Raw genomic sequence first — 212,044 nt, 5'->3', positions numbered from 1 at the left:
ACTACTTCTGCTCGGTAGTACGCGGTGATAAAGGCAGTACAATTCGGACGCGGGGTGGAGCAGCTCGGTAGCTCGTCGGGCTCATAACCCGAAGGTCGTCAGTTCAAATCTGGCCCCCGCAACCAACTATTTGTGCTCATGGCGAGGCTGATGCCAAGCGGTGAACGTAAAGACAGCGAACTACTTCTGCTCGGTAGTACGCGGTGATAAAGGCAGTACAATTCGGACGCGGGGTGGAGCAGCTCGGTAGCTCGTCGGGCTCATAACCCGAAGGTCGTCAGTTCAAATCTGGCCCCCGCAACCAACCTTCCGTTATTTCCCTCTTTCTGTATTACCCCCTCCTTATAGTTCCCTGTGTGTCCAGCCGTTCGTCACATCAGTGCATCATGACGCTTGATATTGATTTTCAAGTGTAAATCTGGTCGTCTTCGCGTTTTGTTGGGTATCATCAGTGATATCTCTTCATGGATGAGGGCCTTGCCCAATGATGCAAAATTTCACTTATCTCCCCCCTCAAATCGATATTCATGATGCCACCCTGAGTCAGGCCATGACCAACGGGCTCTCGGCCAACTTGTTGCTGATCGCGGAAGAGTTGCGTGATCCTGTCCTTGCCATGCCCGAATTCGCCCCCGTGGCGACCCAGATAGCGCTGGGCCAGAAGGCTCCCTACAGCCTGGTGCAGCATAACAGCCTGCAACTGGTGGTCTTCATGGGCAGCCATCCTGTACGTGATCACGCCCTCTACAAGCAGGCCAGATCCTGGGTAGTCCCCTTGGCGGGCCTCAAGATCGAGCGGATGGGGGTGCACCTTGAAGGGTTTGACGAAGGGGACAGGGCGCTGCTGGCCGAGCTGGCACTGGCTTGTCTGCTGGCGGCAAACGTACCCATGCCCAGTCACAAGCACTGTGTCGAGGACGAGTGGCGCTATCAGCAGATTGCGGTGTCACCGCGCTGTGTGCTGGATCTGGCGCGGATCTACGCCGAAGCCGAAGGTAACGGCATGGCTCGGCATCTGGCGGTGTCGCCAGCCTCCGATCTCACCGCGCGCAGCTATCGGGAGTGGGTACGCCAGTTGGCTCAGGTCGAAGGGTGGCAGTGGTTCGAGTACGATCAGGCCCAGCTGGCCGAGCGTGGCGCTGGCGCCTTCATCGCAGTGGCGAGAGGTTCTGAAGACAACCAGGCCGCCATGGTCAAGCTCAGCTACTGCCCGCCCAATCCGGTGCGCCGGGTGGCACTGGTGGGCAAGGGGATCTGCCACGACTCGGGTGGCTACAACCTCAAGGTCGCCGGCAGCATGTATGGCATGCACCTGGACATGGGCGGCAGTGCCGTGGCGCTGGGTGCTCTCTATGCGATCAGCCGGGCCAGTCTGCCCTATGAGGTGCACTGCTGGCTTGCCATCGCAGAGAACCACATAGGCCCGCTGGCTTACCGGCCGGGGGAGGTGGTAACCGCGCTCAACGGCACCACCATAGAGGTGGTGGATACCGATGCCGAAGGGCGCATGGTGCTGGCGGATACCCTCTGCATGGCGGTACAGGACAATCCGGATCTGCTGATCGATTACGCCACTCTGACCGGTGCCTGCAAACGGGCGCTGGGCAGCCGCTACAGCGGTGCCTTTACCAACCGGCCCCAGTGGCTCTGTGACTTGATAAGTCTTGGCCAGCGCAGCGGCGAGCGGATCTGGCCCTTCCCGCTTGATGAAGACTACGACGACAACCTCGATAGCGAGTGGGCCGATCTGCTACAGTGTGCGCCGGGCACGTCGCCGGATCACATCGATGCCGCCCGTTTTCTCAACCGCTTTGTGCCCCAGCAGACCCCCTGGTTGCACCTCGATTTGAGCGGTTTTCGCAGCAAGGGGGGCAATGGCGTGGTCAGCAGCGAAGTGACCGGATTCGGGATCAGGTTGACGCTGGACTTGCTGGGCAGCCCGTTGGGCCGCCGCCATGAACTCGATGAACAAGAAAATTAAGGAATAACGTGAAAGTACCAAGTTATGACTGGGTGTTGTTCGATCTGGACGAAACACTGCTCGATTTCCCGGTCGCCCAGGCCCTGGAGCAGACCCTGCAGATCTACGGTGTGGCGCCCACTCCCCCCAAGATGGCGGAGTATCACGCGCTCAACCACCGGCTGTGGCAACAGTACAATTCGGGCGAAATTGATGCAGCGCACCTGCAGCAGACCCGTTTCTCCCTGTTCGCCGAGCAGGTGGACGTGGCGCCCATGGCGATGAACGACACCTTCTTGCAGCAGATCATTGCCCTGAGCGTGCCCCTTGAAGGGGTCGTCGAGACACTGGAAGCCCTCAAGGGCCAGGTTAGGATGGGGATCATTACCAACGGCTTCAGCCTGCCGCAGCGTGGCCGCCTCAGCAAACTGGGTTGGAGCGAGTGGTTCGAGCCGCTGGTCATTTCTGACGAAGTGCAGGTGACCAAGCCGGCCGCCGCCATTTTCCAGCATACCCTTGCCTTGATGGGGCAGCCGAGCCCCGCGCGGGTGTTGATGGTGGGGGACAACCCCAAGACCGACATCGCCGGTGCGGCGGCCCAGGGGCTGGCCACCTGCTGGTACAATCCGGCCCGTCACGACACCGAGTGCGAGGCGACCCACGAGATCCACCACTTCGCCCATCTCTCCACCATAGTGCTGGGGCAGTAAGCACCAGGGCAGCAAGCGGATCGCCAGACACACAAAAGGCAGCCATCAAGGCTGCCTTTTGTGATATTGAGGGGGTCAGGTACCGAGGCGGCTGAGCAGCCAGGATTCGAGCAGGGCTACCCCGTGTTCCAGCACGGCTTCGTCGAAGTCGAACTCCGGATGGTGGTGAGGCGCGGCCAGATTGGCCCCCAGGATCAGGTAGGCGGCTTCGCCACCGTTACGCTGCACCCGCTCGATGAGAAAGCCCGCATCCTCGCTGGCGCCAAAGCGGCGGGTGTGGATGGTCTCAAGTTTGAGCGCCTGAGCAAGCGGCACTATCTCTTCGAGCAGGGCCGGGCTGTTCTCGATGCCGATGGCTTCCCCCTGCTTGCGAATGAGGTAGGTGGCTCCCTGCATCATGGCGGCCCCTTCCACTATCTGCTGCACCTGGCCGAACATGTAGTCGTTGAGCGCCGGGGTGGCACCACGGGTCTCTCCCTGCAGGCGGGCATGGCCCGGGATCACGTTGCGACCGCTGCCACCGCTGAGCTGGCCCACGTTGATGCGGGTCATGCCATCGCGATGTCGGGCAATGCCGAGCATGGCTGTGGTCGCCGTACAGGCTGCCGCCAGCGCGTTGCTGCCCGCGTTGGGCTCAAGACCCGCGTGGGCGGCGCGCCCCATAAACTCCACATCGAATTTGGTTGAGCAGAGAAACTCGGTGGGATTGACCACCAGTTCGCCACTGGCCGCATGAATGCCGATGTGCAGCGCCAGCAGGGCATCCACATCGTCGAGCTGACCACCGGCTGCCAGTGCCTTGCCACCACGGCACCCCTCTTCGGCGGGCTGGAAGAACAGCTTGATGCGGCCGCTGAGTCGCTCTGCCAGGGCTGCTATCCGCTCGGCCAGCACCAAACCGATGGCGGTGTGGCCGTCGTGGGCACAGGCGTGCATCCAACCGGCGTTGCGAGACTGCCACCCCTCCTGGCTGGGGGGATGCAGCTCATCCTGGCTTTCGTCCACTTCCACCGCATCGATATCGAAGCGAAAGGCCAGGGTCGGGCCGGGACGACCGCTGTCCCATACTCCCATCACACCCGTTATCTCTTCAATGCGCGCCAGCCAGTCGGGATGCGCCCCCTGACGCAGGGCGCGCTCCTTCTGGGCTTGTACGTCGACCTCCCGTCCCATGATGAGGTTGCTGGCCAGCAGCTTGTCCCCCAGCATGACTTCAAATCCGAGTTTTGATAGGTGGTGAGCAATGAGGGAGCTGGTTCGAAATTCACACCAGGCCGCTTCGGGCAGACGATGAAGATCACGACGCCAATGGCGAAGAGCATCTTGTGTCATGGTAATTCCTGCGTGACGAGTTCAGCGGATATTGTGACGGGCAGGGGAGCAAGAGTAAATCCCGCCGACAAAATGCAACAAGGGGAGCTATGAGGCTCCCCTTGTTGGTGATGGCGGTGACGTCCAGCTTGTTTAGTGTGCATCAACCCGTTCTAAATTCCGTTTCAGGCATCATCTCGAGTGAGGCAGTCAAAAAAGACAGAAAGCGGTGGAATAGTCAGCGCCAAAGCGATGGTTGTCATTCAGTAATACAGGATTCTGGATAATTAACCGGCTCAGAGCTGTGACAAGGACGGCAGAGAGACGGCAACCAGAGTGAAAAACACGGTAAAAACGGCAGTAACAACAAACTCTTTCATATTTTTTCTCCCTTGGCTGACTCTTGATGGGACCAAGATACCATAACTGTGCAGTAACACAACGGCAAAATGTAATTATGTGGCTTATTGTCGTGGTGGTTGGCGCTAAGCCTTATTTTTGTATTCTTGCGGGTGTTTTATCACCACTCTGTTCATTTCTATGGTGGTGGACTTGCTGATTTTCTATTTTTATATATAAATTCAAATAGTTATGTTCTTGTGTTGTGATGTTTGTGGTGGGTTTTATATGGAGCTTTTATTGGGTTGTACCAGTTTTATGAGCAAAAACGGCCTCCTGCTGCGCCTGAAAATGTCGCCACAAGCAGGGTTGGTGGTCTCAGCGGGAGATAGGGTGTTGATATCCAGTTTTTGGTTCAGTGAAAGTGCACAGGCCATGGGTGGCGTCACTTGCAGGAGATTGTCACTCTTCTTGTTTTTCAGTCAGAGGGATAAAAAGGATGAAAAAGGTGGGCTTTCACTGGGATAAAGAGCCGCCGGGGCCAGCGGGAAGGGATTTCACATTTTCCCGATGCCATGCACCTGTGGATGCGGGTTGAGTGACATTGCGGGTCGGTATTTTTGGCATTTGCAGGGGCCTATTGGCCGTTGATCAGTAACTCGCTGCACAGTCACTGCGCTGTCATCGGCTTCTTCTTCCGAGCGGTTTGTGGCGTTTTCACGACAGCTTGAGAGTGTGATGGGGGTGAATAGGAGGAAAGAGCCTGAAAAATATGGGCGAAGGGCGGGGCGAGTGGTGACACTGGTTGGCGTTGCAGGGGGACACTGAGGCACTTCCCAATCACCCAGTATGGGCACCGACAGCGGAAGGCTTGCTAACCCCTGGCTTCGCACAGCAAGTCAGCGGATCCTGGTGACGGTCTTGAGTGGCCGAGTGAGCCAATCAGTCTTGTGTGAGTGGTGCGAGCGAACGAGAAGAGTGAGATGAAGAGTAAAGCGGAGTGCCAGTAAAGCCGGGCATGCAATGCCGCTGTTTACTGCTGACGCTGCGGTAAACAAGGCGGATTAAAAAACCCTCCAGCGGAGGGTTTTGTCACAACAACCTGATGCAAGCCATGCGGCTTAGAACAGGGTGGTGGAGAGATCGTACAGCTCCTGATTGAACGGGCGCTTCAGGTTCTCGATGCAGTCGATGATGTCGTGGTGCACCATCTCGTTGCCCTGGATACCGACGCAGCGACCACCCTGGCCTGCCAGCAGCTGTTCGACGGCGAAGGCACCCATGCGGCTCGACATGATGCGATCGCGCGCAGTCGGCGAGCCACCACGCTGGATGTGACCCAGTATGGTGGCGCGGGTTTCGCGGCCAGTCATGGCTTCGATGTCCTTGGCCAACGCATTCACGTCGGTGACGTGTTCACAGATGGTGATGATGGCGTGACGTTTACCTTTTGCTTCGCCTTCCTTGATCTGCAGCAGCAGCTTCTCTTTGTCAAAGGCCACTTCCGGTACGATTACGTACTCGGCACCACCGGCAACGGCGGCAGACATGGCCAGATCGCCGCAGTGACGACCCATGATCTCGACCACTGAGATACGGTGGTGGGAGCTGCAGGTATCGCGCAGACGGTCAATGGCATCAACCACCACGTTCAGGGCGGTATCAAAGCCGATGGTGAAGTCGGTACCGGCGATGTCGTTGTCGATGGTGCCCGGCAGGCCGATGCAGGGGAAACCCTCTTCGGTCAGCTTCTTGGCACCCATGTAGGAGCCGTCACCGCCAATCACCACCAGGGCATCGATGCCGTGTTTTTTCAGGTTTTCGATCGCTTCGGCACGCACGGCCGGATCTTTGAAGGCGGGGAAACGGGCAGAACCCAGGAAGGTACCGCCACGGTTCACCACGTCGGAGACGCTGTGGCGCTCCAGCTTGACGATCCTGTCCTGATGCAGACCGAGGTAGCCATCATAGATGCCATAAACTTCCAGGCCATGATGCAGACCGGCGCGCACCACGGCGCGAATGGCTGCGTTCATACCCGGTGCGTCACCACCACTGGTCAAAACACCAATACGTTTGAGTTGTTTGGTCATGAGTGCCTCTGGATCTGAGTTGTCAAATACGAATGTTTGGAAATAGACAAGCCACTTTTACTATATCGGCTTTCGTATGGGATGCGGGGGCCGCCATAGGAAAAGCGATACAAGAGAGGGGACACACCCCTCTCTTTGTCAGTAATGCGAAATTACTTGGCAGCGCCAGCGATGATCTGGGAGAAGTCGTCCACTTTCAGGGACGCACCACCCACCAGGCCACCGTCGATGTCCGGCTGACCGAACAGGTCGGCAGCGGTTGCACCAGTGACGGAACCGCCGTACAGGATCTGTACTTTGGCAGCCACGGCGCCATCAAAACCGGCCAGGTACTGACGGATGTGAGCGTGAACGGATTGAGCGATTTCCGGGGTAGCAGTCTTGCCGGTACCGATAGCCCATACCGGCTCATAGGCAACCACGGCGTTGCTGAAGGAGGCGATGCCGCAACGGTCGATGACGGCTTTCAGCTGGGTCTCAACCACTGTCTTGGTCACGCCGGCTTCGAACTGCTCCAGGGTCTCACCGATGCACAATACGGGGATCAGGCCCGCTTTCTGGATGGCTTCATACTTGGCGGCTACCACGTCGTCGTTCTCTGCGTGCAGGGTACGGCGCTCGCTGTGACCGACGAGGGAGTAGGTGCAACCGAAGGCTTTGAGCATGGAGGGGGCGTTCTCGCCGGTGAAGGCGCCGGACTCGTGAACGTCGGCATTCTGGGCACCGTAGGCAATCTTGCTGCCTGCGGTCAGCTGCTCAACCAGACCCAAAAAGATAACCGGCGGGCAGACGGCGACTTGCACGGAAGGATGAGCGGCAGCAGCCGGGGTCAGTCCTTTGATCAGAGCTTCTACAGAAGCTTTGGTGCCGTTCAGTTTCCAGTTACCCATTACCAGGTGCTGTCTCATCTTGTAACTCTCCTAGGCATTTGATTGCGCGACATTATATGAATTGAACCGAGCCCAAGATAGCTGACCCGGCGGCAAATGACGTAATTTTTTTTCGCTTTCCTGATCCAAATCAGGAATGAAAGGCTCGATTGCTCAATCGTTAACCTGCCCTCGCAAACGGGCCCACCATACCCCAATCCATTCGTGAATGGCAGCCTCGGAATACATCAGATAACGCCCCTTTGGCAGGTAGCTGTAGAGGGGCTGGGCCACCTGACTCTGCTTGGCTGTGTAGTCGGTGGGGGCCGGCACAGCATCGAGTCCCTGCCCTTGATACAGCGCCATGGCCCGCGGCAGGTGGGTGGCCGAACTGACCAGCGCCACCCGCTTGCCCTTGAGATAACGGCTGATGCTGACGGCCTCGTCATGGGTGTCTTTGTTGTTTTCAAACAACGTCATTCGGGATCTCTCTATCCCCAGGCTGGCCGCCATGCGGGCATTGACCTCGGCGTTGGAGAGGGGATCCCCCGATACATAGCCGGAGAAGACCAGTGTGGCCTGGGGGTAAGCCTGGGCGAGGCGTACGCCTTCCAGGGTTCTTGCGAGGGCGATATTGTTCTGCCAGGCGCGCTCAGGGATCGCCGGATCGCTCACATGGCCGTTGCCCAGCACCACGATAGCCTCTATATCCGGGTGTTGGCTTATCTCGAACGGCGGGAAGGTCTGCTCCAGCCCTCTGGCCAGCTCATAGCTCACCGGCCGCGTCCCCATCAGAGCAACAATGACCAGGGAGCAGGTCGCCAGCAGCTTGCCGGTTTTCTGAAAGCGGGTGAACCAGAGCAGCAAAAGCGCCAGCAGCAATAAGGAGAGGGAAAAGGGCAGTGGCATCAGCAATTGACCCAGCCATTTCTTGATAACAAACAAGTTGGCGGCAAACAGGTTGAGCTCAAACACTGGGATGTCGTCCTTGAGTTTTCAGCAAATTCGGGATGTGACAGAATACCCCTCTTTTTTCGTCAGGCCCAATGCTGCGGCCAAAAGTTGAGTGAGTCTTGAAGCAAGATCAGAGTTTTGACGGGCGTGCCGACAAGTTTGCTCGCAACATTTATGACTCCACCAAGGGGCGTATTCGCACCACTGTGGTCTGGAGCGACATCGAAGCCTGCCTGGCTCGCCTTGGCAACCGGCCGCTGCGCATCCTGGATGCGGGGGGCGGATTTGGCTATTTTGCCCAGAAGCTGGCAGCCATGGGTCATCAGGTGGAGCTGTGCGATCTCTCCGCCGAAATGCTTGAACTTGCACGGGTCCAGATCGCTGAAATGGGGCTGGAAGACAGAATTCGTCTCATCCATTGCCCCATTCAGGATCTCAAGGCCCACGTGACCGGCACCTTTGATCTGGTGCTCTGTCACGCCGTGCTGGAGTGGCTCGCCGAGCCACGCCAGACCCTGCTCGGTCTGTTCCCTTTCGTCAATGCAGGGGGCATACTGTCGCTGCTTTTTTACAACCGTCATGGTCTGTTGTTTCAGAGTCTGGTGGTGGGCAATTTCGACTATGTGCGCCTTGGCCTGCGCAAGAAGCGCCAGACCGCCCTGACCCCCACCAATCCGCAGTTGCCTGAACAGGTCTACGACTGGATTGGGCGAGGGGGCCTCAAGATCATTGGCAAGACGGGGGTGCGGGTCATCCACGACTACATGCGCCACAAGCAGGATCAGGTCGAGAAGTTCGATGATCTGCTGGCCATGGAGCAGCAATATTGCCGCCAGGAGCCGTTTATCTCCCTGGGTCGCTATATCCATGTGATGGCGCAAAAGCCAGTCAGCTGATGGGTCGGAGAGTGGGTCGACTGGGGGATAATCCCTTCGGTGCTCTTTGCCGTCCCTGGGTCAATGCATCCATGTAATGGCGCAGAAACCGTCAAGCTGACAAGCAGTCTGTCTGGCAGCCTTGTAATAACAACGAGATGGTCAGTTTCATATGATGAGACCGTCCCACGGATAACAACGAGATGACAACGTCATGATGAGTACATCCCGTACCCTGCCCGAGCGTTCTGTGCCGGAGATAGTAGGGTGGGTCAGGCAGGAGGGGTTGGCGCTGAGCCTGCCTACCGACCGGCTGGCCTTTCTGATTGCAATCAAGACACTGTCCGAAGATGAATCGGACTTGTCGGAAGCGGCGCTGCACGATGCCTTTGGCTATGTCAGCAACGCTTTTGGCCAGATGGACGAGACCCTCACCGGTCGTGCCAACAACGCCATCAACGATCTCATTCGCCAGCAACTGCTGTCGCGCTTCAACACCGACATGGTGGCGGGGGAGAGTCTCTATCGCCTGTCGCGGCTGGGGATGGGGATCGTCGACTTCTTTATGGATCAGCGTCAGGTTGATTCCATCAAGCTCTCCATCCTGCTCGAACATCTGGCGGCCGAGCTCGACACCGCCCGCAAGGCGGCGCTCGAGACCAACACCCGTGAGCAGTGGGATGCCGAGGTACTGCCACGGCTCACCTTCTCGCTGGAAGAGACGCTCGGTCGTATCGACTTGACCCAGCGCGCCATGGATGAGCAGCAAAATCAGGTCAAGAGCGAGATAGCGGCCCTGCTGACCCAGAACTGGGTCGATGCCATTCACAGCTGTGAAAAGCTGCTGCACGAGACAGGCCAGACCCTGCGCGAGCTGCAAGATACCCTGGACGCTGCCGGTCACCGCCTGCAGGCGGGGCTGCTCAATATTCAGGAAGCAGCCCAGGGGCGCGACGATCTGTTTCACGTCGAGGAGCTGACCCATGCCCTGCAGGGACGGCTCGATGTGATCACCAGCTGGGGCCAGCAGTGCATCGAGCTCTGGTCCCGCTACGATCGCCACGTCCACAAATTTATCCGCAACGCCATCGACATGGACAAGAACCGCGCCTTCAGCCAGCGTCTGCGCGACTCCATTCGCAATTTCGAGCAGCACAACTGGCAGCTGCGCATCGCCGAGGAGCCCCGTCTGCTGGAGCTGCGGGATGAAACCATTGCCATCCACGACGAGGAGGTGACCGGCGAGGTTCCCCTCGAGATGGAGTACATGGAGATGGTGGACATCAATCAGGCGCTGGCGGAGCGCATAGAGCGCTACCTCGCCCGCTATCCCGAGCAGGGCCATCAGCTGGATGTGGCCGATGTGTTGCGGGAATACCTGCTGGATTACCCGGCTCACGCCCATTTCGATGTGGCGCGTCTTCTGATCGACCAGGCCGTGCGCCTGGGCCATGCCAGCGGTGAGCGCGAGCTGCACCGCCAACCCGCATGGAAACCCATTAACCAAGCTGGATCCAAGGTTCAGGCCTATGTCATTGATCAATACTGAGTTTCCCTTGCCGCTGCGGCTCGCAGAGGCGATTGCCAACCCCTTGTTTCCGCGCATCGACACCGCCTTGCGCTCCGGCCGTCACATCAGTGCCGACGATTTCGAACAGCACTCGGCGCTGGTGGAGTACCACAACGAGCTGGAGATCTTCTACGGCCGCTATCAGGTGGAGCTCATCAAGGCGCCGGAAGGCTTCTTCTACCTGCGCCCGCGCCCCAGCGCCGACATCGGCACGACCGTGCTCTCCGAGCTCGATATGCTGGTGGGCAAGGTGCTCTGCTACCTGTTCTTGAGCCCGGACCGCCTCGCCTCGGAAGGGGTGTTCGCCATGGGCGAGCTGCAAGAAGAGGTGTTGAGCCTGGCCGACGAGAAGCAGCTGCTGCGCATGGTCAACAGCCGCTCCGGCGGTACCGATCTCGACAAGAAGAAGCTCTTGGAGAAGATCCGCACCTCCATGCGCCGATTGCGTCGCCTTGGCATGATCACAGCCCTTGGCAACAGCGACAAATTTCGGGTCAACGAATCCGTGTTCCGCTTTGCCGCCGACGTGCGCTCCGATGAAGATCCCCGCGCCGTCCAGCTGCGGATGATCCAGGAGGGGGAGGCTATCTTCCACGATGACGAGATGCCGAGCAGCGATTCGCTGTTTGAAGACATTGAAGCGGATCTTGATGAAGAGCAGCTTGAACTGGAGGTTGAAGATGACCTGCAGCGTTAAATACAAGGCCCTGATGGAGCCCTTTGCTTTGATGGAGAGTGTGTTGTGAGAGGCAAATTCAAATCCCTGACCATGGTCAACTGGAACGGCTTCTTCGCCCGCACCTTCGATCTCGACCAGCTGGTCACCACCCTCTCTGGCGGCAACGGGGCGGGCAAGTCCACTACAATGGCGGCCTTTATCGCGGCACTGATCCCTGATCAATCCCTGCTCCATTTCCGCAACACCACGGAAGCGGGCTCATCCAGTGCTTCCCGTGACAAGGGGCTCTACGGCAAGCTGCAGCGCGGCCACTGTTATTCGGTACTCGAGGTGATGAACAGCCGCGAACAGCGGATCTGGGTCGGCGTCCATCTGGAGCAGGTAGCCAACCGTGACAACAAGGTCAACATCACCCCGTTCGCGCTGGTAGATGTGCCCGAGCAACTGCAACCCACCGATCTGCTGCTGGAAAAGCTCGACGACGGTAAGGGCCGCGTCCGCGCCTTTACAGATCTGAAAGGGGCGGCCGCCGAGCTGGGGGCCATGAAGGTCGCCAAGTTCAATACGGTGACCGACTATCACAACTTCATGTTCGAGTTCGGTATCACGCCGAAGAAGTTGCGTGATCAGAAGGATCGCGGCAAGTTCTACCGCCTGATCGAAGCCTCCCTCTACGGCGGCATCTCTTCGTCCATCAGCCGTTCCTTGCGTGAATACCTGCTGCCGGAGAACTCCGGTGTGCGCAAGGCATTCCAGGACATGGAGGCGGCCATCTACGAGAACCGCCGCACCCTGGAAGCCATTAAAGAGACGCAAGGCCAGCGGGATCTGTTCAAGAACCTGATCACTGAGACCACCCACTATGTGGCGGCGGACTATGTGCGCAACGCCGCCGAGAAGAACCGCCTCTCCGAGCTGGCTCTGAAAGCCCGTCAGGAGCTGGCGGAGAAACGCCGCATTCTGGCCGAAGAGCGCCAGCGCGCCATCTATCTGGCCGACGAGGTGGATCAGCTCACCAACCGCGAGAAGCTGCTGACCGATGAGCTGGAATCTGCCGCCGAACACCTGGCCAAGGTGATGGCCGCCGTTGCTCTGCAAAAGAAGATAGAGATGTATCGCGCCGATCTGGCGGAGCTTGTCGACAAGCTCGAGCAGCAGCAGGCGATCGTGGAGGAGATCCACGGTCAGCTGCTGGAAGTGGAAGAGCGCAAGGAGCTGGCGCAGGCAGAGGTAGACAGCCTCAAGACCCAGCTGGCCGACTACCAGCAGGCACTGGACATTCAGCAGACCCGCGCCATCCAGTACCGTCAGGCGGTGCAGGCGCTGGAAAATGCCCGCGCGCAGTGTGAACTGCCGGGGCTGACCGCTGAACAGGCGAGCGACACCCTGCACCAGTTCCGCACCGCCGAGCAGAGCCTCACCAGCCGGATGCTGGGGGCCGAGCAGCAGCTGGCACTGGCCAAGGCGGCGGTGGCCGAGCATCAGGCCGCGCTGACGCTGCTGTTGAATATTGCCCCCGAAACCGCCCGCGAGGCCGCCTGGCCTACGGCGCAGGCGCTGCTCAAGCGTCACATCGAAGACAAGGCTCGCATTGCCCAGGGGCAGGGGCTGCGCGCCGCGCTGGCTCGCCTCGAGAAAGAGAGCGAAAGCCAGCAGGCGCTGTTCCGTTTGCGTGACGAGTTGCAGCAGGCCTCTGGCCAGCTGATCGCCAGCCAAGACGAGCTGGAGATCTTCCTCGAAGCTCAGCGTACCCGTCAGGAGGAGCTCTCCGAGCAGCAGGCGGAAGTCAACCAGCGCCGTGCCAGCTTGGAGCATCAAGGTGCCCAGCTGGGCCGCGATATTGCGGAGCTCACCAAGCTGGCCCCGCGCTGGCTCAAATCCTTCGAGAAGCTCGAGCAGCTGCGGGAGCAGAGTGGCTTGGCCTTGGCCACTGCCGAAGAACTTTCTTCCGGCATGCAAACCGTGCTCGACAAGGAGCGCGAGTTCGAGCAGGAGAGCAATCGCATCGCGGCGCAGAAACAGGCGCTAGAGCTGCAAATTCGCAACCTGCAGCTGGGGGCTGGCGAGGCCGATCCGCGCCTTGCCCGCATCGCCGAGCAGGTGGGGGGCGTGCTGCTCTCCGATGTCTATGACGATATCTCCATCGACGATGCCCCTTACTACTCCGCACTGTACGGCCCGGCCCGCAGCGCCCTGGTAGTGCTCGACCTTGAGGGCGCCATCGAGCGGCTGAAAAAGCTGGAAGATTGCCCGGAAGATATCTATCTCATTCAGGGCAACCCCGACTCCTTTGACGAGGATCTGGTGGAAGCGGATGAGCTGGGGGACGCCGTGCTGGTGCGCACCAGCAAGCGTCAGGTGCGCTTCTCCCGCTATCCCGAGCTGCCGCTGTTCGGCCGCGCCGCCCGGGAAAAACGCATCGAGCAGCTCGATCTCGAGCGCGAAGGCCTCATCGAGGGCTACGCCAAAGCTGCCTTCGAGCAGCAGAAGTATCACCGCCTCTACGGACACTTCCGTGACTTTATCGGCCAGCATCTGGATATCGCCTTCCGCCCCGACCCTGAAGCCGAAGTACAGGCCAAGCAGGCCGAGCTGCGCACCTTGCAGGGCGCCATAGCCGAGTGCGACAAGCAGCTGAGTGAGGCCAAAGCGGCCGCCGCCCAGCTGACCCGACATATCCAGCTGGTGCAGGGGATGCTGCCCTTTGCCCACCTGTTTGCGGAGGCCGACCTGGCCGCCCGTCTCGAGGCGGCTCACGCCGATGTGGAAGCGCTGAAACAGGCCGAAGCCTTTATCGCCAAACACGGCAAGGCGCTCGAGAAGCTCGAAATCCAGGTGCAGGTGCTGCGTCAGGATCCGCAGGATCTCGCTGCCCTGCAGGCTGCATATGATGAGGTGAGCGAGCTGTTGGCCGAGCAGAAGCGCCGTTGCTACGCCCTCGATCAGCTGGTAGCCCGCCTGCCGCACTTTGCCTATCAGGATGCGCAAGACCTGCTGGGCAAGGCCTCCGAGATGAGCGAGCGACTCAAAGAGAAGCTCAAGGCTGCCGAGCTGGCGGCCCGTACCGCCGGTGAACAGCACAAGCAGATTGCCCAGCGTCACACAGAAGCGTTGCAGCTGCGCACCGCGCTCGATTCCAGCGCCTCGGCCAAGCGCCAGACCCTGACCGAGTTCGAGCAGGAGCTGGCGGCCATGGGGCTGACCCTGTCGGAGGACATGGAAGAGAAGTCCCGCGCCCACAAGAAAGAGATCGAAGAGCTGCTTATCCGCACCCGTTCCCGTCGCACCAGTGCCGAGGCCCAGTTGCAGGTGACCAAGCGCGAGATTGAATCCCTTGGCGGTCGACTCAAGCTGGAGGGCAAAGATTACTTCACTGCTCGTAAATCACTGGTTAGCCACAAGGCGAGCTGGTCGCGGGTGGTGCGTCTGGCGCGGGAGACCGACGTCGAGAAGCGTCTGAACAAGCGCGAACTGGCTTACTTGGACAGCGACGAGCTGAGATCCATGTCTGACAAGGCCCTCGGCGCCCTGCGGGTAGCGGTGGCCCACGACGAGGCCCTGCGCGATGCGCTGCGTCTGTCGGAAGGCAACCGCAGCACCGAGCAGAAGGTCGCCTTCTACGTGCAGGTCTACCGTTACCTCAAAGATCGCATCCGTAACGACATCATCCGCTCCGATGATCCGGTTGAGGCCATCGAAGAGATGGAGATCGAGCTGGCGCGCCTCGCCGATGAGCTCAAACAGCGTGAGAACCACCTGTCGCTCTCCTCCCACGAGGTGGCGGCCAAGATCACCAACATCATCCGCCGCGAGCAGAACCGCATCCGGGTGCTCAACCAGGGCTTGCAGAACATCGCTTTCGGTCTGGTGCGCGGGGTGCGCCTCAACGTCAATATCCGCGAGGCCCACACTCGGTTGCTGACCGCGCTCGCCGATCAGACCGCTATGCACAACGATCTGTTCGCCGACAAGGAGCTCAGTTTCTCCGAGGCGATGGCCAAGCTGTTCCAGCGTCTCAACCCGCAAACCGAGCAGGGGGATCGCAGCTATCAGGTGATGGGCGATGTCTTGCTCGACTATCGCAACTATCTGGAGCTGGAGATAGAGGTACAGCGCGGCGCCGATGGCTGGCTGCGGGCCGAGAGCGGCGCCCTCTCCACCGGCGAGGCGATCGGTACCGGTCAGGCTATCCTCTTGATGGTGCTGATCAGCTGGGAGGAGGAATCCCGCCGTCTGCGCGGCAAGGATATTGCCCCTTGCCGCCTCTTGTTCCTCGATGAAGCGGCCCGTCTGGATGGCAAATCCATCGCCACCCTGTTCGAGCTGTGCGAGCGGCAGGATATGCAGTTGCTTATCGCGGCGCCCGAGAACATCAGTCCCGAGAAGGGCACCACCTACAAGCTCATCCGCAAGGTGCAGGGCAAGCACGAACACGTGCATGTAGTGGGGCTGCGCGGTTTTGGCTTTAGTGACGACAAGCTGATTGCCTGACCTGCGTCTGGTGCACATCCTGACAAGGGCTGACGGGTAAATACATGAACGGGAGGCTTGGCCTCCCGTTTTAGTTGCAAAATAGGACAAAGTAGCCGCGTTGCCCTCGGGGGTGGAACCGCGAGACAGTTTATGAACCTTTTACTGGCCATCCCGATCTGGCCGTTTTACGTGACGACAACAAGACCGGCCATACCGGCAAGGGGATCAAGGATAAAGCGCATGGCGGATATGAAGGGAAAGATGCAATACATACAAAAAGGGCTGTTGTTATCTCTTTGCCTGTTGCTGGCAGCCTGTAGCAGCCGATATGACGACAACCACGGCGGCAGCTGGCGCGGTTATACCGAAACCGGGCTCGCCTCTTATTACGCTGACCGCTACCACAATAAAAAGACAGCCAGCGGCGAGCCTTATCGCACTCACCTCAACACCGCTGCCCATATGACGTTACCCTTTGGCTCCCTGGTCAGGGTCACCAATATCGCCAACGGCAAGAGCGTCGTGGTCAAGGTCAATGACCGCGGTGCTTTTAAACGCGGGCGGATCATCGATCTCTCCAGGTCTGCCTTCAGCACCATTGGCAACACAAGATCCGGGCTTATCAAGGTCAAGGTCGAGGTGTTGTAGTGGGCAAGAGGCGCTGTGTTGGAAATGCATTGGTTGCAAGGCAGGTAGCGGCTTGGCTCATCAGTTGCAAAGCAGTTTCGCGGCCGATGCCGCCTGTCTTGAAATCCACCGATATCATCGAACGCCCAGATGACGACCTGGCCCCGATCTGCTTTGTATAAAGACGGTTCGCGCTATCAGACGCGGAATACATATCCGGTGGGAGAGTCATCATGCTGCCGAGCCCACCCTATTGGACATCATTCACTATGAGTCGCTTGGAATTCAAACCCTTCGGTGACGTGCGCGCAGATGATTTTCTGCCTCTGGTCAACGATGAGACAGTGAGAAAACATCTGATTGATCATCCCCCCTTCGATGCGGCCAGTGTGCGCGCCTGGATGGATGACAAGATACGGATAGACATGTTACCCGGTTGCCGCGTGCGGGCCCTTGTCATCGATGGTGCTCTGGTTGGCTGGTGCGGAATACAACCCGACGGCGAGGGAGTCGAGATTGCCATTGTCATCGCCAAAGCGGGTTGGGGGGCGGGGCTTGCCATCTTCAAGGAGATGATGGGGTGGGCGCGAAGCATGGGCCATCGGGAAGTGCTCTTTCATCTGCTGGACACCCGCCCCGTATACCGGGTCCTTGCCAGACGATCCACCAGAGTGAAAAAGACGACCCTCTCGGGGCGTGGCTTCACCACTTATTACCTCAGCGTAGAAAATGGTTTGCGAACTAATGGCGGACAACTGGCGCTTTGCCAGTGCCTGGAGTGCCGCCCGTTTATTTTGTCGTCCTGAAGAATTTTTTCCCCAGTGGCGCTGGCGCCAAACCCCTGCCTGCGTGCTGAACCAAGGGATGCCTGCCAGCAAGGGGCCATGCTTCTACCGGATCCTCCGTTGTTCATCCGACGGAACACTCTGTCCATCCTGGCCATCTATATCCATCAACCGGCCATGCATACACTGCTGCCATGTTGATGGATGAGCTTTCATGAACGTAAATGCAGAGATGTTGGCTCATCCTGATGTCTTGATGGTATGACAGTGGAGAGATATGGATGAAGATAACGCCAGACAAAAAAATAGTGTCGATTGCGGTGCTAAAAGCACGACCTGATATGAAGGAGCGCCTGCGCCATGAACTGCTCAAGCTGGTCGAGCCCACGCGCCACGAGCCGGGCAACCTGGATTATGTGCTGTTCGAATTGCGTGACGAACCGGACACCTTCTATATGCGTGAAGCTTTTGTCAGTCAGGCCGCCCTTGATGACCACTGCGCGACCGACTATTTTCAAGCCTTTGCCAAGCAGGCCGATGCATTGTTGGCAGAGCCCCTGCGGCTGATTTTTATGGAAGAGGTGAGCCACTCATAAACGTATTGGGCCAGCTGCTGGCCCAATTCCCCCTCATATGCCAAGTGCCCAGCCAGACATTTTCCCGCTATCCCTTGGTTTCAATGACCCATCTGCCTGCATTTTCACTACATCCGTTAGGGATGTTGCATTGCACAGGTTCCTCCTATTTCTGGCCAATAGCCTTTTCATCTGCTTGCTGGTCGGTAAGATATCCAAATGGGAATCAATTCTGGTTTGAGCCTTGTTATCGAGGCGAAAACAGCCATGGCTGGACATGTGCTCAATGACGCAGCCGGCCATCGATGTGGCTTGAGCAGGGAGTGAGATGGATATCGAGCTGGCAGACGTGCCAACGAGTGAGTTTGAAGGGGTTTTCACTGCCATCAAACAGGGTATCTATCCCTATGTTGAGTCGGTATTTGGCTGGGATGATGAGTTTCAGCGTGAGCGGCTAAGTCGCGTGTACCAGCCGCAATGGTTCTCATGGATCCTGCAGGGTGGTGAGCGTGTTGGTCTACTCTGCTGCAAGCCATACGACAATGCGCTGCACGTCCATCTGCTGATTATCTTTCCCCAGTATCAGGGTCGGCAGTTGGGTTCGGCCGTCATGGATCTGTTGCATCGCGAGGCAGAGCGTGAGGGGAAAAGCCGGGTGACCTTGTCCAGTTTTACAGGAAATCAGGGGGCAGTACGATTTTATGAGCGCCTCGGTTACAAAGTGGTGGAGAGTGACCAAGAGTTTGTCTCCTTGTCCCGGCCCTTGTTTCGTGAATATTGATGAGCAAATAATGGTTAATGGAGAGTGATGATGGCCATTCTGGATATTTTGACGGTACCCGACCCCAGGTTGAGAATAAAAGCCGAACGGGTTGAGGATATAACTGCCGTACAGGGGCTGATCGATGACATGCTGGCGACCCTGTATGCGACGGAAAATGGGATTGGCTTGGCAGCAACTCAAGTCGGGCGTAAAGAGGCGATCGTTATTATCGACTTGTCCGAAAGCAGGGATCAGCCGCTGATATTGATCAATCCGGAAGTGATAAGTGGTACTGACAAGGTATTCGGGCAGGAGGGATGTCTGTCCATCCCGGATTATTATGCTGATGTTGAGCGATATTCCTCGGTGGTTGTATCCGCATTGGATCGACATGGAAATCAACTCACTATGGAGAGCAGTGAGTTTTTGGCAATTGTGATGCAACATGAAATTGATCATCTTGATGGCAATCTGTTCATTGATTATCTTTCACCACTCAAGCAGCAGATGGCACTGAAGAAAGTGAAAAAATCTATCAAGTCTGCAAGCTAGTCCTCTCTGATGAGGATTTATTGATGGTTTATTTGTTGGGAGAGGGTGATGAATGAAACTGACACACTGTAATGCCATGAACACCCTCTCCATACACACAGTGCCATTTAACCGAACTGGCCGGCGCAATGGGGTGTTGGCCACTCTGTTGCTGGGGCTTTTATGGACAACATTCCCCGCATCAGCTGACGAAGAGCCGTTGCCTGCCGAGTATCGCCCCTTTGTACAGCGTTTTATCGATGCGGCCGAAGCCAAGGATCATCAGGTGCTTGTCAACCAGATGAAATATCCCTTCAAGCGGGAGTACCCCATGCCCGCTATCAAGAACCCGTCGGAGATGCTGACCCGTTTCGACGAGATGTTTGATGACGCCATTCTAAAGCGTATCGCCATATCCCAAGTCGGGCAGGATTGGCAGACCATGGGCTGGCGCGGCATCATGTTCGGCAGTGGCGAAGTCTGGATGGATTTCGATGGCAAGGTGATCGGTATCAATCATCAGACGGTGCAGGCCGCCAAGCTGAAAGCAGAACTGATCGCCAGCCAGAAGAGCGATCTTTATCCCGGTCTGCGGGATTATCAGAGTCCCAAGCTGATGTGGCAGACCGAAAAATTCACCATTCGCATCGACGATATGGGCGATGGTCACTATCGCTACGCCTCCTGGGCCAAGGGCAAGGCGCTCGGTGACAAGCCGGATCTGGTACTGAAAAATGGCACAGTCAGGGTTGAAGGGACAGGGGGTAACCACACCTACCAATTCAAGAGCGGCCCATACCGCAACGAGTGCGTAGTGACTGTGTTGGGTGAGCGGGGCGTGCCAACCGGTGTGCTGGTGGTCTATAAAAACGACGTCGAGATAATGAGCCAGCCGGTGATCAAGGTGTTGTGACGCCAATCCACATTCCCCGAGTGCTTAGATAGCGGCCACGAGCAGCTCTTTTGCTTTCTTGGATTGGCAGGTGGGCTGCTAGCCTTGCGGCACCCTCACACCTTTATCGAGATAGAGGCTGCTGAAGTGGGCGCTGTGGGTGACAAACATCACCTGATGGCGGCTGCCATCGGAGAGGATAATAAAGTCCCCCGCCTGGGCCGGGCTCTGCAGGCGGATCTCCTGCTCGGGGGCTGTCAACTTGTCGACCTCCTCCTTGAAGGTGAGGGTGTAAGAATACATAGGGTTCTCCACGGCAAAACCTATACAGACACGCATCTCAAGGCTAGTTGCCAGCACCCGGATCCGCGGCGCCCAAGCGACACCTGTCCGCCATTTAATTTAACGGGTAAGCTTGGCGGTGAATGGGGTCGTTGCTCAGGTTTGCAAGAGGCTCTGCCTTGGGGCTGTGTAAATGGTCAAGCATGGGTGCTGACCTTTCGGCATGAAACAGCCAGTATGACGTCGTCACTATGTAAACAAGCAGCATGAGAACAAGGAGTGATCATGAAGGAGCTAGCCTCCCCGTTGGAGCCCGAGTTGGTGCGTATCGCCGCCTTTTCTGATGGGCTGCAAGGGGGCAACCCTGCCGGTGTCTGGATTGGCGCCAGCTTGCCCGGCGCCCACGAGATGCAGCATATTGCCGCCGAAGTGGGATTTTCGGAAACCGCGTTCGCCGCGCCCATGTCAACGCCCTTGCTCCAAGACGCACAGGCAGTTGAGCCAACCGCCGAGCTGCGGGAATGGCGGGTACGGTATTTTTCTCCCGAGGCCGAGGTGCCATTCTGTGGCCATGCCACCATAGCCCTCGGCGTGGCACTGGTGCGGCGCTTTGGGGAAGGGGAGTATGGATTGCACCTCAATCAGGCGGTGATCAAGGTATCGGGCTGGCTGGATGGGGAAGGGCATTGGCAGGCCGCCCTGCAATCGCCGCCGACTCACAGCAAACCGGCCCCGGCCGAACTGGTGGACGCCGCACTGGATCTCTTCGGTTACACGCCCGCGGATCTGGATCCCCGTATTCCACCCGCGCTCATTCATGGCGGCGCCGATCATCTGGTACTGGCCCTGAACAGCCGTGCCGCCCTTGCGGCCATGGAGTATGAGCTGGAGCAGGGGCGCACCTTGATGCGAAGGGAAGGACTGGTGACCATACTGTTGGCCCATGCCGCCCGTGAGCAGCTGTTTCACACCCGTAATCCCTTTGCTTATGGCGGCGTCTATGAAGATCCAGCCACCGGCGCGGCGACGGCTGCCTTTGCCGGTTATCTGCGCGATATCCATTGGCCCCATGGCGGCATCATAGATCTCTTTCAGGGAGAGGATATGGGCATGGCGTCACACCTGCACGCCGAGATCCCGGCCGAACCCGGCAGCTCAATCAGGGTCTTCGGTCGTGCCCGCTTGATGTGACCGACACGCAATGAAAAATCCGCCAGCTGGCGGATTTTTCATTATGGGGGCCGGATGTCAGCTTATTGAGCAAGGGGAACTGCTTGTGCATTTTCCTCTGACTGACAGCCATCCCCTGCTTGTTGGGGAAGAGGCGTGAGCCAGTGCTGCAGCTGACGAGTTACCTGGGGGCTGCCGAGCAGGGCCATATGGCTGGTGCGATAGGCAATCCAGCAGTGGGATGACGGAAATGCCAGCTGGTGGCGGGCTTCCTTGTGCTGCCCAAGGGCACTGCGCAGGGGGACAAGGCCATCGCCAATCAATCTATCTGCCAACAGATTGCGCTTGGCTGCCGTCGTGGCGGCTATTGCAAAGCAGGCGACGCCTGCTGGCAGGGGCAAAGGCGGGCGCGGATCCCTTGACGCTGTATCGCGGGTATGGTCTTGGTCGTCGAGCAGGGTGCCGTGGCGCAGATCCTTGATACCCGCACTGCGCAGCCGTGCCAGTCTGACAAACGGCTCGGTGTAGGCGGTGGCAGGCAGCAGTTGTTCCAACCAGTGACCCGCGTGTTCAAGGGGGGCCCCATGATGGGGGGTCCCCAGAAACACCAGGTTTTTCAGGACGCCAGGCCAGCTCGCCGCGCTCTGACTGGCATAGTGACAGGCGCTGCGGATCACCAGACCGCCCATGCTGTAGGCCAGCACGCTTATCTCGCTGATGTAGCCGGGCCAGTGAGTCACCAGCTGCGCCAGCTGGCTCGCCAGTTCCCGCCCGTTTTGCGAAATCGGCAGCCCTGAGTTGTAGCGCAGATAGACGGGCACATAACCCAGGGTGCTGGCCAGTATCTCCCCATGGTTGAGCGTCTGCTCTTTGTCCTTCCCCTTGGTTTGGGTTTGCCACTGCAGATCATTCATGCACAGGCCATGCACCATCAGCAGCACCCGGCTTTGACCAGCAAGTTCAGGGGGCATGGCGTGCCAGTTCAGGGGCGCCCCCTGATAGCGCAGTGTCATGGGGGTAGCGAGGGCATTGTGGCTGGCGACCAGCTTGTCTCCCATCACGCCGTTGAGGGTGGCGAGCAGGGCGGCGCGTTTGGAAGTTTCGGGGATGGCTTCCTGAACGAGCGGCACCGGCACGCGGGCGAGCACGGCATTGATGCCACTGCCGAGCTGGTCGGCCACCCTGTGGATCCCCCGGTAGACAAAACCTGTGATGCCCCGGGTTTTCCCCTCACCCTTGCCCTTTATGCCCATGCCACCCAATACCGCCTGGTGGACAGCCTCCGTGATCTGTATGGCGGCGGGCAGGGCTTGTGTGAGCAATCTGGCCAGCTCGCGGATGTCCGACACATGCCAGGATGAAACCGGCGGCTTTTCTGTCGACTCGTTCATGGGGTGCCCTCGGGAATAGGTTGTCAACAAGGGACGCATCCCCACAGAGGCACGTGTCTGGCCAACACAGACCCATCCAGCTTGCCGTGTTTGCCTCGGGTTTGCCAGTTACTCTGTGGTCGGCTCTGGTCGTGCTGCCCCAAACAGGTGTGCGATACAGCGCCACTACCGTTGCTTATGACCATTGCTCATGCGCGAGACCGATCACGGTAATGGACGGTGAAATCACCTCTAATTATTCATATGATGCCGTAACAAGGAGCCGTGATGTCACTGTTTGATGAGAGCCGGGTACAGGATCTTTGTGCCCGCTTGTTGGACAAGCAAAACGAGAGGGGGTGTTCGTTCGATAGCAAGCATGGCCGGGAGTTGCTGGCCCTGTTGCAGGCGGTCGGCGGCGTCAAGCCGCTCGGGCGCAGCGCTCGCTATCTCCTGACTGACCCGGGGATTGACTATCTCACCAGGCAACTGGCGCAAGTGGCATCACAACGGCTGGACAAGCGTGACAGCGTGCAGGCACTCGGGTTGACGCTGCCGTCTCCCCTCAATCAGGCCAGTTTTCATGCCCTCTGGCACGGGGATAGCAAACACCCGCGCAGTGACACTGTTCCCGACCAGGTTCCCATCGAGATTACGCTGACGCAGGATGAGGTGATCCGCATGCGCACCTTGACCCCGCTGTCACTCATCGATCTGCGCGGCCAACCGCAGGACATTACGCCGCTGATGTCCCTTCTGGGGGAGCTGGCCTTGCCGGAGCGCTGTTTGTCCAGGCTGCAGGGCATAGCGTGGCAAGGGCGGCAGATAGTGACAGTGGAGAACAAGGGGGCTTTCGTGGATTACCCGCTGCAAGCCGGGGAGTTACTCATCTATGTGCCTGGCCGTAACACGTCTTTGGCAAGGCAACTGCTCCCGTTGCTGCCTTCGACCATTCCCTGGGCTCACTTTGGCGATCTGGATCAGCGGGGCCTGGATATTGCCGCCGAACTGGCCAATGCGGTCAACCGTCCCCTGGCACTCTGGTTGCCTTGCAATCTGATGGAGTACGTCCACCACTATGCTCGCCCTCTGACGCGTCGGCTGGAAGGCCAAAAGGGCAGCAGGGGAAAGACACCCTGGCGAGGCAGTCTTGCGATGGCTCAGCCGGACCAGCTGCTGGCCGCGGTATTTATGCATCTGATTGAAAGCCACTTGTGGCTGGAGCAAGAGGTATTGGTGACGTCCCCCTGCTGGCAGGCATGGCCAGCGGGTGCGGCACAGCAATGACGCGGAAATAAAAAAACCGCCAGATAACAATCAGGCGGTTTTTTTATCATGCCGACCCTTATTTCAGGGCTTTTTTCAGCTTCTTGATCTTGCCTTCGTGCTTGGCAATTTTCTCGAGGCGAGCGGCGATTTTCTTCTTGATATCTTTCTTGCTGGCTTTGGCCATCTGTGTTGCTCCTTTTGCAGTGGTGACACCCGAGGTGTCTGTGAGTCTGTCCATTGACGTCCCAGAGTGCCACAAGGTTGCCGTCTGGGCCAAGCTCTTGTTACATAAAAGTGTGAGTGTCAGCGGTAAAATAGGTCAATACTGCACGGTTTCTGTCGGTGTATTGCTATCGAGAAAGGCCCATTTTCGAGATGATTTCTGGCACGTTCCTCCACTCTCAGGAGTACAAACTGGCAGTGAATCCAGTGATCCAAGGTGATCTTGATGGCCGAATTTTTTGATCCGAACGCCTGCTGCCGGAGCCCGTTTTCCCACTTTCCCTGCTCTGGTATGGGGGCGCACGCTGACAATGGATGGAATTGTGACCATATTCTCCTTGGGCAAGGGCCAAATAATTGATCCAGCGCAAACTTGCCCCCTATTTATTACTTTGGTGGCATAGGACTCAGGCAACTGTTGGGTTCAAATAGCATTATCAGGAACGGGGAGATAACTCCGTCACGAAAGGGACACCCATTTCACTGGATGAAGGACACACAATGAGTCTGCTTGAACAAACCATCTGGACTGTATTGGGATACGGGGCCATGCCCTTTATCTTCCTGAGCGGGTTTGTAGCAGTGGCAGTGACCTGCTGCTTGCTGCTCAATGCCTTCGGGGTCAAGTCCGCCGAGAAGTGATCCGCTTCTTTCGTTCATACCGCCAAATGCCAGTCTTCGGACTGGCATTTGTTTTTCAAGGGTTTCCCCCTTGCCAGACGGCTCAACCCGCCATCTGGCAAGGTTGTACGAATGCCATGGGCCGGTTGCTGTTTTTTAACGCTTTTTCGGCAGTGAACCGCGGAATATCGGCCAAATGCATGGCCAAGGTGGTCGAACCTGGCGCGGATTTTGATTACACTGGCGCGCAGTTTTTCCACTCTGGATTGATCCGGTCCGGATTGACCACTTCAAGGTATCCAAGATTTTCTATGGCTCTCAAGGCAACCGTATTCAAGGCTCAACTCAGCCTGTCCGACATGGACCGCCACCAGTATCAGGACGTCTCCCTGACACTGGCCCGTCATCCTTCCGAGACCGATGAGCGCATGATGATCCGGCTGGCGGCCTTCGCCTGGCATGCCGCCGAGCGTCTGGAGTTCACCAAGGGTCTCTCTGCCGATGACGAACCCGAGCTGTGGCGTAAGAACTATTCCGATGAGATTGAGCTCTGGATTGAGCTGGGTCAGCCGGACGAGCGTCGCCTGAAAAAAGCATGCAACCGCTCCCGTCACGTCGTGCTCTATCTCTACGGTGGCCGTGGCACCAGCGTCTGGTGGAAGCAGAATCAGGGCAAGCTCAGCCAGCACGACAACCTTACAGTGATCGAGCTCTCCGACACCCAGACACTGCCGCTCACCGCCATGGTGGCACGCACCATGCACCTCACCTGCACCATCTCCGACGGTCAGCTCTGGGTCAGCAACGGCGAGCTGGAAGTGACGCTGGACCCCATGCTGCTGATGGGGCCACCCACCCGCGAATTGTAAACGGACTCGCCCATGTTCAGTGCGCTGCTCAATATCGTCATACCGGTGTTTGCCGTGGTGGGGCTCGGTGCCCTCTATGGTCGGTTGCGACCGGGCGGGGCCCTGGGTTACGTCAATCGGGCCAATATAGAGTTGTTCACACCGGCGCTGGTGTTTTCGGCGCTGGTCAAATATCCGCTGGCCTTGATGGCCCATCTGCCACTGATCGCGGCAGGGGTACTGGTGATCCTGTTGCCCGGACTCTTGCTCTCCCTGCTCAGGTTAAAGGAGATCAGCAGGCCGGCACTGATCCTGCCCGCCATGTTTCGAAACACAGGCAACCTCGGTATCCCTTTGATGGTGCTGGCCTTTGGCGAGCAGCAGCTCGGCGCCATCATCATATTGTTCGTGCTCTCCAACCTGCTCCACTTCTCGGTGGGCATGTTTATCCTCTCGGCCAACACCTCCCGCTGGCTCTGGCTGCGCAGCCCTGTGCTGTGGGCGGCCTTCGCCGGTTTGCTGGTGGCCAACTTGCAGATACCGTTGCCGGAATACCTGGTGACCAGCGCGACTCTGCTAGGGCAGATCTCGGTGCCGCTGATGCTGTTTGCCTTAGGTGTTCGGCTGATGGAGGGGGAGCTGGGCCACCTTGGCCTGGCGCTCAAATGCAACCTGCTTTACCTGCTGGCTGGTGGCTTGTCATTCGGGCTGGTGGTCTGGTTGTTGCCGCTGCAGGCGGAGTGGTTACCCTTGCTGATGCTGTCGGTGGCGCTGCCCCCGGCGGTATTGAATTACATGCTCTGTGAGCAATACCAGTGCCAGCCGGAAAAAGTGGCCAGCATAGTGCTTGGCGGCAATGCACTCTCTGTATTGGTGATCCCCCTGGCAGTCTGGCTGGCGCTGCATCTGAACAGTTGAACACCTGTCGTTAACATGGCCCGCAGTATCTACCACCTCTGTCATTCGGGCAGAGGCGAGCTGCCATGTTTGCCGGATCGCAACTGAGAGTAGAGTCCGAATCCTGCCAGCACCCCCGTCAATGCCAGCAGGAACCAGATGGCGGTGGCGGGACGGGTCCCCGCATCCCCCAGCATAAAACCGATCAGCAGGTTGCCAAAGAGCGCCATGCAGCCACCCGCACTGGCATAGAAGCCGTAGTAGCTGGCGAGCTGATCAGAGGGCGCATAGCGGGGCAACTGGGCGGCAAAGAGCGGGAAGCAGAGAATGGAGCCCAAGGAAAGCAGGGCCACCTGCGCCAAGACGCCCGCCGTCGGCCAGGGGGAGAGCAGGGGCAGGGCCAGATAGCTCAGGCCCATCAGCCCTATGCCTAGCCCCATGGCGAGCGGCACTCCCAGGTGGCGTTCCACCAGGCGGGATGCCGGCAGCTGGAGCATGACGCCGATCACCGCCGAGAGGGTGAAGACGCCGCCGAGCAGCTGGGTGGCGTCCGGCAGGCTCTGGATATGGGCGGGCAGGGCGAGATAGAGCTGATGGAACAGGATCTGGTAGCTGCCCGCCAGCAGGGTGAACCTCATAAAGGGGCGCTGGCGCAGGATGGTGCCCCATTGGCGAAAAATGGCGCCGCGCGGGGTCTGGTTGGCCACCGGGCGTTTGGGCAGCACCCGATACTGCAGCATCCCCAACAGAGCAAACAGGCTCGCCGCCAAGAGCCCGGTCAGGGCATAGCTCTGCTGGGTCAGTGTCAGTCCGACCAGGGGGCCGAGCAGCATGCCCGCCTGGCTGGCGAGATTGTGCAGGGCGAAGGCGCGCTGGCGCTGGCTCGGGGTGCTGCATTCGCTGGCCAGATAGGCCTGGGCGCAGGGGGTGAAGAGGGCCCCGGCAAAGCCGGTGAGGGCGGCCGCCAGCAGCAGTATGGGCAGGGACTCGGCCCAGCCCAGCAGCAGGAAGCCGACCGATCGCACCAGGCAACCCCAGACGATGGCGGTGTGATAGCCGATACGATCCCCGAGGGTCCCCCCCAGCAGAAACAGACCCTGCTGGCTGAATACCCGCATCCCCATGACCAGACCACAGGCCCAGCCAGCGAGGCCAAGCCCGCTGCCCATGTGCTGGGCCAGGAAGGGCATCATCATGTAGAAGCCGAGATTGAACGCCAGGCCATTGATGATGAGCAGGCGGGCGGCCGGGCTCATGCCCTGCCAGCCCCGCCAGTAGGAGGCGCTGCTCATCTTGTGTACACCCGGGCGCCGGTTGCGGGCAGTTGCAAGCGTGCCGCAGGCGGTGTTATGGGAAGTCTCGTCATGACTTGCGCAGGGTACGAAGGAAGGGGATGCCGCTCTGATCGTGGCTTATCTGCACCGGCACCTGATAGAGCCGCTCAATCAAGGCCGCATCAAGCACCCGGGCCGGTGGGCCGAAGGCTTGCAAGTCGCCATCTGCCAGCACGATCAGTTGATCGGCAAACTGGGCCGCCAGGTTGAGATCGTGCAGCACCACCAGGGTGATCCACTGCTGCTCCCGGGTCTGCTGGCACAGGTGCTCCATCAGTTGCATCTGGTGGTGAAGGTCGAGGGCGCTGACCGGCTCGTCCAGCATCATGATGCGGGGATCCCGCAGCAGCACCTGGGCAAACAGCACCATCTGCCGCTGGCCGCCGCTCAAAGAGTAGAGGGGGCGATCCGCCAGATGGGCGATGCCAAGAGCCTGCAAGGCGCGGCCGGCGGCCAGTATGTCCTCGTCCGACAGTCGCATGGAGAGGCAGTCGAGGCGCCCCAGCATCACCACTTCGATGACGCTCAGGTCCAGCTCCAGCTGGATGTTCTGGGGCATATAGCCAAATTGCTGGCGCCATTTGGCCTGTGTCATCTGGCGGGCGCTCTGGCCCCCCAGGCGGATGTCGCCGCCGGCTGGGGTCAGTTCCCCAAAGAGAGCGCGCATCAGGGAAGTCTTGCCGGTCCCGTTCGGGCCGATGATCACATGAACCTGCCCCGGGTACAGGGTGAGGTCGAGCTCCCGCAGCAGGGTTTGCTGCCCAAGGGAGAGGGAGAGTCGGGATATTTCAAGCACGTTTACGCCCCTTGCCGAGGATCAACCAGATGAAGAAGGGCACGCCAATCAGGGCGGTGACGATGCCGATGGGAAAGAGGGAGCCGGGTACGATGGACTTGGAGAGCACCGAGGCCGCCGACAGCATGCAGGCGCCGCACAGGGCCGATAGCGGGATCAGGAAGCGCTGATCTTCCCCCACCAGCATGCGGGCTATGTGGGGGGCCACCAGGCCGACGAAGCCGATGACGCCGACAAAGCTGGTGGCGGTGGCGGTGAGCAGGGCGACGAGGATCAGGGTCTTTATGCGCAGCCTGTCCACGTTGACCCCCAGGCTCCGTGCCCTGGCCTCCCCGAGGCGCAGGCTGGTGAGGGCCCAGGCATCCCGATAGATGAGCAGGGTGCAGATCAGGGTGACGGCGGCCGTGATGATCAGGGCATCCCAGGTGGTGCGCATCAGGCTGCCAAACAGCCAGAACATGATCTGCTGGTTGAGCTCGGGGGAGGAGAGAAACTGCAGCAGGGAGAGCAGGGACTGGAACAGGAACAGCAGGGCTATGCCCGCCAGGATCAGGGTCTGGCTGCTGATGTTGCGCATCATGGCGAGGCCAAACAAGAGGCTGGCGGCAAACATGCACAGAATGAAGGCCCCGGCCGGAATGGCAATCAGGGGAGGGAGCCCGAGACCGCCGGTATAGAGCGCCAGTGCGGCGCCAAGCCCGGCCGCTGCCGCGAGCCCTAGGGTGTAGGGGCTGGCCAGGGGGTTGTCCAGCAGGGTCTGCATCTGGACGCCGCCAAGCCCGAGCGAGGCGCCGACCACCAGGGCCATCAGGGCGATGGGCAGGCGCATATCAAAGACGATGGTGCGGGTCATTGAGTCCGCCTGGGCGGGAGAGAGCAGGGCATCGACCACCTCGCCAAGGGGCAGCAAGGAAGGACCGGTGGCGATGTCGAGCACCAGGGTGATGCACAGCACCAGGGCGAGCAGCGCCAGCCAGTGCCAGCGACGGCGCTCTCGTTGCCGCTGACGGGTGAGGGTCTGCTGCAGGGCAGCCAAATCATTCATGATAACAATCCTGAAGCGGGCGCTCTCAGGGAGCGCCCGCAAGGGTTAAAGAGGGATGACGAAGAGGGACTTCCCTGACTCGGGTTGGGAAAGTCCGGCCCGTCAGGTTCAACCTGCCATTACTTGATACCCAGCATAAAAGTGCCCTGCGGGCGAATGGGCAGATAGGCGTGGTAGAAGCCCTGATAGGTGGCCAGGGGGTCGAGATCTTCGAACAAGTCGGGGTAGAACGCCTTGGCCATGAACTCGATGAGGGCGGCGTCCATGATGCTGCGGGTGGCGCCGTGATAGACGGCATAGAGACGGCCCTGTTGTACGGCAGGCAGATCGCGCCAGCCCGGGCGGGCGGCAAACCCCTGCAGGCGGGCACGCACCGTCTGGGCCGAAATATCCTGACCGACCTGCATGGCCTGCTCGCTGCTCACGCTCTCATAGCCAGCCATCAGAATGACCTCGGGTTTGCTCGTCAGCAGTTGTTCCGGGTGGATGGGGCCCCAGCGTTCGACGAAGGGGGCGGCGACGTTGTCACCCCCGGCCAGCAGGGCCATGGCGCCCCACATGTCCTTGCCATAGGTGTAGCTGTACTCGGCCGGTCCCTTGTCACCCAGCTCGATGTAGACACGGGGCGGCTGGCGTTTCGTCTGAGCGATGCGCGACCGGATGGTCTCAATCTTGGCCTTGTATTCATCGGCCATCTTGCGGGCGCGGGCCTCCTGACCGGTCACCTTGCCAAGCAGCAGGGTGCTCGCCATGTGGCGTGAAAGGGTCTGGGCGTTGTAGTCCACCACCACCACTGGGATGCCCGCCTGCTCGAGGCGCGGCAGATCCGGGGCCAGGGCCTCGTATTGCCACTGGGCCAGGATCACCACATCAGGCCTGACGGCCAGGGTCTTCTCGATGGAAAAGCTCTGATCCTGCACGTTGCCAAGGTCGGGCACCTGGGCCAGTTGCGGCAGGCTGGTGACATAGAGGGACCAGATGGCGGGGCGGGACTTGACGAACCAGCCACGGGACATGCCCACCAGGCGATCGGCACCACCTTCTCCGGCCACGGCCAGGTAATCCTCGGGATAGAAACCGAGCACGATGCGGCTGGCGGGCAAGTTAAGGGAGACCTTGCGGCCCATCACATCTTCCACTTCAACGGGGGCGGTTGCTTGTACCATCCAGCTCATCAGGGTGAGCTGACCAAGCAGAAGCAGCTTTGCCATGGGGTGACGAAACATCTTTTATAACCTCGGAGGGGGTGAGTACCACAAAAAGAAGTGAGAACTATTGCTATTCATAATTCAAAAAGCAATGAGCTTTTGCATGGTCGGTCCTCTTTTTATGAGGGCTGTGTCCGCCAGGATAAAATACTGTTTCAATAGGCTCTCTTCTTCTCTGGTTAGATCATATTGTCAGCCATTTTCAGCTGGTTCGAACCAGCCCTTTTCCCGTTTTGGCGAGTGTTGATAAGGACGCAGCATGGTGGATCTTCCGTTCTGCAATCAAAGGAGGAGGGCATAGGTGTGGGTCGAGGAGGGGGGGGATAAATCTGTTTATCATTAATAGAGCGATATTTTGCCTCGGCAAGCAGCCTATATATCAGATGCGGTCATGAGCCTCTGCATAGCCGTGTTTTTGTCATGGTTGTTGCTATTTCCTGCCAGATTTCCCTGTTCGCTCCCGGGTGATCCCCGGTGCGCTGGTATGAAAGCCGTGATGGCACCCTGTCTTCAAGCTGCTGTTTTTGCTTCTTATGTCAGCTTGTGTCGCCATGTTCTGCGCCGCAACGAGATATTGACGGCAGCAAATGCCACACCTTGCGCGATGGCAGTCAGATGATCCGATTATCCTTTTTCTCCCATTATTTCCCGTCACCAGTTCGCAACAATTTTCTGTAATTGTTAGCCAGCTCGCGGCGGTGGTGCGGCCAAACGGGCAGAGTAGGCGCGATATTTGGCCAAGGGCCAATATCCGTTGTTTTTATACGTGCAATAAGGTGCTGCGGCCCGCATAACGCGAGGCGCCAATAACATATCTGCTAATAAGAAAAGGAACATTGGCTATGTCAGGAAGACACTCTCTGGTGGCGCTCGCGGTCGGGCTGGCGCTGTCAGGACAGGTACAGGCACAACTGCTGATCAGCGAATATCTGGAAGGATCCAGTAACAACAAGGCGGTGGAGCTGAGCAATCTGGGTGCGACGCCCGTCGACCTCTCTGAATACCGGCTGGCGCTCTATGCCAACGGCAAACCTCTCACCGATGCCTCCACCAACAGCCTGGCGCTGCAAGGCACCCTGGCCCCGGGCGCCAGCCTGGTGCTGGCCAATCCTTCCGCCAACGCCGAGATCCTGGCCAAGGCCAATCAGACCAGCGGCAACCTGGTGTTCAACGGTGACGATGCCCTGGTGCTCTATCGCGGCAGCGAGATAGTGGACAGCTTCGGCCAGGTGGGGGTGGATCCGGGCACGGCCTGGGTGTCCGGCAGCGTCTCGACCCTGGACATGACCCTGCGCCGCAAGGCCACCGTCACCACGGGCCGGACTGATGCGGCGGGCCCCTTCAATCCGGCGCTTGAATACGTGGCTGCCCCTAAGGATGATGCCAGCGGCCTGGGTTGCAGTGGCGATGGCCCCTGCGATGGTACTCTGCCCCCGGCCTTCGTCTGCCCGGTCGATCAGCTGATACCCGTGCCCGCCATTCAGGGCACCGGCAGCAGCAGCCCGCTGGTGCCGGTCGGCAAGTTTGAATCCGAGCAGGCCTATGCCACCCGTGGTGTGGTCACTCAGGTGGTCAGCGGCCTCTACAAGGGCTTCTTCATCCAGGACCCGCAAGGGGACGGGGATCCGGCCAGCTCTGACGGCCTCTTCGTCTACAGCACCCAGGCCAACAGCGCCATAGTACCGGGGGCCGAGGTGTGCGTCTCGGGCAAGGTGAAGGAGTACTTCAACCAGACCCAGATCAATGCCGATGAACTGGTGGTGACCCAGCCCATGGTGGCCTTGCTGCCGGCGGTGGATCTGGTGCCGGTGGCGGGTGAGACCCTGAACCAGCTGCTGGAGCGCCATGAGGGGATGCAGGTGCGGCTGGTACCCGAGTCCAGCCTGGTGGTGACCCGCAACTTCAGTTTCGATTACGACGGCAAGCGCAACAACCTGGTGCTCTCTTATGGCGCTCCCCTCATCAAGTCGACCCAGAAGTTTGCCGCCCAAAGCGAGGAGGCGAGCCAGTGGGCCCTGCGCAACCAGCAAAACCAGCTGGTGGTGGAGACGGACGCCAAGGCGCCGGATGGGGTGCTGCCCTGGTATCCCGCCTTCAATGCCGAAGATGGCTACCTGCGCATCGGCGACAAACTCAACGGGCTGGAGGGGGCGTTGGGTTACTCCTACAACCTGTTCCGGCTGGTGGCGAGCAACCGCATCGACAGCAGTGACATAGACCACAGCGGCTGGGACAGGGTAGAGACCCCTGAACTCGCCGAGGCGGGGGATCTGCGGGTCGCCAGCTTCAACGTGCTCAACTTTTTCACCACAGTGGTGGGCGGGGATGCCAACCCCACAGGGACCAATCGTGGCGCTCTGACAGTGGGTGAGTTCGAAAAGCAGCGCACCAAGATCGTCAGCGCCATCACTCGCCTCAATGCCGATGTGGTGGGGCTGATGGAGATAGAGAACAACGGCTACGGCGACAACTCCGCCATCGCCAATCTGGTCGAGGCCCTCAACGCCGCACAGCCGGATGAAGCGGATCACTACCGCTGGATTGCCTCGCCCGATGGCCAGCCCATCGGCACAGATGCCATTACCGTGGGTCTCATCTACCGGCCCGCCAGCGTGACGCCGCAAGGTGCCGCCAGCCTCATAGTGCTGCCGGTGCAGCAGGCCGAGGCGGTGGACGCCAGCGGCAAGCCGGTTGCCATCAATCAGGGCATGCGCGAATCCCTGTTGCAGCAATTCAGCTTGCCCAAGGGGGATGCGCCCCTGACGCTGGTGGTCAACCACCTCAAGTCTAAAGGTTCCGCCTGCTTTGAGGATTACCCCGACTACGCCAGCGCCGATCCGCTGGATGGTCAGGGCCACTGCAACGCGCTGCGGGTCTCCGCCGCCAAGGTGTTGGGGGAGAGCCTCAAGGACATGAGTGGGGATCTGCTGATCATCGGCGACCTGAACGCCTATGGCATGGAGGACCCCATCCGGGTGCTGACCAGCTATGATCCGGCCGCGCAGCCGCGCCAGATCATGAGCGCCTCCTTCACCACGCTGGCGGGCCAGCCTTTCGAGGAGAGCGGCAGCGCCCTTGGCAAGGGGTATGGTTTTGTGAACCTCAATACCCGCTTCCATGGCACCGACACCTACTCCTACAGCTATGAAGGTGAGCTTGGCAATCTGGATCACGCCCTGGCCAACTCCAGCCTGGCAGCCAAGGTGATCGGTATCGAGGATTGGCATATCAACTCTGCCGAGAGCAACTTCTTTGAGTACGGCAGCAAGTACACGGGTCAGCTGGCCAAATCGGACGGCCCCTTCAGCGCCTCGGATCACGATCCCGTGCTGGTGGCTATCCAGTATCCGCTGCCGCCTGCCGGAGTGATCAGTCTGGACAGCGCGGCCGCCAGCGTGGAGGAGGGAAGCGCCCTGAGCCTCACCGTCAGTCGCCGCGATGGCAGCCATGGCGAGGCCAGCGTGAACTACCGCATCGCCTTTGGCAGCGCCGATGCCAATGATGTGGCGCCACTGACCGGCACCCTGAACTGGGCGGCCGGCCAGAGCGACAGCCAGACCATCACTATTCCGGTGAAGAGCGACACCCTGCGCGAGGGGGATGAGACCTTCACCCTGGAGCTGTTCGATGCGAGCGGCGCTGCGCTGGGTGAGCAGCGCCAGACCCTGGTGACCATCAAGGACAAGCTGGCGCCGTCCACCATTGCGCTGGCTCGCGCCAGCATGACGGTGAACGAGGGGCAGTGGCTTGCCGAGATCCCAGTGGTGCGCAGCGGCGATCTGAGCAAGCCGGCCCGTGCCCAGTTGGGCCTTGAGGGGATCACGGCGCGCTGGGGGCTGGATTTCCTGCCCTGGTTCAGTCAGTCGGTGAGCTGGGCCGCCGGTGAGGGGGGCAGCAAGTCCATCAAGGTGCTGATCCTGGATGACTGGTTTGTCGAGCCCACAGAGCAGTTCAAGGTGAGTCTGCGGCAGGTGCAGGGGGGCAAACCGGGCGCAGTGCAGGAGACCTTGGTCGATATCAAGGACAACGACAAGTCCTGGTGGCCGTTTGGTCGCCGTTGATAGTCATCATGGACATGCGTGATACAAGGGGCCTGCGGGCCCCTTTTTACTGAGCATGATGGGGTTGGACAGGGTGGTTAGCCAGGCCAGATGAGGCGGCTGGCGCGCAACAAAAAGGCCCATCGCTATGATGGGCCTTCGTTTGGCGCAGGAGCCTGACGGGTAAGGATCAGCCTTGAGTGCTGTCGATCACCAGCTTGCCATCCTTGAGCGGTATGGTGGCGCCGGGGGCCTTATCCATGCGAATGACGCCTTCCTGACCGGCGAGGCGGTAGGTGACATCATAACCCAGGGTACGGGTGCTGCTCTCCTGCACCGTCTTGCAGCGCTGCTGCGTGGTGATGTAGGTATCACCCGCCTGCATATTGCCCTGCACCTGATTGCCTGCGTAACCACCGGCCACGGCCCCCGCGGCTGTGGCTACCTTCTTGCCACTGCCACCGCCAAACTGGTTGCCAAGCACGCCTCCGAGCGCGGCGCCAACCACTGTACCCAGGATCTTGTTCTCATCCTGCACGGGTTTGCGGTGGGTCACAGTGACGTTGTGGCACTCCTGACGGGGTGTCTTGATGGTCTCGGTCACCGGCTTGCTGGCCAGTACCTCGGCAAATTGGGGCTTGGATGAAAACAGGGATCCGCTGGCTGCGGCCGACAATGCCAGCGCAGAGGCCACACCGATCCCGACACCTGCCAACATGGATTTGTTCATTTTGCGTTCTCCTGAAATGCATCACCTGATGCGGCTGTTGCTTGCCGCGATTTTGGCACAACCCGGGGGATGAACAAGGCGTGCACCGCTCAGGCACGACAGCCTCTGACTGCACCGAAAAGTCCCTCGTCAAAAAGGTGTCGGGCTTTGGCGACAAAGGCCGTGGAGGTCTGGCTGGGACGTGGGCATGTCGCTCTGGATCGGGTGGCGACGTTGCATTTTGCGATTCATATGGGCTCTTTTTATCCATTTTGCGTCAAACCACTGCCGCGCCTGTCCCCTGACGCGGGCTTGAGCGGCTTATCCGTGTGCACCGACTTGCGCGGCAACTGCTTGATAAATCGCTGTGATAAAGCGCTCCTATTGCCGATAAGAGGTCACGGCAAGCATTATGCTTGGTCTTTTGGCAAGAGAGCGAAAGGACGGTGATGAAGTGACACTGTCGTCATCACGTAGCGAATGAAAGAGACAATCGGCAAGGGGGACTTATGTCGATGTTGCCAAGATGGATACAGCCGGCCGTACAGGCCCGGATTATCACCCAACAGCAGGCTCAATTGCTGCTGGCATCCCTTTATCAACCCCTCTCCGAAGTAGCGCAGGAGCTGCCCGCCGACATAGTCGACATCAGCCTCAAGCTCTACTGTTTCCGCCAACAGGGCAGGGTGCGCCATTGATGCACGAGTAAGAGGGCGTTTCCCCAAGCCGCTGGAGCCTGGCCGCATAGAGAGTGCCCGCCACTGTCGGCCGGGCGCTCTCTGGTGAGGTTCGCCTCAGATCAACATCACTTGCACCACCAGCATCAGGGCGCCAAAGCCCAGCACGAAGCCCACCATGGGCAGCACGAACTTGACCCACTGGTTGAACTGGATACCGAGCATCTGCAGTGTGACCAGCACCAGCCCGGTGGGGGCCAGGAACAGCATGGCGTATTGCCCCCAGTTGTAGGCCGACACCACTATGTAGCGGGGGATCATCACTGTATCCGCCAGCGGCGCCATGATGGGCATGGAGAGCACGGCCAGCCCCGAGGAAGAGGGCACCACCAGCCCCAGCAGGGTGAACACCAGCATCTGGGCCACTGCAAACACGGCGCCGTGCATGCCGGAGACCAGATCGGAGGCGTAAGCCAGTATGGTGTCCGAGATCATCCCCTGATCCAGCACCAGATTGACTCCGCGCGCCAGCCCGATAATCAGCGACACCGCCACCAGTTCGGAGGCGCCCTGGGTGAAGGCCTCGACCGCCTCTTTCTCCTTCAACCCCGAAATGAACATGATGATGATGGCGACGGCGAGGAAGGAGGCCGCCATCTGCGGGAACCACCAGCCGGCCATGGAGACGCCCCACACCATGAGCGGAAAGGCGAGGATGAACAGGGTCAGAATGATCTTGCGGTGCAGGGTGAAGGGGACGCCTTCATCCAGTGCGCCCTCTTTGAGAAAACGGGCGCGGAAGCTGTCTCTGTCCTCATAGGTGTAGGAGAAGGCCGGGTTGGCCTTGATCTTCTTGCAGTACCAGTAGAGATAACCGATCACCACCAGGGTGCCCACCAGACAGCCGACGGCGCGAAAGATCAGCCCCTCGGTGAAGGGAATGCCGGCGGCGTTGGAGGCGATCACCACAGAGAAGGGGTTGATGGTGGAGAAAGTGGTGCCCATGGAGGCGGCGAGGAAGATGGCTCCCACGCAGACAATGGCGTCATAGCCGAGCGCCAGAAAGATGGGCACCAGTATGGGGTAGAAGGCGACTGCCTCTTCCTCCAGCCCGCAGGTGGTGCCCCCCAGCGCCATGACGACGCAAACCAGCGCCACGAACATGAATTCGTTGCCGCGGGTCTTGCGCGACAGCGCCACCAGGCCTGCGCTGAAGGCCCCCGTCTTGTTGATGACGCCGATGAGCCCGCCGAGCACCAGGATGAAGACGATGATGTCAGCCCCCTCTATGGTGCCTTTGACCATGCTGACCGCCACGTCGGCGGGTCCCTTGGGGGCCTGCGCCAGCCGCTCATAGGTGCCGGGAATGGCGATGGGCTTGCGGATGGTGCCGCTGGTGAACTGCTCCACCCCGATATTGATATTGAGTTTTTCAAGCTCGGTCTGGGTGGCGGGCACCCGGCTTATTTCTCCCTGCGGGCTATTGACCATCAGAGTGTTGTTGGCCGGGTTATAGGAGAGCTTGGAATAGGCCCCTGCCGGAATGATCCAGGTCAGGGCAATGGCCAGCAACATAATAAGAAACAAAATGGTAAAGGCAGTGGGAAATTGTCTGCGTGGCTGGGTATTCGGCTCGGCACACATAAAATGCTCCTTGATAAAGCAGGTTCGGGCTCGGCGGAATATCGGGGCGACAGGGTTCCTTCGTCATTGGGCAGAAGTGCGCAGATCTACTGGTAATGGCGCGCTCGTTGGCGAGAAGTCTGGCCTGATATTGGGCATGCGGTAGATTGTTTCACTATGTAACCATAACCTGCTGGTGTCGGGATGAATACGAAGCTCGGCTCGCTTTATGGGCTGGCTCACAGAATATATTGGCTGATGGAATTGTCGTTAATTACAATGCCATGCCCATACGGGGTTATTACATTCAATAATTATCTCGATTCATTTGGTGGATATAATTGGCAACAATGCCATGGGCTGCAAATAAATATGTAAATAATGCATGCCAGCCCATGCCGGCTTGATAATGGATACATATTATTCAAGGCTGGCAATGCCCGGCATCATGACCGGCCTGACAGGGTGAAAACTCAGGCAGCGCCATCGCCTAAGACGTTTTGCTAATACCTGCCGCCATGGCCCTGCTGCTAGGCTGTCAGCCCCATAAGAGATCTGTGCAGTGCATGATGCCGACGAGATCTCCCGCCCAATTCGATCCAGCCGCTTTGTGCCACCTGCGAGGAAGGAACCCGATGACAGAGCAGAACATCTACGAGGCCGGCCTTGATAAAAGCCCCGCCAATTTCGAGGCGCTGACCCCCATCCGCTTCCTGGCCCGGGCGGCGCGGGTCTATCCCGACTATCCGGCGCTGATCCATGGGGCCTTGCGTCAAAACTGGGCCCAGACCGAGCGGCGCTGCCGCCAGCTCGCCTCGGCCCTGCGTCGGCATGGCATAGGCGAGGGAGATACCGTCTCCATCGTCGCCCCCAATACCCCGGCGATGTTCGAAGCCCACTTCGGGGTGCCCATGAGCGGCGCCGTGCTCAACACCCTCAACACCCGGCTCGATGCCGAGTCCATGGCCTTCATCTTCCAGCATGCCCAGAGCAGAGTGGTGCTGGTGGACAGGGAGTTCGGCGCCGTGGTGCGCAAGGCGCTGGCCCTTGTCAAGACGCAGCCGCTGCTCATCGCCATCGACGATCCCCTCTATCGGGAGGGGGAGCTGATCAGCGCGCTCGACTATGAACGGTTTCTTGCCCAGGGAAACGGGGATGAGCTCGGTTGGCTGCCGGATGACGAGTGGCAGGCTATCTCGCTCAACTACACCTCCGGCACCACCGGCAACCCCAAGGGGGTTGTCTATCACCACCGCGGTGCCCACCTCAATGCAATCAACAATGTGCTCTCCTGGGAGCTGCCCAAGCACCCCGTCTATCTCTGGACCCTGCCAATGTTTCACTGCAACGGCTGGTGCTTCCCCTGGACCCTGGCGGCCACCGCCGGGGTGAGTGTCTGCCTGCGCCATGTGCAGGCGGGGGCCATCTTTGATGCCCTGCGCGAGCACAAGGCGAGCCACTTCTGCGCCGCGCCCATTGTCCTCAACATGCTCAACAACGCCGACCCTGGGCTTAAATACGGGCTCAATCACCCCATCAAGGTGATGACGGCGGGGGCGGCGCCGCCCGCGACCGTGATCGCCGGCATGGAGGCCATGGGGATCGCCGTGACCCACGTCTATGGCCTCACCGAAACCTATGGTCCCTGCGTGCTGTGCGAGCCGCAGCGAAGCTGGCAGGGGCAGGATGCCACTGCGCTGTCCTGCCTCAAGGCGCGCCAGGGGGTGGCATCCCCGCTGCAGGGGGAGATGCGGGTCATCAACCCGGTTAGCGGCGAGCCTGTGCCCCAAGATGGCAAGACCCTGGGTGAGATAGTGCTGCGCGGCAATGTGGTGATGAAGGGTTATCTCAAGAACCCGGATGCCAGCGCCGAGGCGATGGCGGAGGGCTGGTTTCGCAGCGGCGATCTGGCGGTGTGGCACCCGGACGGTTATGTGGAGATCAAGGACAGATCCAAAGACATCATTATTTCGGGCGGGGAGAACATCTCCAGCCTGGAGGTGGAGGACGTGCTCTATCGCCATCCCGATGTAGACGAGGTAGCGGTGATCGCCATGCCGGACGAGAAGTGGGGGGAGGTGCCTTGTGCCTTCGTGAAACTCAAGGAGGGCAGGGAGCTGAGCCAGGCCGAGCTGATTGCGTTTTGCCGTGAGCAGATGGCCCACTTCAAGGCTCCCAAGCGGATCATCTTCACCCCTCTGCCCAAGACCTCCACCGGCAAGGTACAAAAATACATGCTGCGCCAGCAGCTGGGGTAATGGGGATACAGCGCCATTTAAGAAATGCAGCGGGCCCTGATGGGCCCGTTTTGCGTGCCGACACGGCGATGGCCGGCAATGCTTGCGGCCTTAGCTTGTCATCGTATTGAGGGCCCATGAGAGGCGCTCGAACTACAAAGGCGTGTCAAGGTGTCTCCTCCCGGATTACCATGCCAGCCAAGTTCGGCAAGCAAGAGGTTGCCCGTGAGAAAATCGGATCGACTGTTTCAATTGACCAATCTGTTGCGGGCTCATCAGCCCCTGACCGCTCGCGAGCTGGCTGAGCGTCTCTGCGTATCGGAGCGCACCATCTATCGCTACATGGACGACCTCTCCCTGGCGGGTATCCCCGTCTATGGGGAGGCGGGACTGGGCTATCGGCTAAGCGAGGGCTTTGAGCTGGCTCCCCTGCAGTTGAGCGACGCCGAACTGGAAGCGCTGATCACAGGAGTGAACCTGGTGGCTGTGCTGACCGGCAAGGGGATGGCGGATCCGGCCCGGGCACTGCTCGCCAAGATAGAAGCCGCCTTGCCAGAAAGGGGGCCTGGCCGCGGGCAAACTCCCGTGGTGCGAGTGCCCGACTACCGGACTGCGCGTCCTGAGTACGTCCGTTGGGACAAGCTGCACGACGCCATCACTGCGGGTCACTGGCTGGAGATCGACTACGATGATGCCTTGGCCCGACAGACCCGGCGCCGCATCTATCCTCTGGGGCTCTTTTACTGGGGTGGATGCTGGACATTGGGGGCCTGGTGCGCACTGCGCTTGGCATACCGGGACTTTAGAGTGGATCGAATCGGCAGCCTAGAACCGTGCTCCAAAGAGGGTTCCGTGCCTACAGGTGTGACGCTGGCGAACTACCTGGCCGTACGCCAGGCGGAAAATCCCCTGCTTGATGGCACCTCTGGAGGTTAAAAAATAGCGCCGGCTACTGACACAAGGTTGTCAGTGGCTCCCTTCTATGCTGGCTTCTCCAAACACACGGATATCAATGGAGAGTGCGAGATGATAATCAATGGCAGCATGCAAGGGGTTGGGGGGCTGGAGTTTGCCACCTTCAGGCTCAAGGAGGGAGTGACTGAGCAGGATCTGCTCGTTTTGTCACAGCGGGTGGAGGCCGAGTTTCTTGCCAAGCAGTCCGAGCTCATCGTTCACTGCCTGCTGCGCGGTGCTGATGGCTTTTATGCCGATCTAGTGATGGCTCCCAGCCAGTTGTTGGCCGAGGCGTATTGCCAGCAGTGGCTGCACGATGAGGTCGCAGGGGAGTATCTGACCCTGCTGGAGATGGACTCGGTGAATATGAGTTTCTGGACTCGTATAGGTTAAATAAGAAAACTACCCATGCAGGCTTCTGGTACAGGAGCTCATGACTGAATGTCATAAGGAGAAACGGGCCCATCAGGGCCCGTTTTTCAAATCGGTTTTACGATCACTTGTTATGGCGCTCATGGAGCCGCTGTACCACATCCTTCAATCCCAGCCCCTCGTTTTGCAGCAGGACTGTGAGGTGGTAGAGCAGGTCGGCGGATTCGTTGATGAGCTCTTCCCGATCCTTGGCCATGGCGGCCAGTGCCACTTCAACACCTTCTTCACCCACCTTCTGGGCGATGCGCTTGGTGCCCTTGCCGTACAGGCTGGCGGTGTAGCTGGTGGCCGGGTCTGCGCCCTTGCGCGATGCCAGGATCTGCTCAAGCTCTGCCAGGAAGCCGAGCGGCGGCACAGGGTGGCCGTCGAAGCAGGAGGGCGTGCCCAGATGGCAGGTGGGGCCGACCGGATTGGCGGCGATCAGCAGAGCGTCCTGATCGCAGTCGGTGCTGATGGCGACCAGCTTGAGCACATGGCCCGAGCTTTCGCCCTTGGTCCAGAGGCGCTGCTTGCTGCGGCTGAAGAAGGTGACCTGACCTGTGGTTTGGGTTTTTTCCAGCGCTTCGCGTGTCATAAAGCCCTGCATCAACACCTCGCCGCTGGCGGCATGCTGGACGATGGCGGGGATCATGCCATCACACTTTGCCCAGTTCAGGCGCTCGGCGAGCGGTAGCTCATTGTTTACAGCTTGATTACTCACGGATGGCGACTCCTTCATTTTTCAGCCAGCGTTTCAATTCGGGAATGGGGATAAGGCCCTTGTGGAATACGGAGGCGGCCAGAGCCCCGTCCACGTCTGCGAGGGTAAAGGCATCGCGAAAGTGTTCCATGGCACCGGCGCCGCCGGAGGCGATGAGCGGCACCTTGCAGACGGCCCGCACCAGCTTGAGCTGATCGAGGTCGTAGCCCTGACGCATGCCATCCTGGTTCATCACGTTCAGCACGATTTCACCGGCGCCGCGTTTTTGCGCCTCCTGCACCCAGTCCAGGGTATGCCAGGCCGTGGTGCGGGTGCGGCTCTCGTCACCGGTGAACTGCTTGACCTGATAGTGGCCAGTGTCGGCATCGAAGTAGGAGTCGATCCCCACCACCACGCACTGCACGCCAAAGCGCTCCGCCAGACGGGTGATGAGGCTTGGATCCGCCAGAGCCGGTGAGTTGATGGAAACCTTGTCGGCGCCAAATTCCAGGATCTGGCGGGCATCCTCAACGCTTTTGATGCCACCGGCGACGCAGAAGGGGATGTCGATGACTTCCGCCACCCGGCTCACCCAGCTCTTGTCTACCACACGGGCATCACTGGAGGCTGTGATGTCATAGAACACCAGCTCGTCGGCCCCTTCTTCTGCGTAGCGGCGGGCGAGCTCGACGATACCGCCCATCACTTCATGATTTCGAAATTGCACTCCCTTGACCACGACGCCATCTTTGACGTCCAGACAGGGGATAATACGCTTTGACAACATGCTCGTTGCTCCATGTAACCACGGTTAAAAACATCGTTATTGCCGGATGACGCGGGCGTCAGACGGCCAATGAGTGAAGATCGTCGGCATGCTTCAACAGGTGGTGCCCAGCCGGGCGAAAACGTGGCCGCAAGGGAACGTGTTCGACAGGGGAACCAACACTATATGCATGACTTTATTCAGTGATTCAACCCTTTATCTTGATTCGTCGCCCCCTGATGCCGGCTTGATGCATCGGGAGCTACCGGTGAGTGCCCCTCTTCTGCTTGCAGGCTGCGGATGGTGATGAGGGCGCCGTCAAAATCGAACATTTTCAGCTGCCGCGCCAGCGTGTCCCCTTTGGGCCCAAGACTGATGAGCAGGGGGCCGGCATATTGTTCGAACAGGGGGATGGCAGCGGTGTCGCTTTGCAGCAGCAGGCCCTCAATCTGGCGCAGCAACTGCTGCTGCCAATGGCTGGTGAGGGGGGCTGGCATGGTTGCAGGGGCCGGATCTTCCTCCCCCAGTTGTTCGAGCAGGGTGGCAAGCACCTCGGTAATGGCGGACATCTGGTCGGTCAGCTCACTGCCATCCCCAGAGAGCGTTTGCTCCAGTTGCAGGCTCTGCTCTGCCAGAGTCACCAATCCCAGTGTGCTGGCGACACCGCGCAGTGTGTGGGCCAGTCGGGTGGCACTGGTCTGATCGCCTGCTTGCAGATGACTGGTCAGCAGTGCCATGTCCTGGCAGTGCTCGCTGGCGAAATGGCGCAACAGGGCGACGTATTTGGTCTGGTTGCCCTGCAGCGTGGCCAACCCCTGTTGCAGATCCAGTCCCGGTAAGCTTTGCAACCGGACGAGGGGGGCGATCAGGGTGTCACTGGCCCGGCGCTGGTATTTGGGCTGTACGGGTGTGCTGGTGGGCAACCACTGTTGCAGCGCTTCGAACAGCTTGGCCGGGGTGACGGGTTTGGCGATGAAGTCGTTCATGCCCGCAGCCTTGCACGCCTTTCTGTCCTCTTCAAAGGCGCTGGCCGTCAGCGCCAGGATAGGCGTCTGCTCCCAACCCGGCAGGGTGCGGATGGCGCGAGTGGCAGTGTAGCCATCCATCAGCGGCATCTGTATGTCCATCAGGATGAGATCGAAGGGATGCTGACTGACTCTCTCCAGCGCTTCCTGGCCATTGACGGCAGTTTCGATGATGAGGCCGCTGTTGTTGAGCAGTTCCAGTACCACCTCGCGATTGATGGCATTGTCCTCCACCAGCAGCACCCTGGCATGGTTGGAGAAAAAGAGCGCCTGCTGCACTGCCTGTTCGAGCTGTCCTGCTTGCTGCGGTTCGCCCTGGCCCAGTGAAAGCAGGGCGGTGAACCAGAAGCAGCTGCCTTTGCCCTGGGTGCTTTCCACGCCGACCTCTCCCCCCATCAGGGTGGCAAGTCGACTGGTGATTGCGAGGCCCAGCCCGGTGCCGCCGTATTTCCGGGTGGTAGAGGCGTCAGCCTGTTCAAAGGCCTGGAACAGTTTCTCGCGCTGATCCGGGCTGATGCCGATGCCCGTGTCTTCCACCTCGAAGCGCAGCAGATACCCGTTGGAAAGCGGCCGTTCGACCCGTACCCGCAAGGTGACGGAGCCCTGCTCGGTGAACTTGATGGCGTTGGCCGCATAGTTGAGCAGTGCCTGACGCAGTCGGGTGATATCGCCGTGGACCCAGGCGGGGGAATCCCCGATATCGACAATGATGGTGAGCCCCTTGGCGCGGGCCTGTTCGCTCATCAGGGCACTGACGTTGTCCAGCATGGCGGTGAGGGAGAAGTCGCCCTGCTCCAGTACCATCTTGCCTGCATCGATTTTGGAAAGGTCCAGAATGTCGTTGATGATGGTGAGCAGATGTTGGGCGGCATTGTCGATCTTTTCCAACCTATCATGCTGGGTGTGATCCGGTGTATCGCGTTTGAGCAGATAGGTCAGCCCCAGAATGGCATTCATGGGGGTGCGGATCTCGTGGCTCATGTTGGCGAGGAAGGCACTCTTGGCCCGGTTGGCGCTCTCTGCTCTTTGGTGGGCCTGGGCCAGTTGCAGGGTGCGCTCGTTGACCATCTCCTCCAGGTGGTAGCGGTATTGATCCAGCTCCTCGCCGAGCTGCTTTTTCTCCGTGATATCGGCTTGTACCGTCACATAGTGGGTGACCTCGCCGTTCTCCTGACGGATGGGGGAGACGGTGGCCAGCACCTGGTAGTGTGAACCATCCTTGCGCCGGTTGATGAACTCCCCATGCCAGCGCTGTCCCTGATGAATCGCATCCCACAGCGTGATGTAGGTGGCCTTGGGGGTGAGGCCTGAACGCAACAGTGTGGGGGTCTGGCCAATCACCTCGTGTTGCTGATACCCGCAGGCGGCGAGGAAGGCGACGTTGACGTATTCGATACGCCCCTGGATATCGGTGATGAAGACGCCGTCCGGGCTCTGTTCCAGTGCCAGTGACAGCTGGCGCAACTGCTGCTCTGCCTGCTTGCGCTCCGTGATGTCCAGATTGATGCCGAGCAGGCGCACCGGGCGCTGCTGTGCATCCCGATAGACGCTGCCCTTGCTCACCAGCCAGCGTACCTCGCCAGTGGGCAGCAAGATGCGAAACTCGATATCGAGCGGTGTGTCTGTGTGTGGTAGCTCGGACAGCAGCTGGTCGATGCGTGCCCTGTCGTCCGGGTGCAGGCAGCCTTGCCAGATGTGAAATTCGCAGAGTTGCTCAACGCTGCGGCCATAGAGGCGGGCACATTCGGGGGAGAAGAAGAGGCGGCCACTGAGTATGTCCCACTCCCAGATACCGACGTGGGCCCCTTCCTGGGCCATCAACAGGCGTTGCTCGCTGTCGCGCAAGGCCGTGCTGGTGGTTTCGGCGCGAATACGGGCGCTGATGGCATCGTCCATCAGATTCAGTGCCGCCAGCCGGGCGCGGCGCTGGGTATCGAGCGCCACCTGCTGATTGTGCAGCAGTTGCTGTTCGGCCAGCTTGCGCTCGGTGATGTCCTGCACAGTGCCATAGAGCTCGACGATGGCCCCACTGCTGTCGCGCAAGGCGGCGCCACGGGCGATGACCCAGACAGGGTCACCCTGTTCGTGGAGCACCTCCGCATCGCACTCGTAGGGCTGGCCGTTTTGCAGGCAGCGCTCGACGGACTGGGCGATGGCGCGCCACCCCTCCTGGGTAAAGTACTTTTTCACTTCGGGATAGACGGCAGGGGGCAAGCCCGGGTCACGGCCATAGATGCGGTAGATCTCCGGCGACCAGAAATGGCTGTTGTTGGCAATGTGCCAGCGCCAGTTGCCGATCTTGGCCAGATGCTGGGATTCATGCAGTATCACCTCGTTGCGCCGCAGGGCTGCTTCTGTCTCCTTGCGTTGCTGATTGTCCTCGATGATCGAGATGAAGTAGTCGGGTTCTCCCTTGAGATCGCGGACCAGCGCCACTGTGAGGGTGATCCAGAGTATGTCGCCCCCCTTGCGCAGGTAGCGCTTTTCCAGGGTGTAGTGAGGCCGCTCGCCCGCCAGCATCTGGCCAACATAGGCTTGATCGATAAAGAGATCGTCCGGGTGGGTGATCTGCTGAAAAGTCATGCCCATCAACTCGTCAGCCTGATAACCGACCATGTCGCACAGTCGCTGGTTGACCCTTAACCACTTGCCGTCAGGGGCGACCAGAGCGATGCCGACAGCGGCCTGCTCGAAGGTGGCCTGGAAGCGGGTTTCGCTCTGTTGCAGACGGGACTGGATATTCATCAGCTCCTGCCAGCGTTGGCTTTCCATGGCACGGGATCTGTGCATGGCGGCGCTGAGCAAACTGATCAGGATGCCATTGGCATTCAAAATCCCCCATTGCACCAGATCCTGACCGGCGGCAATGGTGAGAGAGTGGAGGGGTGGCAACATAAAAAATGCCGTTGCCAATGCACTCACCAGGGTGCTGAGCAGGCCGGGCAGTAAGCCACCGAGCAGGGCGCAGACGATGATGGGCAACATGAAGAGCACCAGCAGCGGTCGCTCACCAAAGGCGATGGGCAGTTGTACCCGGATCTGCAACATGAGGATGGGTAGCAGAACGGCCAGCAGGCACGCCCCCCACTGCTGCCAGGGCTGGCGGACATGCAACAGCTGAGACCAGCTCATCATAGGAGTTCCTCCGGCGGTGTGGGGGCCTGGGGATAAGGCGGCTGTTGTCCCAGCTGGACTGACAGCGTATTGATCTGGTGCTTGAGGGCCAGCATGGTCAGCTCCCTGTCCACCATCACCTTGTTGAACCGTTCCAGCTCGTTGTTTTGCTGACGCAGCTCAGTGGCCTGCTGGGTCAGTGCCTGTTCGACCTGTTCCCGTTCGGTGACGTCCAGCAACAGACCCAGTACTGCAGGCTTGCCGCGATAATCGACGCGTCGCCCGTACAGCTCTACCTCTATGTTCTGATGGTCGTGGTGCAAGGCGGTGAAGCGGGTGTGTATCTCGGTGTCCTCTTCTTCGCTGCGCTGCAACTGTTCCGCGACCCTGGCGCTGTCTTTCGGGCTGGCCAGCCCATGCAGGGTGCCCACCTTCAGCAAGGTGGCGGTTGAGCTGTGGCCGAACAGACGGGCGAAGCCCGGGTTGATGTAACAGAGCTGGCCCTGCTGGATGATGTAGATGCCGGCGAGGGATTGCTCGACCAGGGCGCGAAACAGCCCTTCCCGTTCCCGCAATCCGGCTTCAGCCCGCTTGAAGTCCGTGATATCGCGGGAGATCCCGAAGATGCCGATCACCTGGCCGTCGTTGTCCTGCAAGGGTCCCTTGGTGGCGAGAAACACCCGTTCACCACAGGGCAGGGTCAGATGTTCTTCCTGGGTCTGCACCTTGTTATTGGCAATGACTTGCTGGCCCAGCTCCATCAGCATGCGTGCCTGATCAGGGGGGAAAATGGCCTGATCATCCTGGCCCAGCATCTCGGCGGCTGACTTGCCGACGAACTGGCTGGCGGCGCGGTTGAAGAGGATGTACTTGCCCTCCATGTCCTTGGCGAAGATGGCATCTTCCGAGCTGTCGGCAATGGCGGAGAGCAGTTGCAGCGCCTGCAGGCGGCCCGCCTGGGATAGCCGGATCTGCTCGGCCATATAGAGCTGGGTATGCTGGCGCAGCAATATGATGCCCGTATTGGCAATGAACAGCACCAGCAGGCCGATGAGCCCGATCCAGACGCTCTCCCTGAACGCTGCCTGGTTGAGCTCCGCCTTGTCTATCTTGGCCAGCAGATACCAGTCGGTGCCCATGACGGTGTGTACTGTGCCAAAGACCTCGATACCGCGGTAATCCTTGCCAAAGAACACCTGCTGGTGACCTTCACGGGCGCCGCCATTGAGAAACTGGGCTGCCAGCAAGGTGCCGTTGCTGATGGGGATCTGCAGGGTGAGGGCCGAGGCGGGGCGGTAGCGCACGTCATTGAGAAACTGCACCTGATAGCCCTGCTTGCGAAACAGCAGGGCTTCACCACTGCTGTCCGGGATCGGCCACTGCTTGAGAATATTGTTGAGCCAATTGCTTGAGGTGATCTGCAGCACAATGAAGGGGGAAGGGGCTCCTTTGATGGGCAGCGGTGCGATGAAGTCGAGCCTGGGTTGTCCCTGCTCATCGAGGTAGGGGCCCACTCGCATGACATGGCCTGCCTCTACCTTGGTAAAGGCATGACGCAGCCTTGAATTCAAGCTGCCTGCGCCAGATGTCTGCCATAGCGTTTTTCCTGCCGGGCTGAACAGGGTCGCTGCACTGAAGCCCCTGATGGAGATGAATTCGGCCAGCTGGGCCATCAGTTGTTCACGACCATTACTCTGGGGGGCGTCATCTCTCTGGCGATATAACCCGGTGTAGAGGGTGTTTTCGGCCAGCAGATGAGTATCCCGTTCACGGGCCTTGAGCCATTCGGTGATGCGTTTGCTCTTGAGATCGGCAATCGCCTCGATCCGGGCCACCTCCTTGTCCTGGGTGTGGCTGATATTCTGGGCGATGGCCATGCCGGTCAGCGCCAGGGTGAGACCGTTGATCAGGATAAAGGGCAGCAGTTGACGACGGGAGGGCGCTGCGGTGACCACCGGCATGTCGATACGGCGGCGCAGCATGGTATAGAGCATGAGCGCCGTGATGAGGATAAACAGCCAGCCCTTGATGGTGCTGGCCAGGGCGAACTGGTTGGGTGTGCTGAACAGCCACTCCACCGCCTTGTCGGAGAGCAGGATCCACAGGCTCGCCACGGCGGCATAGGTGAGGACGATATTGAGAACATAGGCTCGGGTGAGTGGCGGCTGATCAGCCATGCGGAGCCTCGTTTTCATCCGTGTAGCGCTCTGCGATGGCAACGAACTGGTCGAAATGGTTGCCAAACGCCGTCACCACGTCCGGATCGAAATGCTGGCCTGTGCCACTGAGGATCAGGGCTCTCGCCTCGTTATAGGGCATGGCGGCCTTGTAGACCCGTACATTGATGAGGGCATCAAACACATCGGCCAATGCCATCAAGCGGGCCGAGAGAGGAATTTCATCGCCACGCAGGCCGTCAGGATAGCCACTGCCATCCCACTTTTCGTGGTGCCAGTGGGCGATCTCCTTGGCCAGGGTGAGAAACGCCAGCGGTTGCTCAATATCCCGTTCGGCCTCCTCGATGGCATCGCTACCGAGTTTGGCGTGGGTACGCATGACCTCCCACTCCTCTACTGTCAGCTTGGCGGGCTTGAGCAGCACATGGTCGGGAATACCCACCTTGCCGATGTCGTGCAAGGGGGCGGAGCGGCTCAGCAGATCGATGTAGCGGGGGGTCAGGGTATCGATAAAGCGGGGGTGGCTGGCGAGGGCATTGGCCAGCAGTCGAACATAGCCCTGGGTGCGCAAGATGTGATTGCCGGTTTCGGGATCCCGAATCTCCGCCAGGTGAGCGAGCGCGCGGATGGAGACCTGCTGGATCAGATCGTTTTCTGTCATCCGCCGCGCCACTTCGGCCTCCAGCGCCGTATTCTGGCTCTGCAGGCCGTCGCGGGCCTGCTTGGCCTCCAGCTGGGTGCGTACCCGTGCCTGAACAATGGCCGGCTTGATGGGCTTGGTAATGTAGTCGGCCGCTCCCAGCGACAGTCCATACTCTTCACTCTGGCTGTCGGCGAGGGCGGTGAGCAGCACCACAGGGATACGGCTGGTCTCTGGGTTTGTACGCAGCTGTTTGAGCACTTCATAACCATCCATGCCCGGCATCATCACATCCAGCAGAATGAGATCCGGCAGTGTCTTGCCAGTGGCAATCCGCAGGCACTTCTCTCCGCTCTGGGCAGCCAGCACCCGGTAGGTGGGCGAGAGCAGGCCGGTCAGCACCATCAAATTCTCGGGCGAGTCATCGACGATCAGTATGGTGGCGGCGTGAGATGTGAACATAAGTCCTCCATGACTTGTTTCAATCAGTCGAGTATAGAGTCAATTGTTACCAAGTAATAAGGACTTACCTCGACCTACCCCTTGATGGAGAGACGTTTGTCCAACCTCTGTGCTGTCATGCCTGCTGGCCAGGCCGTCAGCCTTGCGTGCCATTGGCCCAGCAGGCGATGGCATCGCCCACCGAGAACTTGCCCTCCAGCAGGGCGCGACCGAGGATGATCCCCTTGACCCCTGTGCCCTTGAGCGCCTCTATATCCGCGATGCCACCGATACCGCCGGAGGCCTGGAAGCCCACGCTCGGGTAGCGGGCACAAAGATCCCGATAGAGCTCGACGTTGGTGCCGGAAAGGGTGCCGTCGCGGCTGATGTCGGTGCAGAGCACATGCTTGAGACCGGCAGGGAGGAAACGCTCGATCAGCGCCTCTATGGTCACGCCGCTGTTCTCTTGCCAGCCTGCCACTGCGATATGGCGATTGCCTTGTGCATCGATATTGACGTCCAGCGCCAGCACTATCTGCTCGGGGCCATATTTTTCCATCCAGCTTGCTACCAGATCCGGGGACTTGACGGCGGTGGAGCCTATCACCACCCGGCTGGCACCGGCGGCCAATAGGTCTGCCACATCCTGCTCGGTGCGCACGCCACCACCGACCTGTACAGACGCTTCAGTAGCCGACAGCAGCTGGGTCAGCAGGGGCAACTGGCGGGCTTGTGTTTCTTTGGCGCCATCCAGATCCACCAGATGCAGCTGCACCGCGCCCTGGGAGACATATTCGTCGAAGCGGGCCTGGGGGCTGCTGCTGTATTCGGTCTTCTGGTCATAGTCCCCCTGATAGAGACGTACGACCTGACCATTTATCAAATCGATGGCGGGAATAATCATCCTTGTTACAGCTCCAGAAAGTTTTTCAGTAAACGGGCACCGGCTGCGCCTGAGCGCTCCGGGTGGAATTGGGCGCCAAAGAAGTTGTCCCGGCTCACGATGGCGGTAAAGGGCTGGCCATAATCGCAGGTGGCGAGTGTCGCCTCTGTCACCTCCAACGCGTAGGAGTGGACGAAGTAGAAGTAGCTGCCGCTTGGAATGCCGTTCAGCAGCGGGTGCGTTTCGTCGTGCTCAATCTGGTTCCAGCCCATATGGGGCAGGCGTAAATTGCCCACCTCCATCAGCCGGATCCTGCCAGGCACTATGCCAAGGCAGTCGATAAGCGTATCTGGCGAACCTTGCGTGCCCATGCTCTCTTCAGAGGCCTCCGCCAGCATCTGCATGCCGAGGCAAAAGCCCAGCAACGGCTGTGTGGCGGCGCGAATAAGGGGCACCAGCCCCCGTTCGTTGAGGTTCTTCATGGCGGCCACCGCCGTGCCGACGCCGGGCAGGATCAGCTTGTCAGCCTGCTCGATATCGGCCGCCTTGCTGGAAACCAGCGGTTGCACGCCGAGGCGCTCGAACGCCATTCTGACCGAGGCCAGATTCGCGCAGCCGGTGTCGATGATGACCAGTTTCTGATTGTTCATCGTGCCTTACCTATGTCGATTGGCGAGATTTTCACCATCACTGCTGTGCCGATAATGACCCGCTTCTGCTTGCTCATATCCATCACAATACCCCTTTGCTGGAGGGGAGCTCGCTCCCTTCCACCCGGATGGCCTGACGCAGGGCGCGGCCAAAGCCCTTGAACAGTGCTTCCACCTGGTGGTGGGTGTTGCCGCTGCCCACCTTCATCTGCAGGGTGATGGCCATGGCATCCGACAAGGAGCGGAAGAAGTGGGGCACCATTTCGGTTGCCATTTCGCCCACGCTGTCGCGGCCAAAGCCGCTCGGGCAGTCAAACACGAAGTAGGGGCGACCGCTGAGATCCAGTGCCGTACTCACTTCTTGCTCGGTGAGGGGACGTGCGTCGATCACCGCCTGCACCTCGTCCATCGCCAGCACGAAGCCGAAACGGCCTATGCCGCGCTTGTTGCCAAGGGCCTGGCGCATGGCCTGACCCAGCGCAAGTCCCACATCTTCCACCGTGTGGTGATCGTCGATGTGCAGATCACCGCTGACGTTCAGCTTGAGCCTGAAACCGGCGTGGGTCGCTATCTGATCCAGCATGTGATCAAAAAAGCCGATGCCGGTTGCGATCTGGTTGCCGCCACTCTTGTTTGTGGCAGAAGGGTCCAAATCAACGGCTACCTGGATGCGGGTCTCCTTGGTGTAGCGTTCAACTTCGGCCACGCGCCCCTTGGATAGCAGCTGATCACGAATGGTGAGCCAGTTGTGATCCTGCGGGTGGTAGCGAATGCCACCAATGCCCATGTTCTCGGCAAGCTGCAGATCGGTCTGGCGATCGCCAATCACGAAGGAGTTGGCAAAGTCGATGCGACCCGAGGCGAGATACTCCTTCACCAGCCCGAGGTGGGGTTTGCGGCAGCTGCAACCGTCGGTGGGAAAATGGGGGCAGATCAGCACCTGCTCCCAGTTCACTCCTTGGGATTCAAAGAGATGCATCATCAGGTCGTGAGGGGGCTGGAAGTTCTCCAGCGGCAGGCTGGCGGTGCCCAGTCCATCCTGGTTGGTCACCATCACCAGCACGTAACCGGCAGCCTGCAGCTCGCGCAGTACTGGTATCACCATGGGCTCGAAGCGCAGCTTGGCGAGGCTGTCCACCTGCTTGTCGGTCACCGGCTCCTCGATCAGGGTGCCGTCGCGGTCGATAAACAAAAACGGGGTCTTCATAAATTACATCCTTATAAACTGACGGGCTGATCACGCAGGACTGCAAGCACGGCATCCATTTCGTTCTGATAGCCGATGGTAATGCGAATGCTGTTCTCAAGGCCCGGTTTGGTGGAGAAATCCCGCAATATGATGCCGGCAGCTTTCATGGCGGCAAACACGGCGGCGCTGTCAACGAAGCGCACCAGAATGAAGTTGCCCTTGTCCTCGAATACTTCTCTCACACAAGGCAGCGCTGCCAGCGCTGTCTTGATAAGCGCCTTCTGCTTGTTGAGCTCGGCGACCCGCTCCTGCATCAACTCCAGCCCCATGGGGGAGAGCGCCTGCGCCGCTATCTGGGCGATGGGATCCGGGATGGGATAGGGGGCAATCACCTTGGCCAGCATGGCGATGACCTCAGTGCTTGCCAGCGTAAAGCCGCAGCGGATCCCGGCCAGGGCAAAGGCCTTGGAGAGGGTACGAGTCACCACCAGATTGGGGAAGCGGGCCAGCAAGTCCACCACGGACGCCTTGGGGCAAAATTCGATGTAGGCCTCGTCCACCACGATAATGGCGCGATTGCGTGCTTTCTCCAGCAGGGTGATGAGGCCGTCTCGGCCCACCAGATCCCCTGTGGGGTTGTTGGGGGAGCAGAGGAACACCAGCTTCACATCAGACAGACGGTCAGCGATGGCGGGCCAGTCCGGCTGACGACAGGCGGTAAGCGGCTGCTCGACGATACCGACGCCACAGGTCTCGGCACTGATGGCGTACATACCGTAGGTAGGCGGGCAGATGAGGATCTGATCTTCCCCCGCTTCGCAGAAGGTGCGGATCAGCAGTTCGATTGCCTCGTCGGCGCCACGGCTGACCAGCACCTGGTCGGGGTTGACCCCCGCATAGGCGGCATAGCCGTTGACTACCTCGGCCGGTTGGCACTCGGGATAGCGGTTGAGACGACTTCCCTCGATGGTGAAGGGATAGGCCTGCGGCGCCTCGTTGGCGTTGAGCCAGACATGCCCCTTGCCGCCGATGCGGCGAGCGGATTGATAGGGGGTGAGAGCCCGCACCACGCGGCGAGCCAGATTGGCGATGCTCATGACAAATCCTTCTGCTGTGCGTTTTGCTGTGACTCAATGGCTAAGGCGTTCAACCTGAGGGTGACGGCGTTATTGATGGGGGCATCGAGCCCCCTTGGTGCGGTGTTATTCATGTCCGCTCCTTTTGCAGTGCATTCAATCTCAGCGTCACGGCATTTTTGTGTCCATCGAGCCCCTCGGCCTGTGCGATGCGCTGGACTATGGGGCCGAGCCCCTGGATGCCCTCGACGCTAAGTTCCTGCACAGTGTAGCGGCGCTGGTAATCGGCCAGCCCCAGGCTCGAGCAGGTACGGGCATAGCCGTAGGTGGGCAGGGTGTGGTTGGTGCCGCTGGCATAATCCCCCACCGACTCCGGCGTCCATTGGCCCAGAAAGATGGAACCGGCGTTCTCGAGCTGGTCCAGCAGCTCGCGGGGCGCTTGGGTCTGCACGATCAGGTGCTCCGGGGCGTAGGCATTGGAGATGGCGCAGGCCTCATCCAGCGTGTCGCAAAGGATCACCAGGCTTGAACCCAGCGCCTTGGCGGCGATCTCGCGGCGGCTGAGTTGGGCCAACTGGCGCTTGATCTCGCCCGCAATAGCATCGGCCAGCAGCGGCGAGGTGGTGACCAGCACTACCTGGCTGTCGGGGCCGTGCTCGGCCTGAGAAAGTAAATCTGCCGCCACGAAGGCGGGATTGGCGCTCTCGTCGGCAATCACAAGCACCTCGGAGGGGCCGGCGGGCATATCGATGGCGGCGCCGCACCAGTCGCGGGAAACCTGCCCCTTGGCCTCGGTCACGTAGGCGTTGCCCGGGCCGAAGATCTTGTCCACCTTGGGGATCGTCTGCGTGCCATAAGCCATGGCGGCGATGGCCTGAGCACCGCCGATGGCGAATACCTTCTCGACCCCGCAGGCGCGGGCGGCAAACAGTATCTCGTCGCTGGCGGGGGACGGGGTGCAGAGCACCACTTCACGACAACCGGCCAGGCCTGCCGGAATGGCCAGCATCATGACGGTGGAGGGGAGCGGCGCGCTGCCCCCAGGCACATAGAGACCGACCCGGCTGATGGGGTGGGTGCGCAGCTCGCACACCACGCCGGATTGGATCTCTACCCGCACCACGGGCTGTGCTTGCGCTGCATGGAAGGTGCGAATATTGGCAATGGCAGCCTTGATGGCGTCTTTGATGTCGTCATCCAGACGCCCGCAAGCGGCCTCGATTTCGGTCTCGCTGACACGCAGCTGTTCACGGGGGGCGCGCTCGAAGCGCAGGCTCAGCTCGCGCAGGGCCTCGTCGCCACGGCTGCGGACGGCTGCGATGATCTCCTTTACCACTGCGCCGATATCGGCCTCGTCATTGAGGGCAGGGCGGGTCAGCACGTCGGCCTGCTGGGCAGGGGAGAGGGTTTTCCAGATCAGGGTCTGCATGATGTCCCTTCCTTATTCCATCATTTTTTCGATGGGCAGCACCAGAATGGAGCTGGCGCCGAGGGCCTTGAGCTGCTCCATGGTCTCCCAGAACAGGGTCTCGCTGGAAACCACGTGCAGGGCCACCTGATTGGTGTCACCGGCCAGCTGCATGATGGTGGGGCGCTCGGCGCCCGGCAGCAGATCCGTGATGGCATCGAGCTTGTCTTTCGGGGCGTGCAGCATGATGTACTTGCTCTCGCGGGCCTGCTGCATCCCCTGGATGCGGGGCAGCAACTTGTCGATGAGCTTCTGTTTGGCCTCATTCAAGGGGTTGGGGGCCTGCACCAACACCGCCTTGGAGCGGTAGATCACTTCCACCTCTTTGAGACCATTGGCTTCCAGGGTGGCACCGGTGGAGACCAGATCGCAGATGGCATCGGCCAGACCCGCGCGCGGTGCCACTTCCACCGAGCCGCCCAGCATGACGCTCTTGAAATTGAGCCCCTTCTCATCGAAGAAGCGTTTGAGCAGACCCGGGTAAGAGGTGGCGATGCGTTTGCCTGCCAGACTTTCGGGCCCTGTGTAGGCGACATCGTCCGGTACTGCCAGCGAGAGGCGGCAACCCCCGAAATCCAGCTGCTTGAGGGTTTTCACTTGTGCAGGCAGTCCCTGGGAGGCGCGAATGAGCTGCGCTTCTTCCAGCACGTTTTCACCTATGATGCCAAGGTCGACCACCCCTTCCATCACCAGACCGGGGATGTCGTCATCACGCACCCGCAGTATGTCGATGGGCATGTTTTCCACATGGGCGATGAGACGCTGCTCCCGCAGGTTTATCTTGAGGCCGCAGCTCTTGAACAGGGCTTGGGAGTCCTGGCTCAGACGACCGGACTTTTGCATGGCGATACGCAGGCGTTGTGTTTCCATTTGCTCGATTTCCTTCTAGTCAAAAACGAAAAAACCCTCGGAAGTATGTGCTTCCGAGGGTTTATGAATCTTGCGGTCCTTTTGGAAGTCACCAGTTAAGTGTCTTCCAGCAGTCAACCTCCTGAAAGACTAGTCGGGATGATGATGGTGGTGATGAGTCTTCAGCAGGGTGAACTTCATGTAATCAATCCTTTACAAAGAAGATGTCGTAGTTGACGCTCGATTTAAACTACCTTCCTTGACAGAAAAAGCAACCCGAAATTGTGATTTCATCGATTAAAGTGAAGAAAACGGTTTTCTGGTCGATAACTAGACAAGATGCCCCAGAGGAGTCGAGATCATGCCAAGCCAGGACCTGTTATTCCCCATTTTGCCCAGAGCGCCTGCTGCCCCGAATCCTGACGACATCAAGCGGGAAGTGACCCAGATCAGCAAGAAACACCAGTTGCGCAAGACCAGCACGGACAACGGCGAATCCCAGCAGCGCCAGCAAGCCTATCCCAATGCCAAGCGTGATCAGCCAAAGGCAGAAGAGGATGATCACAAGCCGGACCCCGACCATCAGATCGATCTCTTCGTCTGAACGCATTATCAGTCCCGCTTTCGCCACGCTTTTGGCATAATGCCCGCTTTTGCAGCGGGACGCCCCTTTGACCATCCAGACCCTGTTCAAGCCAGATGGCCCTCTGGCCAGCCACATCGACGGCTTTGTTGCCCGCGCCCCGCAGCTGGCCATGGCCGAGGCTGTTTCCAGCGCCATCAAGAGTGGTGGCCGCCTGCTGGTGGAGGCGGGCACGGGCACCGGCAAGACCTACGCCTATCTGGTGCCAGCGCTGGAATCCGGCAAGCGGGTGGTGATCAGCACCGGATCCAAGAACCTGCAAGAGCAACTCTTCTACCGGGATCTCCCGACCATCACAGGCGCGCTCAGTTACACACCACCAGTAGCCCTGCTCAAGGGGCGAAGCAACTATCTGTGCATAGAGCGGATGAATCGGCTGCTTAGTGAATCCCATCTGCAAAAGCCCGACATCCTCAACGATCTGGTCAAGGTCAAATCCTGGTCTACCGCCAGCGACAATGGTGATGTGGGGGATATTCCTGGATTGCAGGAGAACGCCGAGATCCTCGCCCATGTCACCAGCACCAACGACAACTGCCTCGGTCGCGACTGCCCCTATTACGACGACTGCCATCTGGTAGTGGCTCGCCGCCGCGCCATGGATGCCCAGGTAGTGGTGATCAATCATCACCTCTTCTTCGCCGATATGGCGGTGAAAGACACGGGATTTGGCGAGTTGGTGCCCGAAGCACAGGTGTATGTGTTCGACGAGGCGCACCAGCTGCCGGAGATCGCCACCAACTACTTCGGCAAGTCGGTGGGCAGTCGCACCATCCAGGATCTGGCGCAGGATATGCAGCTGGCCTATCGGGCCGAGGCGCACGACATGGGGCAGCTTGGCAAGGCGGCGGACCGGCTCTCCATCGCCAGTCAGGACTTGCGTCTCGCCTTCGGGGTGGATGGCGGGCGCGGCAATACCCGCGACATGTTGCGCCATCCGCTCTGGGCCCAGGCACTGGCCCGCCTCAATGATGCCCTCGGGCTCTGTTACGAGGTGCTTAAACTGGCGCTGGGGCGTGGAGAGCAGCTGGATCATGCCTTCGAGCGGATCTGCGAACTGCGCACCCGTTTGGGGGAGGTGCTGGCCATCAACCAGACCGGTTTCTCCTACTGGTATGACTGCTCGTGGCTTCACTTTTCCCTCAATATCACCCCGCTGTCGGTGGCCGAGCGGTTTGGCGCCGAGGTGCTGCGGCCCGAGGTGGCCTGGATCTTTACCTCTGCCACCCTGACGGTGGATATGCGCTTCGATCACTTCAAAGCCGAGCTGGGACTGGCCGGCAGCGCCGAGCTTATTCTCGACAGCCCGTTTGACTACGCCGAGCAGGCGCGGCTGTGTGTGCCCCGTTTTCTGCCCGAGCCCAATGCCTTCGGGCGGGGCGAACAGCTGGCCCAGTTGATGATCCCCCTTATCAACAAGACGCCGGGGGGCTGTTTTTTCCTTTGCACCAGCCATCAGGTGATGCGTCAGGTGGCCGAGGTGCTGCGCCGTGAAATTGGCCGCACCGTCTTGCTGCAGGGGGAGGATAACAAGCAGCGACTGCTCAAGGAGTTTGTGGAGAATGGCCGCGCCGTGCTGGTGGCCACCAGCAGTTTCTGGGAAGGGATAGACGTGCGGGGGGCTGCGTTGTCGTGTGTTATCATCGACAAGCTGCCATTTGCCAGCCCCGACGACCCGTTGCTCAAGGCGCGGGTCGATGACTGCAAGCTCAAAGGGGGCGATCCCTTCGCCGATATACAGTTGCCCAAGGCGGTGATTGCCTTGAAACAGGGGGTCGGGCGGCTCATTCGTGATCGCAGTGATCACGGTGTACTGGTCATCTGTGATCCACGCATGGTCAACAAACCCTACGGCGCCACCTTTATCAAGAGTTTGCCAGCCATTCCCCGTACGCGGGCGTTGGGGACGCTGGGTAACTTCTTCGATCGCTGTGAGTGAGCCTGCCGGTGCGCCTTCAGCCTGCCCTGAACGGATTGCGCTGAAAAAAATACACTGATTTGAACAGCCAGTGAGTTCGTCCTGGACTTGCCGGTTATGTAATTGACTGATGTTATAGAGATTGGAAAGCATGAACGAGTTGAAGATCCTGGCCGTTGATACCGCCACCGAAGCCTGCTCTGTCGCCTTGCTGGTGGGTGACACGCTGTTCTCCCGCTGGGAAGAGGCGCCTCGGGATCACACCCGTAAAATTTTGCCCATGGTTCAGGCTGTGTTGGACGATGCCGGGATAACCCTGGGCGAGCTTGATGCCATCGCCTTCGGCCGTGGCCCGGGTTCCTTTACCGGCGTGCGGATCGGGATCAGCGTGGCTCAGGGGCTGGCGTTCGGCGTTGGCGTGCCGCTCATCGGCATCTCAACATTGGCTGCCATGGCGCAGGGTGCTCGCCGGCTGGAGGGCGCCGAGCGGGTGTTGACCGCCATCGATGCGCGCATGGGGGAGGTTTACTTCGGTCAGTACGAGCTGAAGGATGGCCGCATGCAGCTGGTAGGTGACGAAGTGGTGAGCGATCCGGTCGCTCTGGTGGCTGACCGTACGCTGGCACATGGCAAGCTGACTGGCAGCTGGAGCCACGTTGGCACCGGTTTTGAAACTTATGGCGAAGCCCTTGCTGATCTTGCTGCAGAGCTGGCGGTGAGCCAGGTGCGTTTCCCGGCTGCGGTTGACATGCTGCCGTTGGCACGCGCCGCCTGGCTGGCGGGGGAGGCGGTGCCGGTGGAGCAGGCCACGCCTGTCTATTTGCGAGACAAGGTGACCTGGAAAAAACTGCCGGGCCGCGAATAACGGCGAAAAGCCGTGGCATTGATGGTGCTCTTACTGCATACCACCAGGGTTGGTAACGCGCCCGGTATCTGTATCCCAAAAAGGAGAGTGACATGATCAAGCGTGCGATGGTGATAGGGTTGGCAGGCTTGCTGCTCGGTGCATGCAGCTCGGTACCCAAGGAGCTGGCGTATGAGCCGGCAAACCAGCTGGTGGCTTATCAGCCCGGCTTGGTTGGTCAGGAAGGCAAGCCTGCCCGCTGGAGCGGGGTCATTTCTGCGGTACATAACAAGGCGGATCAGAGCGTCGTCGAGGTGGTCTATCTGCCGCTCAAGTCCAACGGCGTGCCGGAGCAGACCGAGCAGAGCCCGGGCCGATTTCTGGCCATCATGGAGGGATTTGTCGATCCGACCCTGTACGCCAAGGGACGCAGCCTGACGGTGCTGGGTACCATAGACAAACCGGTAGACAGCCAGATTGGCGAGCACAAGTATCGCTTCTCCGTGCTCAATGCCAACTCCAGCAAGCTGTGGCCGCCGGTGAAGGAGGTGGAGATCCGCTACATGGACCCTTACTTCTACGACCCCTTTTATGATCCCTTCTGGCCGAGACGGCCGCTGCGCCGCTAAGGTTGCTCATGACTGTCACCATGCAGGAGAACATGGTCACCCTGGCCGATGGTCGGCGGGTGGCCTTGCTTGAGAACGAACAACCGGCCCCTGGTCAGCAGGGCAAGCCGCTGCTGATCGCGCTGCACGGCTGGCTCGACAACGGCGCCAGTTTTCTGCCTCTGGCACCCTATCTGGCAGATGTTCATCTGGTCTGTGTCGATCTGCCGGGTCATGGTCATTCAGATCACAAGGCTACCCCTTATGTTTTTGTTGACTGGCTTGATGATCTCTACCAGATCGTTCAGGCGGCAGGCTGGTCCCGTTTTATCCTGCTCGGTCACTCCCTCGGTGCCCTGATCGCTTCTGCTTATGCCGGTGTCTTTCCCGAGCAGGTCGAGCGACTCATCATGCTGGAGGGGCTGGGACCACTGACCCAGCCCGATGACACTGTGCCGGAGCAACTGCGTAAAGCGATCTTGAATCGCAGCCGCACTCGCGAGCGAGCCCCCAATGGTTTCGCCTCCATCGACGAAGCGGTAATGGCCCGTTGCAAGGTGGCGGATATAGCCCCATCGGCTGCCCGCCTTATCTGCGAACGGCAGCTGGTTGAACGTGCAGGGCGCTGGTATTGGCGCAGCGATCCCCGCCTGTGGGATCTCTCACCGATGCGCATGAGCGAAGGCCAGGCCCAGGCGCTGATCCGTGCCATCCGTTGTCCTGTGCTCTTTATCCGGGGCGAGCAGGGCTTTGCCAGTCTGCTGGCGCAGTGGCAGCTGCGTCATGGTGCATTCGAGCGGATAGAAAGGGTCGTTTTGGCGGGAAACCACCATTTTCATATGGAAAATTCGGCAGATACCGCCGTTTGTATCGAAAAATTTTGTCAAATTCGTTAGAATCACCGGCTTTGAATCATTCCAGGTTTGTCTTCCTCCTCACATTTTCTGTTGTTAATTTGCTGTTAATTGATGTTGCCCTATGTAAGTATGTGCGGCATTAGAGCATGAGCTTAAAACAACCAATTGAAATGGATGTGAACAGGGACGGAGGCAACACAGTGAGCGCACAGGTGCTAGTTATGCAGGAGAAGTTCGTGGAAAAAGTCTGGCTGAAGCGTTATCCGGAAGGGGTCCCCGCCGAGATCAATCCAGACCAATACAGCTCCCTGGTCGAAATGTTTGAAGAGTCGGTGACCGAGTTTGCCGATCAACCTGCCTTCGTCAACATGGGGCAGACCATCACCTACCGCCGGCTGGAAGAGCAGTCCCGCGCCTTTGCCGCCTACCTGCAAAACGAGCTCAAGCTCAGCCAAGGTGATCGGGTAGCGGTCATGATGCCGAACCTGCTGCAATATCCCATTGCCGTGTTCGGCATACTGCGCGCCGGCATGATAGTGGTGAACGTCAACCCCCTCTATACCCCCCGTGAGCTGGAACATCAGCTCAAGGACTCAGGCGCCAAGGCCATCGTCATCGTCTCCAACTTTGCCCATACATTGGAAAAAGTGGTCTACGACACCCCGATCAAGCACGTCATCCTGACCCGCATGGGTGACAACCTGGGGCTGGCCAAGGGCACGCTCGTCAACTTCGTGGTGAAATACGTCAAGAAGCTGGTGCCAAAATACAACCTGCCCCATGCCAGCACCATGCGCCAGGCCCTCGCCAAGGGTCGCTATCTGCAATACATCAAGCCCGAGATCACCAATGACGATCTCGCCTTCCTGCAGTATACCGGCGGCACCACGGGTCTCTCCAAGGGCGCCATGCTGACCCACCGCAACATGATTGCCAACGTCGAGCAGTGTCTTGGCGTCTACGGCCCCATGCTGGAGCGTGGCAAGGAGTTCGTGGTCACGGCGCTGCCGCTCTACCACGTCTTTGCTCTGACGGTGAACTGTCTGCTGTTCATGCGCATGGGCGGGTACAACCTGCTTATCAGCAACCCGCGCGACATACCGGGCTTTGTCAAAGAGATCAGAAAATACCCTTTCACCTGCATCACAGGGGTCAACACTCTGTTCAATGCCCTGGTCAACAACGGCGAGTTCCAGTCGATGGATTTCAGCAAGCTCAAGTTGACCATAGGGGGTGGCATGGCGGTGCAACGGGCGGTCGCCGAACAGTGGAAGGGGCTGACCGACACCCCGCTGCTGGAAGGCTATGGGCTGACCGAGTGCTCCCCTCTGGTGAGCGTCTGCCCCTACGACCTGCTCGATTACAACGGCTCCATCGGTCTGCCGGTCTGCTCTACCGATATCCGGCTGGTGGATGACGCCGGTCAGGTGATCACCGAGCTCGGCAAGCCGGGCGAGATGCAGGTGCGCGGCCCGCAAGTGATGGTAGGTTACTGGCAGCGACCGGAAGCCACCGCCGAGGTGATGCAGGATGGCTGGCTCTGTACCGGTGATATCGCCGTGTGCGACGAGCAGGGTTTTTTCAAGATTGTTGATCGCAAGAAGGACATGATCCTGGTATCGGGTTTCAACGTCTATCCGAACGAGATCGAGGACGTGGTGGCGCTTCATCCCAAGGTGCTGGAAGTGGCCGCCGTCGGCGTGCCGCACAAGGTATCCGGCGAGCTGGTGAAGATCTTCGTGGTCAAGAAAGATGCAAAGTTGCAGGAGGACGAGATAATTGCCCACTGCCGCACACATCTGACTGCCTATAAGGTGCCGAAACTGGTAGAATTTCGCGACGAACTTCCCAAGACCAATGTGGGCAAGATCCTGCGGCGCGTGCTGCGCGACGAGGAAATTGCCAAGCAATAACGGGCGATCCGCCGCTGTCATGCAAAACCGTGGGTCAATCCACGGTTTTTTCTTTTGGCCCTGATCAACGCGCAGGCAACGATGCACTATCAACTTATCACTCAGCAAGCCGAACTGGAGCAGTATCTCGCCTCCCTGGCCGACGTTCCCCTGGCCATCGATACTGAATTCGTTCGCACCCGCACCTATTACCCCCAGCTGGGTCTGTTCCAGATCTATGATGGTGAGCATCTGGCGTTGCTGGATCCGCTCACCCTGGATCTCGCCCCCCTTTGGCAACGGCTCGGTCGGGCAGGGCAGATCGCCATACTGCACGCCTCCGGCGAAGACCTTGAACTGATCCAGCATGAAGCCGGTCACCTGCCCAATCAGATGCACGACACCCAGCTGGCAACGGCCTTCCTGGGCTATGGTGTCTCTGTGGGTTTTGGTGCGCTGGCCAAGGAGTTTCTCGGGGTGGATCTGGTCAAGGATCAGGCGCGTACCGACTGGCTCGCTCGCCCGCTCACCGAACGTCAACTCGAATACGCAGCCGCCGATGTGCTCTACCTGATGCCCCTCTACGAGAAGGTGATGGCCAAACTGCACGAAAGCGGCAAATTTGCCTGGTTCGAGCAGGAGTGCCAGAACCACTCGGCTCGCAAGACCCAGGGCAGCGATCCCTATCAAGCCTATCTCGATATTATCAACGCCTGGCAACTGGGCCGCCGCGAACTGGCCATACTGCGCGAGCTGGCTGCCTGGCGTCAGCAGGAAGCGGTGCGTCGTGATCTGGCTCTCAATTTCGTGGTCAAGGAGCTGCACCTGTTCAAGGTGGCTGAGCGTCGTCCGGCCTCCCTGCGCGACCTCAACGAATTGGGTCTGGCTCCCATCGAAATCAAGATCCATGGCAAGCGGATGCTGGACATAGTGGCCCAGGCCCAGCGCAGCGAGCCGGATAGCTGGCCCGAGCCGATCCGCCGACTGGTGGATTATCCCCAGTACAAGGCTGAACTCAAGCGCATCAAGGGGATGGTGGAAGAGAAGGCCAAGGCCTGCAATATTCCGCCTGAACTGGTGGCGAGCAAGAAGATCATTCACCAGTACTTCACCTGGAGCTGGCGCATGAGCGATGAAGAGCGCGCCCGCAGCGACAAGCCCATGTTGCTGCAAGGGTGGCGTCATGAGCTGGTGGGTCATTTGCTGGCCCAATAACAGACACCAAAAGAGAGATGGGCCGCTAGGCCCATTTTTTATATCTGCCTTAGCGTAGCGGGTAGTGATAACGGGCGAGGATCCGGGCGTATTGCGGGCTTTGCATCAGCGCCCGTATGGCCTCATCAAGGCGCTGCAACTGCGGCTCTGTGGTAGTGCGGCGATTTAGCATCAAATGCACGGGGTTTTGCTGGATATCGAGCAAGGTGGTCAGTTTATCGAGGGATATGCCCGCGAGGGCCAGTTCCTGCATGCCCATGGGATCCATGACCACCCCCTGAATGCGCCCCGCCAGTAGCAGCTTGATCAATTGCTCCATCCGCAACCTGACGATCAGACGGTCCGTCACCTGGGGGGCCTGCATGAAGGTGCGAAAATCCGCCCCATAATCAAAGTCGCGCAGGACGCCTATGGTGAATTGGGTGAGGGGCAGCAGCTCGGATAGCTGGTCGACCCCTTGCCAGCGTGCTTTGTCCTGGCGTCGGATGATCAGCACTGTGCTTTCATGGCGATAGGGGATGGAGAAGCGGGCAAACTGTTCCCGTTGAACTGTCTTGTTGGCCGTCATCGTCATCTGGAGGGAGCCGAACTCGAGCTCGCGCAGAGTACGGGCCCAGGGCATTTCGATGTAGCGGGCCTCGAAGTCGGCCCGGTTGAAGATGGCCTCCAGCAGTTCTATGTCCAGCCCCTGCAACTGTTGTTGTTCATCGCGAAAGCTGAACGGGAGCCAGCTTGACCAGCCCACGCTCAGTGACTCCTGTGCCCAGGCGGTGAAACACAAACACCATAACAACAAGACTCTGTACACGGGAACATCCCTGTTCAGCACGGTTGTTGTTGATTATTGGATAGAAGCGACAGCCTGACCAGCCGGAAAGAGAGGATGCACGAATGTGCATCCCTTAGAGTTCGTGAGCGTGGAACCCCTTGTCATAACGGGTTTCGCAGCGCGGACAGCGTTGCAGGGTCGGATCCTGCTCGAGTTGCTCGATGGAGAGCGGCTCCTCGCAATCGGAGCAAAGACCATAAAGGCCCAGATCCATTTGACAGAGAGCAGCATCGATCCGCTTGAGGCTTGCCACACTCTGCTCCACCTTGGGCAAATCGAGACGACTGGTCAGATCAACCAGCTGATCTCGCTCGCAGTGATCCACTTTTTCCGCCCACTCGTCACGCCGGCAGGCTTTGAGCTGATCGATCAGCTCTCCTCTTACTTGCGCCCAGTCAGCCAGCAGGCGTTCACGCCACACGGCCAACCGGGCTTGCGTCATTTCACACACACTAGCCCCCAACAGACGAATTACAAATCCAGGGCAGTATAGGGAAGCGACAGGATTATCAAGATGATATGCGTCAAGTAAAGGACGGTTAGATCACAGTTTTCGTGGCTTGCAACAGGGCCTCGCGAATGGGATCCGTCTCCTTGAACAGGCGGATATCACGAAACAACAGGTCGGCTTGCGGGTATTCCCGCTTGAGGTAGCTGAACCACTGCTTGATGCGGCTGGGATAGTAATCTGCCTTCTCGCTCGCCAGATCCTGCTCCGTATAGCTCACCATCAGCTGCAACACTGCTGCCCAGCTCATGTGAGCGCAGCCGGTCTTCATCACGTTGGCCAGATTGGGGAGGGAGATGGCGCCCCGGCCCACCATAAGGGCGTCGCAACCGGAGACACTGGCGCAGGTCAGGGCATCCTGGTGATCCCAGATCTCGCCATTGGCGGTGACGGGGATGGGCAGGGCGCGGCGGATGGCGTCCACATACTCCCAATGAGCCGGCGCCTTGTAGCCTTCGCGCTTGGTGCGGGCATGGACCGCCAGCTCGTTGGCGCCAGCCTGATAGACAGCCTGAGCATTCTCCAGGTAGAGATCCTTGTCATCGTAACCGAGACGGATCTTGGCACTGACCGGCAGATGGGCGGGCACCGCCTCACGCACCGCCTTGACGATGCGGTAGACGGCCTCGGGCTCCTTGAGCAAGACGGCGCCCCCCTTGCTCTTGTTCACTGTGGGGGCAGGGCAGCCAAAGTTGAGATCGACCCCCGGTGAACCGAGCTCGATGGCACGCACAGCATTTTCTGCCAGCCATTCAGGGTGCTGCCCCAGCAGTTGTACTCGCACAGGTGTGCCGGCGCGGGTCTTGCCGCCCTGCTTGAGTTCGGGCGCGATCCGATAAAACACCTTGGCAGGCAGCAGCTGATCGACCACACGGATAAATTCGCTCACGCAGAGGTCGTAGTCGTTGACGGAGGTGAGGACCTCCCGCATCAGGTGATCCAGCACCCCCTGCATGGGGGCCAAAATAACGCGCATAGCTGCTTCCGAAGACAAGGGGAGAAAAAAGAGCGCAGATTGTAGTGGCAATGGCCGGCGTTGTCAGCCGTCAGCCCACACGTCGGGATGAATCAGCCACCTAACGCAAGGGGATGAACATCATAACGCGCATAACTGGTTCCGAAGGCAAGGGATTGCAGAGACGATAGCCGTTGGCAGCTTCATTGAGTCTGATGAGCCGCAGATTGCTGCGGAGATAGCCGACGTTGTCGGTTTTTGGGCCAATTCTGTTAGGCTAAGCAGAGGTGCATTGTAAAGGAGCGGCCATGAAACGTTGGTGTCTGATGGGGTTGGGCTGGCTGGCCTTCGTGACCGGCATTGTCGGGATAGTGCTGCCACTGCTGCCAACCACTCCCTTCATGTTGCTGGCGGCGGCGCTGTTTGCCCGTTCTTCTCCCCGCTTTCACCGCTGGCTGCTGGCTCACCCCTGGTTCGGGCCGCCCATCGTCGACTGGCAGCTGCACCGCGGCATTCGCCGCCATGCCCGCCGCCGTGCTGTCGTCTTTATCCTGCTCTCTTTCTCTGTGTCCCTGGCGGTGGTGCCTCTGCTGTGGGTCAGATTGCTGCTCATTGCCATAATGGTGATCCTGCTCACCTGGTTAATACGTTTGCCAGTACTGGAGCCAGTTGCAATGGAGAAGTGAAGTCCCTAAGCTATTGCGGCAATAATGCTATGGAGTCGGCCTGTCATGTTGCGTGATGGGCCTTTTTATTTCCCGCTGGCGGGAAGATGAGATAAACGGCCATCTGGGTCGAAAAACAAACGGTCAAACCATGAATCCGGAAACCCTGAAATTTATCGAAGCGAGCATCAAGACCATTCCCGACTATCCGAAGCCGGGCATTCTGTTTCGTGACATCACCAGCCTGATAGAGAATGCGGAGGCCTTCAAGGCCACCATCGATCTGCTGGCCGAGCATTATCGTGATCAAGGGATCACCAAGATCGTCGGTACGGAAGCCCGCGGCTTCATCTTCGGTGCGCCGGTCGCCTATGCCATGGGCTTGGGGTTTGTGCCTGTGCGCAAGTCTGGCAAACTGCCCCGCGCCGTGATTGAAGAGTCCTATGCCCTCGAGTACGGCACCGACACCCTGCAACTGCACACCGATGCCATAGTGCCGGGTGACAAGGTGCTGGTGGTTGACGATCTGCTGGCGACCGGCGGTACCGTCGATGCGACCGTCAAGCTTATCCGCCGTGCCGGTGGTGAGGTGGCCGATGCGGCCTTCATCATCTCACTGCCGTCCCTGGGTGGTGATGCCCGCCTGACTGCAGCCGGCATCAAGGTCGTCTCACTGGTCGAACTGGCCGGCGAATAATCCCCCAGTATGCAAAGCAGGCCTCGTCAGCCTGTTGCGCGTCTTGAAACCGGTGCCCGTCCGGGCATCGGTTTGAAATTCAAGCGATCCCTCCCGACCTCGCCGATAGCCGATACAGCCCAACATCCATTTGTGTTAGCATTCTGCCTCAATGCCTTGTTATCCCTGCATCGAGATTTATGAGCTATCAGGTTCTGGCGCGTAAATGGCGCCCCCATACGTTTGAACAAGTGGTAGGCCAGCATCATGTGCTGACCGCCTTGACCAACGCCCTGGATCAGGGGAGGTTGCATCATGCCTATCTGCTCAGCGGTACCCGAGGGGTCGGCAAGACCACCATAGCCCGCATTCTGGCCAAGAGTCTCAATTGCGAGCAGGGGATCAGCAGTCACCCGTGCGGCGTATGCGACACCTGCCGCGAGATCGATCAGGGCAACTTTGTCGATCTGCTGGAGATTGACGCCGCCTCCCGCACCAAGGTGGAAGATACCCGCGAGCTGCTCGATAACGTGCAGTACCGCCCGGCCCGTGGCCGCTTCAAGGTGTATCTCATCGATGAGGTACACATGTTGTCGCGTCACAGCTTCAATGCCCTGCTCAAAACCTTGGAAGAGCCGCCCCCCTATGTGAAGTTTCTGCTGGCCACCACGGATCCGCAGAAGCTGCCCATTACCATTCTCTCCCGTTGCTTGCAGTTTCATCTCAAGAGTCTGGATCAGACCCAGATTGCCAAGCAGCTGGAGTGGGTGCTGGATCAGGAAGCTCAACCGTTCGAACCGCGTGCCCTGCTGGCCCTGGCCAAGGCGGCCGATGGCAGCATGCGCGATGCCCTGAGTCTGACCGATCAGGCGCTGGCCCATGGCAATGGCAGCGTGCGCCTTGAAAGCGTGCTGGCCATGTTGGGCACCCTGGACCATCGCCATTTGCACCAGTTGCTGGAGGCGATCCTGCGCCAGGATGCTGCGGCCACCATGGCCAAGATCACTGAAATTGCTACCCTGGGCCCCGATTTTGATCAGCTCCATGCCGAGCTGGAAGGTCTGCTGCACCGCATTGCCATGGCACAGCTGTTGCCTGCCACAGTGCAGGAGCAGGGGGCCGATGCCGAGTCTCTGCTGCAACTTGCCCAAGCCATGAGCCCGGAAGAGGTGCAGCTTTGTTACCAAATCGTGCTGGGGGGACGAAAAGATCTGCCCTGGGCACCGGACGGTCGCACCTCGCTGGAGATGACGTGCTTGCGCATGCTGGCTTTCTCCCCGCGTCGTGAGGCCGTGCATCCTGCCAATCTCACGGTTCTGCCACCCTCAATGGCGGGAGGGATGGGAGCTGCACCGGCCCAGCTGGGAAAGTCCCGCGGGGCTGACTCCGCCCCGACGCTGGCCACTGCGATTGTGGCTCCCCTTGCTGCCCCCGGCTCCGTGTCGGCAGAACATACCGCCACCCAGATGGTGCCCCTTGTTGCACATGCCGTGCTCGAGACGGATGAGCAGGAGATGGCCAGCGATGAGCTGAGCGCGCCGCTCTTTGTCGAACAGGACGAGTTGCTGCGCGAAGCGCAGCAGATGGGCTACGAGGCGCAGCCTGTCATGGATGCGCCGAGCGCCCCGATCAGCACCGTTGTGGCTGCCGATAAGGCGATGCAGCACCTTCCTTCAGACATGGCAGTGGCAGCTGAGCAACCCACCGAGGTGCCGGCTGAGACAGCCGCCGAATCGGTTGTTGAGCCTGAAGCCGCGCCGTCTGCCGCGTCCAGCATGCAGAGCCTGCTGGGCAAGCGCAATCTACTGCGCAGCCGATTGCGCAGCGAGCCTGCGACAGCCCAGGCCCCGCGTGTTGCACCCATCAAACCGGTGGCTGTGCCCGAGGGGCGCCCTGTTGCGCAACCAGCCCTCACTTCACCATCAGCTCCCTGGCAAGGGGCGGCTGTGGTGCCTGTCCATCATTCAGCCCCTGTGACGGCATATGACGAATTGCCGCCGCTGGATGCGTATGATGAGGGGGGCAGCGACTATGAAGAGTATCTGAATCAAGGCTTTGGCGAGTCTGCTGCCAGTACGTCAATGGCGAATGTGGCACAGACGGCGGCTTCGGGAGCCAGTGCAATGCCTGCCTATGGTCAGGCTGCCCCGGCTCAGGCGCCCACCAGGGCTCGCCCCAACCCCGATGATCTGCCGCCCTGGGATCTGGACGGTACGCCGGCCGCGAGGGCGCAGGTAGCGCCTGCCGTGTCCAGCGCCGCCCCCGTGATGCCCCAAGCAGTTGCTACCAGCGAGCCAGCGCCCATGGTTGCCTCCGTGATGGAGACCATAGACTGGGATGAGCTGGAGAGCGACAACCAACCCGAGGAGGGGGAAGAGGTCGCCAGACTGATCCCGTCTTCCTTGCTGGTCAATTGCGGCGATCCCTGGGCCGAGTTGATTGCCCGTACCGGTGTCGGTGGCCGGCTGCGTCAGCTTGCGATCAACTCTGTTATGACCCGGCAGGGAGACAAGGTGTTGTTGACCCTGAAACCCGAACAGCGTCATCTGGTCAGCGACAGGGCCCGTGTCGATCTGGCCGAGATCATAGGCCCCGAGCTTGGCCAAGCCGTGCAGGTGGAGGTGACACTGGGGACTGTGCCGGATCAGGAAACCCCCCTTGAGATCGAGCATCGCCTCTATCTGGGGGTGCGCGAGCAGGTGAGCCGGGATCTGGAGCAGGATCCCAATGTGCAATTTCTCAGACAAAGGTTTGGCGCCGTGCTCCACCAGGAGAGCATAGAGCCGCTGAGCAGTTGAATACGATTCGTTAAAACCCATGCCGGGCCCAGTGCCCGGTTGAAAAGGGGTTTGCCTGTCCCCATTTAGGACAGAACAAGCCCACAGCCCGGCGCTGGATGCCGGATTTCAAGACGAGAGACGACATATGTTTGGTAAAGGTGGAATGGGGAACCTGATGAAACAGGCCCAACAGATGCAAGAGCGCATGCAAAAGATGCAAGAGCAGCTTGCCGAGATGGAAGTAGTCGGCGAAGCCGGTGCTGGTATGGTCAAGGTCACCATGGCTGGCAGTCACAGCGTGCGTCGCATCGAGATCGATCAGAGCCTGATGGAAGATGACAAAGAGATGATCGAAGATCTGGTTGCTGCCGCCGTCAACGATGCCGTACGTCGTGTGGAAGAGCAGAGCAAGAGCAAGATGGGCGAGCTGACCGGTGGCATGCAACTGCCCCCAGGCATGAAGCTGCCCTTCTAAGGATGCTGATGTAAATCCAATGCGTCGATAGGGGGGCGGGCTGAGGGCCAGATCGGTCTGATGCTCCTTGCGATGTGGCGCAGAGTGAGTGTTTCATTCGTTCCTCATCTGGCATCGCAAGCCCTATCAAGCGTGACCAAGACGCAGCTGATACAGGGATCTGTGTCAGCTGCGTTTTTTATGGCGCTTTTTCCGATTAAGCGCCCCGGTGCCGGGCTGGTGTAATGGCAGCCCCGAAACCAATAAGGCGCCCTCGGGCGCCTTATTGGTTTGTGCACGCGCTTGCGCGTCATCACTGGGGTGTTGCCACCTTGCTTAACTCAGCCAGCCTGCTGCCATGGCAAGCTTGCCGCACAGTGCGGCAAGCACTATGCCAAGCAGGGTGCGTAGCAGCCAGATCACCACCAGCTGGCCCACACTCACCGGGATCCGGGTGGCCAGGATGCAGGGTATGGAAGCGGAGAAGAAGAGAACCGAGCTGACCGATACCACTGCGGTGACATAGCGCACCAGCAGGTCGGCATCTTTGAGCAAAATGGCGGGCAAGAACATCTCTGCCAGCCCGGTAGAAAGTGCCCTGGCAGTTTCCAGCGGTTCGCCCAGTTCCAGCAGCCAGGTGAGAGGCCACAGCAGCCAGCCCAGCAGGTCGAACAGCGGTGTGTGTTGCGCCAGCAACAGACCGAGCAGACCGACCGACAATATGGTGGGCACCACGGCAGCCGCCATCAGCAGGCCATCCTTGAGGTTGTCCTGCAACTGGCGCAGTACGGGTTGCGCCATGCTGGATTGGGTCAACCCAGATGCCAGTGCGGCTTGCCAGCGGTTCTTGCCGGCGGGCAATGGTTCGTCGGTTTCCCCGTGATGGGCCATGTTGGAGATGGGGGGCACGCGCGCCAGGATGGCGGTGATGACAAAGGTGATCACCAGGGTGGACCAGAAATAGAAGTTCCAGTGTTCCATCAGGTTGAGGGTCTTGGCCACTATGATCATGAACGCGGCCGATACGGTGGAGAACCCGGTCGCAATGATGACGGCTTCGCGCACAGTGTATTTACCCGCGAGAAAGACCCGGTTGGTGATGAGCAGTCCCACCGAATAGCTGCCGACGAAAGAGGCGACCGCATCAATGGCAGAGTGCCCCGGCGTGCGCCACAGCGGCCGCATCACGGGCTGCATCAGTACGCCTATCAGCTCCAGCAGACCGAAGCCGAGCAAGAAAGTAAGGGCCATGGCACCAATGGGCACGATAAGACCGACCGACATGGCCAGCTTGTCAAACAGGAAGGGCAGACGATCCGGCGTCATCAGCCAGGCCGGCCCCAGATTGGCAACATACATGAATGCCAGTACCAGGCCGATCAGCTTGAACAGGCTCAGAAGCCGGTCGATGGGACGGGCGCGCCAGCGACCATCCAGCAAGGGTGTGATGGCACCATAGCCAATCAGCAACAGGATCAACCCCACCGCCAGTGGGCGCTGCGCTATCAGAAAACCGGCCAGGTGGTCCACCATGATGGTGCTGCGGCCTGCCAGTTCAAAGGGGATGAAGAAGATGGCGATACCAAACAGGCTGGCTAGCAGCAGCTTGATCCCCGCCGCTGATCGGGTGGGCGCTATCAATGCATTTTCCGGTTCCATACACTCTCCTTGTGGTTGATACCTGTCCGACATCCATCGAACAAATTGTATATACAATACATTTCCACCTTCACAAATAAAACACAAAATTAACCATTGAGAAACAAGCTCAACTTGAGTCTTTTATGAGGGGACCCAGACGACAAAAGGCTTGCCCGGCTCTTTGGGATGAGGGTTTTTGGTTCAGGCGCCAGAACGATGGAATAGATAACCTGTGGCTTGTCTGCGTAGACCCGGTATCGCAGCGCCGCGGGCTTGCAGGGTGTCGCGCTTTTATCCGGGCTGGACCCGCTGTCATGGCAAAATGGATAAAATGTGAGGCCTGTCGGGTAATCAGGATGTCACAGAGACAGGAATCTTTAGACCGACAAAAAATCCATAGCGACAAAAAGCATAAAAAACATTAACTTGGATTTTAAATTTTCGCTTTCGCTCACCCTTATGTCGTTTCATCATTACTATTTACGGAACAGTTATAAAACCTTTGTTCATTTGACTACTTTTCGCGTTTCTCATTGCAGAGTAAGATGCCTCCTCAATAAAAATAAGAATTAGGAGTTCGGGTGTGAAGGCATTAGTAAAGGAAAGGGTATCGCCCTATATAAGCCAGTTATATGAGTGCGGTATTAATGATTCTGACATTAAGTTGGTGGTGGATCAGTTCCGCACCGATGTGTCGGGGAGTTCCTCGCTATTTTTGTTACGGGATGATGACAAAAGCGACGGGATAAAACTCTTTTCAAGCGGCCTGACCGAGGCTCAGCAGCAGTTCTATGTGCAACACCATCGCCAGGATGTGTGGTTCAATCATTATCTGGACAAGGGCTGCCAGGGCATAGTCAATGCCACCACCCTGTCCAATTCGGCAGGATTGCTGGCCAGCTTCGGCGCCCAGTTTGCGGCGGGTGGCGTCTGCCGGGTGAAGGGGCGAGGCCTTAGCAGCCTGTGTACCTATCGTGGTGCCAGCCAGGATGATTTCAGTGCTCAGGATATCTCCTCACTGGGAGAGGTTTATTCCGGCCTGGCTGCCTGGAGCCACCATTATTGGAATCTGCTGGCCCTGGAGACCCAGAACTACCAGCTGCAGCAGCTGGTTAAAAATCATAATAAGCCCAGTGCCATCGTCGATGACAAAGGCCATATCCATTATTCCAATGTGGCCTTCAACCGTATCTCAGATGAAAATGTGGAGCTGCGGGCCATCAATGGTATCTTCTCGCTGCAAAATAAGGAGCAGCAACGCCAGTTCAAAGAGATATTGAATGGCTTTGCTTACCTGTTGCCGGGAGCGAGCGCTTATATGTCCATTCCCCGTCAGGCCAATTTAAGGCCCTTGCTGATCCAGTGCACTCTGATGAGCGGCCTCAGCCGGTTTGAGCGTTATGTGGAAGTGGTGCTACGGGATCCCGAACACTCATTCAATCCCGATATCGAGGCACTGGCGAGCCTTTACCCCCTCACCATCGGCGAGAAAGAGTTGTTGGTGCTGATGAGCAAGGGTTATAGCAGCAACGACATCGCCGAGCTGCGCGGTGTCAAGGTGGAAACAGTCCGCTCGACCCTCAAGGGGGTCTTCAAGAAGACCGACTGCCACAGCCAGAACGAATTGCTGTTGCTGCTGCAATCCATCTCCTGATATTGGGCGAGCTATGCTTGGTGTGGGTCGGACATAGTGTCTGACTTGCGCCTCCCGCCCGGGAGGCTGGTTGGGGGAAGCACAATGGAATCACTAAAAGCAAAGGATTACATGCAGCACAGGCCCATCACGTTCAGCGCTGACATGATGGTGCAATCTGCGGTGGAAAAGTTTCTCAATAGCCGCCAGCTCGGTGGCCCGGTAGTGGATGCACTGGGTCATCTCATTGGTTGGGTGTCCGAGCAGGACTGTATCGCCGTCATGCTCAAAGAGGCCTATCACTGCGAGCAGGTGGCTCAGGTCAAGAATGTGATGCGCAATGAGGTGCTGGCCGTCGGGCCTGATACCAGCATTCTGGAATTGGCCGAGATGATGATGGGGCAAAAGCCCAAGATCTATCCGGTGGTGGAGGAGGGTCGCCTGCTCGGGGTGATCAGCCGTCACGATGTGATGCAGGCGATCCATGCCCAGCTGGGTACCTGCTTCGTGCACAAGGCCCGGGTCTGATCAGGTTGAGTGGAAGGCGTCATCAGGAGCAGGCCGGGTGCCTGCTCTTTTTATTCAGGCATTCTCTTCATACCGGATCTATTCCGGCTTTCATCGCTACCCCAATCGCTTTAAGGCTTGCACCGCTCCCGCCCGCTCTTTAGGATCTGCCGAAGCTTGTCGATATGGCCCCATGCCGGGCTCTCTATTAAGGAATTTGTACCTTGTCTCTCTCTATCGAGGCGCTGCGCCGCCGTCTATCAGCCTGCATGAACCTTGATGCCCGTCGTCTTTCCAGTCGTCTGAACGGGATCAAGAAGCTGCCCGAGGGCAAGCAGATCACAGTGCTGGAGACCATTGCCGCCGATCTGGACGCAGCGCAGGCGCGTTATCAGTCCCGTCTGGCCGGTGTCCCCAAGGTCACGTACCCGGACAACTTGCCTGTCAGCCAGAAGCAGGCAGAGATCGCCAAGGCGATCAGTGAGCATCAGGTGGTGATCATTGCCGGTGAAACCGGCTCGGGCAAAACGACCCAGATCCCCAAGATCTGCCTGGCGCTGGGGCGCGGGGTGAAGGGCTTCATCGGCCACACCCAGCCGCGCCGTCTGGCTGCCCGTACTGTGGCTGCCCGTATCGCAGAGGAAATGGAGTCAGAACTCGGCCAGTACGTGGGTTACAAGGTGCGCTTTACCGATCAGGTGAGCGAGCAGACCCACATCAAGCTGATGACAGACGGTATTTTGCTGGCGGAGATCCAGAATGACCGTATGTTGACCCAGTACGACACCATCATCATCGATGAGGCCCATGAGCGCAGCCTCAACATCGACTTCATTCTGGGTTATCTCAAGCAGCTGCTGCCAAGGCGCCCCGACCTCAAGGTGATCATCACCTCGGCCACCATAGATCCCCAGCGCTTCTCCCGCCATTTCAACAAGGCGCCGGTGATCGAGGTCTCCGGCCGCACTTATCCCGTAGATGTGCGCTATCGGCCGCTGCTGGAAGGGAGTGACGATCGCGACCAGTTGCAGGGTATCTTCGATGCGGTGCAGGAGCTGGCCGAGGAAGGACTGGGGGACATTCTCATCTTCATGAACGGCGAGCGGGAGATCCGCGATACCGCCGATGCCTTGAACAAACTGGGCCTGCGAGATACCGAAGTGCTGCCGCTTTATGCGCGCCTCTCCAACACAGAGCAGAACCGGGTGTTCCAGCAACACGCAGGGCGGCGCATCGTGCTTGCCACCAACGTGGCGGAAACCTCCCTCACAGTGCCGGGCATCCGTTATGTGATAGACCCGGGTACCGCCCGCATCAGTCGCTACTCCTGGCGTACCAAGGTGCAGCGCCTGCCCATAGAGCCGGTCTCCCAGGCCAGTGCCAACCAGCGCAAAGGGCGTTGTGGCCGGGTGGCGGACGGTATCTGTATACGCCTCTACTCCGAGGAGGATTTCAACAATCGTCCCGCTTTTACCGATCCCGAGATCCTGCGTACCAACCTGGCTTCCGTCATTTTGCAGATGCTGGCGCTGGGGCTTGGCAACATGGAGGCCTTCCCCTTCGTCGAGCCGCCCGAGTCGCGCCACATCAAGGATGGCCTGAGCCTGCTCAAGGAGCTGGAGGCAGTAAGAGAGCTGCCTGGCACCCGGGATCAGGAACCCAAACTGCAGTTGACCGACATAGGTCGTCAGCTGTCGCGTATTCCCCTTGATCCACGTTTGGCGAAGATGGTGATCACGGCGGCGCAAACCGGTTGCCTGAGCGAGGTCATGGTGATCACCGCCGGCCTCAGCATCCAGGATCCCCGTGAGCGGCCCATGGAGAAGAAGCAGGCCGCCGATGAGCAACACAAGCGTTTTGAAGACAAGGACTCTGACTTCCTTGCCTTCGTCAATCTGTGGAATTACCTCAAAGAGCAGCAGGATGCACTGGGCAGCAACCCGTTCCGCCGCATGTGCCAGAAGGAGTTCCTCTCCTACCTGCGGGTGCGTGAATGGCAGGATATTCACTTCCAGTTGCGCCAGACGGTGAAAGAGCTGGGCTTTAAAGCCAATCATGAACCGGCGGATTTCAAGACGGTACATTGCGCCTTGCTGACCGGTCTCCTGAGCCATATCGGCAACAAGGATCTGGAGAAGCCCGAGTTTCTCGGCGCCCGCAACGGCCGCTTCCACATTTTCCCGGCCTCGGGTCTGTTCAAGAAGCCGCCCAAGTGGGTGATGGCCGCCGAACTGGTGGAAACCTCCCGCCTCTATGCTCGGGTCAATGCCAAGATTGAACCCGAGTGGGTGGAGCCGCTGGCGGCTCACCTCATCAAGCTGCACCACAGCGATCCCCACTGGTCGAAGAAGAATGGCGCCGTCATGGCCAAGGAGAAAGTGACCCTGTTTGGTCTGACGCTGGTCAATGAGCGCACCATCAACTTCAGCCGCCTCGATCCTGTGCTGTGTCGAGAGCTCTTTATCCGTCGTGCCCTGGTGGAGGGGGATTTCGAGACCCGTCACCGCTTCTTTGGCGACAACCGCAAGCTTCTGGCCGAGGTGGAGGAGCTGGAGCACAAGTCCCGCCGTCGCGACATTCTGGTGGAGGATGAGGACTTGTTCCGCTTCTACGACGCCCGTTTGCCGGAAGAGGTGATATCAAGTCGCCACTTCGACAACTGGTGGAAAGAGGCACAAAAGCAGGACCCAGAGCTCCTCAACTTCGAGCGGGAGATGCTGATGAAGGGGGATGCGGCCCACATCAGTGATCTCGACTATCCCAACTTCTGGCAGCAGGGGCGACTCAAACTTAAATTGAGCTACCAGTTTGAACCGGGGGAGGCGGCCGATGGCGTCACCCTGCATATTCCGCTGCCATTGCTCAATCAGGTGGAGGTAAAGGGATTCGAGTGGCTGATCCCCGGTCTGCGCCATGAGTTGCTGGTGGCGCTGATAAAATCCATGCCAAAGCCGATGCGCAAGAATTTCGTACCGGCCCCCAACTACGCCGATGCGCTGCTTGCCAGCCTCAACCCCGAGCAGGGACCGCTCCTCGATGAGATAGAGCGTCAACTGCGGCGCATGACGGGGGTGACTGTACCCCGCGAGGCGTGGGACTGGGCTGCGGTGCCCGATCACCTGAAACTCACCTTCCGGGTGGTGGACGACAGGCACAAGCCTATTGCGGAAGGCAAGGATCTGGAGGCGTTGAAAGAATCCTTGCGTGGGCGTGTGCAGGAGACGCTGTCCCAGGTGGCGGACGACGACATAGAGCAGTCAGGCCTGACGCTGTGGAGCTTTGGTGAATTGCCGCAGGAATACAGCCAGAAGCGCGGCGGCTTCGAGGTGAAGGCCTATCCGGCCTTGGTGGATGAGAAGGATTCTGTCTCCATCCAGCTGGTGGAGAGCGCTGTGGCCCAGCAGCAGCTGATGTGGGCGGGCCAGCGCCGGCTGGTGCTGCTCAACGTGCCATCACCCATCAAGTACCTGCAGGAGAAGCTGCCCAACAAGGCCAAGTTGGGGCTCTATTTCAATCCGTTTGGCAAGGTGGCAGAGCTTATCGATGACTGCATTGCCTGCGGTTGCGACAAGCTCATTGCACAGCATGGCGGCCTGGCTTGGGATGAGGCCGGTTTTGAGGGGCTCAAAGAGTTTGTGCGCGCCGAGCTCAACGATGCCGTGGTGGAAGTGGCCAAGCAGGTAGAGGCGGTGCTGACCCTCTCCCATGAGATCAAGAAGCGGCTCAAGGGCAAGATGCAGCTCGATACCGCCTTTGCCATGTCGGATATTCAGCTCCAGCTCGACAAACTGATCCATAAAGGCTTTGTGACCGAGACTGGCTGGCAGCGGCTGCCGGACTTGCTGCGCTACCTGCGAGCCATCGAGCGCCGGATGGAAAAGCTGGCCATCGACCCCAACCGGGATCGGGTTTACTTGCTCAAGGTGCAGAGCGTTGAAGCCGAGTACAAGGCTCTCTTGGCCAAGATCCCCAAATCCCAGTTGATCCCGACCGAAGTGGCCAATATCCGCTGGATGATCGAGGAGTTGCGGGTCTCCTTCTTCGCCCAGAATCTGGGGACCCCCTATCCGGTGTCAGATAAACGGGTGCTCAACGCCATCGCCCAGTGCTAATCTGCTGTAGGAGACAGGCAGGTCTTCGTGTCGGTGGCCCTTGCCGCCGACCAGGAAAAGGCTAACGGAGGAGCAAGGATGCTTGGATTCTGGTTAAGCGTGGCAATGGTCAACATCAGTGGCTATCAACCCATAGCCGAGCAAACCTGGGTACAACTGAACCCGGAGTATTACCCGCTACACCGTACTCCGCCGGCCATGTTCGTGGCCTGGCGGGGCAATCAATTTCCCCCCCTTGAGCTCAAGAAAAAGAAGGGCCGCTGGCAGGTGCTGTTTCCGGCCCGGCTGGTGCCCCCTTTTGACCTGTTCGAGGGGGAGGCTCAACTCTCCAAGGCGTATCTGGCACGGCTCAGGCGTATCGATGAGGCCGCCTACGGGCTTGCACCCCTGCTGCCTGCCTTGGATCAGAGGCAGAGCCAACAGGCTGCGCTCCCTGGTCAGGTACCCTTTATGGCGGAATTTTCTTCGCCTGTGATGCCCGGTCAGCCAAGAGCCATCCGTGATGGAGCCGAGCCGCTGCTGGTGAGTCTCAATCTGCGCGCAACCTGGCTGGCGCCGGAGGCCATGCTGGCGAGTGTCGCCCTAGACGAGGCGAAGAGAGAATCGCAACCCGTTGTCACACCGACATCCGTCAACACAACCTTGACGCTGGCGGCTCCCGCTGCCGGTGGCAAGCAGGTCTGTCATCGGGTGGCATCGGGAGAAACCCTGTGGCGCATTGCTGCGACCCTGGCTCAGAACGGCACTGTCACGGGCATAGCGGGGGACACTTACAGCTATCTGCTAGCCATTGTCGATGACAATCGCCCGCTGATGGGCAACGGCATCCGGGTCAAGGCGGGGGATACCCTCTACTGCCCTGCGCCGAAGACGCTGGCGCGCTTCGATGCCCTGAGTCCGGCACAGCGGCAACAGCGTTTTGCCCGGCTGGAGCAGGGGCGTTAAGGTATCTTGTCACTTTTCAGGGCCCATGCTAGTATGCGCCCTCGTTTTGCGAGGTGCTGACCGGTCGCAGTCAGCACCATAAATTCATCTATATGAGATAACCACTATGTCTTTCGTATTCCAAGCTGAAGTCCGTTCTGACCTGGGGAAAGGTGCGAGCCGCCGCCTGCGTCACGCTGACCAAGTTCCTGCCATCATCTACGGTGCCGGCAAAGAAGCTCAGTCCATCACTGTTGACCACAAAAAATTCATCATCGCCCAAGAGAAGCCGGAATTCTACGAATCCGTGCTGACCCTGGTCATCAACGGTGAAGAAGTCAACGTTAAAGTGAAGGCTATCCAGCGTCACCCGGTTAAGCCGAAGCTGGTTCACTTGGATTTCGTTCGCGTTTAATAGCGAGCCAATCTGGTTGAAGAAAAAGCCACTCTCAGGAGTGGCTTTTTGCTGTCTGGCGTTTGATGACGCGTGCAGCCAGTCATGAAAGAGGGCGACCCCGGGGTCGCCCTCTTGGCGTCAGTGGCAAGCCTGCTTGCTGTTACCAGACGGGTTGGGTCAGATAAGGATTGCTTGCCTTTTCTCGGCCAAAGGTGGAGCTGGGGCCATGGCCCGGGATAAAGACAATCTCGTCACCCAGCGGCAGCAGGGTTTCAGTGATCGACTTTATCAAGGTGGCGTGATCACCGCGTGGGAAGTCGGTGCGGCCTATGCTGCCGGCGAACAGCACGTCACCAACCCAGGCGAGTTTTTCGGCCTGGCTGAGCAGGATGACGTGGCCCGGAGTGTGGCCCGGACAGAAATAGACCTCCAGCTCGCAGTTGCCCACTTTCACCTTGTCACCCTGCTCAAGCCAGCTGTCCGGCGTGAAAGCAGGGGTATGGGCGAAGCCAAACATCTGGCTCTGCCGGGGCAGCATGTCGAGCCAGAAGGCATCTTCTTTGTGGGGGCCTGTGATGGCTACGCCAGTTGTTTCGCGCAGCTCTGCGGCGGCGCCCACGTGATCCAGATGGCCATGGGTCAGCAGGATGTGGGTCAGGGTAAGCCCGTGCTGGGTGATGGCTGCGAGCAGCTTGTCGGCCTCGCCACCCGGGTCAATCAGCGCCGCCTGGTGGGTCTCGTCACACCAGATGAGGGAGCAGTTCTGGGCGAATTGAGTGACCGGGATCACCTCGAATTTCAACATAGGGGGTCCTCTTGTTTGACGGGGGTGAGTCAGCCTTGCTGCCGGGCTGCGTGTTGCTCGGCAAAGAAGTCCAGACAGGCCTGCTTCTCACCCCGGAACACGATGCGCTCACGCTTGTTGCCCAGTTGATAGAGATACATGGGGTCGTAGTAGCGGGTCAGCAGCAGGGTGATCCAGGCCAGATGGAGATCGGTGGTGCCGCTGTTGGCTTGCTCGGCGAGAGCGATTTGCATCAGCTGGTCCAGCTCGCGGTGTGCTTGATCGCCAAGGCGGCGCTTGAGGCGGGCCAGCGCATCGGTGAGATAGGCCGCAAACAGTGGCCAGCCTTCTTCGGCGCCAAACATGGCCTGATAACGCAGCCAGAGATCGTGCACATAGTCCTGGCGGATCTGTTCGGCACGCTCGCTCTGCGGCACATCCACCACCACCAGCGGTGCCTCGCACATGGCATCAAACAGGGGGTTGGGCAGGCAGCAGCGACCGATGAGCCGGCTCTCGTCCTCCACCACGAAGGCATGTTCACCCTGGTGGCGGCGCTTGAGCAGTTCGATGGCCAGCTTGTTTTCAAAATTGATGTTGCTGGGCTGGCCCCCTGGAAGCTGACCAAATGACGAGCCCCTGTGATGGGCATGCCCTTCCAGATCCACCGCCTGAGTCACGTGCTCCAGCATATGGGTCTTGCCGGAGCCGGTCATGCCGGTCAGCACTGTCCAGTGACACTCGGCCGCTGCCTTGTCCAGGGTATCGATGAGGAAACGGCGCATCTCCTTGTAGCCACCGGCTACCCGGGGACGGGTGACCCCGGCCTCATGCAACCAGAGTTGCACGGTTTGTGAGCGCAGGCCGCCACGAAAGCAGTAGAGCAGGGTATCGGGCTGTTTTCGCAACTGTGCCAGCCAGCCGTCGAGCCGTTCGGCACGCACGGCGCCCCCCACCAGTTGGTGACCCAGTTCAATCGCCGCCGCCTGGCCTCGCTGCTTGAAGCAGGTGCCCACCTGGGCACGCTCATCGTCAGTCATCAGGGGCAGACTGGTCGAGCAGGGGAAGGCCCCTTCCTTGAACTCGATGGGGGCACGCAAGTCGATAAGCGGGACATCATCCAGAAAAATCCGGGCCAGATCCGAGGTGAGTGGCAGTTGGTTCATCGCAGGACCTCCAAAGATGTCCGAGCCAGATCCGTATCAATAGCAAGCAGCCGCTGACTCATTGGATAACCTCGATAAACTGGTTTCCTGTATAGGCTTTCAGCTGGCCTATGGGGGAGAGGGTCAGCCCCGCTTGTGTCGCGATGGCAAGGAGCTCGGCTTCACTTTCTTTACCGACGGCAACCAGCAAGCCGCCGCTGGTCTGCGGATCGCACATGATGTTGCGGGTGCGTTCATCCATGGCATCGAGCTTGGCGCCATAGGAATCGAAGTTGCGCAGGGTACCGCCCGGTACGCAGCCCTCGGACAGGTAGTAATCTACCTCGTCGAGCAGTGGCAGCGCCTTGAAATCGAGGGTGGCACACACCCCTGATCCTTCGCACATCTCAAGCAGGTGGCCCGCCAGACCAAACCCGGTCACATCCGTCATGGCGTGCACTCCGGGCAGTTCGGCAAAGCGCTGGCCAATCTTGTTGAGGGTGCACATGGCGTTGGGGGCCAGCTGCTCATGCTCTGGCTTCAATTTTCCTTTCTTCTGGGCCGTGGTGAGGATGCCGATACCGATGGGCTTGGTCAGGTAGAGGATGTCACCCGCCTGGGCCGTGTCGTTCTGCTTGATGGCATTGAGCGGCACTATACCGGTCACGGCAAGACCGAAGATGGGCTCGGGGGCATCGATACTGTGGCCGCCAGCCAAGGATATGCCCGCTTCATGGCACACCTGGCGGCCGCCATCTATCACCTGCTGCGCAATCTCGGGAGCGAGCGTGTTGATGGGCCAGCCAAGGATGGCAATGGCAACGATGGGCTTGCCGCCCATGGCGTAGATGTCGCTGATGGCGTTGGTGGCCGCGATGCGGCCAAAGGTAAAGGGATCATCGACGATGGGCATGAAGAAGTCGGTGGTGGAAACAATGCCCTGACCGTTGCCGATATCGACCACTGCCGCATCATCCTTGCTGCTGTTGCCAACCACCAGGGTCGGGTCGTCAAAGCCCGGGATCTGGCTCTTGAGAATGGTGTCGAGCACCTTGGGAGAAATTTTGCAGCCGCAGCCAGCCCCGTGGCTGTATTGGGTCAGACGAATGGAAGACATGATTACCCCTTGTTTGGCTGTTTCTCAAGATGAAACAGCGTATATCAGGCAAAAGGAGATGACCCTGAGCGGGCCATTGGACAGGGCATTATGCCACAAGGACTCTGCGGGTTCGAATCACAATAGCCTGTCGTCTCTGCTGCCTTGACAAAGTGTCCTTCGCTCCTCTTATCTCAAAGGGTTTCCCCACACAGGCAAGAGGTATGAGATGAAATCATGGATGATAGGATTACTGCTGGCGCTGTCGACCTTTGGGGCGCATGCCGCCAGTGTGACGGCTGCGCAAGATCCCTGGCCGCCCTTTGTCATTGATGCAAACAAAGGCATCTCGGTAGAGCTGGTCAAACGTGCACTTGCCACCCAGGGTTATGAGCTCGACATGCGGATCATGCCTTGGGCCAGGGCGTTGTCGGAAGTTGAGGAAGGGAATATCGACATTCTGGTAGGGGCATGGTTCACCGAGGCACGCACCAAGTCACTGCGTTTCAGTGACGAGTATCTGAAGAATCAGGTCAAATTTATCCAGTTGGCTGGCGGCAGTTTCGAGTTGAATGGCTTGGCCAGTCTCAAAGGCAAGAGCATTGGCATAGTGCGGGGTTATGGCTACGGTGACGACTTCATGCAGGCTGAGCTAAACCGCCAGGAGGCCGGTGACTTGCCGACGAATCTGAAGAAGCTGCTTGATGGGCGTATCGATTTGACGTTGGAAGACGAGGTTGTTGCCCGGGCCATCATGGCTCAGCAGGGAATGGATGCCCGCAAGTTTGCCTTCACGGCCAATGCGCTCTCCACCAACCCGCTCCATATCGCCAGCGGCGTGAAAAACCCGCGCGGCCAGGAGTTGATCGAGGCTTTCAACAAGGGATTGGCAATCATCAGTGCAGATGGGACCATGGATCAGATCCTGACCAGTTACGGCGTTAAATAAACCGACTGCGGTGAGCCATATCATGACTAAACCCGGTATCAAGGGGCCACCTTCTTAAGGTGGCCCCTTTTTCAGGTTATTGGGGGGAGGCAAAGATTTGACGGGCAGGGTACTGGTAACCATGGTTCCATGCACAACAGCATCGTTTTTAGCTAGCATCCGAGCCGCCTGAGCAAACCTGGAGACGCTGACCGATAGGTTATCCAGGCTTGGTCACTGCTTGTTTAACTGACTCGCTCCATCGCCGCCGGTTGCCGCGACTTGCCAAGGCGGCGCAGACGCCGTTGCAGTGGCCGCTCCAGCAGGTTGTAGCTTAAAGAAGAGAGGCCGATCAGCACTGCCAGCATCAACAGAGTTGCCACCACCCCCAGCAGCGGGCTGGTCTGGGCATACCACCACTCGGTTAGCCCCGGCGCCAGATAGTGGATGAACTCGCAGCCGGTGAGCAGCACCAGCGCGTGCAGCAGGTAGATGGAGTAGGAGAGATCCCCCAGCCCGTTGGTGAGGCGGTTGTCCAGCAGGCGCAGCAGCGGGCTCTGGCGCTCTCCCTGACAGGCAGCAATCCAGATCAGCAACACGTAGGCGCCGATCAGCAACAGGGTCAGCTGCGGCGTCATGATGAATTGCATCAGCACGAAGGGCAGGAGAAAGGCGATCAGCAACGGCAGATCCCGTTGCATCATGGGCAAACGTCGCGCGGCCTTGACCCTGGGCAGCAGCCAGAGTCCGAGCACGAATTCACTCACCCCGCGTCCCACCGCCAGCGCCCCGCTGGTGACATCCAGGGTGCCCCGGCTGTGCACTATAAAGGCAAGCACCGTCAGCGCCAGCAGCGGCGCGAGATGGCCCCAGAAGCTGCGGGTCACGGCGAGCGGGATCAGCAGCGGGAACAGCAGGTAGCTTATCCACTCCACGCTGAGAGACCAGGCGGCGAAGTTCCAGGTCAGCCCGTGATCGGTTACCACCTGCAGCAGCAGGAAGGCGCTTGGCAGCGCATCAGCCGGGGTGAAGGGGGAGCCGAAGGGCGGCATCCCCTCCCACTCCCACATCTTGAACAGGGGGCCGGCATAGAAGCCAATCCCGTGCCGGGCCTTGTAAAGCTCCCAGCCCACCAGCAGCACCAGGGTGACAAGGTAGAGGGGGTAGACCCGGGTCAGCCGCAGCCAGAGGAAGCGGCCATAGCCGATGGTGCGGGGCCTGTGGCTGAAAGCCTCCCCATAGACATGGGCCAGCACCACTCCGCTCAAAATAAAGAAGAGATCGACCCAGAGGTAGCCGTTCTCGATGAGTTGGGTGTGGCCTGCGATCGACTCCATCCACTGGGGAAAGAGCAGCAATCGGGCATGGAACAGCACCACCATCAGGGCAGCGATGCCCCGCAGCGGCGTCAACAGCGGCAATGATTGATTCATGATGGTATCCCTTGCGATGTTCAGCTTGGCCTGACATCGATTTTGTTGTTGTGCAGGGGCATCAAACCTGATGACTCCGCAGCCTTGACTCATGCTGGTCACTGGCGGGACCACACTACCCAAAAGAGAGTCATACGGGTGTGATTAAAGTCATAAAGTGTGCACGGATTGTGTACAACAACAGTTCAAGCAGTGAAATAAAGACAGGGAAAGATAACAGGCGGAAGAAGAATGAGGGGGGCAAGGGAGCCGCGTCTGGCTCGGGCATTATACGCAGCGATGCCTAAAAATCAGGCCCGCAATGCGGGCCTGTTTGATCAAAGGGAACGGGTATTGACGATCAGCGGGCGCGAACCACCAGCCCTTTGAGATAGAAGCCTTCCGGATAGGCGGTGCCAATGGGGTGATCAGAGGCTTGTGACAACAGCTCCAGGATCTGGGCATCGCGACCGGCGTCGAGCGCCGCATCGGCAACGATCTTCTGGAACAGGCTCTGCTCCATCAGGCCGGAGCAGGAGTAGGTCAAGAGCACGCCACCCGGCGCCAGCAGCTGGAACGCCAGCATGTTGATGTCCTTGTAGCCGCGGCAGGCACCCAGCAGTTGGGCCTTGCTCTCGGCAAACTTGGGCGGATCCAGCACGATAACATCGAACTTCTCACCCTTCTCGCGGTATTCACGCAGCAGCTTGAACACATCGTGACGGATGAACTGGGTGTTGGAGATATCCAGTCCGTTCAGCTCGGCGTTCTGGCGGGCCATATCCAGCGCAGTCTGGGAGAGATCCACGTTGACCACTTCGTTGGCGCCACCCTTGAGGGCATAGATGCCAAAGCCACCGGTGTAGCTGAAGCAGTTGAGCACCCGCTTGCCCTCGGTGTACTTGGAGACTGCCTGGCGGTTGTCGCGCTGATCCAGATAGAAACCGGTCTTGTGACCGTTGCGGATGTCCACCAGGATCTTGACGCCGTTCTCTTCGATCACCACCGGCTCGTTCGGCGTCTCACCATAAATGACGCCGGTGCGCTCTTTCAGCCCTTCCTTCTTGCGTACCGCCACGTCGGAGCGCTCATAGATGCTGCACTCGGGGTAGAGGGTACGCAGCGCTTGCGTTATCAGCTCGCGCTGGAACTCGGCACCGGCGGAGAGGATCTGGCACACCAGAAAATCGGCATAACGGTCTATGGTCAGACCCGGCAGACCATCGGATTCGGCGGCGCACAGGCGATAGCCGGTGAGGCCCTGACGTTTGATCAGCGGATCCCGGGACTCCTGGGCATATTTGAGGCGACGCAGGAAGAAGTCGAGATCGACTGTCTCCTCTTTATCGAAGGTCCAGACCCGGGCACGGATCTGGGAGCTGCCTGACCAGGCACCACGGGCGAGCCACCGGCCATCGTTGGCGTAGATCTCGACGGTATCGCCGTCAACGGGGTTGCCTTCAACCCGCTCAATCCCCTTGGAGAAGATCCAGGGGTGACGGCGCAGCAGGGATTTTTCGCGGCCTTTGACGAGATAGATGAAAACGCTCATGGGTGTTTGCCGATGGTAAAAAGAAAAGGGGCCACATTCTATGTGGCCCGCTGGTAAAACTCAAACAACCTTGGCAAGAGAGCCTGGCTTGTCTGATCTGGCATCCGCTTCAGATCAGATCTTGAGCCCCTTCAATGCCTGGGCCAGCTCGGTTGCCGTGCCTTTGAGACCGGCAGTGCCGGCCACAGAAGCGCTGGCGGATTCCTCCACCTGACCCGCTTCGTGGCGCACCTGGTCCAGGTTGCGGGTGATCTCCTCGGCGACCGAGCTCTGCTCCTCGCTGGAGGTGGCTATCTGGGTGCTCATCTCCAGCACGGCATCGCTGTGGTTGCTGAGTTTGTCGATGTCGAGCCCCACTTCACTGATCAGCGCCTGGCTGCTGGCGGCGCGCCCGACTGTCTTCTCCATGATGTCGTTGAGGGCGCCGGTGCCGGCCTGCAGCTCTTCGATCATCTGCTGGATCTCCACAGTGGCCTGCTGGGTGCGGCTGGCGAGGGTGCGCACCTCGTCCGCCACCACCGCAAAGCCACGACCCTGCTCACCCGCACGGGCGGCTTCGATGGCGGCATTGAGGGCCAGCAGATTGGTCTGCTGGGAGATGGCATTGATGACGTTGACCACCTCGTTGATGCGATTGGCGTTGTGGGTCAGTCGCTCCACCGCGCCTGAGGCGTTGCCTATCTCGTCGGCCAGGGTGCGGATGGCGGCTATGGTACGCGATACCCGGGCGGCGCCGTTGGCCGCCTCTTCGCTCGATTGGCGAGTCTGCTGCAGAGTGTCGTTGGCGTTGCGGGCCACTTCCCGGATGGCGGCCGACATCTGCTCCATGGCGGCAGCCAAGGAGTCCATGTGCTGGCGCTGGGAGCGGGCCATGGTTTCTCCTTCGCTGGCGTGGTCACGAAACTCGTCGGCGGCCATGGTAAGTGCCTCGGCAGACTCTTCCACCAGCTGCACTATCTTGTGCTGGCGGTCGGTGAATCTGTCTATGCTGCCCGCCAGGATGGAGAACTCGTCCCGCACCGGGAAGAAGTTGAGACGGAAGGTGAGATCCCCGTCAGCCACTGTCTGCAACGCCTTGTTGGTGGAGTAGAGGGCGCCGGAGACAAAGGTCATCAGGTAGTGGGTGATGAGGGCCAGCAAGGCCGCCAGCACGGCGATGATGGTGAGGGTGGTGCCCTGTCCGTCCCACATGGAGTAGCGGCCGGCATCCAGGCTGCCGGTCACGAAGCCGGCCTGGCCTGCGCTGGCACTGAAGCGGTAGTTGTCTCCCTGTTGGGTCAGGCCGACACTGCCGGTCGGACTCAGGGTGAGATCCGCAGGCAGAGTGAGGGTCGGTTGCTGGCTCACCAGCTGGGCGCTGGTCTGGACCCTTTGTTGGAGTTGATCCAGCCTGATCTGCATCTGCTGATCATGACCATCGGCCAGCAGATACCAGGTGAGAAAGGCGATAAACAGCAGAGGGCACCAGAAGGTAATGAGAAATTTTTCACTGATCGTGAGATGAATGAGATAGCGGTCAACCCACCGGAATTTTACTTCTTTCATAATGATATTGCGTCCTGCAAGGGGGAAGAGAGTGTCGCGCTCATTATCGCCTTGGAGAGAAATTTCTTAAGGGAAAGGTGTGAGAAATGGGAGAGCAATCGTTTGTCGTGCACGTCTGGGGTCAGGTGCAAGGGGTGGGATTTCGCTACTTTACCCGTGAGCGGGCGTTGCAACTGGGACTGAGGGGCTACGCCTACAACCTGGCTGATGGCTCGGTGGAGATCCTGATCTGTGGTCCCGAGCAGGGGGTGCAGATGATGCTGGGCTGGCTGGAGCACGGGCCGTGCACCGCCGAGGTGACTAGGATGGAGTATGAAGAGGCACCGCCACCACAGAAAGGGGGATTTCACACCAATTGAGCGGAGGGAAACCGCCATGCCACGCATAAAAACGGGAGCCATCGGGGCTCCCGTTTGCCTATGTTGGCGTCAGCTGGCCTGGGCGGCGTCGGCGATGGCCTGGGTCTTGGCCAGCACGGCTTGCAGGGCAGGGCGTTTGGCCAGGCGATCCCGATAGGCGGTCAGCTTGGGGGGAATGGTCTGCTCGAAGCGGGTTGCCCACATCAGGGTATGGGCCAGCAGCAGATCCGCTATGGTGATCTGCTCCCCCAGCAGGTAGCCCTGTTCGGGCACCCAGGACTCGGCGATGGCCGCCGCCTTGTCAAACTCCCACTTGGCGGTGGGGAAGATGGCTGGCAGGCGCTGGGGTTCCGGCAGGGCAAACTTGTGCTTGCCGATGGTCCACAAGGGTTGCTCCAGCTCACAGGTAATGAAGCTGACCCACTGGGCATGCAACGCCGATACCTGCGTCCCTCTGGCTGGCAGCCAATCCGAGCCATAAACTTCGGCCAGGTACTGCATGATGGCGGCGGATTCGGTCAGTACGAAATCCCCATCTTTGAGCACCGGCATCTTGCCGCTCGGGTTCAGCGCCAGAAACCACTCGCTGCGATTCTCGCCCTTGGCGAAGTCGAGAAACTGAAATTGCCACGCCACGCCCAACTCTTCCAGTAACCAGGATATGCGCAGTGCCCGGCTGACCGGGGTTCCGTATAAGGTGATCATGTTTGCTCCTTGTCTGATGAGTGACGGGCCCATGTGCGCCCCTTGGTGAAAAGGCAGTCTAGGCAAATTGTGCCGCGGCAACAACCGCCTATGTGTGGGGGATAGGGGGCGAGTCTGCCCATGCTGTGGGAAAATGGCATAAAAAAGAGAGGCCAGATGGCCTCTCTTCTCATGGGGTGCAGCAAGCGTGCTTACTTGACCCGCATGCCTGGCTGGGCGCCTTCCTGCGGCTCCAGGATCCAGAGATCCTTGCCGCCCGGGCCTGCGGCCAGCACCATGCCTTCGGACATGCCAAAGCGCATCTTGCGCGGCGCCAGGTTGGCCACCATCACGGTCAGCTTGCCTTCCAGATCTTCCGGGTTGTAGGCGGACTTGATGCCGGCAAACACCTGACGGGTTTCACCGCCCAGATCCAGTTGCAGCTTGAGCAGCTTGTCCGCTTCCGGCACCGCTTCCGCCTTTTTGATCAGCGCCACGCGCAGGTCAAGCTTGGCGAAATCCTCATAGGAGATGGTTGGGCTTATGGGGTCATCTACCAGCGGGCCTGTCACTTTCGGTGCCTGCTCCTTGGCCAGATCTTCCTTGGAGGCCTCGATCATGGCTTCAATCTTGGCGGGCTCGATGCGGGAGAAGAGTGCCTTGAACGGTGCCAGCTGATGGTGGGTCAATGGCAGGGCGACGCCATCCCAGGTGAGGGTCTCACCCAGGAAGGTTTCGGCGCGCTCGGCCAGCAGCGGCATGACCGGTTTGAGGTAGGCCATCAGCACGCGGAACAGGTTGATGCCCACGGAGCAGACCGCCTGCAGCTCGGCGTCTGCGCCTTCCTGCTTGGCCAGCACCCAGGGCGCCTTCTCGTCCACATAGCGGTTGGCCTTGTCGGCCAGCGCCATGATCTCGCGGATGGCGCGGCTGAATTCGCGCGCTTCATAGGCCTCGCTGATGGAGGCGCAGGCGTTGGCGAACTCGGCATAGAGCTCGGGCTCGGCGCAGGTAGCGGCCAGCTTGCCGTCGAAACGCTTGGCGATAAAGCCGGCATTGCGAGATGCCAGATTGACCAGCTTGTTGACCACGTCGGCGTTGACGCGGGCCACGAAGTCATCCAGGTTCAAGTCCAGATCGTCGATGCGGCTGTTGAGCTTGGCGGCGTAGTAGTAACGCAGGCACTCCGGATCCAGGTGGTTCAGGTAGGTGGAGGCCTTGATGAAGGTGCCCTTGGACTTGGACATCTTGGCGCCGTTGACGGTCACATAGCCGTGTACGTTGACCTTGGTCGGCTTGCGAAAACCCGCCCCTTCCAGCATGGATGGCCAGAACAGGCAGTGGAAGTAGGCGATGTCCTTGCCGATGAAGTGATAGAGCTCGGCCTCGGAATCCGCCTTCCAGTAACTGTCAAAATCGATGTCGCCGCGCTTGTTGCACAGGTTCTTGAACGACGCCATATAGCCGATGGGAGCATCCAGCCAGACGTAGAAGTACTTGCCAGGGGCACCCGGGATCTCGAAACCGAAATAGGGGGCGTCGCGGGTGATGTCCCACTGCTGCAGGCCGCTCTCGAACCACTCCTGCATCTTGTTGGCCATCTCTTCCTGAATGGCGCCGGAGCCGCGTACCCAGCCAGCCAGCCAGGTTTCGAACTGGGGCAGGTCGAAGAAGAAGTGCTCGGAGTCCTTCATCACCGGGGTCGCACCGGAGACGGCGGATTTCGGATCGATGAGCTCGGTCGGGCTGTAGGTGGCACCGCAGCTGTCGCAGTTGTCGCCGTATTGCTCCGGAGACTTGCACTTGGGGCAGGTGCCCTTGACGAAGCGGTCCGGCAGGAACATGGATTTTTCCGGATCGAACAGCTGAGTGATGGTGCGGCCCTTGATAAAGCCACCGTCTTTCAGACGGCCGTAGATCAGCTCCGCCAGTTCGCGGTTCTCATCACTGTGGGTGGAGTGATAGTTGTCGAAGCTGATATTGAAACCGGCGAAGTCGGTCTGGTGCTCTTTGGAGACAGCCGCGATCATCTCTTCCGGGGTGATCCCCATCTGTTGCGCCTTGAGCATGATGGGGGTGCCATGGGCATCATCGGCACAGATGAAGTGCACCTGATGGCCACGCATTCGCTGATAACGAACCCAGATATCGGCCTGGATGTGTTCCAGCATGTGGCCAAGATGGATGGAGCCATTGGCGTAGGGGAGGGCGCAGGTTACCAGCATTGTACGAGGATCAGTTGCCATATAGTCGTTCTTGATGTGCTTGTTGGGATGATACAGTGCCGTGCATGTTACCCGAATTGGGGGTCGCCTGCCTAGGGTGGCGGCGCTGTCCGCCCTGGTGCTCGCGCTGCTTGGCAAGCAGGCACGCCACTGATTTGTGTGCGGTAACAGTTCACCTCAAGATAATGACAAGATAATGAGGAGTTACTGGTGATTGATTCAGTAAAACAGATCCTGGCCGAATTTAAGCCGACAGGGTGGGACAAGGATCTGGTTGCGGCCGGGTTTGCGCGCAGCATAGAGCAGCAAGGGCAAGGCCTGGTCATCAAACTGGTGTTGCCCTTTGCCGGATGTTCCCTGTTTGAGCAGATCAAGCAGGAGTTCGATGCTCGCCTGCGTACCGCTACCGGTGCGACCCGCATCGACTGGACCTGTGACATCGAGGTGGCCAGCATGCCGCGGGCGCAAGGGCTGGCCGCGGTGCAGGGCATTCGCAACATCCTGGTGGTCGCCTCCGGCAAGGGCGGGGTCGGCAAGTCCACTACCGCCGTCAACCTGGCGCTGGCGCTGCAAAAAGAGGGGGCGCGGGTCGCCATTCTGGATGCGGACATCTATGGCCCCTCCATTCCGATCATGATGGGTACCCTCAAGGAGCGTCCCAGCAGCCTTGACGGCAAGTTGATGGAGCCGGTGATCGCCTGTGGCCTCAAGAGCAACAGCATTGGTTATCTGGTGGCCGAGCAGGATGCCACCATCTGGCGCGGCCCCATGGCGAGCAAGGCGCTGGCCCAGATCCTCCATGAGACCCGTTGGGGCGAGGTGGACTATCTGGTGGTGGACATGCCGCCAGGCACGGGGGACATACAACTCACCATGGCCCAGCAGGTACCCACGTCAGCCGCCGTGATCGTCACTACGCCGCAAGATGTAGCGCTGGTCGATGCCCGCAAGGGGGTCGCCATGTTCAACAAGGTCAATGTGCCCGTGCTTGGCATCATAGAAAACATGAGTTATCACGTCTGCAGTGCCTGCGGTCATCACGAGTCCTTGTTCGGGACAGGTGGCGGCCAGAAGATGGCAGAGCAGTATCATGTGGCGCTGCTGGGTCAGCTGCCGCTGCACATTGATATCCGCCAACACATGGATGATGGCTGCCCAACCGTGTTCGGTGCACCGGAAGGAAGTCTGGCCCAGGCCTATCTGAAGCTGGCTCGTCGGGTGGGGGCTGAACTCTATTTCAGCGGTAAACCGATTGCGACCCCTCTCTATGCCATGGCGCTGGATGAATAATCGGCTGTCGGCTGTTTGAGGTGGATTTGAGGGTGGGCATGGCTCACCCTTTTTTATATAATGGATCGGTTTAAACAATCCCCACTGCTCTTCTCTTTAGGTATTTTCAATGTCTGATACTCAACATTCGTGTGTGATCATCGGTATTGCTGGCGCATCCGCGTCTGGCAAGAGTCTTATCGCTCAAACCATTTATGAAGAGCTGGTGGCCGAACTGGGCGCAGGTCAGATTGGTGTGATCACCGAAGATTGCTACTACCGTGATCAGACCCACCTGACCATGGAAGAGCGGGTCAAAACCAACTATGACCACCCCAATGCCCTGGATCACGATCTGCTGGTGCAGCATCTGAGCCAGCTGGTGAAAGGGGATGCGGTCAATATCCCCCAGTACTCTTACACAGAGCACACCCGCATGAACGAGGTGACACCGTTCGCCCCGCGTCGGGTGATCATTCTGGAAGGGATCCTGCTGCTGACCGACAGTCGCTTGCGGGATCTGATGGATGCCTCCATCTTCATGGATACCCCACTGGATATCTGCCTGCTGCGCCGTTTGGTGCGTGACGTACAGGAGCGGGGTCGTACCATGGATTCCGTACTCAAGCAGTATCAGAAAACCGTGCGTCCCATGTTTTTGCAGTTTATCGAGCCTTCCAAGCAGTACGCGGACGTGATCGTGCCCCGCGGTGGCAAGAACCGCATCGCCATCGACATGCTCAAGGCGCGCATTCGCCACATGTTGATTGGTTAAGATGAAACAAGCCGGGTGATGCCCGGCTTTTTTAAATGAACATTTTGTCAGGAGAGTCGCCCAATGCGTCTTTGTGATACCGATATTGAACGTCATCTGGATGAGGGCAAGATCGTCATTGAGCCAAGGCCCGGTGTTGAGCGGATCAGCGGCGTCAGCGTCGATGTGCTGCTGGGCAACGAGTTTCGGGTATTTCGCGATCATACCGCTCCCTATATTGACTTGAGCGGCCCGAACAGCGAGATGGCCGATGCCATCGATCGGGTGATGAGCGACGAGATCCACATTCCGGATGGCGAAGCCTTTTATCTGCACCCGGGCCAGCTGGCGCTGGCGGTGACCTATGAATCTGTCACCTTGCCTGCGGATATTGTCGGCTGGCTGGATGGCCGCTCCTCCCTGGCCCGTCTCGGTCTGATGGTGCACGTCACGGCGCACAGGATCGATCCGGGCTGGTCTGGCCGCATCGTGCTGGAGTTCTACAACGGTGGCAAACTGCCGCTGGCGCTACGCCCCAAGATGAAGATCGGTGCCTTGAACTTCGAGATGCTCTCCGGCCCAGCCGCCCGCCCTTACAACAAGCGGGAAAACGCCAAGTACAAGAGCCAGCAGGGCGCCGTTGCCAGCCGCATTAACCAGGATTGATATCCTCTTGATGTGATCCACTTGCTGAGTGTTGAAAGAGGGGCGCCCATGGCGCCCCTTACTGTTGGGCTTGCCATTGTGCCCAGTGACAGCGTGCAAGAGACCCAAGTGGTTGGGGCAGGGGAGCGGGCTGATTGCTTGCCCTTATGTCTCCATTATCAGGTGTCGGTCGGCCGAAAATTGACGTTGGAACCGATAGAAGATCTGCCTTGCGCTGCCTGAATGTGATGAATTGTCCCCATTTGGGGACTGTTTTTGTCAGCTCAAGTTTGTTTAATTAATCAATGACAAGCCTCGTCGTGACTGGCTCTAAGCTATTTCCCTACTGAATGCCCTTTTTTTTTCTTACTGAAATATTTCAACAACGGGTATGGCACCGCCAGCCTTCTGGCATAATCCGCCGCAACTCATAAACAGGTTCGTTTTTTATGTTTGAAATGTTTAGTGGTTTGGGTTTGTGGTGGTCAATCGGTTTGGTATTGGCCGTTTTTTTTGTGCTTGCCTATGAATTCATCAATGGCTTTCACGATACCGCCAACGCGGTAGCAACGGTTATCTACACCAAAGCGATGCCGGCTCACCTAGCGGTAGTCGCATCCGGGATCTTCAACTTTTTTGGCGTCATGTTCGGCGGTCTGGGCGTGGCCTATGCCATTGTCCATTTGCTGCCGATTGATTTGCTGTTGGGCATGGATTCCACCCAGGGTTTGATCATGGTGTTCTCCCTGCTGTTTTCCGCCATTGTCTGGAATCTGGGGACCTGGTTCCTGGGCATTCCGGCCTCCAGTTCTCACACACTGATCGGTTCCATTCTGGGGGTAGGCGGTGCCTATGCTTGGCTCAACCATCAGCCGCTGACTCAGGGCATCAACGTCGCCAAAGCCATCGACATCATGCTTTCCCTGATCATCTCGCCGACCGTGGGCTTCATCGTGGCAGCCCTGTTGCTGTTTGCCATGAAACGAGTCTGGCTGGGCAGCAAGATCCACAAGACTCCGGAAGAGCGGTTGCTGGTGGATGGCAAGAAGCACCCGCCGTTCTGGGCGCGCCTCACCCTGGTGGCTTCTGCCATGGGGGTAAGCTTCGTGCACGGCTCCAACGATGGTCAGAAGGGCATTGGTCTGGTGATGCTGGTGTTGATCTGCATGGCCCCCGCCTATTTTGCACTGGACATGAACAGCCGTTCCTACGAGCTGGATCGCACCCAGGATGCCAACCAGCGCATCATGGAGATCTATCAGCGCAACCACGAGCTGGTGTCTCAGGTCGTGGACTTCAAGGTGCCTGCCCAGGCCCAGGAAGAGCTGATGACCCATTGCTCTGCGGACGCTACGCTGCAAAACATGGCAACCCTGGATGCCCGTCTGGGCGCTGTGCGTACCTATGAAGAGATGGTCCTGACCAATCGTCGGGAAGTGCGTCGCCTGCTGCTGTGTATTGACGACACAGCCCGCAAGGTGTCCAAGCTGCCGCTGCCGGCCAAAGAGCTGACTGACCTTGCCAAATGGCGCAAGGATCTGACAGCGACCGCTGAATATGCACCGACCTGGGTCATCGTCTCCATCGCCTTGGCGCTGGGTTGCGGCACCATGGTAGGCTGGCGTCGTATCGTCTATACGGTGGGTGAGAAGATAGGCGCCACCGGCATGACATACAGCCAGGGCATTGCCGCCCAGATCACTGCGGCGGCTTCCATCGGTGTTGCCAGTTTGACCGGTATGCCTGTGTCCACCACCCATATCCTCTCTTCTGCGGTAGCGGGGACCATGGTAGCGAACAAATCCGGCCTGCAGAGCCAGACCATCAAGACTATATTGATGGCCTGGGTGCTGACCCTGCCGCTGACCATGTTGCTCTCGGGTGGTCTGTTCCTTATCAGCCACCATCTGTTCGGTGGCTGATAACAGCGAAATCTTGTTGATTGACGAAGGGCCTGCGGGCCCTTTTTTCATTGCAGTGGATCAGAGTCCGTCTGCTTCGTCTCGAACCAATACAAAGCGTTGACCAAACAGGATGGGCTTCCTGGTTACATTATATATGCCATCAAACTAGAGATGTTGCTCATCCAATAACGCCGCCTATCCAACATGCATATCCCTATCCCCGCAACACATGCCAACAGTAACCCTGTGCATTGCAGACGTCACTCAAGGGGCTGCTACTCTTACAGCCCATTATCAAGGGTCAGCATACGTTACATACCCAGGGCGCAAGAGGGGGGCGCCTGTGCTCATCATCTGGGACATGCCAAGATGTTATCCATTACCGCAGATACCCATCCTGGATGAATATGGGAGACAGATGTAACTGAGGATCCATCCTGGCTAAGCAGAGTCTCTGCTTGCTCGCCCCAAGACAGACACGAGTAGACAAGGGGGAGCAAGGGCATGTGCAGGGCTCTTACTCAACAGTACATTTGTCAGAGAGAGGGGTGATGATAGGCAAGCATCAATCAGAAGCGCAGCGCAAGGCCGGGCATCATTGTCTAATGACGCGAACTGGCGGGTTTGTTAGCGTTGCCAAAGGGATGACGACACCAGCTGACTGGTGCGAGGCAGGGTTATATACCGGCAGAGCAGGGGATGTTGCGGTGCGAACCCCTCACCCCGAATTGAGGATAAAAAAAGAGCCACACACTGTGTGGCTCTTTTTCTATCAGGCTAGTTAGCCAGCAATCAAGGACGGCCAGCCGGGCTGGTTGCCACATTGACGGCAGCAGTACTGCCCGCATGACGGCCAGAGCTTGCCACTTCGCTGCGAACCAGCGGTGCTTGCTCTACCGGCTCACGCTCCGGCTGGGCTGGCGCCACAGCAGGCGTTGCCATCGGGGCGGAAGCCTTGCGAGCGCTGGCCAGCAGACCGGCACCCTTGTTGACCTGCTTGGTCACAGGGGCTGCAACAGCTGCCTTGGCAACAGGCTGTTCAGCCGCAGGCTCAGCGACCGGTTCAACCACAGCAACGTCAGCAGTCACGACCGGCGCGGTTTCGATGACAGCAGGAGCTGCCTCAATGGGCGCAGTTTCGACAACCGGGGCTGCTTCGGCAACAACAGGGGCCTCAACAGCAGGCGTTGTTGCAACGACTTCAGCAGTCTTGACATCGACAGGTGCTGCTTCAATGACGGGGGTCACTTCGGCAACGACTGGCGCAGTCACTGCCTCTGCCACAACCGGCTCGGCAGCAACAGGGGCTACGTCAGCTTCAGCAACGGCGGCAACCGTGTCGGTCACTGCAGGTGCTGCGACTACGGCTACGGCGGCTTCTGCTTGCTCACGTGCTTCTTCGGCAACGGCTTCTGCCACTACGTGCTCGGTCAGAGCGGAAGAGGCTTGTACGGCAGCGGCAATGGCAGCGGCGCTCGGGATTGTGACGACAGGCACAGCCGGCTCTTCCACCTTCACCTGAGCAGCATCCGCCTGGGCGGCTGTGGTCATGGTTGCGGTGTCGGCCTGCTGATCGTCATCATCACGCTGGCTACGGGCATCTTCGTTGATGCGCTTGCGGCGTTGGCCCTCGATACGCTGAGTGCGCGGGGTGCGACGGGAGCGACGCTGGCCGTCGGCCTGCTCGTCACTCTGCTCAACGGCATCCGCCACGACAGCAACGGGAGCCTCGGTCGGCACAACGGCGACATCGCTGGCCGGTACGTCGGCACGGATCTGCTTGCGCAGTTGACGACGTTCGCGGCGCTCGGCGACTTTCTGCTCTTTTTCCTGCTGCGGCTCGGCGCTGACAAGGGCGGTTTCAACGGCTTCTACCGCTTCAATGACCACCTCGGCACGGGGCTCGCGCGGTGCACGGGGCTCACGAGCCGGACGCGGGGCGCGCGGTTCACGTTCCTGACGCGGTTCGCGGGGCTCACGTTCCATACGCTGCTCGCTGCGCACTTCAGTGCGAGTTTCACGTTCCTGACGTGGCTCCCGCTCTTGACGAGGTTCGCGCTCTTTGCGCGGACGACGGTTGCGGCTTTCGCCACCCTCGCGACTGGCGGCGCCTTCGCGCTTCTCACCCGCTTCAGCTGTGTTGCGGCTGTTGCGGTTGTCGTCACGACGGGGACGCTGACCACGGCCACGGGTGTCATCACGCTGATGACGATGAGCCTCGTCCTTGCGTGCTTCCCGTTGCATTGCCGGTTTCTCGGCAGGGGCCTTGACATCGGCAGGGGCTGCGTCGGAACCGAACAGACCTGAAATGGCCTTGAACAGTTTGCCAAACAGACCCGCTTCCGCTTTGGCGGCAACGGGGGCTGGCGCCGCGACGGGGGCGGCAACTGCAGCCGGCGCAGCCGGTTGAGGTGCCTGGACGAAGCCTTGCAGCAGCGGTTGCTCACGCTCGATCACCTGAGTCTGCTTCGGCTGGTAGACCGGCTTGGCAATCTCGGTTTTCAGCTCGTAGCTGGCCGCTTCCGGGATTTCGTTCTGACGGATGCGGGTCACTTCGTAGTGCGGGGTTTCGAGATGCTGGTTAGGAATGATGTACAGACGTACTTCATTACGCTGTTCCAGACTGGCGATGGAGGCGCGCTTCTCGTTGAGCAGATAGGCGGCAACATCAACCGGCACCTGAGCATGAACCTGCTCTGTGTTGTCCTTCATGGCCTCTTCTTCGATGAGACGCAGGATGGACAAGGCCAGTGATTCGTTGTCACGGATGACCCCCTGGCCCTGGCAACGGGGGCAGATATGACTGCTGGACTCGTTGAGGGAGGGGCGCAGACGCTGACGGGACATTTCCAGCAGACCGAAACGGGAGATACGGCCCAGCTGGATGCGGGCGCGGTCCTGATGTACCGCTTCACGCAGACGGTTTTCCACTTCGCGCTGATGGCGAACCGGCGTCATGTCGATGAAGTCGATGACGATCAGGCCACCCAGGTCGCGCAGACGCAATTGACGGGCAATTTCATCGGCCGCTTCCAGGTTGGTTTGCAGCGCCGTCTCTTCGATATCGCCGCCCTTGGTGGCGCGGGAGGAGTTGATATCGATGGAGGTCAGTGCTTCGGTCGGGTCTATGACTATGCTGCCGCCGGAGGGCAGGCGCACTTCGCGCTGGAAGGCCGACTCGATTTGGCTCTCAATCTGGAAGTGGTTGAACAGGGCAACTTCACCCTTGTACAGCTTCACGCGGTTGAGGAAATCGGGACGAACCAGCTCGATGTGAGCCCTGGCGCGTTCGAAAATCACCGGATCATCGATCAGGATCTCGCCGACATCGCGACGCAGGTAGTCACGAATGGCACGTACTATCACGTTGCTTTCCTGGTGGATAAGCACGGGAGCAGTTCGGTCCTGTGACGCCTTGTGGATGGAATCCCAGTGGTTGAGCAGAACGTTGAGATCCCATTCCAGCTCTTCCGGGGATTTGCCAACACCGGCGGTACGCACGATCAGGCCCATGCCGTCCGGCACTGTCAGTCCGCTCAGAGCTTCTTTCAGTTCTGTCCGTTCATCGCCCTCAATGCGGCGGGAGATACCGCCTGCACGGGGGTTGTTCGGCATCAGCACCAGGTAGCTACCGGCCAGGCTGATAAAGGTGGTGAGGGCTGCACCCTTGGTGCCACGCTCTTCTTTATCGATCTGGACGATCACTTCCTGGCCTTCGCGGACCACTTCTTTGATGTTGGGACGACCCTGATAGGAATAACCGGAGGGGAAGTAATTGCGGGCGATTTCCTTTAACGGCAGGAAACCGTGGCGTTCAGCGCCGTAGTCGACAAAAGCAGCTTCGAGACTGGGTTCTACACGGGTGATCTTACCTTTGTAGATGTTCGCTTTTTTCTGCTCATGGCCCGGACTTTCAATATCCAAATCGTAGAGCTGTTGTCCGTCAACCAGCGCTACGCGCAACTCCTCTTCCTGAGTCGCGTTGATTAGCATTCTTTTCATTGAGTTCTCGTTATTTTGTCATTTTGATTTCCTCCACAGGATCCTGCCGGCGCCGGCCTCGGGTCTTCAGCATACTTGGGCAACCTCCCGGTTGGGGTATGCATGAGGCGCAAACTAAGGGCGCTCTGGTTCGGCCTTCTCGAGAAGGCATGAATTAAGGATGCCGATGTGGAGACAAATAATCGGTTCTGCTTGTGTTCTCCATGCGTTGTACCTCGCACCCGGGAACCGTCATGTTCTTGTATACACGGTGTTTTGGGATTGGGTGGCATAAATATTGGCCACTTAGTACAAGGCTTGAACACAATGACAAAACCTTGTTTATTATCCCATTTAAACCACTTTTATAGCAAGGCGCCATTTTTCAACAAAGCATGCAGCCAAGGGGCGCCGGCGGTGTTAAAATCCGCGCCATGACACAGATACAACAACAAGTGCAGCTGCTCACCATCGAAGCTGAGCATGAAGGGCAGCGCATCGACAATTTTCTCAAGACTCAGCTAAAGGGCGTCCCCAAGAGCCTGATTTATCGCATCCTTCGAAAAGGGGAAGTGCGCGTCAATAAAAAGCGCATCAAACCGGAATACAAACTCTGCCCGGGTGACGAGGTGCGGGTTCCCCCCGTGCGGGTTGCCGAGAAGAATGAACTGCCCTCTGCCAACCTTGGCAGCATCCAGCGTCTGGAGAGCCAGATCCTGTTTGAAGACGACGCCATGATAGTGCTCAACAAACCGTCCGGCATGGCCGTGCACGGCGGCAGTGGTCTGAGCTTTGGCGTCATAGAGGGACTGCGAGCCCTGCGCCCGGACGCCCGCTTCCTGGAGCTGGTGCATCGGCTTGATCGTGACACCTCTGGCGTGCTGCTGGTTGCCAAGAAGCGCAGTGCGCTGCGCAGCCTCCATGAGCAGCTGCGGGTCAAAACCATGCGCAAGCAGTATCTGGCATTGGTGCGCGGCCAGTGGCAGCCCCACGTCAAGGTGGTCAATGCGCCGCTGCGCAAAAATGATCTGCAATCCGGTGAACGGGTAGTGCGGGTCAGCAGTGATGGCAAGCCATCCGAAACCCGCTTCCGCATCGCCCGTCAATTTACCGAGGCGACCCTGGTCGAGTGCAGTCCGATCACGGGGCGTACCCACCAGATCCGGGTCCATACCCAGCATGCAGGTCATCCCATTGCCTGTGATGACAAGTATGGGGAAGCAGCCTTTGACGAGAAAATGCGCAGCCAAGGGCTGAAACGGCTATTTTTGCACGCCTGGAAGCTGACATTCACTCATCCGGTTGATGGCCGCGAGGTGCTGATCGAGGCACCGCTCGCGCCTGAGCTCGACAATTTCCTCAACAAGTTGGCACGCTGATGAAGGCTATCCGACTCGCCATTTTCGACTGGGACGGTACCCTGATGGACTCGGTGGGGCGGATTGTTGCCTGCGTCGCGGGGGCGGCGCGCGATTGCGGCGAGCCGGTGCCCACTGCGGTGCAGACACATCAGATAATAGGGCTCAGCCTGGAGGTCGGCATTCCGCTGCTGTTTGACCTGGCGCCGGGCGGCGAGCGGGTCAACGCCCTGATCGCCCGCTATCGTCACCATTATGTGCATGATGGCACGCCCAGCCCACTTTTTGTCGGGGCGAGTGCGCTGCTGCACCACTGGCACGGGCAGGGGATTGCGCTGGCGGTGGCCACCGGCAAGTCTCGCCGCGGCCTGGATCGGGTGCTGGATGATACTGGCCTGCGACCGCTGTTTGCTGCCACCCGTGGCGCGGACGAGGCCAACTCCAAACCCGATCCTCTGATGTTGACGCAAATTCTGGATGAGCTGGGCTTTGCTCCCCATCAGGCAGTGATGATCGGTGACTCCATCCACGACATGGCGATGGCAGAAGCGCTCGCCATGCCGCGGATCGGCGTAAGCTGGGGTGTGCACGACAAGAAGCGCTTGCAGACACATGATCCGCTTGCGGTCGTCGATACCATGGACGAGTTGAAGCTGCTGCTGGGTTAGTCTTGCCATATGCCAGTTGAATAAATGACGAAACGGGAGCCTGGGCTCCCGTTGTTCGCTTAGCTCGTCGTGGATAGGCCATTCCCGTCAGGGCAGGGCGAGGCCGTGGCGTTCCAGCAGCTCGATCAGACCGATCAGGGGCAGGCCGATCAGGGCGTTGGGATCGCGCCCCTCCAGCCCCTTGAACAGCACTATCCCCATACCTTCACATTTGAAACTGCCCGCGCAATCAAGGGGCATCTCCGCTGCCACGTAGCGGCGAATGGCGGTCTCATCCAGAGTGCGGAAGTGCACAGTGAAGGGCTCCACCAGCTGTTCTGCCTTGCCGCTGGCGGCATCCAGTACGCACAGGCCGGTATAAAAGGTGATGCTGCGGCCCCGTGCGGCCATCAGTTGTGCCACAGCCTTCTCCACAGTGCCCGGCTTGCCCAGGATCTGACCGTCGCAGACACACACCTGATCGGACCCTATGATCAATCCCTGATCACGCTGGTTGGCAATGGCATTAGCCTTGGCATAGGCCAGCCGCGCCACCAGCGTCTCGGCAGATTCGCCGAGCAGGGGAGATTCATCCACCTCGGGCGCTGCACATGCAAAGGGAAGGCCGAGTTTTTCCAACAGGGTTTTGCGATAGCGGGACGTGGAGGCGAGGATAAGCTGTGTTGGCATTGTGTTGTGATGTCCTGATTCGATGCAGTCAGATGCCGATGGTATCGTCACGCCGTGAGCCGGGCAAATCTCCGATGAGGTTTCCATGCTGGACCAGCAATGATGTGGATGGCACTTGGGTTGTCATTCTGGGTGAGCAGTATATCCGGACAGGATCCTGTGTAGGATCCTGCTGTTTATGGCATAATCAGCCACCGATGAGAACAAGTCCCGGCATCTCAGGGACTTGTATGGTTAAAATCATCGGCGGTAAGGACTTTTTCCTTTGACTATCAGTTGTTGGACCTATAATATTCGCGCCCTATGCAAAAGGTGAAGTTGCCCGTTAAGGTTGATCCAGTCCGTAATGCCTTGAAGCTGCTCGACTATGTCGGGATAGTGGAAAAGTCGCAGATGCCCAGGCTGGAGGAATCAACCGCAGGCTTGCAGAGTGATGTTGATGTATCACTGCACTTTGGCAAAGATGTCCAGAAGTTGACCGTTATGAAAGGCACTGCCCATGCCAAGGTTGACCTGGTTTGCCAGCGGTGTGGAGAGACATTCGAGCACCTTTGTGAAGCTGATTTTATCTACACTCCGCTGTTTGAAAAAACAAACGAGGAAGAACTGCCGGAAGCTTATGAGCCCATTGAGTTGGACGAAAACGGCGAGATAGATCTTCATCAAGTTCTGGAGGATGAACTCATCCTCTCGTTGCCTCAGGTGGCAATGCATCCAATGGATGCGTGCCCTCGCGGTAACATGGACATGACTTGGGGTGATATCGAACCTGCTGATGAGCGGCCGAATCCCTTTGCAGTTCTTGAAGAGCTTAAACGTAAGTGAATCTAGGAGTTAGCCTACAATGGCCGTACAACAGAACCGTAAAACCCGTGCCAAGCGTGGCATGCGTCGTTCACACGATGCGCTGACCAGTGCAGCTCTGACTGTTGATCAGACCAGTGGTGAAATTCATCGTCGTCACCATGTGACTGCCGATGGTTTCTACCGCGGTAAAAAGGTAATCGCTTAAGGATTGCCTTTGTCTACGCAAACTGTCGCGCTAGACATAATGGGGGGAGATATTGGCCCCTCGGAAACAGTGCCTGCCGTTGTGCAGGCACTGTCTCTTTTGCCCCAGCTAAAACTCATTCTGGTTGGTGATCAACACCAGACCACTGCCTTATTGCAGCAACATGGCTTGCTGACTCATCCTCGCGTTCGTTTCGTACATGCATCCCAAGTGGTTGGCATGGGCGACAAGCCGATCGTGGCGCTGAGAACTCTGAAAGACTCCTCCATGCGGGTTGTGCTCAATCTGGTGAAAGCCGGTGAGGCTGATGCCTGCGTCAGTGCCGGTAATACCGGTGCCCTGATGGCCATGGCCAAGTGTGTGCTCAAATCCTTGCCCGGTGTCGACAGACCTGCGCTCATCAAGGCGTTGCCGACCTTGAGTGGCAAGCGTACCGTGATGCTGGATCTCGGCGCCAATGTCAGCTGCGATGCCGACACCCTGTTGCAGTTCGCTGTGATGGGGTCGGTGGTAGCCGAAAAGGTTGAAGGCATTGCGTCGCCCCGGGTTGCCTTGCTCAACGTGGGGGAGGAGGAGATAAAGGGCAATGACCTGGTGCGTCACAGCGCAGAGTTGCTCCGTCAGTGCAGCGCACTCAATTTCGTTGGCTTTGTCGAGGGGGATCGCATCTTCAGCGGCGAGTGTGATGTTATTGTCTGCGATGGTTTTGTTGGCAATGTCGCCCTCAAAACGGCGGAAGGGGTAGTGCGGATGATGGCCCAGCTGGCCGGATATCCCCGCAAAAAACGCAGTTTTCTTGGCCGACTCGCCGGATTTATGTTCAAACGACGTTTTTCTTACCTGAACCCCGACCAGTATAACGGTGCAAGTCTGTTAGGATTGCGCGGCATTGTGGTAAAAAGCCATGGGCGAGCCGAACGGCACGCTCTGTGTAATGCGATCCTGCTGGCCGCACAAGAGGCCAAGCATCAACTTCCATTGCAAATAGCAGATCGCCTTGAATCTGTCTTTTCCGACAGGGATCTATAAGAACTCTATGCATAGCAAAATTCTGGGTACTGGCAGTTATCTGCCGAGTTCAGTGCGTACCAACGCCGATCTCGAGCAAATGGTTGAAACCAGTGATGAGTGGATCGTGGAACGTACCGGGATTCGTGAACGCCGTATTGCCGGTGCCGACGAAACTGTCGCCACCCTGTCTCACCAGGCCGCCCTGCGCGCCCTGGAGGCTGCGGGTCTGACCGCTGCCGATCTCGACATGATAGTGCTGGCCACCACCAGCGCCGAAAACGCCTTCCCGGCTGCCGCCTGCGAGCTGCAGGGATTGCTCGGTGTGCCAGGCATTCCTGCATTTGACGTGGCCGCCGCCTGCGCCGGTTTCACCTATGCGCTCTCCATTGCCGACCAGTTCGTCAAGTCCGGGGCCGCCCGCCATGTGCTGGTTGTTGGTGCAGATGTGCTGTCCCGCATGTGTGACCCGCAAGATCGTGGCACCATCATACTGTTTGGTGACGGGGCAGGGGCTGTGATTGTTGGCGCAAGCGAGACGCCTGGGATCCTGTCAACGCACCTCCATGCAGATGGCCGTTATGGCGATCTGCTCAAGCTGCCGCACCCTCGTCGCGGCATGCCGGGCGCCGAGCTCGAAGCCTACATGTATATGAAGGGCAACGATGTGTTCAAGGTCGCGGTGACGCGGCTGAGCGAGATCGTGACCGAGACGCTGGCAGCCGCTGGCATAGCGCCGAGCGAACTCGACTGGCTGGTACCGCACCAGGCCAACTTCCGCATCATCAGCGCGACCGCCAAGAAGCTCGGCATGAGCCTCGATAAAGTGGTGCTGACCCTCGACAAACACGGCAACACCTCTGCTGCCTCCGTGCCCATTGCCTTCGATGAAGGGGTGCGTGACGGCCGGATCAAACCGGGCCAGCTGGTACTGCTGGAGGCCTTCGGCGGTGGTTTCGCCTGGGGTTCGGCGCTGATCCGCCTCTGATCTTCAGCGGGATGGCGCCAAGGCATCATCCCGTGACCGATTTCGTTTTGTCTTACCTTAAAGGAATCAATGATGACCCAATTTGCCATTGCCTTCCCGGGACAAGGCTCCCAAGCCGTTGGCATGCTGGCCGAGCTGGCCGAGCAACACGCAGTGATCAAGGAAACCTTCGCCGAGGCGAGCCAGGTGCTGGGTTATGACCTGTTTGCCTTGGTCATGGATGGTCCGGTTGAAGATCTGAACAAAACCTGGCGTACCCAGCCAGCGTTGCTGACGGCATCCGTCGCCCTGTGGCGTCTGTGGCAACAGCAGGGTGGGGCCACCCCCGCCATGATGGCCGGCCACAGTCTGGGTGAGTACTCTGCACTGGTGTGCAGTGGCGCGCTGGATTTCGCCGATGCGGTCAAACTGGTTGAACTGCGTGGTTTGGCCATGCAGGAAGCCGTACCGGAAGGGACCGGTGCCATGGCGGCCATCATAGGTCTGGATAACGAAGCCATCGCCGCCAACTGCGAAAAAGCGGCGCAAGGTCAGGTGGTCTCTCCGGTCAACTTCAACTCCCCGGGCCAGGTGGTGATCGCCGGTCACAAGGAAGCTGTTGAGCGCGCCAACGTACTGATGAAAGAGTCTGGCGCCAAGCGTGCATTGCCGCTGCCGGTCTCGGTGCCATCCCACTGTGCACTGATGAAACCTGCCGCAGAAAAACTGGCGGCTGCGCTGGACGGGATCGAGATCAAGGTTCCAACCATCGCAGTCATCAATAATGTCGACGTATCCTGCGAACAGGATCCGGCCGCCATCAAGCAAGCGCTGGTGCGTCAGCTGTTCAGTCCGGTCCGTTGGACCGAGACGGTGGAGCGGATGGCCAATGAAGGTGTCACCCTCGGGATCGAGATGGGGCCGGGCAAGGTATTGACCGGGCTGGCCAAGCGCATCGACAAGCGCGTGGAAGGTATCCATGCCAACGATGTAGCCTCTTTCGAGCTGGCGCTGGCCCAGTCCAAGTAAACAGGAGCAGATAATGAGTTTTACCAATAAGGTTGTGTTGGTGACCGGTGCCAGTCGTGGTATCGGCCGTGCGATTGCCGAGACATTTGCGGCCCGTGGCGCAAAAGTCGTCGGCACAGCGACCAGCGACAGCGGCGCAGAGGCTATCAGCGCCTATCTGGGTGAGCAGGGTTGTGGCATGGCACTGAACGTGACGAGTCCTGAATCCATCGAGACTGTTTTCGCGGCCATCAAGGCACGTTTCGGCGACATCGATATCCTGATCAACAATGCCGGCATTACCCGCGACAACCTGTTGATGCGTATGAAAGATGACGAGTGGAATGAAATCATCGACACCAACCTGACTTCCCTCTATCGTCTGAGCAAGCCAGTATTGCGCGCCATGATGAAGAAGCGTCATGGCCGGATTATCAGCATCGGCTCCGTAGTCGGAACCATGGGCAATGCAGGCCAGGTCAACTATGCAGCCGCCAAGGCGGGTCTGGTTGGCTTTACCAAATCGTTGGCTCGGGAAGTGGCATCCCGTGGCATTACAGTGAATGCGGTTGCGCCCGGTTTTATCGAGACCGACATGACCCGGGCACTGAATGACGAACAACGTGCCGGCATCATGAATCAGGTGCCAGCAGCCCGTTTGGGTGATCCAAAAGAAATTGCCGCAGCTGTGGTATTCTTGGCGTCTGATGATGCCGCCTATATCACTGGCGAAACCCTGCATGTTAACGGCGGGATGTACATGGTGTAATCAATTTGTCGTGAGATCTGTTCAAATTTGCGATAGTACGCCGAAGTTTGGCGAATTTCGTGGTTTGACCAGAGGCAAGCTACTTGCAAACTGACGTTAATTGAATAAACTACCCCAACCAGACGCAATAGCGTATTTTTAAAGGAAAATTCAGGTCATGAGCAACATCGAAGAACGCGTAAAGAAAATCATCATCGAACAACTGGGTGTTAAAGAGGAAGACGTCAAGAACGCTGCCTCCTTCGTCGACGACCTGGGCGCTGACTCTTTGGATACCGTTGAACTGGTAATGGCGCTGGAAGAAGAATTCGATACCGAAATTCCTGATGAAGAAGCCGAAAAGATCACTACTGTTCAAGCGGCTATCGATTACATCACCGCTAATCAGGAATAAGTTCCTGTTCTGAAAGAAGCGGCCCAAGGGCCGCTTCTTTTATGTTTACTCCCTTTCAAAATACCTCTCGGAGACTACCTCAGTGTCAAAACGCAGAGTCGTGGTGACCGGCTTGGGGATGCTTTCCCCGGTGGGCAACACTGCCGAATCCAGCTGGCAAGCCCTGCTCAACGGGCAGAGCGGCATTTCTCCTATCGAACATTTTGATGCCAGTGAGTTTGCGACCCGTTTCGCAGGCCAGGTCAAAGAGTTTGATCCCGAACAGTACGGTATCAACCGCAAAGAAGCCCGCAAGATGGATCTCTTCATCCAGTACGGTGTGGCGGCGGGGATCCAGGCGCTCGATGATGCGGGTCTGGTTGTCAATGAAGACAATGCAGAGCGGGTCGGCGTGGCCATAGGTTCCGGTATCGGCGGTCTGGGTCTTATCGAACAGAACCATACCAGCCTGATCAACGGTGGCCCGCGCAAACTGAGCCCTTTCTTTGTGCCGTCCACCATCATCAATATGGTGTCCGGTCATCTCTCCATCATGAAGGGACTGCAAGGCCCCAACATAGCGGTGACTACTGCTTGTACCACAGGCACCCATGCCATCGGCATGGCTGGCCGCATGATCGCCTACGGTGATGCGGACGTGATGGTAGCCGGCGGTACCGAAAAGGCTTCTACCCCCATGGGAATGGGCGGTTTTGCTGCGGCCAAGGCACTCTCTACCCGCAACGACGAGCCCCAGAAGGCGAGTCGCCCGTGGGACAAGGATCGCGACGGTTTTGTGCTGGGTGATGGCGCCGGTGTGCTGGTACTGGAAGAGTATGAACACGCCAAGGCCCGTGGCGCAAAGATCTATGCCGAGCTGGTTGGCTTTGGCATGAGTGGCGATGCTTATCATATGACGGCACCTCCCTCTGACGGCAGCGGTGGCGCGCGCGCCATGAAAAATGCCATCAAGGATGCCGGTATCGTTCCCGAGCAGATCGGCTACATCAACGCCCACGGTACCTCTACCCCCTTGGGTGATGTGGCCGAGCTGCGCGGCATGAAGCAGGTGTTCGGCGAGCATGCCAGCGCCCTGATGATCAGCTCCACCAAGTCCATGACCGGCCATTTGCTGGGGGCGGCGGGTGCTATCGAAGCCATCATCACAGTGCTGGCGCTGCGTGATCAGGTGGCACCACCCACCATCAATCTGGACAATCCGGATGACGAGTGCGATCTGGATCTGGTGCCCCACGTAGCCAAACCTGGTCACTTTGAGTATGCCTTGTCCAACTCGTTCGGTTTTGGCGGCACCAATGGCTCACTGATCTTCAAACGCGTATAATTCGCCCCAGGGCGGATGACTCGGGCCCGATACTGCCGGTATCGGGCCTTTTTTATCGGAGGGATCCTTTTGCTTATCAATGGAATGCAGACAGATGCTGTGTCCGCCAGGGATCGTGGGCTGGCCTATGGGGATGGTCATTTCACCACCATGCTGGTCAGAAACGGTCAGGTTGTCTGGTGGCCTGCCCATCTGGCACGGCTGCAGCAGGCCAGCGCCAGACTCGGATTTACCGGGATGGACTGGTCAACCTTGACCCGGGAGGTGGCGCAATTGGCTGCTGGCCAGACGCAGGCTGTCGCCAAGGTGATGCTGACCCGGGGAACGGGCGGGCGCGGTTATGACGGCAGTGCCTGCGAGGCGCCAACCCGTATCGTCTCCCTTGCCGATTACCCGAGCCATTATCAGGGGTGGCAGCAAAACGGCATTCCACTGCTGGTTTGCCAGCAACGGCTCGGCGATGCCCCTATGCTGGCGGGACTCAAGACCCTGAACCGGCTGGAACAGGTCTTGCTGAAAAGCGAACTTGCGACGCGTTCGGGAGTCGAAGGTATAGTCTTGAACAGTCGGGGATTTCTGGTAGAAGGTGTCAGTGCCAATCTGTTTTGGCGCCGTGGCAAGACGGTGTTTACACCGGATCTTTCCCACTGCGGTATTGATGGCATCATGCGGCGCCATGTGATGGCGATGCTAAAACAGATGAGTATTGAACTGCGTGTCGTGGAGGCTCCGCTGGAGTCACTGTGGCAGGCCGAAGAGGTATGGCTGACCAATACCCTGATGGGCATAGTGCCGGTGACCGGCATTGGGGATACTCAGTATCCGAGCCCGGTATTGATCCGCCGTTTACAGGAGCGTTTGGTCATTGAAGTTTAATCGGCTTTACACCCTGCTCGCGGGCGCGGCGCTGACAGTTGCCGTGGCCGGGGGCTATGTATATCACAAGTGGCAGCAGGTGGAGACGCTCACCAACAAGGGGCCGACCCGCCTCTTTACCGTCGAGAAAGGGGCCCATGCTGCGCGCCTGATCGCCGAGCTGGGGGAGGGGGAAACCAGTCCCTGGGCCGTGCGGCTTTGGCTGCGTGGTCACCCCGAGCTGGTTGCCATCAAATCCGGTACCTACGAGATCAAGGAAGGGGCGCCACTTAAAGAGACCCTTTCTCTGTTTGCATCGGGCAAGGAGTTTCACTTCAGCCTCACCTTCGTCGAGGGCTCCCGCTTTGAGGACTGGCTGAAGCAGCTCTCCGGCGCGCCCTATCTGGAGCGGCTGACCGTGGAGCAATCTGAAGCCGACCTGGCTCACGAGCTTGGTATCGACAATGGCAAACTGGAGGGCTGGTTCCTGCCGGAGACTTACGCCTATACCACCCATGCCAGCGACATCTCCATACTGCGTCGCGCTTATCAGGACATGAAAGCCTTCCTGCAACAGAGCTGGGACAAGCGCCAGGCCAATCTGCCCTACAAGACCCCTTATGAAGCGCTGATCATGGCTTCGATTATCGAAAAAGAGACGGGCCAGCCGGACGAGCGGGCGCAGATCGCCTCCGTGTTCGTCAACCGCTTGCGTCTAGGCATGAAGCTGCAGACAGATCCTACCGTCATCTACGGGGTCAAGGATCGTTACGATGGCAATATCCGCCGCAGCGATTTGACGGACGTGAATCCGTACAACACCTATGTGATCGATGGCCTGCCGCCTACGCCCATCGCCATGCCCGGCAAGGCTTCCATCGAAGCGGCCCTCAACCCCAAGTCGACCGACTATCTCTATTTCGTCGCCAAAGGGGGCGGTGCCCACTATTTCTCCAAGACCCTCGATGAACACAATCGGGCGGTTCGCGAATACATATTGAAGAAACCCTAATGTCTAAATTTATCGTGATTGAAGGACTGGAAGGGGCAGGGAAGAGCTCCGCGGTACGTTATGTTACCGATTATCTGCAACGCCACGGCATCGACCAGATCGAATGCACCCGTGAGCCTGGGGGAACCCCGCTGGCCGAGCGGATGCGCGCCATCGTCAAGGAGGTGCACGACGAGCGCCTTACCATCGAAGCCGAGCTGTTGCTGATGTATGCCTCCCGGGTGCAGCTGGTCGAGACCCGGATCAAGCCGGCTCTGGCTGAGGGGCGCTGGGTGGTGGGGGATCGCCACGATCTCTCCTCCCAGGCCTATCAGGGCGGCGGGCGTGGCATCGATGCGGGGCTCATCGGCGCCATCAAGCAGGCGGTGCTCGGTGACTTCAAACCGGATCTCACCCTCTATCTCGATATCGATCCTGCCCTTGGTTTGCAGCGGGCCCGTCATCGTGGCGAGCTGGACAGGATCGAACTGGAGCAGCTCAGCTTCTTCGAGCGCACTCGCAGCCGTTATCTCGAACTGGCCGCCAAGGATGATTCCATCCGGGTGATCGATGCCGGACAAACTCCGGATCAGGTCAAAGCCGCCATCGAGGTCGCACTGGGTCACTACCTGTCGAACGAGCACGTATGTATCCCTGGCTGATCCCGGATTGGCATGCCCTGAGTCAGACGGCCCAGGCTGGTCGGCTGGGCCATGCCTGGTTGCTGCTCGGCGATCCCTGCCTTGGCAAGGAACAGCTTGCAGAACGATTGGCGCGCTTGCACCTCTGCCAGCAGCCGGATCGCGGAGAGCCCTGTGGCCAGTGCCACTCGTGCCAGCTGTTTGACAAGGGACATCACCCGGATCTTGGTACCGTTACAATCGACAGCAAGACCATAGGGGTCGAAGCCATTCGCGAGATCTGCGCTCGCTTGCAGAACTCGGCCCAGCTTGGTCGGGGCAAGGTGGTGATCATCCCGGATGCGGAGCGCATGACGGAGTCCGCTGCCAACGCCTTGCTGAAGACATTGGAAGAGCCGGCCGGCGATAGTCTCTTGCTGCTGATTGCCTCCCAGGTTTCCCGTCTGTTGCCCACTATCCTGAGCCGCTGTCACAAGCACGTCTGCCAGTTGCCGACGGAAGGGGAGACGGTGCGCTGGCTGGCCGAACAGGGTCACCAGGCCACATTGGCTCAGGTGCGGATCTGCCAGGGGGCTCCACTGCGGGTGCTGCGTTACATCGAAGAGCAGCAGGATGGCAAACGCCGGGAGTTGCTGGAGAGTTTCATCTCCCTGTCACTGACCCCGACTCGGGCCACCCATGTCTGCAGCCAGCTGGCGGATGAAACTCAGGTCAGGCTGCACTGGTTGCAGCTGTTTTTGTGCGATGCACTCAAGACTCAGGCCGGCTGTAGTCATCATCAGTTGGCGATGCCGGATCTGGCGGCCCTCAGCCAGCAGCTGGCCGAGGGCAACTCCAGCGAAAAGTTGCTGGAGGCGGAGCAGCAGCTCGTGGCGCTCAAGGCCGCCTGCCAACCTGGCCAGCTCTCCAATTCCACCATTCATCTGATGAACTGGCTCAGCCGCTGGTTATAAATCTGACAAGACGCAAAGGTTCTTTATGTTACTCGTTGATTCCCATTGCCACCTCGATCGCCTCAGCTATGGCAGCAAGCAGACCGACATGGCCGACGTGCTGGCCAAGGCTGCGCAGCAGGACGTGGGATACTTTCTTTGTGTGAGCGTGACTCAGGCACAGTTCCCGACCATGCTGGCGGCGATCGCCCCTTATCCCCAGGTGTTTGCTTCCTGTGGTGTGCATCCGCTCAATCAGGAACCCGGTGTCGATGCCGAGCTGTTGCTGGCGCAGGCCAGCGATGAAAGAGTGGTGGCCATCGGGGAAACCGGTCTCGACTATTTCTATTCGCCGGAGAACAAGGAGGTGCAGCAAGCCTCCTTCCGCGAACACATCCGGGTCGCTCGTGCCTTGAACAAGCCGCTGATCATTCACACCCGTGATGCCCAGCAAGATACCCTGCAGATCATGCGTGAAGAGGGGGCGGACCAGGTGGGCGGTGTGTTGCACTGTTTCACCGAATCCCTGGAGATGGCCCAGGCCGCGATGGAGATGGGTTTTTATATTTCCATTTCCGGCATAGCGACCTTCAAGAATGCATCCGCGCTGCAAGCCGTGGTCAAGGCGTTGCCGCTTGAACGCTTGTTGGTTGAAACAGACTCTCCTTATCTCGCCCCTGTGCCTCATAGGGGGAGGGAGAATGAACCTGCCTTTGTGCGAGATGTTGCCCAGGTTATTGCCGACCTTCGTCAGATGCCGCTGAGCGAGTTGGCAGAGGTGACCAGCCGAAACTTCTTTGAACTGTTCAAGTTGGCAAAAAAATAAACGACTAGGCCCCGGATAAAGGGGCCTCTTTATTTAAAATCATCCGCACAAACTTCCCCTCGTTATCACTGTTCATGCCACTTGTTATCTCTCACGGTTCATTGAATGTCAGCGCGATGACGTCGTTGAAAACTTGCCAATTGCAGATGATGTTGCTGCAGGTGGACATCGAGGTTCAGGGGGTTTAATTAGCGGTTCTATAAGTATCGATAATATTCATTATCGATACTTGATGTATATGAAGGATCCTGTAAGATCCTCCCAAACTCCGCATTGAATCATAGACTTACGTGGCTTACCCAACCGTTTCACCCCCTGTTTATCAGTCATTGCAGACTGTGTTCGATCCTCAGCTCAATAGTCGGGCGAGACGCTTCTTGCGCAGTGCCAAAGCGGATTCCACTCTCAATGCCTATCAGGCCGATACCCGTATTTTCGTATTCTGGTGCCAGCTCCACGGGCTTGACCCGCTGCAAACCACTCATCACGACATCATGAATTTTCTGGCGGATCAGGCCGATGGCATATTGGCGGACTGGGTGTGGCTGGATAAAGAGGAAGGGAAAGGGGAGCTGCGCAACGGTGAACCACGTAAGCCTGCGACCCTGGTCAGGCGACTGGCCGGGATCCGCTACGCCTTCAAGCAGAAAGGCATTCATCCCATGCCGACCGAGCATGCCGAAATCAAGGAGATGATGCGTGGCATAGTGCGTCTTGGTGATAACCGCAAGCGCAAGACGGGGGCGCTGACCCTGCAACCGCTGGCCAGGGTACTCGATGAAATCGACACCTCCAACCTGGCCGGTTTACGGGATCATACCCTGCTGCTGCTGATGTTCAGTGGTGCCTTGCGCCGCTCGGAGGCGGCCAGAATCGAGGTCAGCGATCTCGCTTTTGTGGGGCAGGGGATCAGGCTTCGACTCAAGCCGAGCAAACATCAGCTCCATGAAACCGAGATAGCGCTCATACCCGGCAAGCAGTATTGCCCCGTCTCGGCGCTGCACACCTGGCTTAAAAAAAGCCGGATCGGCGAAGGTGCGCTGTTTCGTCGCATGAACCGCTGGGGTCAGCTTATGTCGGACCCCCTCGGCCCCCAGGGGATAAACCTGATGATCAAGCGGCGCACCGGCCAGGCCATCGATGATCTCCATGTCAGTGGCCACAGCCTGCGGCGGGGATTCATCACCTCGGCCGTCACCGCCGGCAAGCCCATGAACAAGATCATAGAGGTGACTCGCCACAAGGACATGCGTACCCTGCAGGAGTATTTCGACGACGCCCACAAGTTCTCCGATCACGCTCTGGATGGCTTGTTGTGACACTCCGCGTCACTGCATTTTTTATGTTAAATTGTATCTTGTTGATCTGATGATATATTTATCGCGCTTTGCCAAAGTGCCTGATGGGAGGTGAGAGCTTTCTTGTTCAGGCAACAATGCGCCACAGGTTAGAGATAACAAACGTTAAAGCAGAACATTGCAAGGTCATATGAGCCAGGAAATAAACGTGAATGAGCCCCAAGCGGCTGCCCCACACAACAATGCCGAACGACAGCGCCAGCATGTGAAACGCAAGCAGGAAACCCATAGCCGGTTGCAGTGCTGGATAAGCAATCGCCACGCCGAGCGGTTACAGGAATTGGGGATGCACCTTGAAGACAGTCAGGCTTCGCTCATCGAGCAGGCGATCGATCTGCTCTATCAGCATGAGCTGTCATCCCAGCCCCAGGTTGAGAAAGAGATGGCGGATGTGCTTGAGTGAAAGGCAGAAAACAGAACGTCCGGACATAAAAAAAGCCAGGTACGAATTCCTTGTACCTGGCATAGGGGAATTGGCTCCTTGCAGAGCCGTGCGCTAACTGGTGTTCGGATAGCCTTAAGCTTAGACAAGGCTCAAGGCTTTTCAAGATCCGAATAAAAGTTCAACCGAAGTGTGGGTTTTCCAGACTCGATCAGGCGCGGAGTTTATGCACCGAACAGATTGTTGTCGCGCACCAGCTCACGGGGCAGGGCATTCTTGACCCGGCTACCGACCCACTTCCCCATGCCCAGGGTGTGCCCCTGATAACGAACGATCACCTCGCCAGTGCCAGCCTCCTGCTCGGGCCAGACGTCCCGCCCCATCATGAATTCTCGCGCATTGGCACTGTCGAGTTCGACAACCCCTTGTGTCGCCTTGTCACCATAGGCCAGCGCCCACTCATGGGTAAGACGGTAGCCCTTCTTGAAGGTCTCCGCCAGCTTGATGCCGATGCGATCGAAACGCAGCTTGCCCTGCACCTGCCCAAACAGGTGAGGGAAGAGCCAGATCTCGTCATTGCGACCAAACAGCTGACCTTGGGGTACCACACCAAAATTGGCTTCAATCTCGCGCAACATGGGCTCAGCCTCTTTGGCTGGCAGTGGCGAGAAGGGAAACTTGCCGAGTTTGCCCGGCTTGAACATGGTGTTGGGCACTGAGTGATGCTTGCGTATTCTGGCGACGAAAAAGCCTTCACTGTCGAAGATCTGGGGCCAAACGTGCAGATATCCTTCGGGCGTACAGGCCTGCTCCGCATTGGGGAACAGGTCGGCCAGCGAGTCAAGGGTCAGGGCATCGCCGAACTTGTCCAGCAGAGACTGACAGACCGCCTGATTCTCTTGCTCGCTCAAGGTGCAAGTGGAGTAGACCAGCACACCGCCGGGTTTGAGGGCGTGAAACGCGCTCTCCAACAACCCTTGCTGCACAGCAGCAATCTCGTCGATGCTCTCGATACTCCAGTTGCGCAAGGCATCTTCATCTTTGCGCACCGTCCCTTCTCCGGAGCAGGGGGCATCGAGCAAGATGGCATCGAAGGTCTCCGGCAACCACTGGCCAAACACCTTGGCATCGAAGTGAGTCATGCCCACATTGGTGACGCCGCAGCGCTGGATGTTGGCACTCAGCACCTTGAGCCGACTGCTGGAATATTCATTGGCAACCAGCATGCCCTGATTGTTCATCAGCGCTGCTATCTGGGTGGTCTTGGAACCAGGGGCGGCCGCCGCATCCAGCAGCATGCCATCTCGCTTGATCTGATCGCTGGCAAATAGCGCCGTCACCGGCAACATAGAGCTCGCTTCCTGAATATAGAAGAGGCCGCTCAGGTGCTCTGCCGTATTGCCAAGGGGCACGGACTCATCGGCCCGGGTCAACCAGAAACCGGTCTCGCACCAGGGAACGGCATCGAGTTGCCAGCCAAGTGGCTGCATCTGCATCACAAAATCGGAGACAGATATCTTCAGCGTGTTCACCCGGATGCTGCGCCGCAGCGGCCGCCGACAACTGGCTACGAATTCATCCATGGAGAGATGAGCCGGCATGATGGCCGCAATGTGGTGCAAGAAGTGATCGGGAAGATAGGTATTGTCGTGCACGGCGCCGTCTCGTTGACCCAAAATAAGGGGCGATATCCTATCACAAGGCTAGGAATTTTCTTAACAGTGCCGACCGGCAACATAAAAAAGCCCGGCGTCATGGCCGGGCTGGTGTGATAGGAAAGAGACGATCAGGGCAGAATGCGAGGGCTCCACTCCAGCCACTCTTTCTCTGCCTTGCCATGCAAGGGGTAACGATGGCCCGCCTTGACGGTCGGCCCCATCTCCCGCTCTGGGGTATTGAAGGCAATACCGCCCGCCAGCAAGCTCTGCACGGTTTCCACTTCGATGGTGCCCCCGGTCAAACCTATGTCGGCCTTGACGCCGGAGACGTTCCAGAAGCGGGTGTTGACCCGAACCAGGTGGGCATATTCCTGATCCACGCTCACATCGATCAACACTTCGCTGCCATCGCGTGCCAACGCCACGCCTGTGACGCTGCCCACCACCAGTTTGCGAAACAGCAAGGGGCTACCAACACTCAAGCCGCTGACCGACGGGCTCTTGAGGGTCAAGGCCAGCCCAACCGGGCCCGTCTGACTCAAGGGAAAACGGTCCTTGCCGGCCCCCTGGCCTGGCTGAGCCTCCACGAAGGCTCCCTTGATCAGGGTATCGAGGTGAGCTATGCCGCCCAATCCCAGCTTGGCTTGTACCAGGGTAAAGCGGGCACCGGATTGCATAAAGCGCTCCGCATACTGACCATCCAGCTCGGCCTTGAAGATCACCTGACCCAGCGATGGCTCCAGCTCGATTTGCTCAATCTTGCCGATGTCGACACCACGATAGCGGATCGGGCTGCCGACCCCCAGACCCGGATTGTTGTCGGCCACCAGGGATAGGGCGCGCACTTTCGCCCGTGCCTGCTCTTTGCTATCAAACAGTTGATGGCTGCTACGGCCGGTTCCCAGCCGGTCAAACTCGATGGCACCGCGCAGCAGGGTAGCAAGATTGCCCACCTTGACGTGTACGCCATCGACGCGCACCCGGGTATCCAGGGCGGGTTTTTTCCAGAACTGCGGCTGCCGGGAGAGCAGGGGGGCATAAACGCCGTCAATCTCCAGCTCGATCTCCACCCCTTCTTTGGCTGCGCGCAGTTGCTTGACCTTGCCCGCCTCAAGTCCCAGATAGAGCACGGGTGAGCCGATGCCGATACCATCTGCCTGCTCTGCCTTGAGCAACCAGCGCTGAGGCTTGGCATCACGAGTACCGAGCAATGCCAGCTCCTGGCTCGGGTAGAGGCGGTTGATGCGCTCACCGGTGACGGCCTGCACCAGCTTGATACCGCCGCCAATCCAGGCGCTGGCCGGGCTGGTTTCCACCTTGATACCGCTAAGATCGGCATCGATCTGCAGTGGTGACGCCCGATAGAAACGGGCCCGTTTCAGCAAGTGCTGATATTGCGTATTGACCACCAGAGCGACGCTGGCATTGCCGTTTGCATCCAGGCTCAGCTGGTTTATCTGACCAATCTGCAACCCCTTGTACCAGAGCGGAGCCCCTTCATTGAGGCCCGCCAGATCATCGGCCAACAGTGTGAGTCGGGTGCCGCTGACCTGATCCTGGCCGCTCAAGGTGATGGCTTTGACCCTTTCCCCCGCCACATAGTCGAGGCGAATGGCAGGCCCTGCCAGCAGGCGATCAGCGTGCTTGAGACCACTGGCGCCGAGGGAAACTGTCTCCCAGACCAGCCGGCTTTCGCCGGTGATCCGAAATGCTTGTTCCGGGTTGATCAAAGCCGTCACAATCCGGCCCTTGTCGGTCAGGCGAATGGGGTCAATACGGCCAATCTCGATCCCCTCATAGAGGATGGGCATTCCCTCCTTGATGGGCAGATCCCCCGCGGCTATGTCGATCCGTTCACCACGGGCGGCCTCGGCCAGTCCCTTGTAGAGGGTGAAGGTCTGCCCCTTTTGTGGCTCTGGCGATGCTTTGGGAGAGTCAAATGCTATGCCGCCGCTGAGGATGGAGGTGAGGCTGCCCGCCTCCACACTGACGCCGGCCAGACTGAAGGACCCCTTGATGCCGCTGATGTTCCAGAAACGGGTGTCAGCCTTGACGAGATGCTCGAAGCTCGGCTCGATCACCAGATCCAGGATCACGTTCTGGTTGTCCTGGCCCAAGCGGGTATTGATGACGCTGCCCACCTCGATACCACGGAAATAAAGCCTGGCGCCAATCCCGACCGACCCCAGCGAGTCAGCAGTCAGGTGCAACATGCGCCCTTGAGCCTGATAACCCGGGGGAGGGCCGTCCAGTGCATCAAACTCCTCTTCCAGCGGATTGTTGTCCCGGCCGGGCTGCAGGTTGATGTAGTTGCCGGAGACCAGGGTATCGAGGCCGGAAATTTCGGTCAGCGATGCCTTGGGGCTCACCAGCCAGAAGTCAGAGCCTTTGCGGATCAGCGAACGGGCTCGGCTGTCTATCTTGGCCAGTACCGCTATCTTGTGGCCATCTTCAGCCAGCTCCAGATCCTGCACCACCCCTATGGCCACCCCCTGATAGCGCAGCTGGGTCTTGCCTGGCAGAATGCCATTGCCCTGGGCAAAATTGATGCGAATAAGTTGTCCACTGCTCGCAAACTGCTGGTAGATGAACCCGACCGCCAGCAAGAGGGCAATGAAGGGCAACAACCAGACTGGCGATAACCAGCGACGCTTCTCAATGACGGGTTCAGCCCCGATCATACCGACTCCTTAATTGGCTGATGTGAACAGCACTTCAGATACAAACAAGTCATCAACAAGTCACCTTGTCCAAAACAGAAAGGGAGATTATCCAAGGGGTATCAGCGGGCCGCTTTGTCCCACAGCAGCCGGGTATCCAGCATCCTGGCCGACATCATGGTCAGCACCACTACGCAGGCAAACGCCGTGGCGCCGGGGCCCGCCCGCACATTGAGCAGCACGCCGCGATCAACCAACGCCACCATCAGCGAGATGACAAACAAATCCAGCATGGACCAGCGGCCGATAAAATCGATGATGCGATACATGATGAGCTGACGCTTGCGCCGCACCGGCTTGGTGCGCTGCAACTGCCAGCAGATCCAGCCCAGCCCCAAAATCTTGCCCACCGGCACTATGATGCTGGCGGTCAGCACTATGGTGGCGATCCCCGACATCTTGCTGCGATAGAGCATCATGATACCGCTGAAGATGGTATCGGACTGCAATAATCCCTTGTTATAGAAGTGGGTGATGGGCAGCAGATTGGCGGGCAGCAACATGAAGGTGGCCAGTGCCAGCAAGCCCCATGACCAGGCCAGCGAATGGGGGATGCGCAACTGCAACTTGCTGTGGCAGCGGGGGCAAACTGCGCCGGCCTGATGGCGAACCAGCAAACCGCAGCTGTGACAGCGGCAGAGCCCCAGCTCACGGGCGCTGGTCTGGGTCATGTTCCGGCTCCTCCAGTGGCACGCGCTCCCAGTAAGGCGCGGGATCAAACAGGGTCAGCAGAGTCATGTTGAGCAGCATCAGAATACCCAGACTCAACAAGCCGCCTCCCAGGCGCACATCGGCGATATCGATCAGTTTGAACAGCGCGACCAGCAGGCTGACGATGTAGACCTCCAGCATGGCCCAGTGACGAAACACCTCCACCGCTTTCAGGGTCGGGGCCAGTATGTGCCAGCGCTTGGCCAGACCACAGGACAGCAGAAAGATACCGAGCAGCAGGCCCACCGGTGCCAGCACGGCGCACCAGAGCACCAGTCCCGCCACCCAGAATTCGTGTTCGACCATCAGCACCAGGATGCCCTTGAGCAAGTTGGCATCCGAGTTCACCCCGGCCAGACGCAGGTAGATAAGCGGTTCGAAGAAGGCGGAGGGCAGCAGCAGAAAACCTGTGATGGTCAGGGCCATCAACTGGGAGGGGCGAAAAGCGTAGCGTCCATACAGATGCTGATGGCAACGAGGACAGTGAGCGTGGCGTCGCATTGGCAATAACTTGCGTTCGATCAGCAAGTCGCAAGCCGGGCAGACGATCACGGGATTGGGATCCGACATACGATTCAACCTGTTGAAGGAATTGGTGAAATTTACCCTAAAACCCGCGCCCTGTCTTGCCTGGCACCGTTCTGCCACGAAAGTATGATTGACGTTAACGTAAACGTGATATTAGATAGTCAGACCAGACAAATGAAAGGAGTCATGATGTCCAGCCTTACCCCTTCGGCAGGCCTGCTTTTTCGCACCGCCCTTGCCAACGAACGGCCACTGCAGATCGTCGGCACCATCAATGCCTACATGGCCCTGATGGCCGAACGTAGCGGCTTTGCGGCTATCTATCTCTCCGGTGCCGGTGTGGCCAATGCCTCCCATGGCCTGCCGGATCTCGGCATGACCTCCCTCAATGATGTGCTGATCGACGCAGAAAGGATCACCGCAGCGACCAAGGTGCCGCTGCTGGTCGACATCGACACCGGCTGGGGCGGCGCCTTCAATATCGCCCGCACCATTCGCGCCTTCGAACGCGCCGGTGTCGCCGCCGTACACATGGAAGATCAGGTGGCCCAGAAGCGCTGTGGCCACAGGCCCAACAAGGCGGTGGTCTCGCAGGAGGAGATGTGCGATCGCATCAAGGCGGCGGTGGATGCCCGTGAGAACGGGGAGTTCGTCATCATGGCGCGCACCGATGCACTGGCAGTGGAGGGGATTGGCTCTGCGCTGGAGCGCGCCGCCGCTTATGTGGCCGCCGGAGCAGACATGATCTTCGCCGAGGCGGTGACCGAGCTCGGTCAATATGATCGCTTCAAGCAGGCGGCCGGGGTGCCCATCCTCGCCAACATGACAGAGTTCGGCCAGACCGAGTTGTTTGATAAAGAGGCGCTCGCCAAGCATGGGGTCGACATGGTGCTCTATCCCCTGAGTGCCAGCCGGGCGGCCAATCAGGCCGCGCTCAACGTCTATCAGCACATTCGCCAGGATGGCCACCAAAGAGCCGTCGTGGACACAATGCAGACCCGGGAAGCCCTGTATGACTTCCTCGGCTATCACCATTACGAGCAGACACTGGATCGTCTGTTCACATCCAGGGATTAGGAGGCAAGGTTATGGGACAACAGAAGCCATTGGGCGGCGCCGGCCTGCGGGGTCAGAGCGCGGGGGAAACCAGCATTTGCACCGTGGGCAAGAGCGGTACCGGGCTCACCTATCGCGGCTATGACATCAAGGAGCTGGCAGAGGGCGCCCAGTTTGAAGAGGTTGCCTATCTGCTGCTCAAGGGAGCCTTGCCCAGTGAACAACAACTGGTGGACTACAAGCGCGAGCTGCGCCGCCTGCGCACCTTGCCCACCGCCCTGCTGGAGGTGCTTGAGCGCATCCCTGCCACTGCCCATCCCATGGATGTGTTGCGCACTGGTTGTTCCATGCTCGGCGATCTGGAGCCGGAAGATGGCTTCGAGCACGAGCAAGAAGTGGCCGATCGCCTGCTGGCGGCCTTCCCTGGCATACTGCTCTATTGGTACAAGTTCAGCCACGAAGGGCTGCGCATTGCGCTCGACACCGACGAGGAGTGCATCGGTGGCCACTTCCTGGCCCTGCTGCACCAGAAAGCCCCGAGCGAGCTGGCGCGCCGCGTCATGCATGTCTCCCTCATTCTCTATGCGGAGCATGAGTTCAACGCCTCCACCTTCGCAGCCCGGGTCTGTGCCTCCACGCTTTCCGATATGTTCTCCTGCATTACCGCCGCCATCGGTACCCTGCGCGGGCCGCTGCACGGTGGTGCCAACGAGGCCGCCATGGCGATGATCGAGCCCTGGCAGGATGAAGCCCAGGCCCGGCGCGAGCTGCAGGCGAAACTCATCGCCAAGGAGAAGATCATGGGCTTTGGCCACGCCGTCTATCGCACCTCGGATCCCCGCAACGTCATCATCAAGGAGTGGTCGGCCAGGCTGGCCGAGGCGGTGGGAGACTCACGTCTTTATCGCGTTTCCTGCGAGGCGGAGAAGGTGATGTGGGAGGAGAAAGCCTTGTTCCCCAATGCCGATTTCTTCCACGCCAGCGCTTACCACTACATGGGGATCCCGACCAAGCTGTTCACGCCCATCTTTGTCTGCTCACGGGTCACCGGCTGGTGCGCCCACGTGATGGAGCAGCGGGAACACAACAGGATCATTCGCCCGAGCGCCGATTACGTCGGCCCGGCCCCCCGTCATTTCGTCTCTTTGCAACAACGATAAGGAAATCACGATGTCCGCCAACGTCGACGTCAACCACAGACCTTCTCCCGATCAGGTGCTGGTCGATATTGCCGATTATGTCTGCAACCACCCCATTACCAGTCAGGCAGCCCTCGATACCGCCCGCTACTGCCTGATGGATACCCTGGGCTGCGGCCTGCTGGCGCTGCGCTTTCCCGAGTGCACCAAGCATCTGGGGCCCATAGTCCCCGGTACTCTGGTACCTCACGGTGCCCGGGTACCCGGCACCCAGCTCTGCCTCGATCCGGTCAAGGCGGCCTGGGACATTGGCGCCATCATTCGCTGGCTCGATTACAACGACACCTGGCTGGCCGCCGAGTGGGGCCATCCTTCCGATAACCTGGGGGGTATTCTGGCTACCGCCGACTGGTTGTCGCGCACTCGTGTCGCCGAGGGCAAGGCGCCGCTCACCATGGCCGATGTGCTGACCGCCATGGTCAAGGCTCACGAGATCCAGGGCGTGCTGGCGCTGGAGAACTCCTTCAACCGGGTTGGCCTGGATCACGTTGTGCTGGTGAAGGTCGCCAGTACCGCCGTGGTGACCCATATGCTGGGGGGCAATCGCGATCAGGTGATCGATGCCATCTCCCAGGCCTGGGTCGATGGCCAGAGCCTGCGCACCTATCGCCACGCCCCCAACGCGGGGTCGCGCAAGAGCTGGGCGGCTGGGGATGCGACATCCCGCGCCGTGCGACTGGCACTCATCACCATGAGCGGCGAGATGGGCTATCCCGGCGTACTGAGCGCACCCAAGTGGGGTTTCTACGATGTGCTGTTCAAGGGCAACCAGTTCGCCCTGCATCAGGGCTATGGCAGCTATGTGATGGAGAACGTGTTGTTCAAGATCGCCTATCCGGCCGAGTTCCATGCCCAGACCGCCGTCGAGTGCGCCATGAAGTTGCATGAGGAGGTGAAGGGTCGGCTCGACGAGATCGACCGCATCGAGCTCACCACCCATGAATCGGCCATTCGCATCATCAGCAAGGTGGGGGCACTCAACAACCCGGCGGATCGGGATCACTGCCTGCAATACATGGTGGCCGTGCCGCTCATCTTCGGGCGCCTGATAGCCGAGGACTATGAAGATGACGTGGCCGCCGATCCCCGTATCGATGCCCTGCGCGCCAAGATGGTGGTACAGGAAGACAAACGCTACAGCCGCGAATACCTGGAGGCAGACAAGCGCTCCATCGCCAATGCCATCCAGGTCTTCTTCAAGGATGGCAGCCACAGCGCCAAGGTGGAGGTGGAATATCCGGTTGGCCATCGTCGCCGGCGGGAGGAGGGGATCCCCCTGCTGGCGGAAAAATTCCAGCACAATCTGGCGACACGCTTCCCGGCCAAACGGGTGCACGATATTCTCGCCCTCTGCCAGGATGGCAAGCAGCTGGCCAGCATACCGGTCCATGCCTTTATGGATCTGCTGGTGATCTGATCCGCAGGTTTTCCCACCAGAAATAGACGCGGGCCGCAGGGGCCCGCTTCTTATTGGAGCGTCATGCGCCGCCAGTCAGGCCAGCACGCTGGCATCCCCGTCAAACAGCGCTTCCATGATGGCTGTTTCCCGGCTGGCGATGGTTTCCAGAAACTCGTTGGCCCGCCCCATCTGATGGCAGACCCGATAGCCGCGCTCGACAAAAGAGAAAAGCTCGCCAAGCCCCGCCAGATGAGCCGGCCCAGAGACAAGTTTGAGGGTGGTGCCGAGGAAAGGCTTGCGGGCCAACCTGTCAAGCGTCATTCCCAGCTCTGTGACCAGGGTTATCTGATGGGCGCGTCGCTCGGGTTCACCCACTTCCCGATAGGCGAGGGCATACGCCGCTGCCGTCAACCGGCCTATGGCGCCACTGCGACGCAGCGCCACCACCATCAGGTAGTCGAGCTCCTCGGAGAGAGCGTCAAGCTCAATCGCCTGGGCCAGCACCTTGAGGCCCGATTCCGGCAGCAATCGCTCGGCGGTCGGCATGACGCGCATCACGTCCGCATCGCGCCGGGCACAATCCCCGGGGCCATAGAGATCCGTCAGGAAAAATTCGGCGGCCGGGCCGTAGCGTTCGCTCTCCAGCAGATCCCTGTGGGTACGCCCCAAGCGATCTGCCTGCCATTGACGCAATCTGTCTCTGTCTTGCTGATCTTCCGGGTGGTTACGCATCTGCTCGCGCAGGGAGGCGACCCGATTGAGCTGACGATAGAGCCGCCCCAGAGTGCTCTCGTCTTCGGACTGCGGGTCATCGGATAGGCGTGTCTCTTGGGTCATATTCAGCTCTCTGGTGACCTGCAACGAATGGCTTGGCGAACGGATAAAAACAGGGCACATGATAAGTGGATAGTGAGGCGGATAGTAGCGTGCACTACCGCGCCGATACATGCTTCTCCTTGAGTGTAACTCGCGGGCGGGCAGGGGATAAATGCGTGATGCCCTTGCTCAAGCGGCTTTGTTAAGTGAGTCCCAATTATGTTGCAAATGGCTTTCACTTGTTTGATTCATGTGTTTAATATCAATAAATGTTGTCATCGCTCAGAGAGTTAGCATGTTCCTATACGATCCCCTTGTCGGCAGCAGCCTGTCGACCATCCAGGTCAATCGCCAGCACCCCCTGGGGCTGGCCGGTGTGCGGCTCGCCGCCGAAGCCATTGCACAAGACATGAGCGAGGAGTACCAACTCGACTGTGAATGGGAAGATGAGGAAGAGACCCGGTTGCTGTTTCGCGGTGCCGGGGTCAATGGCTTTCTCTGCCTGACCGATACAAACCTGCAACTGGAGGTGCGCCTCGGCCTGATGCTGCTGCCGGTACGCAGCGTGCTGGAGCAGGAGATCCTCGAATATGTCGATAACCGCCTGCCTTGCCCCAGCCAGGGATAAGCCGCACAGGAACATCAACACTCGCTCTGTCTGTCTGTCGCCGAAAATAGATGTCAGACAGCACGCCTGTATATTAACTGAACGACATGACGACCTCCGAATAACAAATAGACCAGAGGCAAGACGAGCGGAACAATTATTTTTTTACGATGTCATGTTCACGTCGCCACGTTTCATTCTGCCCAGGCAGAAATAATTAATCGAAGCGTATTGGCACCAACATATACGACTCCTGTTTGTTCGCCATCGATATTGCAGTCTTCATGGGAAGATGGCGGACAAATAAGCGAAATGGTAGGGAAAAACCATGTCACCGTGTGAACTTATCTCCTGTGTCGATACCGCCTGGCTGCGGATGGACAGACCCAACAATTTGATGCAAATCGTCGGTGTGCTGATGTTTGACGGTCTGCTCGACGAGGCCCAGCTGCGTACCAGTCTCGAGTACACCATACGGGTACAGCCCAGATTTCACCAAAAGGCCAGCCTGGAGGGGGGTGAGTACTACTGGCGTGACGATCCCGATTTCGATCTCGATTTGCACCTCAAGCGGGTGATCCTGCCGGGCAAAGCTGGCAAGGCCGAGCTGGAGCGGCTGGTGGCCGACTTTGCCTCCACCCCGCTCAACCATCAGCGCCCCCTGTGGGAGATGCACCTGGTGGATACCTCCCTCGGTGGTCAGGCGCTGGTGGTTCGCTTTCATCATGCCATGGGAGATGGATTCTCCCTGGTGCGCGCTCTGCTCACCATGATGGATGAGAGCCCGGTGTCCGCGCCGCGCCCGCAACCCGAGCCCCTGGCCAGCGACCATGATGACGACCACGACGCTCATCAGGGCAGTCGCCTGCTGCGAGCCGGTCTCAAGCTGACCGGCACCCTCTGGTCCAAGTATGTCGAAGTACTGACCCATCCCACCAAGGCGATGGACTACCTCAAGATAAGCCGGGATGTGACCGCCGAGCTCTACACCATCGCCACCCTCTCCGACGATGCCAGGACACGGCTGAAAGGGGAGACTGGCAGCACCAAGCGGGTGGCCTGGTCTGAACAGATACCGCTACCGGATGTGAAGGCGGTAGGACGGGTGCTCGGCTGTTCGGTCAACGATCTGCTGATTGCCGCCACAGCAGGAGCGCTTCGCCACTATCTGATTGAGAAAGGGGATGACGCCGATGGCGTCGCAATACGGGCCCTGGTGCCGGTCAACATGCGCGCCCCCGACGACAACGGTGCCCTTGGCAACCGGTTCGGGCTGGTGGCCCTGGACTTGCCTCTGGATATCGAACACCCGCTGCAACGGCTGCATGCGGTGCGAGAGCGGATGCAGGCGCTCAAGTCCTCCCTGCAACCAGCCGTGGTGCTGAACCTGCTGGAGGTAATGGGCATGGCCCCCAAGGCCTTGCAACAGCAGACCATCGATATTCTCTCGGCCAAGGCCAGCGCCGTCATCACCAATGTGCCCGGTCCCCAGCAGACCCTCTATCTGGCCGGTGCCCGTCTGCGCCAGCCCCTGTTCTGGGTGCCCCAGGCGGGTGACATAGGTGTCGGTGTCTCCATCCTCTCCTATGACAACAAGGTGCAACTTGGCCTCATCACCGACAAGAAGCGGGTGCCGGATCCCGACCTTATCGTCGACCGCTTTGCCGTGGAGTTTGAACAACTGCTGTTGCTGGTGCTGATGGAACCGGATCTGGTCTATGACCCTGAGGTACTCGAGCAACTGCTGCAAGGAGGCTAAGCGTACCGAAAAACAAAGAGGCCAACCCTTGGGTTGGCCTCTTTCATGGCCACAAGGCGGCGTTATTCGTCCTCCAGCTCTTCACGGGCCGCTTCCACATCGAGCCGCTCCATGGCATCCATGGGCTCACACTCGGCAGCCTCGGCATAGAGCGCTTCGGCCGCCGCCATCTTGCTCTTGCCATGCATCATCACCATGGCATTGGCGTACTCCATGCGGGCGATGGCGGAGTGGGGCAGTATGGCCAACGCAGCCTTGAAGTGACGCTCAGCTTCGTCTTTTTTGGCACCATAGGTGATCCCGCCGATCATGGCGCCCAGCTTGTCGATGATCTCCGCATGCCAGGCACCGAAGGCGATGTGGGCCTCGGCATGCTCGGGGGCCAGTGTCAGTGCTTTTTCCAGGCTGGTTTTTATCTTGTCACCTATCCCTTGTGACAGGGCCTTGGAGACCGAGATCACCTGGCTATAGCGACCCAGCGCCAGGGCGTGGAAATACCAGCCATTGGCATTGTCGGGCTGACGCTTTTGCAGTTGCTCGGCGTTGCTGGCGGCCAGCTCGAATGCCGCCCGCTTGGCGTACTTGTCATCCAGCAGGTAGCTGGCGTGGATCACCAGCGCCTTGTTCACCACGTTGAGGCCAGCGTCCCCCGCCGCATTCCCCAATGCCACCGCCTGACCGAAGTCACCGGCATGGTAGGCACGCCAGGCCGCCTGCACCTGAGCGTCTTGAGGCCAGGGTTCTGCATCCCCCTGATGCAGGCGAGCCCAATGTTGCTTGAGGCCCGCCCCCGCGTAGTCATAGGCCGCGTCCGGCCAGGGGAACGGGGTGAACTCGGACAATTTTTGCTGTGAAATGGTCATGTTGTGCTCCCTGTTAAAAATCGGAATTGGGTGCCCTCGTCGCAAGGGACGGGCAGTAATGCATGGCGATGGCATCCAGATGGGCACGGGCATTGGGCCGAAGACGGGGGGCCACCAGCTGCATTACCTGAAACACCCCGAGGGCGATGTCGGCATCGGCCCGCGGGTGCAGTGCGCGCTGATAGGAGATCCAGAAGGTGCCCACCAGCGCGATATTGGCCGCCAGGGCAGCGATCTGGGCGTCGCTGCCCTGCAGCAAGCCACTGCCGGACAGACTGTGACAAATGGCGGCGGCTGTCTGTTCCTTGCGCCGCAGCAGAGCAGAGAAGCGCAGCTCCACCTTGTGATTGCCGCTCATCAGGGTGCTGATGTCGTAGTAGAAGAAGCGATATTTCCAGATGAGTTCGAACATCAGGTGCAAGAAGAACCAGATATCTTCTGTTTCATCCAGCGGGGGGGTGACGGTGTCGAGCAGATGAGCCATCTCCTGTTCGAATTCACCGAACAGGGCGTTGACTATCTCTTCCTTGTTGTGAAAGTGGTAATAGAGATTGCCCGGACTCATCTCCAGCTCGGCCGCGATGGCGGAGGTGGTGACGGTCGGCTCACCCAGCAGGTTGAACTGGGTGAGGGCGGTGGCCAGGATCCGCTCCCGCGTTCGCCGCTTTGGTTTGCTCTCCATGCTACTCCTTCGGTTGCCGGCGGCCCTTGCCGCCATAACGGTGGGTCAACCAATGTTGCAATTGGGTCAGGGAGGCATCCAGTGCCGCGACCGAGCCAGTCCCCGGAGTGAGCAGGGAGCGCTGCTGATCGGCCAGCGCCCCCAGATTGAGCTCAAGCCCATGCTTGGCGAGGATGGGGCCAAGTTCAGCCCGGCGCTGCCACAGATCACGACGGGTATGCTGGAAGGCGTGCTCGCACAGGTGGCGGCGATCCCGATAGCTGAACACATTGGCAAAAAACATTTCGCCATCAGCCTGGGAGGGCTCGAACAGCAAGGCGTCGGCATCCGGGTACTGATGCTTGTAGCGATCCATCCCCACGTGCATGCGCGAATGTATGATGGCGCGAAAGGTCTGGGCCAGCACCACAGGCAAACCACTGTCCACCAGATTGGCGGGGCGCTCGCTGGCGATCCCCGCATCGAACGGCACCAGCGGGTTGATGCAAAACACCAGATCGGCTCCCTCCTGCAGCGCCACCGAGGCATGCAGCGTCTTGATGAGGGCCCCGTCCACATAGTGACGGCCATTGATCAATGACGGTGGAAACAGGCCGGGCAGGGCAGCAGAGGCTTGTACCGCCGCCGAAATGGGCACATCGTCGAGCCCCGGGCTGCCAAATGCCACGGCGCGGCCTGTGTCGAGCTCGGTGGCGATGACGAACAGGCGGCTCTTGAGTTTGCGAAAGTCATTGCTGCGGCCACGGCGAGAGAAAAATTGGGTCAGGAAGCGATCCACCCCGCGGCTGTCAAACAAACCTGTCGGGATCGCTTTGGACATGCCTTGCAAGGAGCCGAGCAAGCTTTTGTTCCAGGGGGCGGAGAGGTAATCGGCCAGGCACTCCCACGCCAATGGCGGCAGTGAGGTCAGTCGGTCAAGGTATTCACCGAAAGCGGGGCGCAGCAGAGTCGAGGGGTCGAAAAACTCGCTGCTGTCATCGCTGAGCAGGATCCGCACCAGCTTGTCGGGGGAAATGCCATTGGCCAGCGCCGAGGCAACGACGGCTCCTGAACTGACCCCCACATAAATATCGGCCTGTTCGAAACGCAGCCCCTTGATACTGTCGGCTAGGGCGGCGCAGGCTCCGATCTCGTAAATCCCCCCCAGAGGACCCCCTCCAGCGAGGGCAATCGCAATCGTGCTCATGACACAGCCTCCCTTCTCAAGCAAAACCGGCCCAGCAAGAGGGCATGGGCCGGTCAATCACTATGCCAGGCCAAGCAGGTCTGGCCGGTCAGATCAGGAGAGGGTGGTCTCGCCCTTCTCCTTGACATCCTTGGCGACTTTTTCTACCTCGGACGCCAACGCCTTGACCTCTTCTTTCACCTTGGCGATGGGGGCTGCAGCCTTTTTCACCGGTGGCTTCCTGGCCGCCGGTTTCTTGGCGACAGTGGCGGCGGCAGGTTTGGCTTCGGCAGCCGGTGCAACCGTGTCATCCTGTGCATCGACCAGTTGCTGTACTACTTCGGTCAGCTCGGCCATTCGCTTGGAGAGCTTGTCGATATCCTTGCGGGTCGGGATACCGAGGCTTGCAACCGCGCGGGCCACGCGATCCTCGAACACTTGTTCCAGACGGCCCCAGGTACCAGTGGTCTTGTCAGTGATGGCCGCGATCTTTTCGTCGGCACTCTGACGGGTGCGGGTCTGCAATGCTTCGCCTTCCTGCACCAGGGCTTCGAAGATCTTGCCCCCTTCCTCTTGTGCCTTGGCATAGGCACCCAAGCCCGCCAGCCAGATCTGCTGGGTGGATTCTTTGATGGTCGAGGTGAGCTGGTTGTCGGTCACCGAGCTTGCCAGCGATTTCAATTTCTTGGCCATGATTGTTTCCTTACTGGAGAGTGGGATGAGGTAATGACAACAACCTTGGAACATTCGTTGTGGCATTACTGAGCTTTCATTCTCAGTCTATGGGGAAAAAATAGAGGGTTCTACCTAATAACGGAACAGGCAGTCGTGGTAATTTTGGTCTCGGTCACGAAGATGATGTTCGAATGCATATTTCCAATTGAAGCGTGATATATCTAACGACAACTAACAGCCCAATCAGTAAGGGAATAAATACCATGGACTATTTCATCACGGGGGGCAGCGGTTTTATCGGCCGCCGACTGATAAAAAAACTGCTGCAGCGCCCGAATAGCCGGGTGCATTTCTTGATGCGCGCAGCCCATCTTGAGCGGGTACCCGAATTGCTGGCTTACTGGGGAGTCGACGAGCAAAGAGCAATCCCGATCGTCGGAGACATGACCCATCCCCAACTCGGAGTGAGCGCAACCGAGCAGGAACCACTCGTCGGCAATATCGATCACTTCCTCCATCTCGCTGCCATCTATGACCTCAACGCCAAGGCGGGCATTCAGCAGCAGGTCAACACTGAGGGCACCCGTCAGGCGCTGCAACTGGCCGAACGACTCGGCGCTCGCTGCTTCCATCATTGCAGCTCCATCGCAGTGGCCGGTCTGTTCGACGGCCTGTTTCGTGAAGACATGTTCGATGAGGCAGAACACCTCGACATGCCCTATTTCCAGACCAAGCACGAGGCCGAGGGCATAGTGCGCAAGGAGAGCACCATCCCCTGGCGCATCTATCGGCCCGGTATAGTGGTAGGGGATGCCAACACAGGCGAGATGGACAAGGTGGACGGCCCCTATTACTTCTTCAAGACCATCCAGAAGCTGCGCCGCCTGCTGCCGCCCTGGATGCCCGCCATCGGTGTTGAGGGGGGGCGCATCAATCTGGTGCCGGTCAACTTCGTGGTGGATGCCATCGATCACATCGCCCATCTGGAGGGGGAAGACAACAAGGCGTTCCACCTGACCGACTCCCATCCGATGCGGGTTGGCGACATGCTGAGCACTTTCTCCCGTGCGGCCCACGCGCCCGAGCCCGCCATTCGCATCAATGCGGCCCTGTTCAGCTTTATCCCCCGCCATCTGATGACCATGCTGATGGCGCTGACGCCGGTGCGCCGCATTCGCGATGCAGCCATTGCCGATCTCGGTCTGCCCAAGGATATTTTCCGGCTCATCAACTATCCCACCCGCTTCGACAACCGCGAAGCCCAGCGGGTACTGAAAGGAACCGGCATTGAAGTGCCGCCGCTGCACAGCTACGCCTGGCGGTTGTGGGACTACTGGGAGCGTCACCTCGACCCCGAGCTGTTCATCGACCGCACTCTGCGCGGCCGCGTCGAGGGCAAGGTGGTGCTGATCACTGGCGCCACCTCCGGCATCGGCAAGGCCACCGCAAGAAAGTTGGCCGAGGCGGGCGCAACAGTGCTGACCATTGCCCGGGACGAGCACAAGATTGCACAGACCCAGGCCGAGTTTGCCGAGCAGGGCTTGACCCTGCAGGTCTATCAGGGGGATCTGGCGGATCTGGCGCAGGGGGAGGCGATCACCCGGCAGATAGTGGCCGAGCATGGCGGGGTGGACATCCTCATCAACAATGCCGGCCGCTCCATCCGTCGCGCCATCGAGGACTCCTTCGAGCGCTTCCACGATCTGGAGCGCACCATGCAGCTCAACTACTTCGGCACCCTCAAGGTGATCATGGGGGTGCTGCCCACCATGATCGAGAAGAAGAAGGGCCACATCATCAATATCTCCTCCATCGGGGTGTTGACCAATGCGCCGCGCTTCTCCGCCTACGTGGCGTCCAAGTCGGCGCTCGATGCCTGGGTGCGCACCGCGGCGTCCGAGTTTGCGGATAAAGGGGTCAACTTCTCCATCATCAACATGCCGCTGGTGAAAACCCCCATGGTGGCGCCGACCAAGGTGTATGAGCAGGTGCCCATGATGACGCCGGAAGAGGCCGCCGATCTGGTGTGCGACACCATCATCAACAAGCATGTACGGCTGGCTACCCGCCTCGGGGTATTCGGTCAGGTGATCCATGCCCTGGCTCCACGGGTGGCCCAGGTGATCATGAACACCAGCTTTCGCACCTTCTCGGATCCCAAAGAGGGCGGCGAGTCCAAAGCCTCCGCGGATCAGATGGCGGTCTCTACCCTTATCAAGGGCATTCACTTCTAACCTGCTTGCATCGATTAAGAGAGAGCACAAACACCAAGGGCCTGAACAATCAGGCCCTTTTCGTTTCTGGCTGGGAGCGGGCAAGCAAGGTCAGCAGCAGGGCCGTGGTACGGCGCGAGTAGATAAGGGAGAGGTGGCCAAGGGCTGCGAGCTCTATGTCCTCCATGCCCGCCATCAGCTGACGGGACTGGGGCAGCACAAAGTTGTCATGACTGGTGCGCACCGAAATCCCGGGCACACACAGCGGCACGGCGGCAAAGCGTTGCAGCCAACCGGAGCCTGGCTCCATCTCCCGCGCATTGTCACCCAGTGCAATGGTCGCCAGCTGGCTGCCCTGATGGGGCGTCGCCAGGGTAATAAGCTGCGCCACCTTGCCACCGCTGGCCAGGGCAAGATAGTCACGGCACACCAGGCCCCCCATGCTATGGCCAATCAACACCAGCTGAGAGGCACCCGTGGCAGCCAGCACTTCATCGATACGCCTGGCCAGCAGGGGTACCATGTCATCGAGATGACCGAAAGGAGGAGTAAGTGTAACGGTGGCGACCACGTGACCGGCCGCTTCCAGACGGGCTCTTTGTATCCGCCAGATCCCGCGACTGCAACCGTAACCGTGAACCAGCAGCAAGGGCAGGGGGGAGGGGGTAAGCCTGTCCGGCGTCATCAGCAGCCGCTCAAATGGTAGCAGCCAGGTGAAGGTAAACAGATAGGCGAGCATCTCCCAAACCACCATGCGTAAGCAGGTCCGCAGGCCGATGGCCGGTGCCGGATAGAAGCGGGAGAACCCCCAGGTCAGCAATACCACCAGGCAGCGCAGCCCCAATAGCGTCAATACCACAAACAGCAGGGAGAGCAGGGGAGAGAGGCCAATGACCAGATGCGCGATGCTCCCAAGGAGCATCACCTCAACCAGCAGCAGTATGAGCAGTTGTCTTGTGATCGTCATGAGCCCATCATCCAGCTTGCTTAAAGCGGATGTCAAATGACCCTTTCATCAATGTGATAATGGCCGCGTAATCGGCCACAGTCTCTCATCATCACCCGCTTTATCTGGATATTTGCAATACTGTATATCCGTACATATACTTGTGTTCACTATCATAAGGAGGATGCCATTATGGCTGTTGAAATCAAATATGTTGTCGTGCGTGGGGGAGTGGAAAAGATGACCTTTGCCAGCAAGAAAGAGGCGGATGCCTATGACAAGCTGCTGGATACCGCTGACGAGTTGATGACCTTGCTGGCAGGGGCACCTGTCAATCTTGAACCCGAACAGCAAGAGACCCTGGCCTTCTACCTGGCCGAACAGCGTGACGTACTGCAAAACGTACTGCGCGGTGGCAAGGCGCAGGGGAGTACCAAAGAGGATCCCCAGCCAATGGAAGAGAAGGCTGACGCTGACAAACCCAAGGGAAAATCCCTCAAGAGCGTGGCGTGAAGGCAAGGGGAGTGGGGCGCCAGGTTGAAACAGTGAAATAGTGAAATAGTGAAATAGTGAAACAGCAAGCTCAAACACCCAAAATCATTCACAATTTAAGAATTTACAGTCACTTTTACGGATGTTTACCCGAGAATTTTCGAACAAGGGTGCATATCCATTGAATAAAAATAGACAGTCGCCCAAACGGGTTACAAAAGCCGATGCGGCATCGCACACAGCTGGATTTTTTGTCACATCATGATGCCGATAACCCCATTTATCGGCATCAGCTTTTGAACAGAGCACACGGCTCCCATCCTATTGACCAAGCAAGCACCACCATGACCTCAATGTTACTTCCACCCGCCATGCCGCTGTTTGACGGCCTGGCTCACCTGGAGACGGGCAATCCCCAGGTCAATCAGTATCTGGCCAACCTCAGCCTGAACGACGTGCCCGATGCAGGCCTCGTCTACGAACTGGCGGTCGACTGGCTGCTGGAGCAACGCCATAACGAGAACAACTACAAAACGTACCGTAGCGAGCTGACGACATTTCTGCACTGGTGTTTCAGCGAGCTGGCCATCAGCCCGAAAGACCTGACCCGGCGCATCATGATGCGCTATCTCGACTATTGCCAGGCGCCACCAGACCAGCTGATTGCTTACCGCAATGTGGCGCAGTTCATCCTAGACAAAGAGTGGGGAGAACGGCTGCCCAATCCGTTGTGGCGGCCATTCCTCGGCAAACGGGAGCTGGGCCGCGAGCTGCCATACCGTCTGAGCGAACAGGCAATGAAGACCAAGCTCGCCATTCTGTCGGCCTTCTTCCAGTTTCTGATCCAGGAAGAGTACATGGACAGAAATCCGGCTCTGCTGCTGCAACGAGTCAAGCGACCGGTCCAGCAGGAACCAGATGATCAGGGCCAGGCCTTCACCGAGCTGCAGTGGTCCTATGTCATGCAAGCGGCCGAGCGACTGGCAACCGAACAGCCAGAACAGCATGAACGCAGCCGTTTTTTGATAAGCCTGATGTACGCCTGCTATCTGCGCATCTCGGAGGTGGCTGCCAGGCCGGGTTTTACGCCCGTCATGGGCCAGTTTCGCCGTGACGGTAAAACCGGCGTCTGGGGCTATTACATTCCACGCAGCAAGGGCGGCAAACGGCGTACTGTGGCGGTGTCTCAGGCCTTGCTGGACGCGCTCAAGCGCTATCGCACTTTCTTGGGGCTAGCGCCATTGCCGGCCCCCAATGAACAGACACCACTCTTTGTACGCCATAAAGCCGCCGCGCATGGCCGTGAACAGGGAGAGCTCAATGCCAATCTCGGTATCCGCCAACTGCGTGAACTGGTGATGACGGTGATCCAGACTGCCGCCAATCTGGCCGAACAGGATGGTTTTACCCAGGACGCCGCCGAGATGTGCAATCTGACGCCGCACTCCATTCGCCACACCGGCATTACCCATGATATCAATCTCAATGGTCGACCCTTATCCCATGTTCAAGCTGACGCGGGTCATGACAGCATAGACACCACCTCCAAATATCTGCACACCGGCAACAGTGAACGGCACGAAAGCGCCAACCATAAACCGCTTGATAGGTTGCATGAATGAACGTGTGTTGGTGTGTCGATGAAGAGTGAGAGATAACAAATCAATATGAGTGATACAGTGGCCAACCGAACACGTGCGCTGATAGGAGCAAGAGCGACCGTCACGAACCAGATGAGTGCCAACTCGGTAGCGTGTTTCATCTCATAAACAAAACCGCGCATAATGTGACTAGTGGTTATGTTGAACACTAGGCCCCCTGCCACAATCGAACAGGGCAGGGGGCTTCGAGGTAGGAGGGAGGTGGGACAGCTTGCTGGCATCATCCAGACGCCTGAGAATGTTTAATATAACTCGTGTTATGCGAGGTCAGGAGTTGCCCTTTTCCTTCGCCAATTTAAGCCATACGGCTTTAAGTTCTTGATTCTTCTCTGTCTGCGCTTCCGCTGTTGCGATGATCTCTAAAGGATCTCGCTTCAGCGCCACCGCCAACCTCAAGCATTTGTCCTTCCCTAGCACTTGTCCGTTTCTTACTTTCGTCATGGATTGTCTCGGCACTCCCAGGAATTTTGCGGCTGCATAGTCGCTGGGCAGATTTAGCTTTTCTTTAAGCTCATCAATGTAGCTGTCAAACCATTTCATATTTCAGTCACTTAGAGAGGGTTTGTTCGATTATCGGACATAGTAACTAGGTCAGCTACGTAACTTCATGATTGACAGTAACCTGATGCGGTTCTACAGTAACCGCGAATGGTTACTAACGGGTCTTGAGACTCGATCAATGGGGTGTCGGTTGTGGCTGATTTTTCCGCAGTAGCAAAGCCAGAAAGAAGCGTCTATTGGCAGTATGAGCCAACTGGCGATATTTCCGCCTGCGTTGCTGGTCAGGTTGAGTTCTTCCGCGACCTCCCCGAACTCGCTCGTTATCTCTCACACACCTACCCAGATTTCGATTTTGTGCCTGTTGAAGTCACCGAGGCCACTTGGCGCGGGTTCTATGACCAGGGAGTTTTTTTCGATGACTGGTCATAACCCGAAAACCAAGATCGATTTCCTGTCCTTCACCTTTACGCCGGAACCGCTTAAGCGCATCACCGAGCTGGCAAAGCAGGGCTGTTTGCTCAAGGCCATACCGCGCTTTGAGGTCAAGTCTTCCGCATTGTCTGCCGCCTTGCCGGCGCTTGCTGTTGGCAGCGCTGTTTATCGCCGTCCATCTGAGCCGCTGTCGGCACCAAAGAACCGCTATGAGGCTGCCGACCAGCATCTGAGGGAGCTGGCTTATCCTGAGCCGCTCTACTCCAAACCGGAGCCGGAAAGTTCGGCCATCATCACTTCATCCATGACCGAAGCCATGGAGATAGTGTTGGCATCCCAGTACAAGGCCCGTTCCGATATCCACCGAGAGCTAAAAGCGGTGTGCTCTACCTTGCTCGACTTTTCCGAGTTTGAGGTTAATCCGGACGGCAAATATTGGGATGCCTATAACGACTTGATCCACTCCTACGGGGTGCAGTTCCTCGATACCATTTGTTGCAATGAGCTGGAGCTATTCATTGATGAGCTTAATTACCAAGTGGGGGTTCCGATCCCTGCGCCTCGCTTTGCCCTCCGTCATCGTCGCGGGGGTCTTCACGGCTATAGCTACAGTGGGGACATTCTCATTGATGGCATTGCTTGCGGGCTTGTCGCTTGGGGAGCTGCCAACCATGGCTGCATGGTTTCTTTCACTGGGGCAGGATGCGATGGACTGGATTTTGGGGCTCTTCATCGTGTCATTGCTATGGTGCCTGGGCTCCGTATTACTCGAGTTGACCTCGCACTGGATGATTACTCAGGCTCGGTTATATCGTATCTCCGAGCGGTTGAAGCGGCGGAATTAGGCCATTTCCATCCCGCTCGCGGCACGGCTCCAAAGTGGATGGCTATCCAGGCAGGGGAGTTTATTCCCGAAGTTCACAATGCCATGCGTAAGCGGTTTGGCATGATTTCATCCTCTGGTTGCTCTTTTTATATTGGCTCACGCGCTAATGGCAAGTGTGCCCGTATATATGAGAAGGGTAGGCAGATGGAATCTGTCGAATATCCTTTCTGGGTGCGTGCCGAAGGCGAGTTACACAGCAAAGACCGGATCATTCCACTCGATGTGCTGATAAACCCAGACCCTTATTTTGCTGGCATGTATCCCCAGTTTTCAAAATGGCTTGCTGAAGTATCAAAAGACGAAATCGAGCCGGTACGCATCACCACTTTTAAGAACAAGTTCAAGACCTGCCGCGATAATGCGGTAACAAATATGTCCAGAATGGCCGGTCGTCTGGTCAACTATTTAAAGAACGTGGAAGGATTGACGGGCGATTCTATCGTGCGCCAGTTAATTGGGCAGTTAGGCCCTGATGATGTGCCGGTACGGCTTTTGATGCCGCTGCCACCTGAACTAGATGAATTACCGATTTTCGAGCCCAACTGAACGGGCATTAATAACCCAAGTGGAGAGTAGAGATATGTCCAAAATTTCTGGCGTAATGGTGCTGTGTGTCACTCACGGCGTTGGTGTTTCCCGCAAAGGGGCAACTCCCCAGCCTTATGATTTTTCCAGTCTGAAATTCCTGGTGCCAGCAACCAGCATTGACAGGGCTGAATGTAAAATCACTAACTGGGGTTTTGAAGCCAAGGAAATGCCGCTGAAAAATGATCCGACTGTCCTGGCTAAAATGGCTGACTGCCCTAAATTGCAGCCTGTTATTCTTCTGCTCGAAGCCGACCCGCGCAACCCTGCTCAAAATATCGTGTCAGGTTTTGAAATTGAAGGCGGGGCCAAATCGGACGAATTCGGCTCACTCCACAAAAAGCCTTAACAAATCCGGTGCCTGAGGAGGAGGAGCGAAGACGTGCAGCGAGCGACGACGAGGGCACCGAATAAATGATTTGTGTCGAATTAACCGCCGAGGGATACGTTAAACAGGCCCCGCCGGAAACATGCTCTTATGTGCTCTTAACTGTCCAGGAGCACACCAAATTAACGGATATATCGAGCTGGTTTGAATTCGATACATCCACGGTAACGATGGCCTTTGGCTTTGGATTAATCATCTGGGTCGCTGGCCTCAAATTGGGCGCTATTGCCCGTGTCATTGTTGGTGCTAAAAGAGGATAACGAAATGCATAAGATCAATGTTCTGTTCCGTAACGGCTGCATCGCCGCTGTTGCTTCCCTGTCTGCCGCTGGTGCCGCTCACGCTGCTGGTGAAGGCTCTGCCGCTGCTGCGGGGGCTGCTCTGGATACCGCGCTCGCTGACGTTAACAGCACCTCGCCCAAGGTTATGATGGTCGTGGCTACTGTGGTGGGTGTCGGTATCCTGATCAGCCTGATGCGCAAAGCCTAAGCCGTGTCCCTGCTTATCGGGACACTGTGGTTTCTGTTCTTTGTCGAGGGATGGCGAACATCCTTTTCAATCTAAGGCGGCTTCGGTCGCCTTTTTTCATATTGGGGGCCATGTGCGCATAGGTTGGCTGTTATTGTTTATTTCCTTCTCTTCCTATTCCTGGGATGGGTGCCCTGGTGGTGTCTCACTTGGTTATGTGACCATGGCGACACCTCTCCCTGTCTGTTTGAAATATGAGAATTCATCTAAGGGCGGTTGCATCGTTAAATGCCAAGATGTTTGTGTTGAGATGCCTTTAGCGAATACCAAGGGGCCGGTGTTTACCAATGGCGATGCGTGCTCGATTAGCAGCGGTAATCCCGAGGGCAGTGGGGATGGCAGTGGAGACGGTGACGGTGGCCCTGATGCGCCTGGCTCGGGTAATTCAGGCAGCACCGCTTTTCCTGGGTGGTATAACTTTGAGCCGGTTATCGGTGATTCCACTGGTACATCGGTATCAGGGACAGTCGCCAAGCTAAATAAGAACCTGGGAAAGGCCCTGGGAAATTTGGCTGGCAGTTCATCCACTATTTCCCGTCAAGTGAATGAAATACTTGGTGAGGCGCATCGTCAAACGAATGCCTCTGAGGGGGCGGTTGAGTTGCTTAAGGAGATCAGGGAATACAACAAACTAATTAACAGTCATACGGAGGGTGAGAATCTTTATTCTTCCAGGAATGAGGCCAGAATGGAGGAAGTGCTTATTCATCTCAGGAAAATGGCCGATTCAAAAGGTGATACGCCACCAGATGGGGGCATTGATGATGACGAGCTGGGGAAAAATTATTGGGATTATAAATTCAACCTTTTGTACGGCAAACTGGATGAAATGAACAAGGGCGGGTTAAACAGTATTCAAATGCTGTTAGGGCAGATGCAAGACCCTATTTTCGGGATTGAAGGTGCCTTGGGTGCCAATGGGATGGCCGGTAATATTAATGCTATGCGTGCCACCCTGGAGCAGATAAGCGGTAAAGTGGGTGGTTCCTCTGGTAATACCACTGGCGGTACGTCAGGCGGTTCTGATTTGTCATCCGGTTATCTGAAAGAGTTAATAGAAGTTACCGGTTATATGTCTGAGGATGTGCATTCCATAAAAAGTGCCCTGGAAGGTTCCGGTGGTAATGGCAATGGTGAAGGCCAGGGGGAGGGGAGTGGTATCGATTATAACCAGATGCCTGGATCCGGTGATAATCCCCTCGCTGTCCAGGGCGGTAAATATAATTCCGCTTGCCAGGGAAAAGACTGTTTCTTTGATATGCCTGCAATGCAAAAGAAACTCGATGATGCTAATAAGTCGCTGACTGACAAATACACGACTATTTCTAGCGATGTGCAGAAGGTCTTTACCTTTAGCCTGTCCGGTTCTGCTGACCCGATGGAGTGCCTTGATTTATTCAGTCACCAGGGAAAAACCTATTCGGTTTGTCCGCCAACGGGGGACTATTGGCAGACGCTCGCCGCGATAATGATGTTTGTGTTCTATTTCATTGCGCTGATGATCATATTTAAGAGGTGATATATGGAATGGCTTGGAGAGTTCTTTAATTCGTTTTTCGCCGATATATATCAATTGGCGGTGCAGTTTGGCGCGTGGCTGGCTATCCGCTTGGCGGTGCAATGGGTAGAGTTCAAGGTCTTTTTACTGACGTTTACCTGGGACGTTGCCAAGGAAATATTGGTGAACGTTCACTTTAGTGAATTGCTGTCGTCATCCTTTAATTCCCTGCCGCCGACCATGAAAGGGATCCTGTTATACATTCACCTGGACAAAGGGCTGACCATCCTCACCCAGGCGTTTGTTACTCGCTTCATGCTCAATATGATGGGGTGGTAAATGTCTATTAAGATCCACCATGGCGCTCCAGGCTCCTACAAGTCTTCAGGGGCTATCCATACCGATGTGATACCCGCCATCAAGGCTGGTCGCCATATCGTGACCAACGTGCGCGGTTTCACAGCTGAACGGTGCAGGGAGGTACTGGGCAAGGCCGTCCCCGATGACTTCCAGGTAACGTATATCGAAACCGAATCCCAGGAAGGACGGGATCATTTCGCTCGCTTCTATCACTGGGCACCCAAGGGCGTGTTCTTCCTGGTCGATGAGGTGCAACGGATATTTCCGCCTTCCTGGCGACAGACTGATTTAGACCGGCTGGATTATCCAGGTGGGCCGGATGTGGCTAAAAATGATGGGCGACCGGAAACCATAGATGTGGCCTTTGATATGCACCGTCATCATAACTGGGACTTTGTATTTACGACTCCGAACATCAAAAAGGTACACCAGGTAATCCGAGCCGCTGCCGAAACAGCCATTCGGCATACCAATATGGCGATATTGGGGATAGGCGGTCGTTACAAGACGGTGCTTCACCTCTCGGATAACTCCGGTTCGTCCATGTCTGATGTATTGCAAGCCAAGCCATTCAATAAGGTGCCCAAGTATGTTTTCGAACTTTATGACTCAACTGCAACCGGTAAGGTCTCAGATACAATCGCGGGTAGCTCGGTTTTACGAGACCCTAAAATTCTTCTTTTTCTGGCGGTGTGGGGGCTTTGTATATTCTTTGGCTTCATCAAGCCTGAGTATATTGATGCTCCTGCTAAGGCCGCTCAGGCTGCTGCTAACACCTCTTCGGTTCCTGGGGCGGTGGATGGTGCTTCCGCTGATGGGGTACGTCCTGGCGGCACTCCTGCTGCGTCTCCTGGCGGGGTTCTTTCTGTAGGGCCGTTCGCTGGGTACCGGTTGATCATCAGTTGCCATGTGTTGGTGAAGAATGACCGGGGATCATATCGGGTCGATTATTGCTTTTCGCTGCGCAAGGGTGACGAGGTGCAACCTCTCTACAGCGACGATTGGCCGGATGAGCTTGCCAGCGTGGATGCAATGAGCGCCTGCCATGCCGTTGTGAAGTACCAGGGTAAGCCGGTTGATGTGTATTGCGATCCTGATGGGGATACCTTGCGCCGTAAATACAATGCAGCGCTCTTTGCTGGAACAAAAGGGGATAGCGAGCCAAACGATGACCGGACATAAATGGACTCAACCGCGCAATGCGATTGTTTATGTTAAATAGGACGTTCTAGCCCGCAAAGAACAGGGGCGGTAGCCCCTACAAGCCGCCCTCTACTGCCCATTTTTGCCTCTACCGTCTCGCGGCGGGACACGCCCATATCGACCTGATGCACGGCCACCCCCTTTCCCTGCAAAACCGGCTTTTAAGGCTCTGCCGGTTCTGGGGGAGGGTAACGCCACAGCGCCGCACTGGTTTTCGAGCGCCAGCCCCCCGGGTAGTAATACGGGGGGAATTCAATCCTCACATGCCCGATAAAGCCACGGGGCAGGGGTGTTATCTCTCATTTCACTGTATCTTTGTACTGTACGGCAGGAGTGACCAGATGCTGCCGGTTCACTAGGGAGGGTGCGTGACAAACTACAAGCGGGGTGATGCTGTTATCCGCAAATCAGACAACCAGGTGATGACGGTTGTGACCAACGATGGCCATAAGGCATGGTGTGTGATCGAGAGTGATGCTAGCCTGTCTTATGGTGCATATGCAGAGGATGAACTGGGAATTCAGGTTGACTCTGGCGAGCCGTTGTTGAGTCGGTCTACTTGATGCCGATAAATCCAGTTATCGGCATCAATTTTCAAGGGGCCTCGTGGCCCCTTTGTCTTTCTAAAAAGCCCCGAATCCCTTAAGTGGGCAAGATTGCTCTTCACCCTCTAGGCATTCGCTAATCGGGATGACATCATTGCAGGCTGCATTTTCTGATGTCCCTGATGCTGTACCGATACAGGTGCCAGTTAAGCAACATTTGTGGGCTTCTAGCATAACCGGGACTAGAAGCTTCGGCTCTGTCACGGTTTTCTGGTCTGAGCAACCTGACAATGCAACGCCAAGCAATAGGCTAAACAACAGCTTTTCCATGATGCCTCTACAAAGTAAAAACGGGATTTGTATGATCGATGAATTGCACAGGCTTGCAAGCGAATTCAGAGCAGCCCTTGACCAGATAGAGTGGTCTCAGAAGCCTGATGGTTTTAAGGATTTCCCGGCTGGCACATGCGACAACATCAGCAATATTTTGGCTGAGTATCTCTACGCTTTTGGGGTCGCTGACGTTGAATGGGTTGTCGGTTGTAATGCGCTACATGGCTCTCATGCCTGGCTAGAAGTTTCGGGGATCATTGTGGATATAACCGCAGATCAATTTCCTGATGTATCAGCATCAGTTCTTGTGACAACAGACCGCCGATGGCATTCACAGTTTGAAGAAGATGAAGGAAGCAGGCAGGCTGCTGGTTTCTCCGAAGATGGTGATGATGACCTGCGCGAGATCTACCGTGAAGCATTGGCATATACCCCCAAGCCTGACCGCGCATAATGTGACTAGTGGTTATGTTGAACACTAGGCCCCCTGCCACAATCGAACAGGGCAGGGGGCTTCGAGGTAGGAGGGAGGTGGGACAGCTTGCTGGCATCATCCAGACGCCTGAGAATGTTTAATATAACTCGTGTTATGCGAGGTCAGGAGTTGCCCTTTTCCTTCGCCAATTTAAGCCATACGGCTTTAAGTTCTTGATTCTTCTCTGTCTGCGCTTCCGCTGTTGCGATGATCTCTAAAGGATCTCGCTTCAGCGCCACCGCCAACCTCAAGCATTTGTCCTTCCCTAGCACTTGTCCGTTTCTTACTTTCGTCATGGATTGTCTCGGCACTCCCAGGAATTTTGCGGCTGCATAGTCGCTGGGCAGATTTAGCTTTTCTTTAAGCTCATCAATGTAGCTGTCAAACCATTTCATATTTCAGTCACTTAGAGAGGGTTTGTTCGATTATCGGACATAGTAACTAGGTCAGCTACGTAACTTCATGATTGACAGTAACCTGATGCGGTTCTACAGTAACCGCGAATGGTTACTAACGGGTCTTGAGACTCGATCAATGGGGTGTCGGTTGTGGCTGATTTTTCCGCAGTAGCAAAGCCAGAAAGAAGCGTCTATTGGCAGTATGAGCCAACTGGCGATATTTCCGCCTGCGTTGCTGGTCAGGTTGAGTTCTTCCGCGACCTCCCCGAACTCGCTCGTTATCTCTCACACACCTACCCAGATTTCGATTTTGTGCCTGTTGAAGTCACCGAGGCCACTTGGCGCGGGTTCTATGACCAGGGAGTTTTTTTCGATGACTGGTCATAACCCGAAAACCAAGATCGATTTCCTGTCCTTCACCTTTACGCCGGAACCGCTTAAGCGCATCACCGAGCTGGCAAAGCAGGGCTGTTTGCTCAAGGCCATACCGCGCTTTGAGGTCAAGTCTTCCGCATTGTCTGCCGCCTTGCCGGCGCTTGCTGTTGGCAGCGCTGTTTATCGCCGTCCATCTGAGCCGCTGTCGGCACCAAAGAACCGCTATGAGGCTGCCGACCAGCATCTGAGGGAGCTGGCTTATCCTGAGCCGCTCTACTCCAAACCGGAGCCGGAAAGTTCGGCCATCATCACTTCATCCATGACCGAAGCCATGGAGATAGTGTTGGCATCCCAGTACAAGGCCCGTTCCGATATCCACCGAGAGCTAAAAGCGGTGTGCTCTACCTTGCTCGACTTTTCCGAGTTTGAGGTTAATCCGGACGGCAAATATTGGGATGCCTATAACGACTTGATCCACTCCTACGGGGTGCAGTTCCTCGATACCATTTGTTGCAATGAGCTGGAGCTATTCATTGATGAGCTTAATTACCAAGTGGGGGTTCCGATCCCTGCGCCTCGCTTTGCCCTCCGTCATCGTCGCGGGGGTCTTCACGGCTATAGCTACAGTGGGGACATTCTCATTGATGGCATTGCTTGCGGGCTTGTCGCTTGGGGAGCTGCCAACCATGGCTGCATGGTTTCTTTCACTGGGGCAGGATGCGATGGACTGGATTTTGGGGCTCTTCATCGTGTCATTGCTATGGTGCCTGGGCTCCGTATTACTCGAGTTGACCTCGCACTGGATGATTACTCAGGCTCGGTTATATCGTATCTCCGAGCGGTTGAAGCGGCGGAATTAGGCCATTTCCATCCCGCTCGCGGCACGGCTCCAAAGTGGATGGCTATCCAGGCAGGGGAGTTTATTCCCGAAGTTCACAATGCCATGCGTAAGCGGTTTGGCATGATTTCATCCTCTGGTTGCTCTTTTTATATTGGCTCACGCGCTAATGGCAAGTGTGCCCGTATATATGAGAAGGGTAGGCAGATGGAATCTGTCGAATATCCTTTCTGGGTGCGTGCCGAAGGCGAGTTACACAGCAAAGACCGGATCATTCCACTCGATGTGCTGATAAACCCAGACCCTTATTTTGCTGGCATGTATCCCCAGTTTTCAAAATGGCTTGCTGAAGTATCAAAAGACGAAATCGAGCCGGTACGCATCACCACTTTTAAGAACAAGTTCAAGACCTGCCGCGATAATGCGGTAACAAATATGTCCAGAATGGCCGGTCGTCTGGTCAACTATTTAAAGAACGTGGAAGGATTGACGGGCGATTCTATCGTGCGCCAGTTAATTGGGCAGTTAGGCCCTGATGATGTGCCGGTACGGCTTTTGATGCCGCTGCCACCTGAACTAGATGAATTACCGATTTTCGAGCCCAACTGAACGGGCATTAATAACCCAAGTGGAGAGTAGAGATATGTCCAAAATTTCTGGCGTAATGGTGCTGTGTGTCACTCACGGCGTTGGTGTTTCCCGCAAAGGGGCAACTCCCCAGCCTTATGATTTTTCCAGTCTGAAATTCCTGGTGCCAGCAACCAGCATTGACAGGGCTGAATGTAAAATCACTAACTGGGGTTTTGAAGCCAAGGAAATGCCGCTGAAAAATGATCCGACTGTCCTGGCTAAAATGGCTGACTGCCCTAAATTGCAGCCTGTTATTCTTCTGCTCGAAGCCGACCCGCGCAACCCTGCTCAAAATATCGTGTCAGGTTTTGAAATTGAAGGCGGGGCCAAATCGGACGAATTCGGCTCACTCCACAAAAAGCCTTAACAAATCCGGTGCCTGAGGAGGAGGAGCGAAGACGTGCAGCGAGCGACGACGAGGGCACCGAATAAATGATTTGTGTCGAATTAACCGCCGAGGGATACGTTAAACAGGCCCCGCCGGAAACATGCTCTTATGTGCTCTTAACTGTCCAGGAGCACACCAAATTAACGGATATATCGAGCTGGTTTGAATTCGATACATCCACGGTAACGATGGCCTTTGGCTTTGGATTAATCATCTGGGTCGCTGGCCTCAAATTGGGCGCTATTGCCCGTGTCATTGTTGGTGCTAAAAGAGGATAACGAAATGCATAAGATCAATGTTCTGTTCCGTAACGGCTGCATCGCCGCTGTTGCTTCCCTGTCTGCCGCTGGTGCCGCTCACGCTGCTGGTGAAGGCTCTGCCGCTGCTGCGGGGGCTGCTCTGGATACCGCGCTCGCTGACGTTAACAGCACCTCGCCCAAGGTTATGATGGTCGTGGCTACTGTGGTGGGTGTCGGTATCCTGATCAGCCTGATGCGCAAAGCCTAAGCCGTGTCCCTGCTTATCGGGACACTGTGGTTTCTGTTCTTTGTCGAGGGATGGCGAACATCCTTTTCAATCTAAGGCGGCTTCGGTCGCCTTTTTTCATATTGGGGGCCATGTGCGCATAGGTTGGCTGTTATTGTTTATTTCCTTCTCTTCCTATTCCTGGGATGGGTGCCCTGGTGGTGTCTCACTTGGTTATGTGACCATGGCGACACCTCTCCCTGTCTGTTTGAAATATGAGAATTCATCTAAGGGCGGTTGCATCGTTAAATGCCAAGATGTTTGTGTTGAGATGCCTTTAGCGAATACCAAGGGGCCGGTGTTTACCAATGGCGATGCGTGCTCGATTAGCAGCGGTAATCCCGAGGGCAGTGGGGATGGCAGTGGAGACGGTGACGGTGGCCCTGATGCGCCTGGCTCGGGTAATTCAGGCAGCACCGCTTTTCCTGGGTGGTATAACTTTGAGCCGGTTATCGGTGATTCCACTGGTACATCGGTATCAGGGACAGTCGCCAAGCTAAATAAGAACCTGGGAAAGGCCCTGGGAAATTTGGCTGGCAGTTCATCCACTATTTCCCGTCAAGTGAATGAAATACTTGGTGAGGCGCATCGTCAAACGAATGCCTCTGAGGGGGCGGTTGAGTTGCTTAAGGAGATCAGGGAATACAACAAACTAATTAACAGTCATACGGAGGGTGAGAATCTTTATTCTTCCAGGAATGAGGCCAGAATGGAGGAAGTGCTTATTCATCTCAGGAAAATGGCCGATTCAAAAGGTGATACGCCACCAGATGGGGGCATTGATGATGACGAGCTGGGGAAAAATTATTGGGATTATAAATTCAACCTTTTGTACGGCAAACTGGATGAAATGAACAAGGGCGGGTTAAACAGTATTCAAATGCTGTTAGGGCAGATGCAAGACCCTATTTTCGGGATTGAAGGTGCCTTGGGTGCCAATGGGATGGCCGGTAATATTAATGCTATGCGTGCCACCCTGGAGCAGATAAGCGGTAAAGTGGGTGGTTCCTCTGGTAATACCACTGGCGGTACGTCAGGCGGTTCTGATTTGTCATCCGGTTATCTGAAAGAGTTAATAGAAGTTACCGGTTATATGTCTGAGGATGTGCATTCCATAAAAAGTGCCCTGGAAGGTTCCGGTGGTAATGGCAATGGTGAAGGCCAGGGGGAGGGGAGTGGTATCGATTATAACCAGATGCCTGGATCCGGTGATAATCCCCTCGCTGTCCAGGGCGGTAAATATAATTCCGCTTGCCAGGGAAAAGACTGTTTCTTTGATATGCCTGCAATGCAAAAGAAACTCGATGATGCTAATAAGTCGCTGACTGACAAATACACGACTATTTCTAGCGATGTGCAGAAGGTCTTTACCTTTAGCCTGTCCGGTTCTGCTGACCCGATGGAGTGCCTTGATTTATTCAGTCACCAGGGAAAAACCTATTCGGTTTGTCCGCCAACGGGGGACTATTGGCAGACGCTCGCCGCGATAATGATGTTTGTGTTCTATTTCATTGCGCTGATGATCATATTTAAGAGGTGATATATGGAATGGCTTGGAGAGTTCTTTAATTCGTTTTTCGCCGATATATATCAATTGGCGGTGCAGTTTGGCGCGTGGCTGGCTATCCGCTTGGCGGTGCAATGGGTAGAGTTCAAGGTCTTTTTACTGACGTTTACCTGGGACGTTGCCAAGGAAATATTGGTGAACGTTCACTTTAGTGAATTGCTGTCGTCATCCTTTAATTCCCTGCCGCCGACCATGAAAGGGATCCTGTTATACATTCACCTGGACAAAGGGCTGACCATCCTCACCCAGGCGTTTGTTACTCGCTTCATGCTCAATATGATGGGGTGGTAAATGTCTATTAAGATCCACCATGGCGCTCCAGGCTCCTACAAGTCTTCAGGGGCTATCCATACCGATGTGATACCCGCCATCAAGGCTGGTCGCCATATCGTGACCAACGTGCGCGGTTTCACAGCTGAACGGTGCAGGGAGGTACTGGGCAAGGCCGTCCCCGATGACTTCCAGGTAACGTATATCGAAACCGAATCCCAGGAAGGACGGGATCATTTCGCTCGCTTCTATCACTGGGCACCCAAGGGCGTGTTCTTCCTGGTCGATGAGGTGCAACGGATATTTCCGCCTTCCTGGCGACAGACTGATTTAGACCGGCTGGATTATCCAGGTGGGCCGGATGTGGCTAAAAATGATGGGCGACCGGAAACCATAGATGTGGCCTTTGATATGCACCGTCATCATAACTGGGACTTTGTATTTACGACTCCGAACATCAAAAAGGTACACCAGGTAATCCGAGCCGCTGCCGAAACAGCCATTCGGCATACCAATATGGCGATATTGGGGATAGGCGGTCGTTACAAGACGGTGCTTCACCTCTCGGATAACTCCGGTTCGTCCATGTCTGATGTATTGCAAGCCAAGCCATTCAATAAGGTGCCCAAGTATGTTTTCGAACTTTATGACTCAACTGCAACCGGTAAGGTCTCAGATACAATCGCGGGTAGCTCGGTTTTACGAGACCCTAAAATTCTTCTTTTTCTGGCGGTGTGGGGGCTTTGTATATTCTTTGGCTTCATCAAGCCTGAGTATATTGATGCTCCTGCTAAGGCCGCTCAGGCTGCTGCTAACACCTCTTCGGTTCCTGGGGCGGTGGATGGTGCTTCCGCTGATGGGGTACGTCCTGGCGGCACTCCTGCTGCGTCTCCTGGCGGGGTTCTTTCTGTAGGGCCGTTCGCTGGGTACCGGTTGATCATCAGTTGCCATGTGTTGGTGAAGAATGACCGGGGATCATATCGGGTCGATTATTGCTTTTCGCTGCGCAAGGGTGACGAGGTGCAACCTCTCTACAGCGACGATTGGCCGGATGAGCTTGCCAGCGTGGATGCAATGAGCGCCTGCCATGCCGTTGTGAAGTACCAGGGTAAGCCGGTTGATGTGTATTGCGATCCTGATGGGGATACCTTGCGCCGTAAATACAATGCAGCGCTCTTTGCTGGAACAAAAGGGGATAGCGAGCCAAACGATGACCGGACATAAATGGACTCAACCGCGCAATGCGATTGTTTATGTTAAATAGGACGTTCTAGCCCGCAAAGAACAGGGGCGGTAGCCCCTACAAGCCGCCCTCTACTGCCCATTTTTGCCTCTACCGTCTCGCGGCGGGACACGCCCATATCGACCTGATGCACGGCCACCCCCTTTCCCTGCAAAACCGGCTTTTAAGGCTCTGCCGGTTCTGGGGGAGGGTAACGCCACAGCGCCGCACTGGTTTTCGAGCGCCAGCCCCCCGGGTAGTAATACGGGGGGAATTCAATCCTCACATGCCCGATAAAGCCACGGGGCAGGGGTGTTATCTCTCATTTCACTGTATCTTTGTACTGTACGGCAGGAGTGACCAGATGCTGCCGGTTCACTAGGGAGGGTGCGTGACAAACTACAAGCGGGGTGATGCTGTTATCCGCAAATCAGACAACCAGGTGATGACGGTTGTGACCAACGATGGCCATAAGGCATGGTGTGTGATCGAGAGTGATGCTAGCCTGTCTTATGGTGCATATGCAGAGGATGAACTGGGAATTCAGGTTGACTCTGGCGAGCCGTTGTTGAGTCGGTCTACTTGATGCCGATAAATCCAGTTATCGGCATCAATTTTCAAGGGGCCTCGTGGCCCCTTTGTCTTTCTAAAAAGCCCCGAATCCCTTAAGTGGGCAAGATTGCTCTTCACCCTCTAGGCATTCGCTAATCTGGATGACATCATTGCAGGCTGCATTTTCTGATGTCCCTGATGCTGTACCGATACAGGTGCCAGTTAAGCAACATTTGTGGGCTTCTAGCATAACCGGGACTAGAAGCTTCGGCTCTGTCACGGTTTTCTGGTCTGAGCAACCTGACAATGCAACGCCAAGCAATAGGCTAAACAACAGCTTTTCCATGATGCCTCTACAAAGTAAAAACGGGATTTGTATGATCGATGAATTGCACAGGCTTGCAAGCGAATTCAGAGCAGCCCTTGACCAGATAGAGTGGTCTCAGAAGCCTGATGGTTTTAAGGATTTCCCGGCTGGCACATGCGACAACATCAGCAATATTTTGGCTGAGTATCTCTACGCTTTTGGGGTCGCTGACGTTGAATGGGTTGTCGGTTGTAATGCGCTACATGGCTCTCATGCCTGGCTAGAAGTTTCGGGGATCATTGTGGATATAACCGCAGATCAATTTCCTGATGTATCAGCATCAGTTCTTGTGACAACAGACCGCCGATGGCATTCACAGTTTGAAGAAGATGAAGGAAGCAGGCAGGCTGCTGGTTTCTCCGAAGATGGTGATGATGACCTGCGCGAGATCTACCGTGAAGCATTGGCATATACCCCCAAGCCTGACCGCGCATAATGTATATTATGTTAAATTGAATATCTTGTTTCCTGTTCCCATAAATTGAACTGTGTATAATGGAAACAAATGATCCTATCTCCGACCGGATATCTTAAGTGGCTGAATTAACATCAGAACAACTAAAACCCGCTTTCGCGATTGAACAGTTCCCTACACTTAGCGAGCTAGAACCCATTCCCTTCGCTGCCTTGCAACCCAGAGTGATTTCCGGCATCAAGCGCCTCGCCAGTTTTGATGGTGATTGCCCGGTCATGCTGCTCAATGGTTTCCCCGGCGCTGACTATGAAGGTGTGTGCCAGACATTGATCGCCGCCTCCAATGGCAAGGATGGTGACCTGTTTGATCTCTGCTATACGGAAAACCTGAACAACCCGTTCAAACCGATCTGGTTGCGTCTGCAACCTGGTACCGGCATCGAGTTTTGCGAAATGGTGGGTGAACTGCTCAAACTGATGAGCCACCATCTGGATGCCGAGCGTCTGGTCACTCGCATCATGCGCAAGCAGAACAACGATCCCAAGATAGATGACTTTCTTTCCGATCTGGCTGCTCATGTGGCTCAAGGACTCGAATTCCAGCACCCTGTGCTCATCAACCTGCTGATCCACCATGAAGATCAGGAAGCTCCAGTGGTTTATGGCCGGGATTTGAACTGGGATACCCTGTTCGGCTCCATCAACTATCAAACCGAGCAAGGCTCTGTTTATGCCAACCAACATCTGTTGGAGCCTGGTCTGTTGCGTCAGGCCAACGGCGGCTATCTGATATTGCAACTCGACGAGCTGCTGGATCAGCCACACCTCTGGTTCAAGCTCAAGAATGCCATTCAGAAAAGTGAGCTGGACTGGAACGCCTATCAGGAAGGCAAGACTCTAACCCCCTTCTTTACCCCGGAAGCGACTCCCATCAAGCTCAAGCTGATCCTGGTCGGTGACCGCCTCGAAGTATCCGAGTTCCAGATGCTGGACAGGGACATGTCCGAGCGCATCTTCCTTCGTGCGGACCTGGTATCAGAGATCAACATTGATGAAGACCTGCCTGAATTTCTGCAGTATCTGGCATGGTTACGCGAGCGTTGGACACTGCTGGACTTCACCCCGGCCGCCCTCGCCGCCCTCTGTCGCCATGCCAGTCGCCTGTGTGACCATCAGGAGTGGCTCTCTCTGTCCGAGATACAGCTCGGTGCCATCATGCGCATGGCGGACAGCCTGGCCCGCGAAATGGAAGCCGAAACAGTGACTGATGAGCATATCCGGTTGGCCCTTGAAGAGCAGGACTACCGCCTAAATTATCTGGTTGAACAGTCTGATCAGGGCGTCATTGACGGCCAGATCCTGTTACAAACCGATGGTGAGGAGATCGGCCAGATCAATGGCCTGTCCGTCATTCAGGTCTCGGGTCATCCCTATGATTTTGGCGAACCTGTGCGTCTCACTGCGACCGTGCACCTGGGCGATGGCGACATTGCGGATGTCGAACGAAAAGCTGAGCTGGCTGGCCATATCCACGCCAAGGCGATGATGATCATTCATGGTTATCTCTCCAACAAATTTGGTGCAGAAACCCCCTCGCCGCTCTCTGCCAATCTGGTGTTCGAGCAGTCCTATCATGAGATCGATGGTGACAGCGCCTCTCTGACCGGCCTGTGCGCCCTCCTCTCTGCCCTCGCCCGCCAGCCCATCTATCAACACTTTGCCGTCACCGGCGCGGTCGATCAGTTCGGCAATGTGCAGGCGGTAGGTGGTGTGAACGAGAAGATTGAAGGCTTCTTCCGGGTGTGCAAGATCCATGGCATCACAGGTAAGCAAGGCATCATTCTGCCGGGCACCAACATCCAGCAGTTGAACCTATCCGACGAGGTGATTGCCGCCGTCGAAGCAGGTCAGTTCCACATTCATCCGGTGGACCATGTGGAAGAGGCCATCGAGCTGCTGACTGGCTGTGTAGCGGGTGAGCCGGACATGCCGGATACCCTGTTTGGCCGGATCCAGCAGCGACTGGACGAACTGAATGGCACCGCGTTCAAGGGGGGCTTGATCCGCCGCCTGCTGGGCCGGTTGTTCAGCCTGTAATAAAGAAGAGATCGGAGTTGTTTAGCGCACAAGTGTACGCTAAATTGGCCCGGCTTTGACCCATATGAAGGATAAACAGCGTGACCGTAGACAATACCACCATTGATCCCCGCCTTTCCCTGTGTGAACAAGGCAAAGACTCGTTTACCCGTGAAGAGCTGCTCGCATGCAGCCGTGGCGAATTATTTGGTGAGGGTAACAGTCAGCTGCCCGCCCCCAACATGTTGATGATGGATCGCATCGTCAAGATCAACGACAACGGTGGTGAGCACGGCAAGGGCGAAATCCTGGCAGAGCTCGACATTACGCCTGACCTCTGGTTCTTTGACTGCCATTTCCCGGGTGACCCCGTTATGCCAGGCTGTCTGGGTCTGGATGCAATGTGGCAACTGGTCGGCTTCTTCCTCGGCTGGAAAGGCGGTCCGGGTAAAGGCCGTGCACTGGGTGTGGGTGAAGTGAAATTCACTGGCCAGATCCTGCCGACCGCCAAGAAAGTGACCTACAAGATCACCTTCAAGCGCGTCATCAACCGCAAGCTGGTCATGGGCATCGCCGATGGCGTCGTGGAAGTCGATGGCCGTCCCATCTATAGCGCCAGCGATCTGAAAGTGGGCCTGTTCAAAGATACCACTGCATTCTGATCGACTGATTTAGTGGTAACACAGAGATAACGTAAAGGGGCCTCAATGGCCCCTTTCCTTTTGTAATGAGTGATGAAGTACCAATTACTTCATGAAGAGGCCTGAACCCCGCCCTTCCATGGCATCTCGCCAACCACCAAGCCAATGCCCTCGGGCATCCAGGCATTGGTACGGACACGCTTCTTTCTGTTTGCCGACCACGCCAGCCTGATAACCACGAGCGCGAGCTCTTTCCAGACGGTCCCGTTTTTGTCTCTTCATCATCTACGACCCTCTTCGTGGAACAAAAAAAGCGACCAATTTTTCATCGGTCGCTTTCATCTTTACCCCACGAAATGGGCAGGGTCAAACAAAAAATGTCATGCTATCCGGTCATTGTGACACAAGACACTGAACCACATTAATTTTTAGTGACATCCCATTTTATCGTTGGTAACGGCGCAGCCAGGTAAATGGCAGGGCCAGCAGCGTCAGCCAAAACAGGCTTCCACCACCACCACTGCCACCATCCTGACCGGTCTGGTTATTGACCGGCGCATTGGCGACCACATAGCTTGCAGGCTCGTTGTTCTTGTAATCGGCAACGGCTGGCGTCAACTTCACGCTGACGATGGTTGAATTGGTGCGATTGTTGAGATCGCTCTCGCTGTTATAGCGAAAAGCCGTCGCAGCGACAGTACCATCCGTGCTGATGCCGCTGGCATACGCGATGTGGTAGTAGTAGCCGTTCTGGGCACACTGCTTGGCACCTGCATCATCCAGCCCGCAGATGAGGTCGTTCAGATACCAATTTTTACCGGTCGCAGCATTGAGCAGGAAACCTTCCTGCATGCGGTTGGTGCCATTGACCACAGGTTGGGTCTGGTGACGAGAATCACGCCAGCCCACGACCATGTTGTGGTTGTTGATGGCGGCGGCTTCCGAGCCTGCACCGCTGATTGGGCTGTCTTGCAACGGTACACTCGCCGTCTGTTTGGTGTTCAAGTTGAACACAAACATCTCGACCGGGCGGTTTTGACCCTTGTTGATGCGATAGCGCTGGTTGCCAATTACATAACCGTTGTCATTGGCCCCCACAGCCCAGCTGTGTTGCAGCTTGGCGTCATCCTTGCCCGGCTCGCCTTCGGCCAGCGGTATGGTCTGGGTGGTACCGACCTTGCCACCGGCCAGATCCAGCGTCCAGTATGCCGCCAGGTTGCGGCCATCCAGGTAGTTGCTGCCAATTTCACCGGTGGAGGAGTAACCCACACCATACAAGCTGCCATTGACGTTGGCGACCCCGAGGGCCGACGCCGTCTGGATCACTTCGTTACGGCCACGGGAATACTCGTTGGCCTGGATCAGCTTGTTGAAGGTGCCTGTGCTGTTGAGCAACCAGAAGCTGGCCTGGGTGTTGAGGCCCGGGCAGTAGCGGTAGTCGCCATACTGGCCGTCGTTACCGGCGAAGCACCAGTTGTAGGTCTCGGAATTGACGGCGATGTTCTTGCCGGTGGCAGCGGTGCCGGTCACCAGGTACTGGCCGTTATCCAGCTTTTTGATGCTGGTCGGCACGCTCAGGCTGTGGGTGCTGGCGCCATCTTTGAGGCTGACGGCGTTGCCCTCCTCGACGATGGCAAATGCGGTGCGCAGCTTGCCATCCATCTTGTAACCCACGCGAGTGCCCGCTACGTCACCCAAAGCAGTAACCAAGCCATCAGTTTCGTTGCTGACTAGGTCACCGACGTTGCTGCGCTGATCGGTTTTGGCCAGAAAGTCGACACGCCACTGATACGCAAAGTTGCTCTTGTCGTTCCAGAAGGCGTTGCAAACCGAGTTGGAGAGCATGCAGCCCTGCTCAAAACGGAAACGATCGACCAGGAAGTCAGCAAACCGCACAGTCGAGAAGTGCTCGGCCATGTCGTTTTTGGTGTTGATCCCGACTAGCCCGTTGCCATCGGCACTGATCGCGCTGGCGAATCCCTTGTCAGACCCGTCGACAATGGTGAAAAAGGGGCTTTGTGCCGCCTGGGCGTGCAGGCTGGCGCTGACCAGAATGGCCAGCATGGATAATTGCTTTTTCATCTACTTCCTTAGTCCTGATGTTTCAACGCTTCCAACTCCTCCCAACGGGAGAAGGCTTGTTCCAATGCAGCCTCTGCTGCATTCAGGGCATCCAGTTTGAGCTGGGTTTGATCGCTCGGCAACGCGAAGAAACCAGGATGGTTTACCTCCACCTGCAGGGCATTCAGCTCAGTCTCCAGCTGTTCCAGTCGGGCTGGTAGATTATCCAGCTCCAGCTGCAACTTGTAAGAGAGTTTTTTGACTTTAGAGGCAGCAGGGCTTGCCACAGCGACAGGCTCTGGCGTTTTGACCTGAGCCGCTTTTGCCGCCAGCTGAGTGCTCTGCTGGGCCCGCGTCGCCATCATGTCGGCATAACCGCCCACGTAATCGCTGATACGTCCATCCCCTTCAAACAACCAGCAACCTGTCACTGTATTGTCGATAAAGCGACGATCGTGACTGACCAGCAACAGGGTGCCAGGATAGTCCGCCAGCAGCTCTTCCAGCAATTCCAGCGTTTCGACATCCAGGTCGTTGGTTGGTTCATCGAGGATCAGTAAATTACTGGGCTTCAAGAACAATTTGGCCAACAGTAAACGGTTTTTTTCGCCCCCTGACAAGGCTTTCACAGGGGTACGTGCCCGCTTGGGTTCAAACAGGAAGTCCTGCAGGTAACCCAGAATGTGACGAGAGCGACCGCGCACCATCACTTCCTGCTTGCCCTCCCCCACGTTGTCCATCACCGTCTGCTCGGGATCGAGCTGATCGCGATACTGGTCAAAGTAGGCCACTTCCAGCTTGGTGCCCCCCTTGACCAGACCACGGCTGGGCTCGAGTTGGCCAAGCAACAGCTTGATGAGGGTTGATTTACCGCAACCGTTGGGACCCACCAGGGCGATCTTGTCGCCACGCAGCACCTGCAGATCCAGCCCCTGGAACAGGGTACGATCGCCAAAGTCCAGCCCCAGCCCTTCGGTTTCGAACACCAGCTTGCCAGAACGATTCACATCGTCCATTTGCAGCTTGGCCTTGCCCTGCAGCTCGCGACGCTGGGAACGCTCCATCCGCATCGCCTCAAGGGCACGTACCCGGCCTTCGTTGCGGGTACGGCGCGCCTTGATGCCCTGACGTACCCACACCTCTTCCTGGGCCAGCTTGCGATCGAACTCGGCATGTTGCAGCTCTTCAACCCGCAGTGCCTCTTCCTTGCCCTGCAGATATTCGTCGTAGTTGCCAGGCCAGGAGGTGATCACGCCACGGTCGAGATCGATGATCCGGGTCGCCAGCTTGTGGATGAACTCCCGATCGTGGGAGATGAAGACGATGGCGCCGCGAAAATCCTTGAGGAAATCTTCCAGCCAGTTGATGGCTTCGATATCCAGGTGGTTGGTCGGTTCATCGAGCAGCAGCAGATCCGGATCGCAGGCCAGCGCACGGGCCAGGGCCACTTTACGCAACCAGCCACCGGACAGACTGTCCAGGGTTGCGTCGGGATCGAGGTTCAGCAGGGTCAGCACCTGGCTGATGCGGGTCTCGAACTGCCAGCCATTCTGATAGTCGAGCTGTTCTTGCAGATCGCTCATGATGCGTATGTTGGCATCGCTCGGATCGTGGGCCAGCTCCATGGAGATATGGTGATACTGCTTGAGCAGCTCGCCGACGCCGGCCAGCCCTTCGGCCGTGTAGTCAAACACAGTGAGGTCGCTCGATGCAGGCGGGTCCTGCTCGAGGCGAGTCACTTTCAGATCCTGCTGCTGTACCATGCGCCCGTCATCGAGGGGCAGTTCGCCAGCAATGATCTTCATCAGGGTGGACTTGCCCGCCCCGTTGCGCCCGACCAGACAGAGACGCTCACCGCGCTCAATGCTGAGCTCGGCATTATCGAGCAGCGGGAAATCACTGAACGACAGACAAGCGCCGTGCAATGTTAATAAAGCCATGTTTCTTCCTTATTACCTGATGAAAAAAGCGGGGCCAGATACTCTCTGCCCCCCTTTTTCTCTATTCGTGCTCAGTCGTGACTGGCCTGCGCAGTTACCCAGACACCGAGTTCTGCCAACGTAAAGGGCCAGCCCAGCTCGCGACCGGCCTCATCGCGCAGCACCGGAATGCGTACCCGATAAGCAGCGAGCAATTCGGCATCATTGATGATGTCGCACTGGCGGGTCTGGCTGGCCAATCCGGCCTCTTCCACCAGCTGCCATGCCTGTTCGCACAGGTGGCAGCCGTCGGTGTGAAACAGGGTCAGCATCAAGCCTCCGCTGGCACGTCGGCGTGGGTGATGATCCAGCAGTTATGGATATGCTGGTTGCGCTCGAAGTCCTTCGGACGCGTCTTGCTCGTAATGTTCTGCGCCTTGAGGCCAGCGGCCTCGAGCCCGGCCAGATCCATCTTGAAGTGACGCTTGTTGTTGGAGAACACCAGGGTGCCATCGGCCGCCAGCAGGCGCTTCAAGTGCTGCATCAGCAGCAGGTGATCGCGCTGCACGTCGAAGCTCTCGTCCATCCGCTTGGAGTTGGAGAAGGTGGGTGGATCGATGAAGATGAGGTCATACTGATCATCCGCTTCCGACAACCACTTCAGGCAATCAGCCTGCACAAACTTGTGCTGACGGCCCACCAGCGAGTTGAGACGCATGTTGTCCTGCGCCCAGTTCAGATAGGTGTGGGACATGTCGACCGTGGTTGTCTCGCTGGCACCGCCAAGCCCCGCGTGCACGGTAGCACTGCCGGTATAGGCAAACAGGTTCAGGAAGCGCTTGCCCTTGGCCATCTGGCCCAGCATGCGGCGAGTCTGACGGTGGTCAAGGAACAGGCCGGTATCCAGGTAGTCGTAGAGGTTGACCCAAAGACGGGCACCGTACTCCTGCACTTCCATCCGGTGCTGCTCTGCGGCGAGCTTCTGATACTGCTGCTTGCCCTCTTGACGCTCACGAACCTTCAGGATCACCTTCTCGCCGTCCATGCCGGTTACCTTGATGGCTGCCTGCACCATGTCAAGCAGACGCTGGCGGGTCTTCTGGGCGGGGATGTCTTTGGGCGCGGCGTACTCCTGCACCACCAGGTAATCCTGATAGCGGTCGATGGCGGCATTGTATTCCGGCAAGTCCGCATCGTAGAGGCGGTAGCAGTCGATACCCTCTTTGCTCGCCCATTTCTCGAGGGTTTTAAGATTCTTGCGCAGACGGTTGGCAAAGTCCTGCGCCACCTCTTTCTGGGAGGCCACGGAGTCCAGCGCAATCTGGTAGTTGCGCAGCTGACATTCAAGCGCCCCGTTGAACAGACGATATTGCTTGTCGGCACGCAGACGCAGACAGCTCAGCAGCTCGGGCGAGGCAGAGAGAATAGAGACGCGCCAGCCCTGGAAGCCACGACGCAAGGCATCGCCGAGGGCCTGGTGCACTTCGAGCAGGGCCGGAAACTCGCCGAGACGCTCGCCATAGGGCGGGTTGGAGATAAGCATGCCGACTTGACGCGCTTCCTCCTGACTCGCCTCCCCTTCAACAACGGCCGGCATCGGTAGCGGATTTTCAAGCTGGGTCACATCGGCTTGCTTGAAGGTGATGAGGTGGGCCACACCGGCCGCCTTGGCGTTGTCGCGGGCTTTCATCAGCACACGGGGGTCGGCATCGCAGCCAAACAGCTTCACTTCACAACGCTGCATGCCACGCTTGGCGCGCACCTGAGCTTCCATCATCAGGCTCTGCCAGAGTTCGCTGTCGTGTTGCAGCCAGCGATCGAAACCGAAGCGCTCGCGGCGCAGCGCCGGCGCCATGTCGGCGGCGATGAAGGCCGCTTCGATCAGCAAGGTGCCGGAACCACACATGGGGTCCATCATGGGCTCACCGGCCCAGCCGCTACGGGCAATCATGGCACAGGCCAGGTTCTCTTTGAGCGGTGCTTCGCCAGTGCCCTGACGATAGAAACGTTGGTGCAGCGCCGGGCCTGACAAGTCCAGCGTGATATTGGCCTTGCCTTTGCCCAAATGCGCCATGATGCGAATATCCGGCGCCTTTTTGTCCACATCCGGGCGCACATGACCGCGTTTGGTGAAGCGATCAACGATGGCATCCTTGATCTTCAGTGCACCGTACTGGGTATTGCGAATGGCGGGGTTGGTACCGGTAAAGTCCACCGCTATGGTGGAGGTGCCGGAGAAGTGCTCTTCCCAAGGGATGGTGTGGGCGCCCAGATAGAGATCCAGATCGTCGTTCATCTGGAATTCGGACAGCACCAGCACGATGCGGGAAGCAAAACGGCTCCACAGACAGGCCTTGTAACCAATGGCCAGTTCGCCTTTGAAGTGAACGCCGGCGACAGTCTCACGGACCTGCTCTGCGCCCAGGGTGGTCAGCTCGTCGGCCAACAGGTTTTCCAGCCCCTTGGGGCAGGTTGCAAAAAATTCTTTCATCACGCTCACGGGGATGCCATAAAAATAGTGCCGCATTATACCTTAAGAGCCGATCCGGAGCAGCAAAAGCTTCGCGCTGGCGCTACAAACAGGGCCCGTGGACAGGTACAGGCAAGCATGCTCCCCACTCCCCATTTATCTGACATACGCAAGAAGGCTTGGCCAATTGACATATAGGGACCTGATGGAGATGTGATGCTCATGTGGGTCAGCTTGTGGGTTATCTATAGACGAGCGGTCATCAGATGACCCCGGATATTCATTGCCTCGCCAGAGCAAGACGCTAGGTAATGCGTGCCTATATTCGGTTATGAATGCTCCACCGTTATTCACACTCATTGCCATATCTGACAGGCGTCAAACAAAGCTCATTGCGTTATTATCTTTCCGACAGAGCAAGTCCTTTCTGTAACCCCGTGTTTTGCCCTCCCGTTATCGTCCGTAAACCGGGAGGGCTATTTTTTGGACGCTGCCTGGCGATAGCCTATTTATGCCGGACTGTCATATCTATCAGGTTTCAGAAGAAACAATTCCCTCTAACATGACCCGGCTGTTGAAACAAACCATCCATTCCTTCTGTCGTGTGTGTTTTACGCCCTCTTATCATGTTTGGTAGGAGGGCTTTTTTGTGGGCATAACATGAGAGGCAAAAAGTACTATGGCGCGACAGAAATGGGCTATTCACCAAATAGGAGGGGCATTGAGGAGCAACAACAAAGGGGGCAAAAAAATATCGGACGAGCAAAATCAGACTAAATATTGAGCACGTTTACTTGGATGGGTATCAGCTCACCTGACGATATTGTGTCTGGGTTGCAACTCTGGCGGTCATGCGGTTGTTCATCACCTTGATCACACCAAAGCGCGGCAGGATCTTGCTGGTAGTCAGTATCAGATCCTCGGTCAGATTGAGGCACACGCTGGCCTGTTCACCTGCTTCGATCACCATGAACTCCCCCTTGCCATGAGGTGTATTCATGCACACCAAGGATCCAGTTTCAGGAATAATAAAAGGGTGGACCTCACCAAAGAACCAGCTTTGTGGCATCAGTGGTTTATAAAAGCGACTGACAGCGATGGCATTGAGTACCAGCTGGACCTGATGTGGCGTACTCCAGTCGAGTTCGACAGCCTTGTCCATCAATTGATAATAGAGGGCAGCATCATCCACACAAAAAGGCTGAGTGGTGAAGGAGCTAGGCACCAATTGTCGCCCTTTATATTCAGTAGCGAATATCATGCGATCGGATAAATCCAGCATCAGACGATCATCATGAGCATCATAATGCCACTGCCAATTGTCATTGGGTTGGATACACATGGGGGTGCCCTTACTGAAAGTCGTTACTCGACTTTATTCCATGTCGAGAATTTCAGCAACTTTAAATAAAGGGCACCCGTTTATTTCTTAAATATGAGTCACAATTTCTTTGACCAGACTCGGGCCCTTATAAATAAAGCCGCTATAAATCTGGACCAGACTGGCACCCGCAGCGAGCTTCTCCCGCGCAGCCATGGCGCTGTCAATACCCCCTACCCCTATGATGGGCAGTGCACCGTCCAGAGCCTTGGCCAGCTGGCGAATAACCTCCGTGCTCTTGTGCTGCAACGGACGCCCACTGAGGCCACCGACTTCACCGGCATGGGGCATGTCATAGATCATCTCCCGATCCAGGGTGGTATTGGTGGCAATAACGCCATCGATCCCGTTTTTGATCAAAGATGCCGCGACCTGATTAATTTCATCCAGACTCAAGTCCGGTGCAATTTTAACGGCGAGCGGCACGTACTTTTTATATTGGGCGGCCAGCTCTTGCTGACGCACTTTGAGGGCTGCGAGCAACTCATCGAGGGCATCACCGTATTGGAGCGAACGCAGGCCCGGAGTGTTGGGGGAAGAGATATTGACGGCAATATAACCGGCATGATCATAGACCTTGTCCATGCAGATCAGATAATCGTCCTTGCCCTGCTCTATGGGAGTGTCTTTGTTCTTGCCGATATTGATGCCGATGACACCCTGGTATTTGGCTTTCTTGACCTGCGCCACCAGATGATCGACACCCTTGTTGTTGAATCCCATGCGGTTGATGATCCCCTCTGCCGGAATAACCCGGAACAGACGGGGCTTGTCATTGCCACTCTGGGGTTTGGGGGTGACGGTACCGACTTCTATAAAGCCAAACCCCATGGCCCCAAATGCGTCGATGCACTCCCCGTCTTTATCCAGCCCGGCTGCCAATCCGACCGGATTGGCAAAATAAAGCCCCATGACAGTGACGGGGCGTTTGGGCAATGAATGGCGGAAGAAACAATCAAGTGGCGTACCGAGAAGGCGGGGCAAATATTTGATGGAGAGATCGTGTGCCTGTTCGGGATTGAACTTGAACAAGAAATGCCTGGCGAGGGGGTACAACATTTTTGCTCCTTAAAAAAGCCCCGGCAACTGGCCGGGGCTTTCGGGGTTATGCCGAGGTTCGGCAATTCAACTGGAGCAGGTTCAACTCTCGCAAGGCCACCGAGAACTTGGCGAACTCGTGGGTACTCGTGGTCTTGAAGTCGGCCAACATATGGGTCCAACGGGACAAGAGTTGCTCATGCTCCGAAATCCAGTCGGCCAGTATGGTAGCGCATTCTCCCTGCTCTTTGCACCCTTCCAGTACCACAGATGTGAGACTGCGTTGCTGCCAGTCCAGATCTTCACGGAACGATGCCCGTGCCATCGCCTGCCAGTGATTGCCCACAGGCTGATGGTTGATCTGCTCGAGGAACCAGTGCAGATCCAGCTTGGCACCGAGACGATAGTAGACATTGGCGGCACGCAATATGTCGGTCTTGTGCTCAGCGGCAATCTGCGCCAGATCCAGGCTGGAGAAGAGACTGCTCATATGGGCCACCTGACGGGCGATGGCATCCGGCACCTGCTTGGCCACCAGCGCAGCGACTGCCTGCTGGTGCTCTGCGACCTCGCTCTCGTCCATCACCTCGTAGAGGTGGGTCGCCAGGGTCTCGAACGCCGGACGGAAGAAAGCGATGTTCTCAGCGATGCTCCAGCTGCGATTGCGGGCACGCAGGAACCAGCGGGTGGCGCGGCGCACAATGCGACGGCTGTAGAACATCAGCTCGAGCTGGGTCTGGGCATCCACCAGGTTGTCACACCCTTCGATGTCACGCCACAGGGCCCCCAGGCCAAACACCTCACGGGCCATGGCGAAGCAGCAAGCCACTTCCGCCACGGAGGCACCTGTCTCGTCCTTCATCCGGCTGGCGAAGTTGAGCCCCATGTCGTTGACCAGCATGTTGGCCACCCGGGTCGCAATGATTTCGCCACGCAGCGGGTGCTGGGCAAGCGCGGCACCAAACTGCTGCTGCAACTTGGCCGGGAAGCTGGTGACCAGCATGTTGGCCAGGAAAGGCTCCTCGGTGATCTCAGGGCAGTTGAGCTGCTCCTTGAGCACCATCTTGCCATAAGCCACCAGCACCGCCAATTCGGGTCGGGTCAAGCCCTGCCCTGCCGCCATCCGCTCGGACAGCTCCTCATCGGAGGGCAGGAACTCCAGCCCCCGATCCAGCTTGCCTTCGCGCTCCAGCCCCTGGATGAAGCGTTGCTGCTCTTTCAGTTGCTCGGTGCCACGGAAACTGGTGACCGAGATGGACTGGGACTGGCGGTAGGCGTTGGTAATGACAATTTGCGCCACATCGTCGGTCATCTCATACAGTATCTGGTTGCGCTGCTTGAGGGTCATATCACCGGCAGCCACCAGCTGGTTGAGCAGGATCTTGATGTTGACCTCGTTGTCGGAGCAATCCACCCCGCCCACGTTGTCGGTGAAGTCGGTGTTGATGCGTCCACCCTGGCTGGCGTATTCCACCCGGCCGAGCTGGGTAAAACCCAGGTTGCCACCCTCGCCGACGATGCGAGCACGCAGGTCGCGACCATTGACCCGCAGTACATCATTGCTGCGATCCCCCACTTCGGCGTCGCTCTCGCGGGCGCTCTTCACATAGGTGCCGATACCGCCGTTCCAGAGCAGGTCCACATTCAGACAGAGCAGCGCCTTGATCAGCTCGTTCGGGGCCATGCTGGCCTTGTCGGTACCAAGCAGTGTCTGGATCTGCGGGCTCAGCTTGATGGACTTGGCCGAGCGCAGGAAGATGCCCCCCCCTGCCGAGATGAGGTCACGGTTGTAGTCATCCCAGCTGGAGCCAGGCAGTTCGAACAGGCGCTTGCGTTCGACGAAGCTCTTGGCTGCATCGGGGGTCGGGTCGATGAAGATGTGCATGTGGTTGAACGCACCCACCAGCTGGGTGTGCTCGGAGAGCAGCATGCCGTTGCCGAACACGTCGCCGGCCATGTCACCCACCCCTACGCAGGTGAAGTCGGTGGTCTGGCAATTGATGCCGATTTCACGGAAGTGACGCTTGACCGATTCCCAGGCACCACGGGCCGTGATCCCCATCTTCTTGTGGTCATAACCGACCGAGCCGCCGGAGGCGAAGGCATCGCCCAGCCAGTGGCCATACTCCTGGCTTATCTCGTTGGCGATGTCGGAGAAGGTGGCTGTCCCCTTGTCAGCCGCCACCACCAGGTAGTAGTCATCCTCGTCGTGACGTACCACGGATTTGGGCGGGATCACCTCGCCCTGAATGATGTTGTCGGTGACATCCAGCAGACCGCGGATGAAGAGGCGATAGCAGGCCTTGCCCTCTTCCTGGATAAGGGCGCGGGCTGCCCCCACCGGCATCTGCTTGCAGTAGAAGCCGCCCTTGGCGCCCACCGGCACTATGACGGTGTTCTTCACCTGCTGCGCCTTGACCAGACCCAGCACTTCGGTGCGGAAATCTTCCTTGCGATCGGACCAGCGCAGGCCGCCACGGGCCACCTTGCCCCAGCGCAGATGCACCCCTTCCACCCGCGGCGAATAGACGAAGATCTCGAATTTGGGCAGCGGCAACGGCATGTCGGTAATACTGGCCGGTGCCAGCTTGAAGGAGATATAGGGCTTGATCTGCCCAGCCTTGTCCAGCTGGTAGTAGTTTGTGCGCAGGGTGGCGTCGATCATCTCCACAAAGCGGCGGATGATGCGATCGTCGTCCAGGTTCGCGACTTGATCCAGTTTGGCCGCCAGCTGATCATGGAGCTTGGCCTGTACCTTGGCATCTTGCTTGCCAGCAGGATCGAGGCGGTGCTCGAACAGGGTAAACAGCAGTTGGGCGATGTCAGGATAACGGGTAAGCGTCTCTTCGATATAGGACTGGCTGAAGGAGACACCGGTCTGGCGCATGTATTTTGCATAGGCACGCAGCACAGAAACCTGACGACCCGTGAGGCCGGCCCCCAGTACCAGACGGTTGAAGCCGTCATCTTCCAGCCCCTTGTTCCAGACGGCGGCGAAGGCTTCCTGGAAGCGCTGCTGGCTCTGCTCCAGATCAAAGGGCTGTTCACCGCGCAGCAGCATGGAGAAGTCGAGGATCCAGAATATATCCCCTGAAGGGGTACGCACCTGATACGGGGTCTCACCGATCACCCGCAGCCCCATGTTTTCCAGCATGGGCAGCACATCGGAGAGGTGAATGGGCTCGGTGCGATGGAACAGCTTGAGGCGAACCCGGCGATCGTTCTCTTCTTCCTGAGCGCGGTAAAACAGCATGCCCAGCGGTTCGGCTTCGCTCAGATTATCCAGCGCCATGATGTCGGCCACGGCAGATCCCGGCAGCACATCTTCCTTGTAGGCACGGGGGAAGGCGCTGCTGAAACGGCCACGCAAGGCATTGCCGCGGGCCTCGCCATAATGGGAGAGCAGCACGGAGTCGAGTCGGTCGTCCCAGCTGCGGGCAGCTTCAATCAGGTTGTTCTGTACTTCGTTCACGTCCACATCCACGTTGTTATTGTTGACCCGCACTATGTATTGGGTCCGCGCCAGCACACCTTCGGAGAAGTAGACGTTGAACTCCACCTCTTCGCTGCTGCCGAAATATTTCTGCAAAATCTGCTGGGTCTTGACTCGCAGCGCCGTGTTGTAGCGCTCCTTGGTGACATAGACCATGCAGGAGAAGAAACGACCGTAAACGTCGCGGCGCACGAACAAGCGCAACATGTCCCGCTCCTGCATCTCCAGCACACCGAGGCCGGTGGCCAGCAGCTCCTCTTCACGAGCCTGGATCAGCTCGTCGCGGGGGTAGGTTTCCAGCACGTTGAGCAGCGCCTTGTAGGCGTGTGAACCCTTCTCGTGACCGGAGGAGGCCATGATGCGTTCCAGCCGGTGGCTGATAAGCGGGATCTGGGTAGCACTGGTGTTGTAGATGGAAGAGGCGTAGAGACCGATGAAGCGATCTTCCCCTACTACCTTGCCGTGCTCGTCAAAGCGCTTGATGCCGATGTAATCCACATAGGCAGGGCGGTGGACGCGGGACTTGCTGTTGGACTTGGTGAGGATAAGCAGATCGGAGCTCAACGCAGCATGGCGGGCGCTGGCCGGCATATTGCCAAGGCGCTGCCCCTCATCCTTGATGGAGTTCTTCATCAGGCCCAGGCTGGATTCCGGCAGCGGCAGTATCTCGTGATCGCCCTCCACCGCCTTGACGTCATAGCGGCGATATCCCATCAGGGTGAAGTTGTGGGCGGCCACCCACTTGAGGAAAGCCACACAGGAGTTGACCTCCTCCTTGCTGACCGGGTTCTTGCGCTTGGGCAGCTCGTCGATGATCTCGTTCAGGCGACCCAGCATGGGTTGCCAGTCCCCCACCGCCAGTGCCACTTCCCCGGCAACCGAGTTGAGCTCGGCAGCCAGCGCATCCATCTGCTCATCACCGGTCAGGTGATCGATCTCGATGAGGAAGGCGGTTTCGACCGAAGTTTGTCCGGCCGTATTGTCGAGATCCAGAATGGCGCTGATCTTGCCTTCGTTGCCACGAATAAGGTGCAGCGGCTGGTGCAGCATCATGTGCGCCGTGATGTTCAGACGCTTGAGTGCCATCCGGATGGAGTCCACCAGGAAGGGAGAATCCTGCAGTATGATCTCGACTATGGTGTGGGGAGACTGCCAACCGTGGCGGGTCAGCTCGGGGTTGTAGACCCGGATGTAGGGTTGTGTGCTGGTACGCTGGTTGAGCGCATTCCACAGGCTGAGCGCGGCGCCGTAGAGATCGCTGTCATTGCGATCGTGCAGATCGGTGCTGGCCATGTTGCCGTAGAACTTGGCAACGAAGCATTCGACCAGGGAGGCACTCTTCTTGGGCAACTTCTGATGGATCAGGCTGAGAACGTTTTCGAGCAGAACTGAGGTAGGGGCGTCTTTCAATGCCATTGCTATATTCCTTATCGGACGACATGAACCACCGACGGAAAGACATCCACCCTGGATGCCCACCGGTACAGAGTTGCTGCGAAGTGTAATGTCTTGGATCAAGGAAGGCGAGCAAAGGTGATAACGACTTGTTAAAAACAAGGGGCAGATCACGGCTTGAGCTGTGAAATATTTTGCCAATTTGGCAAAAAACAGAAAATCCCACTGGGTGATTACGGATTTACCGGATAGATAGTGACTGAAAGCAGATAATTACTCGGGATCCTGTTCGAATTTTGTTAACTTATGCGTTCCAGGCTGATAAAGCGATAATCATCCTGTGTTTTCAGCCGAAAATAGCCGTATACCCCACTGATAGTGACAAATGGCCGGATTTTTTCCAAGGCCAGCTCTATGGTGAGCCCCTGTTCGGTACGTACCACCAGCCGCCTGGCGTGCCCCTGATACATCAATAGTATGTCATCGCTACTGAGTGACAGCCGAAAGGTAAACTGCTTCAACACTGACTCCTTCTCGATAGCGCCCGACCATGATGCTGTCACTGCGGCGCCTTGCTCGATGGTGTTTTCAACAAAAAGGGCAGGAGAGCCAGGCTCCCCTGCCCCGTCAACACTTACTGCTGTAGTGCCTTGCTCACCTTCTCGAACAGATCCCGTGCCAGTCCGTCCAGGTTGAACAGCCGGAGCAGCTCTGCGCGGATCAGGGCCTTGCGCCCTTCATCCAGTCGCTTGAACTGAATGAGCGGTGTGATGAGGCGAGAAGCAACCTGGGGATTGACCTCGTTGAGCTCGATGAGGATATCGGTCAGGAAACGGTAACCACTGCCATCGATGGCGTGGAACTGCACCTGGTTGCTCATGGCAAAACTGCCGATCAGTGCTCGCAGCCGGTTCGGGTTGCGAATGCTGAAGGTGGGATGGGCCATCGCCTGACGAACCTCACTGAGGACATCGGTCGCCGGTTTGCTGCCCACCAGTCGCAGCCAGTTGTCCAGTACCAGCCCATCCCTGGCCCATTTGCCTTCAAAATCGGCCAGCAGTTCGGAACGGCACGGCAGCAGATAGCCGTTGGCCACCTGCAGCGCCGCCAGGGTATCGGTCATGTTGTCGGCATTGGCGTATTGCTGGCGCACCAGCGCATCAGCGTGCGCGGCATCCAGTGCCGCCAGATAACCGAGCACAACCCCTTTGAGCGCACGCTTTGCCATATCGGCATGCACCACCTGATAGCCTTGCAGTTGCAGGCTCGCATAGGTGGTTGCCAGCCGAGCACCGAACGCGGCGGCAAGACGAGCATGAATAGCATCCCGCACCTGATGGATGGCATCGATATCGGCCACCTCGAACAGCTCGGCCAGGGTAGCTTCCCCCGGCAGGGCAAGGATCTCGGCCTTGAGTGCCGGATCCAGCGAGGCGTCGTCCAGGATGGTGACAAAAGCTGCCAGCAGGGGCTCGGAGACATCGACTCCCTGTCCGTGCTGCACCTGTACAACCCCTGCCATCACCGCCTTGTTGATCAACATCTGGGCCGCATCCCAACGGGCAAATTCGTTGCGTGCATGGCGCATCAGGAAGGCCAGTGCCTCATCGCTGTAGTCATAATGCAGCTTGACCGGCGCGGAGAAATCCCGCAGCAGGGAAGGAACCGGCTTGACTGTCACCTTATCGAAGATAAAGGTCTGCTCTGCTTCGAGCACGTCAAGCACCTGGCCTATTTCCTTGCCCTGATATTGCAGCGGGATGACGGCGCCATTTTGGTCATACAACTCGATGTCGAGGGGGATGTGCAGCGGCAGTTTCTGTGGCTGATCCTGAGTCGGCGGCGTGTGCTGGCTCACGTGCAGGCGATAAACGCCGCTGTCGGCATCGTACTCGTCGGACACGGTGAGCTCGGGGGTGCCGGACTGACTGTACCAGCGGCGGAAGCGACCGAGATCCACCCCGGAGGCATCTTCCATCGCCTGCACGAAATCATCACAGGTCACCGCCTGACCGTCAAAGCGCTCGAAATAGAGGCGCATACCCGCCTGGAAATTGTCTTCTCCCAACAGGGTATACAGCATACGGATCACTTCCGACCCTTTCTCGTAGACGGTCAGGGTGTAGAAGTTGTTCATCTCGATCACCACATCCGGGCGGATGGGGTGGGCCATGGGGCCGGCATCTTCGGCAAACTGCGGACCGCGCACGGTACGCACATTGTTGATGCGGTTGACACCACGGGATCCCAGATCGGAAGAGAACTCCTGATCCCGGAACACCGTCAGCCCCTCTTTGAGACTGAGCTGGAACCAGTCGCGGCAAGTGACCCGGTTGCCGGTCCAGTTATGGAAGTATTCGTGACCTATGACCCGTTCGATACCGTGGTAATCGCTGTCGGTGGCGGTGACCGGGTTGGCCAGCACGAACTTGGAGTTGAAGACGTTCAGCCCCTTGTTCTCCATGGCGCCCATGTTGAAGAAGTCCACCGCGACGATCATATAGATGTCGAGGTCATATTCGAGGCCAAAGCGCTGCTCGTCCCAGCGCATGGAGTTGATCAAGCTCTCCATGGCGAAACCGGCTCTGTCCAGGTTGCCCTTGTCAACGAAGATCTCGAGGGCCACCTTGCGGCCGCTCTTGGTTGTGTAGTGGCTGCGCTCTACATCAAAGTCACCGGCCACCAGAGCAAACAGGTAACTGGGTTTTGGGAAGGGATCCTGCCACTGCACGAAGTGGCGACCACCATCCAGCTCACCGCTGTCGACCTTGTTGCCGTTGGAAAGCAGGAAGGGATACTTGGCCTTGTCGGCAGTGATCCGGGTGCTGTAACGGGCCAGTATGTCGGGGCGGTCCAGATAATAGGTGATGCGGCGAAAACCTTCGGCCTCGCACTGGGTGCAATAGGCATCACCTGACTTGTAGAGTCCTTCCAGCGCCGTGTTGGCGGCAGGATCCAGCAGGGTGACTATGGTCAGCACACATTCAGCCGGCAGGTTAAACAGGGTCAGGGTATTCTCCCCCTGTTCGTACTCTTGATAAGGCACGCCATCCACGCTGACACTGTGCAGGGAGAGCCCCTCACCATCCAGTACCAGCGGCTCATTATGTTCACCGTTACGGCGCAGACGGGAGATGGCGGTGACCTGGGTCAGCGGCTCCTGCAGTTGAAAATCCAGATCGATGCTGTCGATCCAGTAGAGCGGAGCCTGATAATCCTGGCGATATTTGGCCGTCATGGCCTGGGAGTGATCGGTCATTATTGTTTGCTTCCACGCTTGTAATTGACGTGTCAGAGGCTGTCACAACCGGTTGGCAGGGTCAAATAGTTTGCATTCAGCCAAAAGAAAGGGCGACCTGAGTCGCCCTTGTGTACCTGTTATTGCCAAGCCAACGTCAGCCTTGTTTGCTGAGTTTGGCCAGATCCGCCGTGATATTGGCCGCTTCGATCAGATACTCGTCGGGGGCTTCAAAATCAGCCGGCAATTCGTCGAGACTCTTCACCGCAGGTTTGCCAAGGCGTGCCAGACGTTCGTTGGTGCGCAACAGCGCCTTCTCGTCCTGCTTGGCCTGCTCTGCCAGACGTTCCGCCTCATTGAGGGAGACAGACTTCTTGTCCTGCTCCACCTTGTAGTCGGCGATGTCCTGCATCACATAGGCAAACTCGGGATCCTTGGCGATCCGTGCCTCGTGGGCCGTTTTCAGCTTGGGCAAGAGGCTGGCGAAGTTACCGAGCTTTTCGTAACTGGCCGAGGCAATCTTGTCCCAGGGCAAGGCGTTGAACTCGCGACTTTCACCCGTCTCATCCGGTGCTACCGCAGTGGGGAAACCGATGTCGGGAGCGACGCCCTTGTTCTGGGTGCTGCCACCGTTGATCCGGTAGAACTTGGCAATGGTGTATTGCACGTGACCCAGGGGCTGCTCGTAGAAGTCATAGACCTTGGCGAGGCTGCGATGTTGCTGCACTGTGCCTTTGCCGAACGAGTTTTCGCCGAGGATCAGGGCGCGACCATAATCCTGCATGGCGGCGGCAAAGATCTCGGATGCAGACGCGCTGTACCTGTCGATCATCACCGACATGGGGCCACCGTAATAGATGTTGCCATCGTCATCGCCATTGACCGTGATACGGCCCATGTGATCACGAATTTGCACCACGGGCCCGCCAGCAAAGAAGAGACCGCTCAGGGCAGAGGCTTCGGTCAGCGCACCGCCGCCGTTGCCGCGCAGATCGACGATCAGGCCTTCGATCTTCTGCTTGTTGAGGCTGGAGATCTCCTTGATCACGTCATCGTGCAGGTTGACGTAGAAACTCGGGATTTCGAGCACCCCAATTTTCTTGCCTTCCGCTGTGATCACTTTGGACTTGGCGGCCCTGTCTTCCAGGCGCACCTTGTCGCGGGTCAGCTCGATCTGTTCTGTCTTGACGCCGGCGCCCTTGCCGCGCTGGATCTCCAGCTTGACCTTGCTGCCTTTGGGTCCCTTGATGAGCTCGACCACGTCATCAAGACGCCAGCCAATCACATCGACAATCTTGCCGTCGTCCTGCCCTACCCCGGTGATCTTGTCATCGGGTTTGAGGTGGTTGGACTTGGCAGCCGGGCCACCCGGCACCAGGGAGCGAATGACGGTAAAGTCATCCTCTGCCTGCAACACGGCTCCGATGCCTTCCAGCGAGAGGTTCATCTCGGTGTTGAAGCGATCGGCGCTGCGCGGGGAGAGATAACTGGTGTGCGGTTCGATGGCACGGGCGAAGGAGTTCATGAAGAGCTGGAACACATCCTCGCTCTCGGTCTGGGACATCCGCTTGATGGCGTTGTTGTAACGCTTGCCAAGCAGCTCCTTGATCTCGGGCCACTCCTTGCCGCTGAGCTTGAGGCTCAGGGCATCGAACTTGACCCGCTGGCGCCACAACTCGTTGAGTTCGCCTTCATCTTTGGGCCAAGCCGCCCCTTCCCGATCAAAGAGGTAATTGTCGGGCTGGGTAAAATCGAAAGGGGTATCGAGCAGTTTGAGGGCGTATTCGAACCGCTCATAACGCCGCTGCTGACTCAGATTGAACATCTCGTAAGCAGGCGCCAGCCGTCCTCTTTCGAGATCGGTGTCAAAGCCGTTACGGTACTTTTCAAAGCGGCTGATATCAGAGGCCAAAAACAGGTTTCGGCTGTAGTCCAGATTCTCCAGATACTTGTCGTAAATCACGGAGGAAAAGGCATCGTCCAGCTTGAACTGCTTGTAATGCGAGCGGGTAAACAGATTGGCAATTCGCTTGCTAGCCGTAGCATGTTGGCTCTCTTGAGCCAACACAGGCAAATCACTTTCCTTGAGCACCGGCTCGATGGCCTGTGCAAGCCCGGCAAGCGCCAGGCTACAGGCAACGAGGGAAAAACGAATTACGCCATGCTTCAACATTTGTCTCCTTAGAGAACCAGATGCTCAAATTTGACCCGCAGCATCATGCCGGTCTGCAGTTGGACCTGAACGTCATCCTTGGTCACTTCCTTGATGGTCGCCGGCACCGGAGACTTGCCCAGCACGACCCTGACACCCTGATCCACTTTCAGATTGGCGGCATCGACCTTTACCAGAGGCGCATCGGCAACGACTGCCTTGGGTGCGGCCTTGGGCTTGTCAGATTTGGCGGCAGCATCGGCCTTGCGCGGGGCAGGACGACGGGGCTGCTTGGCCTTCTCTTCTTTATTGTTGGTGCGACGGCTGGCAAAGACACGCTCTTTGCTCTCTTTCAGCGCTTGCTTGGCGTGTTCGATGTGCTCTTCGGTGAGCAGCTCGCCCGGGTTGCCGTCCAGATCGACACGGGCCTGGCCGGCTTTGAGGCCATGCAGGTAACGCCAGCTGGAGGTGTATTGACGCAGTGCAGAGCGCAGCATGGTCTTGGAGACTCTGGCATCGTCAGCGAGACGCTCGGCCAAATCCTGGAAGATGCCAATCTTGAGCGGCTTGGCCTCTCCTTCAGCGATGAAGCAGGCCGGGAACTTCTCGACCAGGTAGGCAACGATCTCTTTACTGTTCTTCAGCTTTTCAGTGTTTTCCATGTATAACCTTGGCTTTCATATAAACGCGCGGGTACGCCCGAGCACAACACAACAAAGGCCCCATTATAGAGAGCTTGGGGCCTTTTGCGAACCATCTAGCAATGACTTAGAGCATGCTTTCCAATATTTGCACCGTTTCTTCGAGTCCAATCCGGTCTTTCTCATCAAAACGGTTAAAAATTGGACTGTCGATATCGAGCACGCCGATGATCTCGCCACCACGGCGCACCGGGATCACGATTTCGGCATTGCTGGCACCATCGCAAGCGATATGCCCTTCAAATTGATGCACATCGTCAATGAGCTGGGTTTTACCCTCAGCAACCGCAGTGCCGCATACCCCACGCCCGACCGGAATACGCACGCAGGCCGGTTTGCCCTGGAAGGGCCCGAGTACCAGAGTATCTCCCTGCAACAGGTAGAAACCCACCCAGTTGATGTCGGTCAGCTCCAGTGCCAGCAAGGCGGAGAGATTGGCCAGATTGGCAATGAGGTCCGGCTCCCCTTCCAGCAGCGCCTGCGCTTGCTGGTTGAGTCCGCGATAAAATGCTTGTTTTTCAATCATGATTAAATGAACTTCACTCCTTGATAATCTGTGCAAGGTAACGCCCTGCCTGAAAATTTCAAATCAATTTTCACTTCAACCCCATCCCTCTTCTTATTAAAGATGAGGATTTAGCGGGCAACCGAGAGCGCCAGCTGCTGGCGCTGGCCATTGTTCCACTCGATATTGAGCAGCCAGACCATCATCGCCGAGGTACAGGATCCCACCATGGTCGTCCCCTGCCAGCCAGTGTCTGTGGACTCGAAACTGAGCGGTATAGTCCCCATGAACATGTCCCGCCCCTCCAGCCAGGCTTTTACCGGTTTGATCCCCGGATCCCCGCCCTGAAGCAGTATCATGAAGTCATGTTCGGCCTGTACCGGCAGCGACGCGATACTGACGGTCAAGGGTTTGTCACCCAGAACCATGCTGCATGAGGTGTGAGACAGATCGCAGATTTGATCTTTTTCTGATCCCGCCACCTGGGCCTGCCCCCCGCCAAACCAGGTTCGATAGGCAACCAATCCGAGCAAAATAGCCAGGACGATCGCCAAGTGCACAATTTTGCGTGAAGTGAGTCTCTCTTTCATGAAAAAACAACCCTTTAAGATGCCTGAAAAATGACATTTTCGTGATCTCGCGCAAGGTAATTTATTAAGCAGGCGGGACCCGACGGAGCCAAATATATCACTGTTTATACTGTTATTTTACCTGTCGGTTCAGTATCATTCCCATTGAATTTTCATTTAGCTACTTTTTGCTTTTCCTTTCATTAACAGTTGTTAACAAGAGGCAGGGCAGTAGCCAATGATGTCGGTCCATGTCACTGGACACAAAAATCAAACAACAGCAGCATCGGAAGCGGAATACAACGATGAGCCATATAACTAACCATCCTGAGTACAACTACACCGTTGTTCGCCAGTTCACCGTCATGACAATTGTCTGGGGAATTGTCGGCATGTCGGTTGGCGTACTGATCGCAGCCCAGTTGATCTGGCCCGCCCTCAACTTCGAAACACCCTGGCTGACTTACAGCCGCCTGCGCCCTCTGCACACCAATGCGGTTATCTTCGCATTTGGCTGTAGCGCCCTGATGGCGACCTCCTTCTATGTGGTACAACGCACCTGTCAGGTCAGACTGTTTGGAGGCAAGCTTGCCTCCTTCGTGTTCTGGGGCTGGCAGGCGATTATCCTCTCTGCCGCCATTTCGCTGCCGATGGGATTCACCTCCGCCAAGGAGTACGCTGAGCTGGAATGGCCTATCGACATCGCCATCACAGTGGTCTGGGTTGCCTATGCCGTGGTCTTCTTCGGCACCCTGGTCAAGCGCACCACCTCCCATATCTATGTGGCGAACTGGTTCTTCGGCGCCTTCATTATCACGGTTGCCGTGCTGCACATCGTCAATAACATGGAAGTGCCGCTCTCCGGCATGAAGTCCTACTCCATGTATTCCGGTGCCATGGATGCCATGGTGCAGTGGTGGTATGGCCACAACGCGGTAGGCTTCCTGCTGACAGCCGGTTTCCTTGGGATGATGTACTACTTCGTGCCCAAGCAGGCCGGTCGTCCGGTTTACTCCTACCGCCTCTCCATAGTGCACTTCTGGGCGCTGATCTCCCTCTATATCTGGGCCGGTCCTCACCACCTGCACTATACCGCCCTGCCTGACTGGGCTCAGTCTCTGGGCATGGTGATGTCCCTGATCCTGTTCGTTCCCTCCTGGGGTGGCATGATCAACGGCATCATGACCCTGTCCGGTGCCTGGCACAAACTGCGTTATGACCCCATTCTGCGCTTCCTGATTGTGTCCCTGTCGTTCTACGGCATGTCCACCTTCGAAGGCCCCATGATGGCGATCAAGACAGTCAATGCCCTCTCCCACTACACCGACTGGACAGTGGGCCACGTCCACTCAGGTGCCCTGGGCTGGGTTGCCATGGTATCCATCGGCGCCATATATCACCTGATCCCGAACCTGTTCGATCAGGGCCGCATGTACAGCATTCGCCTGATCAACGTGCACTTCTGGCTAGCGACCGTGGGGACAGTACTCTATATCGTTGCCATGTGGATTTCCGGCGTGATGCAGGGACTGATGTGGCGTGCAGTCAACGATGACGGCACCCTGACCTACAGCTTCGTGGAAGCGTTGCAGGCCTCTTATCCCTTCTACTTCGTGCGCTTCCTGGGTGGCTGCTTCTTTGTCACCGGTATGTTGCTGATGGCCTACAACGCCTACCGCACCATCTCTGCGCCCAAGGGTTCCCTGGAACCTGTCGCCCAGCCCGCATGATTGAAGAGGTCAAAGCATGAGCAACAATAACCGTCACGAGATATTTGAAAAAAGCGTACCCATGCTGGTGGTCGGCATCATCTTTGCCATCAGCCTGGGGGGGCTGGTTGAAATCACCCCGCTGTTCTTCCAAAAGCAGACCACTGAGCCGGTGGAGGGCCTCAAGCCCTATACAGCCCTGCAGATGGAAGGACGCGACATCTTCATTCGCGAAGGCTGTACCAACTGCCACAGCCAGATGATCCGTCCGTTCCGGGCCGAAACCGAGCGTTACGGTCACTACTCGGTCGCGGGTGAAAGTGTGTGGGAGCACCCCTTCCTGTGGGGCTCCAAGCGTACGGGTCCAGACCTGGCCCGTGTGGGCGGTCGTTACTCTGACGACTGGCACCGTGCTCACCTCATCAACCCGCGCGATGTGGTGCCTGAGTCCAACATGCCTGGCTACCCCTGGCTCGATACCACTGTGATGACAGGTGAACTGACCGGCAAAAAGCTGGCCCTGTTCCGTGATCACTTTGGCGTGCCCTACACAGAGGCCGACGTGCAAGGTGCAGGCGACGCCGTGAAGGGCAAGACAGAGCTCGATGCGCTGGTAGCCTATCTGCAATCACTGGGTCATGCCCTGAAATAAGGAGTCAGGATATGGATTACGGCACATTTCGCGGCCTTTATACCCTGCTGTTGATGGCCATCATGATCGGCATCATCGTCTGGGCATACAGCAAACGCCGCAAGGCCTCTTTCGACGAGGCAGCCAACCTGGTTTTTGCCGATGACGAGCAACCCGGTGCTGATAACAAGAACGCAGGAGCGAAACAATAATGAGCACTTTGTTTAGCATTTTTGTGACCGTCATAAGTCTGGGAACCATTCTCGGCTGCTTCTTGCTGCTGGTGTGGTGCCTGCGGGACAAGATGGGTGTAGAGGAAGGAAAGTCCATGGGACACGCCTTCGACGGCATCGAAGAGATCAACAATCCGCTGCCGAAGTGGTGGACCTATATGTTCATCTTCTTCATCGTCACCGGCCTGGTCTACCTGCTGGCCTTCCCAGGTCTGGGCAACTGGAAGGGTCTGCTGGGCTGGCAGAGCTCCAATCAGGATGTTCGCTCCCTGGCGGAGTCCAAGGCGGCGGCAGCCTCTGCCAAGGCTGAAGGACGTGCGGTGGAGTATGACCGTGAGCTGCTCAAGGCTGACGAGATCTACGGCGCCAAGTTCCGCGAGCTGACCTATCAGACAGACGGCAAGACTTACAAAGATATCACCGAGATCGCCAAGGATCCGGAAGCACTGAAAGTCGGACAGCGCCTGTTTCTGCAGAACTGTTCCCAGTGCCACGGCTCCGATGCCCGCGGCGGTCGCGGTTTCCCGAACCTGACCGACAGCGAATGGCAATGGGGCGGAGAGCCTGCCCAGATCAAAACCACCATCATGGGCGGTCGTCAGGGTGTGATGGCTGCCTGGGGCGAGATACTGGGCAAGGATGGCGTCAAGGAAGTGACCTCCTACGTGCTGGGTCTGTCCGGTCGCAAGGTTGACCTGGTGGAAGCCAAGAAAGGGGAAGCCCGCTTTGCCGTCTGCGCCGCTTGTCACGGTCCGGATGCCAAGGGAGGGATCGCCTTCGGTGCCCCGGACTTGACCAACAACATCTGGCTGTACGGCGGTTCCCGTCAGGTGGTCGAGCAGACCATCACCCACGGTCGTCACGGTGTCATGCCAGCCTGGCAGGATATTCTGGGTGAAGACAAGGTGCACCTGCTTGCCTCCTACGTTTACAGCTTGTCCCACACCGACAAGTAAAATCAGCAGTAACATGTGATAAGCACGTGATTACTCAGCAAAAAGCCTCGACTCTTCGAGGCTTTTTGTTATCTTGTGTTGGCTAAATCCCCTCTATTTCGTTAATCACAGGTTTCACGGTAGTAGCACTATGTCCCAACCCTGGTATCGCCAATTTTGGCCCTGGTTTATCATCGCCCTCCCGGCCGCCGCCGTGATTGCCGGCATCAGCACGGCAATCATCGCCAGCAAGGATGGGGTCAATCTGGTCGCAGAAGACTATTACAAACAAGGCAAAGAGATTAATCAGGACTTGAGCAAGTTCGATCGATCCGAAGCGCTCAATATCCGCATAGCGCTGGAAGTGAACGGCAACGAGCTGACTCTCAAGCCCCTCTCGGGAGAGATCCCACCCCGTCAGGCCCTCTACCTCTCCCTGTTTCACCCGACCCTGGCCGGCATGGACAGCGAACACATGGTGACTGCTGACGCCAGCGGCGTTTATCGCCTGCTGCTCGACCAGCCCTTGAGTGGCAAGTGGCATATACGGGTCGATGCGTTCGACCATGAGTGGCGGTTGCAAGAGACAGTCCAGCTCCCGACCACAGCACCCGTCGAACTCGATCCCAAAGGGCGTTAAGTCATGACAGGCGGTTTTTACTGTGGCGAGCCGGTTGCCGCCAACAGTCGAGGTGCCCTGCTCGCCATCCCCCGGGGTAACACACCATGAAGGCTTGCTTTCATTGCGGCGAGCCGGTTGCCGCCGCCAGCCACTATGCCCTCGAGATAAAGGGCATAGTGGAACCCATGTGCTGCCCGGGCTGTCAGGCCGTGGCAGAAACCATCATGGAGTGCGGCCTCTCCAGCTATTACGATCACCGCACAGCGCCCGGAACCAAGGGAGAACTGGTGCCCGAAGAGCTGGCAGCACTCACCCATTATGATCTTGCCGAAGTGCAACAGGATTTTGTCACCAACAGCGGCACGGGCAGCCACAGGGTGCGCGAGATCCAGCTCAGCGTTGAGGGGCTTACGTGCGCCGCCTGTGCCTGGCTTATCGAACGCCATCTGACCGGCCTTGCCGGTCTGCACTACATCAACGTCAACACCACTACTCACCGCGCCCGCATCAAGTGGGATCCGGACCAGCTTTCGTTGAGCGACATTCTCAAGGGATTCGCCAAGATAGGCTATCGAGCCTACCCCTTCCAGACCCACAGCCAAGAGGCTATCTACGCCAAAGAAGTGCGCAACTACATGTTCCGGCTGGCGCTGGCGGGCCTGGGGTCCATGCAGGTGATGATGTGCGCCGTGGCGCTCTACATGGATCTCTTCATCAGTGTCGAGGATGAGTTCATGGTCTACTTCAAGTGGATCAGCCTCTTGCTCTCGACCCCCATCATGATCTATTCGGCCCAGCCCTTTTACGTGGGGGCATGGCGCAGCCTGAAACAGGGCCACCTCTCCATGGACGTGTCGGTGTCGCTGGCACTGATCGGCGCCTTCGTCGCCTCCATGTGGGCCACCGTCTTCAACACGGGTGAGGTCTATTACGACTCCATCACCATGTTTGTCTTCTTCTTGCTGCTGGGACGTTTTCTGGAGTTGCGGGCCCGGCGCAAGGCGTCCGAGTCCAGCTCCAACCTGGCACGGCTGGTACCCATCATGGCCACCCGCATTGATGAGGAGGGTGAGCACGAGGTGGCGGCCAAGACCTTGCAGGCAGGCGATCGGGTACGAGTGCTGGCCGGTGCTACCCTGCCGGCGGACGGCATCATTGTCGAGGGGCAGGCCAGCCTCAACGAATCCATGCTGACCGGCGAGCAACTGCCACTGTTCAAGCAGGTGGGTGACAGCGTCTATGCCGGTACCATCAACACGGATGCACCGCTCCAGATCAGGGTCAGCCATCGCATCGAAGAGTCGCGCATCGCCCAGATAATGCGGCTGCAGGATCACGCCCTCGACGACAAGCCAGCCATCGCCCAGATGGCGGATGTGCTCTCCCGTCACTTCATTTTGGTGCTGTTGATCATTGCCGCAGCCGTGTGGACCTTCTGGCACTTCCATCAACCGGAGCAAGCCTTCTGGGTCACCCTGGCCGTGCTGGTCGCCACCTGTCCCTGCGCCCTGTCGCTGGCCACGCCGACCGCCCTCACCTCGGCCACCGCCCGCCTCACTCGCTCCGGTATTTTGTTGCGTCGCGGCCATGTGCTGGACGTGCTGACCAAGGCCAACCGGATAGTGATGGACAAGACCGGCACCCTGACCACGGGCAATATCAGCCTGACCAGCACAACGGCGCTGGCGGAGCTGAGCGAAGATCAATGCCTCGCCATCGCCCGGGCACTGGAAGCCTATTCCGAGCACCCCATCGCCCGCGCGTTTAAAAGCACGGCAGCCGACGACGTCTTGCTGCCTGCAAGCGAGGTGGTCCCAGTCATCGGCCACGGTATTGAGGGGTGTGTGGCAGGCAAGCATTATCGCATCGGCAGCGCCCGCTGGCTGGCTCTGCTCACAGAGCACACCGCCAGCCAGGGCCTTGCCATCTATCTGGCGGATGAATCCCGAGTGCTGGCCCGCTTTATCCTGGCCGATACACTGCGCCCGGATGCCAGGGCCCTGATCCAGGCCTTCAAGGCCGCCGGTTTGCAGACCACCATTCTCACCGGTGACAGCTCTGCCCAGGCCGACGAAGTGGCCCGCGAGCTTGGAGTGGATGAGCTGGTAAAAGGCGTCACCCCGGATGGCAAGCTGGCCTACCTCAAGGCGCGCGAAGCTGAAGGTGATATCAGCATCATGGTGGGTGACGGCATCAACGATGCCCCCGTACTGGCTGGAGCCCACGCCTCTTTTGCCATGGCGGGCGGCACGGATCTTGCGAAAAACAGCGCAGATGCCATCCTGCTGGCCGATGACCTGTCACGCCTGCTGGACGCCCGCACCCTGGCCATCCGCACTCGCAAGATCATCAAGGAGAACTTCGCCTGGTCCATCGGCTACAACCTGCTGGTGTTGCCGCTGGCGGCCAGCGGCTGGCTACCCCCCTATCTGGCGGCGGCTGGCATGTCCTTGAGCTCCCTCATCGTGGTCACCAACTCCATGAGGCTCAATCGCTGAACCGTGAAAACGGCGTGCTCATGCGAATATGAGCGCACCAACACATATTGAATGAAGAGGGATCCTGGCCGGTAACTGGTTTACCATGACCACTCTCATAGCAAGGCTTGCATCATGAACATCATCTTCGTCCTGATCCCCATCGCCATCCTGTTTGTCATCATCGCAGGCGCCGTCTTCTTTTGGGCCATTCGCTCCGAGCAGTTTGAAGATCTCGACCGCCAGGGATCCAACATACTGTTTGATGAAGACAAACCAGCCCAGAAACCCATCGAGTCCAAGTCCGATGACCGCCAGCCTTGATCTGGTAGGGGCCCTGCTGGTGGGGCTCGCAGGCTCTGGCCACTGCATTGGCATGTGTGGTGGCGTCTCGGCCGCCCTCTCCATGGCCATTCCCCCCGAGAAACAGCACTTTTGGGGCCGACTTGGTTATCTCCTCAACTACAACCTGGGGCGGATCATCAGCTATGTCATCGCTGGCGCTCTGGTGGGCGGGCTGCTGGCCACCACCAGCGAGCTCGGTGCGGGCAAACATGCCATCGCCGGATTGCGGCTGATGGCGGCGCTCTTGATGATAGCGCTCGGCCTGTACCTTGCCGGCTGGTGGCAAGGCATACTGCTGCTCGAGCGGATCGGTGCCCGACTCTGGCCACGGATCAAGCCGCTGGCAGGCAAGTTTCTTCCCTTCACCTCGGCCTGGCAGGCGTTCCCTTTCGGCATGATATGGGGCTGGCTGCCCTGCGGTCTGGTTTACTCCATGCTGACCTGGAGTGCCGCAGCTGGTTCTGCCAGTGGCGGGGCACTGATCATGCTCTGCTTTGGCATAGGGACCCTGCCGACACTCTTTGCACTGGGGGGACTGGCGGACCGGCTGCGCTACTGGCTGACCTTGCGCAGTTTGCGTCAAGGCGGGGCTGTTTTGCTCATTGCATATGGGCTGCATACCCTCTGGGTCGGGATAGCGTCCTTTTGAAACCCTATCCAAAACGGATGAGTTGATGGTAAACTTGTTTGATATAAATCAATTATTCGTATGAGCCTATGATCCCGGAAAAGAAACCTGGCAGACGTATTCAGAGCGGTGGCTGTGCAATTCATTGCCAGGATTGCAGCATCAGCCAGCTCTGCATTCCCTTCACTCTGAACGACAGTGAACTCGATCAGCTCGACAGCATCATTGAGCGCAAGAAGCCGATCCAGAAGGGTGAAGAGCTGTTCAAAGCCGGCGATGAGCTGAAGTCGCTCTATGCGATCCGTTCCGGGACCATCAAGTCATACACCATCACAGAACAGGGTGACGAGCAGATAACCGCTTTTCACCTCGCAGGGGACTTGGTTGGCTTTGATGCCATTCACAAGCATGCGCATCCGTCCTTTGCCCAGGCGCTGGAAACGGCCATGGTGTGCGAGATCCCGTTCGACGTACTCGACGATCTCTCCGGCAAAATGCCCAAGTTGCGCCAGCAAATCATGCGACTGATGAGCAACGAAATCATGGACGATCAGGAGATGATACTGCTGCTCTCCAAGAAGAATGCGGAAGAGCGCCTCGCTGCCTTCCTGCACAATCTGTCGGTGCGTTTCTCCGAGCGCGGCTTCTCCGCCAAGGAATTCCGCCTCTCCATGACCCGGGGTGATATCGGCAACTATCTGGGCCTCACGGTGGAGACCATCAGCCGTCTGCTTGGCCGTTTTCAGAAGTCCGGCCTCATCAGCGTCAAAGGCAAATACATTACCGTGCTGGATCAGATGGCCCTCGGCGTCATGGCTGGCGCCCCTCGTCCTGCCTGCGGTTAATTTCCCCTCTGTCTGCCCTCGTTGCCGGATCGGTTCAGTCTGAAATTTGATCCGGCACATGTCCCTCAGCCTCCTCCTGAGCTAAGCTGTAATGGCTAAAGGTCTGTCATCATTGGTATTTTTGCCAAGGAGGAAGAGAACATGGTCAAGTACCGAAAAATTCTGGTTGTTATCAACCCGGAAGAAGAGCGGCAAGTTGCCCTCGAACGTGCGGTCAAAGTAGCTGAGCTCGATGAAGGCGCTCAACTGACCCTGTTACTCACTATTTATGACTTCTCGTACGAAATGACCGCCATGCTGTCGGTGGATGAACGGGAAGAGATGCGCCACGGCGTGATCGCCCAGCGTCGTGAATGGCTAGACGACATTCTCAAACCCTACCGTGCCAAGGGACTGGACTACGAGGTCAAGGTGGTCTGGCACAATCGCCCCTTCGAGTGTGTCATTCAGGAAGTCCTGGAGAATCGCCACGATCTGGTGGTCAAAGCGACCCATCATCACTCCTTCCTGCAAACCTTCATCTTTACTCCGACCGACTGGCATCTGCTGCGCAAGTGCCCCTGTCCTGTCCTGCTGGTCAAAGAGGGCCACTGGCAACGGGGTGGCAACATTATTGCGGCCATCAACTGCTCCAGCGACGATCAGGATCAGAAAGTGCTGAACGAACGGATCACGGAGGAAGGCATTGGTATCGCCGAGTTGCTCGGCTCCAACCTTTATCTGGTCAATACCTATCCCGGTACCCCGGTCAATGTGGCCATAGAGTTGCCGGAGTTCGACCCCAACGCTTACAACGAGGCTATTCGCAAGCACCATGAGAGCCTGCTGCTGAGCCATGCCGACAAATATGGCATAGGCCATCTGTGGACCAGGGTGGCGGAAGGGTTGCCGGAAGAGGTGTTGCCCGACCTGGCTGACGACCTGCAAGCCACCCTGATGATCATGGGGTGTGTCGGTCGTACCGGCCTCTCTGCCGCCCTGCTCGGCAATACCGCCGAACATGTGGTAGACAGGCTCTCCTGCGACATCCTGATCCTCAAACCCGACGATTACAGCTGCCCGGTAGACAGCCGGCGTCGTCAATCATAAGGCGCCTTTCATCCTGGCACCTTGCCCTCCCCCGGGACATGGCTATAATAACGCGCTTATTTGTGTCCCGGGTTTTACGAGCATGCTAGAAGAGCTGAACGCCAAAGATAAATACAGTTTCAACAAACTGCAAAAGCGCCTGCGGCGCAACGTAGGTCAGGCCATCGCCGACTTCAACATGATTGAAGAGGGCGACAAGATCATGGTGTGCCTGTCCGGCGGCAAGGACAGCTTTGCCATGCTCGACATCCTGATGAGCCTGAAGGCAAGCGCCCCCATCCATTTTGATCTGGTGGCCGTCAACCTGGATCAGAAGCAACCCGGCTTCCCCGAGCATGTGCTGCCTGAGTACCTGGCAACCTTGGGCGTTGACTTCAAGATCGTCGAAGAAGATACCTACTCCATCGTCAAGGACAAGGTACCGGAAGGCAAAACCACCTGCGCCCTCTGCTCCCGCCTGCGCCGAGGTATTCTCTATCGCACGGCGCAAGAGCTGGGCTGCACCAAGATTGCCCTCGGCCATCACAGGGATGACATCCTTGAAACCCTGTTCCTCAACATGTTCTACGGCGGCAAGCTCAAGTCCATGCCGCCCAAGCTGGTGAGCGACGATGGCAAGAACGTGGTGATCCGCCCGTTGGCCTACTGCAAGGAGAAAGACCTGGTACGTTACGCCGAGGTCAAGGCCTTCCCCATCATCCCCTGCAACCTGTGCGGCTCGCAGGAGAACCTGCAGCGTCAGGCCATCAAGCAGATGATGCAGGATTGGGATCGCCGCTTCCCGGGTCGTATCGAAACCATGTTCACCGCCATTCAGGACGTGATCCCGAGCCACCTGCTCGATCACAAGCTGTTCGACTTCAAGAGCATCAACCGTGACTCTGGCATCATAGATGGCGGCGACAAGGCATTTGATCCGCCCGAACTGCCGACAGCCCCCTTGCTGAACATCGACGAGATGGACGTGCTGGATGTGATCGAAGTGCGCTAGGCACTGCACAATCGGTAACGAAATCTGCAACGAAAAAGGAGCGCCCGGCGCTCCTTTTTATCTTTCTGGCGTGACGCTTGCTCAGCCCTTGTGCAACCAGGGGGTCAGTCGCAGTATGTCCCCCTTCAGTTGCAGCTTGCCCGCGGCGAAGTCTGCCAGTTGTGCGTTGCTCAGCAGCAACTGCCCCTCTTGCCAGGAGAGTGGCAGCTGGCGGGCGCCATCAACCAGATAGGCAGTGCCAGTCGGTTGCACCAGTGTCACCCGCACACCCGCCATCTCCGGCAGGAAATACTTGCCGACCATGCCGGCCAGCTTGCTCAGCAGGGCCTGCATATCCTGCTGGCGCTTGACCACCTCGGCCACCTTGAGCTCCAACTGGCTGCCTGACACAGGCGGGGCATCGGCCATCACCTGCACCGAAAGATCGCAGGCAGCGTGTGCCTCGGTCAAGCCCACCACCACGGTCGCCTTGTCCAGATTGAGATCATCGTCGTAGGGCAGCCGCAACTCGCTGTCTACCGTCACCTCGGCAGCCACGTCCCGATCCAGGGTAGAAACCCGGGCCGAGGTAAGCAGGCAACGCTGTCCATTTTGTTGATCGGTCAGATAAAACCCCAGTCTGGCATGACCAAACTCCCCCTTGGCAAAGGTCTTCATCTGGCTGTAGAAAGTACTGTATTGCAGATCCAGTGAAGGCTGTGCCAACCCCAGGGTGGGCAACAGCAGCAAGCTTGCCGCTACGCCATGTCGAGCCATCTTCATGTGCCATCCTTTTGCATCACGCACTCGTCATGCGTTGAAATCTTGGTGTGCCATCTCTTGGCACTGAATACGCCGGTCAAGCGCTGAAATGATCGGGACCTTCGCTCACGTCGGTCACTTCTACCGCGACCCCGCACAGGTCCCGATAGAGGATCCCCTTGCAGTTGAAGTAGAGAGGAGCCACCCAGATAAGCCCCAGGCCCATGGGGAGCAGCGCCAGGAAAAACAGCGCCAGCATGACACCGTGCAGCAGCACTATGCTGGGCCAGCCACGAACAAACAACTTGAGCGACACCAGAATGGCCTGCACCGGTGACAAGCCGCGTTCCAGCACCAGCGGCACGGTAAACACCAGCCCCATGCCGATCAGCGCAGACGGAATGAACGCCAGCATCACCGGCAAGCCCACCAGTTCAAACAGAGGACCGAACAGGCTGGTGATCATGCTGCCCAGCAGGCTCAGGCTGCCGAGGCGCAGGAAGTGGCGAAAGAAATCGAATACCTGGCTCGGACGGGCACGGACGCCGACCGACTGCTGCAATCCCAGCATGTCGAGGGACGAGGTCATGGGGGCCATCATGATGGTGATGAGCAGACTCAGCACCAGGGCAATATCCATCCCCCCTTCCTGATTGACGTAAGGCGCCAGCAGGGTATTGCTCAGCAACATCCAGATGGAGGTAACCCCTACTATGGCCAGCAGCAGGCCGAAACCGGTACGGCGCGTCTGTTGCCAACTCTCTTGCAGTACCCCCTTGAGGTCGAGGCGATATCCCTGACTCAGGGATTGCTCGAGGGAACCACCGATCCGCATTTTATTACTCAATGGACTATCCAACATCAGAAAAACACTATTCAGGGGGCACATTATAGCGATTTGACTCGGTATGCGTAGCCGTTTTTCCCCTTATCTGCTGGTGGGAAAGCCTTTGATTTCATAAGCGCAGGCCGGTTCACCTCCTTCCTTTCCCGCCTTGGCCCACCGTTGTGATGGGCGTAGGATGCCAACAGATATTCCGCATTTGCTGACTGCCTCCGCCCTTCCCCATCCGGGCGACGCGAGGAAAACACACATCACAAGGAGACATGCATGTCTGATTTGACCCTGTATCTCGCCCCTGGCACTTGCGCCATGGCCGTACACATAGCGCTGACCGAGGCCCGGGCCCACCATCAGGTCAAGCGACTCGATCTGGCGGCGGGGGAGCAGCGCTCTGCCGCCTATCTCGCCATCAATCCCAAAGGCCGGGTGCCGGCGCTTGTTACCGAGCGCGGCGTGCTGACTGAAACCCCGGCACTGCTGCTCTATGTGGCGCAGCGCTTTCCCGATGCCAAGCTTGCCCCGTTGGATGACCCTTTCCTGCTGGCCCGCATGCAGGAGGTCAACAGCTTCCTCGCCTCCACCGTGCATGTCTCCCATGCCCACGGACGCCGCGGCAGCCGCTGGGCCGATGATGAACAGGCTGTCGCTGCCATGCAGGCCAAGGTGCCGCAAAACATGCGCGATGGCTTTGCCGAAATTGAGCGCCACTATCTGGTCGGCCCCTGGGTGCTGGGGGAGCGCTTCAGCCTTGCCGACATTTACCTGTTCGTAGTCGCCGGCTGGCTCGAAAGCGATGGGGTGGCCATCAGCGAGTTCCCCAGGGTAGCAGCCCACTATCAACAGATGCTCACACGCCCCGGCGTGCAGCAGGCCCTCGTCCTCTGACCCCTCTCTCCTTCAATCCTCTGCACATGGGTGCCTGTACGCTGTCTGGCACCTCTTTTCATCCTTTTCCCCCCGGCATTGAGATCGTTTTCACATTTCTGCCATCTCCCTGTAGATCAAGCGTGCCTTAGCGCCTATCGTTTACCCCATGAAGCAACCGGTTGCGTAACCGGTTGCCTGGATAAACATCAGATACGTAGACGCAAGTCTGCCGAGGTGCTGTTATGAAACGAGGCGTACTGCTCAATGCTCCCTTGAGTGCCCTGGTGGCACAGATGGGCCACACCGACGAGCTCACAGTGTGCGATGCGGGATTACCCATTCCGGCGGGGCCGGAGCGCATCGATCTGGCGCTGATGGCGGGCACCCCCAACCTGCAGACAGTGCTGAAAGCGCTACTGACGGATCTTGTGGTGGAAAAAGTGATCATGGCCAGCGAGATAAAGCTGATCAGCCCTGACACCCATCAAGCCCTGCTCGATCAGATCGAGACCCACTCGCTCGAGCAAGGCAAACCCATTGCCATCGAATATTGCCTGCATGAGGAGTTCAAGACCCGCTCCCGCCAGAGCAAGGCGATAGTACGCAGCGGCGAAGTCACGCCCTATGCCAACCTCATTCTCTGCGCCGGCGTGGCGTTTTAAGCCTCTTCAAGGAAGCTGCAATGAGCACAACTCCCTCCCCCCTTTCGGGGCTCACCGGGAGCGTTGACACGCCCCCCTCGCCCATTCTGGAGCTGACCGGCATCGTCAAGACCTTTCCCGGTGTCCGCGCCCTCGATGAGGCAGGACTCAAGGTTTACCCGGGCCAGGTGATGGCCTTGCTCGGCGAGAATGGCGCCGGCAAATCCACCCTGATGAAGGTGCTGACCGGCATCTATCAAGCCGATGCGGGCAGCGTCAGTTACCGCGGCCAGCCTGTGCACTTCAAGGGTCCCCGCGACTCCCAGGATCAGGGCATCAGCATCATCCACCAGGAGCTGAACCTGCTGCCGGAGCTCTCCATTGCCGCCAACATCTTCCTTGGCCGCGAACCGCGTACCCGTTTTGGCAGCATTGACCACAAGCAGTTGCACGAGCGCGCCAGCAGCCTGCTCGGTCGTCTCGGCGTCAAGCATGGTCCGGATACCCGGCTCGGAGAGCTGTCGATTGGTGAACAGCAGATGGTGGAAATTGCCAAGGCCCTCTCGTTCGATGCCAGCGTCATCATCATGGATGAGCCCACAGATGCCCTGACCGACACCGAAACAGAGCAACTGTTCACCGTGATCCGCGAACTGCGCCAGCAGGGCTGTGGCATCGTCTATATCTCCCATCGCCTCAAGGAGATCTTCCAAATCTGCGACCGGGTTACCGTGCTGCGTGACGGCAAATGGATCGGCGAGAAAGCAGTGAGCGATCTCGATGAAGACAGGATCATCGAGATGATGGTCGGTCGGCGGCTGGAAGAGCAGTACCCGCGCCTGCATCGGGAACTGGGTCCTGTCAGCCTGCAAGTCAAAGATCTGGCTGGCCCGGGTGTGCGCGGGGTGAGCTTCTCACTGCGTCAGGGGGAGATACTTGGCTTCAGTGGCCTGATGGGCTCAGGCCGTACCGAGCTGATGAAACTTATCTACGGGGCCAGTCCCATCAGCGCCGGCGCTGTCGAGGTCGATGGCAAGGTCATGGTGCCACGCACCCCTGCCGATGGGCTGGCCGTCGGCATCGCCTATATCTCCGAAGATCGCAAGGGGGATGGGCTGGTGCTGGAACTCTCGGTGCGGGAAAACATGAGTCTGTGCGCCCTCGATGAGTTCATCCGTGGCGGCAAGATAGACGGCAAGGCCGAGCGCCAGGCAGTGAGTGACTATGTGCGCCTGTTCAACATCAAGACCCCGAGTCAGGAGCAGCTGATAAAGCTGCTCTCCGGTGGCAACCAGCAGAAGGTGGCCATCGCCAAGGGGCTGCTGACCAAGCCCAAGGTATTGATCCTGGATGAGCCGACCCGCGGCGTCGACGTGGGTGCCAAGAAAGAGATCTACCAGCTCATCAACCAGTTCAAGCAGGAGGGGATGAGCATCATTCTGGTCTCCTCCGAGATGCCGGAAGTGCTCGGCATGAGCGATCGCATCATGGTGATGCACGAAGGGCGCATCAGCGCAGAATTCATGTCCGCGGACGCCAATCAGGAGAAACTGATGGCGGCGGCAGTCGGTAAACAGTGGCAATCAGAGCAAGAGGCCTTTCAATGACAACCCAAACCCTTTCCCGCCGCGGCATCATGAGCAAGGCCTGGTGGATTGAGAACAAATCCCTGGTCGCCCTGCTGGTGTTGATAGGCGTGGTCTCCTTCCTGAGCCCCAACTTCTTCACCGCCGACAACCTGCTCAACATACTGCGCCAGACGTCGGTCAACGCCATCATGGCGGTCGGCATGACGCTGGTCATCCTCACCGCCGGCATCGATCTGTCTGTCGGCTCTGTGCTCGCCCTGTGCGGCGCCCTGGCAGCCACCATGGTAGCGATGGAGCTGCCCATAGCGCTGGTAGTGCCACTGACCCTGGGGGCCGGTGCCCTGCTCGGCGGCATCAGCGGCCTCATCATTGCCAAGGGCAAGGTGCAGGCATTCATCGCCACCCTGGTCACCATGACAGCCCTGCGCGGCGTGACCATGGTCTATACCGAGGGGCGCCCCATCTCCACCGGTTTTAGCGAGGGATCCGATCACTTCGCCTGGCTCGGTACCGGTTACCTGCTTGGTCTGCCTGTGCCCATCTGGCTGATGGCCATCGTCTTCCTGCTGGCCTGGTACCTGCTCAACCACACTCGTCTGGGCCGTTACATCTATGCCCTGGGCGGCAACGAATCTGCCACCCGCCTCTCCGGCATCAATGTGGCCAGGGTCAAACTCGCCGTATATGGTCTGTGTGGCATGCTGTCGGCGCTGGCTGGCCTCATTGTCACCTCCCGCCTCTCCTCTGCCCAGCCGACGGCCGGCATGGGCTACGAGCTGGACGCCATCGCCGCCGTTGTGCTGGGTGGTACCAGCCTGATGGGGGGCAAGGGTCGCATCATGGGGACCTTGATAGGGGCCCTCATCATCGGCTTCCTGAACAACGCCCTCAACCTGCTCGACGTCTCGTCCTATTACCAGATGATCGCCAAGGCCAGCGTCATTTTGCTCGCCGTGATGGTCGATAACAAGAGCAATCGATAACAACCTAAGCCATGCCACACACACAAGGAATGAAATGATGAAAAAGCTCAATACCCTGCTCGCTGCCGCCATCATGTCTGTGCTGGGCACCGCCCAGGCCGCCGATCAGACCCTGGCGATGGTGGTCTCCACCCTCAACAACCCCTTCTTCGTCACCATGAAAGAGGGGGCCGAAGCCAAAGCCAAGGAGCTTGGTTATGAACTGGTGGTACTGGACTCCCAGAATGACCCGGCCAAGGAGCTCTCCAACGTGGAAGATCTCACAGTGCGCAAGGTCAACGCCATCCTGATCAACCCGACCGACTCCGAGGCCGTTGGCAATGCCATCCGCCTGGCCAACAAGGCCAACATCCCTGTGCTGACCCTGGATCGCGGTGCCGCCCAGGGTGAGGTCAAAGCCCACATTGCCTCCGACAACGTGGCTGGCGGCAAGCTGGCTGGCGACTTCATCACCCAGAAACTGGGTGCTGGCGCCAAGGTGATCCAGCTAGAGGGGATCGCAGGTACTTCCGCCGCCCGTGACCGTGGCGAAGGTTTCGCCCTGGCCGTGGCTGCCAACAAGCTGGAAGTGCTGGCCTCCCAGCCTGCCGACTTTGACCGCACCAAGGGGCTGAACGTCATGGAAAACCTGCTGGCCGCGCACCCGGGTGTGCAAGCCGTGTTTGCCCAGAACGACGAAATGGCGCTGGGTGCCATCCGCGCCGTACAGGCTGCCGGCAAAGAGGTGATGATCGTCGGCTTCGACGGCACTGATGATGGCAAGGCCGCCGTTTCCCGTGGCAAACTGGCCGCCACAGTAGCGCAACAACCGGCCCTGATCGGTGCCATCGGCGTGGAAACCGCCGACAAGGTACTCAAGGGTCAGCCGGTAGAAAAATCCATCCCGGTACCGCTGCAAATTGTCAGCAAGTAATGTGACAGGGGGGAGCTTGGCCTCCCCCTTTGTTTCTTGAGTTTCCATCAGCTGTGCATCTTGGCTTGGGCCCACTCAAACCAAGATGTTCCAAATCAAGGGTGATAAGAATGAATCGTCTCGTTGTTCTGGGCAGTGTCAATGCGGATCATGTACTGCGCGTCCCTCATTTTCCTCGCCCCGGTGAAACCCTGACCGGCCACAGCTATCAGGTGGTACCGGGTGGCAAGGGGGCCAATCAGGCGGTGGCTGCCGCACGTCTCGGCGCCCCTGTCTCCTTTATTGCCCGCATCGGTGATGACGCCATCGGCCAGCAGATGCGCCAGGGTTTCGAGCAAGATGGCATAGACGTCAGTGCAGTAGAACTCGATGAGACCTTGCCCACCGGCATCGCCATCATCTATGTGAGCGACGAGGGGGAAAACAGCATAGGCATCTCCGCCGAGGCCAACGGCGCCCTCTCTCCTGCCATGGTCAAACGCCATGAAGCCATGATTGCCGATGCCCATACCCTGCTGCTGCAGCTGGAAGTGCCGCTTGAAAGCGTGTTTGAAGCCGCCAAGCTGGCTAGATCCCACGGCACCCGGGTGGTACTCAATCCGGCGCCTGCCCGCCCGCTCCCGGCCGAGCTGTTGGCGCTGGTGGATCTCATCACCCCCAACCAGACCGAAGCCGAACTGTTGACCGGCGTCAAGGTGAGCGACGAGGCTAGCGCGGCTCAGGCGGCGGCCCGCTTCCACCAGATGGGAATAAGCGATGTGATGATCACCCTGGGCTCCCAAGGGGTCTATTGCAGCAACGCCCGGCAGCAACAGCTCATCCCGGGGTTTCGGGTTGAGGCAGTAGACACCACGGCCGCGGGCGATACCTTCAACGGCGCCCTGCTGGCCGCCGAGCTTGCCGGTGCAGACTTCAACGCCGCGGTGCGCTTTGCCCACGGCGCGGCGGCGCTTTCTGTCACCAAGTTCGGCGCCCAGAGCTCGATCCCAAGCAAGGTTGAGGTCGACGCCTTCCTGCTTGCCCAGACTGCGCAGGGGCACTGATGGCCAACATCAAGGAGGTGGCGGCGCGGGCAGAGGTCTCCACCACTACCGTCTCCCATGTCATCAACGAGACCCGCTTCGTGGCACAAGAGACCCGTGAGCGGGTCTTTGCCGCCATGCGCGAACTCAACTATGCCCCCAGCCTGGTGGCCCGCAGCCTCAAGGTGAAGGAGACCAACAGTATCGGCATGCTGGTCACCACCTCCAGCAACCCCTTCTTTGCCGAGGTGGTGCGTGGAGTGGAGCGCTACTGCTTCGAGCAGGGCTACAACCTGATGCTGGGCAACACAGAGGGGCAGGCTGAAACGGCGCTCTCCTACCTCAAGATGATGTTGCGCAAGCGGGTCGACGGCCTGCTCATCATGTGCAGCGAGGGGCAACAGGAGGTGTTCAACCAGCTCGACTGGCTCAAGAGCCTGCCCGTTGTGGTGATGGACTGGGGCATGGAGAGCAAGGACGTGGACCTCATCGCCGACAACTCCCATCGCGGCGGTTATCTGGCCACCCGCCATCTGCTGGCACTCGGTCACACCGATGTCGGTTGCATCACGGGCCCCCACAGCCGAGCCCCCGCCAATCAGCGACAGGCTGGCTTTGAGCAGGCGATGCAGGAAGCGGGTCTGACCGTCAATCCGGCCTGGATCCAGGAGGGAGATTTCGACTGTGCCAGTGGTTTCAATGCCATGCAGCGCCTGCTGGCTCAGCCCAAACGGCCAAGCGCCCTGTTTATCTTCAACGACATGATGGCCATGGGGGCCATCAGTGCCGCCCATCAGGCGGGGTTGAACATACCGCAGGACATCTCCATCGTCGGTTATGACAATGTCGCGCTGGCGCAGTATCTGTCGCCGCCACTCACCACCATCAATCAACCCAAGGAGGAGCTGGGGCGCCTCGCCGTTACCCGGCTGCTGGCACGTATCAATGGGGTGACAGTGGATAATCACCTGATCACTGTTGATCCAGACCTGGTGATCAGACAATCCTGCGCGCCCTTCTTCCCCCGCCCATGATCCAAGGCAACAAAAGGCAACACCTTGGTGTCGCCTTTTGTTTCGAACAACGGCACTGGGAGCTGAGCCGTATTAAGGCTCGCGCATCTCCATCCAGTTGTGACCCTCTATCTGTTTGGGTTGATGCACGCCGCAGCGCTCCAGCAACTCGTCAACGAAAGCGGGCACCAGCAGAGAGGCCGGTCCATAACGCTTCTCGTCAAACTGGCTGCCCACCTCGCTCGGTTCCAGATTGAGCTCTATGGTATGGGCACCGTTGAGGCCAGCCTCGTGCACGAAGCCGGCAGCAGGATAGACGGCCCCCGAGGTCCCGATGGAGATGAAAAGGTCGCACTGGGCCAGGGCGCCATAGATGCGATCCAGCCCCAGCGGCATCTCGCCAAACCAGACCACGTGCGGGCGCAGCGGCTGGGGGAACTGGCAACAGGAGCAGAGTTCATCCTGATGGAGATCGCCGCGCCATTCGATCACCTGGCCCGACTCGGGACAGCGGGCCTTGAGCAGCTCTCCGTGCATGTGGATGAGGTTTTTGCTGCCTGCACTCTCGTGCAGGTTGTCGATATTCTGGGTCACCAGGGTGACTGTGCCAGGCAACAGGCGCTCAAGACGGGCCAGGGCATAGTGGGCAGGATTGGGATGGATCTGCGGTTGTTGCAGCTGATGACGGCGCGAGTTGTAGAAACCCTGCACCAGGGCGGGATCCCGGGCGTACCCTTCCGGGGTCGCCACATCCTCCACCCTGTGCTCTTCCCACAAGCCGTCACAGGCACGGAAGGTCTTGATGCCGGATTCGGCAGAGATACCGGCGCCGGTAAGAATGACGATGTGTTTCGCTGATTGCACCATGACTGCTTCCCTCTGATCCCATACAAGGCTGACCTTAGCACAGGGTGAAAAGGCAGCCTATTCACCCTTGGTCTTATGAGGATACCCGCTTCACAGGGTATCGAGCACGCTCAGATCGAGCCGGACAAACACCAGCTCCCGCCCCGTCACCAGAGTGAGCGGCAGCCCCAACCCGCGCAGGAGCGCCAGCATGGGGCGATTCTGGGCCAATACTTCCGCCGTCCACTCCCGAATGCCCTCGGCGCGCGCCAGCAGTGCCAACGCCAGCAGAATGCGCCGGCCCGCCCCTCTGTGCTGGAAGTGATCTGCGACCAGACAGGAGAACTCGGCCCGGTCCGGGTGCAGCCGCCGACGTATGGACTGGGCCTGGGCCAGCGGCCGCCCCTGACCATCGGTCAGCAGCAGCGCAATCTGGGGGCCTCGGGGATAGTCGAGAAAGAAGGCCAGTTGATCCTCGGTAACCGGCTGTTTTGCCCGCATGAAGCGCAGGTAAATGCTCTGCTCGCTCAACGCCTCGTAGGCGGCTCTGATCGATTCCGGATCGGCGCCAGCCAGCTCCTGCAAGCTACAGGGGACCCCGCCAACTTCCATCATCAAGGGCAAGGAGGCCCGATACGTCGGATGCAGCCAGCCAGCCAGGCTACGTCGCAAACGCGCCTCATCGGGGGGCCAGCAGAGGTAACGGGGCACGGGTTACCAGCGCCCTGTCATGCCGCGATCGCGCCACAGGGTACTGTCTAGCAGATTGAAGGGATCATCCAGATAGAGGGCAATGCCAAGCTCCCTGGCCCTATGGGTGAAGCGGCCCAGCAGGGAGTCCGCCGTCATGGCCTCGAGCCCCGGGAGCAGGCTCTGCCCCAGCAGCAGGTGCTGCAATGGCACCCTCTCCAGCAAATCAAACGGCATATGCTGGTCATTGTCGAGCAGCAGCGCAAGCTTGACGCCAGCCAGACTGGCTTGCAGCACCAGTGCGAACCGCTCGGCCTGGCTGAGCAGGTGATCACGGCGGTGAATGACCAAGGTCAGTTCAGTGGCATCTCGCCCCTGTCTACCCAGCCAATCCCGCACCAGCTCCCACCGTGGCGGCAAACCTGTCACCGCCAGCCAGATGGGCAGCGGGGATGGCGGGTCGGACAAGAGTCCGAGCAGCCCCTTCTCCTCCCTCTGCCAGCTGCGGACGGTACGGCGCAGGCCACTGAGCCGCTGTTGCCGCTGTGGCCCCAGATAGAGCGCCTTGAGCAGCCGCAGCAGATCATCGCTCAACAGCGGTTTGGCCAGGGCGGCCACTACATTGAAACCCGCATCGTGCAACAGCCGGCGGGACCCGTCGATCAGGGTCTGATCGTGGGCCGACAGCAGTATGATGGGCAGGCCGCTTTGCTGATATTGAGGCTGGCTCATCAGCAGACCGATGGCATCCTGCTCCACCAGGCTGAGATCGCTGATGAGTAGCTTGACGCCCCCCTGTTCCAGGGCCTGGATACAGGCATCGCCATCCTGCACCCATTGGCAGGACAGACCCAATCCCTGGATCTCCTGCTGGATATGGGCGCCTTGAAACGGGTGATCCTCCAGCAACAAGATCTGCATCTGTGCCAGCCACTGCAGCCACTGCTGATACCTGTCATGGACCCCTTCCAGCCAGTCATCCGAGAGCCGATAGATGCCATCGCTCTGGTTCATCAACTGCGGCAGATAGTCGGCACCGGCGTGAGAAGCTGGATCAAACAGGGCGATGGCACCGGCGGCGAACAACCCCTCCCACGGCCAGCGGGCATCGGGTTGCGTGCGACGCAAGGTGGCAAATTCGGGCAAGGTGACGGCTTTTGCCGCCTGATAGGCCACTCCGTCCAGTGCATAGAGGGTCACCGGGTAAAAAAAACGCTCCTGGGTCTCTTCCGAGTTCAGCAACGCCAATAACTCTTCATCTGTGATGATCATGTCAGACTCTCTCACCTAATCGCCGGCAGACTTCATCCAGAGCGTGCCGCAGCGGGGACATCAGGGGTTGTTGTGGATCCCGTTTCCACTGTTCGATCACCTGGATCAGCGGGGTGGCGCCCACCATTTTGGCCGCCCCCTTCATCTTGTGTAAAGCCGCATCAAGCGCTTCAGCATCTCCTTGTGTGATGCACTGCTCAATGTCAGCCAGATCTTGACGAGTTGCCTCCAGATAGAGGTTTATCAACTCGCGGCTCAGAGGAGGCAGTGCCGGCTCATGCCACCCAGCCCCCATTTCCTTGCCTGCGGTGCCGGGAGAGGGTGCGGACAAGAGGACACTCGTGTCCGCAAGCCTTGGCACGCTGCGCAGTAAATTGGCCAGATCTTTAAGCAGCAGGGGCTTGTCCAGATGTCCTCGACAACCGCAGCTGGCCAGTCGCTGCGCCGCCTGTTCGCTGAGATCGGCGGTGATAACGTAGGCAGGCAGATGGTGCCAGCGCGCAGAATCCCGCAACTGCTGGCACAGCTGGGCACCATCCATCACTGGCATCTGCAGATCGGTCAGCACCAGATCCACGGTTTCGTGCTGCAGGATATCGAGCGCAAGCCGACCATTGGCCGCACTCAGTACCTCAGCCCCCAGCTGGGTCAACTGCATGCTGATCAACACCCGATTCACTTCGTGATCTTCAACCAGCAACACCCGCATCCCCTGCCCCGGCAGACTCATCTCCTCCAGGGCAGAGGACACCAGCCTGGGCTGCAACAGGCTGACCACTGAGCCTGGCACCCAGGGCTCACCCTGCCAGTCCCAATAACGCAGACCCTGATCATCTTCGGCGGCGCGCAGCAATGGGCCGGCGGGCTCCTCGGTCAGGCCGAGCTCGCCAAGCCAGGGCACGAGATAGGCACGCTCCGCATCGTTCAGCTGGATATTGACGCTGGCCACTCTCGGTTGCCAGCGCGGCATCTCGTGCAGCAGCACCAAGGGCAAGCTGCAGGTGAAACGGCTGCCCCCGAGAGGACGCGGTTCGACCCGGATCTCGCCACCCATCTGCTCCATCAGCTGGCGGCTGATGGCCAGCCCCAATCCGGTGCCCTGAGCCCTGGGCTGGCCCTCCTCTCCTCCCTGCTCGAATGGCAGGAACAAGCGAGGCAGCAGATCGTCGCTGATACCCGGCCCGTCATCATCCACGCCGCACAGCAGACGGTTGCCCTGACGGCGTGCCCACAGCACGACTTCACCTGCAGAGCTGAACTTGATGGCATTGGCGAGCAGATTGTGCAGCACCTGCTGCACTCTATGGGGATCCAGCTCCACCTGGGCGGGCAGGTGATGGTCAATATCCAGTCGCAGCTGCAACCGCTTGGAGCGGGCCTTGGACCAGTGCACCGCCGCCACATGCTCGCACAAATCAACCAGATCGGTTGGCTGGGGAGAGAGCGCCAGCTGCCGGTTCTCGTTGCGGCTGAAATCGAGCACATCGTTGAGCAGACCGAGCAGCTCGTCCCCCGCCTGTCTGACATGGGAGAGCGCTGAGTGCTGCTCCGCTGACAAGGGGGTGTGATTGAGCCACTCCAGCAGCCCCAGAATGGCATTCATGGGAGTACGAATTTCATGGCTCACCGCCGCGAGGAAGCGCCCCTTGGCCAGGACGGCCTGTTCGGCCCGCTCATGGGATGCCTGCAAGGCACGCTCCTGCTCGACCCTGGCGGTCACATCCTGCACCACACCGTAAACCCGCCACCCCCCTTCCTGCTGGCTGCGGCCACGACCATAACATTGCAGCCAGCGCGTGCCCTTGACCGGATGTTCATAGCGCAGCGCGTAGGAAAAAGGTTGGCCGGTATGCAACATGGCCAGCATGGGCGCCCGCATCTCACGCCTGTCCTGATGTACAAGACGGCTGAGTGCGCTGTCGGGATGGCGGCGGATCTGCTGGCTGGCCAGGCCCAGCAGCTCGTAACTGCCACGGCTGATAAATTCGACCCGGGTTATTTTCCCCTGCTGCAAGAGGAACTGGATGACGACGCCAGGCACCGTATTGGTAAGGGCGCGCAGACGTCGCTCGGCCTGATGCAGCAAACGCGTGCGCTCGCGCAGGGCGCTGATGTCGGAGAGCGCGATCAGATCCCCCGCCGGTGCCTGCTTGCCCAGTCGCAGCGGGATCTGGGCATAGGAGAACACCTGATCGCCGAGGGTCATTTCCCCTTCGGTTCCCTGCAACTGGGACGGCGGCAGGCTGAGCTCGGCCAGATAGCGGGCTTCCAGCCGTTTGGCCTGCTTGTTGCGCTTGATGATCTCCCCCTGATCATTTCGCAGGAAGACGGGCACAGGCAGTGCCTGGAACAGGGACTCCCTGAACTGACTCTCCAGTGCCAGCGTCTGCTCCATCTCCTGACGCCGGCTCACTTCTCGCGCCAGCTGCTGGCGGGAGCGCCAGATCAACCAGATGACACCAGCACTAATCAGCAATGCAAGCAACACGGATCCCAGCCAGATGCCATAGCTGACGCCACTTTGCTGGGTCAGCACCAGCTGACGCCAGCGCTGGTTGAGATCAGCGTTCTGCTGGCTTGTGATCGTCATCAGACTCTGCTCCATCACACCGGCCAGCCTGGGGCTGTGGTGACTGATGGCAAACCCTAGCCCGAAACGATCCGGCAGCTCCTTGATATCCAGTCCAGCCAGCAGATTGTTGCGAAGCGGATATTGCAACTGATACAGCTCGGCCAGCATGGCGTCCGCCCTGCCCGCCTGTACCTCTGCAATGCCCGACTCAAGGGTCTCGCTCTTGCGCCACTGATGCTTGCCCAAACGGGCCAGCATGTCGGGATCATAGAGGCTGGCGGGCACGACTACCTCACCCTTGATCTCCTCGAGTCGATCGAAAGACCGCAACTTGCGGCTGACCAGGGCATAACGACTGGCTACCACGATGCGAGTGAAATCAAACTCGCCAGTCAAGGCCGGTGTCTCCAGCAGACCCGCCATCATGTCTACCTCGCCACTGCGCAGCTTGGCCAGGGCGTCTTCGGGGTCCTTGACTGGCACCACATGAAAAATCATCCCGGTCTGCTGACTCACCCGGCGCAGCACATCGGCGCTCCAGCCACTGAGCTGCCCCTGCTTGTCGATGCCGCTATAAGGCATCAATGCAGGGTTCACCACCAACTTGACGGCACGGGAGGTACCGACCAGCCAGGCCTGCTCCTTGTCGGTAAAGTGCAAGGGGTTGATATCCTGCTCTCCCTGCTCCAGATAGCGCTCGAGATCCTTGTAGACGCCCCCGGGTGGCATATAGCGAATCGCCATGTCGACCAGCGCCCTGAGCTCTGGCTTGTCGCGCATCATCAGCCGATAGCTGAGCACCAGCTCATCGCTGCGCAAACGGCGCAGACGCAGTCCCACATCCGGGTATTCGCGCATCAGGTAACGCAGTTGCAGGTAGTCGCCGAGGTAGGCCGTTCCCTTGCCCGCTACCAGTGACGAGTACCAGTTGACGGCATCGGTCAGGACCAGCTGGGTCGAATGGGGATAGAGCGTTTTGAGCACCTTGCTCGCCTGCCAAAGGGGTGACACCAGGAAGGTGGCACGCTCCAGCTCACCCTTGTAAAGAATGGCGGACTCGGCTTCCAGCAGGGCGCGACTGAGCGCCATGCCAGGCAACGCCTGCCGTGAAGGGCCTATGTCAGGGATGAGATCGCAGCGCCCCGCCAGCAGGGCCTGCTGAACCGCGGGCCAGTTTGGCAGCTTCTCGTGCAGCAAGGGCACCGGCAGCTGTTCAGCCAGCCGGTCCAGCTGATCGATAAGCAGCCCCCCCGACTCCTCGAGATAGGGCGGCCGGATCAGGGCGGGGTAACAAATGGTCAGCGAGGTGAGAGTGTCGGCATACGCCTGGGTGGCGGGAGACAGAGGCAGCGTCATGGCCTGCACCGGCATGGCCAGCAACAGACCGAACAATAAGTTGGATTTCATCATGAAAAAGTAAAAGCCAGGCGTTTGCCTGGCTTTTTGTCACTCGTTGGGTTCAACATTTTCTACCCTGGCCTTGAGTTTCTGGCCAGGCCGGAAGGTCACCACACGACGGGCGCTGATAGGAATATCCTCGCCTGTCTTGGGGTTGCGTCCGGGACGCTGATTCTTCTCACGAAGGTCAAAGTTACCGAAGCCTGAAATCTTGACTTGTTCACCACGCTCAAGCGCCTGTCTGATTTCCTCAAAGAAGGCTTCCACCATATCTTTGGCTTCACGCTTGCTCATCCCGAGTTGGGTGAACAGGTGCTCTGCAATGTCGGCTTTGGTAAGCGCCATAGATCAATCCCTCAAGGATGCATTCAACTCTTCACCAAGGGCCCGCACGACATTGTCTACGGTCTCGGCAATCTCTTTCTCCTCCAGAGTGCGCTGGGTGTCTTGCAATACAAGACTGATGGCCAGACTCTTCTTGTCCTCGGCCATACCAGCACCCTGGTATACGTCAAACAAGTTTATTCCAACTACCTGATTTCCGCCAACTTTTTTAATTACTGCGAGGACATCACCGGCCAGAACCTGACGGTCTACCACCACGGCGATATCACGACGGTTGGCTGGGAAGCGAGAAACCTCGGCAGCAACCGGCACCTTGGCAGGGAGCAGCTTGTTCAATTCCAGCTCGAACATGATGGCCCGGGTCTTGAGACCCAGCTTCTTCTCGAGGCTCGGGTGGATCACGCCGATATGGCCGAACACCTCGCCATTGCGCAAAATGGCTGCGCTCTGGCCCGGGTGCAGGGCACTGTGCTCGGTACGCTCGAAGCTGAAAGTAGCTCCTTCGGCAGTCAAGTCCAGCACGGCTTCCAGATCCCCTTTCAAATCAAAGAAGTCAGCTGCGCGGCTCTTGATGTCCCAGTGCTCGTCGCTCTGGTTGCCGGTGATGATACCGGCCAGCATCGGCTCCTGACGGATGCCGTTCTCGGCGCTCGCGTCCTTGATGAAACGCAGACCCTGCTCGAACAGACGTACCCGCGGCTGCTGACGATTCTGGTTGTAGACCACCGCCTGCACCAGACCCGGGAAGAGCGACACACGCATGGCGGACATCTCGACCGAAATCGGGTTCGGCAACACGATGGCATCGCTTTGCGGATAGAGCAGTTGCTGCGCTTTGGGATCGACGAAGCTGTAGGTGATCGCTTCCTGGAAGCCGCGGTCAACCAGCAGGTCACGCACCCGCTTGAGGGTCACCTGCCCTTCAGCCTGCTCCACCATCGCCAGAGAGGCAGCGGGTTTGAGGTTCGGGATATTGTTGTAGCCGTAGATGCGGGCCACTTCCTCGATGAGATCTTCCTCGATGGCGATATCGAAACGCCAGGAGGGTGCCAGTGCAGTCCAACCGTCGGCATCCACAGTCACCTGCATGCCGAGGCGAGTCAGGATCTCGACCACCTGAGCATCAGCCACGCTGATACCGATCACTTTGTCGAGCTTGGTGCGACGCAGCTTGATGGGGGCCGCTTTGGGCAGATGGGCATCGGATTTGACCTCGATGACCGGACCGGCTTCGCCGCCGCACTCTCCGCCACAAATGTCCAGCAGCAGACGGGTGGCTCTGTCCATCACCTTGGCTTGCAGTTGTGGATCGACCCCGCGCTCGAAGCGATGGGAAGAGTCGGTATGCAGACCGTAGGCACGGGCACGACCCGTGATGGAGAGCGGCGCGAAGAAGGCGCACTCCAGCAGAATGTCGGTGGTGGTCTCGGACACACCGGTGCGATCACCGCCGAAGATACCGGCCATACAGGCAGGGCCTTTGGCATCGGCAATCACCAGGGTGGTCTCTTTGAGCTTCACCTCGTTTCCGTCGAGCAGGGTCATCGGCTCGTCAGCACGGGCGCGACGCACCACCAGTTCCCCAGCCAGCTTGGCCAGATCGAAGGCGTGCATCGGCTGACCGTATTCCAGCAACAGGTAGTTGGTGATGTCTACGATGGCGTCGATGGAGCGGATACCGCCACGGCGCAGCTTCTCTTGCATCCAGAGCGGGCTCTTGGCTTGCAGGTTCAGCCCTTTGATGACGCGGCCAAGATAACGGGGGCAATCGGCTGGCGCCTCCACCCGGATCGGGAAGGTGACATCACAGGTGGCAACAGCAGGTGCCCAGATCGGCTCAACCACGTCAACGCTGTTGAGCACGCCGATTTCACGGGCGAGCCCCGCGATACCAAGGCAATCAGCACGGTTCGGGGTCAAGTCCACGTCAATGGAGACGTCGTTCAGATTGAGATAGTCGCGAATATCGGTGCCGATGGGGGCATCGGCCGGCAGCTCGATGATGCCGTCAGCCTCGACGTCGATACCCAGCTCAGTGAAGGAGCAGAGCATGCCGTGGGACGGCTGGCCACGCAGTTTGGCTTTCTTGATGGTGAAATCACCCGGCAGGGTCGCCCCTACTTTGGCAACGCACACTTTCAAGCCAGCGCGGCAGTTCGGCGCGCCGCAGACGATGTCCAGCAGCTCGGCCTCGCCCACGTTGACCTTGGTCACCCGCAGCTTGTCGGCGTCCGGATGCTGGGCGCACTCGACCACTTCACCCACGACCACATTGTTGAACTGGCCAGCCACCGCTTCCACGGCGTCCACTTCCAGACCAGCCATGGTGATCTGCTCGGCCAGTGCATTGTCACTCAACTCGGTGCGGACCCACTCCATCACCCAGGATTTACTGAATTTCATGTTCTCTCGCCCTTACTTGAACTGCTTGAGGAAGCGCAGGTCGTTTTCGAAGAAGGCACGCAGGTCGTTGACCCCGTAACGCAGCATGGTCAGGCGCTCAACGCCCATGCCGAAGGCAAAGCCGGAGTATTTTTCCGGATCGATACCGACCGAACGCAGTACGTTCGGGTGCACCATGCCGCAACCCAGCACTTCCAGCCACTTGCCGTTCTTGCCCATGACGTCCACTTCGGCACTCGGCTCGGTGAACGGGAAATAGGAAGGACGGAAGCGAATGGTGAGATCTTCCTCGAAGTAGTTGCGCAGGAAATCGTGCAGTATGCCTTTGAGCTCGGTAAAGCTGGCATGCTCGTCAACCAGCAGGCCTTCAACTTGGTGGAACATCGGTGTGTGGGTCATGTCGTAGTCGTTACGATAGACGCGGCCCGGCGCTATGATGCGGATCGGCGGTTGCTGATGTTCCATGGTGCGGATCTGCACACCCGAGGTGTGGGTACGCAGCATCAGATCGGGATTGAAGTAGAAGGTGTCGTGATCGGTACGTGCCGGGTGATGAGCCGGAATGTTCAACGCATCGAAGTTGTGGAAGCCATCTTCAATTTCGGGACCGCGTTCCACCTTGAACCCCATCTCGCCAAACAGGCGTTCGATGCGCTCAATGGTACGGGTCACAGGGTGCAGACCACCATTCTCGATGCGACGGCCCGGCAGGCTCACATCGATGGTCTCGGCAGCCAACTTCTGGTTCAGCTCCTGCTCCACCAGTGCATCACGGCGTGCGTTCAGGGCATCCTGAACCTGCTGCTTGGCCTGGTTGATCACGGCGCCCGCTGCGGGACGCTCTTCGGCGGACAAGGCGCCCAATGTCTTCATCTGCTCGGTAAAAAAGCCTTTTTTACCCAGATATTTGACCCGGATTTCGTCGAGGGTCGCAACGTCGTTGACGCCCTCAATATCGGCCTTGGCCTGGCCGACTACTTCTTCAAGCTGTTGCATGTCTTCCTCGTCACCACTCCCGAAACAGGAGCCTGTTAGGCTAAATAAGGTCAAGAGGGGAATAATACAAAAAAAGCCCCTTCGCTGACCATAGTTAAGGTGGCCTTTTCTCCCTAGAAATCATTTTGTTATCGGGGAAGAGGCTGACCCGCTCCCCTCTCCCCGTTAAATATGGGGAAACAATACTAGTTTGTTGGCATATTATGAAATCATGTTGCAGATATACAGAGGTAACAGTCGGGTCTGACAACAGAACTGGATAAATTGCAGACAACAAAAAAGGAGGCCTGAGCCTCCTTTTATCTTTCATAACAGAACCGGATTAAACCAGTGCTGCTTTAGCCTTTTCAACCAGGGCGGTGAAAGCCAACTTGTCGTGAACGGCGATATCGGACAGGATCTTGCGATCGATCTCGATAGAAGCCTTCTTCAGACCGTTGATCAGACGGCTGTAGGACAGACCGTTCTGACGTGCTGCAGCGTTGATACGCGCAATCCACAGCTGACGGAACTGACGCTTTTTCTGGCGACGGTCACGGTAGGCATACTGACCAGCTTTGGTTACCGCTTGTACCGCTACGCGGTAAACACGGGAACGGGCGCCGTAGTAACCTTTGGCGGCTTTCATTACTTTCTTGTGACGAGCTCGAGCAGTCACACCACGTTTAACTCTTGGCATTTTTTACATCCCCCCTTATGCGTACGGCAGACAAGCGACAACACGTTTGTGGTCGGCAGCGGAAACCATGAACTTCGGTCCCAGCTTGCGCTTACGCTTGCTGCTCTTCTTGGTCAGGATGTGACGCAGGTGGTTATGCTTGCACTTGAAGCGACCCGAGCCAGTCTTTTTGAAGCGCTTTGCAGCACCCCGGTTGGTTTTCATCTTCGGCATTTCATACTCCGCATTGTGAGTGACAACAAAATCGCAAGGCGAACCAACTCATGGGCGCAAACCCATGAGTCAATTTCTTGTGGGCCTTAAGATTTCTTCTTGGGTGCGAGGACCATCACAGCTTGACGGCCTTCGACTTTCGGGAACGACTCCACTACGGCCAACTCTTCCAGATCGTTCTTGACGCGCTCCAGAACCTTGATACCAAGATCCTGGTGAGCCATTTCACGACCACGGAAGCGCAGGGTGACCTTAGCCTTGTCCCCGTCTTCTAGAAAGCGAACCAGGTTGCGTAGTTTTACCTGATAGTCGCCTTCGTCAGTACCAGGACGGAATTTGATTTCCTTGACCTGGACGACTTTCTGCTTTTTCTTCTGTTCTTTGGTTGTTTTGCTCTTTTCGTAGAGGAATTTGCCGTAATCCATGATGCGGCAAACGGGCGGTTCAGCGTTAGGACTGATCTCGACCAGATCTACTCCAGCCTCAAGGGCCAAGTTCAGTGCATCATGGATCTCGACGACACCCAAAGGCTCTCCGTCAATACCAGTGAGACGAACTTCTTTCAGACGAATCTCGGTATTGATCCGGTGAGCGCGGGCTTGCGGTTGCTTGCCCAGTTTTTTTCCGCCTTTTATAGCTTATTCCTCCACTTTCTTTTGTCCGCGGGTCTGAACTTCCTGGGTCAACAGAGCAACTAGCTCTTCAACAGGATAAGTGCCCAAGTCAGCCCCTTTACGAGTCCGTACTGCAATCTTACCGGCTTCAACTTCTTTATCGCCGCAGACCAGCATGAAAGGTACTCGCTTCAAAGTATGCTCGCGGATTTTAAAGCCAATCTTCTCATTTCTCAAGTCCGCTTTTGCGCGAAGACCCGCATCATTCAATGCTTTGGCTACTTTTACCGCATAATCGGCCTGATTATCTGTGATATTCATGACCACAGCCTGAGTCGGAGCCAACCAAGTCGGGAACAGTCCGGCGTACTCTTCGGTCAGAATACCGATGAAACGCTCGAGTGAACCCAGAATGGCCCGGTGGATCATCACCGGTACGTGGCGTTCGTTGTCTTCACCCACATACGTGGCACCCAGACGTCCAGGCAGGGCAAAGTCGAGCTGCACGGTACCACACTGCCAAGCACGATCAAGGCAATCATGCAGGGTAAATTCGATTTTGGGACCGTAGAAGGCGCCCTCACCCGGCTGCAAATCGTACTTCAGGCCGTTCAGCACCAGGGCTTCGGCCAAGGCGGCCTCGGCGCGATCCCAGGCTTCATCGGAACCGATACGCTGCTCAGGACGGGTTGAGAGCTTGACCACGATATTTTCAAAACCAAAAGTACCGTAGACGTCATAGACCATACGGATACAGGCAGACACCTCTTCCATGATCTGCTCTTCGGTACAGAAGATGTGGGCATCATCCTGAGTAAAACCACGCACCCGCATCAGACCATGCAGGGAGCCGGACGGCTCGTTGCGGTGGCAGGAGCCGAACTCGGCCATGCGCAGCGGCAGATCGCGGTAAGACTTCAGACCCTGGTTGAAGATCTGCACGTGACCAGGGCAGTTCATCGGCTTGATGGCGTATTCGCGGTTTTCGGACTGGGTGGTGAACATGGCCTGGGCATACTTCTCCCAGTGGCCTGAACGCTCCCACAGCACCCTGTCCATCATGAAGGGACCCTTCACTTCCTGATAGTCGTACTCTTTGAGCTTGCCACGGATGAAGGTTTCCAGCTCACGGAAGATGGTCCAGCCATCGTTGTGCCAGAACACCATGCCAGGCGCTTCTTCCTGCATGTGATACAGGTCGAGCTGCTTGCCTATCTTGCGGTGGTCGCGCTTGGACGCCTCTTCCAGACGCTGCAGGTAGCCTTTGAGCTGCTTCTTGTCAGCCCAGGCCGTGCCGTAAATGCGCTGCAGCATCTTATTGTTGGAATCGCCACGCCAGTAGGCGCCAGACATTTTCTGCAACTTGAAGTGGTGGCAGTGACGCATGTTGGGCACGTGCGGGCCACGACACATATCGACGTACTCTTCGTGATGATACAGACCTGGCTGGTCATCACGGGCAATATTCTGATCCAGGATCTCGACCTTGTAAGTCTCGCCACGGGCTTCGAACACGTCGCGCGCTTCCTGCCAGGAGACTTTTTTCTTGATAACGTCGTAATCCTTGGCGGCCAGCGCCAGCATGCGCTCTTCCAGGGCAGCCAGATCGTCGTCGGTCAGGGTACGATCCAGATCGATGTCGTAGTAGAAACCGTTATCGATGACAGGGCCTATGGCCATCTTGGTCTGGGGCCAGAGTTGCTTGATGGCATGACCCAGCAGGTGAGCACAGGAGTGGCGCAGTATGTCCAGACCTTCTTCGTCTTTGGCGGTGATGATGGCCAGGGAGGCATCGGCTTCGATGAGCTCGCAGGCATCCACCAGTTCACCGTTTACCCGACCGGCAATGCACGCCTTGGCGAGACCCGGACCTATGTCCGCGGCCACGTCCATGACGGAAACGGAGTGGGCAAATTGACGTTGGCTGCCGTCAGGCAGAGTAATGATTGGCATTGTGTGTTTCCTTATACAGTGGTGCCCCCTACCAAAGGGCACATGCGGGATGGAAGAAATCATTCAAAAAGGGTGATGTTCTGGCTCTCTACAGCACTTTGCAGAGGCGCACTGCGCCGCAAACAGCTTGCTTAACGGCACAAGGCAAACCAAAAACCGGACCATGCTACCAGAAGTAGGCGGGACTGTATCGAGTTTGGTGAGATTTTCTACAACCAAATGAATCGCTTGCCAGTCACTCACCCAGCAGGGGTTGCCAGTTGAAATCGAAGGTACTGCTCCCCTCCTCGGCCAGGGCAAGCTCCTCCAACACCTTCAATGCAAGCTTGTTGCCCTTCTGCGAGGCCTGATAGAGCCACTGTTTGGCCTGGGGCAGATCGACCCGACCACGTACCCCCATCAGGTGCAGCACGCCGACTTTGAGCATGGCGGGCACGTCACCGTTGCGGGCCGCCAGCTCCATCCAGTGAAATGCCTCCCGCAGGTCCCGTTTCACCCCGGCGCCGCGCAGATAGACCTCCGCCAGCCGGTATTGGCCAAAGGCGTCTCCGGCCTGCGCCGACTGGCGATAAAGGCTGATGGCTTGCTCCATGTCCTGCGCCGTGCCCTGCCCCACCTCGTGGCTCCAGCCCATCAGCGCCTGAGCCCGGGGGATCCCCTGCTCGGCCAGCGGTTGCCAGATCTTTGTCGCCGTCTCGAACTGGCCGCTACGCCAAGCTCGATTGGCCGATGCCAGCTCCTGCTCGGTGGAGAGCGGGATCAGCCGCCAGATGACCAGGCCAAGCACACCGATAAACAGCCAGCGGGAGACAATGGGTTTCATGATGATTTCCGTGATCCAGTTCGCATTTTGTCTATGTAAACGAAATGTATCAGGGGGATCAAGCAAGAGATCTATTTGTCATGCTGCTTTAAGCAAGGAAGCGATGGCGAGAGCTTGTGTTTTGGCTCTGAGGCTTGCAAGATGACTGTATATATAAACAGTGTCGGTGTGATGTGATGGCAGGACGAGGCAGTTTCCACAATGTTGATCACCGCTTCAGCGGCCAGCGGGTCGACGCGGTCGATGACGGCTGGGCTCAACCCGAGTGGGAAGCGGCATTTGCCGCCAGTGATCCCCGCACCGAGGTGAAGGAGATAACCGCCCGCAGCATCATCAGTTACAACCGCTCGCCGGATGTGCCCTTTGGTCGATCCATCAACCCCTATCAGGGCTGTGAGCATGGCTGCATCTACTGCTATGCCAGACCGAGTCACGCCTATCTGGAGCTCTCCCCCGGCCTCGACTTCGAGACCAGGCTGTTTGCCAAGCTCAATGCCGCCGAGCTGTTGCGCCGGGAGTTTGCCAAGCCAACCTATCAGCCACAGACCATAGTGCTCGGCGCCAACACCGATCCTTACCAGCCCATCGAGCATCACTATCGCCTCACCCGCCAATTGCTGGAAGTGATGCAGGCCCATCGCCACCCGGTCGGCATCATCACCAAGAGCGCCATGATATTGCGCGACCTCGATCTGCTGGCCGAACTGGCTCGGGAGGGACTCTGTCAGGTGATGGTGTCGGTGACGACATTGAATGAAACCTTGCGCCGTCAGCTGGAACCCAGAGCCAGCACAGGCACGGGTCGGCTCAAGGTGATTGAAAAGCTGGCACAGGCAGGAGTACCGGTCGGCGTGCTGGCGGCGCCCATGATCCCGCGCCTCAACGAACCGGAGCTCGAGCACATCATCAAGGCGGCAGCCGAAGCCGGCGCCCAGAGCGCCGACTACATACTGCTGCGATTGCCCCACGAGCTGACCACACTGTTCAGAGACTGGCTGGAGGAGCACTACCCCGGCCAGAAGGAGGCCATCCTGAACCAGTTGCGAGCCAGTCGGGATGGCGGGCTCAACAGCCCCGCCTTTGGCACCCGCATGCGCGGTGAGGGCCAGTTTGCGGACTTGCTCGCCCAGCGCTTTCGGCTCATCAACAAGCGTTTGGGCCTGGGCAAGCGCCATCTTCAGCTGCGGCGGGACGGCTTTATCCGCCCGGGTGAACAACTGCGGCTCTTCTGATCGCCCCGACAGCATCAACAAGGATCACAACGCCTCCCCTTAATCGGCGCACCACAAGGTTAACCATGCCGACAAGCAGGGCCTCAACCCCTTGGCCGAGGCGCGTGCGTGGCCTTGCCCTGTGCAGTCAATTCGGCGGGCAGTCGTGCAGGCTCATGGGCCACTTCGTCCTCATGCTCCTCTGTCAGCGATCCTTGCTGATGTTCGCCCCATACCCGGCTCCACCAGATCTCCCACATTACCCAGCTAGTCATAAGATGCTCCTGTTGATGGATGCAGGCGCCAGGCCCGCTTGGCATGCTTGTTGAGTACAAGGGGCAGCTTGGCCCCGCCCAATGACAGCGAGATGACACCAGCATGAAGGATTTGGGGTAAATTGCGGGAGTGCGGCAATGCAGAGGAATCAAAGCGGGCCCGATCAGCTGGCTCCCAGAGGCGGATGTAAAAGCAGCAGCAAGGCACAAACAGCAATAAAAAGAGCGACCCAAGGGTCGTAATGCCAGTCAGTTAAGCCTGACTGGCATTGTTTTTATTGGCTTTTTTTACACTGTATTTCTGTGGCCTTGGCTTCACGCAGCGGGGGTAGCTTCGTTCCCTTCGTGCCGGCAGCACAAACTGCCC

187 protein-coding genes, 2 tRNA genes and 1 other annotated feature are annotated in these 212,044 nt (G+C 58.1%); of the genes, 111 read left to right on the top strand and 78 right to left on the bottom strand.

Going from position 1 to position 212,044, the window contains the following annotated elements:
• The first annotated feature begins 48 nt into the window (after window positions 1-48).
• The 4 genes from GWQ27_RS07950 to yjjG all read left to right on the top strand — a co-directional run bounded on the left by GWQ27_RS07950 (window position 49) and on the right by yjjG (window position 2,670).
• Window positions 49-125, top strand: a tRNA-Met gene (locus GWQ27_RS07950).
• Between the two features lie 102 nt (window positions 126-227).
• Window positions 228-304 (top strand) — tRNA-Met (locus tag GWQ27_RS07945).
• 180 nt (window positions 305-484) lie between these two features.
• Window positions 485-1,981, top strand: coding sequence for a leucyl aminopeptidase family protein (locus GWQ27_RS07940; RefSeq protein ID WP_275907086.1), 1,497 nt, complete (start codon window positions 485-487; stop codon window positions 1,979-1,981).
• An 8-nt stretch (window positions 1,982-1,989) separates the two neighbouring features.
• Entirely contained in the window at window positions 1,990-2,670 is a 681-nt protein-coding gene (gene yjjG / locus GWQ27_RS07935) for a pyrimidine 5'-nucleotidase (protein ID WP_021140828.1), read from the top strand.
• A gap of 75 nt (window positions 2,671-2,745) precedes the next feature.
• Here the strand turns inward: yjjG and GWQ27_RS07930 are convergent, their stop codons facing one another.
• A complete protein-coding gene (locus GWQ27_RS07930; RefSeq protein ID WP_059167486.1) occupies window positions 2,746-4,002 on the bottom strand; it encodes an amidohydrolase in 1,257 nt (418 codons plus the stop codon).
• 606 nt (window positions 4,003-4,608) lie between these two features.
• Here GWQ27_RS07930 and GWQ27_RS07925 point away from each other — a divergent pair.
• The gene (locus GWQ27_RS07925; RefSeq protein ID WP_058394421.1) at window positions 4,609-4,848 is read left to right on the top strand and encodes a hypothetical protein; all 240 of its coding nucleotides are present in this window, start codon (window positions 4,609-4,611) and stop codon (window positions 4,846-4,848) included.
• A 593-nt stretch (window positions 4,849-5,441) separates the two neighbouring features.
• On the opposite strand, the gene pfkA is transcribed toward GWQ27_RS07925, so the two are convergent.
• The 3 genes from pfkA to elyC form a co-directional block, all read right to left on the bottom strand.
• Window positions 5,442-6,413: a 6-phosphofructokinase gene (gene pfkA / locus GWQ27_RS07920; protein WP_265422058.1), complete on the bottom strand. Its 972-nt coding sequence runs from the start codon at window positions 6,411-6,413 to the stop codon at window positions 5,442-5,444.
• Between the two features lie 152 nt (window positions 6,414-6,565).
• Window positions 6,566-7,321, bottom strand: coding sequence for a triose-phosphate isomerase (tpiA, locus tag GWQ27_RS07915; protein WP_005311133.1), 756 nt, complete (start codon window positions 7,319-7,321; stop codon window positions 6,566-6,568).
• Between the two features lie 135 nt (window positions 7,322-7,456).
• Window positions 7,457-8,227 carry an envelope biogenesis factor ElyC gene (elyC, locus tag GWQ27_RS07910; protein ID WP_265432717.1) on the bottom strand — a complete coding sequence of 257 codons (771 nt, stop codon included), beginning with the start codon at window positions 8,225-8,227 and terminating at the stop codon, window positions 7,457-7,459.
• Window positions 8,228-8,355: 128 nt separating this feature from the next.
• On the opposite strand from elyC, the gene cmoM reads away from it, so the two are divergent.
• The 10 genes from cmoM (at window position 8,356) to GWQ27_RS07860 (ending at window position 20,027) form a co-directional block, all read left to right on the top strand.
• Entirely contained in the window at window positions 8,356-9,132 is a 777-nt protein-coding gene (cmoM, locus tag GWQ27_RS07905) for a tRNA uridine 5-oxyacetic acid(34) methyltransferase CmoM (RefSeq protein WP_265432709.1), read from the top strand.
• A gap of 193 nt (window positions 9,133-9,325) precedes the next feature.
• Entirely contained in the window at window positions 9,326-10,660 is a 1,335-nt protein-coding gene (gene mukF, locus GWQ27_RS07900; protein ID WP_005311139.1) for a chromosome partition protein MukF, read from the top strand.
• Window positions 10,641-11,378 (top strand): chromosome partition protein MukE, encoded by a 738-nt coding sequence (mukE, locus tag GWQ27_RS07895; protein WP_005311141.1) that lies wholly within the window; start codon window positions 10,641-10,643, stop codon window positions 11,376-11,378. Before mukF ends, mukE begins: the two co-directional genes overlap by 20 nt.
• A 45-nt stretch (window positions 11,379-11,423) precedes the next feature.
• On the top strand, window positions 11,424-15,851 hold the full coding sequence (gene mukB / locus GWQ27_RS07890; protein WP_275907085.1) for a chromosome partition protein MukB: 4,428 nt from the start codon (window positions 11,424-11,426) through the stop codon (window positions 15,849-15,851).
• A gap of 243 nt (window positions 15,852-16,094) precedes the next feature.
• On the top strand, window positions 16,095-16,481 hold the full coding sequence (locus GWQ27_RS07885) for a septal ring lytic transglycosylase RlpA family protein (RefSeq protein ID WP_275907092.1): 387 nt from the start codon (window positions 16,095-16,097) through the stop codon (window positions 16,479-16,481).
• Between the two features lie 248 nt (window positions 16,482-16,729).
• Window positions 16,730-17,266: a GNAT family N-acetyltransferase gene (locus tag GWQ27_RS07880; protein WP_275907084.1), complete on the top strand. Its 537-nt coding sequence runs from the start codon at window positions 16,730-16,732 to the stop codon at window positions 17,264-17,266.
• Window positions 17,267-17,526: 260 nt separating this feature from the next.
• Window positions 17,527-17,841 (top strand): putative quinol monooxygenase, encoded by a 315-nt coding sequence (locus GWQ27_RS07875; protein ID WP_275907083.1) that lies wholly within the window; start codon window positions 17,527-17,529, stop codon window positions 17,839-17,841.
• 307 nt (window positions 17,842-18,148) lie between these two features.
• Window positions 18,149-18,601, top strand: a complete 453-nt coding sequence (locus GWQ27_RS07870; RefSeq protein WP_275907082.1) for a GNAT family N-acetyltransferase — start codon at window positions 18,149-18,151, stop codon at window positions 18,599-18,601.
• A gap of 30 nt (window positions 18,602-18,631) precedes the next feature.
• Window positions 18,632-19,135 carry a peptide deformylase gene (gene def, locus GWQ27_RS07865; protein WP_275907091.1) on the top strand — a complete coding sequence of 168 codons (504 nt, stop codon included), beginning with the start codon at window positions 18,632-18,634 and terminating at the stop codon, window positions 19,133-19,135.
• Window positions 19,136-19,187: 52 nt separating this feature from the next.
• Complete coding sequence (locus GWQ27_RS07860; protein WP_275907081.1) at window positions 19,188-20,027, top strand: hypothetical protein; 840 nt, start codon at window positions 19,188-19,190, stop codon at window positions 20,025-20,027.
• A gap of 78 nt (window positions 20,028-20,105) precedes the next feature.
• On the opposite strand, the gene GWQ27_RS07855 is transcribed toward GWQ27_RS07860, so the two are convergent.
• Window positions 20,106-20,309, bottom strand: a complete 204-nt coding sequence (locus tag GWQ27_RS07855; RefSeq protein ID WP_275907080.1) for a hypothetical protein — start codon at window positions 20,307-20,309, stop codon at window positions 20,106-20,108.
• A 264-nt stretch (window positions 20,310-20,573) separates the two neighbouring features.
• Between GWQ27_RS07855 and GWQ27_RS07850 the strand changes: the two genes are divergently transcribed.
• On the top strand, window positions 20,574-21,479 hold the full coding sequence (locus GWQ27_RS07850) for a PhzF family phenazine biosynthesis protein (protein ID WP_275907079.1): 906 nt from the start codon (window positions 20,574-20,576) through the stop codon (window positions 21,477-21,479).
• A gap of 62 nt (window positions 21,480-21,541) precedes the next feature.
• Here the strand turns inward: GWQ27_RS07850 and GWQ27_RS07845 are convergent, their stop codons facing one another.
• Window positions 21,542-22,849, bottom strand: coding sequence for an alpha/beta hydrolase (locus tag GWQ27_RS07845; RefSeq protein ID WP_275907078.1), 1,308 nt, complete (start codon window positions 22,847-22,849; stop codon window positions 21,542-21,544).
• 267 nt (window positions 22,850-23,116) lie between these two features.
• On the opposite strand from GWQ27_RS07845, the gene GWQ27_RS07840 reads away from it, so the two are divergent.
• The 4 genes from GWQ27_RS07840 (at window position 23,117) to GWQ27_RS07825 (ending at window position 26,706) form a co-directional block, all read left to right on the top strand.
• Window positions 23,117-24,115: a Wadjet anti-phage system protein JetD domain-containing protein gene (locus GWQ27_RS07840; RefSeq protein ID WP_275907077.1), complete on the top strand. Its 999-nt coding sequence runs from the start codon at window positions 23,117-23,119 to the stop codon at window positions 24,113-24,115.
• Window positions 24,116-24,820: 705 nt separating this feature from the next.
• Window positions 24,821-24,961, top strand: a complete 141-nt coding sequence (locus GWQ27_RS07835) for a TIGR02808 family protein (RefSeq protein WP_005301193.1) — start codon at window positions 24,821-24,823, stop codon at window positions 24,959-24,961.
• Between the two features lie 290 nt (window positions 24,962-25,251).
• The gene (locus tag GWQ27_RS07830) at window positions 25,252-25,809 is read left to right on the top strand and encodes a YaeQ family protein (RefSeq protein ID WP_275907076.1); all 558 of its coding nucleotides are present in this window, start codon (window positions 25,252-25,254) and stop codon (window positions 25,807-25,809) included.
• A gap of 12 nt (window positions 25,810-25,821) precedes the next feature.
• On the top strand, window positions 25,822-26,706 hold the full coding sequence (locus GWQ27_RS07825; protein WP_275907075.1) for an AEC family transporter: 885 nt from the start codon (window positions 25,822-25,824) through the stop codon (window positions 26,704-26,706).
• Window positions 26,707-26,747: 41 nt separating this feature from the next.
• On the opposite strand, the gene GWQ27_RS07820 is transcribed toward GWQ27_RS07825, so the two are convergent.
• From GWQ27_RS07820 to GWQ27_RS07805, 4 genes are all read right to left on the bottom strand, one after another.
• The gene (locus tag GWQ27_RS07820) at window positions 26,748-27,977 is read right to left on the bottom strand and encodes an MFS transporter (RefSeq protein WP_275907074.1); all 1,230 of its coding nucleotides are present in this window, start codon (window positions 27,975-27,977) and stop codon (window positions 26,748-26,750) included.
• A gap of 70 nt (window positions 27,978-28,047) precedes the next feature.
• Entirely contained in the window at window positions 28,048-28,815 is a 768-nt protein-coding gene (locus tag GWQ27_RS07815) for an ABC transporter ATP-binding protein (protein ID WP_275907073.1), read from the bottom strand.
• A complete protein-coding gene (locus tag GWQ27_RS07810) occupies window positions 28,808-29,860 on the bottom strand; it encodes an iron ABC transporter permease (protein ID WP_275907072.1) in 1,053 nt (350 codons plus the stop codon). Before GWQ27_RS07810 ends, GWQ27_RS07815 begins: the two co-directional genes overlap by 8 nt.
• A gap of 119 nt (window positions 29,861-29,979) precedes the next feature.
• Window positions 29,980-31,071: an ABC transporter substrate-binding protein gene (locus tag GWQ27_RS07805; RefSeq protein ID WP_275907071.1), complete on the bottom strand. Its 1,092-nt coding sequence runs from the start codon at window positions 31,069-31,071 to the stop codon at window positions 29,980-29,982.
• An 839-nt stretch (window positions 31,072-31,910) separates the two neighbouring features.
• On the opposite strand from GWQ27_RS07805, the gene GWQ27_RS07800 reads away from it, so the two are divergent.
• Entirely contained in the window at window positions 31,911-35,129 is a 3,219-nt protein-coding gene (locus tag GWQ27_RS07800; protein WP_275907070.1) for an ExeM/NucH family extracellular endonuclease, read from the top strand.
• 169 nt (window positions 35,130-35,298) lie between these two features.
• Here GWQ27_RS07800 and GWQ27_RS07795 read toward each other — a convergent pair whose 3' ends face one another.
• A complete protein-coding gene (locus GWQ27_RS07795; protein ID WP_275907069.1) occupies window positions 35,299-35,838 on the bottom strand; it encodes a glycine zipper 2TM domain-containing protein in 540 nt (179 codons plus the stop codon).
• Between the two features lie 488 nt (window positions 35,839-36,326).
• Here GWQ27_RS07795 and GWQ27_RS07790 point away from each other — a divergent pair, with 488 nt between their 5' ends.
• Window positions 36,327-36,515: a hypothetical protein gene (locus GWQ27_RS07790; RefSeq protein ID WP_034523758.1), complete on the top strand. Its 189-nt coding sequence runs from the start codon at window positions 36,327-36,329 to the stop codon at window positions 36,513-36,515.
• 96 nt (window positions 36,516-36,611) lie between these two features.
• On the opposite strand, the gene GWQ27_RS07785 is transcribed toward GWQ27_RS07790, so the two are convergent.
• A complete protein-coding gene (locus GWQ27_RS07785) occupies window positions 36,612-38,138 on the bottom strand; it encodes a YfcC family protein (RefSeq protein ID WP_275907068.1) in 1,527 nt (508 codons plus the stop codon).
• 614 nt (window positions 38,139-38,752) lie between these two features.
• On the opposite strand from GWQ27_RS07785, the gene GWQ27_RS07780 reads away from it, so the two are divergent.
• From GWQ27_RS07780 to GWQ27_RS07770, 3 genes are all read left to right on the top strand, one after another.
• Window positions 38,753-40,375: an acyl-CoA synthetase gene (locus GWQ27_RS07780; RefSeq protein WP_275907067.1), complete on the top strand. Its 1,623-nt coding sequence runs from the start codon at window positions 38,753-38,755 to the stop codon at window positions 40,373-40,375.
• A gap of 231 nt (window positions 40,376-40,606) precedes the next feature.
• Entirely contained in the window at window positions 40,607-41,290 is a 684-nt protein-coding gene (locus tag GWQ27_RS07775; RefSeq protein ID WP_181455229.1) for a YafY family protein, read from the top strand.
• A 90-nt stretch (window positions 41,291-41,380) separates the two neighbouring features.
• Window positions 41,381-41,701, top strand: coding sequence for a hypothetical protein (locus GWQ27_RS07770; RefSeq protein ID WP_169046152.1), 321 nt, complete (start codon window positions 41,381-41,383; stop codon window positions 41,699-41,701).
• A 103-nt stretch (window positions 41,702-41,804) separates the two neighbouring features.
• On the opposite strand, the gene hisIE is transcribed toward GWQ27_RS07770, so the two are convergent.
• The 11 genes from hisIE to hisG all read right to left on the bottom strand — a co-directional run bounded on the left by hisIE (window position 41,805) and on the right by hisG (window position 56,718).
• Window positions 41,805-42,440 (bottom strand): bifunctional phosphoribosyl-AMP cyclohydrolase/phosphoribosyl-ATP diphosphatase HisIE, encoded by a 636-nt coding sequence (gene hisIE, locus GWQ27_RS07765; protein ID WP_169046151.1) that lies wholly within the window; start codon window positions 42,438-42,440, stop codon window positions 41,805-41,807.
• On the bottom strand, window positions 42,433-43,206 hold the full coding sequence (gene hisF / locus GWQ27_RS07760) for an imidazole glycerol phosphate synthase subunit HisF (RefSeq protein WP_021139327.1): 774 nt from the start codon (window positions 43,204-43,206) through the stop codon (window positions 42,433-42,435). Before hisF ends, hisIE begins: the two co-directional genes overlap by 8 nt.
• 179 nt (window positions 43,207-43,385) lie before the next feature.
• Window positions 43,386-47,345: a PAS domain S-box protein gene (locus GWQ27_RS07755; protein ID WP_275907066.1), complete on the bottom strand. Its 3,960-nt coding sequence runs from the start codon at window positions 47,343-47,345 to the stop codon at window positions 43,386-43,388.
• The gene (locus tag GWQ27_RS07750; RefSeq protein ID WP_275907065.1) at window positions 47,342-49,501 is read right to left on the bottom strand and encodes a PAS domain S-box protein; all 2,160 of its coding nucleotides are present in this window, start codon (window positions 49,499-49,501) and stop codon (window positions 47,342-47,344) included. The genes GWQ27_RS07755 and GWQ27_RS07750 overlap by 4 nt, the downstream gene beginning before the upstream one ends.
• A complete protein-coding gene (locus GWQ27_RS07745; protein ID WP_275907064.1) occupies window positions 49,494-50,603 on the bottom strand; it encodes a two-component system response regulator in 1,110 nt (369 codons plus the stop codon). Before GWQ27_RS07745 ends, GWQ27_RS07750 begins: the two co-directional genes overlap by 8 nt.
• Before the next feature lie 136 nt (window positions 50,604-50,739).
• Window positions 50,740-51,486, bottom strand: coding sequence for a 1-(5-phosphoribosyl)-5-[(5-phosphoribosylamino)methylideneamino]imidazole-4-carboxamide isomerase (hisA, locus tag GWQ27_RS07740; RefSeq protein ID WP_275907063.1), 747 nt, complete (start codon window positions 51,484-51,486; stop codon window positions 50,740-50,742).
• Window positions 51,487-51,491: 5 nt separating this feature from the next.
• The gene (hisH, locus tag GWQ27_RS07735; protein ID WP_234576488.1) at window positions 51,492-52,115 is read right to left on the bottom strand and encodes an imidazole glycerol phosphate synthase subunit HisH; all 624 of its coding nucleotides are present in this window, start codon (window positions 52,113-52,115) and stop codon (window positions 51,492-51,494) included.
• Window positions 52,116-52,197: 82 nt separating this feature from the next.
• Window positions 52,198-53,322, bottom strand: a complete 1,125-nt coding sequence (gene hisB / locus GWQ27_RS07730) for a bifunctional histidinol-phosphatase/imidazoleglycerol-phosphate dehydratase HisB (RefSeq protein ID WP_275907062.1) — start codon at window positions 53,320-53,322, stop codon at window positions 52,198-52,200.
• Window positions 53,323-53,333: 11 nt separating this feature from the next.
• Window positions 53,334-54,401 (bottom strand): histidinol-phosphate transaminase, encoded by a 1,068-nt coding sequence (gene hisC, locus GWQ27_RS07725; protein WP_275907061.1) that lies wholly within the window; start codon window positions 54,399-54,401, stop codon window positions 53,334-53,336.
• 109 nt (window positions 54,402-54,510) lie between these two features.
• A complete protein-coding gene (gene hisD / locus GWQ27_RS07720) occupies window positions 54,511-55,809 on the bottom strand; it encodes a histidinol dehydrogenase (protein WP_275907060.1) in 1,299 nt (432 codons plus the stop codon).
• Window positions 55,810-55,821: 12 nt separating this feature from the next.
• A complete protein-coding gene (hisG, locus tag GWQ27_RS07715; protein ID WP_005311391.1) occupies window positions 55,822-56,718 on the bottom strand; it encodes an ATP phosphoribosyltransferase in 897 nt (298 codons plus the stop codon).
• Window positions 56,719-56,747: 29 nt separating this feature from the next.
• Window positions 56,748-56,872: a sequence feature (His leader region), on the bottom strand.
• A gap of 186 nt (window positions 56,873-57,058) precedes the next feature.
• On the opposite strand from hisG, the gene GWQ27_RS07710 reads away from it, so the two are divergent.
• The 7 genes from GWQ27_RS07710 (at window position 57,059) to rnd (ending at window position 64,674) form a co-directional block, all read left to right on the top strand.
• Window positions 57,059-57,301, top strand: a complete 243-nt coding sequence (locus GWQ27_RS07710; RefSeq protein WP_212539773.1) for a hypothetical protein — start codon at window positions 57,059-57,061, stop codon at window positions 57,299-57,301.
• Between the two features lie 67 nt (window positions 57,302-57,368).
• Window positions 57,369-59,279 carry an ATP-dependent DNA helicase gene (locus GWQ27_RS07705; RefSeq protein ID WP_275907059.1) on the top strand — a complete coding sequence of 637 codons (1,911 nt, stop codon included), beginning with the start codon at window positions 57,369-57,371 and terminating at the stop codon, window positions 59,277-59,279.
• 130 nt (window positions 59,280-59,409) lie between these two features.
• Window positions 59,410-60,123: a tRNA (adenosine(37)-N6)-threonylcarbamoyltransferase complex dimerization subunit type 1 TsaB gene (tsaB, locus tag GWQ27_RS07700; RefSeq protein WP_275907058.1), complete on the top strand. Its 714-nt coding sequence runs from the start codon at window positions 59,410-59,412 to the stop codon at window positions 60,121-60,123.
• Between the two features lie 92 nt (window positions 60,124-60,215).
• Window positions 60,216-60,731, top strand: a complete 516-nt coding sequence (locus tag GWQ27_RS07695; RefSeq protein WP_275907057.1) for a Slp family lipoprotein — start codon at window positions 60,216-60,218, stop codon at window positions 60,729-60,731.
• 8 nt (window positions 60,732-60,739) lie between these two features.
• Window positions 60,740-61,606, top strand: coding sequence for an alpha/beta hydrolase (locus tag GWQ27_RS07690; RefSeq protein WP_275907056.1), 867 nt, complete (start codon window positions 60,740-60,742; stop codon window positions 61,604-61,606).
• Between the two features lie 197 nt (window positions 61,607-61,803).
• The gene (fadD, locus tag GWQ27_RS07685) at window positions 61,804-63,480 is read left to right on the top strand and encodes a long-chain-fatty-acid--CoA ligase FadD (RefSeq protein WP_096119665.1); all 1,677 of its coding nucleotides are present in this window, start codon (window positions 61,804-61,806) and stop codon (window positions 63,478-63,480) included.
• Window positions 63,481-63,561: 81 nt separating this feature from the next.
• On the top strand, window positions 63,562-64,674 hold the full coding sequence (rnd, locus tag GWQ27_RS07680) for a ribonuclease D (protein ID WP_042467386.1): 1,113 nt from the start codon (window positions 63,562-63,564) through the stop codon (window positions 64,672-64,674).
• Window positions 64,675-64,723: 49 nt separating this feature from the next.
• On the opposite strand, the gene GWQ27_RS07675 is transcribed toward rnd, so the two are convergent.
• From GWQ27_RS07675 to dusC, 3 genes are all read right to left on the bottom strand, one after another.
• On the bottom strand, window positions 64,724-65,482 hold the full coding sequence (locus GWQ27_RS07675) for a transporter substrate-binding domain-containing protein (RefSeq protein WP_275907055.1): 759 nt from the start codon (window positions 65,480-65,482) through the stop codon (window positions 64,724-64,726).
• 94 nt (window positions 65,483-65,576) lie between these two features.
• A complete protein-coding gene (locus tag GWQ27_RS07670) occupies window positions 65,577-65,945 on the bottom strand; it encodes a TraR/DksA C4-type zinc finger protein (protein ID WP_021139343.1) in 369 nt (122 codons plus the stop codon).
• A gap of 97 nt (window positions 65,946-66,042) precedes the next feature.
• Window positions 66,043-66,987: a tRNA dihydrouridine(16) synthase DusC gene (gene dusC / locus GWQ27_RS07665; RefSeq protein WP_059167819.1), complete on the bottom strand. Its 945-nt coding sequence runs from the start codon at window positions 66,985-66,987 to the stop codon at window positions 66,043-66,045.
• A 287-nt stretch (window positions 66,988-67,274) separates the two neighbouring features.
• On the opposite strand from dusC, the gene GWQ27_RS07660 reads away from it, so the two are divergent.
• From GWQ27_RS07660 to GWQ27_RS07645, 4 genes are all read left to right on the top strand, one after another.
• A complete protein-coding gene (locus GWQ27_RS07660) occupies window positions 67,275-67,652 on the top strand; it encodes a YbaN family protein (RefSeq protein ID WP_005311418.1) in 378 nt (125 codons plus the stop codon).
• A 130-nt stretch (window positions 67,653-67,782) separates the two neighbouring features.
• Entirely contained in the window at window positions 67,783-68,328 is a 546-nt protein-coding gene (gene apt, locus GWQ27_RS07655) for an adenine phosphoribosyltransferase (protein ID WP_275907054.1), read from the top strand.
• A gap of 179 nt (window positions 68,329-68,507) precedes the next feature.
• Window positions 68,508-71,105, top strand: coding sequence for a DNA polymerase III subunit gamma/tau (dnaX, locus tag GWQ27_RS07650; RefSeq protein ID WP_275907053.1), 2,598 nt, complete (start codon window positions 68,508-68,510; stop codon window positions 71,103-71,105).
• 127 nt (window positions 71,106-71,232) lie between these two features.
• Entirely contained in the window at window positions 71,233-71,562 is a 330-nt protein-coding gene (locus GWQ27_RS07645) for a YbaB/EbfC family nucleoid-associated protein (protein WP_011898717.1), read from the top strand.
• 315 nt (window positions 71,563-71,877) lie between these two features.
• Here the strand turns inward: GWQ27_RS07645 and GWQ27_RS07640 are convergent, their stop codons facing one another.
• Window positions 71,878-73,200 carry a YjiH family protein gene (locus GWQ27_RS07640; protein WP_265455494.1) on the bottom strand — a complete coding sequence of 441 codons (1,323 nt, stop codon included), beginning with the start codon at window positions 73,198-73,200 and terminating at the stop codon, window positions 71,878-71,880.
• Window positions 73,201-73,765: 565 nt separating this feature from the next.
• On the opposite strand from GWQ27_RS07640, the gene GWQ27_RS07635 reads away from it, so the two are divergent.
• The 5 genes from GWQ27_RS07635 to rplY all read left to right on the top strand — a co-directional run bounded on the left by GWQ27_RS07635 (window position 73,766) and on the right by rplY (window position 80,773).
• On the top strand, window positions 73,766-74,836 hold the full coding sequence (locus tag GWQ27_RS07635; RefSeq protein ID WP_034523647.1) for a LuxR C-terminal-related transcriptional regulator: 1,071 nt from the start codon (window positions 73,766-73,768) through the stop codon (window positions 74,834-74,836).
• An 84-nt stretch (window positions 74,837-74,920) separates the two neighbouring features.
• Window positions 74,921-75,343 carry a CBS domain-containing protein gene (locus tag GWQ27_RS07630; protein ID WP_005311439.1) on the top strand — a complete coding sequence of 141 codons (423 nt, stop codon included), beginning with the start codon at window positions 74,921-74,923 and terminating at the stop codon, window positions 75,341-75,343.
• 203 nt (window positions 75,344-75,546) lie between these two features.
• Entirely contained in the window at window positions 75,547-79,434 is a 3,888-nt protein-coding gene (gene hrpA / locus GWQ27_RS07625) for an ATP-dependent RNA helicase HrpA (protein ID WP_275907052.1), read from the top strand.
• Between the two features lie 78 nt (window positions 79,435-79,512).
• The gene (locus GWQ27_RS07620; RefSeq protein WP_275907051.1) at window positions 79,513-80,379 is read left to right on the top strand and encodes a LysM peptidoglycan-binding domain-containing protein; all 867 of its coding nucleotides are present in this window, start codon (window positions 79,513-79,515) and stop codon (window positions 80,377-80,379) included.
• Between the two features lie 106 nt (window positions 80,380-80,485).
• Entirely contained in the window at window positions 80,486-80,773 is a 288-nt protein-coding gene (rplY, locus tag GWQ27_RS07615) for a 50S ribosomal protein L25 (RefSeq protein WP_005311442.1), read from the top strand.
• Window positions 80,774-80,915: 142 nt separating this feature from the next.
• On the opposite strand, the gene GWQ27_RS07610 is transcribed toward rplY, so the two are convergent.
• The 3 genes from GWQ27_RS07610 to selD are packed head-to-tail and all read right to left on the bottom strand — an operon-like array spanning window position 80,916 to window position 83,804.
• Window positions 80,916-81,560, bottom strand: a complete 645-nt coding sequence (locus GWQ27_RS07610; RefSeq protein ID WP_234579864.1) for an MBL fold metallo-hydrolase — start codon at window positions 81,558-81,560, stop codon at window positions 80,916-80,918.
• Between the two features lie 29 nt (window positions 81,561-81,589).
• Window positions 81,590-82,705, bottom strand: a complete 1,116-nt coding sequence (mnmH, locus tag GWQ27_RS07605) for a tRNA 2-selenouridine(34) synthase MnmH (protein WP_275907050.1) — start codon at window positions 82,703-82,705, stop codon at window positions 81,590-81,592.
• Between the two features lie 58 nt (window positions 82,706-82,763).
• Complete coding sequence (selD, locus tag GWQ27_RS07600; RefSeq protein WP_275907090.1) at window positions 82,764-83,804, bottom strand: selenide, water dikinase SelD; 1,041 nt, start codon at window positions 83,802-83,804, stop codon at window positions 82,764-82,766.
• Between the two features lie 205 nt (window positions 83,805-84,009).
• On the opposite strand from selD, the gene GWQ27_RS07595 reads away from it, so the two are divergent.
• Window positions 84,010-84,729 carry a transporter substrate-binding domain-containing protein gene (locus GWQ27_RS07595; RefSeq protein ID WP_275907049.1) on the top strand — a complete coding sequence of 240 codons (720 nt, stop codon included), beginning with the start codon at window positions 84,010-84,012 and terminating at the stop codon, window positions 84,727-84,729.
• A 224-nt stretch (window positions 84,730-84,953) separates the two neighbouring features.
• On the opposite strand, the gene GWQ27_RS07590 is transcribed toward GWQ27_RS07595, so the two are convergent.
• The 3 genes from GWQ27_RS07590 to GWQ27_RS07580 all read right to left on the bottom strand — a co-directional run bounded on the left by GWQ27_RS07590 (window position 84,954) and on the right by GWQ27_RS07580 (window position 89,217).
• Window positions 84,954-86,141: an acyltransferase gene (locus tag GWQ27_RS07590; protein WP_275907048.1), complete on the bottom strand. Its 1,188-nt coding sequence runs from the start codon at window positions 86,139-86,141 to the stop codon at window positions 84,954-84,956.
• 340 nt (window positions 86,142-86,481) lie between these two features.
• Entirely contained in the window at window positions 86,482-87,672 is a 1,191-nt protein-coding gene (locus GWQ27_RS07585; protein ID WP_275907047.1) for a class I SAM-dependent methyltransferase, read from the bottom strand.
• Window positions 87,673-87,786: 114 nt separating this feature from the next.
• Window positions 87,787-89,217 carry a methyl-accepting chemotaxis protein gene (locus tag GWQ27_RS07580; protein WP_275907046.1) on the bottom strand — a complete coding sequence of 477 codons (1,431 nt, stop codon included), beginning with the start codon at window positions 89,215-89,217 and terminating at the stop codon, window positions 87,787-87,789.
• An 86-nt stretch (window positions 89,218-89,303) separates the two neighbouring features.
• Between GWQ27_RS07580 and yccX the strand changes: the two genes are divergently transcribed.
• The gene (gene yccX / locus GWQ27_RS07575) at window positions 89,304-89,576 is read left to right on the top strand and encodes an acylphosphatase (RefSeq protein WP_275907045.1); all 273 of its coding nucleotides are present in this window, start codon (window positions 89,304-89,306) and stop codon (window positions 89,574-89,576) included.
• 69 nt (window positions 89,577-89,645) lie between these two features.
• On the opposite strand, the gene GWQ27_RS07570 is transcribed toward yccX, so the two are convergent.
• Window positions 89,646-90,281 (bottom strand): glutathione S-transferase family protein, encoded by a 636-nt coding sequence (locus GWQ27_RS07570; RefSeq protein WP_275907044.1) that lies wholly within the window; start codon window positions 90,279-90,281, stop codon window positions 89,646-89,648.
• A gap of 191 nt (window positions 90,282-90,472) precedes the next feature.
• Window positions 90,473-92,506, bottom strand: coding sequence for a methionine--tRNA ligase (metG, locus tag GWQ27_RS07565; RefSeq protein WP_275907043.1), 2,034 nt, complete (start codon window positions 92,504-92,506; stop codon window positions 90,473-90,475).
• A gap of 186 nt (window positions 92,507-92,692) precedes the next feature.
• Here metG and apbC point away from each other — a divergent pair, with 186 nt between their 5' ends.
• The 4 genes from apbC (at window position 92,693) to GWQ27_RS07545 (ending at window position 97,075) form a co-directional block, all read left to right on the top strand.
• Window positions 92,693-93,775: an iron-sulfur cluster carrier protein ApbC gene (gene apbC, locus GWQ27_RS07560; RefSeq protein ID WP_275907089.1), complete on the top strand. Its 1,083-nt coding sequence runs from the start codon at window positions 92,693-92,695 to the stop codon at window positions 93,773-93,775.
• A 109-nt stretch (window positions 93,776-93,884) separates the two neighbouring features.
• Window positions 93,885-94,529 carry a uridine kinase gene (gene udk, locus GWQ27_RS07555; RefSeq protein WP_021138915.1) on the top strand — a complete coding sequence of 215 codons (645 nt, stop codon included), beginning with the start codon at window positions 93,885-93,887 and terminating at the stop codon, window positions 94,527-94,529.
• A gap of 63 nt (window positions 94,530-94,592) precedes the next feature.
• Window positions 94,593-95,174 (top strand): dCTP deaminase, encoded by a 582-nt coding sequence (dcd, locus tag GWQ27_RS07550; protein ID WP_005311470.1) that lies wholly within the window; start codon window positions 94,593-94,595, stop codon window positions 95,172-95,174.
• Window positions 95,175-95,602: 428 nt separating this feature from the next.
• On the top strand, window positions 95,603-97,075 hold the full coding sequence (locus GWQ27_RS07545) for an inorganic phosphate transporter (RefSeq protein ID WP_275907042.1): 1,473 nt from the start codon (window positions 95,603-95,605) through the stop codon (window positions 97,073-97,075).
• A 774-nt stretch (window positions 97,076-97,849) separates the two neighbouring features.
• On the opposite strand, the gene rne is transcribed toward GWQ27_RS07545, so the two are convergent.
• Complete coding sequence (rne, locus tag GWQ27_RS07540) at window positions 97,850-101,059, bottom strand: ribonuclease E (RefSeq protein WP_275907041.1); 3,210 nt, start codon at window positions 101,057-101,059, stop codon at window positions 97,850-97,852.
• A gap of 413 nt (window positions 101,060-101,472) precedes the next feature.
• Between rne and rluC the strand changes: the two genes are divergently transcribed.
• Entirely contained in the window at window positions 101,473-102,417 is a 945-nt protein-coding gene (gene rluC, locus GWQ27_RS07535) for a 23S rRNA pseudouridine(955/2504/2580) synthase RluC (RefSeq protein ID WP_236091693.1), read from the top strand.
• Complete coding sequence (locus GWQ27_RS07530; RefSeq protein ID WP_155602706.1) at window positions 102,417-103,064, top strand: HAD-IA family hydrolase; 648 nt, start codon at window positions 102,417-102,419, stop codon at window positions 103,062-103,064. The genes rluC and GWQ27_RS07530 overlap by 1 nt, the downstream gene beginning before the upstream one ends.
• A gap of 87 nt (window positions 103,065-103,151) precedes the next feature.
• Here the strand turns inward: GWQ27_RS07530 and GWQ27_RS07525 are convergent, their stop codons facing one another.
• Window positions 103,152-103,733 (bottom strand): nucleoside triphosphate pyrophosphatase, encoded by a 582-nt coding sequence (locus tag GWQ27_RS07525; protein WP_099993201.1) that lies wholly within the window; start codon window positions 103,731-103,733, stop codon window positions 103,152-103,154.
• Window positions 103,734-104,036: 303 nt separating this feature from the next.
• Here GWQ27_RS07525 and yceD point away from each other — a divergent pair, with 303 nt between their 5' ends.
• The 15 genes from yceD to GWQ27_RS07450 all read left to right on the top strand — a co-directional run bounded on the left by yceD (window position 104,037) and on the right by GWQ27_RS07450 (window position 116,221).
• The gene (gene yceD / locus GWQ27_RS07520; RefSeq protein ID WP_005311491.1) at window positions 104,037-104,558 is read left to right on the top strand and encodes a 23S rRNA accumulation protein YceD; all 522 of its coding nucleotides are present in this window, start codon (window positions 104,037-104,039) and stop codon (window positions 104,556-104,558) included.
• A 19-nt stretch (window positions 104,559-104,577) separates the two neighbouring features.
• Window positions 104,578-104,745: a 50S ribosomal protein L32 gene (rpmF, locus tag GWQ27_RS07515; protein ID WP_005311492.1), complete on the top strand. Its 168-nt coding sequence runs from the start codon at window positions 104,578-104,580 to the stop codon at window positions 104,743-104,745.
• Window positions 104,746-104,754: 9 nt separating this feature from the next.
• Entirely contained in the window at window positions 104,755-105,774 is a 1,020-nt protein-coding gene (plsX, locus tag GWQ27_RS07510; protein WP_011898705.1) for a phosphate acyltransferase PlsX, read from the top strand.
• A 7-nt stretch (window positions 105,775-105,781) separates the two neighbouring features.
• Window positions 105,782-106,741 carry a beta-ketoacyl-ACP synthase III gene (locus GWQ27_RS07505; protein ID WP_021138909.1) on the top strand — a complete coding sequence of 320 codons (960 nt, stop codon included), beginning with the start codon at window positions 105,782-105,784 and terminating at the stop codon, window positions 106,739-106,741.
• Window positions 106,742-106,813: 72 nt separating this feature from the next.
• On the top strand, window positions 106,814-107,749 hold the full coding sequence (gene fabD, locus GWQ27_RS07500; RefSeq protein WP_275907088.1) for an ACP S-malonyltransferase: 936 nt from the start codon (window positions 106,814-106,816) through the stop codon (window positions 107,747-107,749).
• Between the two features lie 13 nt (window positions 107,750-107,762).
• Window positions 107,763-108,497, top strand: a complete 735-nt coding sequence (fabG, locus tag GWQ27_RS07495) for a 3-oxoacyl-ACP reductase FabG (RefSeq protein ID WP_058394355.1) — start codon at window positions 107,763-107,765, stop codon at window positions 108,495-108,497.
• Between the two features lie 157 nt (window positions 108,498-108,654).
• On the top strand, window positions 108,655-108,891 hold the full coding sequence (gene acpP / locus GWQ27_RS07490; RefSeq protein WP_005300909.1) for an acyl carrier protein: 237 nt from the start codon (window positions 108,655-108,657) through the stop codon (window positions 108,889-108,891).
• A gap of 82 nt (window positions 108,892-108,973) precedes the next feature.
• Entirely contained in the window at window positions 108,974-110,215 is a 1,242-nt protein-coding gene (gene fabF / locus GWQ27_RS07485; RefSeq protein ID WP_219592345.1) for a beta-ketoacyl-ACP synthase II, read from the top strand.
• 15 nt (window positions 110,216-110,230) lie between these two features.
• Window positions 110,231-111,091, top strand: a complete 861-nt coding sequence (gene pabC, locus GWQ27_RS07480; protein ID WP_275907040.1) for an aminodeoxychorismate lyase — start codon at window positions 110,231-110,233, stop codon at window positions 111,089-111,091.
• Window positions 111,081-112,082, top strand: a complete 1,002-nt coding sequence (gene mltG / locus GWQ27_RS07475) for an endolytic transglycosylase MltG (RefSeq protein ID WP_021138904.1) — start codon at window positions 111,081-111,083, stop codon at window positions 112,080-112,082. The genes pabC and mltG overlap by 11 nt, the downstream gene beginning before the upstream one ends.
• A complete protein-coding gene (tmk, locus tag GWQ27_RS07470; protein ID WP_275907039.1) occupies window positions 112,082-112,723 on the top strand; it encodes a dTMP kinase in 642 nt (213 codons plus the stop codon). The genes mltG and tmk overlap by 1 nt, the downstream gene beginning before the upstream one ends.
• Window positions 112,708-113,655 (top strand): DNA polymerase III subunit delta', encoded by a 948-nt coding sequence (holB, locus tag GWQ27_RS07465; RefSeq protein WP_275907038.1) that lies wholly within the window; start codon window positions 112,708-112,710, stop codon window positions 113,653-113,655. The genes tmk and holB overlap by 16 nt, the downstream gene beginning before the upstream one ends.
• A 25-nt stretch (window positions 113,656-113,680) precedes the next feature.
• Window positions 113,681-114,460 (top strand): YchF/TatD family DNA exonuclease, encoded by a 780-nt coding sequence (locus tag GWQ27_RS07460; protein WP_275907037.1) that lies wholly within the window; start codon window positions 113,681-113,683, stop codon window positions 114,458-114,460.
• Window positions 114,461-114,750: 290 nt separating this feature from the next.
• Window positions 114,751-115,779: a site-specific integrase gene (locus tag GWQ27_RS07455; RefSeq protein WP_275907036.1), complete on the top strand. Its 1,029-nt coding sequence runs from the start codon at window positions 114,751-114,753 to the stop codon at window positions 115,777-115,779.
• 169 nt (window positions 115,780-115,948) lie between these two features.
• Window positions 115,949-116,221, top strand: a complete 273-nt coding sequence (locus tag GWQ27_RS07450; protein ID WP_005311516.1) for a RepB family protein — start codon at window positions 115,949-115,951, stop codon at window positions 116,219-116,221.
• A 203-nt stretch (window positions 116,222-116,424) separates the two neighbouring features.
• Here GWQ27_RS07450 and rsmF read toward each other — a convergent pair whose 3' ends face one another.
• The 4 genes from rsmF to GWQ27_RS07430 all read right to left on the bottom strand — a co-directional run bounded on the left by rsmF (window position 116,425) and on the right by GWQ27_RS07430 (window position 121,859).
• The gene (gene rsmF / locus GWQ27_RS07445; RefSeq protein ID WP_275907035.1) at window positions 116,425-117,855 is read right to left on the bottom strand and encodes a 16S rRNA (cytosine(1407)-C(5))-methyltransferase RsmF; all 1,431 of its coding nucleotides are present in this window, start codon (window positions 117,853-117,855) and stop codon (window positions 116,425-116,427) included.
• A gap of 131 nt (window positions 117,856-117,986) precedes the next feature.
• The gene (locus GWQ27_RS07440) at window positions 117,987-120,539 is read right to left on the bottom strand and encodes an MlaD family protein (RefSeq protein WP_275907034.1); all 2,553 of its coding nucleotides are present in this window, start codon (window positions 120,537-120,539) and stop codon (window positions 117,987-117,989) included.
• Between the two features lie 101 nt (window positions 120,540-120,640).
• The gene (locus GWQ27_RS07435) at window positions 120,641-121,249 is read right to left on the bottom strand and encodes a paraquat-inducible protein A (protein WP_005311518.1); all 609 of its coding nucleotides are present in this window, start codon (window positions 121,247-121,249) and stop codon (window positions 120,641-120,643) included.
• Window positions 121,227-121,859, bottom strand: a complete 633-nt coding sequence (locus GWQ27_RS07430; RefSeq protein ID WP_005311519.1) for a paraquat-inducible protein A — start codon at window positions 121,857-121,859, stop codon at window positions 121,227-121,229. Before GWQ27_RS07430 ends, GWQ27_RS07435 begins: the two co-directional genes overlap by 23 nt.
• 147 nt (window positions 121,860-122,006) lie before the next feature.
• Between GWQ27_RS07430 and prpB the strand changes: the two genes are divergently transcribed.
• From prpB to GWQ27_RS07415, 3 genes are read left to right on the top strand one after another with little or no spacing between them, the layout of a single operon-like run.
• Window positions 122,007-122,894: a methylisocitrate lyase gene (prpB, locus tag GWQ27_RS07425; RefSeq protein WP_111587859.1), complete on the top strand. Its 888-nt coding sequence runs from the start codon at window positions 122,007-122,009 to the stop codon at window positions 122,892-122,894.
• An 11-nt stretch (window positions 122,895-122,905) separates the two neighbouring features.
• On the top strand, window positions 122,906-124,033 hold the full coding sequence (prpC, locus tag GWQ27_RS07420; protein ID WP_275907033.1) for a 2-methylcitrate synthase: 1,128 nt from the start codon (window positions 122,906-122,908) through the stop codon (window positions 124,031-124,033).
• 10 nt (window positions 124,034-124,043) lie between these two features.
• Window positions 124,044-125,489 (top strand): bifunctional 2-methylcitrate dehydratase/aconitate hydratase, encoded by a 1,446-nt coding sequence (locus GWQ27_RS07415; protein ID WP_275907032.1) that lies wholly within the window; start codon window positions 124,044-124,046, stop codon window positions 125,487-125,489.
• Between the two features lie 75 nt (window positions 125,490-125,564).
• On the opposite strand, the gene GWQ27_RS07410 is transcribed toward GWQ27_RS07415, so the two are convergent.
• Window positions 125,565-126,308: a hypothetical protein gene (locus GWQ27_RS07410; protein WP_275907031.1), complete on the bottom strand. Its 744-nt coding sequence runs from the start codon at window positions 126,306-126,308 to the stop codon at window positions 125,565-125,567.
• Between the two features lie 229 nt (window positions 126,309-126,537).
• Here GWQ27_RS07410 and GWQ27_RS07405 point away from each other — a divergent pair, with 229 nt between their 5' ends.
• Both GWQ27_RS07405 and GWQ27_RS07400 read left to right on the top strand, forming a co-directional pair.
• Window positions 126,538-126,915 carry a polyhydroxyalkanoic acid system family protein gene (locus GWQ27_RS07405; protein ID WP_085941456.1) on the top strand — a complete coding sequence of 126 codons (378 nt, stop codon included), beginning with the start codon at window positions 126,538-126,540 and terminating at the stop codon, window positions 126,913-126,915.
• A gap of 307 nt (window positions 126,916-127,222) precedes the next feature.
• Window positions 127,223-128,653, top strand: coding sequence for a wax ester/triacylglycerol synthase family O-acyltransferase (locus tag GWQ27_RS07400; RefSeq protein ID WP_275907030.1), 1,431 nt, complete (start codon window positions 127,223-127,225; stop codon window positions 128,651-128,653).
• A 62-nt stretch (window positions 128,654-128,715) separates the two neighbouring features.
• Here the strand turns inward: GWQ27_RS07400 and GWQ27_RS07395 are convergent, their stop codons facing one another.
• The 4 genes from GWQ27_RS07395 to GWQ27_RS07380 form a co-directional block, all read right to left on the bottom strand.
• On the bottom strand, window positions 128,716-129,516 hold the full coding sequence (locus GWQ27_RS07395; RefSeq protein ID WP_212539497.1) for a hypothetical protein: 801 nt from the start codon (window positions 129,514-129,516) through the stop codon (window positions 128,716-128,718).
• Window positions 129,517-129,529: 13 nt separating this feature from the next.
• Complete coding sequence (locus tag GWQ27_RS07390) at window positions 129,530-130,198, bottom strand: TetR/AcrR family transcriptional regulator (protein ID WP_275907029.1); 669 nt, start codon at window positions 130,196-130,198, stop codon at window positions 129,530-129,532.
• A gap of 1 nt (window position 130,199) precedes the next feature.
• Entirely contained in the window at window positions 130,200-131,384 is a 1,185-nt protein-coding gene (locus GWQ27_RS07385) for a patatin-like phospholipase family protein (RefSeq protein ID WP_021138890.1), read from the bottom strand.
• A 93-nt stretch (window positions 131,385-131,477) separates the two neighbouring features.
• Complete coding sequence (locus GWQ27_RS07380; protein WP_021138889.1) at window positions 131,478-132,056, bottom strand: phasin family protein; 579 nt, start codon at window positions 132,054-132,056, stop codon at window positions 131,478-131,480.
• Between the two features lie 245 nt (window positions 132,057-132,301).
• On the opposite strand from GWQ27_RS07380, the gene GWQ27_RS07375 reads away from it, so the two are divergent.
• The gene (locus GWQ27_RS07375) at window positions 132,302-134,272 is read left to right on the top strand and encodes an SDR family oxidoreductase (RefSeq protein ID WP_275907028.1); all 1,971 of its coding nucleotides are present in this window, start codon (window positions 132,302-132,304) and stop codon (window positions 134,270-134,272) included.
• A 49-nt stretch (window positions 134,273-134,321) separates the two neighbouring features.
• Here the strand turns inward: GWQ27_RS07375 and GWQ27_RS07370 are convergent, their stop codons facing one another.
• Window positions 134,322-135,218 (bottom strand): alpha/beta fold hydrolase, encoded by an 897-nt coding sequence (locus GWQ27_RS07370; RefSeq protein ID WP_275907027.1) that lies wholly within the window; start codon window positions 135,216-135,218, stop codon window positions 134,322-134,324.
• A 171-nt stretch (window positions 135,219-135,389) separates the two neighbouring features.
• On the opposite strand from GWQ27_RS07370, the gene GWQ27_RS07365 reads away from it, so the two are divergent.
• Window positions 135,390-135,710 (top strand): YebG family protein, encoded by a 321-nt coding sequence (locus tag GWQ27_RS07365; RefSeq protein ID WP_021138886.1) that lies wholly within the window; start codon window positions 135,390-135,392, stop codon window positions 135,708-135,710.
• A 323-nt stretch (window positions 135,711-136,033) separates the two neighbouring features.
• The gene (locus GWQ27_RS07360) at window positions 136,034-137,311 is read left to right on the top strand and encodes a site-specific integrase (protein ID WP_275907026.1); all 1,278 of its coding nucleotides are present in this window, start codon (window positions 136,034-136,036) and stop codon (window positions 137,309-137,311) included.
• 306 nt (window positions 137,312-137,617) lie between these two features.
• Here the strand turns inward: GWQ27_RS07360 and GWQ27_RS07355 are convergent, their stop codons facing one another.
• Entirely contained in the window at window positions 137,618-137,890 is a 273-nt protein-coding gene (locus GWQ27_RS07355; protein WP_005311542.1) for a hypothetical protein, read from the bottom strand.
• A 153-nt stretch (window positions 137,891-138,043) separates the two neighbouring features.
• On the opposite strand from GWQ27_RS07355, the gene GWQ27_RS07350 reads away from it, so the two are divergent.
• The 9 genes from GWQ27_RS07350 to GWQ27_RS07310 all read left to right on the top strand — a co-directional run bounded on the left by GWQ27_RS07350 (window position 138,044) and on the right by GWQ27_RS07310 (window position 145,063).
• Window positions 138,044-138,280 carry a hypothetical protein gene (locus GWQ27_RS07350; RefSeq protein ID WP_275907025.1) on the top strand — a complete coding sequence of 79 codons (237 nt, stop codon included), beginning with the start codon at window positions 138,044-138,046 and terminating at the stop codon, window positions 138,278-138,280.
• Complete coding sequence (locus tag GWQ27_RS07345) at window positions 138,267-139,715, top strand: replication initiation factor domain-containing protein (RefSeq protein WP_275907024.1); 1,449 nt, start codon at window positions 138,267-138,269, stop codon at window positions 139,713-139,715. The genes GWQ27_RS07350 and GWQ27_RS07345 overlap by 14 nt, the downstream gene beginning before the upstream one ends.
• Window positions 139,716-139,749: 34 nt before the next feature.
• Window positions 139,750-140,103, top strand: coding sequence for a hypothetical protein (locus GWQ27_RS07340; protein ID WP_275907023.1), 354 nt, complete (start codon window positions 139,750-139,752; stop codon window positions 140,101-140,103).
• A 303-nt stretch (window positions 140,104-140,406) separates the two neighbouring features.
• A complete protein-coding gene (locus tag GWQ27_RS07335) occupies window positions 140,407-140,631 on the top strand; it encodes a Flexible pilin (RefSeq protein WP_275907022.1) in 225 nt (74 codons plus the stop codon).
• Window positions 140,632-140,833: 202 nt separating this feature from the next.
• Window positions 140,834-142,189 (top strand): hypothetical protein, encoded by a 1,356-nt coding sequence (locus GWQ27_RS07330; protein ID WP_275907021.1) that lies wholly within the window; start codon window positions 140,834-140,836, stop codon window positions 142,187-142,189.
• 3 nt (window positions 142,190-142,192) lie between these two features.
• On the top strand, window positions 142,193-142,507 hold the full coding sequence (locus GWQ27_RS07325; protein ID WP_275907020.1) for a DUF2523 family protein: 315 nt from the start codon (window positions 142,193-142,195) through the stop codon (window positions 142,505-142,507).
• The gene (locus tag GWQ27_RS07320) at window positions 142,508-143,710 is read left to right on the top strand and encodes a zonular occludens toxin domain-containing protein (protein WP_275907019.1); all 1,203 of its coding nucleotides are present in this window, start codon (window positions 142,508-142,510) and stop codon (window positions 143,708-143,710) included. It begins immediately after the preceding gene.
• Window positions 143,711-144,099: 389 nt separating this feature from the next.
• Window positions 144,100-144,294 carry a hypothetical protein gene (locus GWQ27_RS07315; RefSeq protein ID WP_275907018.1) on the top strand — a complete coding sequence of 65 codons (195 nt, stop codon included), beginning with the start codon at window positions 144,100-144,102 and terminating at the stop codon, window positions 144,292-144,294.
• A 343-nt stretch (window positions 144,295-144,637) separates the two neighbouring features.
• Window positions 144,638-145,063: a hypothetical protein gene (locus GWQ27_RS07310; RefSeq protein WP_275907017.1), complete on the top strand. Its 426-nt coding sequence runs from the start codon at window positions 144,638-144,640 to the stop codon at window positions 145,061-145,063.
• Window positions 145,064-145,206: 143 nt separating this feature from the next.
• On the opposite strand, the gene GWQ27_RS07305 is transcribed toward GWQ27_RS07310, so the two are convergent.
• The gene (locus tag GWQ27_RS07305) at window positions 145,207-145,479 is read right to left on the bottom strand and encodes a hypothetical protein (protein WP_005311542.1); all 273 of its coding nucleotides are present in this window, start codon (window positions 145,477-145,479) and stop codon (window positions 145,207-145,209) included.
• Window positions 145,480-145,632: 153 nt separating this feature from the next.
• Between GWQ27_RS07305 and GWQ27_RS07300 the strand changes: the two genes are divergently transcribed.
• The 11 genes from GWQ27_RS07300 to fabA all read left to right on the top strand — a co-directional run bounded on the left by GWQ27_RS07300 (window position 145,633) and on the right by fabA (window position 155,368).
• A complete protein-coding gene (locus GWQ27_RS07300; RefSeq protein WP_275907025.1) occupies window positions 145,633-145,869 on the top strand; it encodes a hypothetical protein in 237 nt (78 codons plus the stop codon).
• On the top strand, window positions 145,856-147,304 hold the full coding sequence (locus GWQ27_RS07295) for a replication initiation factor domain-containing protein (protein WP_275907024.1): 1,449 nt from the start codon (window positions 145,856-145,858) through the stop codon (window positions 147,302-147,304). The genes GWQ27_RS07300 and GWQ27_RS07295 overlap by 14 nt, the downstream gene beginning before the upstream one ends.
• 34 nt (window positions 147,305-147,338) lie before the next feature.
• Window positions 147,339-147,692, top strand: a complete 354-nt coding sequence (locus tag GWQ27_RS07290) for a hypothetical protein (RefSeq protein WP_275907023.1) — start codon at window positions 147,339-147,341, stop codon at window positions 147,690-147,692.
• Between the two features lie 303 nt (window positions 147,693-147,995).
• Complete coding sequence (locus GWQ27_RS07285; RefSeq protein WP_275907022.1) at window positions 147,996-148,220, top strand: Flexible pilin; 225 nt, start codon at window positions 147,996-147,998, stop codon at window positions 148,218-148,220.
• A 202-nt stretch (window positions 148,221-148,422) separates the two neighbouring features.
• A complete protein-coding gene (locus GWQ27_RS07280) occupies window positions 148,423-149,778 on the top strand; it encodes a hypothetical protein (protein WP_275907021.1) in 1,356 nt (451 codons plus the stop codon).
• Window positions 149,779-149,781: 3 nt separating this feature from the next.
• Window positions 149,782-150,096, top strand: a complete 315-nt coding sequence (locus GWQ27_RS07275) for a DUF2523 family protein (RefSeq protein WP_275907020.1) — start codon at window positions 149,782-149,784, stop codon at window positions 150,094-150,096.
• Window positions 150,097-151,299 carry a zonular occludens toxin domain-containing protein gene (locus GWQ27_RS07270; RefSeq protein WP_275907019.1) on the top strand — a complete coding sequence of 401 codons (1,203 nt, stop codon included), beginning with the start codon at window positions 150,097-150,099 and terminating at the stop codon, window positions 151,297-151,299.
• 389 nt (window positions 151,300-151,688) lie between these two features.
• Window positions 151,689-151,883 carry a hypothetical protein gene (locus GWQ27_RS07265; RefSeq protein WP_275907018.1) on the top strand — a complete coding sequence of 65 codons (195 nt, stop codon included), beginning with the start codon at window positions 151,689-151,691 and terminating at the stop codon, window positions 151,881-151,883.
• 343 nt (window positions 151,884-152,226) lie between these two features.
• Window positions 152,227-152,652 carry a hypothetical protein gene (locus tag GWQ27_RS07260; protein ID WP_275907017.1) on the top strand — a complete coding sequence of 142 codons (426 nt, stop codon included), beginning with the start codon at window positions 152,227-152,229 and terminating at the stop codon, window positions 152,650-152,652.
• A 98-nt stretch (window positions 152,653-152,750) separates the two neighbouring features.
• Window positions 152,751-154,727 carry a Lon protease family protein gene (locus tag GWQ27_RS07255; protein ID WP_275907016.1) on the top strand — a complete coding sequence of 659 codons (1,977 nt, stop codon included), beginning with the start codon at window positions 152,751-152,753 and terminating at the stop codon, window positions 154,725-154,727.
• An 80-nt stretch (window positions 154,728-154,807) separates the two neighbouring features.
• Window positions 154,808-155,368: a 3-hydroxyacyl-[acyl-carrier-protein] dehydratase FabA gene (fabA, locus tag GWQ27_RS07250; RefSeq protein WP_005315696.1), complete on the top strand. Its 561-nt coding sequence runs from the start codon at window positions 154,808-154,810 to the stop codon at window positions 155,366-155,368.
• A gap of 84 nt (window positions 155,369-155,452) precedes the next feature.
• Here fabA and rmf read toward each other — a convergent pair whose 3' ends face one another.
• From rmf to GWQ27_RS07180, 14 genes are all read right to left on the bottom strand, one after another.
• Entirely contained in the window at window positions 155,453-155,629 is a 177-nt protein-coding gene (gene rmf / locus GWQ27_RS07245; RefSeq protein WP_010674759.1) for a ribosome modulation factor, read from the bottom strand.
• Between the two features lie 162 nt (window positions 155,630-155,791).
• Window positions 155,792-157,429, bottom strand: a complete 1,638-nt coding sequence (locus tag GWQ27_RS07240) for a DUF3466 family protein (RefSeq protein ID WP_275907015.1) — start codon at window positions 157,427-157,429, stop codon at window positions 155,792-155,794.
• A gap of 8 nt (window positions 157,430-157,437) precedes the next feature.
• Entirely contained in the window at window positions 157,438-159,348 is a 1,911-nt protein-coding gene (locus tag GWQ27_RS07235) for an ABC transporter ATP-binding protein (protein ID WP_111587846.1), read from the bottom strand.
• A gap of 71 nt (window positions 159,349-159,419) precedes the next feature.
• The gene (locus tag GWQ27_RS07230) at window positions 159,420-159,659 is read right to left on the bottom strand and encodes a glutaredoxin family protein (RefSeq protein WP_111587845.1); all 240 of its coding nucleotides are present in this window, start codon (window positions 159,657-159,659) and stop codon (window positions 159,420-159,422) included.
• The gene (rlmKL, locus tag GWQ27_RS07225) at window positions 159,659-161,854 is read right to left on the bottom strand and encodes a bifunctional 23S rRNA (guanine(2069)-N(7))-methyltransferase RlmK/23S rRNA (guanine(2445)-N(2))-methyltransferase RlmL (RefSeq protein WP_165484244.1); all 2,196 of its coding nucleotides are present in this window, start codon (window positions 161,852-161,854) and stop codon (window positions 159,659-159,661) included. Before rlmKL ends, GWQ27_RS07230 begins: the two co-directional genes overlap by 1 nt.
• Window positions 161,855-162,602: 748 nt before the next feature.
• The gene (locus tag GWQ27_RS07220) at window positions 162,603-163,139 is read right to left on the bottom strand and encodes a cell division protein ZapC (RefSeq protein WP_021138728.1); all 537 of its coding nucleotides are present in this window, start codon (window positions 163,137-163,139) and stop codon (window positions 162,603-162,605) included.
• A gap of 87 nt (window positions 163,140-163,226) precedes the next feature.
• Window positions 163,227-164,237: a quinone-dependent dihydroorotate dehydrogenase gene (gene pyrD / locus GWQ27_RS07215; RefSeq protein WP_111587843.1), complete on the bottom strand. Its 1,011-nt coding sequence runs from the start codon at window positions 164,235-164,237 to the stop codon at window positions 163,227-163,229.
• A gap of 46 nt (window positions 164,238-164,283) precedes the next feature.
• On the bottom strand, window positions 164,284-169,125 hold the full coding sequence (locus GWQ27_RS07210; RefSeq protein ID WP_275907014.1) for an NAD-glutamate dehydrogenase: 4,842 nt from the start codon (window positions 169,123-169,125) through the stop codon (window positions 164,284-164,286).
• Window positions 169,126-169,403: 278 nt separating this feature from the next.
• Entirely contained in the window at window positions 169,404-169,625 is a 222-nt protein-coding gene (locus GWQ27_RS07205) for a DUF2835 domain-containing protein (RefSeq protein ID WP_005315647.1), read from the bottom strand.
• Between the two features lie 113 nt (window positions 169,626-169,738).
• Window positions 169,739-172,363 carry an aminopeptidase N gene (gene pepN / locus GWQ27_RS07200; protein WP_275907013.1) on the bottom strand — a complete coding sequence of 875 codons (2,625 nt, stop codon included), beginning with the start codon at window positions 172,361-172,363 and terminating at the stop codon, window positions 169,739-169,741.
• Window positions 172,364-172,499: 136 nt separating this feature from the next.
• Entirely contained in the window at window positions 172,500-174,515 is a 2,016-nt protein-coding gene (gene prc, locus GWQ27_RS07195) for a carboxy terminal-processing peptidase (protein ID WP_021138725.1), read from the bottom strand.
• 8 nt (window positions 174,516-174,523) lie between these two features.
• Window positions 174,524-175,156 (bottom strand): RNA chaperone ProQ, encoded by a 633-nt coding sequence (gene proQ, locus GWQ27_RS07190; RefSeq protein ID WP_017412180.1) that lies wholly within the window; start codon window positions 175,154-175,156, stop codon window positions 174,524-174,526.
• A gap of 106 nt (window positions 175,157-175,262) precedes the next feature.
• Entirely contained in the window at window positions 175,263-175,721 is a 459-nt protein-coding gene (locus GWQ27_RS07185) for a GAF domain-containing protein (protein WP_005315627.1), read from the bottom strand.
• A 110-nt stretch (window positions 175,722-175,831) separates the two neighbouring features.
• Window positions 175,832-176,290, bottom strand: a complete 459-nt coding sequence (locus GWQ27_RS07180) for a hypothetical protein (RefSeq protein ID WP_275907012.1) — start codon at window positions 176,288-176,290, stop codon at window positions 175,832-175,834.
• Between the two features lie 284 nt (window positions 176,291-176,574).
• On the opposite strand from GWQ27_RS07180, the gene ccoN reads away from it, so the two are divergent.
• The 11 genes from ccoN to ttcA all read left to right on the top strand — a co-directional run bounded on the left by ccoN (window position 176,575) and on the right by ttcA (window position 186,774).
• Window positions 176,575-177,999 carry a cytochrome-c oxidase, cbb3-type subunit I gene (gene ccoN, locus GWQ27_RS07175; protein WP_113720292.1) on the top strand — a complete coding sequence of 475 codons (1,425 nt, stop codon included), beginning with the start codon at window positions 176,575-176,577 and terminating at the stop codon, window positions 177,997-177,999.
• Window positions 178,000-178,015: 16 nt separating this feature from the next.
• A complete protein-coding gene (gene ccoO / locus GWQ27_RS07170) occupies window positions 178,016-178,630 on the top strand; it encodes a cytochrome-c oxidase, cbb3-type subunit II (protein ID WP_005315614.1) in 615 nt (204 codons plus the stop codon).
• Between the two features lie 11 nt (window positions 178,631-178,641).
• Window positions 178,642-178,821: a CcoQ/FixQ family Cbb3-type cytochrome c oxidase assembly chaperone gene (locus tag GWQ27_RS07165; RefSeq protein ID WP_005315611.1), complete on the top strand. Its 180-nt coding sequence runs from the start codon at window positions 178,642-178,644 to the stop codon at window positions 178,819-178,821.
• The gene (gene ccoP, locus GWQ27_RS07160) at window positions 178,821-179,798 is read left to right on the top strand and encodes a cytochrome-c oxidase, cbb3-type subunit III (RefSeq protein ID WP_159166398.1); all 978 of its coding nucleotides are present in this window, start codon (window positions 178,821-178,823) and stop codon (window positions 179,796-179,798) included. Before GWQ27_RS07165 ends, ccoP begins: the two co-directional genes overlap by 1 nt.
• Before the next feature lie 130 nt (window positions 179,799-179,928).
• Window positions 179,929-180,417, top strand: a complete 489-nt coding sequence (locus GWQ27_RS07155) for a FixH family protein (RefSeq protein ID WP_021138722.1) — start codon at window positions 179,929-179,931, stop codon at window positions 180,415-180,417.
• An 86-nt stretch (window positions 180,418-180,503) separates the two neighbouring features.
• Entirely contained in the window at window positions 180,504-182,897 is a 2,394-nt protein-coding gene (locus GWQ27_RS07150; protein WP_275907011.1) for a heavy metal translocating P-type ATPase, read from the top strand.
• 114 nt (window positions 182,898-183,011) lie between these two features.
• Window positions 183,012-183,200, top strand: coding sequence for a cbb3-type cytochrome oxidase assembly protein CcoS (gene ccoS / locus GWQ27_RS07145; RefSeq protein ID WP_005315597.1), 189 nt, complete (start codon window positions 183,012-183,014; stop codon window positions 183,198-183,200).
• Window positions 183,184-183,870, top strand: a complete 687-nt coding sequence (locus tag GWQ27_RS07140; protein WP_155602657.1) for a sulfite exporter TauE/SafE family protein — start codon at window positions 183,184-183,186, stop codon at window positions 183,868-183,870. The genes ccoS and GWQ27_RS07140 overlap by 17 nt, the downstream gene beginning before the upstream one ends.
• Window positions 183,871-183,938: 68 nt before the next feature.
• Window positions 183,939-184,694 (top strand): FNR family transcription factor, encoded by a 756-nt coding sequence (locus GWQ27_RS07135; protein ID WP_275907010.1) that lies wholly within the window; start codon window positions 183,939-183,941, stop codon window positions 184,692-184,694.
• 141 nt (window positions 184,695-184,835) lie between these two features.
• The gene (uspE, locus tag GWQ27_RS07130) at window positions 184,836-185,783 is read left to right on the top strand and encodes a universal stress protein UspE (protein ID WP_005315586.1); all 948 of its coding nucleotides are present in this window, start codon (window positions 184,836-184,838) and stop codon (window positions 185,781-185,783) included.
• Between the two features lie 82 nt (window positions 185,784-185,865).
• A complete protein-coding gene (gene ttcA / locus GWQ27_RS07125) occupies window positions 185,866-186,774 on the top strand; it encodes a tRNA 2-thiocytidine(32) synthetase TtcA (RefSeq protein ID WP_005315582.1) in 909 nt (302 codons plus the stop codon).
• Window positions 186,775-186,855: 81 nt separating this feature from the next.
• Here ttcA and GWQ27_RS07120 read toward each other — a convergent pair whose 3' ends face one another.
• Window positions 186,856-187,536: a DUF2987 domain-containing protein gene (locus tag GWQ27_RS07120; RefSeq protein ID WP_169046094.1), complete on the bottom strand. Its 681-nt coding sequence runs from the start codon at window positions 187,534-187,536 to the stop codon at window positions 186,856-186,858.
• A 76-nt stretch (window positions 187,537-187,612) separates the two neighbouring features.
• Window positions 187,613-188,350 carry a hypothetical protein gene (locus GWQ27_RS07115; protein WP_169047589.1) on the bottom strand — a complete coding sequence of 246 codons (738 nt, stop codon included), beginning with the start codon at window positions 188,348-188,350 and terminating at the stop codon, window positions 187,613-187,615.
• A 276-nt stretch (window positions 188,351-188,626) separates the two neighbouring features.
• Here GWQ27_RS07115 and GWQ27_RS07110 point away from each other — a divergent pair, with 276 nt between their 5' ends.
• From GWQ27_RS07110 to GWQ27_RS07080, 7 genes are all read left to right on the top strand, one after another.
• On the top strand, window positions 188,627-189,244 hold the full coding sequence (locus tag GWQ27_RS07110; protein ID WP_275907009.1) for a glutathione S-transferase family protein: 618 nt from the start codon (window positions 188,627-188,629) through the stop codon (window positions 189,242-189,244).
• 224 nt (window positions 189,245-189,468) lie between these two features.
• Complete coding sequence (gene rbsD / locus GWQ27_RS07105; RefSeq protein ID WP_275907008.1) at window positions 189,469-189,888, top strand: D-ribose pyranase; 420 nt, start codon at window positions 189,469-189,471, stop codon at window positions 189,886-189,888.
• A 20-nt stretch (window positions 189,889-189,908) separates the two neighbouring features.
• Entirely contained in the window at window positions 189,909-191,474 is a 1,566-nt protein-coding gene (gene rbsA, locus GWQ27_RS07100) for a ribose ABC transporter ATP-binding protein RbsA (protein WP_275907007.1), read from the top strand.
• A complete protein-coding gene (rbsC, locus tag GWQ27_RS07095) occupies window positions 191,471-192,439 on the top strand; it encodes a ribose ABC transporter permease (protein WP_021138712.1) in 969 nt (322 codons plus the stop codon). The genes rbsA and rbsC overlap by 4 nt, the downstream gene beginning before the upstream one ends.
• 37 nt (window positions 192,440-192,476) lie before the next feature.
• On the top strand, window positions 192,477-193,352 hold the full coding sequence (rbsB, locus tag GWQ27_RS07090; protein WP_021138711.1) for a ribose ABC transporter substrate-binding protein RbsB: 876 nt from the start codon (window positions 192,477-192,479) through the stop codon (window positions 193,350-193,352).
• Between the two features lie 110 nt (window positions 193,353-193,462).
• Window positions 193,463-194,395, top strand: coding sequence for a ribokinase (gene rbsK, locus GWQ27_RS07085; protein WP_169046091.1), 933 nt, complete (start codon window positions 193,463-193,465; stop codon window positions 194,393-194,395).
• Window positions 194,395-195,408, top strand: coding sequence for a substrate-binding domain-containing protein (locus tag GWQ27_RS07080; RefSeq protein WP_275907006.1), 1,014 nt, complete (start codon window positions 194,395-194,397; stop codon window positions 195,406-195,408). The genes rbsK and GWQ27_RS07080 overlap by 1 nt, the downstream gene beginning before the upstream one ends.
• A gap of 72 nt (window positions 195,409-195,480) precedes the next feature.
• Here GWQ27_RS07080 and cobB read toward each other — a convergent pair whose 3' ends face one another.
• From cobB to GWQ27_RS07020, 12 genes are all read right to left on the bottom strand, one after another.
• Window positions 195,481-196,254 (bottom strand): Sir2 family NAD+-dependent deacetylase, encoded by a 774-nt coding sequence (cobB, locus tag GWQ27_RS07075; RefSeq protein WP_275907005.1) that lies wholly within the window; start codon window positions 196,252-196,254, stop codon window positions 195,481-195,483.
• 90 nt (window positions 196,255-196,344) lie between these two features.
• Complete coding sequence (locus GWQ27_RS07070; protein WP_275907004.1) at window positions 196,345-196,944, bottom strand: GNAT family N-acetyltransferase; 600 nt, start codon at window positions 196,942-196,944, stop codon at window positions 196,345-196,347.
• Between the two features lie 3 nt (window positions 196,945-196,947).
• Window positions 196,948-198,195, bottom strand: coding sequence for a response regulator (locus tag GWQ27_RS07065; RefSeq protein WP_275907003.1), 1,248 nt, complete (start codon window positions 198,193-198,195; stop codon window positions 196,948-196,950).
• Between the two features lies 1 nt (window position 198,196).
• Window positions 198,197-202,159, bottom strand: a complete 3,963-nt coding sequence (locus GWQ27_RS07060) for a transporter substrate-binding domain-containing protein (protein ID WP_275907087.1) — start codon at window positions 202,157-202,159, stop codon at window positions 198,197-198,199.
• A gap of 54 nt (window positions 202,160-202,213) precedes the next feature.
• Window positions 202,214-202,510, bottom strand: a complete 297-nt coding sequence (gene ihfA / locus GWQ27_RS07055; RefSeq protein WP_005300715.1) for an integration host factor subunit alpha — start codon at window positions 202,508-202,510, stop codon at window positions 202,214-202,216.
• A 3-nt stretch (window positions 202,511-202,513) separates the two neighbouring features.
• Window positions 202,514-204,913, bottom strand: a complete 2,400-nt coding sequence (gene pheT / locus GWQ27_RS07050) for a phenylalanine--tRNA ligase subunit beta (RefSeq protein WP_275907002.1) — start codon at window positions 204,911-204,913, stop codon at window positions 202,514-202,516.
• Between the two features lie 12 nt (window positions 204,914-204,925).
• Complete coding sequence (gene pheS, locus GWQ27_RS07045; protein WP_234576604.1) at window positions 204,926-205,909, bottom strand: phenylalanine--tRNA ligase subunit alpha; 984 nt, start codon at window positions 205,907-205,909, stop codon at window positions 204,926-204,928.
• 322 nt (window positions 205,910-206,231) lie between these two features.
• Window positions 206,232-206,588 (bottom strand): 50S ribosomal protein L20, encoded by a 357-nt coding sequence (rplT, locus tag GWQ27_RS07040; protein ID WP_005300683.1) that lies wholly within the window; start codon window positions 206,586-206,588, stop codon window positions 206,232-206,234.
• 15 nt (window positions 206,589-206,603) lie between these two features.
• Entirely contained in the window at window positions 206,604-206,801 is a 198-nt protein-coding gene (gene rpmI, locus GWQ27_RS07035) for a 50S ribosomal protein L35 (protein WP_005315535.1), read from the bottom strand.
• 86 nt (window positions 206,802-206,887) lie between these two features.
• Window positions 206,888-207,418 (bottom strand): translation initiation factor IF-3, encoded by a 531-nt coding sequence (gene infC, locus GWQ27_RS07030; protein WP_155603220.1) that lies wholly within the window; start codon window positions 207,416-207,418, stop codon window positions 206,888-206,890.
• Between the two features lie 21 nt (window positions 207,419-207,439).
• Complete coding sequence (thrS, locus tag GWQ27_RS07025) at window positions 207,440-209,368, bottom strand: threonine--tRNA ligase (RefSeq protein WP_021138702.1); 1,929 nt, start codon at window positions 209,366-209,368, stop codon at window positions 207,440-207,442.
• A gap of 235 nt (window positions 209,369-209,603) precedes the next feature.
• Window positions 209,604-210,191 carry a tetratricopeptide repeat protein gene (locus GWQ27_RS07020; RefSeq protein ID WP_275907001.1) on the bottom strand — a complete coding sequence of 196 codons (588 nt, stop codon included), beginning with the start codon at window positions 210,189-210,191 and terminating at the stop codon, window positions 209,604-209,606.
• Between the two features lie 176 nt (window positions 210,192-210,367).
• Between GWQ27_RS07020 and GWQ27_RS07015 the strand changes: the two genes are divergently transcribed.
• Window positions 210,368-211,423, top strand: a complete 1,056-nt coding sequence (locus tag GWQ27_RS07015) for a PA0069 family radical SAM protein (RefSeq protein WP_275907000.1) — start codon at window positions 210,368-210,370, stop codon at window positions 211,421-211,423.
• 83 nt (window positions 211,424-211,506) lie between these two features.
• Here the strand turns inward: GWQ27_RS07015 and GWQ27_RS07010 are convergent, their stop codons facing one another.
• Window positions 211,507-211,677, bottom strand: a complete 171-nt coding sequence (locus GWQ27_RS07010) for a hypothetical protein (protein ID WP_192895752.1) — start codon at window positions 211,675-211,677, stop codon at window positions 211,507-211,509.
• Between the last annotated feature and the right edge of the window lie 367 nt (window positions 211,678-212,044).

Origin of the sequence: Aeromonas sp. 5HA1, assembly GCF_029237245.1 — a bacterium.
Lineage (GTDB): Bacteria > Pseudomonadota > Gammaproteobacteria > Enterobacterales > Aeromonadaceae > Aeromonas > Aeromonas salmonicida.
This window is presented reverse-complemented; position numbering and strand designations above follow the sequence as displayed.

Coding starts and splice junctions, on each gene's coding strand:
- GWQ27_RS07940 (WP_275907086.1), top strand. CDS start 485: ATGATGCAAAATTTCACTTATCTCCCCCCTCAAATCGATATTCATGAT.
- GWQ27_RS07930 (WP_059167486.1), bottom strand. CDS start 4,002: ATGACACAAGATGCTCTTCGCCATTGGCGTCGTGATCTTCATCGTCTG.
- GWQ27_RS07925 (WP_058394421.1), top strand. CDS start 4,609: ATGGAGCTTTTATTGGGTTGTACCAGTTTTATGAGCAAAAACGGCCTC.
- pfkA (WP_265422058.1), bottom strand. CDS start 6,413: ATGACCAAACAACTCAAACGTATTGGTGTTTTGACCAGTGGTGGTGAC.
- tpiA (WP_005311133.1), bottom strand. CDS start 7,321: ATGAGACAGCACCTGGTAATGGGTAACTGGAAACTGAACGGCACCAAA.
- mukF (WP_005311139.1), top strand. CDS start 9,326: ATGATGAGTACATCCCGTACCCTGCCCGAGCGTTCTGTGCCGGAGATA.
- mukE (WP_005311141.1), top strand. CDS start 10,641: ATGTCATTGATCAATACTGAGTTTCCCTTGCCGCTGCGGCTCGCAGAG.
- GWQ27_RS07885 (WP_275907092.1), top strand. CDS start 16,095: ATGCAATACATACAAAAAGGGCTGTTGTTATCTCTTTGCCTGTTGCTG.
- GWQ27_RS07880 (WP_275907084.1), top strand. CDS start 16,730: ATGAGTCGCTTGGAATTCAAACCCTTCGGTGACGTGCGCGCAGATGAT.
- GWQ27_RS07875 (WP_275907083.1), top strand. CDS start 17,527: ATGAAGATAACGCCAGACAAAAAAATAGTGTCGATTGCGGTGCTAAAA.
- GWQ27_RS07870 (WP_275907082.1), top strand. CDS start 18,149: ATGGATATCGAGCTGGCAGACGTGCCAACGAGTGAGTTTGAAGGGGTT.
- def (WP_275907091.1), top strand. CDS start 18,632: ATGGCCATTCTGGATATTTTGACGGTACCCGACCCCAGGTTGAGAATA.
- GWQ27_RS07860 (WP_275907081.1), top strand. CDS start 19,188: ATGAAACTGACACACTGTAATGCCATGAACACCCTCTCCATACACACA.
- GWQ27_RS07855 (WP_275907080.1), bottom strand. CDS start 20,309: ATGTATTCTTACACCCTCACCTTCAAGGAGGAGGTCGACAAGTTGACA.
- GWQ27_RS07850 (WP_275907079.1), top strand. CDS start 20,574: ATGAAGGAGCTAGCCTCCCCGTTGGAGCCCGAGTTGGTGCGTATCGCC.
- GWQ27_RS07845 (WP_275907078.1), bottom strand. CDS start 22,849: ATGAACGAGTCGACAGAAAAGCCGCCGGTTTCATCCTGGCATGTGTCG.
- GWQ27_RS07840 (WP_275907077.1), top strand. CDS start 23,117: ATGTCACTGTTTGATGAGAGCCGGGTACAGGATCTTTGTGCCCGCTTG.
- GWQ27_RS07835 (WP_005301193.1), top strand. CDS start 24,821: ATGAGTCTGCTTGAACAAACCATCTGGACTGTATTGGGATACGGGGCC.
- GWQ27_RS07830 (WP_275907076.1), top strand. CDS start 25,252: ATGGCTCTCAAGGCAACCGTATTCAAGGCTCAACTCAGCCTGTCCGAC.
- GWQ27_RS07825 (WP_275907075.1), top strand. CDS start 25,822: ATGTTCAGTGCGCTGCTCAATATCGTCATACCGGTGTTTGCCGTGGTG.
- GWQ27_RS07820 (WP_275907074.1), bottom strand. CDS start 27,977: ATGAGCAGCGCCTCCTACTGGCGGGGCTGGCAGGGCATGAGCCCGGCC.
- GWQ27_RS07810 (WP_275907072.1), bottom strand. CDS start 29,860: ATGAATGATTTGGCTGCCCTGCAGCAGACCCTCACCCGTCAGCGGCAA.
- GWQ27_RS07805 (WP_275907071.1), bottom strand. CDS start 31,071: ATGGCAAAGCTGCTTCTGCTTGGTCAGCTCACCCTGATGAGCTGGATG.
- GWQ27_RS07800 (WP_275907070.1), top strand. CDS start 31,911: ATGTCAGGAAGACACTCTCTGGTGGCGCTCGCGGTCGGGCTGGCGCTG.
- GWQ27_RS07795 (WP_275907069.1), bottom strand. CDS start 35,838: ATGAACAAATCCATGTTGGCAGGTGTCGGGATCGGTGTGGCCTCTGCG.
- GWQ27_RS07790 (WP_034523758.1), top strand. CDS start 36,327: ATGTCGATGTTGCCAAGATGGATACAGCCGGCCGTACAGGCCCGGATT.
- GWQ27_RS07785 (WP_275907068.1), bottom strand. CDS start 38,138: ATGTGTGCCGAGCCGAATACCCAGCCACGCAGACAATTTCCCACTGCC.
- GWQ27_RS07780 (WP_275907067.1), top strand. CDS start 38,753: ATGACAGAGCAGAACATCTACGAGGCCGGCCTTGATAAAAGCCCCGCC.
- GWQ27_RS07770 (WP_169046152.1), top strand. CDS start 41,381: ATGATAATCAATGGCAGCATGCAAGGGGTTGGGGGGCTGGAGTTTGCC.
- hisF (WP_021139327.1), bottom strand. CDS start 43,206: ATGTTGTCAAAGCGTATTATCCCCTGTCTGGACGTCAAAGATGGCGTC.
- GWQ27_RS07755 (WP_275907066.1), bottom strand. CDS start 47,345: ATGATGAGCTGGTCTCAGCTGTTGCATGTCCGCCAGCCCTGGCAGCAG.
- GWQ27_RS07750 (WP_275907065.1), bottom strand. CDS start 49,501: ATGGCTGATCAGCCGCCACTCACCCGAGCCTATGTTCTCAATATCGTC.
- GWQ27_RS07745 (WP_275907064.1), bottom strand. CDS start 50,603: ATGTTCACATCTCACGCCGCCACCATACTGATCGTCGATGACTCGCCC.
- hisA (WP_275907063.1), bottom strand. CDS start 51,486: ATGATTATTCCCGCCATCGATTTGATAAATGGTCAGGTCGTACGTCTC.
- hisH (WP_234576488.1), bottom strand. CDS start 52,115: ATGAACAATCAGAAACTGGTCATCATCGACACCGGCTGCGCGAATCTG.
- hisB (WP_275907062.1), bottom strand. CDS start 53,322: ATGAAGACCCCGTTTTTGTTTATCGACCGCGACGGCACCCTGATCGAG.
- hisC (WP_275907061.1), bottom strand. CDS start 54,401: ATGAGCATCGCCAATCTGGCTCGCCGCGTGGTGCGGGCTCTCACCCCC.
- hisD (WP_275907060.1), bottom strand. CDS start 55,809: ATGCAGACCCTGATCTGGAAAACCCTCTCCCCTGCCCAGCAGGCCGAC.
- hisG (WP_005311391.1), bottom strand. CDS start 56,718: ATGGAAACACAACGCCTGCGTATCGCCATGCAAAAGTCCGGTCGTCTG.
- GWQ27_RS07710 (WP_212539773.1), top strand. CDS start 57,059: ATGCCAAGCCAGGACCTGTTATTCCCCATTTTGCCCAGAGCGCCTGCT.
- tsaB (WP_275907058.1), top strand. CDS start 59,410: ATGAACGAGTTGAAGATCCTGGCCGTTGATACCGCCACCGAAGCCTGC.
- GWQ27_RS07695 (WP_275907057.1), top strand. CDS start 60,216: ATGATCAAGCGTGCGATGGTGATAGGGTTGGCAGGCTTGCTGCTCGGT.
- GWQ27_RS07690 (WP_275907056.1), top strand. CDS start 60,740: ATGACTGTCACCATGCAGGAGAACATGGTCACCCTGGCCGATGGTCGG.
- rnd (WP_042467386.1), top strand. CDS start 63,562: ATGCACTATCAACTTATCACTCAGCAAGCCGAACTGGAGCAGTATCTC.
- GWQ27_RS07670 (WP_021139343.1), bottom strand. CDS start 65,945: ATGACGCAAGCCCGGTTGGCCGTGTGGCGTGAACGCCTGCTGGCTGAC.
- dusC (WP_059167819.1), bottom strand. CDS start 66,987: ATGCGCGTTATTTTGGCCCCCATGCAGGGGGTGCTGGATCACCTGATG.
- GWQ27_RS07660 (WP_005311418.1), top strand. CDS start 67,275: ATGAAACGTTGGTGTCTGATGGGGTTGGGCTGGCTGGCCTTCGTGACC.
- apt (WP_275907054.1), top strand. CDS start 67,783: ATGAATCCGGAAACCCTGAAATTTATCGAAGCGAGCATCAAGACCATT.
- dnaX (WP_275907053.1), top strand. CDS start 68,508: ATGAGCTATCAGGTTCTGGCGCGTAAATGGCGCCCCCATACGTTTGAA.
- GWQ27_RS07645 (WP_011898717.1), top strand. CDS start 71,233: ATGTTTGGTAAAGGTGGAATGGGGAACCTGATGAAACAGGCCCAACAG.
- GWQ27_RS07640 (WP_265455494.1), bottom strand. CDS start 73,200: ATGGAACCGGAAAATGCATTGATAGCGCCCACCCGATCAGCGGCGGGG.
- GWQ27_RS07630 (WP_005311439.1), top strand. CDS start 74,921: ATGGAATCACTAAAAGCAAAGGATTACATGCAGCACAGGCCCATCACG.
- GWQ27_RS07620 (WP_275907051.1), top strand. CDS start 79,513: ATGCTTGGATTCTGGTTAAGCGTGGCAATGGTCAACATCAGTGGCTAT.
- rplY (WP_005311442.1), top strand. CDS start 80,486: ATGTCTTTCGTATTCCAAGCTGAAGTCCGTTCTGACCTGGGGAAAGGT.
- GWQ27_RS07610 (WP_234579864.1), bottom strand. CDS start 81,560: ATGTTGAAATTCGAGGTGATCCCGGTCACTCAATTCGCCCAGAACTGC.
- mnmH (WP_275907050.1), bottom strand. CDS start 82,705: ATGAACCAACTGCCACTCACCTCGGATCTGGCCCGGATTTTTCTGGAT.
- GWQ27_RS07595 (WP_275907049.1), top strand. CDS start 84,010: ATGAAATCATGGATGATAGGATTACTGCTGGCGCTGTCGACCTTTGGG.
- GWQ27_RS07590 (WP_275907048.1), bottom strand. CDS start 86,141: ATGAATCAATCATTGCCGCTGTTGACGCCGCTGCGGGGCATCGCTGCC.
- GWQ27_RS07585 (WP_275907047.1), bottom strand. CDS start 87,672: ATGAGCGTTTTCATCTATCTCGTCAAAGGCCGCGAAAAATCCCTGCTG.
- GWQ27_RS07580 (WP_275907046.1), bottom strand. CDS start 89,217: ATGAAAGAAGTAAAATTCCGGTGGGTTGACCGCTATCTCATTCATCTC.
- yccX (WP_275907045.1), top strand. CDS start 89,304: ATGGGAGAGCAATCGTTTGTCGTGCACGTCTGGGGTCAGGTGCAAGGG.
- GWQ27_RS07570 (WP_275907044.1), bottom strand. CDS start 90,281: ATGATCACCTTATACGGAACCCCGGTCAGCCGGGCACTGCGCATATCC.
- metG (WP_275907043.1), bottom strand. CDS start 92,506: ATGGCAACTGATCCTCGTACAATGCTGGTAACCTGCGCCCTCCCCTAC.
- udk (WP_021138915.1), top strand. CDS start 93,885: ATGTCTGATACTCAACATTCGTGTGTGATCATCGGTATTGCTGGCGCA.
- dcd (WP_005311470.1), top strand. CDS start 94,593: ATGCGTCTTTGTGATACCGATATTGAACGTCATCTGGATGAGGGCAAG.
- GWQ27_RS07545 (WP_275907042.1), top strand. CDS start 95,603: ATGTTTGAAATGTTTAGTGGTTTGGGTTTGTGGTGGTCAATCGGTTTG.
- rne (WP_275907041.1), bottom strand. CDS start 101,059: ATGAAAAGAATGCTAATCAACGCGACTCAGGAAGAGGAGTTGCGCGTA.
- rluC (WP_236091693.1), top strand. CDS start 101,473: ATGACACAGATACAACAACAAGTGCAGCTGCTCACCATCGAAGCTGAG.
- GWQ27_RS07530 (WP_155602706.1), top strand. CDS start 102,417: ATGAAGGCTATCCGACTCGCCATTTTCGACTGGGACGGTACCCTGATG.
- GWQ27_RS07525 (WP_099993201.1), bottom strand. CDS start 103,733: ATGCCAACACAGCTTATCCTCGCCTCCACGTCCCGCTATCGCAAAACC.
- yceD (WP_005311491.1), top strand. CDS start 104,037: ATGCAAAAGGTGAAGTTGCCCGTTAAGGTTGATCCAGTCCGTAATGCC.
- rpmF (WP_005311492.1), top strand. CDS start 104,578: ATGGCCGTACAACAGAACCGTAAAACCCGTGCCAAGCGTGGCATGCGT.
- GWQ27_RS07505 (WP_021138909.1), top strand. CDS start 105,782: ATGCATAGCAAAATTCTGGGTACTGGCAGTTATCTGCCGAGTTCAGTG.
- fabD (WP_275907088.1), top strand. CDS start 106,814: ATGACCCAATTTGCCATTGCCTTCCCGGGACAAGGCTCCCAAGCCGTT.
- fabG (WP_058394355.1), top strand. CDS start 107,763: ATGAGTTTTACCAATAAGGTTGTGTTGGTGACCGGTGCCAGTCGTGGT.
- acpP (WP_005300909.1), top strand. CDS start 108,655: ATGAGCAACATCGAAGAACGCGTAAAGAAAATCATCATCGAACAACTG.
- pabC (WP_275907040.1), top strand. CDS start 110,231: ATGACTCGGGCCCGATACTGCCGGTATCGGGCCTTTTTTATCGGAGGG.
- tmk (WP_275907039.1), top strand. CDS start 112,082: ATGTCTAAATTTATCGTGATTGAAGGACTGGAAGGGGCAGGGAAGAGC.
- holB (WP_275907038.1), top strand. CDS start 112,708: ATGTATCCCTGGCTGATCCCGGATTGGCATGCCCTGAGTCAGACGGCC.
- GWQ27_RS07460 (WP_275907037.1), top strand. CDS start 113,681: ATGTTACTCGTTGATTCCCATTGCCACCTCGATCGCCTCAGCTATGGC.
- GWQ27_RS07450 (WP_005311516.1), top strand. CDS start 115,949: ATGAGCCAGGAAATAAACGTGAATGAGCCCCAAGCGGCTGCCCCACAC.
- GWQ27_RS07440 (WP_275907034.1), bottom strand. CDS start 120,539: ATGATCGGGGCTGAACCCGTCATTGAGAAGCGTCGCTGGTTATCGCCA.
- GWQ27_RS07435 (WP_005311518.1), bottom strand. CDS start 121,249: ATGACCCAGACCAGCGCCCGTGAGCTGGGGCTCTGCCGCTGTCACAGC.
- GWQ27_RS07430 (WP_005311519.1), bottom strand. CDS start 121,859: ATGTCGGATCCCAATCCCGTGATCGTCTGCCCGGCTTGCGACTTGCTG.
- prpB (WP_111587859.1), top strand. CDS start 122,007: ATGTCCAGCCTTACCCCTTCGGCAGGCCTGCTTTTTCGCACCGCCCTT.
- prpC (WP_275907033.1), top strand. CDS start 122,906: ATGGGACAACAGAAGCCATTGGGCGGCGCCGGCCTGCGGGGTCAGAGC.
- GWQ27_RS07415 (WP_275907032.1), top strand. CDS start 124,044: ATGTCCGCCAACGTCGACGTCAACCACAGACCTTCTCCCGATCAGGTG.
- GWQ27_RS07410 (WP_275907031.1), bottom strand. CDS start 126,308: ATGACCCAAGAGACACGCCTATCCGATGACCCGCAGTCCGAAGACGAG.
- GWQ27_RS07405 (WP_085941456.1), top strand. CDS start 126,538: ATGTGTTTAATATCAATAAATGTTGTCATCGCTCAGAGAGTTAGCATG.
- GWQ27_RS07400 (WP_275907030.1), top strand. CDS start 127,223: ATGTCACCGTGTGAACTTATCTCCTGTGTCGATACCGCCTGGCTGCGG.
- GWQ27_RS07395 (WP_212539497.1), bottom strand. CDS start 129,516: ATGACCATTTCACAGCAAAAATTGTCCGAGTTCACCCCGTTCCCCTGG.
- GWQ27_RS07390 (WP_275907029.1), bottom strand. CDS start 130,198: ATGGAGAGCAAACCAAAGCGGCGAACGCGGGAGCGGATCCTGGCCACC.
- GWQ27_RS07385 (WP_021138890.1), bottom strand. CDS start 131,384: ATGAGCACGATTGCGATTGCCCTCGCTGGAGGGGGTCCTCTGGGGGGG.
- GWQ27_RS07380 (WP_021138889.1), bottom strand. CDS start 132,056: ATGGCCAAGAAATTGAAATCGCTGGCAAGCTCGGTGACCGACAACCAG.
- GWQ27_RS07375 (WP_275907028.1), top strand. CDS start 132,302: ATGGACTATTTCATCACGGGGGGCAGCGGTTTTATCGGCCGCCGACTG.
- GWQ27_RS07370 (WP_275907027.1), bottom strand. CDS start 135,218: ATGACGATCACAAGACAACTGCTCATACTGCTGCTGGTTGAGGTGATG.
- GWQ27_RS07365 (WP_021138886.1), top strand. CDS start 135,390: ATGGCTGTTGAAATCAAATATGTTGTCGTGCGTGGGGGAGTGGAAAAG.
- GWQ27_RS07360 (WP_275907026.1), top strand. CDS start 136,034: ATGACCTCAATGTTACTTCCACCCGCCATGCCGCTGTTTGACGGCCTG.
- GWQ27_RS07355 (WP_005311542.1), bottom strand. CDS start 137,890: ATGAAATGGTTTGACAGCTACATTGATGAGCTTAAAGAAAAGCTAAAT.
- GWQ27_RS07345 (WP_275907024.1), top strand. CDS start 138,267: ATGACTGGTCATAACCCGAAAACCAAGATCGATTTCCTGTCCTTCACC.
- GWQ27_RS07340 (WP_275907023.1), top strand. CDS start 139,750: ATGTCCAAAATTTCTGGCGTAATGGTGCTGTGTGTCACTCACGGCGTT.
- GWQ27_RS07335 (WP_275907022.1), top strand. CDS start 140,407: ATGCATAAGATCAATGTTCTGTTCCGTAACGGCTGCATCGCCGCTGTT.
- GWQ27_RS07330 (WP_275907021.1), top strand. CDS start 140,834: ATGGCGACACCTCTCCCTGTCTGTTTGAAATATGAGAATTCATCTAAG.
- GWQ27_RS07325 (WP_275907020.1), top strand. CDS start 142,193: ATGGAATGGCTTGGAGAGTTCTTTAATTCGTTTTTCGCCGATATATAT.
- GWQ27_RS07320 (WP_275907019.1), top strand. CDS start 142,508: ATGTCTATTAAGATCCACCATGGCGCTCCAGGCTCCTACAAGTCTTCA.
- GWQ27_RS07310 (WP_275907017.1), top strand. CDS start 144,638: ATGATCGATGAATTGCACAGGCTTGCAAGCGAATTCAGAGCAGCCCTT.
- GWQ27_RS07305 (WP_005311542.1), bottom strand. CDS start 145,479: ATGAAATGGTTTGACAGCTACATTGATGAGCTTAAAGAAAAGCTAAAT.
- GWQ27_RS07295 (WP_275907024.1), top strand. CDS start 145,856: ATGACTGGTCATAACCCGAAAACCAAGATCGATTTCCTGTCCTTCACC.
- GWQ27_RS07290 (WP_275907023.1), top strand. CDS start 147,339: ATGTCCAAAATTTCTGGCGTAATGGTGCTGTGTGTCACTCACGGCGTT.
- GWQ27_RS07285 (WP_275907022.1), top strand. CDS start 147,996: ATGCATAAGATCAATGTTCTGTTCCGTAACGGCTGCATCGCCGCTGTT.
- GWQ27_RS07280 (WP_275907021.1), top strand. CDS start 148,423: ATGGCGACACCTCTCCCTGTCTGTTTGAAATATGAGAATTCATCTAAG.
- GWQ27_RS07275 (WP_275907020.1), top strand. CDS start 149,782: ATGGAATGGCTTGGAGAGTTCTTTAATTCGTTTTTCGCCGATATATAT.
- GWQ27_RS07270 (WP_275907019.1), top strand. CDS start 150,097: ATGTCTATTAAGATCCACCATGGCGCTCCAGGCTCCTACAAGTCTTCA.
- GWQ27_RS07260 (WP_275907017.1), top strand. CDS start 152,227: ATGATCGATGAATTGCACAGGCTTGCAAGCGAATTCAGAGCAGCCCTT.
- rmf (WP_010674759.1), bottom strand. CDS start 155,629: ATGAAGAGACAAAAACGGGACCGTCTGGAAAGAGCTCGCGCTCGTGGT.
- GWQ27_RS07240 (WP_275907015.1), bottom strand. CDS start 157,429: ATGAAAAAGCAATTATCCATGCTGGCCATTCTGGTCAGCGCCAGCCTG.
- GWQ27_RS07235 (WP_111587846.1), bottom strand. CDS start 159,348: ATGGCTTTATTAACATTGCACGGCGCTTGTCTGTCGTTCAGTGATTTC.
- GWQ27_RS07230 (WP_111587845.1), bottom strand. CDS start 159,659: ATGCTGACCCTGTTTCACACCGACGGCTGCCACCTGTGCGAACAGGCA.
- rlmKL (WP_165484244.1), bottom strand. CDS start 161,854: ATGCGGCACTATTTTTATGGCATCCCCGTGAGCGTGATGAAAGAATTT.
- GWQ27_RS07220 (WP_021138728.1), bottom strand. CDS start 163,139: ATGTGTATCCAACCCAATGACAATTGGCAGTGGCATTATGATGCTCAT.
- pyrD (WP_111587843.1), bottom strand. CDS start 164,237: ATGTTGTACCCCCTCGCCAGGCATTTCTTGTTCAAGTTCAATCCCGAA.
- GWQ27_RS07210 (WP_275907014.1), bottom strand. CDS start 169,125: ATGGCATTGAAAGACGCCCCTACCTCAGTTCTGCTCGAAAACGTTCTC.
- pepN (WP_275907013.1), bottom strand. CDS start 172,363: ATGACCGATCACTCCCAGGCCATGACGGCCAAATATCGCCAGGATTAT.
- prc (WP_021138725.1), bottom strand. CDS start 174,515: ATGTTGAAGCATGGCGTAATTCGTTTTTCCCTCGTTGCCTGTAGCCTG.
- proQ (WP_017412180.1), bottom strand. CDS start 175,156: ATGGAAAACACTGAAAAGCTGAAGAACAGTAAAGAGATCGTTGCCTAC.
- GWQ27_RS07185 (WP_005315627.1), bottom strand. CDS start 175,721: ATGATTGAAAAACAAGCATTTTATCGCGGACTCAACCAGCAAGCGCAG.
- GWQ27_RS07180 (WP_275907012.1), bottom strand. CDS start 176,290: ATGAAAGAGAGACTCACTTCACGCAAAATTGTGCACTTGGCGATCGTC.
- ccoN (WP_113720292.1), top strand. CDS start 176,575: ATGAGCCATATAACTAACCATCCTGAGTACAACTACACCGTTGTTCGC.
- ccoO (WP_005315614.1), top strand. CDS start 178,016: ATGAGCAACAATAACCGTCACGAGATATTTGAAAAAAGCGTACCCATG.
- GWQ27_RS07165 (WP_005315611.1), top strand. CDS start 178,642: ATGGATTACGGCACATTTCGCGGCCTTTATACCCTGCTGTTGATGGCC.
- ccoP (WP_159166398.1), top strand. CDS start 178,821: ATGAGCACTTTGTTTAGCATTTTTGTGACCGTCATAAGTCTGGGAACC.
- GWQ27_RS07155 (WP_021138722.1), top strand. CDS start 179,929: ATGTCCCAACCCTGGTATCGCCAATTTTGGCCCTGGTTTATCATCGCC.
- GWQ27_RS07150 (WP_275907011.1), top strand. CDS start 180,504: ATGAAGGCTTGCTTTCATTGCGGCGAGCCGGTTGCCGCCGCCAGCCAC.
- ccoS (WP_005315597.1), top strand. CDS start 183,012: ATGAACATCATCTTCGTCCTGATCCCCATCGCCATCCTGTTTGTCATC.
- GWQ27_RS07140 (WP_155602657.1), top strand. CDS start 183,184: ATGACCGCCAGCCTTGATCTGGTAGGGGCCCTGCTGGTGGGGCTCGCA.
- GWQ27_RS07135 (WP_275907010.1), top strand. CDS start 183,939: ATGATCCCGGAAAAGAAACCTGGCAGACGTATTCAGAGCGGTGGCTGT.
- uspE (WP_005315586.1), top strand. CDS start 184,836: ATGGTCAAGTACCGAAAAATTCTGGTTGTTATCAACCCGGAAGAAGAG.
- ttcA (WP_005315582.1), top strand. CDS start 185,866: ATGCTAGAAGAGCTGAACGCCAAAGATAAATACAGTTTCAACAAACTG.
- GWQ27_RS07120 (WP_169046094.1), bottom strand. CDS start 187,536: ATGAAGATGGCTCGACATGGCGTAGCGGCAAGCTTGCTGCTGTTGCCC.
- GWQ27_RS07115 (WP_169047589.1), bottom strand. CDS start 188,350: ATGCGGATCGGTGGTTCCCTCGAGCAATCCCTGAGTCAGGGATATCGC.
- GWQ27_RS07110 (WP_275907009.1), top strand. CDS start 188,627: ATGTCTGATTTGACCCTGTATCTCGCCCCTGGCACTTGCGCCATGGCC.
- rbsD (WP_275907008.1), top strand. CDS start 189,469: ATGAAACGAGGCGTACTGCTCAATGCTCCCTTGAGTGCCCTGGTGGCA.
- rbsA (WP_275907007.1), top strand. CDS start 189,909: ATGAGCACAACTCCCTCCCCCCTTTCGGGGCTCACCGGGAGCGTTGAC.
- rbsC (WP_021138712.1), top strand. CDS start 191,471: ATGACAACCCAAACCCTTTCCCGCCGCGGCATCATGAGCAAGGCCTGG.
- rbsB (WP_021138711.1), top strand. CDS start 192,477: ATGAAAAAGCTCAATACCCTGCTCGCTGCCGCCATCATGTCTGTGCTG.
- rbsK (WP_169046091.1), top strand. CDS start 193,463: ATGAATCGTCTCGTTGTTCTGGGCAGTGTCAATGCGGATCATGTACTG.
- GWQ27_RS07080 (WP_275907006.1), top strand. CDS start 194,395: ATGGCCAACATCAAGGAGGTGGCGGCGCGGGCAGAGGTCTCCACCACT.
- cobB (WP_275907005.1), bottom strand. CDS start 196,254: ATGGTGCAATCAGCGAAACACATCGTCATTCTTACCGGCGCCGGTATC.
- GWQ27_RS07065 (WP_275907003.1), bottom strand. CDS start 198,195: ATGATCATCACAGATGAAGAGTTATTGGCGTTGCTGAACTCGGAAGAG.
- ihfA (WP_005300715.1), bottom strand. CDS start 202,510: ATGGCGCTTACCAAAGCCGACATTGCAGAGCACCTGTTCACCCAACTC.
- pheT (WP_275907002.1), bottom strand. CDS start 204,913: ATGAAATTCAGTAAATCCTGGGTGATGGAGTGGGTCCGCACCGAGTTG.
- pheS (WP_234576604.1), bottom strand. CDS start 205,909: ATGCAACAGCTTGAAGAAGTAGTCGGCCAGGCCAAGGCCGATATTGAG.
- rplT (WP_005300683.1), bottom strand. CDS start 206,588: ATGCCAAGAGTTAAACGTGGTGTGACTGCTCGAGCTCGTCACAAGAAA.
- rpmI (WP_005315535.1), bottom strand. CDS start 206,801: ATGCCGAAGATGAAAACCAACCGGGGTGCTGCAAAGCGCTTCAAAAAG.
- thrS (WP_021138702.1), bottom strand. CDS start 209,368: ATGCCAATCATTACTCTGCCTGACGGCAGCCAACGTCAATTTGCCCAC.
- GWQ27_RS07020 (WP_275907001.1), bottom strand. CDS start 210,191: ATGAAACCCATTGTCTCCCGCTGGCTGTTTATCGGTGTGCTTGGCCTG.
- GWQ27_RS07015 (WP_275907000.1), top strand. CDS start 210,368: ATGGCAGGACGAGGCAGTTTCCACAATGTTGATCACCGCTTCAGCGGC.
- GWQ27_RS07010 (WP_192895752.1), bottom strand. CDS start 211,677: ATGACTAGCTGGGTAATGTGGGAGATCTGGTGGAGCCGGGTATGGGGC.